Genomic DNA, 229,818 nt, shown 5'->3' on the forward strand with positions numbered 1-229,818 from the left:
TCCTCGAGGCCGTCGTCAACGACGAGGGCCGCATCCTGCCGGTGTCGTCGTTGCTCGACGACTACTACGGCATCAGCGACGTCTGCCTGTCGGTGCCCGCGATCGTGCACGCCGGTGGCGTGGGCGCCCGGGTCGAGGTGCCGATGACCGATGCCGAGCTGGCCGGGCTGCGCTCCTCCGCCGACGCGGTGCGCGCGACCGCCCGACGCTTCGGCTTCTGACCCGGACACCCCGGCGGCAGCCGACCGGCTGGGGGGATGATGTCAGCGTGACCTCCTCCGCTGCCGCCGCCCCCGGCCCGCAGGACTCGGTCACGCCCCGCTCGACCTACCACCACGGCGACCTGCGCCGCGCGCTGCTCGAAGCCGGCACCGAGCTCGCCCGCGAGGGCGGCCCCGACAAGGTCGTGCTGCGCGAGGCGACGCGACGGGTGGGCGTCTCGGCCAACGCGGCCTACCGGCACTTCGCCGACCGCGACGCGCTCCTCGACGAGGTCGTCTCGATCGCCCAGGCCCGAGCGGCCGACGTGATCTCCGCGGCGATCGAGGCCGTGCCGCACGGTATGCCGTCCGGTGACCTCGCGCGGGCGAGGTTCCGCGCCGTCGGGGTGGGGTACCTGCGCTTCGCGGTGGACGAGCCGGGCCTCTTCCGCACCGCGTTCGCCGTGCCCGTCGACCTGCGCCGCTCGGCCTCGCCCGACGCCGCTGGCGCCTCCGGTCGCACGCCCTTCCAGCTGCTCAGCGACACGCTCGACGCCATGGCCGAGGCGGGCGTGCTGTCCGAGACGGAGCGCCCGGGCGCCGAGCTGCTCGCCTGGTCGGCGGTGCACGGCCTCGCCATGCTGGCCCTTGAGGGACCGCTGCGCGACCTCCCCCCGGGAGCCGTCGACGCGCTGGCCCCCCGGCTCGTGCGGATGGTCGACCTCGGCCTCGGCCTGGGAGGCTCCGCGCCGCCTGAGTCCGTGCCCGCGGACGGGCCGGCAGACCGCCGCGCGTAGCGTGCCGCCTAGAGTGCACGGCGTGAGCAGCGACGCCATCGAGACCGAGGCCATCGAGACTGACGCCGTCACGACCGGCCCCACCACGGCAGACCCAGGCGGCCTCGACTCCCAGACCCTCGCCTTCTACCGACGGCTCGGCGACGACCTCTTCCTGCCGACCCTGCAGACCCAGGGCGCCTGGCGCGACGACGAGCAGCACATGGCTCCGGTCAGCGGCCTGCTCACCCACGCCATCGACGCCCACGAGCCGCGCGAGGGCATGCAGCTCGCGCGGATCAGCTTCGAGATCCTCGGCGTCATCCCGGCGCGGGAGACCCGCGTGCAGGTGCGCACCGCCCGACCGGGCCGCACCATCGAGCTCGTCGAGGCCACCCTCAGCGTCGATGACCGCGTCGCCGTGCAGGCACAGGCGTGGCGCCTGGCAACCCACGACTCGGCGCCGGTGGCCGGGGTCGAGCTCGACGGCATACCGGGGCCTGACGAGCTGGAGCCGTGGGACGGCGCGGACACGTGGCGCGGCGGTTATATCCGCGGCCTCGAGTTCCGCGTCGACCCGCAGCGGCGACCCGGTCGCGCGATCGCGTGGATCCGCACGCCAAACGCGCTGGTGGATGGCGAGTCCTGCTCTCCCACAGCCGATCTCGTGCGTCTGGTCGACACTGCCAACGGCATCGCGGTGCGGGTCTCGCCCGACGAGTGGATGTTTCCCAATCTCGACCTCGCCATCCACCTCTTCCGCGAGCCCGTGCGCGGGTGGGTCGGCTTCGACACCCGGGTCTCGATGGGCACGACGGGGCTCGGCCTGACGTCGACGACGCTGCACGACGAGCAGGGCCCGGTCGGCAGGGCCGAGCAGGTGCTGACCGTGCGACGTCTGCACCCCTGACAACCTTTCCGGGCCCTCACCGCGTCAGGACTTCGCCGGCACAGCCAGCCAGATCGTCCGGCTGCTGCCACAATGAGGCGCGCGCTCGCGCGCACCGGGGCGACCGGTTACGGTCGTGACGACAGGGGAGAGCATGAAGACGATCCACATGGGACGGCGCAGCAGCGCCGTGGCGGCGACCTTCGCGATCGCGGGGATGCTCGTCACGCCGATGGCGTTCGCCGACGACACCGGAACCCCGTCGCCGCCTACGTCGGGCTCGGTGGCACCCGGCGTGTCGGCCGGGTCGTCAGGGTCGACCGACGACCCCACCACGGCCACCGACACGGCCACGGCCACGTCGTCGACCACCACGACGTCGAGCACGTCGACCGGCACCCCCACGACGAGCGAGACCACCACCGCGACCGAAACCACCGCGCCCGCGCCGACGACAACGAGCGCCGGCACGTCGACGCCCACGACGATGACGCAGGGACCCACCAGCACCACGGTCGCCACCGCCCCCGTGCCGCTCGGCAGCCCGGTCGTGCTTCGCGTCGGCGCGACCGGCTGGAGCGTCAAGGACCTCCAGTCGCGCCTGCTCGTCGTCGGCCGCACGTCCGGCACCATCGACGGGGTCTACGACTCCGGCGTCGCCGCGGCGCTCGGGTCCTTCCTTCGGGGCAGCGGCCTCCCGGGTGACGGCACGACACTGACGGCACAGGCACGTGAGGTGCTGCGTGCTCGGTCGGCGTCGGCCACGGTCATCACCGCGGGCAGCACGGGTGACCGCGTCAAGGACCTGCAGGTGCGCCTGCGGATCGTCAAGGCCGCCTACTGGACGACGTCGATCGACGGCTCCTACGGCTGGACGGTCGGCCAGCGCGTGCTCACGTTCCAGCGTGACCAGAGCCTCCCCCAGTCCGGCGTCGTCGACCAGCGCACCTGGAACCGGCTCGTCGGGCTCACGGCCACCCCGATCGCCATCGCAAGCACCGCGTCGGGCGGCACGGTCAAGGAGCTCCAGCTGCGCCTGCGGGCCAAGGGCCTCTGGACCTCGTCGATCTCGGGCACCTACAGCTGGACGCTCGGTCAGAAGGTGCTGGCCTTCCAGCGCGTGCAGAACCTCCCCCAGTCCGGCGTCGTCGACCGGCGCACGTGGAGCCGGCTCGTCGCCGTCACCTACACGCCGGGGACCTTCGACCGCTACCGCTACGAGGCCGGCCTGCGGCCGCACCTGCCCACCCTCGCGTCGCTCGACTACCGCTGTCGCACGGGCAGGGTCATGTGCATCGACAAGGGCACGCGCACCCTCACGTGGGTCGTCTACGGCAAGCCGACCTCCGTCATGTGGGCCCGGTTCGGCGGACCCGGCCTCGAGACCCGCGAGGGCACCTTCAAGGTGCTGCGCAAGTACGAGTACGTCGTGTCCAACCTCTACTTCACGCCGATGCCGTTCTCGATGTTCTTCTCCGGCGGACAGGCCGTGCACTACTCGTCGAACTTCGCCCGCATCGGCTACGCCGGGGCCAGCCACGGGTGTGTCAACATCGCCGACTACGCCCAGGTCAAGGCCCTCTACTTCGCCTCGCGGATCGGCGACAAGGTCGTCGTCCACAGGTGATGAGGGCGCTCGTCGGGCTCTCTGCGACCTGAGGGCGCCGGCGGGTCGACCTACTCGACCGTGGCCTCGATCTGGGTGCCGAGCTCGATGGTGCGGCTGACGGTGCACCACTCGTCGTGCGAGCGCTTGACCAGCTTGGGGAGCATCTGACGCGCGGCGTCCCCGCCCTCCCCCTCGGGGAAGCGGACCCGGAAGCTCACCGTGATGTCCTGCAGGTGGTTGCCGTGCTCGTCCTTGACCTTGTCGGCGGTGACCTCGACCTCGAACGAGTCCGGCTCGGCTCGCCGGCTGGTCACGGTGTCGACGTCGACCGCCGTGCAGGCCGCGATGCCCGCGAGCAGCAGCTCCACGGGCGAGAGCTCGTCGGTGCCGGAGCTGACGGTGAGCGAGCCACCGCGGCGGTTGCGCGCCGTGTAGCGGCCCAGGCTGTCGCGCGTCAGCGTGATGGAGCGGAGGTCGGGGGCGTCGGTGCTCATGGGGGCAGCCTCTCAGATCGCGCGGGTCGTATGCCGTCCGGCCAAGCCCGCCGGACGGCATACCTCGGGGGGTGGTGAGCGTCAGCTCCAGGCGTCGGCGAGCAGCTCGAAGCTGCGCAGCCGGTCCTCGTGGTCGTGCGCGCCGCAGGTGACGATGACCTCGTCGACGCCGGTCGCCTCGACGAAGCCGGCAAGGCCGTCCCGCACCTCGTCGGGGGTGCCGACGAGCGAGACGCGGGTCATGTCCGACACGGCCTGTCGCTCGGCCGGCGACCACGTGGCCATCAGCCCGGCGATGTCGCCCTGCGGCTCGGTGACGCCGGTGCGGCGGCCGGTGACGATGCCGTGGAAGCGCTGGAGCACGCTCGTGAACAGCCGCTCGGCCTCGGCCGTCGTGTCGGCGACCATAACGTTGACGCCGGCCATGCTGCGCGGCGCGTCGAGACCGCCCGGCTCGGTCGACGGGGTGAAGCGCGAGCGATAGACCTCGAGCGCGCTCATCAGCGCGGCGGGCGCGAAGTGAGAGGCGAAGGAGTAGGGCAGCCCGAGAGCCGCTGCGACCTGGGCACCGCCGTGGCTCGACCCGAGGATCCAGATAGGCACGTGGGTGCCCTCGCCGGGGATCGCGCGCACCTTGGCGTCGGGGTCGGGGTCGCCGAGGTAGCCGATGAGCTCCTCGACCTCGCCGGCGAAGTTCATCGCGGCGGCCTCGTTGCGGCGCAGCGCGCGGGTCGTGAAGGGGTCGGTGCCCGGGGCGCGACCGAGCCCGAGGTCGATGCGGCCGGGGTGGATCGTCGCGAGCGTGCCGAACTGCTCGGCGACGACGTAGGGCGCGTGGTTGGGCAGCATGATGCCGCCCGCGCCGACCCGGATCGTCTCGGTCTGGTCGGCGACGTGACCGATGAGCACCGCGGTCGAGCTCGAGGCAACGCCTTGCATGTTGTGGTGCTCGGCCATCCAGTAGCGGCCGTAGCCCCACTTCTCGGCGTGCCGGGCGACGTCGACGGTGGCGGCGATCGCCTCACCGGCGGTGCCGCCGCCCCGGACGGGGACGAGGTCGAGGATGTTTAGCTGGGCGCGCGGACGGGTGCTCACACCGGTGCCAACCACGACCCCCCGCCCATTTCTTCCGCGACACACCGCGCAGTCGTCACACCCACGAGGTATGCCGCGTGGAACCGACGATTGCTCGGTGTGTTCGCGCGGGGCGAGTCAGGGGAGCTTGAGGAGGGCGATCTGGTCGTCGTGGTCGGGGCAGAAGGCCTGCACCCCGGCTGCCATCAGCTGCTTCGTGCGCAGCGCCTCACCGGTGTTGGGAAGCAGCGCGTCGTTCTCGTCGACCGCGACCTGGTCGAGGCTGACCCCTCCGTTGCGCAGCACCCAGCAGGTCGTCGTGCCCGTCTCGATGTCGCTGTCGACCGTCGCGCCGGTGACCGCGGCTCCGAGCTCCTCGGCAGCGAGCACGAATCTCGCCTCCTCCGCCGAGATCGTCGGCCGGGCGCTCGCCACGTCGGAGGGCAGGTCGGTCAGCACGGGGTCTTCGCTTCCGCAGGCGCCCAGCGCGATGACGGCGACCAGCACGGCAACGCCGGCCACCCCGCGTCTGAGCGGGGGGCCGAGCCGGGGACGGAGGGCCTGCGCGCGGCTCGAGCGGACGGCATACGGGGAGGTGGTGGAGGGACTCATCGTTATCCTGAACGTGTGACGGACCCCGATCATCCCCTGTCGGGGACGCCCGATGTCGACGTCGAGCCGACCGGGTTGCGGCTCGCGAGCGAGGCCCCGCTGGCGCGCGGCGCGGTCGTCGCGTCGCTGGCATCGGTGGTCCTGGGCTTCGTCTTCGTGCCGCAGCTGCTCGGGCTCGCGCTCGCGGGTCTGAGCCTTGCCCACCGCGAGCGCGGCGGGAGGTCGGCGGCGCTGATCGCGATCGCCGTGAGCCTCACCATGACGGTCGTCTGGGCGGTCGTGCTCGGCCTCGTCCTCAAGTGGTGGGCCTCCAACGCCACCAGCTGAGCTGCTCCGTCGCTGCTACTGCGAGTAGGTCGCGAGGAACTTCTCGAGGCGGCCGACCGCGTCCTCGAGCTCCTCGACCCGCGGCAGGAAGACGATGCGGAAGTGGTCGGGCGTCGGCCAGTTGAAGCCCGTGCCGTGCACGATGAGCAGCTTCTGCTCGCGCAGCAGGTCGAGGGCGAACTTCTCGTCGTTGACGATCGGGTGCACCTTGGGGTCGAGGCGCGGGAAGAGGTAGAGCGCCCCCTCCGGCTTCGTCACCGAGACGCCGGGGATCTGGTTGAGCAGCTCCCACGCCACGTTGCGCTGCTCGAGCAGTCGCCCTCCGGGCAGGATCAGCTCGTTGATCGACTGGTAGCCGCCGAGCGCCACCTGGATGGCGTGCTGCGCCGGCACGTTGGCGCACAGGCGCATGTTGGCGAGGATGTCGAGGCCCTCGATGTAGTTGCGCGCGTGCTCCTTCGGCCCGGTGATCGCGAGCCACCCCGACCGGAAGCCCGCCACGCGGTAGGCCTTGGAGAGCCCGTTGAAGGTGAGGCAGAGCAGGTCGGGAGCGACGGCCGCGACGGAGGTGTGCTTGGCGTCGTCGTAGAGGATCTTGTCGTAGATCTCGTCGGCCATGAGGATCAGCTCGTGCTCCCGGGCGATCTGCGCGATGGCCTCGAGGACCTCCCGCGGATAGACCGCGCCGGTCGGGTTGTTGGGGTTGATGACGACGATCGCGCGGGTGCGGTCGGTGACCTTGCTGCGGATGTCGTCGAGGTCAGGGGCCCAGCCCGACTGCTCGTCGCAGACGTAGTGCACGGCCGTGCCGCCGGCGAGGCTCGCCGCAGCGGTCCAGAGCGGGTAGTCGGGCGCAGGGATGAGCACCTCGTCGCCGTTGTCGAGCAGCCCCTGCATGGCCATCACGATGAGCTCGCTGACGCCGTTGCCGAGGTAGATGTCCTCGACCCCGACGGGCGGGAAGTCACGCACCTCGTAGTGCTGCTTCACCGCGCGCCGCGCCGACAGGATGCCCTTGCTGTCGCTGTAGCCCTGCGCGGTCGGCAGCTCCTGGATGACGTCGACGAGGATGTCCTCGGGCGCCTCGAAGCCGAACGGCGCCGGGTTGCCGATGTTGAGCTTGAGGATGCGGTGCCCCTCGTCCTCGAGTCGCTTGGCCTCGGCCAGCACGGGTCCTCGGATCTCGTAACAGACCGATCGGAGCTTCCGGGACTGGGTGACCACGCGCATGGGCCCCAGCGTGACACCCCGGTATGCCGTGAGCCGGGCTATTCCCAGCATGTGGCCTGTGGGGTCGGTCTCCTCCAGAGCCGGACCGGTTCCGTCAGCGTCGTCAGCGTCCGAGGCAGCCGACTCTCGACCCCGGGCTGTGGCCGGCGACGGACCCGACGAGGCGGTTGAGCCCCGGCCCGCTGACCGTGATCGTCAGGTCGCGACCACCGCTGTCCTTGGTGAGCCGGGCGAGCACCGACGGGTCGACGTCGGAGCTGTCGGACGCGGTCTGCTGAGTCCAGCCCAGCTGGGTGAGGTAGCCGATGACGGCCGCGGCCTGTGGTCCGGTCGAGGGCGGGTAGGTCCGGGTCAGGCTGCCGTCCTGCTCGTCCTCGCAGGGCGGCGCCTCACTGTGGCCCAGCGGGGGCAGGCTCCGGTCCATGACCTCGAAGGTCGTCTCCAGGGTGTCCCAGGCCGCGAGGTCGTCGGCGTGGCTGCGCACCGACCAGGCCCAGACGCCGAAGACGGCGAGGGCGAGCACTCCGAGGGTGAAGATGATGCCCGTCACGGTCGGTCGCCTCGAGCTGCTCCCTCGGGGAGACCGCCGCCGATCCGGGGCTTCGTCGCTGAAGCCGAAGTCGGTCACGCAGCACAGTGTCGAGCACCGGCCCCACAGCGGCGCCCCGGACGGTCAAGTGTCGCCAATCCGTGACCCGTCAGACGTGGGGTGGGGGGCGCCCACCCCCCGGTGGGAACTGCCCACTCGACTGGGGACCAGGTCGAGTGCCCAGTTCCCGACGCGAGGACCGGGCCCGACCCCGTCAAGAAGTGCCCACTCGACTGGGGTTCAGGTCGAGTGCCCAGTTCCCGACGCGAGGACCGGGCCCGACCCCGTCAAGAAGTGCCCACTCGACTGGGGTTCAGGTCGAGTGCCCAGTTCCCGACTTGAGACCGCCGGGCCCCGACCCTGTCAGGAAGTGCCCACTCGACTGGGGTTCAGGTCGAGTGCCCAGTTCCCGACGCGAGGACCAGGCCCGACCCCGGTGGAAACTGCCCACTCGACGCGTCGTTGACGTCGGAAAGTGGGCACTCGACTGGGGTGAGGTCAGTCGGTGAGGGGTTCGTCGCCCCAGGCGAGCAGGCGCCAGCCGGCGTCGGGGTCGCCCTCCATGGTCACGACGTGGGTGTTGTCGAGCCGGCGGCTCGCGAAGAAGTCGGGCGGCAGGCCGAGGCGCGCCGTGCACCACGTGCGCATCGCTGCGCCGTGGCTGATGGCGACGGCAGCGGAGTGCCCGTCCGACGCGATCTGCCGGATCGCGGCGTCGTAGCGGGTCATGAAGCCGATGCCGGTGTCGCCGCCGGGGATGGCGTGACCCGGATCGTCGCCCCACCGGATGACGGCGTCGACGTAGGGCTGCCAGTCGGTCGACATCTCGTAGTCACCCGCCTGGATCTCGCGCAGTCCGGGCAGCACGACCATCTCGAGCCCGAGCCGCTCGGCCAGCGGAGCGGCGGTCTGCTGGGTGCGCACGAGGTCGGAGGTGTAGATCGCGCCGAGATCCTCGCCCGCGAGCCGCTCGGCGAGAGCCCGGGCCTGCTGGTGCCCGGTGTCGGTGAGATCGAGTCCGGGCACCGCGGTGTCGAGCTGGCGGGCGACGTTGGCATGGGTCTGGCCGTGGCGCACGAGGAAGAAGCGCACCTCACTCCTCCTTGACGGTGACGCCGGTGAGGCACTCGACGCCGGTCGCGGGGCCGCGCCAGAAGGCCTTCGCGGCCACGTCACCCTTCTCGCCGGGCCCGACGGTGACGTCGATCTCCTTGCCGGCGACGTCGGACGCGTCGGACGTGCGCACGACGAAGACGGCGACGGTGAAGGTGTGCGGCACGGTGTCGGAGTTCTGCACCGTGCCGGCGAAGTTCCACACGTCGCCGGTCGGCTGGCAGCTCGAGGCGACGAGGCTCGTCGAGGCGTCGAAGAGACCGCCGGCGACCGGGGCCGTCGTGTCGGGCGCGTCGACGGTGGGGGTCTCGGGGGCGATGGTCGGCTGCACCTCGACGCTCACCGTCGGGCCGACCCCGTCGTCCGACGGCGTCGGCTGCCCACAGGCACCGAGGGCGAGCGCGGACGCGAGCGCCACGGCGACCAGCCCGGCCGGCCGCACCGGTGCGCCGCACACGCGCGCTCGCGTCACGGCATACGCCTGCTCGTCTGCAGACCTGGTCACGGTCGGCTCCTCTCGGCATCGCTGTGGCGGGTGGCGGGGCGGTTTCGAGGCCATTGTGCCCCGCGGAGTCAGCCGACGAGGGACCGGGCGGCCACCGCCGCGCCGATGACGACGAGGCCGGCCAGCACGGCGAGGGAGTCGGGCAGCCGCCAGGGCGCCGAACCCGCCCACGAGCGCCGGTGTGCCTCGGCGAAACCCCGCGCATCCATGGCGAGCGCCAGCCCGGCGGCCTGCCCGAGCGCTCCGACGAGCAGCCCGCCGGTGACGGCCACCGCCTCGGCGCCGCGGCGCACCAGACCCCGATCGGCCCGTATGCCGCGCACCCGCCTCGTCGTCATCAGCTCGGTCCAGAGGTCGTCGAAGGACTGCAACCGCTGTAGGGCAGCCGTCGCGGCGACGACGGGACGAGCGGGCAGCCGCAGCCGCTGGGCGAGGTGGTCACCGAGGCGCTCCGGGTCGATGAAGCCGACGACGAAGGCCGACGGCACGATGAGGCAGAGCACGCGCACCGCCGCTCCGGCCGCGATCTCGAGGTCACGTCCGCCGAGCAGCCATGCGGACCAGGCCACCCCCGCGACGGCGACAGCGGCGGGGGCGAGCCGCGCGAGCACGCCGCGCAGCCGTCCCTGCGGCCGACGGCCCGGGCCGGGCGCGATCAGCCCGATGAGGCCCAGAGTGAGCTCCACCCCCAGCACCACGAGGCCCTGTCGCCACGACCCGAGCAGCGCAGGCAGCGGCAGCACGCACAGGGCAGCGACGAGCAGCGCGAGCGGGCCGACTCGGGCGAGCAGTGGTTGGCGCTCGGGCTCGGGGTCAGGTGGTGGCTGCGGTGGGCGCCGCAGCGCGACCTCCCGGTCGGCGCGGGCGACCACGCCCGGGTCGTGGGTGGTGACGAGGACCCCGGCACCTTCGCGGCGGGCGGCCTCGAGGGTGCCCATGACGGCTGCCCAGGTGAGCCGGTCCTGACCGACCGTCGGCTCGTCGGCGAGCACGAGCGCGGGACCGTGCGCGATCGCCGAGGCGACGGCGAGGCGACGTTGCTCGCCGCCGGACAGATGGCGGGGGTCGGTGCCGGCGAGCCTCGTGAGCCCCAGGGTCGCGAGCAGCTCGTCGGCGCGGGTCTCGGCGTCGGCGTCGTCGTGACCGAGGGCGCGGGCCGTCGTCAGCACGTCGTCGCGCACCGTGCGACCGACGACGGCCGTCGCGGCGCGCTGCGGCACCCAGGCGACGACCCGGGCGAGGTCGACCGACGCCCACTCGTGCGGTGGCCGCGAGGTCTCCTCCACCGGTCGACGAGAGCCCTCGCGCGCACGTCCTGTCGCGCCCTCCGGCGAGCCCGACGCGACGGAGCCGTCACCGGCACCGGTCGGGGTGAGGGGCGCTGCCACGGCGACCCGACCGGTGGTCGGTGCGAGCAGGCCCCCGACCGCGGCCATCAGCGTCGTCTTGCCGGCACCGCTCGGTCCGGTGAGGGCCGTGACCTGCCCGGCCACGACGTCGAGGTCGACGCCGGCGACGGCGGTCGTGCTGCGCGAGGTCGAGCCGAGGCGTCTGCTGCGCCGCTCGACCCCGATGTCAATGCCTGCCACGACTGCCTGCCCGGCTGCCACGCTGCCGGCCGCTGCGCGGGGCGCCGCCGTGAGAGCCACCGGCAACGGCTGCGGCTCCGGTGCACCCGGCACCCAGATCCCTTGCTGCACGAGCGAATCCGCGTGGTGGGCCAGCACGTCGTCAGGCCGTCCGTCGGCCACGACGCGACCGTCGAGGTCGAGCACGACGAGACGGTCGACGAGGTCGATCCAGCCGTCGAGCCGGTGCTCCACGACGACGAGCGTCAGGCGGCGACGCTCGACGAGCTCGGCGACCACCTGCCGCACCCCGGCTGCAGTGGTCGCGTCGAGCATCGCGGTCGGCTCGTCGAGGAGCAGCAGCCTGGGCTCCATGACGAGAGCGCCCGCAAGAGCGAGCCGCTGGGCCTCTCCCCCGCTCAGGGTGAGGGGCGAGGCGTCCGGAGGCAGGTCCAGCCCGACCTCGGCGAGCGCCGCGGCGACGCGCGCCGGCATGGCCTCACGAGGCAGGCCGACGTTCTCGAGGCCGAAGGCGACGTCGCGGCCGATCGTCGAGGCGACGACCCCGGCGCCGGGGTCCTGCAGGACGAGGCCCACCGTGCCGGGCCGGTGCTCGGGCTCGCCGTCGAGCGTGACCTCTCCCGCGAGCTCGCCCGAGTCGGCCGTCAGCAGCAGGCCCGCCAGCGCCCTCAGCAGGGTCGACTTGCCCGACCCGCTCGGGCCGGCGAGCAGCACGCGCTCGCCGGCCGCGATGCTCAGGTCGAGCCCGTCGAGGACCGGTCGGGCCCGGCCGTAGGGACGCCACGACAGGCCGGCGACCTCGACCCGTGCCCCCGCGGGACCGGCCTGGGGCGGCCGGCTCGCGGGGGCGGCGGGTGCTGGGCGGTCGGGGCGCGCGAGGTCGGGGCGCGCGAGGTCGACGCGCCCCTCGACCTCGTGCACCGGCTCGGTCATGCCGGGCTCAGACGGCCGCGCGCTCGCGCGCCTCCTGGCCGGGCGGGAAGGCGGACAACGCGCCCGCGTTCGCGAGCAGCTTCGTCAGGCCCACCGCGAGCAGCGAGCCGAAGATCGCCACCGACCCGCCGAGCAGGAAGAGGTAGGTGATCTTGTAGCCGAAGCCCCAGTCGGTCCAGTAGGAGTACCACTCGTAGACGGCCTCGAAGGCCCCGCCGAGGAAGCCGCCGACGAGCAGCGGGGCCCAGCTGTAGACGGCATACCCGAAGAGCGCGAAGCCGAGCTCGACGCCCAGCCCCTGCAGCAGCCCCGAGACGAGCGTCGTGAGGCCCCACTGGGTGCCGATGAGCGCCGACACGATCGCTGCGAGCAGCTCGGTGAAGACGGCGGCGCCGGGGCGGCGGATGACGAGCATGCCGACGATGCCGGCCACGAGCCACGGCCAGGCGAAGAGGGCGCTGAGCGGCGGGAACGCGGCCGACACCGCGGCCGAGGGGGCCTCGTAGGCGAGGCCCCACGCCCAGTAGGCGACGCCGAACGCGACGCCGAGGAAGGCGCAGGTGAGCAGGTCGATGGTGCGCCAGCGGGTCAGTGGACCGCTGGCGGTGATGGTGGTGGACATGACGATCTCCCGGGTTCCGATGGATACCTCGGGGAGGGCACCGGACGGCATACGTCGACGCGTGTCGATGGCGTATGCCGAGTGGTGACCTGAGAAAATCCCGACTTCCTTCGCCGGTGCTAACCGGAGCAGGTTCGAGGGTCTGCGGACTGTCGTCGACGTGGTGTCGACCGCCGCACTCTCAGCGCTAGAGGGCGCTCCCCTGTCGTGATGGGTGGGTGGTGCTCTTCAGTTGTGAAGGTGACTTTACCTCCCTCGCATGGCACAGTCACAGCATGGCTGCGAAGGACGCGAAGAAGGCGATCACCAAGGGCAAGAAGGCTGCCGAGGAGAAGGTGGTGCCGCACCGCAGCGCCGCCGGGGGTGTCGTCTGGAAGGTCCTCAGCGTCGGGTCGACCATCATCGCGACGAAGCTCGCCACCGACGCAGCGCAGAAGGGCTGGAAGATCGCGACCGGACGCAACGTGCCGGTCAAGGGCGACTTCGAGCGCGAGCGCACCCGCGACGTCATCCTCTTCACCGCGCTGTCGTCGATGCTCGTCTCGGCCGCCCGGGTCGCGGTCGAGCGCGGCGCCGCGAGCTACTACCGCAACAGCTCGGGCCACCTGCCGAAGCGCCTCGAGGACGACAAGCTGACGCCGACCGACAAGAAGGCGCACGCCAAGGTCGCCAAGGCCAAGCGCAAGTCCGAGCGGGCCCTCAAGAAGGCCATCGACAAGGCCACCCCCTGAGTCGGGGCTGACGGGCGGGGCTGAGCGCGCGCCTGACCGGCGGGCCGGCTCAGCGGTCAGGCGGGCTGCGCGCGCCGCCTGCCCCACCGTCGTGCCGCCTTGTGTGCCGCGTCGGCGGCCAGGACCGCGGGCACGACGAGCAGCGCCATCGCCCACCCGGCGAGGTCGGGCATCGAGCCGCCGAGCACGGCGGCGAGGGCCGGCCACCCGAGGATGACGACGAGGAACGCGAGCTCGACGCCGACCGCCCAGAGCAGCAGGCGGTTGCCCCGCAGCGACCACGCCCCGACCCTGCGGCTCGCGCTGCGGCACGCGAACGCGTTGGCCAGCTGCCCGAGCACGACGGTCGCGAAGGCGCCACCCGACGCCAGGGCCAGCAGCTCGGCCCCGGGGACCGTGCCGTAGACCCACCCGCCGTGCACGAGCACGGCGATGAAGACCCCCATCTCGACGACGGCCTCGGCGGGGCCGAGCACGAGGAAGGCCCGCCGCATGAGCACCCCGTCGACGAGCGCGCCCTGGTGGAGCGGCCCCGCCATCACCCGCTCGCTCGCGGGCTCGGCGCCGAGGGCGAGGGCGGGCAGCAAGTCGGTGCCGATGTCGAGGGCGAGGATCTGGAGCACGGAGAGTGCGAGCGGCACGTGCCCCAGGGTCAGCGACCACACCACGAAGGGCGTGAGCTCCGCGAGGACGGCCCTGCCGTGCACGCACTCGACGGCCGAGCGGGCCAGCTCGGTGGCCGCGACCACTGCCGCGGCCCCGCCGGTGCGCTGCCCGGTCGGCTCGTAGCCACGACCCGCCACGCGCACCGTGCCCGCGGGCGTCCACACCTCGACGACGTTCATCTCGTTGCGGGTCAGCGTGCCCGTCTTGTCGGTGCAGATGAAGGTCGTCGACCCGAGCGTCTCGACGGCCTCGAGGCGCCGCACGAGCGCGTGCCGGCCGGCCATGAGCTGGGTCGCCCGGGCGAGCGACAGGGTGACGGTCGGCAGCAGACCCTCGGGGACGAGCGCCACCGTCACGCCCACCGCGAAGAGGAAGCCGAAGGCCGGCTCGACCCCGAGCAGCAGGGACACCCCGAAGGCCACCACGCCCGTGGCCACGGCGAGGACGGCCACGACGGTGACGATGCGGTGTAGCTGCACCGAGAGCGGGCTGGGCGGGCGGCGAGCCGCCCTCGTCAGCGCTGCGATCTCCGCCAGCCGCGTGCGCCCTCCGGTCGCGGTCACGGTGCCCCGGCCCACCCCCTCGACGACGAAGGTGCCCGCGCGCAGCACGGCGCCGAGCTCGGGCCTCGATGTGACGCTCTCGCCGGTGAGCATCGACTCGTCGACAGCCACGGACACGGCCCGGTCGAGGCGCAGGTCGGCACTGATCCGGTCGCCGGCCTCGAGCAGCACGACGTCGTCGACGACGAGATCGGTGGCGGACACCTCGACGACCGCGCCGTCACGCACCACCCGCGCCCGGGGCGGCAGGAGGTCAGCGAGGCGCGCGCCCGCCCGCTCGGCACGGTGTTCCTGGGCGAAGGCGAAGACCCCGTTGAGCACGACGACCACGGCGATCGCGACCGTCAGCTGCGGCATACCGGCGACGAGTGCCAGCCCGGCCGCCACCCAGAGCACGATCGCGAAGAAGTGCACCAGCTGGAGGCCGAGCTGCACGAGTGCCGAGGGCGCGCGCGGCGTCGGCATGACGTTGGGCCCGTCGCGCTCCAGCCGCTGCACGACCTCGGATGCGCTCAGGCCGCCGGCCGCCACCACGGCGGGTCCGGCCGGGGCCGCGCGCTCCATGGGCCACCTCCTGCGCTCCTCCGCGCTCGCTCTCCACGCTACGCGCGGTCCGCGGGCGCGCAGAGGGACCTTCGGCACTACGCGTCGGACGCCGCCGCGGCCGACGATGCAAGGAGGCGAGGCCGCCGCACGGTGCGCCCGGCCCGTCTCGCGTGACCGGAGGAGCCATGACCATCATCGAGAGGACGACGAGCGCCCCGCTCGTCGTCGAGCTGCACGAGGGAGACCGGTCGATGGCCGGGCTGCTCGGGGGCAAGGGCGCGGGCCTGGCAGAGATGACCCGGCTCGGGCTGCCGGTGCCGCCCGGCTTCATCGTGACGACCGAGGCCTGCCGCGCCTACCTGACGAGCGGCGGCGAGCCCGACGGCCTGTGGACCCGGGTCGAGGAGGAGCTCGGCTCCCTCGAGGAGCGCACCGGCCTGCGCCTGGGCGACCCGCTGCACCCGCTCCTGCTCTCGGTGCGCTCCGGGGCCCGCTTCTCGATGCCTGGCATGATGGAGACGATCCTCGACATCGGCATGACCGACGAGGTCGCCGCCGCGCTCTCACGCCGGGGCGAGGCGCACTTCGCCTGGGACTGCTACCGCCGGCTCGCGCAGATGTATGGCCGCACGGTGCTCGGGGTCGACGGCACGCTCTTCGACGACCAGCTGACGGCGATGCGCCGCGCGGTCGGCGTGGAGACCGACGCCGAGCTCGACGCCTCCTCCCTCAAGCGGCTCACGAACGGCTTCCGCGCGATCATCCGCGAGCGGACCGGCCACGACGTCCCCCAGGATGCCCGCGAGCAGCTGCACGCAGCCGTGCTCGCGGTCTTCGGCTCCTGGAACGGCGACCGGGCCCGGCTCTACCGCCGCCACGAGGGCATCGCCGACGACCTCGGCACCGCCGTCAACGTCGTGCAGATGGTCTTCGGCAACCGGGGCGAGCACTCCGGCAGCGGGGTGTGTTTCACACGCGACCCCGTGACCGGAGCCCCCGGGGCCTTCGGGGACTACTTGCCCGACGCCCAGGGTGAGGACGTCGTCAGCGGGGTGCGCAGCCCGCTCGACCTCTCCGAGCTGCAACGCCGTGACCCTGAGCTGCACCGGCAGCTGAGCGAGCACCTGCGCACCCTCGAGACGCACTACCGAGATCTCTGCGACGTGGAGTTCACCGTTGAGCGGGGTCGGTTGTGGATCCTGCAGACGCGGCTCGGCAAGCGCAGCCCCGCCGCCGCCTTCCGCATCGCAGCGGCCCTCGTCGACGACGGGGTCATCGACCTCGACGAGGCCCTGACCCGCGTCGACGGCACGCAGCTGCAGACCCTGCTCCACCCGACCTTCACCCGCGACGGATCGGCCGCGACACTGGCCCACGGCCTCGCGGCGAGCCCCGGCGCGGCCTCCGGTCAGCTCGTGCTCGAGGCCGCCACGGCCGTCGAGCGCGCCGCCCTCGGCCACCGGGTCGTGCTGGCACGTCCGGAGACGAGCCCCGACGACTTCGGCGGGCTCGTCGCGGCCCGGGCGGTCATCACCGCCCGCGGCGGGCTCACCTCGCACGCAGCCGTCGTCGCCCGCGGCCTCGGTCGCACCTGCGTCACCGGGGTCGAGGGGCTCGTCATCGACCTCGATGCCCGGACCGCGACGTTCCCCGGGGGGCGGGTCGTCCGCGAGGGGTCGCTCCTGTCGGTCGACGGCACGACCGGTGACATCTTCGAGGGCCAGCGCGACATCGAGCAGAGCCCCGTGGCGACGGCGATCCAGGGCGATGCGCCCTCGGACGCCGACCCCGTCGTCGACGCCGTGCTGAGGCTGCTCGCCCACGCCGATCAGCGTCGCCGTCTCAAGGTGCTCGCCAACGCAGAAATCCCCGAGGAGGCCCGCGCCGCAAGGCGATTCGGCGCGGAAGGCATTGGCCTGTGCCGCACCGAGCACATGCTGCTCGGTGCGCGTCGAGAGCTCGTCGAGCGCCTCGTGCTCGACGACGACCGAGCGGGCGCGCTGGCCGAGATCGAGGATCTCGCCCTGCGCGGGCTCACCGCGCTGCTCGTCGAGATGGAGGGCCTGCCCGTCGTCGTGAGACTGCTGGACCCGCCGCTGCACGAGTTCCTGCCCGACCTCGTCGACCTGTCGGTGCGCGCTGCCCTCGAGACCGAGCGCGGCACCGAGGACCCAGCGACGACCCGGCGGCTTGCTGCGGTGCGCCGGTGGCACGAGTCCAACCCGATGCTCGGGCTGCGCGGCGTGCGCCTGCTGACCGTCCTGCCCCAGATCATCGACGTGCAGGTCCGCGCCCTCGCCGAGGCGACCCTTCGGCTGCGGGCCGAGGGCCGCACGGTGCGTCCCGAGCTCATGGTGCCGCTCGTGGCCGAGGTCGGAGAGCTCGTCGCGGCGCGTGGACGCATCGATCGCGTCATCACCGAGGTCGCGCGGGCGCACGGCACGGAGCTGCACCTGCCGGTCGGCGTCATGGTGGAGCTGCCTCGCGCGGCCCTCACCGCGGCCGCGCTCGCTGCCGAGGCCGACTTCTTCTCCTTCGGCACCAACGACCTGACCCAGACCACGTGGGGCATGTCGCGCGACGACGCGGAGGCCGGCTTCCTCACCGCCTACCGGCAGACCGGCATCCTCACGTCGAACCCGTTCGAGACCCTCGACGAGGTCGGAGTCGGGGCGCTGGTCCGGATGGCGGCCGACGACGGTCGCCGCGCGCGGCCGTCCCTCGGGCTCGGCGCCTGCGGGGAGCACGCCGGCGACCCCGGGTCCACCGCGTTCTTCCACGCGGCCGGTGTCGACTACCTCTCGTGCTCGCCCCCACGGATCCCCGTCGTCCGCCTCCAGGCCGGACGCGAGGCCGTGCTCGCGGAGGGGCGCACGGCCACGGCTGACACGCGCTGAGGCGCCGGCGGGGGCGCTCCCCGCCGTTGGCTCTCATGGTGCTCCACCCAGCGGAGCAGCATGTGAGGCGCCAACCAGGTGCCGCCCGCCCCCGACTCACACCCTGCTCCGCCCAGCGGAGCAGGGTGTGAGGCACCGTCGGGCTCCTCGGGCGCCGTCAGGGATTCTCAGGCATCGTCAGGTCCCTCCGGTATGCCGTCCTTGCCACCCCCGGGGTCGCCGTCCGTCCCGCAAATGCTGGCTACTCGAGCTGGTGGCCACCCGACGTGGTGACTGCTCGGGGCGTCACGCGTCCCCGGGGGGCTCGGCCCTGCGGTGCGTCGCGGCATACACGGCGGCCTGCGTGCGGCGCTCCATGCCCATCTTCGACAGCACGGTCGACACGTAGTTCTTCACCGTCTTCTCGGCGAGGCCCAGGTGCTCGCCGATCTGGCGGTTGGTCAGTCCGTCGGCGATGAGGTCGAGGATGCGGCGCTCTGTCGGCGACAGCGAGCGCAGCCGGGGATCGGTCTCGGCGCGCGCCGACCAGCCGGCCCGCAGGGCCTGCACCTGAGGCTGGTCGGTCAGGTCGTCGCCACCCGCAACCCGGCGAATGGCCTCGACAATGCCCTCGCCTGACAGCGCCTTGAGCAGGTAGCCGGAGGCTCCGGCGAGCACCGAGGCGACGAGGGCTCGCTCGTCGTCGTAGGACGTGAGGATGAGCACGCGGATGCTCGGGTCGACCGACCGGATGTCGCGGCACACGTCGATGCCCGACCCGTCGGGCAGGCGCGCGTCGAGCACCGCCACGTCGGGGCGCAAGGCCGGGATGTGCCGGGTCGCCTCGGCGGCCGAGCCGGACTCCCCGACGATGACGAGGTCTCCGGTCGCCTCGATGAGGTCGCGCAGTCCGCGTCGCACGATCTCATGGTCGTCGAGGAGGAAGACCCTGATGCTCATCGGCCCCTCCTGTCGTCGGCGCTCACCGGGGTGGGCACGTGCCAGTGGAGGCGCGTGCCGCCGCGCTCACCCGGCTCCAGGGTCAGTGTGCCCCCTGCGGCCTGGGCCCGGGCACCGAGGTTGACCAGCCCGCTCCGTGCCTCGTGGCCCTCGGTGCCCAACCCGTCGTCGACGACCTCGACGTCGACGTCGCGCCCCACCGACACCCGGACCCGCGCGGCGGAGGCGTGCGCGTGCCGGGCCACATTGGCCAGTCCCTCGCGCACGACCGCCTCGACATCGGCGCGCAGGGCCGGGGCGAGGGTGTCGGGCCAGGCCCCCTCGAAGCTCACCTGGGGGGCGAAACCCAGGCTCACGGCATACGACTCGGCGATCGCGGCCACCCTGGCGGGGAGACCTGCCGAGGTCGGCGGCGCGTGAAGCCCGAAGATCGCCTGGCGGATCTCGGTGATCGCGCTGTCGAGCTCGGCCACGGCGGCGTTGAGGCGCGACTGGACGACCGGGTGCTGCGCCAGGGGCGCTGTCGACTGCAGGGAGAGCCCGGTCGCGAAGAGCCGCTGGACGACGTTGTCGTGCATGTCTCGCGCGATGCGCTCGCGGTCCTCGAGCAGGGCGATGTGGGCCCGGTCGAGATGGGAGCGCGCGGCGGTCAGCGCCACACCCGCCTGCAGGGCGAAGGCCACCTGGTCGGGCACCGCGTCCTCGGCCACGAGCTCCTCCTCCGGCCTCCAGCCGGTGAGGAGCAGGCCGACGGAGGCCGGCCCGGCGGTGAGCGGCACCACTGCGACGGGAGCCTGCTCGTCGAGCCCCAGCAGTCGGCGGGCCTCGATGGCCGGGAGGGCGCGCGGGTCAGGGGTTCCGCCCGGCACGTGGAGGAGCGGCTGGCGGTCTGCGAGGGCGTCGTGCCAGCACGCCCCCTGCAGGAGGGCCCCCCGCAGCTCACTGCCGTCGGCTGCGCTACGTCCGAGGTCGTCGGCGACACGGCAGGCGGCTCGCACCTCGAGCCGCCCGGCCGTGTCGGGGAGCACGACCGCGACGGCCCGGGCCGCGCTGCTCTCGAGCACCTGGCGCGCCATCAGCTCGAGAGAGGCCTCCTCGTCGTCGGCCTCGAGCAGCGACTGGGCGAGCTCGCTCGACGCCCGTGACCACCGCTGCCGGGTCTGGCTGCGCTCGTAGAGCCGGGCGTTGTCGATGGCGACGGCCGCCGCGGCGGCGAGGGAGACCACGAGGGCCTCGTCGTCCTCGGTGAAGTCCGAGCCGTCCTGCTTCTCGGTCAGGTAGAGGTTGCCGAAGACGTGCTGGCGCAGCCGGATCGGCACCCCGAGGAAGCTGTGCATCACGGGATGGTGCTCGGGGAAGCCCGCCGAGTCGGGGTGCGCCGTGAGGTCGTGCAGCCGTTGCGGCTGCGGGTCGCGCAGGAGCAGGCCGAGCACGCCCCGGCCGGTCGGCGGCGACCCGAGGCGCTGCCGCTCCTCGTCACTCAGGCCGTGGGTGAAGAAGGCCGAGAGCCGGCGACCGTCAGGGCCCACCACGCCCAGCGCGCCGTATCTCGCACCGACGAGCTCACACGCAGCCCTGGTGATCCGGTGGAGCACGCCGGCCAGGTCGAGATCGGCACTGAAGGGAACCACCGCATCGAGCAGGGACCTGAGGTCAGGCTGCTCCATGCTCCGATCCTAGGCAGCGGGGCGGGGCGGCCGACCCGAACGGCCCGAACGGCCTGCAGGCCCCGCACGGCACGGCCCGGAGCGGCCCGGAGCGGTCGGGGGTCGGCGGGCCGGACCAGCACCGGGACCTTGGACTCTGCTGGAGCGGCCTCGGGGATGCTCCGATGGAAGGGTCGCGGGAGCCCCGGACCACCACGCACCGGCCCGTCCCGGCCCCTTCCGGTCCGGCCGACGGCCCGCGCAGACCGAGGGAGGCCATCATGCGTGCACGAGTAGGAGACCGGATCATCCTGGCGGCCGAGCACATCGACCAGCCCACGAGGGACGGCGAGGTGCTCGAGGTCAGGGGCGACGACGGCGGGCCGCCCTACCTCGTCCGGTGGAGCGACGGGCACACCGGACTCATCTTCCCCGGCCCGGGCACGGTGCTGCGGCTCGGGGCACCGGACGACACCGCAGCCCTGGCGCACGACGGCCCACCCCGGGAGGGAGGGCACTCCGATCACGTCAGCTATGTGCGGGAGTGGACCGTGCGGGTGTCGATCCTCGAGTCGGGTGACGACACCCAGGCGAGCGTCGTGCTGCTCGCCGACGCACCGGGGCCGCTGTCGGCACGAGGCGAGAGCCACCGCTCGGTCGGCGACGACCCCGTGTCCACGATCGGCGACGAGGTCGCCGTCGCCCGAGCCCTGCGCCACCTCGCCGACCGTCTCGTCGAGACGGCCGAGCACGCGATCGAGGCCCGCACGGGCGAGGAGGCTCACGTCCGCCGGACGTGAGCCCGCAGCGACAGGAGGCCTGCCATGAGCTCCGCCACCGAGGCCCACACGCGGGCGCCCGCCCTGACCTTCTACGGGGCGGCCGGCACCGTGACGGGCAGCAAGTTCCTCATCGAGAGCGACGCCGGTCGCCTGCTCGTCGACTGCGGTCTCTACCAGGGCGAGAAGCGCTGGCGCGAGCGCAACTGGGAGGACTTCCCGGTGCCCCCCGACACCATCGACGCGGTGGCCCTGACGCACGCGCACCTCGACCACTGCGGCTACCTGCCGGCACTCGTGCGCGGCGGCTTCGCGGGGCTGTGGTGACGACCGCCGGCACGGCAGCGCTCGCCGCCGTGATCCTGCGGGACAGCGCGCGCCTGCAGGAGGAGGAAGCGGAGGAGGCGCGCCGCGGCGGGTGGTCGCGGCACGACCCTCCGCTGCCCCTCTACGACGTCGCCGACGCCGAGCGCGCCATTGCTGCCCTACAGCCGCTGCGACCGCCCGTCACTCACGGCGGCGCGGGCAGTGCGGGCTCAGGCCAGGCGAGCTCGGGTGCCGCCGGCCTCGCCGACCAGAGGGTACGCGTGGGGCGGGGTGCGGGGGCCGAGGTGACCTTCGCGCGGGCCGGGCACATCCTCGGCTCCTCGAGCGTGCTCGTCGAGACCGGCGGCGCCAGCGTGCTCTTCTCCGGCGACCTCGGCCGGCCCGACCACCCGGTGCTCCTGCCGCGCGCGACGCCGCCGGCCGCCCACACCGTCGTCATCGAGTCGACCTACGGCGACCGGGCACACCCCGAGGTCGACCCGGACCACCACGTCATGGCGGGCGCGATCCGCCGCACGATCGGGCGTGGCGGGAGCGTCGTCATCCCCGCCTTCGCCGTCGACCGCACCGAGATCGTCCTGCTCGCGATTGCCGACCTCGTCGAGAGGCGGCTCATCCCCGACGTGCCGGTGTGGGTCGACAGCCCGATGGCCTTGGCCGCGCTCGACATCTACCGCGATCCGGCGCACGCGGCCGAGGTGCGCCCCGAGGCCCTCGAACGGCTGCGCCGCCTGCACGGTCTGCGTTCGGCCCACACAGCGGAGGAGTCGATGCGGCTCAACACCCCCGGCACGCCGTGCATCATCGTGTCGGCCTCGGGCATGGCGACCGGTGGCCGGGTCATCCACCACCTGCGCCATCTCCTGCCGCAGGCCCGCAACGCCGTGCTGCTCACCGGCTACCAGGCCGTCGGCACCCGCGGACGCCACCTCCAGGAGGGCGCCCGAGAGGTCAAGATCGCCGGCCACTACGTGCCGGTGCGCGCCGAGATCGTCACCCTCGACGACTTCTCGGTGCATGCCGACGCCGACGAGCTGCTCACCTGGCTGGGCGACCTGCCCCAGCCGCCCGAGACGGTGCACGTCGTCCATGGGGAGCCGGCGGCCGCACAGGCCCTCGCGGACGGCATACGCAAGGAGTTCGACTGTGCCGTGTCCGTGCCGCGCTACGGCGAGCGGGTGCTGCTCGACTGACGATCGACCGGGCCGACGGCCTGTGCAGCCGGCCCTCGACGTGGTGTCCTAGAACCGGACCCTGTTCTGGAGGAGGTGTGCCATGGAGGCACGGGTGGGTGACCGCATCACGATGGCGGGCGAGCACGTAGGCCAGCGCCCGCGAGAGGGCACGATCCGGGAGGTCAAGGGGGAGGCCGGCGGGCCGCCCTACGTCGTGGAGTGGGCCGACGGCCACACCGGGCTGATCCATCCCGGACCGGGGTCGGTGCTGCGCTGCGAGCACGTCGACGCGGCGGAGCCGACCGGGGGCTGACGCCCTGGCCCACACGATCGCTGCCGACCCTCGGGCGACCGTCAGAGCTCGAGCGCGTGCACGATCGGCACCCCGGCGCGGTAGGCCAGGTGCAGGTGGCTCGGTCCGTCGATGACGGCGAGCTCGGCCGGCTGACCCGGCGCGATGCGGCGGTCGAGGCCGAGCGAGCGCGCCGACACCGCGGTCGCGGCGTGGAGCGCCTCGGCCGGGGTCATGCCCATCTCGCGGACCGCGAGGGCGATGGCGAAGGGCATCGAGGACGAGTAGCAGGTGCCGGGGTTGCAGTCGCTCGCCAGCGCGACGTCGACGCCGGCATCGATGAGGTGCCGGGCGTCGGGGTAGGGGGAGCGCGTCGAGAACTCCACTCCCGGTAGGAGGGTCGCCACCGTCGTGCCGCTCGCGGCGACGAGGGCCTCGACGTCGGCGTCGTCGAGGTAGGTGCAGTGGTCGACGCTGCGGGCCCCGAGCTCGCAGGCGAGCCGAACGCCGGGGCCGTGGCCGAGCTGGTTGCCGTGCACGCGCAGGGCGAGGCCCGCCGACCGTCCGGCCTCGAGGATCGAGCGCGCCTCGTCGCCGTCGAAGGCGTGCGCGGAGTGCGGCTCGCAGAAGACGTCGATGCTCTCGGCGAGGGCTGGTCCGCCTGCGTCGACGACGGCGTCGAGCATCGGACCGATGACGAGATCGACGTATGCCGTCCGGTCGGTCGCGTGCTCGCGTGGCACGACGTGGGCGCCGAGGAAGGTTGTGTGAGAAGTGAACTCACGCGCGATGCGGAGCGAGCGCAGCTCGTCCGCGACGGTGAGGCCGTAGCCGCTCTTGATCTCGACGGTGGTGGTGCCCTGGGCCCGCATCTCGGCGACCCGGCCCGCCACGAGGTCTCGCAGCTCGTCGTCGGAGGCCGCACGCGTCGCCGCCACCGAGACCGCGATGCCGCCCCCGTCATAGGGCGTGCCGGTCATGCGGGCGGCGAACTCGGCCGAGCGGTCGCCGGCGAAGACGAGGTGGGTGTGCGAGTCGACGAAGCCGGGGATGACGGCGCGACCGGTGAGGTCGCGCCGCTCGTCGGCGGCGGGCGCATCGGCGGCGCGACCGACCCACTCGACGACGGCGTCCGGCCCGCGGCCGGAGACGACGAGGGCTGCGTCGCGCACGATCCCGAGCAGCCGGTCGCCGGGGTCCGAGCCCGCGTCGGCGCTGCGCGCGGGGTCGTTGGTCGTCAGCTCCGCGATGCCCGTGACGAGGATGCTCACGAGTGCACGCCTCCGGCGACCCGCTCGATGGAGAGGCCGAGCAGTCGACCCACGTCACCGATGCGGTGCCGGCCGTCGCTGACGACGACCTCGCCGCCCACGACGACGGTCGACACGTCCGAGGCGACACAGGAGTAGATGATCTGGTCGGGGGCCGAGCCGGCCGTGTTGACGGTGTCGGTGCGCACCGTGACGAAGTCGGCGAGGGCCCCCTTCGAGAGATGGCCGCCGTCCGACCAGCCGAGCGCCCGGTAGCCGTTGAAGGAGGCCGCCAGGAGGAGGTCGTTGGCCGAGAAGCGGTCTCGCTCGTTGGTGACGAGACGCTCGTGCATCTCGACACCGCGCAGCTCGACGAAGGGGTCGATGATGACGTTCTGGTCGGAGCCGAGCGAGATCGGGCTGCCGGCGTCGTGCAGGGCACGGCTGGGGCCGATGCCATCGGCGAGGTCGCGCTCGGTGGTCGGGCAGATGCAGGCGCCCGTGCCCGTGCCGCCGAGCAGCTCGATGTCGTGCTCCGTGAGGTGGGTGGCGTGGATGCTCGTCAGGTTGCTGCCGAGCGCGCCGGCCTCGTCGAGCAGCTCGGTCGGGGTGTGGCCGTAGAACATCTGGCAGGCGTGGTTCTCACCGTGCTGCTCAGAAAGGTGCACGTGCAGCGGGAGCGACCCCGCCGCTGCGACGACCTGGGGCAGGTCCTCGCGGCGGACCGCCCGCACGGAGTGGATCGCCGCGCCGAGGCGCACACGGTCGGTCTCGGCCGGCCGGGCCGCCATGCGCTCGGCCCACGCGTCGACGGTGCCGTCGCTGAAGCGACGCTGGCCCGGGTGCAGCTCGACGTGGCCGCCACCGTTGAGGCCACCCTCGAGGTAGCACGTGTCGAGCAGCGTGAGCCGGATGCCCGCCTCGTCGGCGGCCTGGCGCACGGCGAGGCCCATCGCGTTGGGGTCGCGGTAGGGCCGGCCGCCCGGGCGGTGGTGCACGTAGTGGAACTCGCCGACCACGGTGAAGCCCGCCTGCACCATCTCGGCGAAGACCGCTCGGGCGAGGGCGAAGTAGGTGTCGGGGTTGAGCTGCTCGGCGGCGGCATACATCTGCTCGCGCCAGCTCCAGAAGTTGCCACCACCGCCGTTGACGCGGCCGCGGAGGGCCCGGTGGAAGGCGTGGCTGTGGGCATTGGCCATGCCCGGCAGGGTGACCCCTGCGAGCCGCACGTCGTCGGGCTCCGCGTCGGCCCCGACGAGGACCTCCTTGAGCAGGCCGTCCTGCGTGACCAGTCGGACCCGGCGAGCGAATCCGCCTGTGAGCCAAGCGCTCTCGCACCAGTAGGCGGTCATCTGGCGTCCTTCATGTGGTCGGCGTCCTTCCGGGTGCAGAGGTCGGTCACGACGGCCGTCAGGGCCGCCACCCCATGGTGGCAGTCGTCGGGTGTCGCGGCCTCATCCGGCGAGTGTGAGACACCTGTGGGGTTGCGCACGAAGATCATGGCTGCCGGAATGCCATGCGCCGCAAGGATCCCCGCATCATGCCCCGCACCCGTGCCAAGCAGCGGCGCGTCGGGCAGGATGCGGCTCAGCCGGCTCACGAGCCCGGCGTCGAAGTCGGTCGTCGGCGTCCACGACTCCTCGCGCACGGTGCCGCCGAGGCGTTCGGCGTCGGCCGTGACGGCCTCGACGGTGGCCCGGACTGACGCCGCGCTGCGCCCACGGGCGTCGAGCCAGGCCGTGACGTGGCTCGCGATCGCGTTGACGCCTCCCGGCTGCACGTGCACCTTGCCGACGGTGGCGACGCAGCCGAGCCCCACGGCATACGACCGCGTGGCGTGCACGACGTCGGCGAGCGAGAGCATCGCGTCACGACGGTCCTCGATGCGGGTCGTGCCCGCATGGTTGGCCTCGCCCGGCAGGTCGACCCGCCAGCGGCCGTGCGGCCAGATGTCGGTGCCGATGGCGACGGCTCGGGAGTCGTCGCCTAGGTCCTCGGTGCCGTCGGGTGCGAGGGCCAGGGCCTTGCCCTGCTCGACGTGCAGCTCGACGATGCGACCGATCCGGCCGACCGACTCGGGGTCGGGGCCGAGCGAGTCGGGGTCGCGACCGGCGGCGCGCCAGGCCTCGGCCATCGTGACGCCGTCGAGGTCGGTGAGCGAGCGGGCCCGGTCGGCGTCGAGCGCGCCGGTGATGATGCGGGAGCCGGCGCAGGCCACGCCGAAGCGCGCGCCCTCCTCGTCGACGAAGTTGACGACACCGAGCGGCACGTCGGGCTCGAGACCACGAGCGCGCAGGTCGTCGACGACGGCCAGCGCGCTGACCACGCCCAGGGGCCCGTCGAAGGCCCCGCCGTCGGGCACGGAGTCGAGGTGCGAGCCGATGACGACGCCCGGGGTCGTGTCGGGGTCACCCCACCAGGCCCACTGGTTGCCCGCACGGTCCTCGACGACGTCGAGGCCACGGGCCGCGCACTCTCCCGCGAACCATTCACGCAGGTCGTGGTCGGTGCGGGTCCAGGCGTAGCGGCGGTAGCCACCCGTCTCGGATGCCCGCCCGACGGGCTCGAGCTCGGCCCACATCCGGTCGAAGGGGGCAGTCACGACGATCTCCGCTCCTCGCGCCGGCGTGCTGCGCCGACGACGTAACTAGGCTGGCTGACATGGACTCTGGCGACCCTGACCGCGACGACACCGCCGAGCGTAGTGACTCGGACGCCATCCGCACCCCGGCAGTCGACGCCGTGCGCGAGGCGGGAATCCCGCACGCGGTGACCCGCCACGGTCGGGTCGGCAGTCTCGAGGAGGCCGCCGCCGCCCGAGGCATCGAGCCGCGCGACCTCATCAAGACGCTCGTGGTGCGCCGCTCCGAGGACGATCACGTCTTCGTCCTCGTGCCCGGCGACCGCACCTTCTCGTGGGCCAAGGTGCGGGCGCTGCTCGGCACCAACCGCATCTCGATGCCCGATGCCGACACGGCCAGGGCGGTCACGGGCTACGAGCGCGGCACCATCACGCCCTTCGGCTCGGCGACGCCCCTGCCGGTGATCGCCGACAGCCACCTCGTCGGTCGCCGCATCTCGATCGGCGGCGGCGACCACGGCGTCGGCCTCACGGTGCAGGGCGATGACGTCATCCGGCTCTTCGACGCGACCGTCGCCGACATCTCCGACGAGGAGACCGGCAAGGGCTGACCTCCCCGTGGCCGCCGCCCGGAGCCTCGGGAGCGGCCGACGCCGAGAGGGGCCGTGGTCTGTGGCGCACGCCCACCCAGCGAGGGCGCACACTGGGCCCATGGGAAGAGCTGCGCTGCCGACGAAACCGTGCGACCGCTGTGGGCGTGTCATCACGTGGCGCAAGGCGTGGGAGCGTGACTGGGAGTCGGTGCGGTGGTGCTCCGACAACTGCCGCAAGCACGGCCTCACCCAGGTCGACCTCCAGCTGCAGGACTCCCTCGAGGCGCTGCTCGACGCGCGCGCCACCACAGCATCGGTGTGCCCGTCCGAGGCCGCCCGGGCCGTGGGTGGCGAGGACTGGGAGGGCCTCATGGAGCCCGCTCGGATGGCCGCCCGGCGGCTGGTCGCAGCCGGCGTCGCCCAGATCACCCAGGGCGGGCAGGTCATCGACCCGAGCCACGTCAAGGGACCGATCCGGGTGCGCCGCCCCCGCTGACCCCGCCCACCCCCACGCCCCGATCGAAAGAGCAGTTCGTCCACGTCGCGCGCCCGCGGAGCGGACGCACCTGCCGGACGGATTGCGCTTTCGATCGGGGCCGGGGCGGCACACGGCATACGGGCTCTCAGCCCTCCTGCATCGGGATGCGGACGCCGCGCTCGTGCGCGACCCGGTCGGCGATGTCGTAGCCCGCGTCGACGTGCCGGATGACGCCCATGCCCGGGTCGTTGGTGAGCACACGGGCCAGCTTCTGCGCCGCGAGGTCGGTGCCGTCGGCGAGCGAGACCTGCCCGGCGTGCAGGCTGCGGCCGATGCCGACGCCTCCGCCGTGGTGGATCGACACCCAGCTGGCGCCTGAGCTCGTGTTGACGAGCGCGTTGAGCAGGGGCCAGTCGGCGATGGCGTCGGAGCCGTCGGCCATGGCCTCGGTCTCGCGGTAGGGGCTCGCGACCGAGCCGCTGTCGAGGTGGTCGCGACCGATGACGATGGGGGCCGAGAGCTCGCCCGTGCGCACCATCTCGTTGAACTTCAGGCCGGCCTTGTCGCGCTCGCCGTAGCCGAGCCAGCAGATGCGGGCCGGCAGGCCCTGAAAGGCGATCCGGTCCTGCGCACCACGGATCCACTTGTGCAGGCGGTCGTTGTCGGGGAAGAGCTCGAGCACGGCCTTGTCGGTCGCCGCGATGTCACGCGGGTCGCCCGAGAGCGCCGCCCAGCGGAAGGGGCCCTTGCCCTCGCAGAAGAGCGGACGGATGTAGGCGGGCACGAAGCCGGGGAACTCGAAGGCGCGGTCATAGCCGCCCTGGCGGGCCTCGTCGCGGATCGAGTTGCCGTAGTCGAAGACCTCGGCGCCGGCGTCCTGGAACTCGACCATGGCCTTGACGTGCTTGGCCATCGAGGCGCGGGCGCGGTCGGTGAAGTCCTCGGGCTTCTTCTCGGCGAGCTCGGCCCAGTCCTCGAGCGCGACGCCCTCGGGGAGGTAGCTGAGGGGGTCGTGCGCCGACGTCTGGTCGGTGACGATATCGATGTCGACGCCGCGACGGAGCAGCTCGGGGAAGACCTCGGCGGCGTTGCCGACGACACCGACCGACCAGCCGCGCCGTTCGCGCTTGGCGGCGAGCGCCTTGTCGATGGCGTCGTCGAGGTTGTCGGCCACCTCGTCGAGGTAGCGGTGCTCGACCCGCCGGTGCAGGCGCGCCGGGTCGACGTCGACGATGAGGCAGGCACCCTCGTTCATGGTGACGGCGAGCGGCTGCGCGCCGCCCATGCCGCCGCAGCCGCCGGTCAGGGTGAGCGTGCCGGCGAGCGTGCCGTTGAAGCGCTTCTCGGCGACCGCGGCGAAGGTCTCGTAGGTGCCCTGGACGATGCCCTGGGTGCCGATGTAGATCCACGACCCGGCGGTCATCTGGCCGTACATCGTCAGGCCCAGGTGCTCGAGCCGGCGGAACTCCGGCCACGTGGCCCAGTCGCCGACGAGGTTGCTGTTGGCGATGAGCACGCGCGGGGCCCACTCGTGCGTCTGCATGACGCCGACGGGGCGCCCCGACTGCACGAGCATCGTCTCGTCCTGCTTGAGGGTCGTCAGGGTGCGCACCATCGCGTCGAACGACTTCCAGTCACGGGCCGCCCGGCCGGTGCCGCCGTAGACGACGAGGTCGTCGGGTCGCTCGGCGTTCTCGGGGTCGAGGTTGTTCATGAGCATCCGCAGGGGGGCCTCGGTGGCCCACGACTGCGCGGTCAGCTGCGTGCCGCGGGCCGCGCGGACGGGTCGTGCACCTTCCATGTCAGTTCCCTTCTCGTTCAGTCAATTTCCAACGATGTATGCCGTGAGCCCGGCTCCTCGGGTCTCGTCCCCTCACCCGTCGAGTGGCCACTTCGTGTCGCCTTGCCTGGTCGAGAGGCCACTTCGTGCCGCCTCATTTGGCCACTCGACGGGGTGGGAGCGACCACGACTGGCCTCTCGACGGGCTAGTTGAGGGGGCCGGTGACGGACTCGGCCGCCGTGACGACGGCGCGGTCCTGCACCGCCCGCCAGGCCCCCTCGATGTCGGGGGCGAGGAAGCGGTCGGGCCCGGGGGTCACGTCGGTGTGTTTGCCGAGCGCACCGATGACGGCCGCCGTTGCCGCCGCCGGCTTCAGCGGAGCGCGCAGCTGTATGCCGCGTGCTGCCGTCAGCAGCTCGATGGCGAGCACCCGACTCAGCGCGTCGACGGAACGGCGCAGCTTGCGGGCCCCGGACCAGCCCATCGAGACGTGGTCCTCCTGCATGGCCGAGCTCGGGATCGAGTCGACCGACGCGGGCACCGCGAGGCGCTTGAGCTCGGAGACCATGGCGGCTTGGGTGTACTGCGCGATCATCAGGCCCGAGTCGACACCCGGGTCGTCGGCGAGGAAGGGCGGCAGTCCGTGGTTGCGGGCCTTGTCGAGGAAGCGGTCGGTGCGCCGCTCGGACATGGAGGCGACGTCGGCCGCGACGATCGCAAGGAAGTCGAGCACGTAGGCGACGGGGGCGCCGTGGAAGTTGCCGTTGGACTCGACCCGCCCGTCGAGGGTGACGACGGGGTTGTCGACGGCCGAGGCGAGCTCGGCCGCGGCGACCCGCGCGGCGTGGTCGACGGTGTCGCGCGCGCCGCCGTGCACCTGGGGCGCGCAGCGCAACGAGTAGGCGTCCTGCACGCGCGTGTCCTCGTCGTTGTCGTGCGAGGCGCGGATCGGCGACCCGGCGAGCAGGCTGCGGATGTTGGCAGCCGAGAGGGCCTGGCCGGGCTGGGGCCGCAGCGCCTGCAGGTCCGCGGCGAAGACGTCGTCGCTGCCCATCAGGCCCTCGACGCTCATCGCGGCGGAGATGTCGGCGACGCGAAGCAGGTGGCGCAGGTCGTCGATGGCGAGCACGAGCATGCCGAGCATGCCGTCAGTGCCGTTGATGAGGGCCAGGCCCTCCTTCTCGGCGAGCTGGACCGGCTCGATCCCGTTGTCGCGCATGGCAGTTGCCGCATCGGTGAGGGTGCCGTCGGCGAGGCGCACGGGCCCCTCACCCATGACGGCGAGCGCGCAGTGCGACAGCGGCGCGAGGTCGCCGGAGCAGCCGAGCGAGCCGTACTCGTGCACGACGGGGGTGATGCCGGCACTGAGCAACGCGGCATACACCCGGGCCGTCTCGAGGCGCACGCCAGTGCGCCCGGTGGCCAGCGTCGAGAGGCGCAGGAGCATGAGGGCGCGCACGACCTCGCGCTCCACCTCGGGGCCGGTGCCGGCGGCGTGCGAGCGCACGAGCGAGCGCTGCAGCTGGGCGCGCAGGGCCGTCGGGATGTGCCGCGTCGCGAGGGCACCGAAGCCGGTGGAGACGCCGTAGTGGGGCACGGTGTCGTGGGCCAGCGCCTCGACGACCTCACGGCTGCGGGCGATCTCGGCCTCTGCCTGCTCCGAGATCTCGACGGCCGCGTCGTGCCGCGCGACGGCGATGATCTCCTCCACGGCGAGGGGCCCGACGCCCACTGTCACGGTGGCCCGACGCTGCGTCACGGGGTGCGTTGCGTTCATGTCTCCATGGAAGCGCCCCTGCACTGGTGCGCGGGACCACGAGGGAGCACAATCGTCTCAGATGCGAGACGTCAGCCCCCTGGTGCGGACGAGAGGTGGTCACCGATGTCCAACGCGCCCGCCGCGGCCCACGCCCTCGACGTGCTCGAGCACCTGTCGCGCCATGCCGAGCCGGTGCCCGCGGCGTCGATCGCCCGCGACCTCGGCCTCCCCCGCAGCTCGGTCTACCACCTGCTCAAGGTGCTGCACGCGCGCGGCTACGTCACGCACTACGTCGAGGAGCGGCGCTTCGGCCTCGGTCAGTCCGCCTACGAGCTGGGCTCGGCCTACCAGCGCCAGGCACCGCTCGCGCGCGTCGCCCGGGCGGCGATGCGCCGGCTCGTCGACCAGGTCGGACGCAACGCCCACTTCGCCACCCTCGACGGGCGCGACGTCATCTACCTCCTCGAGGAGCGGGCGGCGGGCCAGCCGATGCTCGTCACCGACGTCGGGGTGCGCCTGCCCGCGCACCTCACCGCCAGCGGGCTGGCGATGCTCTCGGCGCTGCCGGCGAGCCAGGTGCGCGCCCTCTATCCCGACCGGGCGAGCTTCGTGCAGCGACACGGCACCGGTCCGCGGTCGCTGCCCGAGCTGCGCAGCCTGCTCACCCGGGTGCGCACCGGCGGCCATGCCCTCGAGGAGGGCACGGTGACCCCCGATCTCTCGTCGGTGGCCGTGCCGGTGCTCGACCGAGCCGGGCGGCCGCTCGCCGCCATCGCCGTCACCCTCCGCACCGACGACGCGTCACCCGAGCACGTCGACGAGCTCGTGACGCGGGTGCGGACGACCGCGGCCGAGATCGCCCGGCGACTCAGCCCGGCGGCCACCCGGGCGTGACACGGGAGGTGACCGGGACGTGACCGGGCGTCACCAGACGTCACCAGACGTGCGGGTGCCCGAATTCTGCGCGACAGCAGACTCGCCCGTCTCCTAGGGTGCGCCCATGAACGTCTTCCTCATCGGTGGCGGCTGGTCCGACGAGCTCGCGCCCGAGATCTACGGCGGCTTCATCGAGGCGGCGGCGGAGGTCAGCCCGGCCCCGCGTCCACGCATACTGCTCGTGCTCATGGGCACCGACGAGGAGTCCCTCGACTACCACGAGCGCTACCTCCGCAAGCTCGAGCTCGTCGGTGGCCACGACCTCGAGGTCGTGCGCGTGCCCGAGGGCTCACCGCTCGACCCGGCGGTCGTCGAGCGCCTCGACGCGGTCGACGGCCTCTTCGTCGGCGGAGGGCCCACCCCGGAGTACCACGCGTCGATCGCGGCGGCATACGCCCGCATCCGCTCGCGCGTCAGCGAGGGGATGGCTTATGCGGGCTTCTCGGCCGGGGCCGCCATCGCGGGCAGCCACGCCGTCATCGGCGGCTGGCGCGTCGACGGGGTGCCGGTCTGCCCGGAGGACAGCAACGAGGAGCTCGACGCGGTCACCGTGGTCCAGGGCATCGGCCTCGTGCCGGGCGCTGTCGACGTGCACGCGGCCCAGTGGGGCAACCTCTCGCGCCTCGTCGCGGTCGTCGAGGCAGGGCTGGCTCCCCACGGCGTCGCCATCGACGAGGACACGACGCTCGCACCGGGCGGGCGCGTGCTCGGCGCGGGGCGGGTCTGGCGCGCGACGCGCGGCGCCACCGGGGAGGTGTTCGTCACCGCGACGGGTCGCTCTGCATAGGCTCGCTCCATGCGCGCGATCACGATCCCCGAGCCGGGCGGCCCCGACGCCCTCGTGCTCGACGAGGTCCCTGCCCCCGAGCCGGCTGCCGGCGAGGTGCTCATCGACGTGGCGGCCGCCGGAGTCAACCGGGCCGACGTCATGCAGCGCCTCGGCCACTACCCGCCTCCGCCCGGGGCGTCGGAGCTCCCCGGCCTCGAGGTGAGCGGGCGCGTCATCGCCGTCGGTGACGACGTGCAGCAGTGGCAGCCCGGCGACGAGGTGTGCGCGCTCCTCGACGGCGGTGGCTACGCCGAGCGCGTCGTCGCCCCGGCCGGTCAGGTGCTGCCCGTGCCGCGGGGCGTCTCCCTCGTCGACGCCGCAGGCCTGCCCGAGGTGGCGGCCACGGTGTGGTCCAACGTCTTCCTCGTCGCCAACATCCAGCCGGGCCAGGTGCTCCTCGTGCACGGCGGCAGCTCCGGCATCGGCACGATGGCCATCCAGCTCGCCAAGGCCGTCGGCGCCCGGGTCGCCGTGACGGCCGGCACCCGCGACAAGCTCGACTACTGCGCCTCGCTCGGGGCCGACATCCTCGTCAACTACCGCGAGGAGGACTTCGTCGAGAGCGTGCGAGAGCAGACGGGCGGCCACGGCGCCGACGTCATCCTCGACAACATGGGCGCGAAGTACCTCGCTCGCAACGTCGACCTGCTCGCCCCCGGCGGACGTCTCGTCACGATCGGCCTCATGGGTGGGCGCAAGGCGGAGCTCGACCTCGGCAGGCTCCTCGCCAAGCGCGGCGCCGTCATCGCGACGTCCCTCCGGTCGCGCCCGCCGATGGAGAAGGCCGCGATCGTCGCCGCCGTGCGCGAGCACGTGTGGCCGCTGCTCGAGGCGGGTCAGGTGCGGCCGGTCATCCACTCGCGACACCCGCTCGAGCACGCCGCCGAGGCGCACCGCGAGCTGGAGGCCTCCGGCCACATCGGCAAGATCCTGCTCACCACCTGACCGTCCGCCGGGCCTTCCCCTTCTGCCTCAGGGGTATGCCGTCCGGCTGGCCGGGCGGGCTCCGTGACGGGACGATCCGGCCGTGTCGGACTCGTCCGGTGACGCGTGAGCCCGACCGGCGTACCGTCGATCGATGGACCACTTCGGTCGAAGCGGCCCCCGAGGTCAACGGGAGGTTCACGGTGTTCATCCAGGTCATCCAGGGTCGGTGCAATGACGCCGACGCCCTCCACCGGCAGATGGACCGGTGGCGCGAGGAGCTCGAGCCGAGCGCGACGGGCTGGCTCGGCGGGACCTACGGCGTCACGGACGACGGCGAGTTCGTCGGTGTCGTCCGTTTCGACTCACGGGCCTCGGCCGAGGCCAACTCGATGCGGCCCGAGCAGGGCGCGTGGTGGGAGGAGACCTCGCGCCTCTTCGACGGTGAGGTGAGCTTCCACGACTGCGACGACGTCACGATGATGCTCGACGGCGGCAGTGACGACGCAGGCTTCGTCCAGGTCATCCAGGGCCGGCTCAGCGACCCCGAGCAGTTCCGTCACCTCATGGAGGGGCCGATGGACATGCTCCACGAGGCCCGGCCCGACATCATCGGCGGCACCATCGCGATCGACCCCGACGGCTTCTTCACGCAGACGATGTCGTTCCGCACCGAGGCCGACGCACGAGCGGGCGAGCAGAAGGTCCCACCGCCCGAGGCGCAGGCCGAGATGGACGAGATGATGGCGCTCATGAGCGACGTCAGCTACCACGACCTCCACCACCCGTGGTTCGCCACGGCCGGAGCACGCTGAGCGGGCCCCCAGGTCCCCCGGTCCCCCGGACGCTTGACCGCTCCCGTGGGGCAGGATGGGAGGCATGACCTCCGACGAGCAGCAGGCAACCGGCCGACCCGAGCAGCAGGCTCCCGACGACGCGCGCGTCGTCGTCGTCATGCCCAACGGGATGGGCGTCGCCTCGTCCGAGGGCACGCGTCGTGACGACGAAAGGCCCGAGGGCTCCTCCCAGGAGCACGAGCGGACCAACCCGGCCGACCTCGTCGAGGAGCCGGCCAAGGTGATGCGCATCGGGTCGATGATCAAGCAGCTCCTCGAGGAGGTGCGCAACGCGCCCCTCGACGATGCCGGACGCCGCCGCCTCGCCGAGATCCACCATCGCTCGATCGACGAGCTGAAGGGCGGTCTCGCCCCCGAGCTCGTCTCGGAGCTCGACCGCATCGCGCTGCCCTTCGGCGACGACTCGCCGAGCGACGCCGAGCTGCGCATCGCCCAGGCGCAGCTCGTCGGCTGGCTCGAGGGCCTCTTCCACGGCATCCAGACCGCTCTCGTCGCCCAACAGATGGCGGCCCAGCAGCAGCTCCAGCAGATGCGGGCGCTGCCGCCCGGCCCCGGCGCCTCCTACGGCACCCCGCCCGGCATGCACCCCGACGCGGACGGACAGGGCCACGCCGGCGGACCCACGGGCCAGTACCTCTGACCCGTGGGGCCCGCGCTCGACCCCGCCCGTCGCCCTGACCCCACCCCTGACCCCGCCCTGACCCCGCCCAGACCCTGACCCCTGACCCTGACGCGTGAGTCAGAGCCAGCTCGACCGCTCGCGCTCGGTCGGCACGACGGTCCTGTCCCACTGCACGAAGGGGCGCTCGAGCCGGTAACGGAAGTCGGCCTGGCGGCGCAGCACCATCGGCTGAGCGTTCGCGGGGTTCTCGAGCGACTCGAAGTAGTCGACGCTCCAGTGGAACCACCGCATGCAGAAGAGCCGCATCGTCAGACCGTGCGTCACGATGACGACGTTGCGCGGGGCTGCGGGAGTCGCGAAGTTGCGGTGCATCGACTCGAGGAAGGTCGACACCCGGTCGTAGACGTCGGAGCCGGACTCGCCGTGGGAGAAGCGGTAGTAGAAGTGCCCGTAGCGGTCGCGCTGCGCCTTCTGCTCGGCGATGTCGGCAGGGTCCTGGAAGTTGGCCCAGTCCTGTTCGCGCAGGCGCGGCTCCACCCGGACGTCGCGCTCCGCGACCGGCAGCCCGAGGGCCGCGAAGGTCTGGCGGGTGCGCAGGTAGGGCGAGACGTAGGCCTCGACGGAGTCGCCGTCGAGCAGCGTGCGCAACACCTCCCCCGTCTGCCGGGCCTGCTCGACTCCCCTCTCGGTGAGGCTCAGCCGGTGGTCGGGCACCCGCTCGTAGACGGTCTCGTCGACGTTGCCCTCGGACTCGCCGTGGCGCACGAGGATGATGCGGTCGGGACGGTTGGCGAGGCCCGCCTCGCGGCTCACCCGCGCAGCTCCGGGAACTGCTCGTCGCGCCACTCGAGAGCCGGCTGCTCTCCGCCCGAGGCGACGAGGTCGTCCTCGCGCCCGCGCAGCTCGACCCGGCGGATCTTGCCCGAGATCGTCTTGGGCAGCTCGAAGAACTCGATGCGACGCACCCGCTGCCACGGCGCGAGATGGTCGCGGGCGTGGGCGAGGATCGAGCGGGCCACCTCCTCGCCGGGCTCGACACCCGGCACGAGGGCGATGTAGGCCTTGGGGATCGCCAGGCGCAGTGCGTCGGGTGCCGGCACGACGGCCGCCTCGGCGACGGCGGGGTGCTCGATGAGCACCGACTCGAGCTCGAAGGGGCTGATCTTGTAGTCGCTCGCCTTGAACACGTCGTCGGTGCGGCCGATGTAGGTGATGTAGCCGTCGGCGTCCATCGAGGCGACGTCTCCCGTGTGGTACCACCCGCCGGCCATCGCCGCGGCGTTGCGCGCCTCGTCGCCCTGGTAGCCGGTCATGAGCGGCAGCGGGTGCTTCGACAGGTCGAGGCAGATCTCGCCCTCCTTGACGCCTGACGCATCAGCGTCGGACACCAGCACATCGGTGACGGGGTCGACGATCACGACGGGACACCCCGGCAGCGGCCTCCCCATCGAGCCGGGCTTGACCGGCGATCCGGGGGTGTTGCCGACGGCCGCAGTCATCTCGGTCTGCCCGTAGCCGTCGCGGATCGTCAGGCCCCAGGCCCGCTCGACCTGGGCGATGACCTCCGGGTTGAGCGGCTCGCCGGCCCCGATCACCTCGCGCAGCGACCCCGGCCCGCCCGACAGGTCGGACGTGATGAGCATGCGCCACACCGTCGGCGGCGCGCAGAGCGAGGTGACGTCGTGCGTGCGCAGCACGCGCAGCAGCGCCGCCGGGTCGAAGCGCACGTAGTTGTAGACGAAGATCGTCGCCTCCGCCGCCCAGGGCGCAAAGAACGACGACCACGCGTGCTTGGCCCAGCCGGGGCTGCTGATGTTGAGGTGCACGTCGCCCGGCTGCAGCCCGAGCCAGTACATCGTCGTCAGGTGCCCCGCGGGATAGGACGCCTGGGTGTGCTCGACGAGCTTGGGGCGGCTCGTCGTGCCGGAGGTGAAGTAGAGCAGCATCCGGTCGTCGGGGGCCGTGCCCGGGTGCTCGGCCGGCCCGACCTCGAGGCTCACGGCTGCGGCGTAGTCGGCCCAGCCCGACGTGTCGCTCGGTGCGCCGTCCTCCCGCGACCCGCCGACGGCGATGCGCACGTAGTCGCCCGGCACGTCGCCGAACTTGTGCACCTCTCGGGCGTTGGTGATGACGGCCCGCGCGGAGCCCCGCCCCATGCGGTCGACGAGGTCGCCGGGACCGACCGCGGTGGTCGTCGGCATGACGACCGCACCGAGCTTGATGACGGCGAGCATCGACTCCCACAGCTCGACCTGGTTGCCGAGCATGAGCACCACCGCGTCGCCGCGCCCCACGCCGAGCGAGGCGAGCAGCGCCGCGACCCGGTCGGACCGGCGGGCCATCTCGTCGAAGGAGACCGATGCCGACGACTCGTCCTCCTGAACGATCGTCAGGCAGGTGCGGTCGTTGCCGCGGGCCACGGCGTCGAACCAGTCGATCCCCCAGTTCCAGCGCGTGCCGAGGTCGGGGAAGCGGAACTCGCGCACGGCCCGCTCGTGCTCGCCTCTCAGTCCGAGCAGCTGGTCACGGGAGGCGCGATAGGCGTCGGTCACGCTCGTCGTCGAGCTCGTCGCGGTCATGGTCCGACTCTGCCACGACGGGTCCCGCCGTGGTGGCGGCCCGACCTCAGTCGCCGGCCCCGCTGAGGTCGCGCGGCTGCGGGGGCTGACGGCGACGCTCGTCGGCCAGCTCGGGCCGTGACGGCCGCTCACCCTGGGGCACCGCCGTCGTGTCGGCGCCACCGAGGTCTCGGTCGAACCGGCCACTGTCGTCGGCGCCCGAGCCCGGGGCTGCAGGCGGGTAGCCCTGGCTGTGCGCACGTCGCCGCAGGTCGTCCTCGTCGATGAGCCGGTTGATCAGCTGCTGCACGATGTTGCTGTGGGGGATGTTGGTGAGGTTCTCGTCGGGGCTGTCACCGGCCGACTCGATGTGCAGCGACCCCGAGCGGATGATCCGGTCGAGCACGGTCTGCTGGAAGCTCACGTCGGTGATCTTCGAGAGCGTGATGTCCTTGCCCTGCTTGGTGAGGATGCCGCGCCGCACCATGACGCGGTGGGTCGTGATGACGTAGTGCGTCGTGCGCCACCGCAGGTAGGGCACGACGACGGCGGGGATGGCGACGAGCACGAGCACCGCCACGGCGATCCACTGGATGCGGTTGCCCGTCTCGTCGTCGGGTGTCTGGATCACGATGAAGACGCAGGCCGCCGTGAGCAGCAGTCCGAAGATGGTCGGCACGACGACCGTGAGCCAGTGCGGGTGCAGGTCGCGCTCGACCTTCTCGCCCTTGGCCAACACGTTCTCGGGGAACCCCACGACGCCCTCCTTCACCGGCGGGCCGCCCGAGGGCCCGTATGCCGTCAGCCTAGGTCCACCGGTCCCGTCGGGTGTTGATTGCCCGGCGTGTCAGGACGGAGAGGACGTGGGGCGGCGTCGCTCCTTCACCCCGCGCGGGTGAGGAACGGGCGCTGGGCACTCTGCGACGCTGGCCCGGAGGTCGACGACCGACCTCTCGACCGGCCTCGACCGGCCTCGCCTGTGGAGGATGCATGAGCCCCAACGCGGCTGCCCCGGGAGCGCCTGTCCCCCTCCTGCCGCGCGGCGTGCTCATCATCGTCGGCCTCGCAGCGACGATGGTCGTCGCGATCGGCCTGAACCGCCTCTCGAGCGTCATCGGCCCGACCTTCCTCGCGCTCGTCCTGACGATCACCGCGGCGCCCATCCGCACCTACCTCGTCGGTCGTGGTCTGCCGTCGTGGGTGGGTGCGCTCGCCGCGATCGCGGCCGTCGCCACCGGGGTCGTCGTCTTCGTCGCGCTGCTGGTGATCTCGGTCGCCCGCTTCGCCGGCCTCGTGCCGCAGTATGCCGATCAGGCCGCCGAGCTGACCGGCTCCGTCAAGGAGTGGCTGGCCTCGCTGGGCGTGGCTCCCGAGCAGGCCAGCGCGATGCTCTCGTCGCTCGACCTCGGTGGTGTCACGGGCTTCCTCGGAGACCTGCTCAGCGGGCTGCTCGGTTCGGTGACGAGCCTCGTCTTCGTGCTCGCCATCGTGCTCTTCACCTGCATCGACGCGAACACCTTCACCACCCACCTCGGCCGGCTGCGGCACGAGCGGCCCGGCTTCGTGGCCGCGATGGACGGCTTCACCCACGGCACCCGCCGCTACCTGCTCGTGGCCACGGTCTTCGGCCTCGTCGTGGCCGTCATCGACACCCTCATGCTCTGGGGACTCGGCGTGCCGGCGCCGGTGCTTTGGGGTCTGCTCGCCTTCATCACCAACTACATCCCCAACATCGGCTTCATCATCGGGCTCGTGCCGCCCGCGATCCTCGCCCTGCTCGAGGGCGGGCCGAGCCTGGCCCTCACCGTGATCGTGCTCTACAGCGTCGTCAACCTCGTGATCCAGTCGATCATCCAGCCCAAGCTCGTCGGCGACGCGGTCGGGCTCTCGGCGACCCTCACCTTCCTCTCGCTCATCGTGTGGGCCGGCATCCTCGGCCCCATCGGCGCGGTCATGGCGATCCCGCTGACGCTGCTCGTCAAGGCCGTGCTCGTCGACGTCGACCCCGGGGCTCGGTGGATCGGAGGGTTGCTCGGTGACCCGCGAGACCACAGCCTCCTCGATGCCCGGGCCGAGTCGCCCGGTTCCGCTGGCGGCGACCCCCGGTGAGCCCTACTGTCCGACAGAGGACGTGAGACACACGACACCGCCGGGACGACGCGCTCCCCACTGGTGTCGAGCAGGTGCTCCAGGGGTGTCGACGGCCTGCTGCCGCAAGTCCCCCGATCCACAAAGGAGTGTGTCGTGAAGCGCTTGTCCTCTCGTCTTGCCATCGCTGGTGTCACCGGCCTCACCGGAGCCGCCGTCGCCCTCTCGCTCGGGGCGCCCGCCAACGCTGCGGGCACGAGCTACGTCGCCCTCGGCGACTCCTACTCCTCCGGCACCGGCACCCGCACCTACATCAGCGACGGCACCTCGTGCCAGCGCTCCGTCTACGCCTACCCGTCGCTCGACGCGGCCGCCCTCTCGCTCTCCCTCAACTTCCGGGCGTGCTCCGGTGCGACGGTCGCCGACGTGACCAACACCCAGCTGTCCGCGCTCACGACCGCGACGGCATACGTGACGATCTCGGTGGGCGGCAACGACGCGGGCTTCGCAAGCGTGCTGACGACGTGTGCGCAGCCGAGCTGGCTGAGCAACTGCTACGGCGCGATCGACAAGGCCAACTCGTTCATCAACACCACCCTGCCGGGACGCCTCACGACGCTCTACTCCGCCATCAAGGCCAAGGCGCCCGCTGCCCGGGTGATCGTCGTCGGCTACCCGCGCATCTTCAACGGCGAGGACTGCAACCTGCTCACGTGGTTCTCCCCCACCGAGGAGTCGCGGCTCAACGCCACCGCCGACCTGCTCAACAGCAAGACGCAGGCCGCCGCTGCCGCAGCCGGCTTCCAGTTCGCCAACCCGACGAGCCGCTTCATCGGGCACGCGGTGTGCGACGACGTCGAGTGGCTGAACGGCCTGTCGAGCCCGGTCAGCGAGAGCTACCACCCCAACCGGGCCGGGCACCGTGACGGCTACGCGGTCGTGACCAAGCCCGCCTTCGGGCTGACGACGACGCTGAGCGCGGCTGCGACGACCGCCAAGGCGGAGAGGTCGGCCGCCAGGCTCGCCAAGGACGCGCAGCGGTATGCCGCCGCCGACCGCACGATCACGCCCGAGCGCATCGCGGCTCCCGACCTCACGAGCCCCGCCGCCAAGGCGGCCGCCGCCCGCGCGGGCGTCGACCTGTCGAGCCGGGCGAGCATCGACGCCGCTGACCGCCGCTACGACGCGCTCCAGCTCGCCGCTCGCGGCTGACCCCCTCCCCCGGGTGCAAAGTGCCCACTCGACGGTGACGTCAGTCGAGTGGGCACTTTCCACCCACCCCCCGACGTCGAGTGGGCAGTTTGCACCCAGATTCAGCGCACCACCGCGGGTGCAAAGTGCCCACTCGACGGTGGGGTTGGTCGAGTGGGCAGTTTGCACCCAGATTCAGCGCACCACCGCGGGTGGAAAGTGCCCACTCGACGGTGAAGTCGGTCGAGTGGGCAGTTTGCACCCAAATTCAGCGCACCACCGCGGGTGGAAAGTGCCCACTCGACGGTGAGGTTGGTCGAGTGGGCACTTTCCACCGGTCGCCTAGGGTGGCCCCGTGCGCTACGACGACGTCATCATCGGGGCCGGCCACAACGGCCTGACCGCGGCCGCCTACCTCGCCCGCGCGGGTCGGTCCGTGCTCGTGCTCGAGCGGGGCGACCACGTCGGCGGGGCCGCCGTGTCCGCCCAGGCGTTCGCCGGCGTCGACGCACGCCTCTCGCGATACTCGTACCTCGTGTCGCTGCTGCCGCGCCAGATCCTCACGGACCTCGACCTCGACCTGCGCCTCATCCGGCGCCGCTTCTCCTCCTACACCCCCGTGCCGGGCGACCCCGACCGCGGCCTGCTCGTCGACAACGCCGACACGTCCGCCACCCGCGCCGCCTTCCGGGCCCTCACCGGCAGCGACGACGCCCACGCAGGGTGGAGCGACTTCTACGGCCGGATGGCACGTCTCGCGGAGCGCGTCTTTCCCACCGTGCTCGAGCCGCTCCGCTCGCAGTCCGACGTGCGCGCTCTCGTCGACGACGACGAGCTCTTCGACGCACTGACCACCAGGCCACTGGGCCAGCTCATCGAGTCGGTGACCAGCGACGACACCCTGCGCGGCATCATCGCCACCGACGCCCTCATCGGCACGTTCGCGTCGATGGGCGAGAGCGACCTGCGACAGAACATCTGCTTCCTCTACCACCTGATCGGTGGCGGCACCGGCGACTGGGACGTGCCCGTCGGCGGCATGGGCGCTCTCACCGATTCCCTTGCAGCAGCGGCGGTCTCGGCCGGCGCAACCATCGTCACCGGCGCCGACGTGCAGTCGGTCGATCCCTCGACCGGAGAGGTCACGTGGGCAGGCGGCAGCGCGGGCCGCGGCACCGCCATCGGTGGCGCGCTGGTCGCCGGGTGCGCCCCCACCGTGCTGGGCCGCCTGCTCGCCGAGGCGGGTGCCGACTCCGTCGAGACCGAGGACGACGTCGAGGGCGCCCAGCTCAAGGTCAACATGCTGCTCACCCGGCTCCCCCGGCTCCGCGACGCCTCGGTCGACCCGACCGCAGCCTTCGCCGGCACCTTCCACATCAACGAGGGCTACGCGCAGCTCGAGCAGGCGTATGCCGCGGCGGCCGGCGGGCGCATCCCTGACCTCCCGCCCTGCGAGATCTACTGCCACACGCTGAGCGACCGCTCCATCCTCGGTGCCGACCTCGCCTCGAGCGACGCGCAGACGCTGACCCTCTTCGGCCTGCACCTGCCGGCCCGGCTCTTCCGGCGCGACAACGAGACCGCCACCAAGGAGGCACTCGAGGCGACGCTGCGCTCCCTCGACTCGGTGCTCGCAGAGCCGATCTCAGGCGTCATCGCACGCGATGGTGACGGCAACCCGTGCATCGAGGTCAAGAGCCCCGTCGACCTCGAGCAGGACGTCGCCCTGCCCGGGGGCAACATCTTCCACCGGACGCTGCAGTGGCCCTGGGCCGAGTGCGACGGCGAGGTGGGCACGTGGGGGGTCGAGACGGCATACGGCAACGTGCTGCTGGCGGGAGCCGGCGCGCGTCGCGGAGGCGGTGTGAGCGGCATCCCCGGCCACAACGCCGCGCGGTCGCTGCTGGCCTGAGGACGACCCTCAGTCCACCCAGACGCCCGAGCTGCCTCGGCGATGGCTCGTCAGCAGGTGCGTGTCGACGATGCCGACCGCCTCCATCAACGCATACATCGTCGTGGGGCCGACGAAGGCAAAACCCTTCTTGCGCAAGGCCTTCGAGAGGGCCTTGGACTCGTCGGAAACGGTCGGCACCTCGGAGTGGTCACGGGGCTGCGGGGTGTCGGAGGGCTGGAAGCTCCACACGAAGTCGACGAGGCCGCCCTCCTCACGCAGCGCGAGGGTCGCCCGGGCGTTGGCGATCGTCGCCTGGATCTTGCCGCGGTGGCGGACGATGCCGGCGTCGCCGAGCAGCCACTCGACGTCCGCGTCGGTGTAGGCCGCGACGATGTCGGGGTCGAAGTCGGCGAAGGCTGCGCGGAAAGCAGGGCGCTTGCGCAGGATGGTGACCCACGAGAGGCCGGCCTGGAAGCCCTCGAGGCAGATGCGCTCGTAGAGCCCGCGCTCGTCGCGGATCGGCATGCCCCACTCGGTGTCGTAGTAGTCCATGAGGAGCGGGTCGTGCGAGGCCCACTCCGGCCGCACGAGCCCGTCAGCACCAACGACTGTCATGGCGCGACCCTAGGTCAGCTGCCGACGCATGAGCACGCGCGGGAAGCCGCCGGACACGGCGTCGGTGCCGCAGGCCATGGTGAAACCCGCCCGCTCGAAGAGCGAGCGGGTGCCGACGTAGGCCATCGTGAGGTCGACCTTGGCGCCCCGGTTGTCGACGGGGTAGCCCTCGACCGCCGGAGCGCCCTGGTCACGGGCGTAGGCGACCGCGCCCTCGAGGAGGGGCACTGCGATGCCGTGGCCTCGGTGGCCCGGTCGGACGCGCACGCACCACGCCGACCAGACCGGCAGGTCGTCGACGTGCGGGATCTTGGCCGAGCGGGCGAAGGGGAGCTCGGCCCGTGGCGCGACCGCCGCCCACCCCACGACCTCGTCGCCGTCGTAGGCGAGCACCCCCGGAGCGACGTCGCGCTCGCAGAGCGTGCGCACGTAGTCGCCCCGCGCCGGGCCGACGAGCTCACGGTTGGTCTTCGAGTCGATGCGGTGGCTGAGGCACCAGCAGACCGACGACGTGGGGTTCTTCGGCCCGAGCATCGTCGCGACGTCGTCGAATCGATGGGCGCTGGCAGGCCTGACCTCGAAGCTCACGACACCACGCTAGCGACGACCTCGGACAGCCGGGGGGCCTGCCGGTGGGTGAGGATGGGCGCATGCCGCTGCCACCGCGATCCCGCACGCCCGAGGACACGATCGGTGGGCGCGACCTCACGGCGTGGCACACCCGCTTCGGACGGTGGCTCGTCGCGGCCTTCGTCGCGCTCGCCCGCGCCGCGCGTCCGGTCGCGGGTCGGGTGGCCGCATGGTCGGCTGCGAACCTCGCCTTCGTCGTCTTCGCGGTCATTGCGCTCGTGCTCATCGCGCTGCTCGTCGAGGGCATCGAGCAGGTCTACGAGAACGTCACCGACCGCGACGGCCTCGCCGGCTTCGACCAGCCGGTGCTCGACTGGATGGTGGTCCGGCGCACCCCCGGGCTCGACAGTGCGGTGACCGCCTTCACCGACCTCGGCGGTGCCATCGGCATGCCGATCATCGCGGGCGTCGCGGTCATCGCCATCGCCCTCTGGCGCCGCTCGTGGACGCCCGTCGTGATCGCCGTCATCGCCGCTGCCGGCTCGGTGGCGATGACCGTGGTCGGCAAGGACATGATCGACCGGGCGCGGCCGCCGGCCGACCTCGCCGTGCCGCCGCTCGAGGTCTCGCCGTCCTTCCCGAGCGGGCACACGCTCAACGCGACGGTGCTCATCACGGTCGTCGTCTACCTCGTGCTCATCGAGACGACGGCGACGTGGCAGCGCGTTCTCGCCGTGACGGTGGGCACCGCGTTCGTCGTGCTCATGGGCCTCTCGCGCGTCTACCTCGGCCACCACTGGTTGACCGACGTGGTCGCCGGCTGGCTCATCGGGCTGGCCTGGGCAGTCGCGGTCATCACCGCGCACCGGCTGTGGCTCACCCTCCGCGAGCGGGGTGAGCCGGGTGAGCCGGACGCGGCCACGGCCGCGCCCGGACCCACCGGCATCACTCCTTGACGGCGCCCTCGAGCGAGCCCGAGATGATCCGCTTCTGGAAGACGAAGAACATCAGGGCGATCGGGATCGTCATGATCACGGCGGCGGCGAGCTTGAGCGGATAGCGGTTGCCCGACCCGAGAGCACCGGTGAGCAGCCCTGAGATCCCCGTCGTCAGCGTGTTGAGCTCCGGGGACTGCCGCGACACGAGGAAGTGCGGCAGCTCGTTCCACGAGCTCTGGAAGGCGATGATCGTGATCGTGACGAGGGCCGGTCGGGCGATCGGCAGCACGACCGACCAGAACGTCCGGAAGACGCCGGCACCGTCGAGCTTGGCTGCCTCCTCCAGGCTCACCGGGATGCCCTCGAAGAAGTTCTTCATGATGAAGACCCCGGCCGCGTCAGCGAGCAACGGCACGATCATGCCGGTGTAGGTGTCGTAGATGCCGAACTGCTTGATGATGAGGAACTTCGGGATGAGCAGGACGACCCCGGGCACCGCCATCGTTGCGACGACGGCCAGCGTCACCGCTCCGCGGCCCCGGAACTTCAGGCGCGCGAGCGCGTAACCCGCCAAGGAGTCGAAGAAGACCCGACCGGCCGTCACGAAGACCGCCACGATGACGGAGTTGCCGAACCACAGCGGCAGGTCCTGCTGGAAGAGTGACTGGTAGGCAGCCGTCGTGAAGGTCTCGGGGATCGGGTTGAGCGGGTTGGCCGTCGAGTCGGCATCGGTCTTGAAGCTCGTGCCGATCTGGATGATGAAGGGGAAGAGGTAGAGCAGGGCGAAGACGACCAGCGCGCTGTAGCCGAACGCCTTGAGGATCGCGGTGCGGGTCGCGTGGGGTCGCCCGAGCGGCGTAGGGCTGTCGGCGCCCGGGCCTGTCGTGCGGACCGCTGTCGGCTGGCTCATGAGATGCCTCTCGTCGTGGCGCTCGGCGTGTTGCCGATGCGCAGGGCACGCAGGAGCCGCCCGCGCCGGGTCGTCGGGCCATCGCCCCCCTGACCTCCACTGCCGCCCCCGCCCCCGCCGCTCCGGTCGCGGTCGCGCAGCGCGAAGGTCTGCACGGCGGTGAAGACGATGATGATCGCGAAGAGCACGAACGACATCGCCGTGCCGGTGCCCCACTCGCCGTTGTTGATCGACTGGTCGTACGAGAGGAACGCCGGGGTGAGCGTCGTCTTGCCCGGGTTGCCCTTGCTCATGATGTAGACCTGATCGAAGACCTGCCACGTGCCGATGAGTCCGAGGGTCAGCACCGTGAAGAGGGTCGGACGCAGCAGCGGCACCGTGATCGAGCGCATGGTGCGCCAGCGCGAGGATCCGTCGATGGCGGCGGCCTCGTAGACGTCGGAGGAGATGTTCTGCAGCCCGGCCAGGAAGAGCAGCATGTAGCCGCCGGCCGAGACCCAGATGACGAGGAAGATGATCGTCAGCATCGCGACCGAGGGTCCGGCGAGCCAGTCCCACCAGGTCAGACCCATGAAGTCGCGCGAGGTCAGGGCCTCGGGGCCCGGAGCCTGGGGCCCGTCGCCGATGCCGACCGCGCCGAGCGCCATGTGGAGCACCCCCCGCGGGTCGGCGAACCACTGCGGCCCGTCGATCCCGACGAGGGCGAGCAGGGCGTTGATGCTGCCGCCCCCGGCGAAGAGGAAGAGAAAGACGCTGGCGATCGCCACCGAGCTCGTCACCGACGGGAAGTAGTAGGCCGTCCGGAAGAACGAGAGCCCCTTGAGGCGGCGCTGGTTGAGCAGCAGGGCGAGGGCCAGGGCGAGCACCGTCTGGATCGGCACCACCATCAGCACGTAGTAGAAGTTGTTGCGCAGCGAGGTCGCGAAGTCGCTCCGGGTGAGCGTGTCCTCGGTGAGCAGCTGCCGGTAGTTGTCGGCGCCGACGAAGCCCACCTCGGAGCTGAGGGGTGAGCCGCGCCCCGTCCAGTCGCTGACGCTGACCCACAGCGCGACCAGGATCGGCAGGACGAGGAAGAGCCCGAGGATGACGATGACGGGCGCGGTGAAGAGCCAGCCGGAGCGCGTCTCGGCGGCACGGGCAGAGCTGCCTCGGGAGCGTGCAGGCATGGGGATCCTCCTGGTGAGAGGTGCGCGAGGCTGGCCGGGAGCGGTCGTCGGAGCTCCCGGCCAACCCCGTCAGGGGCGGTCGTATGCCGGAGGGCGGGCAACCGGCATACGGCTCGGTGGGGCGGTTGGCGGGTTACTTGAAGACGGCCTCGCCGTTCTTCTGGAGGCGGGCGAGCATCGCCTTGGGGTCACCGCCGGGCAGGCTGGCGAGCTGGGTGTCGAAGTCCTTGAGCACCGGGTCCATGCCGGCCACGGTCACCGGGCCCTGCGCGTACTCCGCCCCGGCGATGAAGGCCGCGTCGTTGGGGAAGGCCCCCTTGTAGGCAGCCGCCGCGGACCTGAGCGACGGCATGACGCCGAGTCCCGTCGCGAGCGCCATCGCGGGCTCCGGGGTCGAGAGGTACTTGACGAGGTCGATCGCGGCAGCCTGGTTCTTGCTCGCAGCCGCGACGCCGTAGCACTCGGTGAAGGAGAGCGTGCCCTTGCCGGCGGGGCCGGCGGGCAGCTCGACAGCCTGCCACTTGAGGTTGGGGTAGTCCGCCTTGATGGCACCCTTGATCCAGTTGCCCTCGATCGTCATGGCCGCCTTGCCCTGACCCAGGGCCTCGCCGCCCCAACCGGCGTCGACACCCTTGGGGTAGGAGGCGGATCCGCTGGCGAGCAGCTTCTGCACCTCCGTGAGGCCGGCGAGGTTGGTGGCCGTGTCGGCCGTCATCCTCGTCTGGTCGGGGCTGACGATCCAGCCACCGGCCTGCTTCATGAAGGCTCCGACGCGGTCGCGGGTGTCGCCGATGACGAGGCCCTTCACCTTGTCGGTCGTGAGCTTCTGGGCCACGGTCTCGAGCGCGGACCAGTTCTTGGGGATGTCGCCCGTGCCGAGCCCGGCCTGCTGCCACAGGTCGGTGTTGATGACGAGGGCGAGCGTCGAGAAGTCCTTGGGCGCGCAGTAGAACTTGCCGTCGTACGTGAAGGTCTGGACGAGCCCGTCGTAGAAGTCGCTCTTCATCGGGAGCTGGTCGCCATAGGGGGCAAGGTTCCCCGCCTTGGCGTAGGTCGGGAAGGACGAGGCCTCGGTGAAGAAGAGGTCGGGCGGCGAGCCGGCCGCGAAGCCCTGGGTCAGCTGCTGGTTCCTGTCGGAGGCCGCGATCACCTCGACCTTGTTGCCGGTCTTGTCCTCCCACGGCTTGACCGTGTCCTGCTGGAGCTTGATGTCGGCGGGGCCGTTGGAGGTGATCATGAACTTGATCGTGACGGGGCCGGAGGCTGCGGGCTGGCTCCCGCCTGAGCCTGATCCCTCGTCGAAGCTGCTGCCACCGCCGCATGCGGCGAGGGCAAGCACTCCGGTGAGGCAGGCCGCGAGGGCTGCGGTCGTGCGCCTGGTCATGCGTGACATCGATCTCTCCTGTTTCGGGTGGTCGAGCTTTGGGGTTCGAGCATGGGATGGTCGAGCTGGTGTCGGATCGGGGGTTGCGGGTGCGAGTGCGGTGCGCGAGCCGTCCGGAGTCCTACGGGCCGCCGGCGGCGGTCGTGGGGTCGCGCACGCTGGAGGCGCGCACGGTGAGGTCGGGATCGAGCAGGACGGGACCCTCGAGCTCGGGATCGAGCAGCAGGCCCCACGCCGTGCGAGCGGCCTCGGCGACGGGCTGGCGCACGCTCGTCAGCTGCAGGGCGGCGGCGACCTCGGTGTCGTCGAAGCCGACGACACCGACGTCGACGCCCGGGACCAGGCCGACGTGGCGCACGGCCCGCATGACGCCGAGAGCGAGCAGGTCGGACGCGCAGACGACCGCGACGTCGCCCCGGCCCTGGGCGAGCAGGCGGGTGACGAGCGACTCGGCGGCCTCGGTGGCCTGGTCGAGGTCCTGCACGGACTCCTCGGCGGGGGCGTCGACATCGAGCCCCAGCTCACGCAGCCCCTCGGCCCACCCGCGCCGGCGGTCGTCGCCGACGTTGGAGCCCGCCGGCCAGCCGAGCCATCCGATCCGGGAGTAGCCCGAGGTCGCGAGGTGGTGCACGGCCTGACGCACACCGGCGCCGCCGTCGACATCGACCCAGCGGGTCAGCTCGGGCTGGTCCCACACCCGGCCGAAGGAGACGAAGGGCACCCGCTGCTCGATGAGCCAGGGAGGGCGCGGGTCGTCGGTGCGGGTGTCGGCGAGCACGAAGCCGTCGACGATGCCGCTCGTGAGGGTCTTGCGGTAGGCGGTCAGGACGTCGTCCGGGTCCGGCGCGAAGGCGACGAGGTGACCGGCGTCCGAGGGCGCCGCAACGGTGAGCTCGACGAGGAACTCGTCGAGGATGTGGCCCATGCGCCGGTGGCCCGACGGGTTGACCTCGAAGCCGAAGGCCGAGGCCCGCTGGCGGCGCAGCTGCTGCGCCGACACGTGCGGGGTGAAGCCGAGGCGGTCGATCTCTCGCTGCACCCGCTCGAGGGTCGGGGCGGCCACCCGGTCAGGACGGTTGAGCACGTTGCTGACGGTCTGACGCGAGACGCCTGCGGCTGCCGCGACGTCGACGATCGTGGCTCGCGCCTCCCGCTCGCCGCTGCGCAACCCGTCCGTCTGCACTCTCACGCTCCCTTGCGTCTCGAGTTGATCGTTCAAATTCCGTCAGGCGGAGACTTGAACGTTCATACGAGAGGGAGCATGCTCTGGTCTGGCGAATCGGTCAAGCACTCTTGCCCGAACCGTGACGTGACATCGAACATCACCCCTCGCAACCCCTCGATCACCCCCTCGAAGGAAGGTCACTGGTGCCCGACCTCGACACCGCCCTGCCGCCTCGTCAGCCGTGGCTGCACGAGCTGTCGATCATCGTCGACGGCAACGCCACCGCCCTCTGCGACCGCACGGGCGACATGCTGGCAGGCACGAGCCACGGCCTCTACGTCGACGACCGGCGCATCCTCTCGGTGCTGAGGCTGGAAGTGGGCGACGAGCCGCCCGCCTCCGTCGCCGCACGCGCCTCGGGTGCGATGGGCGAGTTCGCCGGCGCGGCAAGGGGACTGGGTGACGCCGGAGCGGATCCCACGGTCGAGGTGCTCCGGTCTTGCCGTCTCGACCACGAGCAGGGTCGCGCCCTCACCGAGCGGGTGACCATCACCTCGCGCGCCTCGGAGCGGGTCGAGACGACGGTGCGCTTCGTCGTCGGTGGCGACGGGCTCGACATCGCCCTCGTGAAGTCGGGCCGGCTCCACGGACCCCCGACCCCGGCCACCGTCTCCGACGGGGTGCTCACACTCGCGGACGAGTGGCACGTCACGACCGTCACGCTCGACGCGCCCGATGCCCTGGCGCACGCCCCCGCCCCCGACGGCACCGTCGTCCTCGAGACCTCGGTCAGTGTGGAGCCGGGCGGCTCAGCGCACGTCACCCTCCGGGCCGTGACGGAGCGCCGACGGGCATCGGCCTTCGACGCCGACCCCGGCGGTGATGCCGTGCACTGGGACGCAGTCAGGGTCAGCGCCCAGGACCATCGACTCGAGCGCACGCTGCAGCGGGGCCTCGACGACCTCCGGCGCCTCATCCTCCGCGACCCCCTCTCGCCTCAGCACGCCTTCGCCGCAGCCGGATCCCCTTGGTATCTCACGCTTTTCGGTCGCGACTCGCTGTGGACGGCTCGCCTCCTCCTGCCCTTCGGCACCGAGCTGGCCGAGGGCACCCTGCACACCCTGGCTCGTCGCCAGGGCACGGCCACCGACCCCCGCACCGGTGAGGCGCCCGGCAAGATCCCCCACGAGCTGCGTCGGCACGTCTATCGCGACAAGACCTCGGGCATGACCCTGCCGCAGGTCTACTACGGCACCGTCGACGCCACCGCGCTGTGGGTCTGCCTGCTCGCCGAGGCGTGCGACTGGGGGCTGCCCCTCGACCGGGCCGCCGACCTCTCCCCGGCGCTCCAGGCGGCCGTCGAGTGGCTCATCGGCGCCGGGCAGCCCGACGCGGACGGGCTGCTCAAGTACCTCGACACCTCGGGCACCGGGTTGGCCAACCAGGGCTGGAAGGACTCCGGCGACTCCATCCGGTGGCGTGACGGCACCGTCGCGGAGGCTCCCATCGCACTCGTCGAGGCGCAGGCGTATGCCGTCGAGGCCCTGCGCGGGGCAGCTCGCCTCTACCGGTCGCTGGGCATCGACGGCGCCGACCGGCTCGAGGCCGAGGCGGCCGGGCTCGAGTCGCGCGTGCGCGACCGCTTCTGGGTCGACACCGACGCGGGCCACCACCTGGCCCTCGCGATCGACGGGGAGGGGCGGGCCGTCGACGGGCTGGGCTCCAACATGGGTCACGTGCTCGGCACGTCGACGCTGACCCCCGACGAGGCCCGGTCGGTGGCTGACACCGTGACGAGTGCCGAGCTGCTCGACGACTTCGGTCTGCGCACCTTCGGCACGGGCAACGGCGGCTTCAACCCCATCGGCTACCACACCGGGTCGATCTGGACCCACGACACCGCGATCACGGCAATCGGCCTGAGCCGTGAGGGTTTTGCCTCCGAAGCGGCCAGGGTCGCGCGCACGCTGCTCGCCTCCGCCGAGGCCTTCGGCTATCGCTGGCCTGAGCTCTACTCAGGGGTCCCCATCGCGGGCGCCCCGACGCCCTATCCCGCCTCGTGCCGCCCTCAGGCGTGGTCGGCCGCCTCGGCCGCCGCGCTCGTCAGCGTGGCGCTGTGCCCCCGTCCCGAGGCCGCGACCCGCACCCTCCACCTGACGCCCTGCCGCCCGGCGCCCTACGGCGCGATGCGCGTCGAGGGCCTGCGCTTCCTCGGCGAGCGCATCGACCTCGCCGTCGACGCCGAGGGCACCGTCACGGTGCTCGCCGCCCCCGATGACGTGTCCGTCGTCCTCCACTGACCACCCCCGATCGAGAGAACGATCCGCGCGCCCGCTCCCGCCGCCTCGGCAGCGCCCCACCGATCGAGAGAGCGATCCGTCCGAGGCACCACGCCACCCGGCGGATCGTCCGCAGCCCACCGGACGGCATACGCGAGCGGTGTCTCCTGCCTACGATCGACGAGTGATGCCGGCCCTCATCCTCGTGTCCGAGACCCGTTGCCCTGAGCTGCGGGACGAGTTCGGTCGCTATGCGCGCGACTACGACCTGCACACCGCGACGACGGTCGCCGAGGCGGAGCGCGTCGCGGCGACCGTCCGCGAGGAGGGCGGCCAGGTGGCGATGTTCGTCGCGGAGTCGCAGCTGCCCGACGCGTCCGTGCTCGAGGCCTTCGCCCGGTGGCGGGCCGTCGTGCCGACCGCCCGCCGCCTCATCGCGGCGCACTGGTCACGCTTCCTCACCGACGCGCCCACCCTGCGTGCGGGCCTCGCCAAGGGGAAGTACGACGCCTACCTGCTCATGCCCCGCGGCGTGCGCGACGAGGAGTTCCACACGGCGGTCTGCGAGCTGCTCTCCGACTGGGGCTCCACCGTGGCCACGCCGGAGGTCGTCAGCGTCCGCATCGTCTCGCCCGTGGCCGACGCGCTGACGCTCTCGATCCGCGACTACCTCGACCGCATGGGGCTGCCCAACCGCGTCTACCCGCCCGACAGCGACGTCGGCCGCGAGGTCCTCGCCGCCGTCGACGGCGAGCCGCACTATCCCGTCGTCGAGGCGATGGACAAGCTGCCGACGTCACCGCGGTCCGTGCGCGACGTCGCGATGCGCATCTACGGACAGCCCGCCGACATCGACCTCGACCAGGTCGTCGACGTCGCCATCGTCGGCGCCGGGCCTGCCGGCCTCGCGGCGGCCGTCTACGCCTCGTCGGAGGGCCTGACAACCGTCGTGCTGGAGGCGGAGGCGGTCGGCGGCCAGGCCGGCACGTCGTCGATGATCCGCAACTACCTGGGCTTCCCTCGTGGCATCTCCGGTATGCGTCTGGCGCAGCGGGCGCGCAACCAGGCGATCCGCTTCGGCACCCGCTTCTTCAGCGGCTGGCCGGTGACCCACCTCGAGCCCGGTGTCGACGGCGCGCCGCACGTGCTGCGCACCGAGGGCGGCGACGTGCGCGCCCGGTCGGTCGTGGTCTCGGCCGGCGTGGAGTATCGGCGCCTCCGGGTGCCCGGCGTCGACCGGCTCGTCGGTCTCGGCGTCTTCTACGGCAGCGCCATGACGGCTGCGCGCGAGATGGAGGGCAACGACGTCGTGGTCGTCGGTGGCGGCAACTCGGCAGGGCAGGCGGCGATCCACCTCGCACGCTTCGCCGACTCGGTGACGATCCTCGTGCGGCGCCCTGACCTCGAGTCGACGATGTCGGCCTATCTGATCGGCGAGATCGCCTACAACCCGCGCATCACGGTGCAGCCGTGCTCCGAGGTCGTCGAGGTCGGCGGCGAGGGGCGACTGGAGTGGATCACCATGCGAGACACGACAACTGGGGCTGACACGCGTCGAGACTGCTCAGGACTCTTCCTGCTGCTCGGTGCCGAGCCGCACTGCGACTGGCTGCCCGACTCGGTCTCGCGCGACGCCCGGGGCTTCGTGCTGACGGGCCGCGACGTGCCTCCGGAGCACTGGCGCGGCGGCCTGCCGCCGGGCAACCTCGAGACCACGCTCCCCGGGGTCTTCGCCGCGGGTGACATCCGGTCGGGCTCGATGAAGCGGGTTGCTGCCGCCAGCGGGGAGGGCGCGTCCGTCGTGCCGCTCGTCCATGCCTGGCTCTCGGCCGTCTGAGCGGGTGCTCGGGTGCCTCAGAGCTCGATGAGCTGGCCGTTGCTGATGGAGTAGCGGTATGCCGTCGTCGTGGCGGCCGGCAGGTTGGCCGGGTGGTCTGCCCGGTGCGGCGGGTGCGGTGCGCGCGTGCCGGGCTGGGCGGCATACGACAGGCCGGTGGAGACGCCGGCGGCGTGGGCCTGGGCGACGCCGAGACCCGCCGTGCCGACGAAGGCGACGACGACGGCGGCGCCGGCGGCACCGAGGCCGCGGCGCAGGGCCGAGCGCGAGGAGGTGGTCGGGATGGCTGCGGGGGCTGCGGGGGTGGGTGTCGTATCCATGTCCTGAGCCTCGGACCGACGACTGTGAGACGTCTGTGGTGTCACGATGTGTCTCCGATGTCCGGAGATCGCCTGCGAGACAGTGCCGTTCGGAGCCGTCGAGAGTCAGCGCTCCAGCGCTCGCTCCATCTCGTCTGCCACGCGGTATGCCGCGGGGTCGCCCTCGGTGCGCAGGCCCGCCACGACCCCGCGACGGTCGGCGTCGGAGCGGTTCTGGCTGAGCTTGGCCTTGCCCTCCACACCCTCGACACCCGAGGCGTGCTCGACGACGAGCTCGACACCGACGATCGCGCGCAGCTGTCCGCGCACGTAGGCCGGCGGTGCGTCGGTGACCGCCCACGGCCGCTCGCGGCCGCCCTCGTGCCGCTCCGTGAGACCGGTGACGACGTCGAGCACCCAGTCCGGGTCGTCGTGCACCGTCACGGAGCCGCGCAGCTGCACCTCGCTGTAGTTCCACGTCGGCACGACCCGCCCGTGCTCCTGCTTCGAGGCATACCAACCGGGCGACACGTAGGCACCTGCGCCGGAGACGACGAGCAACCCCGGCGACCCGGGCGCGATGCGGCGCCAGTGGTCGTTGGCTCGGGCGAGGTGCGCGCGCACGGTCGAGCCGCTGACGAGGACGGGGAGCAGGGTCGCGTCGGGCCGACCGTCGGGCCCGACGGTGACGAGGCGGCCCGCAGGGTGCGTCCCGAGGAAGGCGGCGACGTCGGCCTCGGTCATGGCGTTCGGTGGCGGCACGTACACGCCTCGATGGTCGCACGCGAGCCCGCCGACACGACGTCGGCGGGCTCGGCTCTGGTGTCAGCTGTGGCGGTGGGGCGCTCGGCGCACCGTCGCCGACCACGGCCGCGGTTGCACGACGCGAGCGCCGGCGGCGTGCGCGCAGTCGACCCGCCCGGGGTGCTCGGAGAGCTCGGAGTGCCCGGACTGGTCGAGGCGGTCGGCGAGCGACCGCAGGAGCAGCGCGGCGCGGCTGGGGTGACGGCGGCGCAGGGCCCGGTGGCGAACCGCCGCGCGCTCGTGGATGAGGTCGCGCGCGAGGGTCTCCTGTGGCGTGAGCCGCAGGCTCACGTCGGCCGGCCTCATGCGAGGCTCGCCTGGGCCCGGCGGACCTTGATGTCTCCGCTGCCGGAGTGCACCGACAGCCGGGCCTGAGCCTCGGCGTCGCCGGGGCCGTCGCTCTGGTCGAGGTCGATCCTGACGTCTCCGGTGACGGTGTTGAGGTCGAGGTAGGCAGCCACTCCGGAGGCCACCCCGATCACGATGTCGCCGGTGCCGGTCTTGGCGCGGATCTCGCCGCCGTGCACCGCCGAGAGCACGACGTCGCCGGTGCCGGTCATCACCTCCACGTCGGCCGCGGAAGCCCCGATCGACACGTCGCCCGAGCCGGTCTTGGCGTGGACGGGCGCCTCGGCGCGCCGCAGCGACACGTCGCCGCTGCCCGAGGTGAGCGTGGCCGGGCCGTCGACGACCTCGACCTCGATGTCGCCCGAGCCCGTCTTGGCCCGCAGCTCACCGCGCACGGCGCGGGCCTTGAGGTCACCGGAGCCCGACTTGAGCTCGGCGCCGCCGAGGTCGTCGAAGGTGACGTCTCCGGAGCCGGTGGCGGCCTGGGTGTCGCCGAAGCGGCCGTTGCCGCGCACGTCACCGGAGCCGGAGCGCACATCGAGGGTGCTGCCCTCGGGCAGGTCGACCTCGACGTCGACGGCGTCGCGCTTGCCGAAGGAGAAAGCCGACGAGCGCTCCTTGGGTGCGAGCACGACGACTCCGTCGCCACGCGCCTCCACGGTGAAGCGCTCGGCGAGCTCGGCACCGCCCTTACCCTGCGGCAGGAGGCGCACCACGGTCGTGGGGCCGTCGGTCACGCGCAGCCTGAGGTCGCCCTGGTGCAGCTCGACCTTGAGCGCGATCGGTCCGGTGGTGTCGAAGCGGGTCTCGAGTGGGGTGGTCATCGTGGTGTCCCTTCGGTCGGTGCGGGGTGAGTGCCAAGGTGGGTGCTGGGGTGGGTGCTGGGCTGGGCGCGCATCAGCGGACCCAGCCCTGCACGCGCTTGTTGGAGGAGCGGTTGCGTCCCGGTGCGCCCGGCGCGAGGGGGCCGAGGTTGACCGTGACCCCAGGGGTCGTCGCCGCGCGCACCGCCCCCACGATCCAGGTGTTGAGCGACTGCCCGCGCTGGGCCGCCAGCTCCTCGGCGCGGCTCTTGAGCTGCTCGGAGAGCCGCAGCGTGATGCGCGCCGTGTCGCCGGCGTCGTCCGATGACACCACCGTGGTGTCATCTGTGTGGATGGCCTGGGTGTCGGCCGCCGCCACCGCCTCCGGGCCGCCTCCGACGACGACGAAGACCGGCTCCCGGCCCTGCAGGCGCACCTCGACGGAGATGCCCTCGAGCTCGTTCGTGATCTCGGCAGCGGCGTGCGAGAGGGCGTCCATGAGGGCCAGTCGTGCAGAGGAGTCGAGCGCGAAGCCGATGCGCTCGGCGGCCTGCTCGGTCTCCGGACCCATCGCCCTGGCCGCTTGGGCGAGATCCCGACGCAGTGCGTCGACGTACTCGGTGATGTCCATGTGCACCACATTGACATCATTATGGTGTCATGTCAACACCACGGCGACGTCACCTTCGTCATGTAGCCCGAGGCCCAGCCCGTATGCCGCCGCCTGACGTGAGCCGGTGGGCGTACTCGCGACCGGGGTACGTTCTCCAGCAGGCCCTCCGGGGCCAGCAGCACCAGCTCTGCCCACCCCTCACCTGACTCGAAAGGGTGCCGATGCGCAGCCTCGGAACCTCCGACCGCCCCGCCGTGCGTGCCGTCTCCCGCGCGATCGAGACGGTCTCCTCCCGCACCCGGGCTCGCCAGTTCCTCCGCGTGACCGAGCGGATCGGCGCCTCACCGGCCGCGATCCTGCCCTTCGTCGAGGGCTCCCCCAACTTCACCGGACGCCGCTTCGAGGGCGAGGAGCCCTCGCTCCGCCCGCGCGTGCGAGCGCAGACGAGTGCCGCCATCGCAGCGATCCGGGTCAGCGGTCGCGGGCAGGCCGTCGGCGCGGTGCCCGTCGTGGCGGCCCGTCCCCCGCAGACCCCGGGCGAGCTCGCGGTCACGTGGTACGGCCATGCGACCGCGGTGCTCGAGATCGACGGCGCGCGCTTCCTCATCGACCCCGTCTTCAGCGAGCGCGTCTCCCCCATCCGGCACGCGGGCCCGAAGCGGATGCACCCCGTGCCCGGCCCCATCGCCGAGATCCCGTCCATCGACGCGGTGCTCATCAGCCACGACCACTACGACCACCTCGACCACCCGTCGATCGTGCGGCTCGAGGAGACGCACCAGCCCCACTACGTCGTGCCGCTCGGTGTCAACGCCCACCTGCTCGCCTGGGGCGTGCCCGAGACCCGCATCACCGCGCTCGACTGGCGCGGCGAGACCGAGGTCGCCGGCATCCGCCTGACCTGCACCGAGGCCCGGCACAACTCCGGTCGCGGCCTCGTCGACAGCCAGACCCTGTGGGCCGGGTGGGCGCTGCACGGGCCGGTGCACTCCGCCTACTTCGCCGGCGACTCGGGCACGTCCAAGCGCTTTGCCGCCATCGGCGCCGACCTCGGACCCTTCGACCTCACGCTCATGCCCATCGGGGCCTACGACTCCTTCTGGCCCGACATCCACATGGATCCGGAGCAGGCTCTCGCGGCACACCGCGACGTCAACCGCATCGGCAGCGACGCCGAGGCCCTCGCCAAGGACGAGGCCGGCGTCGCCGACGGCTTCATCGAGGGCGACCAGCGCATCGACACTCCGGGCGGCACGCACGAGGAGGGTGACCGCACCACCACGACGCGCACCGTCGACACCGCAGCGCGGGAGTCGCTCCTCGTGCCGCTCCACTGGGCCACGTTCAACCTGTCGATGCACTGGTGGGCCGAGCCGATCCGCCGGCTCCTCAAGGCGGCCGCCGAGGCGGGCGTCCCCGTCGCCTGCCCTCGGGTGGGCGAACGCGTGGATCTCACGACGGGCGACGCCACCACCGTCGCCGCGACCTTCTCCACACCGTGGTGGCAGGCCTGCTCAGCCCCCGACGACCGCGACTGACCCCGCCAGTCGAAAGAGCGCTTCGTCGCCACCCGAACGCGGGACGGATCGCTCTCTCGATCACGATGGGGGCGGGTGGGCGCCCTTCAGCGATCGAGAGAGCAGTCGCTCCACAGGCACCAATCGAGCGCGCTCCCCTCGAGCGCGCCTCGGGAACTCCCACGCCCCACGCTTCGCTGACGACAATGGGGGCGGCGCATCGGCCGCCGCCTCACCCGCCACCAGGAGGACCTGTGCAGCTCCCCATCCTTCGCCGCATGGGCGCCAGCCCGGCCGCGATGCGCCGTCGGGCCGCCGACTCGCCGCACTACCGGGACGGGGAGTTCCGGGCCCACGAGCCGGCCCACATCGTGGCGACGTCGGAGGCCGAGGGGCCGGGCAACATGGTCGCCACGATGCTGCGCGAGCTCGGCCGGGGCCGCCCCCGAGGTGACGTGCCGCTCGTGGCGCCCCGCCACCCCGACGAGCCCGCCGACCTTGCCGTCACGTGGTACGGCCACGCCACGAATGTCGTCGAGCTCGACGGACGGCGCTTCCTGCTCGACCCCGTCTTCGGCGAGCGCGTGTCGCCGTCGGCCTTCGTCGGTCCCAAGCGGTTGCATCCGACGCCCGGGAGCATCGCCGAGATCCCCCGGCTCGACGCCGTCGTCATCAGCCACGACCACTACGACCACCTGGACGAGCCGTCGATCCGGCAGCTCGAGCGCTCCCACCGGCCGCACTACGTGGTGCCGATCGGCGTCGACCTGCATCTCGAGTCGTGGGGGGTGCCGGCCGAGCGCATCACCTCCCTCGACTGGCGGGAGGAGACCGAGGTCGGCGGAATCCGCTTGACCTGCACCGAGGCCCGGCACTTCTCCGGTCGGGGGCTCGTGCGCAACCAGACCCTGTGGGCAGCGTGGTCACTGCGCGGCCCGCGGCACTCCGTCTTCTTCGGCGGCGACTCGGGGCCGACCCACCGCTACGTCGACATCGGCGCCGACCTCGGGCCCTTCGACCTGACCATCATCCCGATCGGCGCCTACAGCGTGCACTGGCCCGACATCCACCTCAACCCGCAGGAGGCCATCGAGGCCCACCTCGACGTCAACCGCGGCACGCCCGACTCGGTCATGCTTCCCATCCACTGGGCGACCTTCAATCTCGCCACGCACTGGTGGAGCGAGCCGATCCGCTGGGCGCGCCGGGCAGCGGCCGAGCACGGCGTGCGTCTGGTCGCACCCAAGGTGGGCACGCGGATCCAGCTCAGCGACAACGACATCGAGGCTGTCGTGGCAGCCCATCAGGACCCGTGGTGGGAGGCCTGCTCGGCGCCCGCCGACCGCGACTGACTCGCCAGGAGCGAGAGTCTCGCGACCGCCCGGGGTCGACCGACCGCCATCACTCCGGGGAGGGCGCGCTCCCGAGCACACGGGCGTCACCGTATGCCGGGTCGTGGCGGTCCGTCGGTCCGGGCACGGTCGCGGGGGCTGAGTTCGCCCCCGCCGTGGTCTCGGCGAGCGCCGCGCCGGGCTCAGTGAAGATCCAGCTGCGCATCGCGACGAAACGGGCCGCCGTCGACACCACGTTGGCGACGAGCACGACGCCGGTCTGCACCATCGTGCTCGCCCCGGGCGCCACGACGCCGAGCAGGGCAAGCGCAAGGGTCGTCGCGGCATACGTGATGGCAAAGATGACGAGCGCCTGACCGTGGTGGATCGCGAGCCGCCTGCGCCCGGAGACGCCGAAGGTCCACGCCCGGTTGATGCCCGTGTTGACGAGGGTCGCGACGACGAGGGCCACCCCGTTGGCGAGCTGGGACCCGACGCCGCCCCGCACCAGGGCCGCGAAGAGGCCGAGGTGCAGGGCGGTCGTCACCAGACCGACGCCCGCGAAGCGGATCACCTGCTGGGAGAGTTGGATCCGCGGAGCAGCCATGGTCGTCATCTCTCGCTCGATCGTCAGGAGGCGTTGGACAGGGGCTGGGTCAGGTCGTAGAAGGTCGACCCGTCGATCGTCACCGCGGTGAAGTTCTGCTGCACCCACGAGGAGATCTCCGAGGAGGCGCTGCTGCCACCGTTCTGGTTGCCGAACCCTCGACCTCCAGCGGCGAAGTAGTGGATCTGGCCGTCGTCGACGAGCTGCTGGAACTGGCCGAGCGTGGGGCTGGGATCCGACCCGTTGAAGCCGCCGATCGCCATGACCGGCAAACCCGTGCCGAGCTGGAGACCCGCCGCGGTCTGCGAGCCGACGGCCGCTGCGGCCCAGGTGAACTGGTCGGCGTCCTGCGAGAGAGCCGCAACCACAGCGGTGCTCGGGGTCGACGCGTCCAGCAGCCCACCCATACCTCCACCCATGCCACCACCGGGGCCACCCAACGGAGCGCCGCCCGGCCCGCCCGAGGCTGCGGGCCCGGCCGTCACGATCGAGCCGGTGTGGGCCTGGGCGGTGGTCGAGACGGTGTAGGCGGCCGGTCCGGCGAGGCCTGCCAGGAGTGCCCCCGCCAGGACGAGGGGCACGGCCCGAGGGTGCATCCACCGCAGCGCGAGCACGAGGAGCGCCGCTGCCATGCCGACGGCGAGCACGGACACGCGGAGCCAGTCACCGTAGGCCGTCGTGTGCGACAGGAGGATGAAGCCCCACGTCGCGGCGGCGGCGATGGCGGCTGCCAGGGCGATCGTGGCCACGCTGCTGTCGCGACGCTCCCACGCCTCGACTGCTCCCATACCGACGAGGGCGGCGATGGCCGGCGCGAGGGCGACCGTGTAGTACTCGTGGAAGATGCCGGCCATGAGCGAGAAGACGAGCATGGTCACGACGAGCCAGCCGCCCCAGACGAGGTAGGCCGCGCGACGCAGGTCGGTGCGAGGCCGCCGTCCACGCAACCAGAGCCCCGCGAGCAGCAGGATGAGGGCACTGGGGATGAGCCACGAGACCTGGTCGCCGACGCTCGAGGAGAACATCCGGAGCAGACCGGCCTCGCCCCACTGGCCGCCCGCCGTGGGGCCACCTCCGCCGACCGAGCCGGTCTCGTCACCGTTCAGCCGGCCGAGCCCGTTGTAGCCGAACGTCAGCTCGAGGAAGGAGTTGGTCTGGCTGCCACCGATGTAGGGCCGCGCCGAGGCCGGCATGAGCTCGACAATGGCGACCCACCACCCCGCGGAGAGCACTATCGTGCCGACTGCCAAGAGGGAGTGGACGATGCGCTTGCGCAAGGTCGTGGGCGCCGCGATGAGGTAGGCGAGTCCGAAGAACGGCACGACGAGGAGGACTTGGAGGGTCTTGGTGAGGAAGCCGAGTCCGATGAAGACCCCGACGATCATCATCCACTTCGGCGAGGCCTGCTCGATGGCCTTCATCGTCGCCCAGGCCCCGAGCGCCATGAGCAGCGTCAGCAGCGCGTCGGGGTTGTTGAACATGAACATCAGCGCGGCGACGGGGGTCAACGCGAGGGCGACGCCGGCGATGAGGCCGGCCGCCGCGCCGAAGTGGCGCTTGACGGTCGTGTAGACGACGCCGACGGTCGCGACCCCCATGAGGACCTGGGGGAAGAGGATCGCGAAGGAGCTGAGGCCCAGCAACCGCACCGACAGCGCCATGACCCACAGCGAGGCCGGCGGCTTGTCGACGGTGATCGAGTTGGCGGCGTCGGAGCTGCCGAAGAAGAAGGCCTTCCAGCTCTCGCTGCCGGCCTGCACCGCCGCGGTGTAGAACGAGTTCGCGTAGCCGCTCGACGTGAGGTTCCACGTGTAGAGCACGCCTGTGGCGAGCAGGAGCAGGAGCAGTGCCGGGCGGGCCCACGCCGGGTCGGAGTCCGCACCTCGCCAGAGTCGGTGCGCGCGACCGCTGCGGGGCGGCCGCTGCCCCGCTGGCGGCGTCGCCGGACCCGGCGTGGTCGGGGTGGGCGACGCCGTCGGCGAGGTGCGAGCGGCCGCGGGCGAGGTCGGGTCGCCCGGCGAGGTGAGGGTCAGCATGTCCATGACCCCCACGCTCCGGTCCTACGCTGTGCTGCGCCTATGACCGGTCTGAGCCACCCTGATGAGTGGTGCTGACCGTCACATCGTCCGGACCGTCGTCGAGTTGTCGTCCGGGTTCGAATCCTCTACATCACTTCGTGCTTCGACCGTGACGGTGGTCGTTCCGTCGCCCTGCAGGACAACGACAACGACCGTGGCCTCGCTCTCCGCGAGGTGGGTGTCGATGCGACACGTGGCGGTATCCGCGCTACCACCGGGGTCACAGCTGCGTTGGGACTCGCCCGGTGGCTCTACCTGAGCGGCCAACAGAGCCCCAGTTCCCCCACCCTCCACGGTCACGGTCACCGTCTCCCCAGTGGCGTCACCCGGCCCGTGGTTGGCGATCGTGAAGGTGAACTGGACCTCTGTCCGGGAGTAGCTCTCAGGGCCGGGCGTAGACACGGAGAGGTCCGCCTTCGCGGGGGCGGCACTGCCATCGTCGGCCCCGTTCCCGTCCGTGCCGACACTGGGTGGTGTCACGACGCCGGTGCCTGACGGGGTCGTGCCCGGACGAAGAAGCGACCAGGCGCCGAAGCCGACGACGAGCGCGAGGACCAGCAGGATCCAGCCGGCCCGGCTCTTCCGTCGTGTGGGCTGCACTGGAGGCTGCAGCGCCTGCCTCACCGGTACCGGCGCCGTCCGCGGTGGAGGCATGGCCGCAGGTGCCGTTCTCCTGACCGGTTTGGTGACATAGGTGGTGCAGGTGTGGGAGTGGGGCGAGCGGGTCTCCCCGTCACCGAGGGCCACCACCGTGTAGTGGTACTCACCCGGACCCGGGGTGTCATCGAGGGCCATGGGGAGGCGGACGATCGCCTGCCGGATGCCGTTGCGCCACACCTCCCAGGCACGTGCGGGCATCGCGTGCTCCGTCGGCTGCTGCCACAGGAGGTTGACGACCCCGTCGACGACCTCGGCACGCAGGTGACGAGGCTGGGCCGGCACCGCCGGCTCCGCCGCCACCGGCGCCGCCACTCGCACCGCAGGCTCCGGGGCGGGCACCGGCACGGAGCGGGGCTCGGGCGGAGGTGCGGCGGCGGCTGGCTCGTCGCGGTGCTCGAGGTCGAAGAGGACTCCGTCGACGGCTCGGAGGTAGAGCACGGGGGTGGCCCACTCGGCCTCGCTGGCAGCGAGGACGGCCTGACGCGCGAGGGTCACGGCGAGGTCGACGGGCCGGCCGGCCGTCACGGAGTCGTAGAGCGTGCGGCTGAAGGCCGTCGCGGCCGCATCGGTGATCTGGAACTGCATGGCCACCACGGCGGGGATCCCCTGCTCCACGAGGGCGATCGCGGTGCTCGCATACGGGTCGACGTCGCTGACCCGCCCGCCCTCGCAGGAGTTGAGCACGGCGAGCCGGATCGGCGCGTTCGAGAGCATGACCCCGAGCTGGCTGCCCGTCACGCGACGTTGCCGTCCGTCCGGTCCGGTGAAGGCGAGCTGACCCTCCCCCGTGTCGTCGTCGACACCGCCGTGACCGATGTAGTGGAAGATGTGGAAGTCCCGCGTCATCAGGGTCTCGCGCACGTCCTCGAGGGAGGCCAGCGGCAGACGCTCGAGCTCGAGCCGGCCCGACCGCACCAGGGGGTCGAGCTCGGCCTGCAGCAGGCTCCACTCGCGCTCGACCTCGAGTGGGGGCAGGTCGGTCGGGCTGGAGATGACGACGAGCATCCGCAGCGGTCCGGTGACTCGCAGGGGCTGCACCGGCTCGGGCAGGTCGACGAAGCGGATCGTCGGGAAGCGGCTCAGCTGGCACGGATACCAGTGGCGCTCGGGGTCGTAGAGCAGCTCCCACGGCAGGTTGGCGAGCGCTGTGGCGTCGGAGAAGCGGATCCGCAGGCGCAGTCCACGCTGACGCTTGGCCGCGACGTACTGGCTCGTCCGGAGGATGGCGAGCGCCTTGTCGTTGAAGAGCGCTCGGAACAGGTCCGCGCCGATGTCCTTGGGGCTCGCCGCGCCGGCCTCGGACGTCAGCCTCCGCTCGGCCCCGGACGGCGAGTCGCAGCGCCGGCAGCCCGCCGAGCGGCTCCGGCGGCACGAAGGGGAGGGCGGGGACCGGGCCGGTGGGCGAGTCGACGACGCGCACGGTGTAGCCGTCGCCGCTGCGTTCGAGCAGCACCTCGAACTCGTCGTACTCCAGCTCCTTGATCGCGATCACCCCCTCACGGCGAATCGCGAGTGGGACCTCGCCGGGGAGTCCGCGGCTCAGGCGCCATGGCTGGCGATGCCCTGCTCTCCCTTCACGATATTCCCGGCGTGCGACCGGCCTGACCCTTATCGACGCGGCCCCTGTGTCGGCAACATCACGTCGCGCGGATCTGGGAGAGGTCACCGGCTTGCACCGAGTCGGCTGCCCCACAACGCCTTTGGCGCTGGGTTGACGGTCAGGCCGCGGGGAGCAGCACCGAGAAGGTGGTGTCGCCGGGGCGGCTCGCGAGCTCGACGCGCCCGTCGAGGGCCTTGGCCACCGCGGCCACGATCGACAGCCCGAGCCCCGTGCTGCCACCCACCCTGTTGCGGGCGTCGTCACCACGGGCGAAGCGCTCGAAGACGTTGGGCTGCAGGGCAACTGGCACACCCGGCCCGTTGTCGTGGACCGTGAGGCGCACCCAGTCAGCATCTCGTCGGATCGACGTCGTGACGCGAGTGCCAGCAGGCGTGTGGGTGCGAGCGTTGGCGAGCAGGTTGACGACGACCTGGTGCAGGCGCGCGGTGTCGCCGGTGACCTCGATCGGCTCTGGCGGCAGGTCGAGGTCCCACACGTGGTCGGACGATGCAGCGTGCGCGTCGCTGACTGCGTTGATGACGATCATCGACAGGTCGACGGGCTTCTGCTCGAGGGGCCGGCCGGCGTCGAGCCGGGCGAGGAGCAGGAGGTCCTCCACGAGCGAGCTCATCCGGTTGGCCTCCGACTCGATGCGACCCATCGCGTGGGTGACCGACGTCGGCACCTCCTCGGGCTCACGACGGGAGAGCTCGGCGTAGCCCTTGATGGAGGCGAGCGGCGTGCGCAGCTCGTGCGAGGCATCGGCGACGAACTGGCGCACCCGCTGCTCGCTCTGGTGACGGGAGTTGAGTGCCTCGTCGACGTGGTCGAGCATCTCGTTGAGGGCGGCCCCCACCTGCCCGACCTCGGTGCGGGTGTCGGTGTCAGCGGGGTCGACCCGCTCGGCGAGTGCGACCTTGCCGGTCGACAGCGGCATCTGCGAGACGCGAGTGGCCGTGTCAGCGACGCGCTGGAGCGGCTCGAGGTTGCGCCGCACGATCCACGTGCCCAGCACCGAGACGAGCACGAGTCCGAGGCCGACGCCGGAGATGGCGATGATGACGAGGCGACCGATCGTCGCGTCGGTCGGGTCGGTCGACAGGCCCACGACGAGTGTGCCGGGCGTGGCCGTCTGGGTGGCACGGTCATAGAACGTGACGCTCTTGGACATCATGCGGTAGCGGCCGAGCGTGCCACCGAGGTCGATAGTGGTGCCCTCGTCGGGGCGGATGCCGGCACTCTGGATCGAGGCGATCTCTGCCGGCGTCAGGGGCTCGGGGTCGTCGCTCGACTCGACGTAGCCGACCGACCGGTCGGGCGTGATCTGCACGACGATGCGGTCGGTGCCGGGGCCACGCGGCCCGTCGCCGTCGTCGGTGGATCCCGGCCCACCGGTGCGGTCCGGACGCAGCGAGGCCTGCAGCTGACCGTCCACCTGGGTGGTGAGGTGCGAGTTGAGCGCGGTGATCGTGAAGACGGCCGTCATCATGCTCACGAGGGTGAAGAGGGCGAGCATCGAGGCGACGAGCTTGGCGCGCAGCGTCCACGCCGACCACGGCCGCACCTTGTCCTGAGCCCCGGCCAGCCGCTGCCGCAGGCCGGGTCGCGGCCTCGCCGGCTCGGAGAGCGCGTCAGGAGTGCGTGCACCGGCACCGTCGGGCAGGTCCTCCGGTGTCGGGTCGTCCGCGGGACCGGCGTCGCGGAAGGTGACCTCAGGCGGCGGGCTTGAGGACATACCCCGCCCCTCGCATGGTGTGGATCATCGGCTCACGGCCGGCGTCGATCTTCTTGCGCAGGTAGGAGATGTAGAGCTCGACGACGTTGGCCTGGCCCCCGAAGTCGTAGTTCCAGACGCGGTCGAGGATCTGGGCCTTGGAGAGCACGCGGCGCGGGTTGCGCATGAGGTAGCGCAGGAGCTCGAACTCGGTTGCGGTGAGGTGGATCTCGTCATCGCCGCGTCGCACCTCGTGGCTGTCCTCGTCGAGGGTGAGGTCGCCGACGACGAGCATCGAGTCGCTCGACGAGACGGCCACCGTGGTGCGGCGCATGAGGGCACGCACGCGGGCGACGACCTCCTCGAGGGAGAACGGCTTGGTCACGTAGTCGTCACCACCGGCGGTGAGCCCGGAGACCCGGTCCTCGACGGCGTCCTTGGCGGTGAGAAAGAGAACGGGCACGTTGGCGTTGTCGGCGCGCATGCGGCGCAGCACCTCGAGGCCGTCGAAGTCGGGCAGCATCATGTCGAGCACCACGGCGTCGGGGTCGAACTCGCGGGCGGCGCGCACGGCCTCCATGCCGGTGCCGGCGGCCCGGACCTCCCACCCCTCGTAGCGCAGGGCCATGCCGAGCAGCTCGGTGAGGTTGGGCTCGTCGTCGACGACGAGCACGCGCACCGGCGAGCCGTCGAGTCGCTGGAGTCGGGCTGCGGCGGCCTGGGTCTTCTCGCTCATGGGTCCAGTGAACCTGTGAGCACTGTGCGACCGCCAGCACCTGCCTGTGCGAATTCTGTGGACCTGCTGTCCACCAAGTCCCAGCACGCCGACGGCTGCACCACAGTGCCGGCACAGGTTGCGGATCGACCGTGGCGTCATGAGCAACGACTCCATCCCCACGCAGCCGGAGCGCCCGGAGCCGCGCCTGCCACAGTTCGACCCGACCTCGACCGGCGCGCCGGTGCCGCCCCCGCCATCCAGCACCACACCCGACGAGACGCAGGTGCTCCCGTCGACGCCGACCGCCCGCACGCCGATCGTGCCCCCGGCCGCCCCTTACGCGTATGCCGCCGGGCCGGCTTCCGCGCCCGAGTCCACCCCCGCGGTGTCGGAGGCTGCGCCCGCCGTGGCCGAGGCTGCGCCCGTGCCCACGCGCACACCGCGGTGGTCTGCGAAGAAGACCGCGGTCACCGCTGGCCTCGCCCTGGTGCTGACCTCAGCCGGAGCCATCGCCGCTGCGGCCGCGATCCCCGCGGGCAGCACCGCCGAGACCGGACGCTTCGGCGGACCCGGCCAGGGCCGCACCTTCCCGTTCCCCGGCGGTCAGGGCCCTCAGGGTCAGCTGGGGCAGGGGCAGCAGGTGGCCCCCAACCAGCAGGGCCAGCAGGACGGGAGCCAGCTCCCCGGCCTCCCCGGCTCCGGCGATGACAACGGCTCCGACACCGGCTCCGACACCGGCTCGGGCGGTGGTCTCACCCGCCTCGACGCCGACCAGCTGCTCCAGCTGAGTCCCGACGAGCTGCTGCAGCTGCTCGACGAGCAGGGCCAGCTCGGCTCCGGTCAGCCCAGCCCCTTCGGGCAGGACGACCAGAGCCAGGACGACGCCGGCACCCAGACCGGTGCGACCCGCACCACCTGAACGCACCACCTGAGGCAAGGCTGTCCTGTGGTGACACCCGCCGAGCGCGGTGCCACGATCGGAGCATGACGGCAGACCAGCCCGCGGGCCTCGTGACCCCGGGCGAGCACCAGACCGACGAGCCGCACGACGCGAACGTCGGGTCGCGCCTCAACTGGCTTCGGGCGGGTGTGCTCGGCGCCAACGACGGCATCGTCTCGACGGCCGGCGTCGTCGTCGGCTTCGCGGGGGCGACCAACGACCGCGGCGCCATCATCCTCTCGGGCATCGCCGCCCTCTCGGCCGGCGCGATGTCGATGGCTGCAGGGGAGTACGTCTCCGTCAGCACGCAGCGTGACTCCGAGCGGGCCCTCATCCACCTCGAGAAGCGTGAGCTGCACGAGGACCCCGACGGCGAGCTCGAGGAGCTGACCCAGCTCTACGAGGCCAAGGGGATGAGCCGCGCGGTCGCCGAGCAGGTGGCCGTCGAGCTCACGGAGCACGACGCCCTCAAGGCGCACGCCGAGGCAGAGCTCGGCATCGACCCGGCCGACCTGACGAGTCCGTGGCAGGCCGCGGGCGCCTCGATGCTCGCCTTCGTCGTCGGGGCCCTGCTCCCCCTGCTGACCATCAGCTTCTCGCCGGAGTCGATGCGGGTCTGGGTCACCGTGGCCAGCGTCGCTGCCGCGCTCGTGCTGACCGGCTGGGTCAGCGCCCGGTTGGGCCGCAGCCCGGTGCCGCGCGCCGTCGCCCGCAACGTCGCCGGTGGCCTCGTCGCCATGGGCGTCACCTACCTCATCGGTGTCGTCGCCGGCGTCAGCCTGGGTTGATCCCTCCTGGTCCGTCCGCCCGCCGTCGCGGAAGCCGGCGGCGCATCGGGCCGCAAGCACCCGGCATACGGCATCGGCATGTAGAGTCGAGGGGTCCCGGTGCCAGCTGGCGCCACGAGCCGCAGGAGCAGCCTCCCCAACGGGCGAGCGCTCCACACCGGACGCGCAGGTCGAGACCTCGGCCTCCACACGGGAGCGGGACAACGGCACGTCCAGGGTTGACCTGCGTGCCATGGACCTGGTGACGACCGCCCACGCACGACCACCGGCAGGTGGGCGGACGAGCGTCACCTGCATGACCAGGAGGAACATGCCAGCGCGAGTGCGCCGTCGCTCATCCGACGGCTCGAGCGACACCGGGGCGCGACGTGCCCAGAACCGCCGCGACGACCCGGCGCCGCTCATCCCCGTGCTCGCGCGCCGCGTGCGCGAGATCGAGGCGCGGATCACCTCCAAGGGCAAGGCGAGCCCGACCAACCGGACGAAGTTCCAGGTCATCGCCCTGCTCATGCGCGCGGAGCGATCACGGGTCCGCGACGACGCCGCCCTGACGGGGGCCACCCGCGCCGAGCTGCTCAAGCGGCTCGACGGCATCGCGACGATCCTCGCCCAGATCGCCGCCCGCGACACCAGCCTGCTGCCGCTGCTCGACGTCGACGCCCGACCCGGCGCGGCCGCCCAGCAGCTGCGCCGCGACTGGCTGCTCGAGTCGGGCGCCGAGCTCGGCGAGGAGGACCTCGTCGCGGCCGCGCCCCCGCCCCCCGCGCCCCTCGTGCCCCCGCAGCTCGCGGCCAAACAGGTCATGCCGCAGTCGGTGCCGGCGCGTGCCCTCGCCAACCCCTTCCTCGTGCCCGACCTGACCCCGCGACCGGCGCACGACTACCTGCCGAGCCGCCTCGCCGGCTGGGAGCTGCTCGGCCCGCTCTACCGCGCGTTCGAGCTCGGCGCCGGCGGCGACGCGGCGTCGATGGAGCTGCCCCCGACTCCCCTCATCGACCGCTTCTCCCCCGTGGGCCAGCACCTCATGGTGCACCAGTCGCGCTTCCTCCAGAGCGTGCAGGAGGGCCACCGCACCTTCCTGCTCGCCGACGAGCCCGGCCTCGGCAAGACGGCCCAGTCGGTGCTGGCCGCCTCGGTCGCGAACGCCTACCCGATGCTGGCCGTCGTGCCCAACGTCGTGAAGATCAACTGGGCCCGCGAGGTCGAGCTGTGGACGCCCCAGCGCAAGGTCAGCGTCATCCACGGCGACGGCAAGGACGTCGACGCCTTCGCCGACGTCTTCGTCGTCAACTACGAGATCCTCGACCGGCACTTCGCGTGGCTGTCGTCCTTCGGCTTCCGCTCGATGGTGGTCGACGAGGCGCACTTCATCAAGAACCTCTCCTCGCAGCGCTCGCAGCAGGTGCTCGCCCTCGCCGACCGGCTCCGGGCGACGACACCGGGTGGCGACCCCCTGCTCCTTGCCCTCACCGGCACGCCGCTCATCAACGACGTCAAGGACTTCGACGCCATCTGGCGCTTTCTCGGCTGGATCAAGGGCGGCAAGCCGGTCGCCGAGATCGTCCGTCGCCTCGACGAGACGGGCTACTCTCCGGCCGACCGGGGCTTCTATCCCGAGGCCCGCCGCGCCGTCATTGACATGGGCATCGTGCGCCGCCGCAAGGTCGACGTCGCGAGCGACCTGCCCGAGAAGCGCATCGCCGACATCACCGTCGAGCTCGACGACGCCCTCGGCCAGTCGATCCGCAAGGCCGAGCGGGCCGTCGGCGACCGTCTCGCCAAGCGGTATGCCGCCCTGCTGAGTGAGGAGCGCGGCGTCACCGTCAGCGGTCCCGAGCTCGCGTTCGAGCCCGACGAGGCGCTGATGCGTCGCGTCGCCGCCGCCGAGCTCAAGGCCGCCACGGGGCAGAAGAACACCGAGAACGTCTTCACCCTCGTGCGCAAGATCGGCCAGGCCAAGGCGACCCTCGCCGCCGACTACGCGGCGCAGCTGTCGCACTCCGTCGGCAAGGTCGTCTTCTTCGCCAAGCACATCGACGTCATGGACACCGCCGAGCGGGTGCTCGCCGAGGCGGGGCTGCGCACGGTGTCGGTGCGTGGTGAGCAGACCTCTACGCAACGCCAGCACGCCATCGACGCCTTCCAGAAGGACCCCGAGGTGGCGGTGGCCGTCTGCTCGCTGACTGCAGCCGGCGTCGGCCTCAACCTGCACGCGGCGTCCAACGTCGTGCTCGCGGAGCTGTCGTGGACCGCAGCCGAGCAGGGGCAGGCCATCGACCGCGTGCACCGCATCGGCCAGGACGAGCCGGTCACCGCGTGGCGGATCCTCGCCGCGAGCACGATCGACTCCAAGATCGCCGAGCTCATCGACGCCAAGCAGGGCCTGGCCGCACGTGCACTCGACGGCAGCGACGTCGACATCGCCGCGGGCGACACCCTCCAGCTCGAGGCGCTCGTGCAGCTGCTGCGCCAGGCGCTGGAGGGCACGCCCGTCTGACCGCGCTCACGTGGCCGATCGACAGAACAACCCCAAGGCAATCGAAAGAGCAATCCGACCGCTTCTCATGCGACCGCCGGCTCCGATGAGCCGGCTCCGATGCGCCGCCTCGGGTGCGCCGCCTCGGGTGCGCCGCCTCCGACCGCGCGGTCAGAGGCGGCACATCGTCATCAGGGTGGTCCCGTGGACCGGGTCCACCTCCGTGTGCCCGGTCTCGGTGAAGCCGACCTTGGCCAGCACGCGGCGAGAGGCGGTGTTCCACTCCCAGACCGTCGCCCACAGACGTTCGTGGCCCGACGCCCGCGCCCAGTCGAGCACTGCCAGGGAGGCCTCCGTCGCGTAGCCCCGGCCCCAGACGCGTCGGAGCAGCTCGAACGCCAGCTCCGGCTTCCCGGCCGCACCTCGCCCGCTGTCGACGAGCCCGCAGTAGCCGATGACGTCCAGCGTCGCCTTGCGCTCGACGGCCAGCAGACCGGTCGACGACGGCGGCTCGCTGCTGCGGATCGACTCCTCGAGGTCCGCGACCGTGGGCCGACCCTCCTCGTCGATGCGGCGGTGCGGCGGCACCCGCGGATCGCGCTCGGTCCAGAGCTCACGCTGGACGGCTGCCTCCGCGACGCGCCACGGTCTGAGCAGGAGGCGATCGGTCTCGAGCACGACCTCGCGGTCCGGAGCTGATCCACCTGCCATGGCCCCGACCCTTTCACGGCCAACGCTGCCGGTATGCCGCGTGGCCCGGCTGGATCGGCAGGGGCCCCGAGGGTCGGTCAGCCCGCGAGCTGGTCGCGGCGCCGGGTGAGATAGGCCCGCTCCGCCGCGTTGCCGGCCAGGCCGATGGCCCGGTCGTAGGCGGCCCGGGACTCGCTGCTGCGCCCGAGACGTCGCAGCAGGTCGGCCCGCGCGACGTGGAAGGCGTGGTAGCCGTCGAGGGCCTCGCCGAGCCGGTCGACCTCGGCCAGCCCGACCGCGGGGCCGTCGACCTCGGCGACCGCGACGGCCCGGTTGAGCCACACGACCGGGGAGGGGTCGAGCACTGACAGCCGGCCGTAGAGGGCCACGATCGTCGACCAGTCGGTGTCTCGGGAGGACGGCGCGTCGGTGTGGACCGCGTTGATCGCGGCCAACAGCTGGTAGCGCCCGGGCCGCTCCCCACCAGCCGCCACCACCTCGACCCGCTCGCGCAGCAGGGCCCTGCCCTCGGCGATCAAAGCCCGGTCCCAGGCGCCGCGGTCCTGCTCGTCGAGGGTGACCAGCTCGCCGGTGCGTGACACACGCGCCGACCGGCGCGCGTCGATGAGGAGCATGAGCGCCAGCAGGCCGGCCACCTCGCCGTCGTCGGGCACGAGGTCTCGGAGCAGGCGGCCGAGGCGGATCGCCTCGTCGGTGAGGTCGGCGCGCACCGGGTCCTCACCCGCACCGGCGAGGTAGCCCTCGTTGAAGACGAGGTAGACCACGGCGAGCACGCCGGAGAGCCGGTCGCGGACGTCAGCGTCCGACGGCACCCGGTAGGGGATGTGGGCTGCCTTGATCTTGGCCTTGGCGCGGGTGATCCGCCGCGCCATCGTGGCCTCCTGCACGAGGAAGGCCCGGGCGATCTCGGCGACGGTGAGGCCGCCGAGCAGGCGCAGGGTGAGCGCCGTCCGAGCCTCCATCGCCAGCGCGGGGTGGCAGCAGGTGAAGACGAGACGGAGCCGGTCGTCCTCGACCGGACCCGTCGGCTCGGGAGCGGTGTCGTCGTGCAGCATCAGCGCCGACTGGTGCTTGGCGTCGCGCTGGGACTCGCGGCGCAGCCGGTCGATCGCCTTGCGGGTCGCGGTCGTGACGAGCCAGCCGCCGGGGTTGGGCGGCAGCCCGTCGCGCGGCCACCGCTCCGAGGCGGCGGCGAACGCCTCGGCCGCGGCCTCCTCGGCGGTGTCGATGTCACCGAAGCGGCGCGCGAGGCCGGCGACCACCCGCGCCCACTCCTCGTGGTGGACACGCGTGATCGCCTCCTCGACGGTCGGACCGGTCACGGCTCCAGCATGGCTTCGATGGACTCCCCGGTGTGGAAGGGACGCACCTCCACCACGCCGCGGCACGCCTTGGATCCCTCAGCCGCCAGGGCGAGCGCCACGTCGAGGTCGTCCGCCTCGATGACCCAGAAGCCACCGAGGTGCTCCTTCGTCTCCAGGTAGGGCCCGTCGGTGAGGACCGGCCTCTCGCCCTGGCCGTCGACGGTGGTCGCCGTGGTCGCGGGCTCGAGTCCGTCGGCGAAGACGAGGTGGCCCTGCTCCCGGAGGCGGTCGTTGAAGTCGCCGGTGTCGGCGAACGCCTGGAGCATGGCCTCGCGTGAGGGGTAGGCGCCGAACTCGGTGGGCTCGGCCGGTCCGAAGACCGACAGCAGATAGCGGGGCATCGTGCTCACCTCTCCTCGGGGACGATCCGGATGCGGGTTGCATCCGCACTGGTCAGGTCGGTCATCGTGATCTCTCCTCGTCGCTGGGTGGGCCGGTGTCGGCTCCTCGTGTGCGTCGGCCCCGATGACCTCCGCTCACCGACTCCACGAACGACTGCGCCGAGATACGACACCGGCCACGCGCGGGGACCCTGGCTGGACGGAGCCGCCGGGGTGGTGTCGACTTGGGCCATGGATGCAGATGCGATCCGGGGGGCGTTCCTGGACTACATGACCGAGCAGGGCCACGTCATCATCCCGCGGGCTCCGCTCATCCCGAAGGACGACCCGACCACGCTCTTCACCGGCAGCGGCATGCAGCCGCTGCTCCCCTTCCTCCTCGGGTCCGAGCACCCCGCCGGCACCCGCCTGGCCGACAGCCAGACGTGCCTGCGCGTGCAGGACATCGAGGAGGTCGGCGACAACCGGCACACGACCTTCTTCGAGATGCTCGGCAACTGGAGCCTCGGCGACTACTTCAAGGATGAGCAGATCCCGCAGTTCTGGACCTTCCTCACCGACAAGGTGGGCCTCGACCCCGCCCGGATCCACGTCTCCTGCTTCATCGGCGACCCGGCCAACGGCATACCGAAGGACGAGGAGTCGGCCGCGATCTGGACCGGGCTCTTCGCCGAGGCCGGCATCGTCGCCGACCAGGTCGAGGTCGACACCGAGGAGCACGCTGCGCAGGTCGGCACCGGTGGCGCGCGCATCGCCTTCTACGGCAAGAAGAACTGGTGGTGCCGCGGAGGCAAGGCCGAGGAGATGCCGGTCGGCGAGCCCGGGGGGCCCGACACCGAGGTCTTCTACCTCTTCCCCCACATCGAGCACGACCCCGCCTACGGCGCCCACTGCCACCAGAACTGCGACTGCGGCCGCTTCATCGAGCTCGGCAACTCGGTCTTCATGGAGTACCGCCGCACCGAGACCGGCTTCGAGCCGCTCCCGCGCCGCAACGTCGACTACGGCGGGGGCCTGGCCCGCATCGCGGCCGCTGCCCTCGACACCTCCGACGTCTTCCGCATCGCGCTGCTGTGGCCGATCGTCGAGCGGCTCGAGGAGCTGTCGGGCCGGACCTACGAGGACGACACCCACGCCATGCGGGTCATCGCCGACCATCTGCGCGGCGCGACGTTCCTCGCCATCGACGGGGTGCGCCCGAGCAACAAGGCTCAGGGCTACGTCATGCGGCGACTCATCCGACGGGCCGTCCGCTTCGCCTTCGACCTCGGGCTGCAGGAGAACTTCTTCCCGCAGATCATTCCCACCGTCGCCGGCATCTACGACGCCCACTACCCCGAGGTGAAGGAGCACACCGACTTCGTCGTCGCGGTGCTGGCCAAGGAGGAGCAGGCCTTCCGGCGCACCCTGCGCAAGGGCCTCAAGCAGCTGGGCGGCTATCGCCGCACGGGTGTCACGGGCGCCGAGCTCTTCGTCCTCTACGACACGTTCGGCTTCCCGGTGGAGCTCTCGACCGAGGACGCCCGCAGGAGCGGCATCGCCGTGAGCGAGAACTGGCAGGCGGAGTTCGACGAGCACATGGCCGCCCAACGCGCCCGCTCGCAGCAGGCGACGAGCCTGCACGTCTGACATGCCGCCCATCCCGACCCCCGGGTCCACCGACGAGACGGAGCCCGCCGGGGTCGTCGCCCAGCAGCCCGGGCTCGCCGGCAGCTCGGAGCTCCAGGCGAGGGTCGTGGCGGCTGCCCGGGCGTCGGGGCGACCGCTGCTCGACGCCGGGCGCGGCCAGCCGAACTGGACCGCGACGCTGCCCCGGGCCGGCTTCTTCCGGCTGGGCGCCTTCGCCGTCGAGGAGTCGGGGCGCCTCAGCAGCCACGACCGGTGGGGCGAGCTCCCGCCGCCGGAGGGGCTCCACGGCCGCCTCGTCCAGACGCTCATCGCCGACGGCTCCGAGGGTGCCGCCTTCCTGGCCGACGCGCTGGCGTATGCCGTCTCCGAACTGGGCTTCGAGGCTGACGCCTTCGTCCACGAGCTCGTGCGCGCCGTGCTGGGCGCCGGCTACCCCGCCGACCCGGATGCTGACCCATCTCGAGCGGGTGCTCGAGCGCTACCTCGTGCAGGTAACCGGGGCGCCTGATGCCCCGGCAGGCACCCATCAGGTCTTCGCCACCGAGGGTGGCGCGGCCGCCATGGCCTACACCTTCCGGTCCCTGCGCGAGAACCTCGTCATCGGGCCTGACGACGCCGTCGCCATCGCCACGCCGGTCTTCACCCCGTATCTCCAGATCCCCGTGCTGGCGGACTTCGGGGTGCGCGTCGTCGAGATCCCTTCGGCCCACAACACCGACCACCGCTTCGACGACGGATTCCTCGATCGCCTGCGCGACCCGAGCATCAAGGTCTTCTTCGTCATCAACCCCGGCAACCCCGACACCCGGGCCATCCGCCCCGAGAAGCTGCTCCAGCTGCGTGACTTCGTCCTGACGGAGCGGCCCGACCTCGTCATCGTGGCCGACACCGCCTACGCCACCTTCATCGACGGCTTCCGGGGCATCTTCTCGGTGCTGCCGCGGCACACGATCCTCATCCACTCCTTATCGAAGAACTTCGGTGCCACCGGCAACCGCCTCGGCTTCGTGGCGATGGCGGCCGACACCGTCGTCGACGAGGTCATCGCTGCCCAGCCCGAGCAGGTCCGCGCGCTGCACGACGAGCGCTACTCCTCGATGACCTCGACGGCGCGCGACCTGCCCTTCATGGCGCGGGTGGTCGCCGACAGCCGCGAGGTCGCGCTGCACAACATCGCGGGCCTCTCGACGACCGAGCAGGTGCAGATGGCGCTCTTCGCCCTCGCCTACCTGCTGCCCTCGGGACGCGACTACGTCGACGCCACCCGAGCCGAGCTCGCCCGCCGGTCCTACGCCCTCTTCGAGCCGCTCGGTCTCGAGCCGCCGGGCGGCCAGGACAGCATGTACTACGCGCTCGTCGACCTCGTCGAGGTCGCGCGGACCCGTCGGGGCGACCGCTTCGCGACGTGGCTCGTCGACGCGGCGTCGGCCGAGGACGTCCTGCTCGCACTCGCCGCCGAGCACGGGGTCATCGTGCAGGCCGGCAGCATGTTCCACTCCGAGGCCTGGGACGTGCGCGCCTCGCTCGCCTCGCTCGACGCGGACCAGCTGCGGAGCCTCGGCGAGGCCGTCGTCGCGGTGCTGGACGCCCTGCCCGGCCCGGGTGCGGACGCCTGACCCGCCCAGGACACCCGGACGCGTCTGACACGACGGACACGCCCGACACGGCGGACGCTGCGCCGGTGCCTGGTCAGCCCGTGCGGCTCGCACCGCGCAGGAGGAACGCCGTGGCCGAGTCGACCGTGCGCAGCTGGTCGGCGTCGTCGTCCTCGATGCGGAAGCCCGCTCGCTTGCCGAGCCGCTCGACGAGCTCGACGAAGTCGAGGGAGTCGAGCTCGAAGGTCTCGCGCAGGTCGGCGTCGCCCGGCAGGCCGGCGAGGCTCGCGTCCGGCACGATCTCGCGGAGGGTGGCCTCGAGGATCTCCCTCGGCCACGGGCTCGAGACGCCGCCGATCGGTGTGGTGCTCATGCTGGTCACAGCTCCTCGGGTGCCTGCAACAGGCGGTCGATGGTCTTGAGCAGGCGCGATCCGGTCGCGCCGTCCGTGGCCCGGTGGTCGCCCGCGAGCGTCACCGTGACGAGGGGCCGCACTCCGAGCAGCCCGTCGACGGACCACGGCCGCTCCGCCACGGCCCCGAAGCCGACCAGGGCGACCTGCGGCGGATAGATCACGCCGAAGACGCTGTCGACGCCCTGGTCGCCGAGGTTGGACACGGTGATGCTCGGTGGCACGAGGTCGGACCCGCGCAGCCGCCCGCTGCGAGCGCGGCGAGTCAGCACCTTGATGTGCGCCATCATCTCCTCGACCGTCAGACCGTCGGCGCCGCTGATGGCCGGCACCAGCAGACCTCCGCTCCGCAGCGACAGGATGAGCCCGAGGTCGACACGGTCGGCCGGGCGGAAGGCACCGTCGATCCAGTGCCCGTTGAGCTCGGGCACCGCCCTGGCCGCACGCGCCGTCGCGGCGAGGAGCAGCGCGGCGGGGACGATCCGCTCCGACATCTCCAGCTCGCGGTTGCGCTCCTTCATCCACTGCATGCTGCGCCACAGGTCGACGGTGAGGCTGAGGTGGTAGTGCGGGATCTGCTGGTTCGACACCGTCATGAGCGCGGCGATACTCCGCCTCATGTCGCTCACGGGTGGCGGTGGCGGCGCGGCCGTCGGGGCCGCCGGCTTCACCTCGACCGGGGTATGCCGTCCGGCGCGGCGCACGTCATCCGCCCGGATCGAGCCCTCCGCCCCCGTGCCGGTCAGGAGGGCCAGGTCGACTCCCCCGTCCGCGGCGAGACGGCGCGCCAGCGGAGAGACCCGCGCCCGGGGCACCGCCGCCGACGACGGTGACGCCGCGGACGAGGGAGGAGCGGCCGCGGCGTGCTCGACGTCGTGACGCGTGAGGGCGCCGTCCCGGCCGGTGCCGTGCAGCGTCGTCGGGTCGACGCCCAGCTCCCGCGCGAGGTGGCGCAGCACCGGGGAGAGCGGCGGCCGGGCAGCCGCTGGTGAGGCAGGATGTGCGACGGGTGGCGGGGGATGTGGAGCGTCTGGTGGAGCGGCAGGAGGCACGACAGGTGCCCCCGTGGCGGGCGCACCGGTGTCCGCGCCGAGCACGGCGAGGGTCGCCCCGACCGGCACGGTCTGGCCCTCCTCGACGAGCAGCTGCGTCACCGTGCCCGTCTCGAAGCACTCGACCTCCACCGTCGACTTCGGCGTCTCGACGACAGCGATGATGTCGCCTCGCCGCACCTGGTCACCGACCTTGACGAGCCACTCGACGAGCATCCCCTGCTCCATGTCAGCGCCGAGCGAGGGCATGCGGAACTCACCCATGCACACCCACCGCCCGTCTCGCCGCGTCGGCGATGTCCTCGACCTGGGGCAGCGCCGCCTCCTCGAGGTGATGGGCGTAGGGCACGGGCACCTCTGCGGCACAGACCCGCTCGATGGGCGCGTCGAGCTCGTAGAACGCCTGCTCGACGATCCGTGCCGACACCTCGGCAGCGAGACTGCCCGTGCGCCAAGCCTCGTCGACGACGACGACGCGGTGGGTCCGGGTGACCGAGCCCATGATGGTCACGTCATCGAGCGGGCGCAGCACGCGCAGGTCGATGACCTCGGCCGAGATCCCCTCAGCCGCAAGCAGATCCGCCGCTGACAGGGCCTTGCCCAGCCCACCGGCATACGAGATGAGGGTGACGTCGGTGCCCGCTCGTCGGATGGCCGCGTGCTCGATGTCGACCGGCACGGGCTCGGCAGGCAACGTGCCCGAGAGGTTGTAGAGCGAGCCGTGCTCGAAGATGACGACGGGGTCGGGGTCCTCGAGCGCCGGCGCGAGCATGCCGCGCGCGTCCTCGAGGGTGGCAGGGGCGATCACCCGGATGCCGGGGATCGACGCATACCACCCCTCGAGGCTGTGCGAGTGCTGCGCGGCGAGCTGCCGGCCGGCGCCCGTCGTCATGCGGATGACGAGCGGCACGGAGAGCTGACCGCCTGACATGTGGCGCAGGGTCGCGGCGTTGTTCATGATCTGGTCGAGGGCGAGCAGGCTGAAGTTGACGGTCATGATCTCGACGATGGGTCGCAGGCCGCGCAGGGCCGCGCCGACGCCGGCGCCGGTGAAGGCGGACTCCGAGAGCGGGGTGTCGCGCACGCGCTCCTCACCGAACTCCTCGAGCAGGCCGAGGCTCACCGCGAAGGACCCGCCGTAGCGCCCGACGTCCTCGCCCATCAGGAAGACCCGGGGGTCCCGCGCCAGGGCTTCCCGATGGGCTTCGCGGAGCGCCTCCCGATACGTCGTCGTCACCAGCGCGTCGGCCGTCGCCGACGTCGGTGCCGACGTCGGCTGCTGCGTCGTGCGCACCGTGGTCGCGCTGCGTCCGCTCATGTCGACCTCCCGGCCACCACCGCATCCAGCGTGGCCACGTCATCGGGCGAGTCCTTCGCGTCCGTCGTGACGAAGCGCAGGAGGTCCTCGACCGGCTCCAGCGGTGCGCTGTCAGCGGCCTCGATGGCTGCCGCGATCTCGGCGTCGATCTCGGCCTCGACTCCCACCCGCCAGCGCTCGACCTCCTCGGCGGTCATCAGCCGTTGGCTGACCAGTCGCGCGGCCAGCGCCGGGATCGGGTCGGACTGCTTCCACGTCTCGATCTCGGCCTTGTCGCGGTAGCGATCAGGGTCATACATCGAGTGCGCGCGGAAGCGGTAGGTGCGCAGCTCGAGGAAGCACGGCTGCCCGCTGTCGCGCACGTAGGCGAGGGCTCGCTCGGTCGCCTCGCGCACGGCGATGACGTCCATGCCGTCGACCGTCCAGGCGACCATCCCGTAGGCCGCCGCGCGCATCGCGAGGTCGGTGGCCGCGTGCTCCCGGGCCAGGGCGGTGCCCATCGCGTAGCGGTTGTTCTCGCAGCAGAGGAGGACCGGCAGGTGCCAGAGCGCCGCGAGGTTGGCGCTCTCGTGGAACTCGCCCTCCGCGAAGGCGCCGTCGCCGAAGAGGCAGACGGTGACGGCAGGGTCGGCCGTCAGGTGGTCGGCCAGGGCGAGCCCGACCGCGACGGGCAGCCCGCCGGCGACGATCGCGTTGCCGCCGTAGAACCTCCGGCCGGCGTCGAAGAGGTGCATCGACCCCCCGCGGCCACCGCTGCAACCCGTCGCCTTGCCGAACATCTCGGCCATGATCGACGGCATCGGCACGCCCCGGGCGAGGGCGTGCCCGTGCTCGCGGTAGGTCGACACGACGGCATCGCCCTCAGCGAGGGCGCCGACCACGCCGACGGCGATGGCCTCCTCACCGATGCAGAGGTGCAGGAAGCCGCGGATCTTCGTCGCGCTGTAGAGCTCGGCGCACTTCTCCTCGAAGCGCCGGATCCGGATCATCTCGCGCAGCAGGCCGGTGAAGAGCTCCACGAAGAGTCGCCTGTTCACGGCGTCACCTCCGGGGTCGGTGTCCGCTCGCCCGCCCCCTCGATGGCGGGCTGTCCGGGCGAGGTCTCCACCGTGGAGAGGTCGCCCTCGGGCAGTCCGAGCTCGCGGGCCTTGAGCAGGCGCCGCATCACCTTGCCGCTGCGGGTGTGCGGCAGCGCCTGGTCGAAGGCGATCTCGCGGGGCGCGACCGAGCCGAGCCGGTGCCGGCCGAAGGAGATCAGCTCACGGGCCAGCGCCGGAGTCGGCTCGTGCCCGACCTTGAGCGTGACGAAGGCCTTGACGATCTCACCGGCCAGCGGGTCCGGCTTGCCGATGACGCCCACCTCGGCGACGGCCGGGTGCTCCATCAGCGCGCTCTCGACCTCGAAGGGCCCGATGAGGTGGCCCGCCGACTTGATGACGTCGTCGGCGCGACCGATGAACCACACGTAGCCATCGGCGTCGATGCGGGCGAGGTCTCCGCTGAGGTACCACCCGTCGGCGAAGGCACGCGCATAACGGTCGGGGTCATCGAGGTAGGCGCGGAACATCGACGGCCACCCGGGCCGCAGCGCCAGCTCGCCGACCTCGTCGGGGTCGGTGAGCACCCGCACGTGCCCGTCGCGCACCTCGGCGCGGCCGTCGGCCCCCTGGGCGAGCACCGCGACGTCGACCCCGGGGACCGGGCGTCCCATCGAGCCCGGGCGCACCGGCATACCGGGGAAGTTGCTGACCATGATGGCGCCGGTCTCCGTCTGCCACCACGTGTCGTGCACCGGCATCCCGAAGGCCTCGACGCCCCACACGACCGCCTCGGGGTTGAGCGGCTCACCGACGCTGACGACGTGCCGCAGCGCCGGGAAGGTGAACTCGTGCGCGAGGTCGGCGCCCGCTCGCATGAGCATCCGCAGCGCCGTCGGCGCGGTGTAGAAGACCGTGACGCCCTCGTCCCGGAGGATCCGATACCACCGCCGCGCATCGAAGTCGGCGGAGTCGGTGACCACCGTGACGCCACAGCTCAGGGGGCCGAGGATGCCGTAGGACGTGCCGGTGACCCAGCCGGGGTCGGCCGTGCACCAGTAGACGTCACCCGGGCGCAGGTCGAGCGCGAACTCGGCCGTGACGTGGTGGGCGAGGATCGCCTCGTGCACGTGGACGGCCCCCTTGGGCTTGCCCGTCGTGCCGCTCGTGAAGTGCAGCAGCGCTGGGTCGTCGGGCCACGTCGGCGCCACGACGTTCTCCTTCGGGTGGTATGCCGCCGCGCCGGCCATGAGCAGGCGTGACCACGGCATCGTCCCCACGGGGCACCCCCGCTCGTCGGAGTCGGTGATGATGACGTGCTCGAGGTCGGGCAGCTCGGACCGGTGGGGCGCCACCTTGCGGGTGTAGGAGAGGGTGTCGGTGACGAGCACGCGGGCGCGGCCCAGCGTCAGGCGCTCTCGCACCGGCTCGGGGCCGAAGGCCGGGAAGAGGGGACAGTAGACGCCGCCCGCCTTGAGCGTGCCGAGCACGGTGAGGTAGAGCTCGGGGGTGCGGGGCAGCAGCGTGCACACGACGTCGTGCGGCAGCACCCCGAGACGGCGCAGCGCGACCGCGGTGAGGTCGCTCTGCAGCCGCAGCTCCGCGTAGGTCAGCTCGAAGGCGGGGCCGTCCTTCTGAAGGAAGCGGATCGCGACGACGTCGGCGAGGGGGCCTGACGCGTGCCGGTCGACGGCTTCGTGGGCCATGTTGAGGCGCCCGGCGCCGTCGACGCCCAGCCAGTGCCGGGCGCCCTCCCAGGAGAAGGTGCGCCGCCGGTGCCCGTAGTCCCCGAGCAGCGGGGGGAGGGACGGGACGTGCTCGATGGGGCGCCGGTCGCCGACGCCGCGCTGGACTGCCAACTCGGCCATGAGACCACGATGCCCCGCGGCGGTCCGGCCGGGCAGGGACCAATGGCCCTGTTTCCCAGCACCGGTGCGGCGTGCACTGGTGGTGTGCCGACGACGAGTCACGGCACGTCGCCAACGAGGAGGAACGATGAGCACCAACACCCCCGGCAAGGCCACCGAACGTCGTGACCGGTCCCCCTGGGGAGAGCTGTCACCGTGGGCCGACCTGGCCCCCTGGGCCACGCGCATGCAGGACCTCATGGAGCAGATGTGGTCGCCGGCGCTGGCGGGAAGCGACTTCTCGCCCGGTGGGGAGCTGCGCGAGTCCGACGAGGCCTTCACCCTCGAGCTCGACGTGCCCGGGGTCGACAAGAAGGACATCACCATCGCCTTCTCCGGCCGCCGGCTCAGCATCCGGGGCACGAAGACGACCGAGAAGGAGGGCCAGGGCACGCTGCGCCACACGACGCGCACGTCGGGCAGCTTCACCTACGAGGCGATCCTCCCGGTCCCCGTCGACGAGACCGGCGTCACCGCATCGCTCTCCGACGGCGTGCTCCTCGTCACGATGCCCAAGGCCACCGAGGCCAAGCCGACGCACGTCGAGATCAGCTGACCGCCATGTCCGACCACACGCCCACGATGCACGCCATCGTCTATCACGGCCCCGGGCAGAAGGCCTGGGAAGAGGTGCCGAAGCCGGCCCTCCAGGCCGACACCGACGCCATCGTCAAGGTCGACACCGTCACGATCTGCGGCACCGACCTGCACATCCTCAAGGGTGACGTCGCCGCCGTGACCGACGGGCGCGTCCTCGGGCACGAGGCGGTCGGCACCGTCGAGCAGGTCGGCTCGGGCGTCAAGAACGTCGCCGTCGGCGACCGGGTCCTGGTCTCCTGCATCACCGCGTGCGGTGCCTGCCGCTACTGCCGTGACGGCAGCTACGGCCAGTGCATCGGTGGCGGCGGCTGGATCCTCGGCCACAAGATCGACGGCACGCAGGCGGAGTACGTCCGGGTCCCCTTCGCGGACACGTCGACGTATGCCGTCCCCCCAGGTGTGACTGATGAGGAAGTACTCATGCTCGCCGACATCGGGCCCACGGGCTACGAGGTCGGTGTGCTGAACGGCCGGGTCTCCCCCGGTGACGTCGTAGCGGTGGTGGGCGCCGGCCCGGTCGGGCTCTCCGCCATCATGGGTGCCAAGCTCTTCAGTCCGGCGCACGTCGTGGCCATCGACCTGGCCGATGCCCGACTCGAGGCGGCCAAGCAGTTCGGGGCCGACATCACGGTGAACCCCTCCCGCGAGAACGCCGTCGCGATCGTCCGAGGTCTCACCGAGGGCCTCGGCGCCGACGTCGCGATCGAGGCGGTGGGGGTGGCACCGACGTTCGAGCAGTGCACCGAGCTGATCCGCCCGGGTGGCACGGTCGCCAACGTGGGAGTGCACGGCGGCCCGGCCTCGCTGCACCTGGAGGAGCTCTGGATCAAGAACGTCACCATCACGACCGGTCTCGTCGACACGTACTCGACGCCGACGCTGCTCCGGCTGCTCGCGACGCACCAGATCGACCTGGCCCGCTTCGTGACGCACCGGTTCGCCATCGGCGACTTCATGCAGGCCTACGACACCTTCGCCGACGCGGCGCAGACCCGCGCCCTCAAGGTCGTGCTCACCGCCTGACGATCGAGAGAGCGATCCGCGCGAGCACATGGGCCGCGCGGATCGCTCTCTCGATCAGAGGTCGAGGTGCATGATGCGCAATCCGACCCGCTCACCGGAGGGCAGCTCGTGGGCGCGGGGCACCGTGCCGATCACCGTGAAGCCAAGGTCCTCGTAGAGCCGCACGGCACTCGTGTTGGTGGCGACCACCGCGTTGAACTGCATGGCGGCGAAGCCGGACGCCCGCGCCCACTCGAGCGACTCGACGACGAGGGCGCGCCCGACGCCCCGTCCGCGCGCCTCGGCCGCGACCATGTAGCTCGCGGTGGCCACGTGCGAGCCGGGGCCCGGCCGGTTGCGGCCCATCTTCGCCGTGCCGCGCACGAGCTGGCCCTCCGTCGCCACGGTCGTGCGCCCGCCCGGCCCGTTCTCGAGCCAGAGCGGCCGTGCCTCGGCCTCGGTGAGGTCGGTCGGGTAGGGGAAGGTGTCGCCCGCGCGCACCACCTCCTCGATGAGCGGCCACACCTGCGGCCAGTCCTCGTCGACGTAGTCGCGGACCACGAGCTGCTCTGCCATCGATGACTCCCGGTCGCTTCGTCTGTCGCTTCGTCTGTCGCTTCGTCTGTCGCTTCGTCTGTCGCTTCGTCTATCGCTCAGGCCTCGGGCACGTTGGCGTCGAGCTCGTCGAGCCACGCGGCACCCGCTGCATCGGACGGCATACGCCAGTCACCGCGCGGCGACAGCGAGCCGCCCGCGACGACCTTGGGCCCGTTGGGCAGCGCGGAGCGCTTGAACTGGTTGGCGAAGTAGCGCCGCACGAACACCTCGAGCCAGTGCCGGATCGTCGCGAGGTCGTATGCCGCGCGCTCCGCCTCGGGGTAGCCAGCGGGCCACTCCCCTGCCTCGCTGTCACGCCAGGCGTGCCACGCGAGGAAGGCGATCTTGGAGGGCCGATAGCCGCGGCGCAGCACGTGGAAGAGCGTGAAGTCCTGCAGCGAGTAGGGCCCGATCGTGGCCTCGGTGCTCTGCGGCTTCTCCCCCGCCTTGGCGGGCACGAGCTCAGGCGTGATTTCGGTGTCGAGGATCGAGGTGAGGGTCTCGCCGACGTGGTCCTCGAACTGGGCCGAGGTGACGACCCACCGGATGAGGTGCTGCATGAGGGTCTTGGGCACGCCCGCGTTGACGCCGTAGTGGCTCATCTGGTCGCCCACGCCGTAGGTGCACCAGCCGAGCGCGAGCTCCGACAGGTCACCGGTGCCGAGCACGATGCCGCCACGCTGGTTGGCGATCCGGAAGAGATAGTCGGTGCGCATGCCGGCCTGGACGTTCTCGAAGGTGACGTCGTAGACCTCCTCGCCGCGGCCGAAGGGGTGGCCCATCGCCTGCAGCATCTGGGTCGCCGCGGGGCGGATGTCGAGCTCCTCCCAGGTGACGTCGAGCGACTCCATGAGGGCGATCGCGTTGCTCTTGGTGTGGTCGCTCGTGGCGAAGCCCGGCATCGTGAACGCGAGGATGTCGCTGCGCGGCCGGCCGAGCCGGTCCATCGCCTTGGCGGCGACGATGAGCGCGTGCGTGCTGTCGAGGCCCCCGCTGACGCCGATGACGATCGTGGGGGCACCGATCGCCTTGAGCCTCTGCTCGAGGCCCGAGACCTGGATGTTGTAGGCCTCGTAGCAGTCGAGGGCGAGGCGCGCCTCGTCGTCGGGCACGAAGGGGAAGCGGTCGACCTTGCGGAGCAGGCCGATGTCATCGGTCGGCGGGTCGAGCTCGAGCTCGACGGTGCGGAAGCCGTCGGTGCGGGCTGCGAGGGTGCGCCGGTTGTCATCGAACGTGCCCTGCCTCTGGCGCTCCTGGCGCAGCAGGTCGAGGTCGATGTCGGTCACCGACGCGCGCGGCCCCTCAGGGAAGCGCTCGCTCTCGGCGAGCAGCGAGCCGTTCTCGTAGACCATCGTCATGCCGTCCCACGACAGGTCGGTCGAGCTCTCGCCCTCTCCGGCGGCGGCATAGAGGTAGGCGGCGAGGCACCGCGCCGACGCGCTGCGCGCCAGCAGGTGGCGGTCCTCGGCGCGCGCGACGGTGATGGGCGAGCCGGAGATGTTGGCGAGCACGGTCGCACCCGCGAGGGCCGCCTCGTGGCTGGGCGGCACCGGCACCCACATGTCCTCGCACACCTCGACGTGCACGACGAAGCCGGGCACGTCGGTGGCCCGGAAGAGCAGGTCGGGGCCGAAGGGCACCCGGTCACCGCCGACCTCGATCGTCTGCCCGCGCTGGTCGTCGCCGGGGGCGAAGTGACGCCGCTCGTAGAACTCGCGATAGGTCGGCAGGTAGGACTTCGGCGCGACCCCGATGACGGCACCGTCGTGGATGACGACCGCGCAGTTGTAGAGCCGCGAGCCCCGCTCGAGCGGCGCCCCGACGACGACGACGGGCCGCAGGCCGGCAGTCGCCTCGGCGACCCGCGCGATGGCGTCGTCGACCGCGTCGAGGAGGGGGTCCTGCAGCAGGAGGTCGTCGATCGCATACCCCGACAGCCCGAGCTCGGGGAAGATCGCGAGCGCGACGCCGTCGTCGTGCAGCTCGCGCACCTGGGCGATGACCGCATCGGCGTTGCGCTCCGGGTCGGCGAGGGCGACCGGCAGCGTGCAGGCCGCGACCCGCGCGAAGCCCTGGGCGTAGGAGCTGTAGAAGTCCATGGCCACAGTCAAGCGCACGAGCGGTGTGACAGGAGACTCGCCACGTGAGCGCCCCGCGACCCGGTAATTCTTACTACTATTCGTAGTAGCCAGGCGGACCCGCCCGACCACCACGGGAAGCTATCGCGAAAGGTGGCGACCATGTCTCCCAACGACAACCCCGTGCACGAGCTCCACCCTGAGGAGTGCTGGGAGTTCCTCCGCGGCCACGAGTTCGGCCGCCTCGGCTTCCACCTCGCCGACGAGGTGCACATCGTGCCGATCAACTACGCCGTCGACGACAACCGGCTGCTCTTCCTGACCGCCGAGGGCAGCAAGCTGCTCGGCGTCACGATGAACTCCGACGTCGCCTTCGAGGTCGACGAGATCGTCGACGAGCACGCGACGAGCGTCCTCGTGCGCGGTCGCGGCCGTCAGCTCGTCGGCTCCGCCGCGTGGGTGGCAGACCGCCTGCCGCTGCGGCCGTGGGTCGACACCCCGAAGTACATCGTCGTCGAGATCACGGCCGACGAGATCACCGGACGCCGCTTCGACCTGCACCGCCCGTGGCTGCACGCCCGGGTCGACTCCGCCGACTCCGCCTGACCCGACTCGCCCCGACTGGCCCCGACTCGCCGAGCCCCGTGCTCGGGTCGCGCGGACTCCGTTCGTGGAAGCCCGCGGGCCCACCCCTCGCCTGGGGCAGGACTCGACCCGGCCGTCAGCCGACGGCGTCGCGAGCCGCGACGAAGGCGTCGACGCACGCTCGCACGTCGTCCTCGGAGTGGGCCGCCGAGAGCTGCACGCGGATGCGTGCCTTGCCCCGCGGCACGACCGGGAAGCTGAAGGCGATGACGTAGACACCGTTGCCGAGCATGTGGTCGGCGATCTGCGCGGCCCGGCGGGCGCCGTCCTCGCCGGGGAACATCACCGGTCGGATCGGGTGGGTGCCGGGCAGCAGCTCGAACCCGGCCTCGGTCATGAGCGAGTGGAAGAGCGCGGTGTTGGCCTGGAGCACCTCGCGCTTCTCGCCGGAGGACGCGACGAGCTCGAGCGCCGCCAGCGACCCCGCCACAACGGCCGGCGCCACGGAGTTGGAGAAGAGATACGGGCGTGACCGCTGCCGCAGCAGGTCGACGATCTCCTGGTGGCTCGCGACGTAGCCACCCGAGGCGCCGCCGAGCGCCTTGCCGAGCGTCCCGGTGAGGATGTCGACGCGGTCCATGACGCCGAAGAGCTCGGGGGTGCCGCGTCCGCCCGAGCCGACGAAGCCCACCGCGTGCGAGTCGTCGACGAAGACGAGGGCGCCGAACTCGTCTGCCAGGTCGCATATCTCGTCGAGCGGCGCGTAGGAGCCGTCCATCGAGAAGACGCCGTCGGTGACGACGACCGTGTGCTGGGCCCCCGCCGCGCGGGCGGCCTCGAGCTGGGCGCGCAGGTCGGTCATGTCGGCGTTCTTGTAGCGGAAGCGCATCGCCTTGGACAGCCGCACCCCGTCGATGATCGAGGCGTGGTTGAGCTCGTCGCTGATGATGGCGTCCTCGGCCCCGAAGAGCACCTCGAAGACGCCGCCGTTGGCGTCGAAGCACGACGAGTAGAGGATGGTCGCCTCGGTGCCGAGGAACTCGCTGATCGTGGCCTCGAGCCGGGTGTGCTGCGTCTGGGTGCCGCAGATGAAGCGCACGGAGGCCATGCCGAAGCCCCACTCGTCGAGCGCCGTCCGGGCCGCCTCGACGACGACCGGGTCATCGGCCAGGCCGAGGTAGTTGTTGGCGCAGAAGTTGAGCGCCTCCGCCTTGAGCGTCGTCACGTGCGCCGCCTGCGGCGAGGTGAGCTCGCGCTCCCGCTTGTAGAGCCCGGCCTCCTCGATCTCGCGCAGGGTCTCGGCGATCTCGTCCTTGACTGAGCCGTACATCGGTGTCCTTCGCAGGTCGGCGGGGTGGGCGACACCGCAAGGGTATGCCGCAGGGCCCGTTCGTCGGGTCCGGCCGGGAGCGCACCCGGCGGGCGAACTGCTCCGATCCGACGACGGCTCGGTGGATTCGGCGACGAGCGGGCCCCCACAGGAGGACTCTGGGAGGTGAGTCTCGGGGCGTTCGGACGCAGAGGAGCCAGTCATGACCAGTCACCAGGGCGACCTCGCCCTCCTGCAGGAACCCGTCGCGCAGCAGCTGCTGCAGTCGCCGTCGCCGGCCCGCCTCGCCTACCTGTGGACCGACGGCACACCACGCCTGGTGCCGATCGGATTCCACTGGAACGGCTCCGAGCTCGTCTTCGGCACACCGCCCGACTCGCCGAAGACGAAGGCCCTGCACGACGGCGACTCCGTGGCCGTGTCGATCGACACCGACGCGATGCCCTACCACGTGCTCCAGATCCGGGGCCGGGTGCACACCGACACGGTCGAGGGGCTCTCGCCGGAGTACGAGGCGATGTCGAGGCGGATGATGGGAGACGAGGCCGCCGAGGCGTGGCTCGGCAACCTTCGAGCCATCACGAGCAGCATGACCCGCGTCTTCGTCACCCCGGAGTGGGTCGGACTGCTCGACTTCGAGACCCGCTTCCCCAGCGCGCTCGAGCGGGCCATGGAGCAGGCCGCAGGCTGACGGCGGCTGGGCTGGGGCGGGGCCGTGGACGCACCAGGAGCTGCGCGCAGCGACGACGAGCACCGCCGCGACGCGGCGCGGGACCGTTTCGCCAAGGCCCGCGTGGCCCGTCTCGCCACGGTCGACGCCGACGGCCGGCCCCACCTCGTGCCGGTCGTCTTTGCCCTCGTCGACGACGCCGTGTGGAGCGCGGTCGACGGCAAGCCGAAGTCGACCCGCGCCCTCCGGAGACTCGACAACATCCGGGTGAATCCGCGCGTCAGCCTCCTCGTCGACCACTACAGCGACGACTGGACGTCGCTGTGGTGGGTCCGGCTCGATGGCGACGCCCGGATCGTCGGTCGCGAGGAGGCTGAAGCAGCAGCGGCTCTCGCGGCCCTGACCGCGAAATACCCGCAGTACCAGTCGGATCCACCCGCCGGTCCGATGGTGCGCGTCGACATCACCCGGTTCGCGTCGTGGAGCCACGCGCCCGCCACCTGACTGCGACCATGGTCCTCCGGGTGAGCAGCGCTGCCACCGGGGCGGCGGAGTTCGCCGAAGCCGGTGTATCACGCCGGTCACCGGAGAACACTGTGCAGAGGGGCCGCCGCGCGGAACCGCGCGGCGCTCGGGTCGAAGGAGTGCACCATGGCGAAGCGAGCGCTTCTCATCGGGATCAACGAGTACGCCCTCCCGGGCGCCAACCTCCGCGGCTGCGTCAACGACGTGCACTCCATGGCGAGCGCCCTCACCGACGTCTACGGCTTCTCACCGTCCGACATCACGACGCTCCTCGACGAGGAGGCGACCAAGACCGCGATGATGGCGGCCATCTCCGATCTCGTCGACGCCGCAGCACCGGGCGACGTGCTCTACCTGCACTACTCCGGCCACGGGTCCAACGTGCCCGACAGCAACGGCGACGAGGTCACCGACGACCGCGACGAGATCCTGTGCCCGCACGATCTCGACTGGAACGACCCGCTGACCGACGACTGGCTGCGGACCACCTTCGACCGGCTCGACCCGGGCGCGTCGCTCACCGTCGTCATGGACTGCTGCCACTCGGGCAGCAACACCCGCGAGCCGCCCCGGCCGGGCGCCCCCGAGCCCGAGGTGATCTCACGATTCCTGCCCAACCCGCACGACGAGCGATCCGGTGGCTCCTTCACCGGCGCCCCGAGACGCCGGCGCCGACGCGGTGCCAGCGACGTGCACGACGTCGACCTGGTCGAGACGCTCCTCACCGGGTGCCGTGACGACCAGACGTCGGCCGACGCCCACATCGACGGCGCCTTCGCCGGAGCGCTCACCCACTACCTCGTGCGCGCGATGCGCGACGAGCCCGACGCGACCTACCGGCGGCTGCACGCGAAGACACTCGCCGGCCTGCGCAACGCCTATGAGCAGGTGCCCCAGCTCGAGGGTCGCTCCGCCCGCCTCGACGAGGCCTTCCTCTCGCCCACGGCCTGACGATGTCGACGCCCACGGTCAGCCCCGCACCCGCCGAGCCCACCCCCGCCGAGGAGCACCCCCTCGGCGAACCGTCGTCCGCCGTATCGCCAGACCCGTCGGACGACCCCGCGACCGACGGGTCGGCCTCCTCACCTCCTGACGGCCCGGCCGCTACCCCGACCGACGCCCCGACCGATCGAGTGACCGATCCACCGACGGGTGCCGCGAGCCTCGTGCTGACCGACGCGGTGCCCGAGCAGACGCCCGAGGCTGCACCCGAGGCTGCACCGGAGCCGGCGCGCGAGCCGACGCTTGAGCCGCTGGGCGACACAACCCCCGGAGCGGAGCCGGCACCGGCACCAGCACCGGAACCGGCGGCGTCAGAGGATGGCGCCGATCCGGAGCGACCACGCACGACCGTGCGGATCTCGCACGGCGACCTGCGCTTCGCGCGGCACCACGTCCTCATCGGGCACTACCCCGGCAGCACGCTCATCGGCGCGGAGGCGGCGCTCGACGACCTGCTCGACGGTCGACTCTCACGGGCGGCGCTGCTCGGCATCTACCCCGGGCCCCTCGAGACGTGCCAGGTCTTCACCGACCCGGAGGAGTGGACGAGGCCGCCGGGCGCCGTGGTCGCGGGCCTCGGCCCGGTCGGTGGCCTCAGCGCCGCCGCGCTCGCCCGCGCGGTGGCCCACGCCTCGCTCACGGCCGCGCTCGGCAACCTGGCCGTCGGCACCTCGGCGGCTCCCTCGGGCGTCAAGCACCTGCGTGTGTCCAGCCTGCTCATCGGCACCGGCCCGGGCGGGCTACCCGTGCGCGACAGCGTGCAGGCCCTCCTCACCGGCATCCAGCGCGCCAACGACCGGCTGGCCGACGCCGACCTCGCCGTGCACATCGCCGAGCTCGAGATCACCGAGGTGTGGCAGGACCGAGCGCTGCAGGCGGTGGCCGCCCTGGGAGCGTCGCTGACGAGCGGAGAGCTCTCCGAGTCGTTCACGGCCGACCTGCGCCTCGAGGAGCGCCCGGGTCGCCAGCGACGGCTCGTCTTCCAGGAGCCGTCGGGGTGGTGGCAGCAGGTGCGGGTGCGCAGCGAGGCCGACGGCGGCCTGACGTTCGAGGCGGCGCTGCGCCGGGCCGGCGCACCGACGCGGACGGTTCCGACCCAGCGCGCCCTCGTCGATCGGCTCGTGGAGTCGCTCGTGGACTCGCCGTCGCCCGACAGCTCCGCGGCCCGCACCCTCTTCGAGCTGCTCTTCCCCAACGACTTCAAGGCGAGGGCTCCCGACACCGACAACCTCGTGCTCGTCGTCGACCAGGGCTCGGCGCACTACCCGTGGGAGCTGCTCGACGACCGCACCACCGAGCAGAACCGCGAGCCGCTCGGGGTCCGGCGCGGCCTCGTGCGCCAGCTCGAGGGGTCCTCGATGCGCAGTCACGTGCTGTCGGCCACCGGCAACCGTGCCCTCGTCATCGGCGACACCGCGAGCGGCCTCGCCGCTCTCCCCGCTGCGCAGAAGGAGGCCAAGGACGTGGCGGCGGCCCTGCGCGACAGTGGGTTCGAGGCTGAAGCCCTCATCGGCGACAGCGGCACCAAGATCATCCAGTCCCTCTTCGACTCCGCCTACCGCGTCGTGCACCTCGCAGGGCACGGGGTCTACGACTGGCCCCTCGGTGACGGCACCGAGGCGCGGGTGACGGGCATGGTGCTCGGCAACGGGATGTATCTCACGGCCGGCGAGATCGGCCAGATGCGCCAGGTGCCCGAGCTCGTCGTCGTCAACTGCTGCCACCTCGGTGCCATGGGCGGGCTGCAGGCCACGACGACGGGCCGCACCACGGGCACCTACCACCGCCTCGCGGCGAGCTTTGCCACCGAGCTCATCGACATCGGGGTCCGAGCCGTGGTGGCGTGCGGCTGGGCTGTCGACGACAGCGCAGCGGCGACGTTCGCGACGGTGTTCTACGAGCGGCTCCTGTCCGGGGCGACCTTCGGCGAGGCGATCGCCGCGGCCCGCCAGGACACCTGGAGCGGGCACCAGTCGGTCAACACCTGGGGGGCCTACCAGTGCTACGGCGACCCCGAGTTCCGCCTGGCCCCCGACGCGGTCGTGCACCGCGAGAGTGCCTCGCGGTCACGACCGGCCACACCCGAGCAGGCCCGGGTCGACATCGAGAACCTCAGCCAGTCGGTCGACATCAGCCGCAACACCAAGGTGGGTCTCGAGCGCCTGCAGCATCTCTACGAGTCGCTCCCGACCGGTGACCAGCAGGACGACGCCCTTCAGGTGCTCCTCGCGCGCACCTACACGAAGTTCGGCGACGCACGCCGCGCCACCGAGCACTTCCAGCGCACGCTGGAGCACGGCGGACTCGCCCTGACCGTGCGCGACTTCGAGGTGTGGATCGACCAGATGGTCCGCGTCGCCGCGACGGCGACGGCGGACGAGGCGGACGACCGCGAGACCGTCGATCGCGCCGTCACCTCGATCGAGGACGCCATCGCCCGCCTGCAGCAGCTGCTGACCGATCCGGGCTCGCTGTTCCTCGGAGCCCACGCGCCGCAGCGGAGCGTGCAGAGCGCAGCCTCCTCAGACGGGTCGTCGCCCCCCACGGTGACGACTGCCGCCACCGTCGACCGGTTGTGGCGGGTGGCGAGCGCCTACAAGCTGCTGGCGGTCGTCACCTGCCCGGAGCGACCCGGGGCCGGTCCGCGGTCGGGCGACTGGGCACGGACCCAGGATGCCCTGACGCGGATGGCCGAGTGGTTCGACGCAGCCCGCACGGCCTCCGGCGTCAACGACCGACGCCGGTTCGGGGCCCTGGCCAACTGGCTCGCTGCCGAGCTCGCGTTGCGGTGGCGTCCGGTGGCGGGTCGAGAGCCCCTGCCGAAGGACACCGCGCGCACGCTCATCAAGCAGTCACTGGCCGCCGCCCGCGAGGAGGCCTACCTCTCCCGCACCTTCTGGACCGTGGCGGTCTATGCCGACCTCACGGTGCTGCGCGCCCTCTGGGGGCCGCGGGCGACCGAGGACGCGGCTCGCGAGGCACTGAGCCTCTATCGCCGGGCCAGCGAGCTGGGCAGCGAGGAGCAGCTCCGACAGGTGCGCGACCAGGTCGACTTCCTCGCGGTCATGGCAGGCACCGAGGCGCGCAACCGGGCTCAGTTCCTCCGCACCGTCCACGACGGCCTGGTCGCGATCGACGCCGAGCTCTCGCGCTGATCCGACGGGTGGGCAGGCCGGCAGGCGCATCGGCTGTCGGCTCCGGGTCCTGCCGGCAAGGACGCCGCCGTCGTCGTGGATGTGCGACCGGGCTGGCGGCCCCCCTAAGGTTGCCGGGGTTTGTGACGGTTGCTGGGTATGTCTGGTCTGCCGGACGACCGGCCCCTCGACCACCGACCCCCGGAGGAACCCACCCGTGCCGCACCGCTTCGTGCCCATCTGCCTCGCGACGGCCGCGCTGCTGGCCCTCGGCGCGTGCGGGAGCGGCACCGTCGAGGTGTCGCCCCAGGACGCCGCCGCTCACCCGGCCTGGGTGCGGGTGTCCGAGATCGTCTGCCCCTCGGGCGGCGACCGGCAGGGCTCGGTCGAGGAGCGCTCGGTGAGCTGCACCGACGACGCGGGTCGCCGGCTCGAGGCGACCTTCTACGGCGAGGCCGTCGAGCTCGACCGGCAGGTCGCCACGCTCGAGTGCGTGACCGCGGTGAAGTCGATCGCCGGCACCGACTGGATGGTGCCCGTCGTGGCCGACGACCGCATGGCCGGAGCCTTGCTCGACTCCGGCGGCATCAACCTCTGTTGACCTCGCCCCCAGGGGCGTCGCCATCGGCCTCGGGTGCCTCACCGGCGTCGGCGTCGAGACCGGCGTCGGCGTCGAGGAAGCGCGTCGTCAGGTCGGCGAGCTCGCGCGGTGCCTCGGTGTTGAGCACCGATCCCGCCCCCTCGATGACGGCCACCTCGCTGTCGCGCAGGAGCGCGGCGAGCTGCTGCGCGGCGGCGATGCCGGCCTTGTCGCGCCCGCCCACGACGAGCAGCACGGGCACGGTGACCTGACGCAGCGACTCGGTGCCGTCGAAGCCCTTGAGCGCGTCGAGCACGGCGAGCATCCGGGGCCGTGACACACCCGCGTCGACGAGCTTGCTCTCGGGGACGAGCCGCATCGCGAGCCGCTGCATCCGCAGCGCCCCCTTCGACGGTCGCACGAGTGGGCTGCCCAGCACGAGGCGCCCGACGAGCTCGGGCCGCTCCACGGCGAGCCGCAGCGCCACGCTCGCCCCCACCGACACCCCGAGGAAGTCGGCCCGGCGTATGCCGTGCAGCTCGAGCTCGTCGGCGACGCCGGCTGCCGCTGCGCCGAGGTCGAAACCGACGGGGTCCTTGGGCTTGAGACCACGCATCCACGGCGCGGTCATGGGCCTCCCCGCGCCGAGGGCGGAGACGGCGTCCTGCCAGGCGATGGGTGACTGGCCGAGCCCGTGCAGCAGCACGAGCGGGCGGGGGCGGTCACGCGGGGCGGGCGTGGGGACGGGGTCGGACGACATACGAGAACCCTTCAGCTCCAGTCGAGGACGACCTTGCCGCACTGACCCGACTGCGCGGTCGCGAAGGCCTCCTCCCACTGCTCGGCGGGGAAGCGGTGGGTGATGACCTGCGCGACGGCCGAGCGGAAGCGCTCGGAGGTCGCGATCATCTGCGACATGGCATACCAGGTGTCATACATCTCGCGTCCGTAGATGCCCTTGAGCGTGATCATGTGGGTGATCACCTTGCCCCAGTCGAGGTCGTAGCCCTGGTGGGGCAGGCCGAGCAGGGCGATCCGGCCGCCGTGGTTCATGTTGGCGATGAGGTCGCTCACGGCGGGGGCGGCGCCCGACATCTCGAGGCCGATGTCGAAGCCCTCCTTCATGCCGAGGTGCGCCTGTGCGTCGGCGAGGCTCTCGCGGGTCACGTTGATCGTGAGGTCGGCCCCAGCGTGCTCGGCGAGCGCGAGCCGGTAGTCGCTGGCGTCGGTGACGACGACGTAGCGCGCGCCGGCGTGCCGGGCGATCGCGGCGGCCATGACCCCGATCGGGCCGGCGCCGGTGATGACGACGTCCTCGCCGACCATCGGCCACTGCAGCGCCGTGTGGGTCGCGTTGCCGAGCGGGTCGAAGACGGCGCCGAGGTCGGGGTCGAGGTCGGCGGGCTGCACCCACGCGTTGCTCGCGGGGATGACGACGTAGTCGGCGAAGGCGCCGTCGCGGTTGACGCCGATGCCCTGGGTGCGGATGCACAGGTGGCGGCGGCCGGCCCGGCAGTTGCGGCAGCGGCCGCAGACGATGTGCCCCTCGCCCGAGGCGCGGTCACCGACCGTCAGGCCCGTGACGTCCTCCCCGATCTCGACGACCTCGCCATAGAACTCGTGCCCGATGACGAGGGGAGGCTCGACGGTCGACTGCGCCCAGTCGTCCCAGCCGGCGAGGTGCAGGTCGGTGCCGCAGATGCCGGCGCGCAGCACCCGGATCTTGACGTCGGCCGGGCCGCACGTGGGCTCGGGTCGGTCGGTGAGCTCGAGCCCGGGGCCCGCGGACAGCTTCGTGAGTGCACGCACGGGGAGAGTCTGCCACCCGCGATACTGGTGGCGTGCCAGAGACGGGAGCCCACCACCTCCGCCCGGGTGACAGCCAGCGCGTGGCCGGCGCCGTCGCCCGGCTGCGGTCCGCCGGTGAGCGGGTCACCCCCGCGAGGTATGCCGTGCTGCGCGTCCTCGACGCCGCTGACGTCTCGGACGAGCACCTCACGGCCGAGCAGATCGGCACCCGGGTCGCCGAGGCGGAGCCGTCGGTGCACCGCGCCACCGTCTATCGCACGCTGACCTCCCTCGTCGAGGCCCGCGTGGTCTCGCACGTGCACCTCGGCGGGTCGGCCACCGTCTATCACCTCGAGGTCGAGCGCCCTTCTGCTGCAACGGCGCACAGCCACGCCCACGTGCAGTGCTCGTCATGCGGTCGAGTCATCGACGTGCCGCACGACACCTTCGACCCGGTCGCGACACGGCTGCACGACGAGCTCGGCTTCCGGCTCGACACCTCGCACGCGGCCCTGCTGGGCACCTGCAGCGACTGCGGCTGAGCGCGGGGCCCGTCCGACCGCGCCAGCGACCGGTGCCGGAGGCTTCTGTCACATCCGCCCTCCGGCGTCGGCCGATCGCGGTTGACTGGTGGGGAGGCGCTGTCGCGCCGGGCGGCGCCACGCACCGGAGGGGGCAAGGAGCATGGCAGCCATCGAGGTCCAGGGCCTGCGCAAGGTCTACGGGGGCGTCGCAGCAGTCGACGGGATCGACCTGACCATCGAGGAGGGTGACGTCGTCGCCCTGCTGGGTCCGAACGGAGCGGGCAAGACGACGACCGTCGAGATCCTCGAGGGCTATCGCGCCCCCGATGCAGGCACGGTCTCGGTGCTGGGACACGACCCACAGACCGGGGGGCGCGCCTTCCGCGAGCGCATCGGGATCGTCCTTCAGGAGGCCGGCTTCGAGGACAGCTTCACCCCGCGTGAGCTCATCCGCCTCCACGCCGGCTACTACCCCCACCCCCGGGCCGTCGACGAGGTCATCGCCCTCACGGGCCTCGAGGACAAGGCCGACGCCCGCGTACGAACGCTCTCCGGTGGCCAGCGCCGTCGCCTCGACCTCGCGCTCGGCATCATCGGCGACCCCGACCTGCTCTTCCTCGACGAGCCGACGACGGGCTTCGACCCGTCGGCGCGGCGCCGGGCCTGGGAGCTCGTCGAGCGGCTGCGCGACCTCGGCGCGACGATCCTGCTGACGACCCACTACCTCGACGAGGCCGAGCACCTCGCCGACCGCGTCGTCGTCGTCGACCACGGCCGCATCGTGGCAGAGGGCACCCCCGACGAGCTCGCCGCCGCCGCGGGGGCGGCCACCGTCATCTCCTTCCGCGTGCCCGACGGACTGACCTCCATCGACCTGCCCGACCTCGGCCTCGACCGCCGGATCGCGGGGAGCGTCATCGAGGTGCGCACCGAGTCGCCCACCGCCGACGTCGCGACCCTCGCCGCCTGGGCGGTCGCGCGCGGCCTCGAGCTCGAGGCCCTGACGCTCGCGCGGCCGAGCCTCGAGGACGTCTACCTCGACCTCGTCGGGGAGCAGGGACGCGCCGAGGACGACGCGGACACCCAGGACACCGAGGACAGCGGGGCGGGCCGGGACGACGAGGCCGGCGGGAGCCACGGGTCCGGAGCAAGTGACGCCGCCGCCGCTCGGCGCGGAACGGTGGGCACGCACGTGAGGTCGAGGTCATGACCGCGGTCGCCACCGCACCCCGCACCGGCACGCAGGGCCACGGCGCCGAGGCCGGGATGCTCTGGCGCCAGACCCGTCACGAGCTCATCAGCCTCGTGCGCACGCCGATCACCCTGATCCTCAGCATCGGCCTGCCGCTGCTCTTCTTCGTGCTGCTCTCCGCGCTGGTTGGCAACCAAGTCGTCGACGAGACGCAGGGCGTGCGCCTCGTGCAGTTCCTCGCGCCGGGGATGGCGTCGTTCGGGGTCGTCATGGCGACCTTCTCGTTCCTCGCCGTCGGGCTGGCCGAGGCCCGGTCGCTCGGGGTCATCAAGCGCCAGTCGGGCTCGCCGGCGCCGCGCTGGGTGCTCATCGGTGGCCGCATGGGCGCTGCCCTCGTGCTCGGGCTCACCTCCACCGCCTTGGTGCTCGCGGCCGGAGTCGTCTTCTACGACCTCATCCTGCCGGGCCGGTCGGGTGCCGCCATCGTCGTGACGCTGCTCATCGCGTCGGCGAGCTTCAGCGCCCTCGGGCTCGCGCTCGCCATGGCGCTGCCGACGATGCAGCTGACGCTCGCCGTCAGCAACGGCGTCGTCATCCCGCTCGCCTTCATCTCCGACATGTTCATGATCGGGGGCCAGATGCCCCAGTGGCTCTCGACGATCGGCTGGCTCTTCCCCCTCAAGCACCTGACGGCACTCTTCTCCGACGCGCTCAACCCCTACCTCACGGGCAGCGCCTTCCAGCTCGACCACCTCGCGGTCATCCTCCTCTGGGGCCTCGCCGGTGCCCTGGTCGCCATCGCACTGCTGCGCCGTGACCGCGACCGCGACGCCTCCCGTGCGGCAGCACCGGCCGCACGATCATCAGCAGGGACGGGCGCGAGGGCACGTGCCCGCGCGGCTGATGCCGTGCCGCGCCGCACCGCATCACCCGCGCTCGGCGCGCTCCTGCTCGACCAGGTGCGGCACGCGCAGTCGATCCTCTGGCGCGACGCCTCGGCCGTCTTCTTCGCCGTCGCCTTCCCGGTCGTGCTCGTCGCCATCATCCCCGCCGTCAACGGTGGCGGCGACCAGCTCATGTCGAACGGCCTGCCGCTCGGCACGTTCTATGCGGCGACGATGGCGATCTACGGCGCTGCCGTGACGGCCTACGTCAACATGCCGCAGGGAGTCGCGGAGGACCGGGAGCGGGGTGTGCTCAAGCGCACCGGAGGCACCGCACTGCCCGCCCCGGCATTCGTCGCCGGCCGCATCGCCGGCGCCCTCGGTGTCACGCTCATCACCGGGCTCGCGATCGCGGTGCTCGCCGGTCTCGCCTACCGACCCGGGTGGCCGTCGGGGCTGCCGGCGGCCGTCGTCAGCCTCGTCATCGCGACCGTCTGCTTCGCCGTCGTCGGGCTGGCCGTCATGACCTTCGTCCGCTCGGCGCAGGCGGTCGTGGGGGTCACGCTCGGCACGCTGCTCCCCCTCGCCTTCATCTCAGACATCTTCGTCGTCGGTGCGAGCTTCCCACCCGTCGTCGAGGTGGTCTCGTGGATCTTCCCCCTGCGCCACGCGGCCAGTGCGATGACCGAGTCGATCGCCCCGGGAGCGGCCGGCGGCTTCGCGTGGGGCCACCTGGCCGTGCTCCTCGTGTGGACGCTGGCCGGGGCGATCGTGCTCCTGCTCCGATTCCGCTGGGAGGCAAGGGAGTCCGGTCACACCGCCCGGACGTCGAGGAGGTAGCCCTGGGCCGGGCCGAGCACCGGCACGGGCAGACCGACGTCAGTGAGCACTGCCCCCGGAACGACGAGTCCGTCCGCGGTGAGGGCGCGCTCCCACCACGCGGCCGGTGCCGACTCCACGACGGCAGGGAGCCCTGCCTCGGGGCGGACGCGGACGGCATACGTGCGGCTGGGGTCGAGCCCCGGCAGCGGCACGGCGCCCGTGACCGCGTCACGTCCCGTGACGAGACGGGCGACGGTGTATGCCGCCCTCCCGCCGTCGGGTGCGATGGTGCCGGTCACCTGGAGGGTGCCGTCGGGCGTCTCGGAGCGGGCGAGGTCACCGGTGTGCAGCAGCGGTCGCAGCTCGCGGGCGAGCGCCGTCCACGCCGTCAGCTGCTCGAGCTCCGCGGCCGAGCAGCTGCTGATGTCCCACTCGAGCCCCGCGTGCCCCTGCAGGGCCATGAGCATGCGGAAGCCGAGGTCGACGGTGCGGTGCGTCGTGTGGGCCGTCGCGGGGCCGATGTGCGTGCCCATGAGCTCGGCCGGCACGAGCAGGCTCGTCCAGCGCTGGATGCTGGCGCGCTCGAGGGCGTCGTTGCAGTCGCTCGTCCAGATGCGGTCGGTGCGGTCCAGCACCCCGAGGTCGACGCGGGCACCGCCGCTGCTGCACGACTCGATCTCGAGCCGCGGATGGCGGGCGCGCAGGTCGTCGAGGAGTCGATAGAAGGCGAGCGTGTGGGCGTGCACGGCCGGCGCGTCGACGAGCCGACGCCCGTCCGTGGTCGTCACGGTGTGCACGGCCTCGTGCAGGTCGCGGTTGTGGTCCCACTTGATGTAGTCGATGCCGGTGTCGGCGACGAGGTGGCTGATCCGCTCGAACAGCTGCCCGCGTGCGTCGTCGTTCGTGAGGTCGAGCAGCTGCTGCCAGCGCCACTCGCGCGGGGAGCCGTCAGCCGGGCGCAGCACCCACTCGGGGTGCTCGCGCACGAGGTCGCTGTCCTCGTTGACCATCTCCGGCTCGAACCACAGGCCGAACTCCAGGCCGAGGCCCTTGACGTGCTCGACGAGCGGGCCGAGGCCGTCGGGCCACACGTCGGGTGAGACGACCCAGTCGCCGAGCCCGGCGCGGTCGTGCCGACGACCGCCGAACCACCCGTCGTCGAGCACAAAGCGCTCGACGCCGATGCTGGCGGCCGTGTCGGCCAACGACTTCAGGTGGTCGAGGTCGGTCTCGAAGTAGACCGCCTCCCACGTGTTGAGCACGACGGGACGGGGACGCGCCGGGTGGCCCGGGCGCGCCCGGAGGCTGCGGTGGAGGCGGCGCGAGAGGCCGTCGAGGCCGTCGGTCGAGTGGACGAAGACGACCGTCGGGGCGGCATACGTCTCCCCCGGCGCGAGGCGCACCTCGCCGGGAGCGAGCAGCTCGCCGCCGCCCAGGACGGCGTGGTGGCGACCGGCGCCCTCGGGGAGCGCCTCGACCAGGTGCTCGTGGTTGCCGCTCCACGCGGTGTGCACGGCCCAGACCTCGCCGTGGCGCCAGCCGAATCCGGAGGTGCCGGCCATCATGAGCAGCGTGGCGTCGTGACCGGTGCGGCCGCGGCGGCTCGCCCGCAGGTGCGTGCCGTGGTCGAGGCGGCTGCGCTGCGGCGAGCGCTCGCGGCACCAGCGGCCGGTGAGGTCGAGCACCTCGTCCGCGCGCAGCGGCAGGGGCAGAATGGCGCGCAGCGCGGCGACGTCGAGCGGCACGGAGTCGGTGCCCGCGTTGGTCACCGAGGCGTCGACGCGCAGCACGCCGTGGTCGTCGAGGGCGTGCCGCAGCTCGAGGAGTGTGCCGTCGGGCGAGCTCGCGCGCGTCACGAGGGCGGCGTCGACGACCTCGCACGTGACGTCGTGCCAGCGCACCGCGCCCGCTGCGCCCGCGCGGTGACCCGCCCAGCCGGGCGTGCCCGACCAACCGTCGGCCTCACCCGGGAGCACGGTGAGCGGCCACGGGGCGTCGAAGGCGCTCGGGGGCATCGGTGCCGTCGTGACAGCGGACAGCGCGGCATACGTGCTCGCGCCCCCCGCGAGCGCGCTGCCCCAGTGCAGCACCTCGGGCAGCCCGGAGCCCCCGGCCCGCGGCTCGAGGACGAGCGCGGTGCCGGCGGACTCCAGGTGGAGCACTGACGGTACTGACGGGGCGGTCGGGGTGGGCGGGGCTGTCTGGTCGGTCACGTCATCCCTTGGTCGCGCCGAGCGTCAGGCCGGCGACGAAGTGTCGTTGGAGCACGAAGAAGATCACGAGGGTCGGGATCGCGATGATCATCGACCCGGCGGCCACGAGGTTGTTGTCGGTGAAGAACTGGCCGCGCAGGTTGTTGAGCGAGCTGGTCACGGGGTACTTGTCGCCCTGCTGGAGCAGCACCGTGGCCCAGAAGAACTCGTTGTAGATCCAGGTCGTCTGCAGCACGGCGAGCGCGGCCAGGGCCGGGCGGCAGAGCGGCAGGGTGATCTGGAAGAACTGCCGCGACACGCTCGCCCCGTCGATGACCGCCGACTCGTAGAGCTCCTTGGGGAGCGCCTTCATGTAGTTGCTCAGCACGAAGGCGCAGAAGCCCGTCTGGAAGGCGACGTTGACGAGGATCAGCCCCTGGAAGCTGTTGAGCAGCGTGCCCGACTCGCTGAACCAGAAGGGCACCTCGATCGCGCGGAACATCCGGTAGACCGGGATGAGCAGCGCCTGCGGGGGGAGCAGGTTCGCGGCCATGAAGAAGCCGAGGAGCGCCAGGTTGAGCTTCCAGGAGAAGCGGGCGACGACGAAGGCGACGCAGGCCGAGAGGAAGAGCGTCAGCACCACGGCCGGGACCGTGATGATGAAGGAGTTCCAGAAGTGCAGCCCGAAGTCTCCCTGCGCCCAGGCGTTGGTGTAGTTGTCGAGGGTGAAGCCGCCCCACGACATGTAGCCGTTCTGCGCCGTGAACGCGTAGTCGCGGAAGGAGTTGACGAGCGCGAGGAGCAACGGGAAGAGCCAGATCAGCGAGATGACCGTGAGGATCAGCGGCATGAGCCAGCGACGGCCCGACCGGGCGCCGCCCTCGCGTGGCTTGAGCAGCGCCTGCTCCCGCTCCTGCACCGGGTTGGAGGTGAGGGACATGTCAGTCCTCCTTCATGGCGATGCGCAGGTAGATGAAGACGAGCACGCTCGAGATGAGCAGCATGATCGTCGCGAGCGCCGACCCGAAGCCGATGCGACTCGCCTCCCCCACGACGTTCTGGGTGACGAGGGTCGAGATGAGCTCGAGCCCGTTGCGGCCCTTGTTGATCACCCAGACGAGGTCGAAGGCGCGCAGCGACTCGATGAAGGTGACGACGAGGACGATGATGTTGATCGGCCGCATGACGGGGAAGACGACACGGAAGAAGGTGGTCGTCTCACTGGCCCCGTCGATCTTGGCTGCCTCACGCAGCGACGGGTCGACGCCCTTGAGGCCGGCCAGGTAGAGCAGCATGATGTAGCCGGCGTGTCGCCAGGACGCCGCGACGAGCGCTGCCCACAGGTTGACGTCGGGGTCGCCGTACCAGTCCGTCGTGCCACCCGTGATCGCGTTGAGCAGACCCTGGTCACGCGAGTAGATGAGCTGCCAGATGAAGCCGATGAGGGCGAGTGACAGCACCACCGGCAGGTAGATGCTCGTCTGGTAGAACCGGGTCCCCGCGACCCCCCGGTCGACGAGGACAGCGAAGAGCATCCCGAGCGGGGTCGCGATGAAGAACATCACGCCCAGCCAGATGAGGTTGTGCTGGATCGCCGGCCAGAACGGCGGGTAGATCGTCGCGATGTCCCGGTAGTTCTGCAGCCCCACCGTCTCGATGCCGGAGAGCGGCCCGATCCCGTCCCAGTTGGTGAACGAGAGCAGGACCGAGCCGATCGCCGGGAGCCAGACGAGCCACAGGACCAGGAGGGTCGGCACGATCACCATCAGGGAGACGACGATCTTGTCGCGTCCCGTGAGCTGGTCGATGCCTCTGTACGTGCGCTTGCTCGCCATGGCGGCATGCCTCCTGGTCAGGAACCGAAGATGCTCTTCTTCTGGGCCTGGATGCTGTTGCAGAGGCCGTCGATGTCAGCAGGGTTCTTGATGAAGTCCTGGATGGCGGGGATCATCACGGTCGAGGCGAAGTCGGGACGCGTGTCGCGGTCCATGAACTGGGTGATCGACTTGGCGGACTTGACGAACTCGGCCGACTTCTTCTGCAGCGCCGTGTAGCCGCTCGTGTCGGCCTTGTCGTTCGTCGCGATGACGCTCGGGTCGGCCGCAAGGGCGAGCAGCTGGGCCTCGGGCTGCGAGATGTACTGGAGCAGCTTCTTGGCGGCGGCCTCGTTCTTGGGCCGGGCGCTCATCATGTAGCCGTCGATCGGCGCCTCGACGGCGTCCGTGCCGATGGTCGAGTCGATCTCGGGGAAGCCGAAGAAGTCGAGGTCGTCCTGCTCGGCGCCCTTCTCGAACTGCTGGGCGAGGAAGGAGCCGAGGACGTACATGCCCGACTTCTTCTGCTGCAGCGACTGGGCGGCCTCCTGCCACGTGCGGCCGAGCGAGTCCGCCTGGTGCAGCGGGAGGATGCCGGCCCAGGTGTCGAAGACCTTCTTGACCTTGGGGTTGGTCCAGTCCTCCTTGCCGGCCATCAGGCTGACGTGGAAGTCGTAGCCGTTGACGCGCAGGTTGATCTGGTCGAAGGTGCCCATGGCGGGCCAGCCGTCCTTGTCGCCGAAGGCGATCGGGGCGAGGCCGTCCTTCTGCATCTGGGCGCCGAGGGTCTTGAGGTCGTCGAGGGTCTTGGGGACCTCGTAGCCCTTCTCCTGGAAGACGCTCTTGCGGTAGAAGACCGCCCACGGGTAGTTCGTGATCGGCACGAAGTACTGCTTGCCGTCGGCGCCGGTCGACGCCTTCTTCATCGCCTCGCCCATGCCGTCGATGTCGGCCCAGACGTCGGAGATGTCGCCCGCGAGGCCCTTCTCCGCGAAGAACTGCATGCGGTAGCCCGCGAACCACGTGAAGACGTCGTCGGGCGAGCCCTGCAGGTAGTTGTTGATGTTCTCCTGGAAGGAGTTGTGGTCGACGGTGTTGATCTTGACCGTGGTGCCGGGGTTCGCCTTGGCGAAGGCGTCCATGTAGGACTGGACGGCGGCCTTCGGCACGGCGTCGGACTGGTTGGAGCCGACGGTCACGGTGCCGGAGACGGCTCCCGTCGGCACGCCCGTGCTCGTTTCGCTGCCGCTGCCGCAGGAGGCGAGGGTGCCGGCGCCGAGGAGGGCACCGACGCCGAGCGCGCCGCGGAGCAGGGTCCGACGGTCGACGCCGCGGACGGAGGGGGGAACCATGCGGGCCAGGTAGTCGGCCTCGCTCGAGGGGCGGGTCATTGCTGTCTCCTTTGACGCTGTGCCGGGATGTTGCCGGGGTGACAGTTTCGAACATCCATCACCACAAACCTTCAACAACAAACAGAGAATGACGGTGCCAGGTGGCCGTGTCAAGCGATTCGCGAAGACTCGCAGACGTCCGCGACCGAACCGAGACCTGCGATGCCGGAGGACCGCGAATTTACACCGTTGTAAACGGGATTCGGCTCGTGCACGCACGGATCGGGCGTGTCCGCCAGCCCGGTTGCAGCCAGGACCTCCTCGGCCGGACGGTCGCCTGGCCGGGGGTGCACGACCGCCAATAGCCGAGAACGCTCGTGAACCGGACCCACCCGGAATGTTTGAAAATGTTGACATCGCCGCACTGGAGGCGACACCCTGTGTGCCATGCGTTCATGGCCGACGAAGACCCTCGCACTCGGTGGCGACTACAACCCCGAGCAGTGGCCCCGCCCTGTCTGGGACGAGGACATCGCCCTGATGCAGCGGGCCAACATCTCGTTCGTCAGCCTCGGCATCTTCTCGTGGAGCTGGCTCGAGCCCGCCAAGGGCGAGTACGACTTCGAGTGGCTCGACACGATCATGGACAAGCTGCACGCCGGCGGCATCGCCGTCGACCTCGCGACGGCGACGGCCACCCCGCCGCCGTGGCTCTCGGCGGCCCACCCCGAGATCCTGCCCGTCGACGTCGACGGGCACACGCTCTCGCCGGGCAGCCGGCAGACGTGGTGCCCCACCTCCCCCGTCTTCCGCGAGTACGCCCTGGCGCTGACGCGGCAGATGGCGACCCGCTACCACGACCACCCCGGCCTCGCGATGTGGCACGTCTCCAACGAGTACGCCTGCCACAACCTGCCCTGCTACTGCGACGAGTGCGCGCGCCACTTCCGCGCGTGGCTGCGTCGGCGCTACGACGCGCTCGAGGCGCTCAACGACGCGTGGGGCACGGCCTTCTGGAGCCAGCGCTACACCGACTGGGAGCAGATCCTGCCCCCGCGCCGCTCGACGACGTTCAACAACCCGACGCACGTGCTCGACTACAAGCGCTTCAGCTCCGACGCGCTGCTGGAGCACATGCGCGGTGAGCGCGCCGTGCTCGACGAGCTCTCGCCGGGCGTGCCCGTCACGACGAACTTCATGACCCTCGAGCACTTCCGCCACCTCGACTACACCCAGTGGACCCCGACGGTCGACGTCGTCAGCACCGACCACTACATCGTCGACGCCCTCCAGCACCCCCGCGCCGAGCTCGCCTTCAGCGGTGACCTCACCCGTGGCCTTGCCGGCGGCGCCCCGTGGATGCTCATGGAGCACTCGACGAGCGCGGTCAACTGGCAGCCGACCAACCACGCCAAGGCGCCCGGCCAGACGATCCGCGACGCGCTCGCCCACGTGGCCCGGGGCGCCGACACCATCGCGTGGTTCCAGTGGCGCCAGTCGCGCGCCGGCTCCGAGAAGTTCCACAGCGCCGTCGTGCCGCACGCCGGCGCCGACAGCGCCCGCTTCCGCGAGGTCGAGGAGCTCGGGCGCATCGCCGGCCGGCTCGGCGAGCTCGTCGGCAGCCGGGTGGAGTCGCGCGTCGCGATCCTGCACGACTACCAGGCGATCTGGGCGGCCGAGGGGCCCTGCATGCCGTCCTCCGAGCTCGACGCCCTCGAGGCAGCGCACGCGATCCACCGCCAGCTGCACGATCGCGGCGTCACCGCCGACGTCGTGCACCCGAGCGCCGACCTCACGGGCTACGCCCTCGTCGTCGTGCCCCAGCTCTACCTCGTCACCGACGAGCACGCCGCGACCGTCGCCGCCGCGGCCGAGGCCGGCTCCCAGGTCGTCGTCACCTACTTCTCCGGCATCAGCGACGAGCACGACCACGTGCGCCTCGGCGGCTACCCGGGCGCCTTCCGCGACCTGCTCGGCGTGCGGGTCGAGGAGTTCTTCCCGCTCGGCCCCGACGACACCGTGCAGCTGGCCGACGGCACCGGCACGTGGTGGAGCGAGGACGTCACCGTCCTCCCCGGCACCGAGGTCGTGTCGACGTATGCCGTCGGGCCCCTCGCCGGTCGTCCCGCGGTCACGCGCCGCGACGTCGGCGGCGGTGCCGCCTGGTATCTCAGCACCCTCCCCGACGACGAGCGTCTCGGTGCCCTGCTCGACGGCGTGCTGTCGGCCGCGGGCGTGGAGCCCACGGTCACGGGTCTGCCGCGCGGGGTCGAGGCGACCCGGCGCCGTGACGACTCGGGCTCGTGGCTCTTCCTGCTCAACCACACCGACGCCGAGCAGACGGTGCGTGCCACGGGCCACGACCTCGTCGCCGACGGAGCCATCGACGGCGCGGTGCGACTCGCTCCCGGTGGCGCCGCCGTGATCCGGGAGGAGTGACGATGCTTGCCAGCCAACGCCGCTCGGTCATCCTCGACCTCGTCGAGGAGGCCGGCGCCGTCAAGGTGTCCGAGCTCGTCGAGCGTCTCGGGGTCTCCGACATGACGATCCGGCGCGACATCGAGCGGCTCTCGAGCGACGGCCTGCTCGAGCGCGTCCACGGTGGCGCCCTCGCCCTCGGCGGCGCGCACAGCAGCGAGGAGCCGGGCTTCTCGGCCAAGTCGCTGCTCCAGCTCGGCCAGAAGCAGTCGATCGCCCAGGCCGCCGCCACGCGGGTGGCCCCCGGCAGCGCGATCGGCATCTCAGCCGGCACGACGACCTTCGAGCTCGCCCGGGCGGTCAAGGACGTGCCGCAGCTGACGGTCGTCACCAACTCCGTGCCGGTCGCCCAGCTGCTCCACGAGTCGGGGGCCCCTGGCCAGACCGTCGTGCTCACGGGCGGTGTGCGCACGCCCTCAGACGCCCTCGTCGGCCCCGTCGCCGTCGCCGCCCTGCGCTCGTTGCACGTCGACCTGCTCTTCCTCGGCGCCCATGGTGTCGACGCCACGACGGGGCTGACGACGCCCAACCTCGTGGAGTCCGAGACCAACCGGGCGCTCGTCGCCTCGGCCCGCCACGTGTGCGTGCTCGCGGACTCCTCGAAGTGGGGCACGATCGGCCTCAGCACCTTCGCCGCCCTCTCCGAGATCGACCTGTTCGTCACCGACAACGGCCTGCCCGAGCGGGCCCGAGCCGCGCTCTCCGACGCCGTGGGCTCGCTCGAGATCGTGGAGGCCTGATGCACAACCGGATCACCAGACGTGAGCTCGCCGACGGCCGCGAGATCATCTACGTCGACGAGCCCGGCGCCCCCGAGCGCCATGCCGTCGACCCGCGCCCCGTCGAGGAGCGCGTCCATGCCGGCGAGATCCGGTGGGATGCCCTCGTCGCGGACTGGGTCGCGGTCGCCTCGCACCGGCAGAACCGCACCTTCATGCCGCCCAAGGACGAGTGCCCGCTCTGCCCGGCCGGGCTCGGGTCGATGCCGTCCGAGATCCCGGAGCGCGACTACCAGGTCGTCGTCTTCGAGAACCGCTTCCCGTCCTACTCGATCGGTGCAGAGGGAGCCGACGCCCCTGATCCTGCAGGCGTCTTCGGCACCCGCCCCGCAGCGGGCCGGTGCGAGGTCGTGTGCTTCACCAGCGACCACGAGGCGTCGTTCAAGGACCTGCCCGTCGAGCGCGTGCGCACCGTCATCGACACGTGGGCCAATCGCACCCGCGAGCTCGGCGCCCGGCCGGAGGTGGAGCAGGTCTTCTGCTTCGAGAACCGCGGCAAGGAGATCGGCGTCACCCTCCCCCACCCGCACGGTCAGATCTACGCCTACCCCTACCTGCCCGCCCGCTCGGCGCAGCTGCTCGACGCGGCGCGGCGCCACCACGAGCGCACCGGGCGGCTGCTGGGGGCCGACATCCTCGCCGCCGAGCGCGCCGACGGCTCGAGGGTCGTCCTCTCGGGGACGCACTGGACGGCATACGTCCCCTTTGCGGCCCGCTGGCCGGTCGAGGTGCACCTCGCCCCGCACCGCGACGTGCCTGACCTCGACGCCCTCGACGACGCGGAGCGCGACGAGCTCGCCGCCGTCTACCGCGACCTGCTGGGGCGCCTCGACCGCTACCACGTCGACGAGCACGGCGCACCGGTGCGGCTGCCCTACATCTCCGCGTGGCAGCAGGCTCCGGCCAAGACCGGTCGTGACGTGTCGCGGCTGCACCTGCAGCTCGTCTCGGTGCTGCGTGGACCCGGCAAGCTGAAGTTCCTCGCCGGCTCGGAGTCCGGCGTCGGCGGCTGGGTCAACGACGTGGCTCCCGAGCGCGCGGCCGCCCGCCTGCGCGAGGTGGCCCCGTGAGCGAGCGCAGCGGGGCCGAGGTCGTCGCAGCGGTGACCGCCGCCTTCGAGAGGACCTTCGGGGCGGCACCCGACGGCGTGTGGTCGGCGCCGGGCCGGGTCAACCTCATCGGTGAGCACACCGACTACAACGGCGGACTCTGCCTGCCGATCGCTTTGCCGCAGAGGACGTTTGCCGCGGTCTCGCGCCGTGACGACGACCTGGTGCGCATGGTCTCGGCGCAGCAGGAGGGCACGTCCGAGGTCGAGATCGACGACATCTCGCCCGACCGCCCGGGAGGTTGGGCTGCCTACGTCGCCGGCGTGCTGTGGGCCCTGCGGCGCGACGGGCTCGAGGTCGGGGGCCTCGACGTCGTCGTGGACTCCACCGTGCCCTTCGGCGCCGGGCTCTCGAGCTCGGCAGCGCTCGAGTGCGCGGTGGCGGCCGCCGTCAGCGACCTCCACGGCCTCGGCCTGCTCGACTCCGCCGAGGGCCGGGCCCGGTTCGCCGCCCTGTGCGTCGAGGCCGAGAACGTCATCGCCGGCGCACCGACCGGAGGAATGGACCAGTCGGCGTCGCTGCTCTGCGACGAGGCCGCGGCCCTGCTGCTCGACTGCCGGTCCGGCGACACGGAGCAGGTGCCCTTCGACCTCGCCGGTGCCGGGCACGCGCTGCTCGTCACTGACACCCGGGCCGAGCACGCACTCGTCGACGGGCAGTATGCCGCTCGGCGCGACGCGTGCGAGCAGGCAGCCCGGGTCCTCGGGGTCGAGACGCTGCGAGAGATCGCCCCCGCCGACCTGGACGGGACGCTGGGCCGTCTCGACTCCGAGGAGCAGCGGCAGCGGGTGCGTCACGTCGTCACCGAGATCGAGCGCGTCACCCTCACGGTCGGTGCCCTACGAGCCGGAGACCTCGCCGAGGTCGGGCGGCTCTTCGATGCCTCGCACGCCTCGCTGCGCGACGACTACGAGGTGTCGTGCGACGAGCTCGACGTCGCGACCGCGACCGCGCGTGCCCACGGCGCGCTCGGCGCCAGGATGACCGGCGGCGGCTTCGGCGGATCGTGCATCGCGATCGTGCCCGCCGGCCGGGTCGAAGAGGTGGCGGGGGCGGTCGCGGCGGCCTTCGAGGAGCACGGCTACACGCCGCCGGTCTCCTTCGCCGTCGTCGCGAGCGCCCCCGCGCACCGCGACGCCTGACGCGACGCCTGACGCGACGTCGAGGCCCGCAGACGCGTAGGTGAGTGGGCACTCGACTCTCCCTGGTCGAGTGCCCACTTTCTGACGCCCCCCAATCCGTCGAGTGCCCACATCCCCACGCCCTGCTGGCTAGGGTGCGACGCATGACCTCGGCGACGTCGCCTGCCCCGAGCCCTGTCCCGAGTTCTGCCCTGCCCGCTGCGGTTCGGCGCGGCTACGGGCTCGGGTCGGTGGCGACCGGCGCCTTCGGCACGGTGCCCGGCCTGCTGCTGCTGCCCTACCTCACCGACCGCATCGGAGTCAGCGCAGCCCTCGCGTGCGTCATCGTCTTTGCGCCCAAGGCCTGGGACGTCGTGCTCAACCCCGTCGCCGGGCGCATCAGCGACCGCTCGCAGCACCCTGACGGCAAGCGTCGGCCCTTCCTGATCCGTGCGGGCCTGCTCCTCGCCGCCTGCTTCGCCCTGCTTTTCCTCGGCCCGACCTCACCGCCCTGGGCGGGCGCCGCCTGGGTGGCCGTGGCCTACCTCGCCTGCGCGACGGCGTACAGCTTCTTCCAGGTGCCCTACGTCGCGATGCCCGCCGAGATCACCGACGACTACGACGAGCGCACCCGGCTCATGACGTGGCGCGTCGCGATCCTCGCGCTCGCCATCCTCGTCAGCGGCGGCCTCTCGCCGGTGATCCGTGAGGCGTTCGGGCCCGTATGGGGCTACCGCGCGGTGGGCTTCTTCGTCGCGGCACTCATCGCCCTCGGCGCGTGGGGCGCCTGGCACGGCACGAAGCGGGCGCGCGTGGTGGCGGGCGCCGTGACGAGCACGTCCTTCGGCGACCAGCTGCGCCTCATCCGCTCGGACCGGCCGTTCCGGCTGCTTCTCACGACGTTCGTCCTGCAGGCGCTCGCCACGGGCGCGATGCTCGCCGGCGTCGACTACGTCGCACGGTGGGTGCTGGGTGCGCCGAGCGCGGCCAGCCTGCTCTTCGTCTGCTTCGTCGCGCCCGCGCTCGTCGTCACCCCGCTCTGGCAGCGCTACGGCACGGCCCGCGACAAGAAGCGCGGCTACCTCCTCGCGTCATTCCTCCTCGGGGGCGGGGCCCTCGCCCTGGTCCTGTCGCGCTCGATGCCCGCCGGCGTGGTCTACCTCTGCGTTGCCGTCGTCGGGGTCGGCTACGCGGGCGCGCAGATGTTCCCGATGGCGATGCTCCCCGACGTGGCGAGCCGCACCGGCGACGCGCAGTCGCGCGTGGGTCTCTACACCGGCGTGTGGACCGCCGGGGAGACGCTGGGCCTCGCTCTCGGGCCCGCCGTGTATGCCGTCGTGCTCGCTCTCGGGGGCTACGTGTCGTCCACCGGGACGGTTGCCGTCCAACCCGATTCGGCGGTCACCGCGATCGCCCTCGGTTTCTCGCTCGTCCCGGCTGCGCTCGTCGCGATCTCCCTCCTCGCCCTCCGCGGCTACCGCCTCGAGGGGTCGCGATGACCCCACCCCCACCCCGAATCGAGGCGATCCCGGCACCCACGTGCCTCTCACGATCACCTCGACCGACGTCGAAAGGTCGACCATGGGCACGGACCTGAGCCTCTCCCCCGACGAGATCCGGGGCGCTCTGGAGGCGATGCGCGCCCGTGACCTGCCAACTCATGGTGGTCGCACCCTCGCCTACGTCTACGACTCGGGTCTCGCCGAGGCCGATGCGATCGGCCGCGAGGCGCTCGCCTCGTTCTCCTCGACGAACGGCCTCGACCCGACGGCCTTCCCCTCGCTGCTCGCCATGGAGAACGACCTCGTCGGCATCGCCGGCCGACTCGTCGATGCCCCAGACGGATTCGCCGGCGTCGTCACCTCGGGTGGCACGGAGTCGATCCTGCTCGCGGTGCTCGCCGCCCGTGACGGGCGGCCCGAGATCACCGCACCGCGGATGGTCCTGCCGACGACGGCGCACGCGGCCTTCCACAAGGCCGCCCACTGGCTCGGGGTCGAGCCGGTCTTCGTCGACGTCGACCCGGTCACCAAGCGGGCCGACCCCGAGGCGATGGCTGCCGCGAATGACGAGCGCACCGTGCTCGTCGTCGCATCCGCACCGTCCTATGCCCATGGCGTCATCGACCCGGTCGGGCCGATCGCCGCCGCGGCCGCGGCTGCCGGGGTGCGATGCCACGTCGACGCGTGCATCGGCGGGTGGGTGCTCCCGCACCTGCGCACCGCCGAGCCGGACCAGCTGCCCTGGACCTTCGCAGTCGAGGGCGTCACGAGCCTGTCGCTCGACCTGCACAAGTACGCCTACACGCCCAAGGGTGTCTCGATCCTGCTGCACGCCTCGGCCGCCCTGCGTCGTCCGCACCTCTTCGCCTCCGCGCGCTGGCCCGGCTACACGATGCTCAACACGACAGCGCAGTCGACGAAGTCCGGCGGCCCGCTCGCCGCCGCCTGGGCCGTCGTCCACCACATCGGGGCTGACCGCTACACGTCGCTCGCCCGCACGGCACGCGAAGCCACGCTCGCCCTCGCAACCGCGGTCAGCGGCATACCAGGTCTTTCGCTTGCGGCGCAGCCGGATTCGACACTGCTCTCTCTGATCACCGACGCGACGTGTGACGTCTTCACGATCAGTGACGAGATGCTGGCGCGGGGGTGGTACGTCCAGCCGCAGATGCGCTTCGGAGACCTCCCCGCGACGTTGCACCTGACCTTCAGCGCTGCGACGGCGACGGCCTCCGACCAGATCGCTCGTGATCTCGCCGATGCGACCGCTGCCGCCCGAGCCGCCGGGCCGGCACAGGTCCCGGCCGAGCTCGTGTCCGCCGCAGCGTCGCTCGACCCGGCCACCCTCGACGACGCAGCGCTGGACGGGCTGCTCGCCCTCGCGGGGCTCAGCGGGGGCGCGGGTGGCGCAGGCATCACCCTCCCCGAGCGGATGGCACCCCTCAACGCCCTCCTCGACGCGCTGCCGTCCGCGCTGCGCGAGGCCCTGCTCCTCGGGGTCATCGACCGCCTCGCGCGACCGTCGTCGCCGTGACGTGGCCACGCCAGGGGCCGACATCACCCACCGACGTGAGGTTGCCGTCAGCGTCACCGTGACACCACCACTCGCGGGCGGCGCTGCCTACGCTGAGAGGCATGAGGCCGGGATTTCTGCGCCGCTGGATCGTCGTCGTGACCGTCGGCGAAGCGCTGGGCTTCGCTGTGCCAGCAGTCGTCGGCGCCACCCTGTACGACGAGTCCGCCGCGATCCTCGTCCCGGCGCTGCTCGCGGCAGGCGCCGTCGAGGGCGGGCTTCTCGGCGGTGCGCAGTGGCTCGCCCTGAGGGCCGAGCTACCCGCACTGGCCCCCGCGACGTGGGTCGGGCTCACTGCGGCGGGAGCCGTCACCGCCTACGCGATCGGAGTGCTGCCCAGCACCTTCTGGGAGACGTGGTCGGGCTGGGCTCCCGCCCTCCAGGTGCCCCTGTTCGTTGTGCTGGGCCTCGCACTGCTCGCCTCGATCGGGGCCGCGCAGTGGCTCGAGCTGCGTCACCACGTCCCTCAGGCCGGCCGGTGGATCCTGGGCACTGCCCTCGCGTGGACGCTGGCGCTCGGCGTGTTCGTCGCGATCAGCACGCCGTTGTGGCAGGAGGGTCAGGAGCTCTGGCTCCGCATCGCCATCGGCCTGCTGGCCGGTCTCGCGATGGCAGTCACGATGGCGGCCGTGACCGGTCGAGCGATGATCGGCCTGCTGCACCGCTGAAGCGGGACCGCCCGGAGACCCACGGCCACAGGGTCTTCCGTCGATGTCGGACGCATGCCGAAGGGCGGCCACCCCACGGGGTGGCCGCCCTTCGTCGACGCGAGAGGCGGGTCAGGCGGGGAGGATGAGTCCCTTGGTGGCCTGGGCGCGCTCGAGGCGAGCGGCGACGTCCTGCCAGTTGACGACGTTCCACCAGGCCTTGACGTAGTCGGCCTTGACGTTCTCGTACTGCAAGTAGAAGGCGTGCTCCCACATGTCGAGCTGGAGCAGCGGGATCTGGCCCACGGGGATGTTGCCCTGCTGGTCGAAGAGCTGCATGATGTGCGGCCGCTGCGCGATGGTGTCCCACGCGAGGATCGACCAGCCGGAGCCCTGGATGGCGTTGGCGTTGGCGTTGAAGTGCGCCTGGAACTTCTCGAAACCGCCGAAGTACTCGGTGATCGCCGAGGCGACCTCACCCTCGGGCTGGCCACCGCCGTCGGGGCTCATGTTCTTCCAGAAGACGGAGTGGTTGGTGTGACCGCCGAGGTGGAAGGCGAGGTTCTTCTCCACCCCGTTGAGTGCGGCGTAGTCGCCCGACTCGCGCAGCTCCTCCAGCTTGGTGACGGCCGCGTTGGCGCCGTCGACGTAGGCCTTGTGGTGCTTGCTGTGGTGCAGCTCCATGATGCGAGCGCTGATGTGGGGCTCGAGGGCCGCGTAGTCGTAGTCGAGCTCGGGAAGCGTGTAAGCCACTTGAAGTTCCTTTCGTGGAGACCTTTAGGCTCCGACCACTCTATGCCGGGGCGGGAGGCCTCCGGCAAGGGTGGGGGCGGGGTGTCCTGACGGACCTGACGCAGATGTTTCCTACCCTCGCGCCAACACGGGCGAACCCCGAGGTATGCCGGTCGGCTCACTCCGTGACACCGGTGACGTCACCGGTGACTCCGGGTGGGTGCCGCGGCGCCGCGGGTGGCTTCACCCGAGGGGGCGGTGGCCGCAGGCGGTCGGCGATGGCGTCGCTGTAGCGGGCGAGCAGCGGCCCGGCCACGGCGAGGACGAGCACGTAGGCCGTCGCGATCGGCTTGATCTGCGCGCTGCCGGCCGCTGCGGCGAGTCCGGCGATGACGATGGAGAACTCGCCGCGCGCGATGAGGGCGGTGCCGGCGCGCAGTCGTCCCTTGAAGAGCACCCCGTCACGGGCCGCGGCATACCAGCCGGTGCCCACCTTGGTCAGGGCCGTGACGACGGCGAGCAGGAGCGCGACGGGCAGCACCGGCCAGATCGCGGCGGGCGCGGTCGTCAGCCCGAAGCCGACGAAGAAGACGGCGGCGAAGAAGTCACGCAGCGGACCGAGCAGGGTCCGAGCCCGGTCACCGGCCTCCGTCGGCACCGCGATGCCGACGAGGAAGGCGCCGACGGCGGCGCTCGCACCGAGGCCCTGGGTCACCCCGGCCGCGAGCAGGGTGAGCCCGAGGAGGAGGAAGAGGGCCTGCTCGTCGTTGTCGGTCCGGAGCACCCGGGCGATGCGGTGCCCGGCCCGCTTGGCGGCCTGGATCGCCAGCGTCACGGCGCCCACGGCGAGGGCGACTCCGCCGAGGGCCTGCAGCGGGCCGCCGCCCGAGAGCAGGACGAGCAGCAGGGGCAGGAAGAGCGCCATCGCGATGTCCTCGAGCACGAGGACGGACAGGACTGCGGGCGTCTCACGGTTGGCGAGTCGCCCGAAGTCGTCGAGCAGTCGGGCGATGAGACCCGAGGAGGAGATCCAGGTGACGCCACCCAGCGCGACGGCGGCGACGACGGGGAGCTGCAGCAGCAGACCTGCGACGAGACCCGGGGTGAAGTTGAGGGCGAAGTCGACGATGCCCGAGCGCCGGTGACGCTTCAGGCTGTCGACGAGCTCGGTCGCGGTGAACTCCAGCCCGAGGAGCAGGAGCAGCAGCAGCACGCCGATCTCCGCGCCGACCTCGATGAAGGCAGCCGCCTCGTCGATGGGCACGAGCCCGCCCCGTCCGAAGAACAGACCGGCCAGGAGGAAGAACGGGATCGCCGACATCCCGAGTCGCCGGGCGAGCCAGCTGAGCAGGGCCAGCCCGCTGAAGATCAGGCCGAGCTCGAAGAGCAGGAGCGCCAGGTGGTCCATCCTGGCGTCGATCAGGAGACCGGGCCGAGGGCCTGGACCTGGGGCGTCCAGCCCTCCTCGAGCAGCGCGGCGAGCTGCTCGAGCCCGCTCGTCCCCCCGATGACGACGAGCACGTCGCCGGCCCGCAGCGGGTGCTCGGGCCCGGGCGCGGGCGACACGTCGTCGCCGCGCACGACGGCGACGATGGAGCAGCTCGTGCGCGTGCGCGCCTTCGTGTCACCGAGCCGCCGACCGTCGTAGGGGCTGCCCGGGGAGATCGACAGCCGAGCCGACTCCAGCCCCGGCACCTCCCGGGAGAGGTCGGCGAAGCGCTGGGTGACGCGTGCGGCGCCGAGCAGGTCGGCGATGGCGAGGGCCTCGTCGGCCTGCAGCTCGAGCTGCTCGGTGGCCTCGTCGGGGTCGTCGAGACCGTAGGCGCACAGCTGCACGTCCCCGTCGCGCCGCACGACGACGACGAGGTTGCGACCCTCTCGGGTGACGAGCTCGTAGCGGATGCCGACGCCGGGCAGCAGGGTCTCGACGATCTCCATGGCGCGATTGTCGCACCGAGTCAGACGGCGCCGAGCAGGTCGCGCACGTCGTCGGCCGTGATGGCGCCGGACAGCGAACCGCCGTCGTCGACGACCCGCTGGAAGAGGTCGCGCTTGCGCTCCTGCAGGGCGACGACCTTCTCCTCGATGGTGCCGGCCGAGACGAGCCGATAGACGGTGACCGGACGGCTCTGGCCGATGCGGTGCGCCCGGTCGATGGCCTGCGCCTCGGCCGCAGGGTTCCACCACGGGTCGAGCACGAAGACGTAGTCGGCCTCGGTGAGGGTCAGCCCGAAGCCCCCGGCCTTGAGGCTGATCAGGAAGGCCACGGCGTCACCCTGACGGAAGTCGTCGACGACCGCCTGGCGGTCGGTCGTGGAGCCGTCGAGGTATGCCGTGTGGAGCCCCGCGTGCGCGAGTGCGGCCTCGACTCCGCGCAGGAAGCCCGTGAACTGGCTGAAGACGAGCGCGCGGTGGCCCTCGGCGGCGAGCTCGCGCAGCTGGTCGACGAGGAAGTCGACCTTGGCCGGGGTGGCCTTGCCGGCGTGCGCCGGGTCGACGAGGGCCGGGTCGAGGGCGAGCTGACGCAGCCGGGTGAGGGCCGCGAGGATGGCGACGCGGTTGGACTCGGGGTCGGCGAGCAGGCCGAGCACTCGCTGACGCTCGCGCTGCAGGTGCCGGTCGTAGATGTGCCGGTGCACCGGGTGGGGCTCGAGCGGCAGCACCTGGATCTGCTTCGGCGGCAGGTCGAGCGCCACCTGCTCCTTGGTGCGCCGCAGCATGAGCGGTCGGATGCGCCGACGCAGGAGGTCGAGCAGCTCGGGCCGCTCGCCCGACTCGATCGGCTTGCGGTAGCTCTTCGTGAAGACGTCAGGGCGGGGGTAGAGGCCGGGCGCGGTGAGCGAGAGCAGCGACCAGAGGTCCATCAGCGAGTTCTCGAGGGGCGTGCCCGTGACCGCCACCGTGAAGGGAGCCCCGAGCCGGCGCACCGCGAGGTGGGTCTTGGCCTGCCGGTTCTTGACGAACTGCGCCTCGTCGAGGACGACCCCGGCCCAGCGGACGGAGTGGAAGGCCGCGTCGTCGAGGCGGAGGACGGCATACGAGGTGATGACGACCTCGGCACCCGCGATCACGGTCGCGAGGGGCACGCCGCGCTTGCGCTCCGTCGCGGTCACGGCGACCACGGGCAGGTGTGGCGCGAAGGTGGCGAGCTCACCCAACCATGTGCCGACGACGCTCGTCGGAGCGATGACGAGGACCGGCCCGGCGTCGCCGCCGACCTCGCCGCGGTCGTGCGCTCGCGCCAGGGTGGCGATGACCTGCATCGTCTTGCCCAGGCCCATGTCGTCGGCGAGGATGCCGCCGATGCGGGCGTCCCAGAGGCGGGCGAGCCAGCGGAAGCCGTCGAGCTGGTATGGCCGCAGGGTGGCCCGCAGGTCGGGTGGCACCTCGGCGAGGGGACCGTCGTCGAGCGAGCCGAGCGCCGCGACGTTGGCGGCCCACCGCGCACTCTGCTCGTCGACGACGCCGAGGGCGACGAGCTCGTCCCACAGGTCGGCGTGGTGGGCCGAGAGCCGCAGGCCGCCGGACTCGGGATCGGCCAGCTCGCGGGCCTCGTCGATGAGGGCACGGAGCCGGTGCAGCTCGGGGCGGTCAAGGCGGAACCACGAGCCGGAGTCGAGGAACATCACCTCCTCGCCGCGGGCCAGGGCCCCGAAGAGCGGCTCGAAGGGCACGTCCTCGCCCTCGACCTCGATCGTCACGCGCAGGTCGAACCAGTCCCCCGGCTCGGCAGCCCTCCGCGGGGGCGACCCCGCTGCAGGCACCACTGCCGCGGGCACGGAGTCCGTGGTGCCGAGGCGCACGATGGGGGCAGAGGTGACCTCTTCGTAGTCGGGCAGCTCTCCGTCGACCTCGACGGTGATGTGTGGATCGGCGTCGAGGAGCGGCAGCACCTCGGGCACGAAGGTCGCCGCGGCGAGCCCGCGCAGCACGATGCGCGGCGAGAGCGCATAGGGCCCGTCGCGGTCTCCGCGGGTGGCGCCGGGCACCTCGGCGAGCGCGGTCGCTGCTCGCAGGGCCTCGAGCTCGGCGTCACGATCGCGGCCCCCGAGCACGCCGCCGAAACGCTGCGTCGTGAAGGGACGGGGCGTGCCGTCATAGGCGTAGCCGAGGTCGAGCCGCACCTCACCGGGCATGTCGCTGCCGACCTTCACGTGCACCGTGACCCGCTGGGGCTGCCAGCCCTCCTCGCCGAGGCTGTCACCTGCCCCGTCGACACCAGACCCGGCACCCGACTGGGCCGCCGGTCCGGCGTCACCCGCGTCTCCGGCGTCGGGTGCGGGGAGCGGCACCTGCGAGCGCACCCGCACCCGCTGTCGCAGCCCGGGCACCGCCCCGCCGAGGAAGCGGGCCCGCTCAGCGGCCGGCACCCGCATGCCGGTGACCGCCTGGGCGAGGGCCTCGGGCCCCAGCTCGAGATCCTGGTCGAGGGGGACGAGCGTCAGACTCCCGTCCTCGGTGGAGACGGCGATGCCGTGCACGGGGTCACCGAGGTGCAGCACCTCCCCGCCCGAGTCGGGCAGGCCCTCGACGGCGACCCGCAGCACGAGGTCGCCCGACCCGTCGTCGGCGCGCATCACCCCGAGCGTCAGGGTGGCCGGCTCGGGGGCGACGTGCACGGGGCCGACGACACCCTCACCCGGCATGACCTCCACGCCGGCCTCGATCGCCTCGACGAGGAGGGGCCAGATGTCGGGGCTCGCATCGAGCGAGATCGGCGGCACGGCACTGAAGTAGGTCAGGCTTCCGGACCCGTGACGCGTGGCGTCGTGGATGCGGGAGAGGATGCGCTCGTGCTCGGGCAGCAGCCGGATGCCGGCGCGCCACTGCGGCAGCGCGTCGTGCCACGAGAGGGTGCGGTGCCACGCGCCCGCGCGGGTCCACCGGGTCGGCCGCAGGCCGTAGCCGGGCTCGGGCAGGGCGCCGCGCGGCCTCGCCAGCCGCGAGCCGCTCGAGCCGCGTCCACCACGGGGCTCGCGATAGATCGTGTCGACGAAGAGGCCCGCCGGCATGAGGTCTCCGCGGGGCTCCGGTCGCGCGCGGGTCGTGGGTGAGGCGGTTGCCGTGCGCGGGCGGACGTGGCCGAGCAGCTCGGCCCAGTGGACCTCGCCGCCGGCCGTCGCCGTGCTCGCCGGCGCACCGACCGGCGACCTCGCGCCGTCCTCGCCCTCCGGTGGGGCCTCGTCGCGCCCCTCGGAGCCGGGCCGCTGCGGGAGGATGCCGTGGGCGACGTCTCGGGCCACGAGCAGGAGCGCGACGGTGTGCTTGCAGTCGGTGCCCACCGGGCAGCTGCACCGGCCGCTCCACAGGTGGGCCCGGCCCTTGGGGTGCGGCCGGGCCTCGATGATCGTCTGGTAGGTCTCGGAGCCGCTGCCCTCGATGGTGCCGAGGAGCATCAGCCCGTCGGGGCGGGTGGCGATCGAGCGCACCCGGGCCTCGGCGGCATACGCGACGCCTCGGTCGAAGGTGCGCGTGCCCACCTGCTGCGCGATCTCGGGGTCGCTGAGGGCTGCCACCCACGTCGCCCGCCCCACGCTCCACGCCATGCCCCGACTCTAGGTGTCGAAGGTGACACCGCCAGGGCCCATCCCCAGCCCCGCGGGTGCGGCACGATGGATGCATGTCCGACGTCGCGACGACCCGCTCGCGGGCCGATGCCGCCCGAGCCCTCACCCTCGACGACTTCCCGGTGCGCCGGCCGGTGACGACCCGGTGGTCCGACAACGACATGTACGGCCACCTCAACAACGCCGTCTACTACGAGCTGTTCGACTCGGCCATCAACGGCTGGCAGGCCGAGCACGCGACGATCGACCCGATGACCGACCTCACCCAGGGCGTCGTGGCCGAGTCCGGGTGCTCGTTCTTCGCCGAGGTCGGCTTCCCGTCGAGCCTCGTGGTGGGGCTTCGGGTCGCCCGCCTCGGGCAGAGCAGCGTCACCTACGAGCTCGGACTCTTCGTCGATCCCGCCGGCGCGGCTCCCGACGATGCCGGCATCAAGGCGCTGGGCCACTGGGTGCACGTCGAGATCGATGCCGCCACACGTCGGCCGACGCCCATCCCCGACCACCTGCGCACCCTCCTCGAGTCGGCCCTCACGGAGCGGTCGTGAGCAGCGCGACCGCGGCGGAGTCGTGGGAGCAGTGGGCCTCGCGCGTCGCCGCCGAGCTCGCAGACCTCGCCGACGGCGAGTGGCTGACCGTGACCACAGCCCCAGCCGCGGCTCCCGGGCAGCAGGGCAGCCCGCACGGCTCCGCCCCGTATGCCGCGGAGCCGGCTGATCGCGCACGCCGCTGGTCGCTCCGGCGGGGTTCGCCGTCGACGTCGGGCGCGCACGACGCCATGGCTGACGTGTTCCTCCAGGCTCGTCGCCTCGATGGTGTGCTCGCTCTGGAGTGCATCAGCGACACGGAGTTCGAAGGTCTGAGCGACCTGAGCGTCGAGCAGGAGCAGGCCCTGCTCGCCCTCGGCTGGGGGCAGGACGGGCGCGAGCCGGCCTTCCACCGCACCTATGCGCACGCGTCACCGGCCGTCGAGGGCGTCGAGGGCGTCGAGGGCGTCGAGGGCGTCGAGGGCACCGACGTGACCGGCGACCCCGGGGCCGCGACGGAGGCCGCTCGCCTCATGCGCGACAGCCTCGAGAAGGTCCTGGGGGCGCCCTCTCCGGAGAGCGTCGTGCTGCGTCGCTCTGCCGCCCGGGAGCACTGAACGGTCCCGGCCGTGATCGTCCCGGCCTCCTATCCTTGGTGGATGACCGGGTCCCCTGACTCCACCGTCGGCCGTGACGAGCTGCGCGACCTGAACCGTGAGCGGGCAGAGCGGCTCAAGGAACGCGTCTACATCACCTTCACGGCGCTCGCCGTGGTGCTCGCCCTGCAGTCCCACGCGGAGTCGGCGGCTCGGGCACTGGCGACGCTGCTCATCGTCGTGCTGGGCACGCTGCTGGCGGTCTTCGTCGCGGACGTCGTCTCGCACCTCGCGGTCCACGCGGCCCTGCCCACCGGCCCGGAGCTGCGGCACATGGTCCGGGTGAGCTTCGGCTCGCTCGGAGCCCTCGGCCTGCCGTTCGTCTTCCTCGGCCTCGCGATCACCGAGACGATGGCTCTCGAGACCGCGCTCTGGGCGTCCGCCGCCGCCCTCGTCGCCTCGCTCGTCGTCATCGGCTACCTCGCCGTGCGTCGGGTGGCACTGACGTGGCCGCAGCGGCTCATCGTGCTGCTCGCCGAGTTCCTGCTCGGGTGCGCCGTCATCGCGCTCGAGCTGCTTGCGCACGGCTGAGTCGTCGCCGCTCGCCGGTGACGGGCGGCGAGGCCCCGGTCAGGCGCCCACACGCCTGGCTGCCGCGCGCTTCATGACCGCCGTGTAGGCCGGACGGGCGAAGCGCTTGGCACGCCACGCGAGGTGTCCCTCGCGGTCGGTGAGGATGACCTCGCGCCTGGCGTCGATCCCCCGCAGCACGGTCTGCGCCACCTGGTCGGCACTGCGCCGCGACCGGCTCACCATCCGCTTACCCGCCTCCTCCATCTCGGTGTCAGCTCCCTGGAAGGACGCGCCGAGGTTGGTCCGGAAGAAGGAGGGGCACACGACCGAGACGTCGATCCCGTGCGGTGCCAGCTCGTGCGACAGGGTCTCGCTGAGCGCGACGACGCCGGCCTTGACCGTGTTGTAGGCAGACATCCCCGGGGCGTGCACGAGCCCGGCGAGCGAGGCGGTGTTGACGATGTGCCCGCTCCCCTGCGCCTTGAGCAACGGGGTGAAGGTGCGGCACCCCCGCACGACGCCGAGCAGGTTGATGTCGACGATCCAGTGCCACTCCTGCATCGTGGCGACGTCGATGCGCCCGCCGGCAGCGACGCCCGCGTTGTTGACGAGCACGTCGAGCCCACCCCACGTGTCGCGCACGTGGGCCAGCGCAGCCGCCCACGCTTCGTCGCTGCGCACGTCGAGCGTCAGGTATGCCGCCCCCGTCGGCAGCGCGTCGGGCCGCTCCTCCTGCAGGTCGGTCGCCAGCACGTCGTCGCCCCGGGCGACCATGACCCGCACGAGAGCCAGCCCGAGACCGGAGGCGGCGCCGGTGACGAGCACCCGGCGGGGGGAGGTGGACACGGGGCGCGAGCGGGACGGCATACGCCCCAACCTAGGCCGACCGGATCGTGAGCGTGACCTTGCCCCGGGCCCGACGCTCGTCGATCTCGGCGAGCGCGCCCGCCACGTCGTCGAGCGGGTGGCGCGAGCCGATCAGGGGGTCGAGCAGCCCCCGCTCGAGGAGCGGCAGCAGCGCCTCCCACTGGGACCTCAGGTAGTCGGGCCGGTGCTGCCAGAACGCACCCCACCCGACCCCGACGACGCTGAGGTTGCCGAGCAGCAGGCGGTTGACCTTGACCTCGGGGATCTGGCCGGCCGTGAAGCCGATGACGAGCAGCCGGCCCTCGGGCGCGAGGCTGCGCAGACTGTCGGTGAAGCGGTCGCCCCCGACGGGGTCGACGACCACGTCGACGCCACGGCCATCGGTGAGCTCCTTTGCGGCAGCGAGGAATCCCTCGGCCATGACGACGTGGTGCGCACCGGCCGCGCGGGCCGTCTCGATCTTGTCGGCCGACGACACGACTGCGATGACGCGGGCGTCCATGGCTCGCGCGACCTGGATCGCCGCGGTGCCGACGCCACCGGCCGCACCGTGCACCAGCACGACCTCGCCGCGCTCGAGCCGCGCCCGGCGGTCGAGGGCGAACTGCACGGTGAGGTAGTTCATCGGCAGTGCCGCACCTGCCTCGAACGACACGGCGTCGGGCAGCGGGAAGACCATCGCCTCAGGCACGCTCACCGTCTCCGCGAAGGCGCCGAGCACCGGGAAGGCCGCCACCCGGTCGCCCGGGCGGAAGTCGCTGCCGGGAGCAGCCTCACGCACGACTCCCGCACACTCCGAGCCGGGCACGAAGGGCAGCTCGGGCCGCATCTGGTAGAGGCCCTTCGTCATGAGCACGTCGGGGAAGTTGACCCCTGCCTCGTGCACGTCGACGAGGACGTGGCCCGGCGCCAGGGCCGGCTCGGCCACGTCGGTCTCGACGACGACAGAGCGGGGCCCGTCGAGGGTGGTGACTCGGGCTGCGCGCATGGTGCTCCTTCAGGCGGTGGGGGTCGCGGACTGCTGGACCTGGACGGTGAAGCGGGCTCGCTGGAGGTCGGCGTCACGTGAGCTGCGCCCGACGAGCAGCTCGAACTCACCGGGCTCGACCACACGTCGGCCCGCGGCGTCGACGAGGGTGCACGCCGAGACCGGCACCTCCACGCTCGCGGTGACGGTCTCGCCCGGCGGCACCGTCACCCGACGAAACGCCTTGAGCTCCTTGGTCGCCCACGTGACGCTCGTGACGACGTCGGTGACATACGCCTGCACGAGCTCGTATGCCGTCCGGTGGCCCGTGTTGGTCAGCGCGACCTGCGCGGTGACGACGTCGTCCAGCGTCACGTCGCTCGCATCCAACCTGAGGTCCGACCAGTTGACGGTCGTGTAGGTCAGGCCCTCGCCGAAGACGAACTGGGGGTCCTGGGTGAGGTCGGCGTAGCGGTGACCGTGCTGGCCGCGCACCTGGTTGTAGTAGGTCGGCTGCTGGCCCACGTGCCGTGGCACCGAGACGGGCAGCCGCCCGAAGGGCTCGATCTGACCGAGGACAAGCTCGGCGACGGCCCGGCCTCCCCGCATGCCGGGGCTGAAGGCCTCGATGACGGCGGCGGCACGCAGGGCACTGGGCGGCAGGACGCACGGCTTGGAGTGGAGCAGCACGACCACGACGGGGGTGTCGGTGTCGACGAGGGCGTCGAGCAGCGCGATCTGGCCGCCCTGCAGCTCGAGCGTGGCGGTCGAGCAGCCTTCTCCTGTCAGGGCGATCGTGTCGCCGAGCACGACGACGGCGAGGTCGGCCCGCTGCGCCGCCGCGACGGCCTCGGCGAGCTGCTGGGGATCGACCGCGGCTGCCTGCGACACCGGGGGCCGGGGCTGCCCGTCGGGGAAGAGCGGGCCGTCGGGGTCCGGCACGAGCACCTCGATCTCGGCGCCGCGCGCGTGCGTGACGGTCCAGTCGGCGGGAGCGACGACCCGGAAGCCGTCGAGCACCGTCTCCACCGTGTCGCGCGGGTGGCCGTCGGGCATCCAGTCGACCTGCCCCGAGGCCCCGGCCCAGTCGCCGAGGTTGGCCTGCGGGTCGTCCGCGTTGGGACCGATCACGGCGATGGTAACCGCCGAGCGCGTCTGGCCTCCAGCAAGATTCGCAAGGTCGGAGGCGTCTGCCCCAGCAGCGTCGAGGGGCGCGGCGCCGAGAGGCGGGACGCCGAAGGGCAGCGTGCCGTCGTTGGTCAGCAGCACGAGGGAGCGTCGCGCCAGCTCGAGGTTGAGGTCGGCATGCTCACTGCACCCGATGACGGCGGCCTGCCGAGCCGGGTCCGGCGGTCGCGGGTCCTCGAAGAGCCCGAGCTCGAACTTGATGCGCAGCACCCGCCGCGCCGCCGCATCGATGGCCGCCTCGTCGAGCAGCCCTCGTGCGACGGCCTCCTGGGCGGCCTCGAAGAAGGTCGGTGTGGTCATGACGAGGTCGTTGCCGGCGCGCACCGCGACCGTCGCCGCCTCGACGTCGTCGGCGCAGACCTTCTGCTCCCACACCATGCGCCCGACGTTGTCCCAGTCGGTGACGAGGGTGCCGGTGAAGCCCCACTCGCCCTTGAGCACGTCGTCGAGCAGCCACTGGTTCGCGGTCACCGGCACGCCGTCGATCGACTGGTAGCCGAGCATGAACGTGCGGCAGCCCTCACGGACCGCCCGCTCGAAGGGCGGCAGGAACCATGACGTCAGCTTGCGCCGACTCAGGTCGGCCTCGCTGGCATCGCGGCCGCCCTGCGTCTCGGAGTAGCCGGCGAAGTGCTTGGCGCAGGCGAGGATGGCCGTGGGGTCGGTCAGCCCGTCACCCTGGTAGCCGCGGATCATGGCGGCGCCGAGCTCGCCGATGAGGTGGGGGTCCTCCCCGAACGTCTCGCCGACCCGGCCCCAGCGCAGGTCGCGGGTGATGCAGAGCACCGGTGAGAAGGTCCAGTGGATGCCGGTGGCCGACACCTCGACAGCCGTCACACGCGCGGCCCGCTCGACGAGGTCGGCGTCCCACGAGCACGCCATGCCGAGCTGGGTCGGAAAGATCGTCGCCCCCGGCCAGAAGGAGTGGCCGTGGATGCAGTCGTCGGCGGTGAGCAGCGGGATGCCGAGACGGGTCTGCCCGGCGAGGGCGACGGCCGCGACGAGACTCTCGGGAGACGCGTGCAGGATCGAGCCGGCGAGCTTGGTCTGCACGATCTCGCTGAGGTCGCCGCGGGCGTCGAGCTGCAGCATCTGCCCGACCTTCTCGGGCAACGTCATGCGCCCGAGCAGGTCGTCGAGCCGTGCCTCCACGGGCACCGCAGGGTCGCGGTAGGGCGGGCGGGTCGTGTCGTCGTCGTCCACGGCTCGACGCTAGCCCACCTAGGCTGAGGCGGTGACCGAGCCCACCGGCAAGCAGACCGGCAAGCACACCGGCCGTGGGACCGGCCGTTCGCACGGTGAGCGTGCGGTGCGTGCGGCTCACGCCGAGCGTGAGGTCCAGCCCCTCACCCGCCTGCCCGACGGCACGGTCAAGCAGGTCAACCCGGTCACCGGCACCAAGGTGTGGACGCTCCCGGGCCGGGGTGCCCGACCCCTCGGGCTGACGCGGCCCGCGCCCCTCCCCCTCGACCCGGCGGAGCACGACCGGCACTGCGCCTTCTGCGCCGGACGGCTGCTCGAGACGACCCCCGAGATCGCCCGCCTCGTCCGCGATGTGCGTGAGGCCGGTGGCTGGCGCGAGATCCGGGGCCTCACGGCCGAGCAGCTGGGCGACACCGTCGCGCAGTTCCGGCTCTTCCCCAACCTCTTCGAGATCCTCACCTACGACTACTGGCACCTCGCCCACGGCTTCGAGCCCACTCCGGAGTCCCAGGGTCACCGGACGGCATACCTCTCGACGCCCGGAGGGCGCGCTCACCTGACGGCCCTCGCCCGCATCAGGATGCGGGCGCGCGACAGCCGGGGCGCCGACGCGGAGCCCTTCGACGAGCGCGACCTCGAGCGGGAGTCGGTGGCGCTCTTCGCGGGCAACCATCAGGTGCTCGTGGCTCGCCGGCACTTCACCGACGGCGCGCTCGACGACTGGCAGAACGCCGGGTCCGGCACCTTGACTCCCGAGGAGCACTGGCACTACACGCGATTCACGATCCAGGCCATGCACGACCTCTACCGCGGCAACCCCCATGCCCGCTACGTATCGGCCTTCCAGAACTGGCTGCGGCCCGCGGGAGCGTCCTTCGACCACCTGCACAAGCAGCTCGTGGCCATCGACGAGCCCGGGGTCGACCTCGAGCGCGAGTCCGAGCGGGTCCGGGCCGAGCCCGACCTCTTCACGCGGTGGGGTCGCCAGTTCGCCGACGAGCAGGGCCTCGTCGTCGCGCGCACGTCGACGGCCGTGGCCTTCGCCGGGGTCGGCCACCAGTACCCCTCCCTCGTCGTGCACACGACGAACACCGAGCGGCGCCCGTGGGAGCTGTCCGACGAGGAGGTGCGTGACTTCTCCGACGTCGTCCACGCCTGCCACGCCGCGATCGGGGTCGACGTGCCGACCAACGAGGAGTGGCACCACGGGCCGCCGCAGCTCGACCTACCGATCCCGCTCCGCGCCGTCATCAAGCTGCGGGTGTCCACCCCCGCCGGCTTCGAGGGCGGCACGAAGATCTACGTCAACACCATCGACCCGTGGGCGGTGCACGAGCGCACCGTGACCCGGCTGCGCGACCTCGCCGACCGCGGCCTCGTGTCCGACCGGATCACGATCGGCTGACGGCGCGGGCCGCGCTGAGCGCTGCTGCCCGGCGCTCGATTCACCTGTGACAGCGCGGCATCCGTGCCAGTCTGGAGTGAGTCGGCCAGGCGAGGCGCAGCGTGGGACCACAGAGCTATCTCGACTTCGACGTCACCGTGTCGAGGCACGGCGACGAGATCGCGGTGCGCGTGTTGCGCTCGCCCGCCGGAGAGACGACGACGGTGAGGTCCGCCTGGCCAGGGGTCGCCGCGCTGTGGAGGCCGGAGCGGCCGACCCCCTCGAACCGCAGGCTGGCCCCGCTGTCCGGTGCGCGACCCGGACCGGCTCCTGACGACCCGCCGGACGACCGGCTCGTGGGAGAGGTCCTCTTCAGGGCCCTCATGGTCGACGCCGTCCTCGTCAGGTTCCGGGCGAGCGTGCTGCGGGCGGGTGCCGTCGGCTCGGGGCTGCGGATCATGCTGCGCTTCGAGGGCGGCGCCGACGTGCTGCCCTGGGAGCTGCTCCGCGACCCGCAGACCGACACCTTCGTCGCCCTCGACCCGCGCATTCCCCTCGTGCGCTGCACCGAGACGGCGGTGCACGAGCTCGAGCAGGCGCGGGGTGCACCCCTGCGCATCCTCGTGGCGGTGACCTCCCCGCTCGCCACCACGCCGATCGACGGCGCCACGGAGTTTGCCGAGCTCACGGCGCGGCTCACCCCGGTGACCTCGGGATCTGCTGTCGTCGTCGACGTGATCGAGAACGCCTCGCTCGACGGCATCCGGGCAGCCCTGCTGGACAGGGAGACCCATGTCTTCCACTACATCGGTCACGGCACGGTGGGGCCCGATGGACGCAGCGCCCTCGCTCTGACCGACGGCGAGGGGCGGCTGTCGGTCCGGTCCCTCGACGACGTGGCGGCGGTGCTCGGCGCCGCACCCTCCCTTCGACTCGTCGTGCTCAACTCCTGCCACGGCTCGATCGCCGACCCCGGCGATCCCTTCGCCGGCGCGGGCACGTCGCTCGTGCGGGCCGGCATCCCCGCCGTCATCGCGATGCGCGCAGCGGTCAGCGATGCGGCGGCGGTGGCGTTCGCTGCATCGCTCTACGAGGGGCTGGCCGCCGCTGCGCCCATCGAGCAGGCCGTGACCCGCGCCCGGGCGGCCTTGGCCGACAGCGACACTCGGCTGGCGCGCGACTGGCCGATCATCGCCCTCCATCTCTCGTCATCGGTCGCAGCGGGACTCCGAGCCGGCTTGTTGCCACCGCTCGATGAGGACGTGGAGTTCACCGTGGCGCGACCACCGCGGCTGCTCGCGGAGAGATGGGAGACCCTGCTCGTCCTGGCGCACCACGGCGAGCCCTTCGTCGCCGAGGACGGTCGCACCGTCGACCAGGTGGCTCAGGTGCGAGCCCGCGTGCAGGGGCTGTTCGGAGCGGAGCCCGTCCGCACGACGACCGAGGAGTCCAGCCTCGTGCTCCCTCGCGGGGCTCGGCTCGTCATCGTGCCCGAGCTGCCCCACCACGTGGAGTGCCACCCGCGACAGGCCGACCTCGCCTGGACGGGAGATGTCGCTGAGGCCAGGTTCTTCCTGCGCGCCAACGCGGCCGCTGCGGGCACGACCGCGGAGGGGTGGCTTCGCGTCTTCTGCGGGCCGGTCGTCATCGCCGAGACGCGCCTCGAGCTGCCGATCCACCGTGACGGCCAAGCGGGTGAGACACCCCGGCCGTCGCCCATTCCGCGCTATCGCAGGATCTTCCCCTGCTTCGACCGAGGCGACGCCGCCGTCGTGGAGGGAGTCGCCGCCGTGGCCAGGGCCCTGGGTGACGACTATCTCGACCGCGTGGTGACCGCCCAGCAAGAGGATGCGCCGACCGGATGGCTGCTGCCCCTCATCGACGATGCCGACGTGTTCCAGCTCTTCTGGTCGTCGCGCTCCATGGTGTCGCCCGCATGCCGTGAGCAGTGGGAGCACGCCCTCGCGACGCCGAGGGACGGCTTCGTCCTGCCGCTCTACTGGGAGCAGCCCTTCCCCAGGGCCGAAGGCTTGCCGCCGGCTGAGATGTCAGCACTGCAGTTCCGCCGGCTGCCGTCCGCACTGGCGACCGACCACACCCCGACCCCGCGCACGCCATCAACACACACATCGATCCCTCCGGCGATGACGGCACCGCCAGTCCGAAGCGACCCGACCACTCGTGGCCTCCCGCAGACGCGGCGTCTCCACCCCGCACTCCTCGCGATCCTCGCCCTGGCACTCGTCGTGGTGGTTGTCTGGGCGCTGGTCCGCTGACCGCCGCCCGCACAACGGTGTCAGCGGGCGAAGGCCATCGCCTCGGTGACGTCACCGCGCAGCATGTCGCGGCGGTCGAGCAGGTAGTTCTGGCGCATCAGCCACGGCGCGGCGTCGCCCTGCTGCGGCAGCTCGTCCCCCGCGCGGCGCACGTAGCCCGACGCCAGGGGCAGCAGCGGGCGGCCGACCATGCCTTCCGGCGCCTGCGGCACCGCGATGCGCCAGGCGTGCTGCTCCATGTGGGTGAGCAGGCGGCAGAGGTAGCGGCTCGCAAGATCGGCGCGCAGCGTCCACGACGCATTGACGTAGCCGACGCTGATCGCGAGGTTGGGCACCCCGACGAACATCATGCCCCGATAGACGGTGAGGTCGCGGGTGGGCCGCCGCTCCCCGTCGACGACGATCTCGATGCCGCCGGCGACCTTGATGCGCAGGCCCGTTGCCGTGACGATGACATCGGCCTCGAGCTCACGTCCCGATGCGAGCCGTATGCCGTGTGGCGTGAAGGTCTCGATCGTGTCGGTCACGACGTGGGCACGCCCCGATCTCAGGGCCTCGAAGAGGTCTCCGTCGGGCACGAGACACAGACGCTGGTCCCACGGGTCGTAGGTCGGGGTGAAGTGGTCGGCGACCATCGTGGCCGACCCCAGTGACCGCGTCGCACCCTTGGACAGCAGCGCACGCGCCGCGGTCGGTCGACGACGGGTCAGCTCGTAGAAGGCCATCGACGTGAGGACGTTCTTGTAGCGCACCACCGCACCCCCGGCACCGACCGGCAGGGCCCGCTGCACGACGTCGCGCACCCGGTCGCGTCGAGGCAGCGACGTGATCCACGTCGGGGTCCGCTGCAGCATCGTCACCTCGGCACCACGCTCGGCGAGAGCAGGCACGAGCGTGACGGCCGTGGCTCCCGAGCCGATGACGACGACCTTCTGGCCCGCGACGTCGAGGTCGTCGGGCCAGAGCTGCGGGTGCACGACCCGCCCCTCGAAGGCGTCGCGCCCCGGGAAGTCCGGCTCGTGGCCACGCTCGTAGTCGTAGTAGCCGCTGCAGAGGTAGAGGAACGAGCAGGTCAGCTCGAGCAGCTCTGTGCCGCGCTCCGTGCGGTGCTCGACGGCGACGGTCCAGCGCGCATCGGGCGTCGACCACGAGGCTGCGACGACCTTGTGCCCGAAGCGGATCCGCTCGTCGATGCCGTACTTGTGCGCCGTCGCGCGCAGGTAGTCGAGGATCTTCGAGCCGTCGGCGATGGCGTCGGGGTCGGTCCACGGCTCGAACGGGAAGCCGAGCGTCATCATGTCGGAGTCCGACCGCACCCCGGGGTAGCGGAAGAGGTCCCAGGTGCCTCCTAGCGAGTCACGCGACTCGAGGATCGCCCAAGACCGCGAGGGCGTCATCGTCTGGAGCCGGTAGCCGGCGCCGATGCCCGAGAGTCCAGCGCCGACGACGAGGACGTCGAGATGTTCGCTCACGCGGCCATTGTCACCCACGGCTCCGCGCTGGCCCTTCGTCCCCCGGCCACTGTGACCCTCGACGCGCCGTCGGCTACCGAGCGGTAACCAGCGGCTACCCTCGGACCCGTGACGACGGCATACCCTCATCTCCTCCAGCCGCTGGACCTCGGCTTCACGACGCTGCGCAACCGCGTCGTCATGGGCTCGATGCACACCGGCCTCGAGGACCGGGCCCGCGACTTCGACCGCCTCGCGACCTACTACGCCGCGCGAGCGCGGGGTGGGGTGGGCCTCATCGTCACCGGCGGCTTCGCGCCCAACCTCGTCGGGTCGCTCTATCCCGGCGGGTCGGTGCTCGTGAGCGAGCGGCAGGCCCGACGCCACCGCGTCATCACGAGCGCCGTGCACCGGGAGGGCGGCCAGATCGCCCTGCAGATCCTGCACGCCGGCCGCTATGCCTACCACCCGCTCGCCGTGTCGGCCTCGGCGGAGAAGTCGCCCATCTCGCGCTTCACGCCACGCGCCCTGTCCGACCGGGCCATGCGCGCCACCATCGACGACTACGCCCGCTGCGCGCGCCTCGCCCGCTCCGCCGGCTACGACGGCGTCGAGATCATGGGCTCCGAGGGCTACCTGCTCAACCAGTTCCTCGCGCCGCGCACCAACCGCCGTGACGACGAGTGGGGCGGCTCCCCGGAGCGCCGCCGCCGGCTGCCCGTCGAGGTGGTGCGTGCCGTGCGTGAGGCCGTCGGCACCGACTTCATCGTCGTCTATCGCCTCTCCATGCTCGACCTGGTGCCCGACGGACAGTCGTGGGACGAGATCGTGGCGCTCGCCCGCGAGGTCGAGGCGGCCGGCGCGACGATCATCAGCACCGGCATCGGCTGGCACGAGGCGCGCGTCCCCACGATCGTGACCTCGGTGCCGCGCGGCGCCTTCTCGCGGGTGACCGCACGGCTCCGGCCCGAGGTCTCCGTCCCGGTCGTCACCTCCAACCGGATCACGATGCCCGACCTCGCCGAGCAGGTGGTGGCCGACGGGAGCGCCGACCTCGTGTCGATGGCGAGGCCCCTGCTCGCCGACCCCGACTGGGTGGTCAAGGCGTCCGAGGGGCGCGCCGACGAGATCAACACGTGCATCGCCTGCAACCAGGCCTGCCTCGACCACACCTTCGCCAAGAAGACCGCCACCTGCCTCGTCAACCCACGCGCGGCCCACGAGACGCTCCTCGTCCTCGCCCCCAGCCGCCGCACCAAGCACGTCGCGGTCGTGGGCGCAGGCCCAGCCGGCCTCGCGGCCGCGGTCGCGCTCACCGAGCGGGGCCACCGGGTCGAGCTCTTCGAGGCGGGCCACGACCTCGGCGGGCAGTTCGCGATCGCCCAGCGCATCCCCGGCAAGGAGGACTTCGCCGAGACGATCCGCTACTACCGCAGGCGCCTCGACCTCGCCACCGTCAAGGTGCACCTCGGCAGGCGCGCGGAGGTCGACGACCTCACGGACTTCGACGAGGTCGTCGTCGCCACCGGGGTCGAGCCGCGCATCCCCGACGTGCCCGGCATCGACCACCCCTCCGTCGTGACGTATGCCGCCGCCGTCCGTGACGGCGCGCCTGTCGGTCAACGGGTGGCCGTGATGGGTGCAGGCGGCATCGGGGTCGACGTGTCCGAGTGGCTCACCCATGTCGAGTCGCCCCTCACCGTCGAGCAGTGGATGGCGGAGTGGGGCGTCGGCGCTCCGGACGCGTCGCGAGGCGGGCTGGTGCCGCCGCAGCCCGCGGCGTCACCGCGCGAGGTGCACCTGCTCCAGCGCAAGGCGACGCCGATCGGCAGGGGCCTCGGCAAGACGACCGGTTGGGTGCACCGGGCGTCCTTGAAGGCCAAGGGCGTTCACCACCACGTCGGCGTCAACTACGAGCGCATCGACGACGCTGGGCTGCACATCACGCACGGTCCCGACCGCACCGACCCTCAGGTCCTCGAGGTCGACACCATCGTGGTCTGCACCGGCCAGGAGTCCGTCAACGCCCTCGGGCCGGCGCTCACCGCGCGCGGCGTGCGCGTCCATGTCATTGGCGGCGCCGAGCTCGCCGCAGAGCTCGACGCGAAGCGCGCCATCCGCCAGGCCACCGAGCTCGCCGCAACAATCTAGGGGTAGGCCCCTTCCTCCGTCGAGTGCTCAGTTTTCGACACCGAGAAGTGAGCACTCAACTGGACGTCTGCCTCGGATCGAGTCGAGCGCTCATTTTTCGACACCGAGAAGTGAGCACTCGACTGGACGTCTGCCTCGGATCGAGTCGAGTGCCCCGTTTTCGACACCGAGAAGTGAGCACTCGAGCTGTGGGGGAAATGGGCACTCGACTGGCCCCTGGGCAGCGGAGCTCAGCGACCTGCGAGGTGGGCGTGGATGAGGGCCGCGGCATCGCCGGCACCGTCCTCGGCCCGCACCCGCTCACCGAGGAGGTATGCCGCCCGGCGGGCTTCCGGCGACAGCGCGACCTCGAGCGCCCGCTGGAGACGCATCGGCGTGAGGTCCTTGCGCGCGATGGGTCCGGCCGCGACACCGAGGTCGGCCAGGCGGCGGCCCCAGTAGGGCTGGTCGGCAGCGTGCGGCACGACGACCTGGGGCACGCCGGCCCGCACCGCGGCGGCGGTCGTGCCCGCCCCGCCGTGGTGCACGATGACGGCGCACCGGGGGAAGAGGGCCTCGTGACCGGTGGCGCCCACGCCGATCACCGAGCCGTGGCCCGCAGACCCCGGTCCGGGCGTCGTCGGTGCGACGAGGCCCGCCAGTCCTTCGCTGACGACGCCGCGCAGTCCGAGCCGGTCGAGCACGGCGAGGATGTCGCGGGCGACGCCGACGGGGTCGGCAGTCGGCATCGACCCGAACCCGATGTAGGCGGGCGGAGGGCCGTCGACGAGGAACTGCTCGAGGGCGGGCTCGAGGCCACCCGAACCGCGGTCGCCGTCGCCGCCACCGGTCGCGCCCTCGCCCGCGCCCGCGCCCTCGCCGACGACCCCGGCGCGCACCCAGTAGCCCGTCTGGCGCAGTGCGAGCGGCCAGTCCGGCGCTGGCGGCACGACCGCAGGGCTCGCCGCGAGGAGGGTCGGCGTGCGACGGGCAGCAGCGACATAGCCGCGAAAGGTGTTGCGCGGCAGTCCTCGTCGTCTGCGGATGAGGTCGCCCGGCGGGCGGAAGAGGTCGAACGCGACCCGGCCTGCGAGCATGCTCCACGCGAGGTTGAACCGAGAGGTCGAGCCGGGCCGCAGCGCCAGCGCGACGGACGGCCCGTGGGCGCTCGGCCACACCGGGGCGAAGACGGCATAGACGTGCGGTTTCGAGGCGCGGCCACCCGCAGAGACGAGGGCGTCGACGGCGTCGAAGGTCAGCGCTCCCGACACGACCGCATCGGTGTCGGCGACGAGCCTCTCGAGGTCGCTTGCCAGGGCCTCCGCGGTCTGCGCGACGACCTGGCGCATGAGCCGGGCCTCGCGCACCTGGTTGGTGGCCGAGCCCTGCAGCCCCTCACGACCGAGGCCGGTTCGCAGTGGCCCTTCGAGGTCGAAGGACAGCGGCTCGAAACGCACCCCGTGGGCCTCGACGAGCTCACGGAAGTCGGCCGCGGCAGCGAGCGACACGGCATACCCGAGCTGCTCGAGACGCGGGGCGAGCGCGAGGAGCGGCTGCACGTCACCGCGGGAGCCCATCCCGACGAGCAGCACCCTCACGTCAGTCCTCTGCGAGCAGCGCACGCACCCGGGGCGCGACCTCCTCGGCGTAGAGACGGATGCACTCCATCCGCTGGTCGTGCGGCAGGGTGCCGAAGGAGTACTTCAGCTGGAAGCGCGAGAGCCCGAGCACCCTTGCCGTGTCGGCGATCTTGGCCGCGACTGTCTCGGGAGAGCCGCAGTAGACGGCGCCGTCGGGACCGAGCTGGAGCGCTGCCTGCTCCTTCGTCATGGGCGCCCAGCGCCGCTCGCGGCCGAGCTTGTTCATCAGGGGCAGGAAGTGCGGCAGGAACTCCTCGCGGGCCTGCTCGTCGGTGGCCGCGACGTAGCCGGGCGAGTGCACGCCGAGCGGCAGCTCGGGCTTGTCCATCTCCGACAGGGCACGGCGATAGAGGTCGGCCAGCGGCGCGAACTGACGCGCCGAGCCGCCGATGATGGCGATGACGACCGGGAAGCCGTAGTGCGCGGCCCGCACCACCGACTGCGGCGTGCCGCCCACCCCCACCCAGACGGGCAGGTGACCCGACTCGGTCGCGGGCATGACGCGCTCGACCTGCACGGGGGGCCGGATCGAGCCCTCCCACCTCACCGGCTGCTCGGCCGCGACGGCCGCGAGCAGGTCGAGCTTCTCCTCGAAGAGGGTCTCGTAGTCGGAGAGGTCGAGACCGAAGAGCGGGAAGGACTCGATGAACGAGCCTCTGCCGACGGTGATCTCGGCTCGACCGCGGCTCAGCGCGTCAACCGTCGAGAAGCGCTGGAAGACACGGATCGGGTCGTCGCTGCTCAGCACCGTGACCGACGTGCCGAGACGGATGCGCTCCGTGCGGGTCGCGAGCCCGGCCAGCAGCACGTCGGGCGCACTGACGGCATAGTCGTCGCGGTGGTGCTCGCCGATGCCGAAGAAGTCGAGGCCGAGGCGGTCGGCGAGCTCGCCCTCGGCGAGCACCTCGCGGATGACGGTCGCCGGGTGCAGGGGCGTGCCGTCGGGGCCGTGCGCGATGTCGCCGAAGGTGTCGAGGCCGAGTTCGAGGCTCATGGCTCCATCGTAGGTTTGCGACCGACCGGCCACGCGCGCCGTGTCGTTGGATCCCACCGCCGCACGGTGGCGATGCTGCCGTCGAAGGGCCCGCCCCGCCCGAGCGCCGCGAGCGCGTCGCCGACCTGCCCCGACTCGAGGCCGCGGGCCAGGGTCACGTGCGGCGTCCACCGACCCGCGCGCACGACCTCGGGCACGTCGGGGGCCGCCGACATCGCCTCGGCGACGACGGCGTGCAGACGCAGCAGCTCCTCGGTCGGCACGACGAGCCGGGCCAGCACGAAACGTCTCGACCCCAGGACGAGCGGCGGGCCCAGGCGTACGGCCAGGGGCAGCAGGGCCTCGACCTCGCGCGCCAGCCTGCTCTCGACGGCGTCGGGCACCCCGGTCGCCACCGACAGCGTCACGTGCGGCGCGTTCGTCGGCCCCCGGTGCGCGGTCTGGCTCGGGAGCCCGGCCTCCGCGAGCGCCGTCCACTCCCGCCTGACCGCCGCATCGGTGGCGGCGTCGAGCAGCGCCTCGACCGAGTGGAGCGGCACGGAGTCCTCAGTCCGACCGGGGGTCGAGCTTGGCGAGGATCGTTGCCAGCTCGGCCCGCTCCCGCGCACTGAGCCCCCCGAAGAACTGGGCAGCACCCTCCCGGCGGGAGGCGTCGACCTCGCCGAGCGCGACGAGCCCGGGCTCGGTGAGGCGCACGGTCATGGCTCTGCGGTCGTCGGGGTCGGGAGCCCGCTCGACGAGCCCGCGCGACTCGAGCCGGTCGACGACGTCGGTGGCCGATCGGGGAGCGATGCGCAGGTGGTCGGCGACGACGCCGAGCCGGGTCGGGCCGTGGTGCCCGATGACGCGCAGCGCCCGCGCGTCGTGGGGCGAGAGGTCGGGACCGAGGCCGCTCGACCACGTGCGCCGCAGCGCGCGAGCCGCGCCCAGGAGCAGCTCGTCGAGGGACTGCTCGTCCACGGACGGCACATCCACGGACTGCTGGTCCGCAGACGGCTCGGCAGGTGGGCGCATGGCAGCAGCATACGGTGCAGTTTGCCATGCTGCCTCATAGTGAGGTAACCTCAGCATTATGAATCGGAGATCAGATATGGAGTGATTCCTTGAACGACACCACCACCCCCCGACAGCGCGGCGGACGCGGCCCCGACAAGATCGACCCCGCCGACCGCGAGCAGCTCGCCGAATCCCCCGTGCCGATGCGCCGGGTCCTCGCCCTCTTCGGCCCGCACCGACGATCCGTCGCCCTCGTCACGGCGATCATCGTCGCCATCTCGGTCATCTCGATGGCCTCCCCCTTCCTCCTGCGCGCCGTCATCGACGACGCCCTGCCCCACCAGAACGTCAGCCTGCTGCTCTGGGCCGTGGGCGGCATGCTCGCCGTCACCGTCGTCACGCAGCTGCTCGGCGTCGTGCAGACCTGGCTGACGACCGCGGTCGGCGAGCGCGTCATGCACGGCCTGCGCACCGACGTGTTCCGGCACCTCCAGCGGCAGTCGATCGCCTTCTTCACCCGCACCCGCAGCGGAGAGGTGCAGTCGCGCCTCACCCACGACATCAGCGGCATGCAGGCCGTCATCACCTCGACGGCCACCTCGATCGCGAGCAACGTCACGACCGCGATCGCGACAGCCGTCGCGATGATCGCCCTCAGCCCTCGACTGTCGCTGCTCTCGCTGCTCGTCATCCCACCTGCCGTGTGGATGACCCGGCGCGTCGCCCTCATCCGTCGTGACATCACCGCCCGCCGCCAGCGCCGGCTCGCCGACCTGCACAGCCAGGTCGAGGAGACCCTCACCGTCAGCGGCATGACGCTCGTCAAGACCCTCGGTGCCGCCGATGCGACCCAGCGGCGTTTCACCGCCACCTCGACCGACCTCATCGACCTCGAGATGCGCTCGCAGCTCGCCGGTCGCTGGCGGATGGCCACGATGCAGATCATCTTCGCCGCCATCCCTGCCCTCATCTACCTCGCCGCAGGCTTCCCCGCGACCTCGGGCGGCATGACGATCGGCACGCTGATCGCCTTCACGACGCTGCAGGCCGGCATCTTCCGACCCCTCATGGGCCTGCTCAACGTCGGCGCCCAGTGGATCAGCTCGATGGCGCTCTTCAGCCGCATCTTCGGCTACCTCGACCTGCCCGTCGACATCGCTCCCCCGGCGACGCCGGTGCCCGTGCGCCACGACCGCCTCCGCGGTGAGGTGCGCTTCGAGCGGGTCCGCTTCAGCCACGAGGTCGGCAGCGCAGGCTCGCGCGAGACGGTCACAGACCCCACGAGGTATGCCGTCGACGACGTCACGCTCACCGTGCCCGCGGGCACGACGCTGGCTCTCGTGGGCGAGACCGGGTCGGGCAAGTCGACCCTCGCCGGACTCGTCGCCCGCCTGCACGACCCGACCTCCGGCCGGGTCACCATCGACGGGATCGACCTGCGCGACCTCGACCCGGCCGACCTCGCCCGCATCGTCGGCGTCGTCAGCCAGGACACCCACCTCGTGCACGCCTCGATCCGCGACAACCTGCTGCTCGCCGCTCCGGACGCGAGCGACGCCGACCTGTGGCACGCCCTCGAGGCGGCGCAGGTGTCGGCCCTCGTTGCGACCCTGCCCGACCAGCTCGACACGATCGTGGGGGCCCGCGGCCACCGCTTCTCCGGCGGCGAGCGACAGCGCCTCGCCATCGCCCGCACCCTGCTGCGCAACCCGCGGGTGCTCGTGCTCGACGAGGCCACGAGCGCCCTCGACAACGAGACCGAGCGCGAGCTGCAGGCCGCGCTCGACCGGCTCATGGAGGGGCGCACGACGATCTCCATCGCGCACCGGCTGTCGACGGTGCGCCACGCGGAGCAGATCGCGGTGCTCGACCACGGCCGCGTCGTCGAACTCGGTGACCATGACGACCTCATCACCCGGGGTGGGCGCTACTCCCGGCTCGCCGCCGCCCGCTCGGCCGCCGAGCGCGAGCCCGCCGAGCGCGAGCCAGCCCTCGCAGCTTGACCCCAGACACACACCCCGTCGAGTGCCCAGTTCCCCGCCGTCAGGAGCCGAGTCACTCGTCCAGCAACCCCGTCGAGTGCCCAGTTTCCTACCGCGAGGAACTGAGCACTCGACCAGCAACCCGGACGAGTGCCCAGTTTCCTACCGTCAGGAACTGGGACCTCGACTCAGTCCACGACGACGCGGGCCCACTGGTAGTGCCCGCCGTCGTCGAACCTCGACCACGTGTCGACGTGCGTCACCTCGCCCACGTCTGACAGCAGCGTGCAGAGCTCGTCATCGGTGCGGCTGCGGAAGTAGCGGCCGTCCGCATCAGTCCACTCGCCGCTCTCGTCGGCGCCCCACAGGCCCACCTCGAGGACTCCTCCGGGACGGATCACGCGGTGCAGCTCGCCGAGCGCGACCCTCAGGCCTTCGCCCGGAAGGTGCATGAGGGTGCTCATCGACCACCCCGCGTCGAACTCGTCATCGGCATAGGGCAGTTCTTGGGCCGATCCCGCCACGGCCTCGAGACCGAGGGTGCGACACAGGTCCACCGACGCCGCCGACAGGTCGATCCCCTTGTAGGCCAGTCCTGCTGCAGCCAGGACCTTGCCGTCGCGGCCCGCACCGCAGCCGACCTCGACCACGGAGCGCAGGCCCCGGTCCCGGCAGAGCAGCACGAAGTCTGCGAGCCGGGACTCGCGCTCCTCGCCGAGCGGGCGCTCGGCGCGCTGCGCCATCTCGCGGTCGTAGTAGTGCTTCAGCCGCTCCTCGATGCTCGTCATGCGCGCACCCTAGGACCTCGCACCCCTCGGCAGGGCCACCGCCTCTCCCCGCACTCGAGTGCCCAGCTTCCTTCCGTCGGGAAATGAGCACTCGACGCACACCACATCGAGTGCCCAGTTTCCTGCCGCCGAGAGATGAGCACTCGACGCACACCACATCGAGTGCCCCGTCTCCCATCGTCGGGAAGTGGGCACTCGATGTTGCGGGGGCGCGAGGAAGGGTGCAGCGCGACCTCGCCGGGCGGCATACCGTGGTCGGTGATCCGGCCGGGGCGCGCCTGTGGCACCGTGGGGTCGTGGACGTGCGCGACGAGCAGCTCCCCCCGCCGCAGCCGCCCCGGGGGCCGATGCGCGAGCCCGCCCGCCGGGTGTCGACACGCGCCATCGGCATGTGGACGGTCGAGGCGCTCGTCGGCGTCACGGTGCTGCTGGCCGGCCAGATCATCTGGTGGTTCATCGACGACCGTGACTCGCGCACCGCGCACTGGCTGGTCGGCGCCCTCTGGCTCGTGCTGTCGATCGCCTACGTCGTCGTCATGCCGCGCTGGCGCTATCGCGTGCACCGGTGGGAGGCGACCCAGCACGCGATCTACACCCAGGCGGGCTGGTTGCGGCAGGAGCGCCGCATCGCCCCGATCAGCCGCGTGCAGACGATCGACCTCGAGCGCGGCCCTGTCGCGCAGCTCTTCCGGCTCGCCTCGGTCACCGTGACGACCGCGTCGGCAGCCGGCCCGCTGAGCATCCACGGCCTCGACCTCCCGGTGGCCCAGCAGCTCGTGGAGTCGTTGACGGCCGCGGCCATCCGCGAGCGGGGCGACGCGACGTGACCCCGTGGCGCCGGCTCAACGCCCGGATGCTGCTCGTCCACCCGATCGAGACCCTGCTGCGGCTGCTCCCGGCGCTGGTCGTCGTCCTCATCGCGCGCTCCGACAGCGACAGCCGGTGGGAGCTGATCGCGCTGCCGTTCATCGTCGCCTTCGGAGTGATGCGGTGGGTGACCACGCGGTATCGGATCGTCGACGGGCAGATCGAGCTGCAACGGGGCCTGCTCAACAAGCAGACGACGACGGCACGGCTCGACAAGGTGCGCACCGTCGACCTCACCGCCAAGCTGCACCACCGGCTGCTGGGGCTGGCCAAGGTCGAGATCTCGACCGGCGGCGGACCCCGCGACCGCCTCGTGCTCGACTCCCTGCTCGTCGACGAGGGCCGACGTCTGCGGGTCGAGCTGCTGCACCGCGCCAACCCGGAGATCACCGGCCTGCCCGCCCCGACCGGCACGCCCGTCGAGGTCGGCGAGCTCGGTCCGGACCTCGAGGTGGCGCCGGTCGCCGACGAGGAGGTGCTGCTGGCGCTCGACCCGGCATGGGTCCGCTACGCACCCCTGACGACCACCGGCCTTGCCACCGCTGCGGCAGCGCTCGGCTTCCTCACCCAGGGCTTCACGCGCTTCGCCGAGCAGAGCGAGGTGCTGGTCGAGCGGGCCCGGGGGCTGCGCGAGCTGGACTGGTGGATCGACGTCGTGCTCGTCCTCCTCCTCGTGTGCGGGCTCGCCGTGTCTGCCTATGTGCTGACCTTCTGGGGCTTCCGGCTCACCCGCAACCGCCACGGCAGTCTGCACACCCGCCGCGGGCTGCTGACGACCCGGGAGACGAGCATCGACCCGGCACGAGTGCGCGGCATCCAGATCGACGAGCCCCTCGGGCTGCGGCTGGCCGGCGCCCGACGCCTCAAGGTGGTGACGACGGGACTGCTGCGCGAGCAGGGCGGATCCGACTGGCTCTGCCCGCCCGCTCCGACCGCGACGGTCACGTCGCTCGCCTGCCAGATCAGGCCCGACGAGCAGGCCGTCTCAGGACCGCTGCGCAGCCACGGCCCGACGGCCCGGCGCCGACGCCTGACCCGGGCCGTCCTGCCGGTGCTCGTGGTCGTCGCTCTCCTCGTCGTCGGCAGGCTGGTCTGGGGCTGGACCGCCGCCCTGCTCGGCGTAGCACCCGTGCTCGCCGTCGCCGCGGTGGCGCTGGGCGTCGACCGCTATCGCTCGCTCGGGCATGCCGTGACCGCCGAGCACCTCGTCACGAGGCACGGCTCGCTCGACCGGCAGCGCGTCGTGCTCGACCGCGAGGGCATCATCGGGTGGAAGGTCGAGCAGTCGTTCTTCCAGCGCCGCGCGGGGGTGGCGACGCTCGTCGCGACGACGGCAGCCGGCCGCCAGCACTACGACCTCGTCGATGTGCCCGTCGACCGGGCCTACGAGGTGCTCGCCGAGGTCAGCCCCGACCTCCTCGCCGAGTTCGCCTAGTTCGCTTGGTCAGCGGAGTCAGACGAGTCCGGTTGAGAGACAAGCCTCCCCGTCAGGGAGCCGGCGCCTCCAGCAGCCGCACCATCTCCGCATACCCTTTTGCGCGGGCGTGCTGGAGGGCGGTCACTCCCTCCTTGTCCGCGATGCTGCGATCGGCGCCGGCCGCGAGCAGGACGCGGACGATCTCCTGGTGGTCCCGTCCGCCGTCCCCGAGGATCACGGCCTCGAGCAGGGCGGTCCAGCCCAGGTCGTTGACGTGGTCGACGTCGATGCCGGTGGTGACGACACGGCGCACGTAGTCGACGTGCCCTCGCTCGCTGGCCGGGATGACGGAGACGCCGCCGTAGCGGTTGCGGATCGTCAGGTCCGGCCCGGCCGGCAGCAGCGCCTCGAGCATCGCGACACTGCCGGTGACGCCGGTGACGAGCCACGGCGTGTCGTGCCGGTCGTCGAGGGCGTCGGGATCGGCGCCGAGGGCGACGAGCACCCGTGCGGCGTCGACGTGGTCGCCCGTCGCGGCGAGGAGCAGGGCCGTCCGTCTGCGGTCATCGCGAGCCTCGAGGTCGGCGCCGGCCCGCAGCGCCCGGGCGACGGCGTCAGCATCGCCGCGCGTCGCGGCGGCGAGCAGCGCGGCGTCAGCATCGGCCGGGGGCTTGGTCGTCGTTGCCTTCACGAGCACTCCTTCGAGTCGGGTGTGGCCGCGTTCGCGGGCCATCTGCAGCGGGGTGAGCCCCTCGTCGCGGGAGCGCCGGGTGAGCTCCACTCCCCCGGCGACGATGACCCGGAGCGTGTCGACGTAGGCCGGGGTGTCGCGGCCGAGCCACACGGCCTCGTGCACGGCCTGGTAGCCGATGCGGTTGACGTGGTCACGGTCGATGCCGGCCTGCAGCAGCTCGCCCACGACGAGCGCATGACCGCGCTCGGCAGCGCGGATGAGGCCAGTGCCGTTCCAGCTGTCCTTGTCGTCGACGGCTGCGCCGTTGGCCAGAGTCAGGCGGAGCAGGTCGAGGTGACCCTCGCTCGTGGAGATGAGGTATGCCGACTGCACCGTGTCGTCCTTGGCGTTGACGTCGGCGCCCTGCCGCACGAGCGCAGCGGCCCGTGCGACGTCATCGGCCCACGCCGCGTCACGCAGCTGCTCGTCGAGGCGCGCCTGCTCCGCCGCCGACCGCCCCTTGACCGTCCCCGTCGTCCCACCCTCGAGTGGCCTCGTCGTCACTCCGGCACCGCCCTTTCCTGTTGCTGCTGAGGTCGCGGGTCCACTCGAGGTGGCCGTTCCCTGCTCGAGGGGCCGCGTCGTCACGCCGGCCCCGCCCGTCGCCGGTGCTGCTGAGGTCGCGGGGCCACTCGAGCAGGCGGTGAGGGCCACCGCGGCCGAGAGTGCGACACCGGCGACGGGCCCGGCGAACGGCCAAGCGAACGGCATACGGCGTCGTTGCACGAGTCTCATGGTGCCAGCGGGCCGGTGACGACCTCGTACGGGCCGGCCGCGACCGGCTCGTCGAACTTGCTGTCGACGAAGAGGATCCGACCGCGCAGCACCTTGGCGGTCGTCAGCACGCGCGTCGGGTCGGTGGACTGCTGCGACACGAGAGCCGCCGAGCGACCGTCGGCCGCGAGCTCGAGCGTGGCGAGCGCGCGGGCGAAGTTGCGCACCACCGTGAGCCTCGAGCCCTGGCGCACGAGCCCGTCCGCGTCGGTGAGGATGGCGTCGCCGGTGTCGACCCGGGTGGCGACGGCCGTGCGCAGGTCGAAGCGCCACAGTGCGCCGACGTTACCCTGGGCGACGACGAGGGCCGAGCGGTCGGCGGTGACGATGATGCCGCCGAGGTTGAAGCCTGCCGCCTGCGTGATCGTGCTGGTGGCGTCGGCCCACCGGTCCAGCGACCACACGCCGGCGTCGACCGAGACCCGAAACACCTGCGGCGCATTGGAGTTCGTCACGTAGGCAGCGCCGTCGGGTCCGATCGCGACGTCGTTGAGGAACACGTTGTCGCCGGGCGCCCGGAGCGCCGCGAGCAGCTCGCCGTCGGGCGAGTAGACCCACAGGTCGGGGCGCCCCGTGCCGATGCCGTTCGGCCCGCCTGCGACGTAGACGCGGCCGGCGTCGTCCGTCGTGACTCCGCGAGCGGTGAAGCGGCCGTCGGTGCCGTTGCCGGCGAGCCACTCCTCGGTGTGCGGGCTCATCGCCGTGCCACGGTGGATCTCACCGCCCGTCGTCTCGCTGACGTAGAAGAGGCCGCGCGCCCCGTCGACGCCGATCCCCTCGAACTTCGAGCCACCCTCGTCGCCGGTCAGCTGGTAGGTGCCCGGACGCCCCTCCCCTGTGGGTGAGGCGGCACCCGGGGAGGCCAGCAGCAGGGGCAGGGTCGCGGCGGCGACGACGGCTGCGATGGTGCGCTTCGTCGGGGTCTTCAGGACGGATGTCATGGCAGTCTCCTCATTGGTCGTGCTGGGGTCACCACCACGATCACCGCTGCGGCCGGGCCACCGCGTCGGGCAACCGTCCACCTCGCGATAGCCGATCGGATGATGCCGACCGCCGCTCCACGTCCCTAGGCTGCGGTCATGCAGGAGGGCATCCTCGCGCCGGTGGCGCGACTCGACCGGTGGCTCGACGCCGTCCTGCTCGCGCTCCTCGCGACCTGCTCGGTGCGCTACCTGCTGCGCCACGACCTCGACGCGACAGCACTGCTCGTGCTCGCCGGCGCCGTCGTGCTCGGGGCTGCCTACCTCACCCGGCGGCTCGTGGCCGACCGTCCGCCGTGGCCGACCGTGTGGGTGGCGGTCGTCGTCGTGCTCTGGGTGACGCTCACCCTCGTCGCGCCCTCCTTCGCCTGGACCGCCGTGCCGGTCGCCTTTGCGGTGCTGCAGGTGCTCCCCTTTCCGTATGCCGTGAGCGTCGTCGTCGTCATGACCGCGGTCGTCAGCGTGGCGTGGAGCCGCATCACCGACGACCTCGACCCGACGGTCTTCGTCGGGCCGGTCGGCATCGCGCTCGTGACGGTGCTCTCCTACCGTGCTCTCGAGCGCGAGGCCCACACACGCCAGGCGCTCCTGGACGAGTTGACGGTGGCGCAGGCGGATCTCGTTGCGGCACAGCGGCGCTCGGGGGCCCTGGCTGAGCGGACGAGGCTGTCGCGCGAGATCCACGACTCCGTGGGGCAGGGCCTGTCGAGCATCAACCTGCTGCTCAACGCCGCAGAGCAGGACTGGGACCGGCGACCGGAGGCAGCCCGCGAGCACGTCGCCGCCGCCGGGGCGACCGCGCGGGACGGGTTGGACGAGGTGCGACGCGTCGTGCGCGACCTCGCTCCCGCGGGTCTCGACGTCGACGCCTCGGGAGAGGCCGCGCCCGAGGCCCTGCCGGACGCGCTGCGACGGGTCGCCGACAGCGCCGCCCACGGCGTCGACGTGCAGGTGCGCGTGCACGGCGACCCGGTTGCCGTGCCGACGCCGGTGGCGAGCGCGCTCGTGCGCTCCACGCGCGGGGCTCTGGCCAACGTCGTCGAGCACGCCGGGGCGCGGCGCGCCGTCGTCAGCCTGACCTACCACCCCGACGAGGTGCTGCTCGACGTGCGGGACGACGGGCAGGGCTTCGACCCGGCCCTCGCGGGAGCCAATGGTGACCGAGGTCGCGGGCTCGACGGCATACGGCATCGGGCTGCCGACCTCGGTGGGAGCGCTGACGTGGAGAGCAGGGCCGGGGAGGGGACCACGGTGTCGGTGCGCTTCCCGCTCGCCGACGATGGAAGTCGCGATGGGCGTCGTGCCTGACGGCGGGGACGAGCGGGGGCGGACCGTCCGGGTCGTCCTCGTCGACGACCACCCCGTCGTGCGAGCCGGGCTGCGAGCCCTGCTCAGCGGCCAGGACGACCTCGACGTCGTCGGTGAGGCCGGTGACCTCGAAGCGGCAGAGCGCGTCGTCGTCGCGCAGCGGCCCGACGTCGTGCTCATGGACCTCAGCCTCGGCGACGGCCCCGGTGGTGCCGAGACGACCGCGCGGCTGCGCGCGCTGCCGCAGCCGCCGCAGGTGCTCGTGCTGACGACCTACGACACCGAGGCCGACATCCTGCGGGCCCTCGAGGCCGGTGCGGTCGGCTACCTGCTCAAGGACGCCCCGCCCGACCAGCTCTTCGCCGGCATCCGCGCGACGGCCCGTGGCGAGACCGTGCTCGCGGCCTCGGTCGCCGCGCGACTCGTGCGCCGCACCGCCTCGCCGGGCCCTGCCGTCACCGAGCGCGAGGTCGAGGTGCTCGAGCTGCTCGCGCGTGGCCTCGGCAACCGGGAGATGGCCCGAGAGCTGCTCGTGTCGGAGGCCACGGTCAAGTCGCACCTGTCGCACGTCTACACCAAGCTCGGCGTCGACACCCGCGCGGGAGCGGTGGCGGCGGCGATCGAGCGGCGGATCATCCGGTCCGGCAGCTGACGGCGGCTGCCGTCGGCTGACTGCAACTGACGGCGGCACGGCGCGGCCGGGTCCGGCCCCCGGCCCGTCAGGCCCCAGGTGTCGCGGACGGTGGCACGGCGGACTCGCGCACGACGAGCTCGGTGGCGAGCTCGACGTGGTGCGAGTCGATCGACTCCCCCTCGATGAGTCGCAGCGCGGTGCGCACGGCGACCCGGCCCATCTCGGCGAGCGGCTGGCGGACCGTCGTCAGCGGGGGCGACGACATGCGCGCGAGCTGGGTGTCGTCGAAGCCGACGATGCTGAGGTCTTCGGGGATGCGTAGTCCCCGAGCGCGGGCCGCCTCCATGACGCCCACCGCGATCTCGTCGGACGCGGCGAAGATGGCGGTCGGGGGCACCGGCAGGTCGAGCAGGGCAGCGCCGCCGCGCACGCCGTCGGCATACATGAAGTGCGAGGACCGCACGTAGTCGGCGGGCACGTCGACGTCGGCGCGCTCGAGCGCGGCGCGGTAGCCGCTCATGCGCGCCTGGTTGCACGCCGCGCGCGGGTGCCCGCCGAGGAAGGCGATGCGGCGGTGCCCGAGGTCGAGCAGATGCTGGGCGGCCGAGAGGCCCCCGACGAAGTTGGTCGACCCGACACTCGTCACGTCGACGTTGGGCAGCTCGAGCGGATCGATGACGACGAGGTGCACCCCGGCTCGCCCAAGCGCGGACAGCTGCTCGGCGGACATGATGCTCGTGACCGCGATGAGCGCGCGCACGCCGGAGTCGGCCAGGTCGCGGGCCCAGTCGTCAGGAGGCCCCTCGACCGGCGGCGCGCCGGTGGCGCGCCGCGTCACGACGACGTGCGTGCCGGTGGGCGCCGCGGCGTCGACGACGCCCTGGATGATCTCGGCGGAGTAGGCGTGCAGGTCTCCCTCGAACGCCAGCTCGATGGCCGGGCGCGTGGCGCCGCGGCGGGCGCCGCGGGGTCGGTAGCCGATGCGGTCGAGCAGGTCCTGCACGCGCTCGCGGGTCTCGGGAGACACGTCGGTGCGCCCGTTGACGACCTTGCTCACCGTCGCGACCGACACCCCGGCCGACGAGGCGACCTCGGCCAGGGTGGTCCGCGCTCGGGTGCGCGTGCTCGAACCGGACACGGCCGGCCCTACCGGGCTGGGTGCTCGGCGGGACCGACGAGCACGGGGGTGTCGAGGACACGGTCGGCGCCGACGACGCGGGTCTCGCCGGTCAGGCGCAGCACCGCGCGGCCGGGCAGGTCGCCCGCCGAGCTGCCCACCATGACGTGGAGGTCGCCCGGCTCGACGATGCGTCGCAGGTCACGGCCGGTGTATGCCGTCCGGTCGGCGTGGAGGGTGAAGCTCACACGGCGAGACTCTAGGGGCTCGAGGGAGACCCGGGCGAAACCGGCCAGCTGGAGGACGGGCCGCGTCACCTGCGCCACGACGTCGCGCAGGTAGAGCTGCACGACCTCGACGCCGGCCCGGTCACCGGTGTTGGTGACGCGCGCCGAGATCGTCACCTCGCCGTCGGTGGCGATCTGCTCGGCGCTCAGCTCGAGACCGTCGATCTCGAACTGCGTGTAGGACGATCCGAACCCGAAGGGGAAGAGCGGGGTGACGTCGAGGGTCGTGATGCCGTCGTTGCCCACGCCGAGACGGGGCTGCAGGTAGGTGCTCGGCTGGGACCCCGGATGCCGCGGGATCTGCACCGGCAGGTGACCCGACGGCTGCACCCGCCCGGAGAGCACCCCCGCGATGGCCGAGCCTCCCTCCTCGCCGGGCATGAAAGCCTGCACGAGACCAGCCGCGCGACCTGCGATCTCTCCGAGCGCATACGGACGCCCGGAGACCACGACGACGACGACGGGGGTGCCGGTCGCGATGAGCTCGGCGACGAGCTCGCCCTGCACGCCCGGCAGTCGGAGGTCGGCGGCGTCGCAGCCCTCGCCCGAGGTGCCGTGACCGAAGAGCCCGGCGAGGTCGCCGACGGCGACGACGCACAGGTCGGCCTGCCGGGCCGCCTCGACGGCCTCGGCGAAGCCCGACCGGTCGTCGCCGCTCGTCGAGCAGCCGCGGGCCTGGAGCAGGCGCGCCTCGGGCAGCTCGGCGGCGAGCGCGTCGGCGAGGCTGGGCACCTCGATGCCGAGGCCCCGCGAGGGGTAGCGAGGCAGGACGTGGTTGGGGAAGGCGTAGCAGCCCATGAAGGTGCGCGGGTCGTCGGCCGCCGGGCCCACCACCGCGACGGTCGCGGGGGCCGTTCGGCCCTCGCCGGTCAGCGGCAGGGCCGTGCCGGCGTCGAGCAGCACGATGCTGCGTTCGGCCATCTCGCGGGCGAGGTCGCGGTTGGCCGCCGAGTCGAGCTGCACCTCGTCGGCCCGCACGACCGATCCCTCAGGGGTCCAGTCCGGGTCGAGCAGGCCGAGCTCAATCTTCTGCAGGAGCACCCGCCGGGCGGCGCGGTCGACGAACGCCTCGTTGAGCTCGCCGTCCGCGACCCGCTGCGCGAGCTGCTGGCTGAAGCCGAGGGTGTCGGGGAGCTCGACGTCGATGCCCGCTTGCAGGGCCAGCACGCCGGCTCCGTCCATGTCGGCGGCGACGCCGTGCATCGAGGTGAGGAAGGGCACCGCCCAGTAGTCGGAGACGACCGTGCCCGTGAAGCCCCACGTGTCGCGCAGCACCTCGGTGAGCAGCCACGGGTCGGCCCCGGCGGGCACGCCGTCGACGTCGGAGTAGGAGTTCATGACCGAGCCGACCTCGCCGAGGAGGACCGCCATCTCGAAGGGCGGGAGGATGACGTCGATCAGCTCGCGCCGGCCCATCGGCACCGGGCCGTGGTTGCGCGCCGCGCGCGAGGCGGAGTAGCCCGCGAAGTGCTTGAGGGTGGCGATGACGCCCGCGCTCTGGAGACCCCGCACGTATGCCGTGCCCAGCATCGACACGAGGTAGGGGTCCTCGCCCATCGTCTCCTCGACGCGTCCCCACCGGTAGTCGCGCACGACGTCGAGCACCGGCGAGAGTCCCTGGTGGATGCCGAGCGCCGCCATGTCGCGGCCGATCGAGGCCGCCATGCGCTCGATGAGGTCGGGGTCGAAGGTGGCGCCCCACGCGATCGCCGCCGGATAGACGGTCGCGCCGAAGGCGGTGAAGCCCGTGAGGCACTCCTCGTGCACGATGGCCGGGATGCCCAGGCGCGAGCCGTCGATGACGACCCGCTGCTGCTTCATGACCTCGGCGGCCCCACCGGCAGGCGTGATCGGCACACTGCCGTAGACGCGGGTCAGGTGACCCAGACCGTGTGCCGCGGCGTCCTCGAGCGAGATCGTGCCGGAGGCGGCGAAGACGTCCTGCATGGGCGCGACGTTGAGCACCTCGTCGGGGTCGAGCCCGTCGTCGGCAGGCGGCGCGCCTGCTGGCGCGGCGGTGCCGGCGTCAGTGCCGGAGTCAGTGCCGGAGTCAGTGCCGGAGTCGGCCGTCATGTCGTTGAGGGCCCACCTGCTGCCGAGCTGCCCCACCTTCTCGGCGAGGGTGAGCTGGGCGAGGAGGTCGTCGACTCGCTCGTCGGGGCTGCGCTCCGGGTCCCTCCAGAGGGCGCCCGCCCCGCCGGTGGGGGTTTCGGTGACGTCCTGGGTGCCATCCTGCGAGCGCGTCTCGACCATGGTGAGCTCCTTTGCTGATCCATGATCTCGAAAGTTTTCGAGATCGAACTGGGCGCTATTGCAGTGATCTGACCGGTTTTCACGCACGAACCTTGCCGGTGGTGAGGATGGACACGGTCTGGACACATCTCTTGACACCCAAAACTTACGAAAAGTATCGTCGCACATACCAAGTTGTTGCGAAAGACCGCGTTCTCGGTCGCCGAGATCTCGGACGAGGTGACACCGGAACCGGCCGTCCCGCGGCCACGACACATGTGGAGATCAACGTGGATCCCAGAACCCCCTCTCGTCGTACCTTCCTCGGGCTCGCCATGGGCGTCCCGCTTGCAGCTGCTCTCACCGCGTGCGGCAGCTCCGGACCGAGCAGCAGCACCGCCTCGGGCAGCGCAGGGGCGGCAGGCTCCGGCGCCTCCTACTGGTACCTCACCGGCCAGCCCGGCGAGGGCATCCGCAAGGGTGCGGTCGACCGCTTCAACGCCGCCAACTCGAGCACCCAGATCGCCCAGACCGCATTCCAGAACGACGCCTACAAGACGAAGATCAAGACCGCCATCGGCGCCGGTCAGGCCCCCACGATCATCTGGGGCTGGGGCGGTGGCGGACTCAAGTCGTACGTCGACGCCAGCCAGGTCGAGGACCTCACCTCGTGGTTCGACGAGAACGCCGCCGTCAAGGACAAGCTCTTCCCCGGATCGTTCGGGGCGGCGACGGTCGGCGGCAAGATCTACGCCATGCCGTGCGAGACGGTTCAGCCGATCGTGCTCTATTACAACAAGGCGGTCTTCGAGAAGGTCGGCGTTCAGCCGCCCCAGTCGTGGGACGACATCATGGCGCTGGTCCCCAAGTTCAACGACCAGGGCATCGCCCCGTTCTCCCTCGGCGGCCAGTCCCGGTGGACCAACATGATGTGGCTCGAGTTCCTCTTCGACCGGATCGGTGGCCCGGAGGTCTTCCAGGCCGCGTTCGAAGGCCAGAAGGACGCCTGGTCCAACCCCGACGCGATCACCGCCCTCACCAAGATGCAGGACCTGGTCAAGGCCAACGGCTTCATCAAGGGCTTCTCCTCGATCACGGCCGACTCCAACGCCGACCAGGCCCTGCTCTACACCGGCAAGGCCGCCATGATGCTGCACGGCGCATGGACGTACGGCAGCATGAAGAGCGACGGCGGCGACTTCGTCAAGGGCGGCAACCTCGGCTGGATGAACTTCCCGCCCGTGGCCGGCGGCAAGGGCGACCCGTCGAACACCGTCGGCAACCCCGGCCAGTACCTCTCGATCTCGTCGAAGGCCACCGACGCCGAGAAGGAGACGGCCAAGAAGTTCTTCACGACGGGCGTGCTCGACGACACCGAGGTCAAGGCCTGGATCGATACGGGCTCCATCCCGATCGTCAAGGGCGCCGACGCCAACATCGGGGGCTCCGAGGACGCCGAGTGGCTCAACTTCCTCTACGGGGTGTCGAGCGGTGCCAAGGTCTTCGCGCAGTCGTGGGACCAGGCCCTGCCGCCGAGCGCCGCCGAGACGCTCCTCGACAACATCGCCAAGCTGTTCCAGCTGAGCATCACCCCAGAGGAGTTCGCCACCAACCTCAACGCGGTCACGAACTCGTGACCCTCGCCAGCGTCGGGTCCGCCAGGCCTGCACCGTCCCGATCTGCCCAGAGCGTGCACTCTCGATCGCTCGGGTGGCTGGCGGTCCCGGCGCTGGTCTTCTTCACCGCCTTCGGCATCATCCCGCTCATCGGCGTGCTCCTCCTCAGCTTCACCACGTGGGACGGGATCGGCGAGGTCGTGCCCTCCGGCCTCGACAGCTGGAAGGCCGTGCTCACCAATCCCGGCCTCCCGCACGCGATGTGGGTCACGTTCCAGGTGGCGGTGCTCTCCTGGTTGTTCCAGACCCCGATGAGCATCCTCCTGGGGGTCTTCCTCGCAGGGGCACAGAAGTACCGCGCGTTCCTCGCGGTGCTCTATTTCATCCCGCTGCTGCTCAGCTCGGCTGCGATCGCGATCACCTTCAAGGCCCTGCTCGACCCCAACTTCGGCATCGGCACCGGTCTCGGGCTGCCGTTCCTCTCCCAGGACTGGCTCGGTGAGCCGAAGCTCGCTCTCGGCGTCGTCGTCTTCGTCGTGTCCTGGCAGTTCATCCCCTTCCACTCGTTGATCTACCAGGGCGCGGTGCGTCAGATCCCGACCTCGATGTACGAGGCGGCCCAGATCGACGGGGCCGGCCGCATCCGGCAGTTCTTCTCGATCACCCTGCCGCAGCTGAAGAACACGATCATCACGTCGTCGACGCTCATGGTCGTCGGCTCACTGACGTTCTTCGATCTCATCTACGTCCTCACGGCCGGCGGTCCGGGCGATGCCACCCGGGTCCTCGCGCTCGAGATGTACAAGACCGGCTTCCAGGCCAACCTCATGGGCCCGGCCAGCGCCATCGGCGTCATCCTCGTCCTCGTCGGGCTCCTGCTCGCGCTGCTGTTCCGACGGCTTGGCGGAGGCGACAAGACCGCCAGCCAGCTCGAGGGGGCCTGAGCCATGGCCGACAACGCACAGAAGAGCACCCGCATCCGCAACCGCAACTGGATCGGCGGCGCCCTCAGCTGGTTCTGGCTCCTCATCGTGATCCTGCCGATCTACTGGATCATCATCACGAGCATCAAGAGCCAGTCCGAGTACTTCATCACCAATCCCTTTGCGCCGCCGACCGAGCCGACGCTCGACGCCTACCGGCTGGTGATCGAGTCGGACTTCATCCGCTACTTCTTCAACAGCGTCATCGTCACGGTCGGCGCCGTGATCCCGGCGGTCCTCGTGTCCTTCATGGCCGCGTTCGCCATCATCCGGAGCCGGCCGAACTGGTTCCTCAAGTCCACCAACGCGATCCTGCTCATGGGTCTGGCGATCCCCCTGCAGGCGACGATCATCCCGGTCTACCTCATCATCATCCGGCTGCACCTCTACGACACCCTGCTGGCCCTGATCCTGCCGTCGATCGCGTTCGCGATCCCGCTGTCGGTGCTCGTCCTGTCCAACTTCATCCGCGACGTGCCTAACGAGCTCTTCGAGTCGATGCGCCTCGACGGCTGCAGCGAGTGGCAGACGCTCTGGCGCCTGGCCCTCCCGTTGACGCGCCCGGCGCTCGTGACCGTGACCATCTACAACGCCCTCGGCATCTGGAACGGCTTCCTGCTGCCTCTCGTGCTGACGCAGAGCCCGGACCTGCGGGTGCTGCCGCTCGCGCTGTGGACCTTCCAGGGCCAGTACGGCATCAACGTCCCGGCGATCCTCGCCGCCGTGCTGCTCACGGCCCTGCCGATCCTCGCGCTCTACATCATCGGACGCCGCCAGCTGCTGAGCGGCTTGACCGCTGGATTTACGAAGTAGGCCTCGAGCCGGCCCGACGCAGTGTCTCGCACTGCTGTCAGGTGGCGTCGGCGAGCATCCCGCGAGCACGCTGGATCGCCTCGTCGGTGCCGAGCTCCGCACGAGCCGCGGGGCTCGTCGAATAGAGCTCGACCATCTCCTGGAAGGGCAGGGTCGGCAGGTTGCGGCGGGGCAGGCTCACGGCGTCCGCGGTCAGGACCCTGCGCCGACTGAGGAAGGGCGGCATGTGGTGGATCTGCCTGGGCGCGGCGGTGGTCTCCACGATGAAGTCGGTGGGGGTGGTGACCAGGCCACGCACGTGGTCCCAGGGGACGGAGACCTCTGAGCCGGCCCAGAGCTGGTGGATGCCGTCCGGCGTCAGGGTGATCGTGCCGTCGCCAGCGCGGCCGCTGGTCCGCGACCACATCAGGTAGACGAGGAAGAGGCCCGCGGCGATGAAGAACGCAGCGGCGTAGACCGACGAGCCGAGGTAGTAGACCCCCAGCCCGGTGACTCCCAGGGCGACGACCCACGCGGTTGCGGGGGCGAGGGGGTGGCCACGCCTCGGGTGGATGGCCATCCCCGTGCGTCCGCCGGCCGTGCCGGTCGTCACCACCTTGTCCGGCGCCCGACGGTGCGTTGCCAGGGCGATGGGCACGGCGATCACTAGGGCGAATGCGGCCAGCACCGCGATCCCGCCAGCGGCGTCGTTCATGGACCCTCCGTCTCGTCGAGCCGGCCGCGCCGCCGCCCTGCCGGCGGCGGCGACACGACCGTCAGTCGTCTCGGTACTGCTTCTTGTAGAGGCTCCTGCGTGTGACCCAGATGAGCACAGCCCCGACGACGCACACGGTCAGCGCGAGGGGCAGGGAGCCCAGCGCCGGTGCCGAGCCTGTGGTCACCAACAGGTACACCGAGCCGACACCGATGGCGAGCAGCGCCCAGCCGACACACTGCAGCACGAGCTCCACGGCATACCGCATGGTGCGAGTATCTCCCTTTCACGTCAGTCGAACGGGTTGAGCGCACTGCCGACATCGCCCAGCGCCGAACCGAGCTCGCCGACTCCCTCTTGAGCTCCTTCCAGGACCGACCCGGCCGAGAGCCCGTTGTCGAAGATCGACGCTCCGATGCCCGAGCCGACGAACCCGCCGACGACACCCCCGACGACCCCGCCGATGGCAGTACCCACCCCGGGAACCACGCTCCCGACCAGGGCTCCGGTGGCCGCGCCGGCAGCCATGCCGCCCACGAGCCCGCCTCCGGCCTTGGCCCCGGCACGGCCGGCGCTCTCACCATTGGCCACGTCCAGCCCGAACCCGATGGCCGACCCGACCACTGGGATGGCACGACCGCCTAGCTTGGAGAAGCGCGACATCTTCGTCGCCATGGAGCCCGACGCCGCAGCCTTGGCGCTGTACTCCTTGCTCTCATCGAGGAACTTGTAGTAGCTGTCTGCGCTCGAGCCGGTGAAGCGACCGCCGTTCGACACCATGCTCTTGGCCCAGGCGGACCGGCGAGCAGCCTTCGCCGCATAGTCGTCCGTCTGGTCCTTCAGACCGCGAACCCACTGGTCGGAGTAGTAACCCGCGGCGCCCTCCGAGGCACCCGAGATCGTCTCCTGGGCCAGATTGAGGGTCGGCGACGATCCCCGGTCCGAGGACGAACCGCCCGAGCTGCAGCACGTGGAGGTCGAGCTCGACCGGAGACGGGCTGGTCGATCCGCCTCCGCCGCCGTCGGCGATGAGCCGGTGCCCGTCGACCTCCACGAACGAGATGGGGTTGCCGGCCGCCAGGGCGTAGGTGTTCTGGCTCAGCGGGTCGAGCGACAGCCCCAGGTCACCGAGGGCCGAGGCGTACATGTCCTCCTGGATGAACCGACCGGTGTCGGCTGCGTAACGGCGGGCGCCCATGTCAAGGCTCGAGCTCGCGGAGGTGGCGGTGGCGCCTCCGGAGTCGAGGCGACGACCCTGGAACTGGTAGGGGTTGAGCGGGTTGGTGTCGGTGTCCGTCGTCGCATCCTGCGTGGACGACAGGCCGTCGTCCTCACTGCCGTAGGCCGTGTACCCGTAGGAGGCCTTGACTCCGCCGGAGTCGTTGACGAGCTGGGAGACGGAGCCGTGGACGTCATAGGCGTAGGAGAAGCTGTCGGTCGTCGTCGTCCCGTTGTCCTGCGAGCTCATCGAGATCCGGTGACCGTAGGCGTCGTAGGAGAACGTCTTGGTCTTCGGGTCGGTCCCGCCGGACTGCTTCTCCTCCGTCGTCCTGGTCGTCAGCCCTTCGTAGGTGAACGACGTCGAGCGGTTGTCGCCGGCGGTCGAGTGCGACTCCGTCTCCTTGCTCACCCGGTCGAGCGCGTCGTAGTCGTACGTGCTGCTGTCGGTGGCCACGGCGCCGGTGTAGGTGCGCTGGCTGGCCAACCGGTTGAGGTCGTCGTAGGCGTAGTCCTGGACCAGCCCGGAGTCCGTCGGGCAGGAGCTGACACCCGAGCCCACGGCGACGCAGTCGACGTTGCCGTAGTTGTCGTAGACGTACGACACCGAGCCGCCTCCGGACGACAGCTCCTTGAGCTGGTTCGACTGGTACTTCTGGGTGAGGGTCGGCTTGCCGGCTTCGGCCTTCGTGGTGACGTTACCGCCCCGGATGCTCGTGTCGCCGACGAGGTTGGCCGGCTCGTCCAGCGTGAAGGTGTCGGTCACCCCCTGGCGTCGCTGGTTGCTCGTCACCTTCTGCCGTGCGTCGTAGGTGTAGGTGGCGATGCACGGGCTGGCCACGTTGGCGCAGGTCGTGCTCGAGTCGGCGCGCTTGTTGACGAAGGTGTCCTTCGTGCGGTTGCCGTCGACGTAGCGGTCGCCGGCGCTGCCGTTCGCGAGGGTCCCGGACTCTAGGTACTCCACGTCATGGCTCGTAATGACGCCGCCGGAGGCGTTGACGGTCTTGAGGAGTTCGACCTTGCCGTTGTCGAGCCGGTCCCAGCTCGTCGTCTGCTTCACCGGCCAGCTGGAGGCCGCCCCGGTGCAGTCACTCTGTGCACGGCGCAGCGTGCGCGTGCGCTCCCAGCCGGTGTCGAACCACGAGTTGGTGAGGTACTCGTCGCCGTCGCAGGCGCTGGCGGTGGTGAGGTCGGTGTTGGTCGCCTGGCGGTTCACCTGCGTGGTGAGCCAGTCGGCCTCGTCGTAGGTGAGCTCGTACTCCTTGGGCGCCTTGGTCACGGTCTGCTTGGCGCTGTCCTGCTCACCGTTCTCGAGACGGCGGGTGACGTTGCCGTTCTCGTCGTAGGCGTAGTCGTTGAAGGTCCACGGCGTCGTGCCCGATGCCTTCTTGCGGTGCCACACCCGACTGATCTCGTCGAAGCCGTCCCAGCTCGCACTCGTCTCGACGGGGTTCTCCCCGGCCGACCCGACGCCCGAGGTGTCGAGCGAGTAGGTGAGGTTGTTGTTGCCGTCGTAGGCGTAGGTCGTCGGGTTGCCGTCGCGGTCGGCCCGCTCCGACAGCTTGCCGTCGTCGAAGTAGCGCCAGATCATCTCCTTCTCGAGGTCCGGGGTGCCCGGCTGTCCCGCGACCTCAGGGGTGCGCCGGGTCTGCCAGGACTGCGCGGCGTAGTCGTAGGTCACGACTGGCTGGGTGGGGCTCTTGGCGGTGCGGATCCATCCCGGACCGAAGAAGGTCCGGACGGTCCGGGCGCTGTCCTTCACCGCGGATGCGGTGGTCGAGGTCACCGGCAGGGAGTTCCAGAGCAGGTTGTTGCTCTTGTCGTACGCGCGGAACTCTGACTGCCGCTCCGACTCGCCGGGTGCGAACGGCTTGACCGTCTGCACCAGGCGGTTGACACCGTCGTAGCTGTATGCCGTGACGTAGGGCGAGGAGCTGGAGATGGCCCCACCGGCGGCGTGGTCGACCGCGCGGGGCGAGGCCACGAGGGTCCGGTTGCCGTTGCCGTCATAGACGACCTTGGAGACTGCGGTGCGCGAGCCGGTCACCTGCTGCGTCGAGCGGACGGGAAGGTCCCGCTTGTCGTAGGCGGTCGTGGTGCGCTGCATGCGGGTCGTGGACGCGGCCTTGTCGATGAGCTGCTCGACGACGGTCACGTTGTTGTTGCGGTCGTACGTCTTGGTCTGGGCGTGCCCGAGCGGGTCCGTCTTGGTGAGCAGTCGGTGAGCCGGGTCGTAGGCATACACCGTGGTGAACCGCTCCACCGCCGGTCCGGTGGACGGGCACGTCACCGACGTCTTCTTCGCCCGTGGCGAGGTGACCGAACGGAGGTCTCCCGCGGTGTCGTAGCACAGGAGCGTCGTCCGGGTGTCGGTGGCGACAGCGCCGTGGTCGGTCTGCCGGGTCACCCGGTCGAGCACGTCGTAGTCGTACTCCGAGGCGTAGTCGAGGGACGTCGCCGTGGTCGCCGACCCCTTGGGGCGGGTGATGGAGGTGATGCGCCCCGCGACGTCCCAGGCGTATGCCGTCGTCTCGCCCTGCTGGTTCGCCTGGGTGAGCGGTTGGTCCATCGCGTCGAACGTGCCGGTCTGACCGACGGCGGCTTCGCCGTCGTCGGAGGCACTGCCGTAGTGCGGGTCGATGTTGCGGAGGACGTTGTCGTTGGCGTCGAACTGCGCCGACGACCAGATCAGCCGGCCGCGTTCGTAGTCGAACGACTTCGGAGCGGACTGCCTCCCGAGGCGGTGGAACGCGTCGTAGTCGAGAAAGGCGGCCGCGGCGCGGTCGGAGGCGGAGCCTGCGAGAGTCGGGTTGGCCTGCGCCGAGAGGTTGCCGTCCTGCACCCAGCGCAGCAGCCCGTCCGCGTCGTAGCCCATCTCGGTCGTGATGCCCTCGGGCTCGGCGATCTTCGAGGGCGCCCCCGACGCGTCGTAGGTGTAGGACGTCGTCTGGCTGCGGGCGTCGGTCGTCGAGGCCACGGTGCCGGGCGCCGCGGAGCCGCTGAGGTTCCACGTCAGGGCCGTCGCGTAGCCCTCCGGGTCCACCGTCCGCGTGACGTTGCCCGCGGCGTCGTTGGTGAACACCCAGGTGCCGCCCTCGGGCTTGGTCCGTCCGGTGAGGACGCTCCAGTGGCCGCTGGTGTCCTTGGGACCGAGAGAGCGGTCTCGTACGTCAGCGTCGTCTGCGCGCCGACCTGGTTGATCCAGGAGGTCAGGTATCCGTTGGCGTTGTAGGTCCACGTCTGCACGGCGCCGCCCGGCTCGACGAGCCGCTGCACCTTGTTGTCGCTCGACCAGGTCACCGACGTGGTCTGCTCCAACGCGTCCACCAGGCTCGTGACGCGACCGAGGGTGTCGTAGACGTACTCGGTGTCGCGGCTCGACGGCGCGTCGACGGTGGTGCGTCGGTTGGTGAGGTCGTAGCTGAAGGCGGTGCAGGACGCGGCACTGGTGCAGGCCAGCGAGGGGTCGCCGAGCCGGTTCCACCGGCTCTTGGCCTTCCAGCGCAGCTGTCCACTACCGGGCCCGTAGTACGCGAAGGCCGTCTCGGCCCCACGTGGGTCGCGGACGCTGTAGAGCCGCGTCGACTGGTTCGGCGTGTGCGGGTCCGGCTTGGCGCGAGCAGCGGAGGTCGTGATCGCCGGTCCGGCGCCGTTGGAGGTCGTGTAGGTGAACACGAACGTGCGGTCATCGAGACGCTCGCCGTTCGCCTGCGTGCCACCGACCTGGGTGAGCCGCAGCAGGTTGCCGTCGTCGTAGTAGTCGAAGAGCAGCATCGAGCCGGTGTGGTCGGCGATGCTCTTGATCTTGCCGCGCACGTGCGCCCGCTTGACCTCTGCCTTGCTCCAGTAGGCGACGGCGAAGAAGCGGCCGGCCGCGTCTGTGACCTTCGTGATGCGCTTCTTCGGGCCACCCGGGTCCTCCCCTGCGAGCACCGTCTCCAGTGTGAACGTCAGGGTGTTGCCGTTGCGGTCGACGACGGACGTGGGGTAGCCCTCGGTGTCGAAGTAGAACGCGACCTTGTCAGGACGGGTCAGCGACCACCGCCGGGTGGGGTCGGTGCTCGGCCCCTGGAGGTAGAGGTTGACGCCGGCCGGCTCGGCCCACGTGGTCGTCCCGTCCGTCTGGGTCGTGCCGGTGAACTTGTGCGTCGTGCCGTCCCCGTCGGTGAAGGTGACGTACTTGCTGGAGCGCCCGGAGATCGTGTCCGCGCGGTTCGGGTGGATGTCCAGGGGGTTGCCCAGTCGGGTCAGCCCCGAGATCGCCAGCGACATGTTGTTGCCGGCCGGGGACTCCGAGTGGTCCTCGAGAGAGTTGTAGGTCAGGTCGACGGTCGTGGCGAGGCCGCGGCCGGGTGCCGAGAAGGGGCTCCACCGCCACAGCGTGTTGCCGTTGCTCACATTGGTCAGGGCCTGTGATCCCGCGCCGGTGTCGGTGCCCTCGTACTGCCAGAAGCGCTCGAGGCCGAGGTTGCCCTCGAGGTCCTTGTCGACGACGACCGGCTGGTCGATCGGGGCGTTGCCCTTCGTCGCAAACCACTTGTCCGCGCTCGTGGAGGCGACGTCATAGACGTCGATCCGCAGCCGGACGCGGGCCTTGTCGATGCCCGCCGGCAGCGCCGGCGGCTCGATCAGGACGGGGATGGGCTTGCTCTGGCCCGGCTGGACGGTGCTCGGGAAGTAGGTGTTGGCCGGCCCCTCGAAGAGGACGATCCCGTCGTCCCCGACCGAGCCGTCTCCCTTGGGGACCTCGGTCGGGACGTACCACCGGTACCAGAGCTGCAGGCCACTGCTGCCGCCCTTCCAGGCAATGGAGCTGGTGTTGGTCACCGTGACGTCGGCCAGCAGGGCGCCGCGGGCGACGCTGGCAGGGTCGCGGATCGGCTTGACGCTCGTCGTGTCCGCGTCGATCAGCGAGGGTGACCCGCCGGTCACCGACCGCTGGGACGGCGACATGACTGCGCTGCCGGCGTAGGTGGCGTAGGCGTTCGTGCTGTCCTTGGGCGTCGAGCTGAGGCTGGTGGTCGTGGTCGCCGAGCCCGAGTAGGTGTCGGTCGTGGGAGCCAGGTTGTTGTCGAGGAAGGACGGCGGGATCTCCAGGGCGGTGGTGCTGTTGCCCGACTCGTTGAGGTCGAGGGTCGCCGAGTAGATGGTGCCGCCGGCTCGCGACACGGTCACCGTCGTGGTGCCGGACGTCGCGGTCCGTCCACTGCCGTCGAAGGCTCGCGCGCTGAGCTGGTGGCTCGTGTTGTTGTAGGCAGGGTCCGCGATGCTGCCGGGTCGCCACGTCGTCGACCACGGCGCCGCGGTGTCCGTGCCGACCAGCTGGTCGTCGGCAAAGAACTCGACCTTGGTCACACCGGTCCCGGTCGTGCTTGCCGTCATCGTGGCGGACGTGCCGACCACCGTCGACGCCGTGGGCCCCGTCAGTGTCACCGTCGGCTTTGCCGTCTTGTCGACCGTGACGCTGACCCCGGGCGAGGTCGTCTGGTTGCCCACGTCGTCGGTCGCGCGCACGGTGATGACCTGGGACCCCGCCGTGACCGCAGCGGCCGTGGTGTCCCAGGCGAAGGTCCACGGGCTAGCCGTCGACGAGCCCAGCAGGGTGGTGCCGCTGAAGAACTCCATCTTGGCCACGCGGCCGTCGTCGCCACCGGCGGCACGGAGGGGCACCGTGCCGGTCACCGTGGAGGCGGCCGCGGGAGCGGCAACGGCTGCCCAGGGGACGCGTGACACCGCCTGGGGGTTGGAGTAGGTGACCACGAGCTTGGGCCTGGCCAACGTCGTGGAGTCGTCCGAGCCGTAGTCGACGTAGGGGCTCGTCAGACCGTCGGGGGCATCGTTGGTCGCCTTGACGAGGGCCCCGTCGTTGGGCGCGGCCCCGGTGACCCATTCGCGCACCAGCCCGAGCACGTTGAACGCGTCGGTCCCGGCCGTGCTTCGCGACGTGGCCAGGAGCGACGCGTCGGCAGTGGTGTCGTAGGACGTGCCCGCAGAGGCCCAGCCGACGGCGCGCTGGGTCTCCAGCCATGTGGCGCCCGAGGTGCCGCAGGTGGCGTTCTCGGTCCCCTCCTTCCACGGCTGCCGCAGTCGGTGGACCGACACGGCCGCTCCGGGATTCGTCGTCCCCGAATACGCCAGGCTCAGCGTCGCCGCCGTGACGGTGGCCGTCGAGGGGATGGATCGCAGGTCGTAGCGCAGCAGCCCACGGTGCTGCCAGCCGTCGGCCGTGGTTCCCACGCGCATCGTCGGCGACGCACCGTAGTTGCGGTCGTCCGAGCAGGCCACGGCAGACGACACGTTGTGCACGATCTGCGTCACCTGCCCCCTCGAGGCGTCGGGCTGGAGGGTCATCGTGGTCGTTCCGGAGGCGGGGAGCGTGACGGCGACGTTCGCCGACAGCACTCCACCCACGACCAGCCGATAGCTGACCGCGGACCCGCCCTTGGCGGTGGTGTCGGTCCAGGTGGTGGTGTTGCGGTCCGTGATGGTCGTCAGGAGGGTCGCGGTCGAGGGCGTGAAGCCGGCCGTCGCGGAGCGGTGGATCTCGTATGCCGTGAAGGGCGCGGTGCCGCTCGGGACGTAGCTGTCCCAGCTGAGGACGGCGCCATTGCCGTTGAGCGTCGTGGGCGTTCGCAGGAGCACCGTGCCCGCGGCCGCGGCCTGCGCGATAGGCAGCTGGCTCGGTGGCCGCATCGCGTCGGTCACCGGGGTGAGCAAGCCGAGCACCAAGCCGAATCCAACCGCTCCTGCGAGGGTCCGACGGGGCCCACCGATGATCCTGAACATGTCTGCTCCCACTGTCGACGAGCACCGAATGTCCGCAACCTCCCATTCCGCTCGACGAGCGGGACTGACACAGAAGGGGCAGAATCCGACAAAAGGGAGCCACTTTCCGACTATTGGACGACACCGAGCCGGTGGCGTGGTCGGGGGCCGCGGGGGTGGCTCGACAGGGAGGAGCACCATGACCACCGCGCCGTCGCAGCTCGACGACGAGGGACCGAGGAACTGCGTCGTCGTGGCCATGCCGGCCGGGAAGTCGACGCACGAGCTGGTCCGCTACCTCGTCGGCATGGACATCGTGCCGATCGTCATCGCGGGGGCGAGGCACCTGCGCTACCTCGCCGACCTGGTGCGGGTCGACCTGGCCGTGCTCGCCGTGGAGGTCTCGGTGTCGGACGCGCAGGTGGAACGTGCGGTGGCCGAGCTCGAGGTGCCGGTGCTCCTGCTCGGTGAGACGGCTCGCACGACCGTGGTCGAGCCGGCTGCCGTCCTGGCCCGCGACGCCGACGACTTCGAGGTCGCGATCGAGGTCAGGCGGCAGATGAGCGGCCTCCAGCGGGGACGCGTCTCCTTCGGCGCGCTCGAGCTGGACGTTCGCCGCCACCTGGCGACCTGGTGCGGGCGAGACCTCGACCTCACGCCGACGCAGTTCAGGATCCTCTCCGTGCTCGTGCGTGCGTCCGGATGCGTGGTCTCCCGGCGGGAGCTGTGCCGGCGCGCCATGGGGACCTACGGCCCCGGCGACGAGGCCCGGCTGGAGGCCCACCTGCGCCGGCTCCGGACGCGGATCGAGACGGCCGCGGCTCAGCCGTTGCTCGTCACGGTGCGCGGTGAGGGGATCCGGCTGGTCGACCGGGTCGGCTGAGCAGACGCACGTCCGCGACGTCACCACCTCGCAAACACACCGGGCAATCGTCAGGGCCACGCGGCATACCGCATGGCCCTGACGATTGTTCGGTGTGTTGCGGGGACGGGACGGTCAGCGGCGGGCCGCCTCGAGCTCGGGGGCGTGCGCCGTGGCCGGGGCAGCGGCGGGAGCCGCGGCGACCGGCGCCGCGTCGTCGGCGGGAGCCTCGTCGTCGTCGAGCATGCTCGCCTCGTCGAACTTGTCCTCACCGGCCAGCACCCGGACCGCCTTGTCCCGGTCGATCTCGCCGACCCAGGTGCCGATCAGCACGGTGGCGATGGCGTTGCCGGCGAAGTTGGTCAGGGCGCGAGCCTCGCTCATGAGGCGGTCGATGCCGACGATGATGCCGACGCCGGGCACGAGGTCGGGGCGGTGCGACTGCAGGCCGCCGGCCAGGGTCGCGAGGCCGGCGCCGCTGACGCCGGCTGCGCCCTTGCTCGCGATGATCATGAAGACGAGCAGCGAGATCTGCTGGCCGATGGTGAAGGGCTTGTCCATCGCCTCGGCGATGAAGAGGCTCGCCATCGTCAGGTAGATGGCGGTGCCGTCGAGGTTGAAGGAGTAGCCGGTCGGCACGGTGATGCCGACGACCGGGCGGGAGACACCGAGGTGCTCCATCTTCGCGATGAGACGGGGCAGGGCCGACTCCGACGAGGACGTCGAGACGATGAGGAGGAACTCGCGGGCAAGGTACTTCAGCAGCGCGAAGACGCTGAAGCCCGTGACGAGCTTGAGGATCGTGCCGAGGAAGATGAAGACGAAGATCGCGCAGGTCGCATAGAAGGCGACCATGAGCAGGCCGAGGCTCTTGAGCGAGCCGAGCCCGGTCGCCCCCACGAGGGCGGCCATCGCGCCGAAGGCACCGACGGGGGCCGCCCACATGATCATCGCCATCAGGCGGAAGACGAGGCGCTCGAGGTGCTTGATGCCGCGCAGGATCGGCTCCCCCTGCTTGCCCATCTTCTGCAGGGCGAAGCCAACCAGCAGGGCAACGAAGAGCGCCTGCAGCACGGAGCCGCCGGTCAGCGACGACACGAGCGTCTCGGGGATGAGCCCGAGGAGGAAGTCGACCGTCGACTCCGCCTCGCCGGAGGCCGCCGTCTGGCCCGCCGCCGCCATCTCGGCGGTGAGGTCGAGGCCGGCCCCCGGCTTGATGATGTTGCCGACGACGAGACCGATGCCGAGCGCGACGGTCGACATCGTGACGAAGTAGGCGAGGGCGAGACCGCCGACCTTGCCGACCTGGGCGGCCTTCCGGACCGAGCCGATGCCGAGGACGATCGTGCAGAAGATGATCGGCGTGATCATCATCTTGATGAGGTTGACGAACCCCGTCCCGAGCGGCTTGAGCGACTTCCCGACCTCGGGGAAGAGCCAGCCGACGAGGATGCCGGCGACCATCGCGACGATGACGGCGACATAGAGATAGTGCGTGCGGTCCTTCTTGGGAGTCGGGCCCGGCTGGGCGTCGACGGCGCTGTCGGCGGTGGAACTCACGGTGACCTCCGTGGTCTGGGCCCGGGCACTCGCTGACCGGACGGGGTGGATAACACGAGACTGGAGGCCCGACGAACTAGGGTCACGATTGTGTTCATTGAGTTCTCGCCGACGCCGGCGGTCGGGCCGTGAGCACGCGATCGCCAGCGCGCTGGAGCGTGGCCACCCAGACCTTCGTGCTCCAGGTGGGCGTGGCCGTGCTCGTCGTCGCGGCCGGCCTGGCGGGGGCCTTCGTGCAGGCCCAGCGCGCCGGTGACATCGAGGCCATCGCCCGCGCGACGGCGGTCGCCGAGACCGTCGCCGCCACCCCCACCGTCATCGCGGCCGTGCAGCAGCCGTCGCCGACGACCACGCTCCAGCCGTATGCCGAGCGGGTCCGCGTCGAGTCGGGCACCGACTTCGTCGTCATCATGAGCCCGCAGTCGATCCGCTTCACCCACCCCGACCCCTCGCAGATCGGCAAGACGTTCCTCGGCCACACGGAGGAGGCGCTCGCGGGAGGCACGGTAGTCGAGGACTACACCGGCACGCTCGGACCCTCGCTGCGGGTCGTCAAGCCGGTCAGTGACGACGGCCGGGTCGTCGCGCTCGTCGCCGTCGGCATCCGCAAGTCCGCGGTCGGCGAGCAGGTGCGCGCGCAGCTGCCGGCCATCCTGCTCGCCGGGCTCGTCGCCGCCCTCCTCTCCGGGCTCGGCACAGCTCTCGTCGCCCGCCGCATCCGGCGCCAGACCCACGGGCTCGGCGAGGAGCAGCTGCGCGAGATGTACGAGTACTACGACGCGGTGCTCCACGCCGTCACCGAGGGGCTGCTCATCACCGACCTCGACGGGCGCCTCCGGCTCGCCAACGACGAGGCGATCCGCCTGCTCGACCTGCCACCCGACGCCGTCGGCCGACAGGTCGGCGAGCTCGGTCTCGCGGCGCCGCTGGCGGCCGCCCTCACCGACGACCACCCGCACGAGGACGAGCTGCACGTGACGTCAGCCCGCGTGCTCGTGCTCAACCGTGGCCCGGCGACGTGGGAGGGCCGGCTGCTCGGCCACGTCGCGACGCTGCGCGACCGCACCGACCTCGAGGAGCTGACCGGTGAGCTCGACTCGGCGCGAGGCCTCGCCGAGGCCCTGCGCTCCCAGGCCCACGAGTCGGCCAACCGGCTGCACACGATCGTCAGCCTCATCGAGCTCGGCCACACCGACCGCGCCCTCGACTTCGCGACCGACGAGCTCGCGGTGTCGCAGGTGCTCACCGACCGCGTCGTCGGCTCCGTCGAGGAGCCAGCCCTCACGGCGCTGCTGCTCGGCAAGGCGGCCGAGGCGCACGAGCGCGGCATCGCCTTCGACATCGCCGCCGGTGCCCGCTGGCCCACCGACGTCGCCCCCACCCGCGACATCGTCACCATCGTCGGCAACCTCATCGACAACGCCCTCGACGCCGTGGCGGAGGTCGACGACCCGACCGGGCGGCGGGTCACCTTCGACGCCCGCCTCGAGCCGGTCGCGCCCAGCGGGGGCGTGCGCCCGGGCGTGACACCGCAGGGGTATGCCGTCCTCGACGTCTCCGACACCGGGCCGGGCCTGCCTCCGGGAGCGGTCGACGACGCCTTCCGCCGGGGTTGGTCGACGAAGGACCAGGGGGTGGCCGGCCGGCGCGGCATCGGGCTCGCCCTCGTCGCCCAGACCGTCGATCGGCTGGGCGGCCGGCTCACGGTCTCCGGGCCACCGGGCGCTCGCTTCACCGTGCGGCTGCCCGTGCCCGAGCAGTCCCCCGGCGCGGGAGAGGCCGACGTGGTCGATGAACGCGGTGGGAGCAACGGGCACAACGGGGATGACTCGGGGCGCGGTCACCCGCAGCGGGCTGCCACGGGACCGGCGCCGTCGGCGGGGCTGGGACCGGCGGCGGGGCCCTCGGGAGCGACGTCATGACGGGCGGGCGTGACCTCACGGTGCTCGTCGTGGAGGACGAGCCGATCGCGGCGGAGGCCCACACGGCATACGTCAACCGCGTCGCGGGCTTCGTGCCGGTGGCGACGGTGGGCACCTCGCAGGCTGCGCTGAAAGCGTTGCAGGACAAGCAGATCGACGTCGTTCTGCTCGACATGAACCTCCCCGACCGGCACGGCCTCGACGTCGTGCGCGCGATGCGCGCCGCCGGTCACCGGGCCGACGTCATCGCCGTCACGTCGGCCCGGGACCTCGAGGTCGTGCGGGCGGCGGTGTCGCTCGGCATCGTGCAGTACGTCCTCAAGCCCTTCGTCTTCGCGACCCTGCGCGAGCGCCTGCTGGCCTACCGGGCCTATCGCGACCAGCACGACCACGGGCAGGAGGTCTCGACCCAGGCCGAGGTCGACGAGGTCTTCGCCGGCGCGCGCAGCGGAGGCGAGACCCATCTGCCCAAGGGCATGGGCGAGGAGCTGCTCACCCGGGTGTCACGGGTGCTGCGCGAGGCCGACGGAGGGCGCTCGGCGAGCGAGCTCGCTGAGGCACTCGGCGTCAGCCGGGTCACGGCGCGCCGCTACGCCGAGCACCTCTGCGAGACAAGGGTCGTCGTGCGCCGCTCCCGGTATGCCGGTGCGGGTCGTCCCGAGGTCGAGTACCTCTGGTCGCGCTGAGCGCTCAGACGATGTCGGAGGTCGCGCGACGCCCGAGTCGGGCGAGGACGCGGGTCTGCCGGTCGGCACCGGCGGGAGTGGCCACGGCTGGCTTGCAGACACCGTCGTCGTAGAGGTGCTCGCCGAATCCGTCGGCCGACGACTCGATCATGTCGAGCTCGCTGCCGTCGAGGCGCTCGTCGAGACCGGCAGCGGCGGCGATGTCCCAGCGGTGCACGATGAGGTCGAAGCCGTAGAAGGTCACGAGCGAGGCGCCGATCGTCGTGCGCCCGAAGACACCGTCGTACTCGAGCGAGGCCACGGCCGGGTCGGCGAGCAGGGCGCGCACCCGGTCGTCGTGACCGCGCCAGGCGCCATCGGGGTCGGTCGAGACGTCGGTCGAGACGTCGGTCGAGACGTCGGTCGGGGGTGAGGCGTCGATGCCGTGCTGGGCGAGGAAGTCGCACTGTGTCGAGATGACGTGGTGCAGCACGTCGCGGGCGCTCCAGCCCTCGCAGGGTGAGGCGCGGCCCCAGTCGGCGTCGTCGAGCCGGTCGACGACGCGGCCGAAGCGGTCGGCGAGTCGCGAGAAGTCCTGCAGCGCAGTGGTGGTGGGTCCGGTCATGGTCGCTCCTGGTTCGGTGGTGTCGGGTGGTCGTGTTCTTGCAGCCACGGTAGGCAGCGCACCGTCAGCGGGTCTTGATACTTTCCGACACATGGCGACCGGTGGTGAGGCACGCACGTCGGCGCGCGACGACATCGAGCGGGCCCACCTCGTCGACCCGCACGACCGCACGTGGTCGATCGCCCGGTCCGACGTCTCACCCGACCTCGCCGACCTCGCGCGCCGCTTCTGGATCCCGGTGTGGGACGTGCCCGAGGGCGAGCTCGCGCCGCAGCGGGTCCTGCAGTATCCCGTGTGCCTCGTCGTCATCTCCGACTCCTACGCCCGGTTCTACGGCGTCGTCTCGGGGCTGTCGCAGACGGTGCTGTCGGGGCGCGGCTGGGCCGTCGGGCTGATGCTCCAGCCTGCGGCGGGCCACCTGCTCACGAGGGCCCCGGTCCGCCGCATGACCGACCGCTTCGTCGACCTGGCGACCCTCGACCCACGCCACTCGCTCGACGGCGAGGCCCTCACGGCGGTCGTGCGCGAGCTCATGACGCCCGACCCGACCTCGGAGGGCGCGCAGGCCCGGGCCCGGGTGGCCGTGGAGGCGGCCCTGCGGCCCCTGCTGCCCGTCGACGACGAGGGCCTGCTCGTCAACGCCGTCGTCGAGGATGTCGAGACCTCACCCGAGCTGCTCCGTGTCGACGAGCTGTGCGCCCGCTTCGACATCGGTGAGCGCACCCTGCAGCGCCTCCTGCACAAGCGCATCGGGCTCGGCCCCAAGTGGCTCATCCGGCGGCGTCGGCTGCAGGAGGCCGCCGACCGGCTGCGCGACACCGACGCCGAGCTGGCCGGCATCGCCGCCGATCTCGGCTACGCCGACCAGGCGCACTTCACCCGCGACTTCCGCAGGGCCACCGGCCTCACCCCTGGCGAGTTCGCCGCGCGCTTCCGGTGACACCCGTGTGCGCGGGGCGCCGACACCGCCACCGTCAGGGGCGCCACCGAGCACCTCCACGCGCCATGATGGAGACCCTGCTCCACCGACGGAGGTCGTCATGACGTGCTCTGGCCAGTGCTCACAGCGCTCGACGAGGAGGCTGCCTCATGGGTGACGACGTCAGCGAGGCCGCGTGGATGCGCTACGCCCTGGTCCGCATCCGCGGCCTTGTGGACAAGCCGCGAGAGGACATGACCGACGACGAGCTCAGCATCTTCACCTTCGCCCAGAACGCCGTCGCCGGCGGTGATCCGGTGATCGCCGCACCGGCCCGGGGCCTCGGGGTCCGGCTCTGCCGGATCTGCCTGGCGGAGTGGAGCACCCGCTCGACCCCCGACCACGTGCACGGCTGCCCGCTGGGGAGCGCCGCCGCTGGCGGCTGACCGGCCCCTGTGGTGGCGGCACCGCAGCTGAGCGCCCGGTCAGCCGCTCACGTCCCTGAGGCGAGCCACGCCCGGATGGCGGCGCCGTCCTCGTCGAGGGTGGGCGGGGCGTCGTGGTCGCGGCGCGTCACCTCGGTGCCGTCGCCGTCGAAGAAGCGCAGCGGTGGCCCGGGGAGCGTGAGCGGCCCCAGGGTCGGGTGGTCGACGTCGATGAGCAGGCCCTGGCTCGCGACCTGGTCCCACGCATACACCTCGTCGAGACCGCGCACCTTCCCGGCGGGCACGCCCACCTCGGCGAGCCGGGCGAGCAGCGGCTCGGCGTCCCACGGGGCGAAGGCGTCCTCAATGAGCGAGATGACGCGCTCGCGGTGAGCGACCCGCTCGGCATTGGTCGCGAGCCCCTCCCCGGCGGCGTCGAGCCCGAAGGCCGCGCACAGCCGCTGCCAGAGTCCCTCGCTCCCGACGGCGATCTGCACCGAGCCGTCGCGGCAGTGGAAGAGGCCGTAGGGCGCGATGGAAGGATGGTGGTTGCCCGCCGACCTGCCCACCTCACCGGCCACCGTCCACCGCGTGCCCTGGAAGGCGTGCACGCCGACGACGGCAGCGAGCAGCGAGGTGCGCACGACGCTCCCCTGACCGGTGCGGTCACGCTCGTGGAGCGCGGCGACGACCCCATAGGCGCCGTACATCCCCGAGAGAAGGTCGGCGATGGGCACTCCCACCCGTTGCGGGTCGTCGGGGCCGGAGCCGGTGAGCGACATGACGCCTGCCTCGCCCTGGGCGATCTGGTCGTAGCCCGCCCGTCCGCCCTCGGGCCCGTCGTGCCCGAAGCCCGTGATCGACAGCACGACGAGGCGCGGGTTGCGCCGGGTCAGCTCCTCGAGGCCGAGCCCCAGCCGCTCGAGCACGCCTGTGCGGAAGTTCTCGACGAGCACGTCGGCGCGGTCGACGAGGGCGAGGAGCACCTCACGATCAGCCTCGGCCTTGAGGTCGAGGGTGATCGACTCCTTGTTGCGGTTGGCCGAGAGGAAGTAGGTCGACTCCCGCCGCCCCTCCTCGCCGACGAAGGGCGGGCCCCACCCGCGCGTGTCGTCGCCGCGACCCGGAGTCTCGACCTTGATCACCCGGGCGCCGAGGTCACCGAGCATCATCGTGGCGTGCGGCCCGGCCAGCGCCCGGGAGAGGTCGACGACGACGACGTCGGACAGGGGGCCGGTGGTGCTCCTCATGGAGCCGACCCTAGTGCGCGGTCGACACCGCCTCGGGGGCCTGGATCTCGACGGAGGCCATCCGGCGCCGGATCCACGGCACGAGGGCGAAGAGGATCGCGGCGAAGAAGAGCGTCATGATCCCGTTGACGAGGTAGTAGGTCGAGTCGGAGAGGTCACCCATCGCCTGGATGAGCTGCGCTGCGAGCGCCTGGCCGGCTGCGCTGCCGAGGAACCACAGCGCCATGGCCTGGCTCGCGAAGGCCCGAGGCGCGAGGCGCGTCGTCGCCGACAGGCCCACGGGCGACAGGCAGAGCTCGGCGACGGTCTGCATGACGAAGACGCCGATGAGGATGAGGACCGGGGCGGAGTTGTCCTCGAAGGTGGCGAAGGCCCACGACATGGCGAGGGCCGACAGGCCGATGATGAGCACACCTAGCGCGAACTTCACCGGGGTGGAGGGGAATCGACCAGCACGCTTCGTCCAGATCCACCCGAAGACCGGAGCCAGCAGGATGATCGCGAGCGGGTTGACCGACTGGAACCACTCGGGGTTGATGCTGACACCGGCCACCTCCGTCACGGTGCGGTCGGAGGCGAAGAGCGCCATCTTGCCCGCTGCCTGCTCGAAGATCATCCAGAAGAGCATCGCTCCGATCCACAGCGGGATGTAGGCCGCGAGGTGGGTCTTCTCCTCGGAGTCGACCTTGGGGCTGCGGAACATCATCGTGAAGTAGGCGATCGGCGTCAGCAGGGCGACGATCGAGATCGCGTCGATGACCTGGTCGAGGATCGCGTCTCGCCACAGGCCGGCGACGAGCACGACGGCGACGAAGGCGACGAGCGCGCCGATGCCGAGCACCATGACCTTGCCGCGCTCGGCCGGTGGCAGCGGGTTGGGCACGTCGGACCCGGCGCCGTGCAGCCTCCTGCGGCCGAGGACGAAGCAGATCAGGGCGATGCCCATGCCGACCGCTGCTGCCGAGAAGCCGGCGTGGTAGCCCCAGCGGTCGCGCAGGAAGCCCACGACGAGCGGTGAGAAGAAGGCCCCGATGTTGATCGACATGTAGAAGATCGAGAAGCCGCCGTCGCGACGCGGGTCCTTGTCGGTGTAGAGCTGCCCGACCATCGTCGAGATGTTGGGCTTGAGCAGGCCGGTGCCCAGCGCGACGAGGAGGATGCCGAGCCAGGCCGTGGCCGTCGCGGGCACCGCGAGCGAGAGGTGGCCCGCCATGATGACGATCCCGCCGTAGAGCGTGGAGCGGCGCGCACCGATCAGCCGGTCGGCGGCATACCCCCCGATGATGGAGAGAAGGTAGACCGAGGCTCCGTAGATCGCGACGACCGCCGTGCCCGTCGTCTCGTCGATGCCGAGCCCGCCGTTGGCGGCGGTATCGATGAGGAAGTAGAGCAGGATGGCGCGCATCCCGTAGTAGGAGAAGCGCTCCCACATCTCGACGAAGAAGAGCGTCGAGAGCCCTTTCGGATGCCCGAGGAAGCCCCGGTCATCAGGGTCGGGCCCGGTGTCGCTGCGTGGCGCGCCGCCTTGAGCCGTCGTTGACATGGTCTCTCCCATCCCCCCGCGGGGAGTCGACATGCTGTCGTCGTGGATCTCGTCCCGGACCTCGTGCTGGATCCCGTCAGGTCTCGCCGTCGCCGACGATTCAACCTAGAACGACACCGCGGGTGGCTCAACCCGAGGTCGTGCGGGCCACCCCGGCGCGCAGGGCCAGCCCGTCGCGGATGACACCGGTCGCGAGGGCTGCCCCCACGCCCTCCCCCGCCCGGATGCGCAGGTCGAGCACCGCCTCGAGGCCGAGCTCGCGCAGCACGAGGGCGTGTGCCCGCTCGCGTGAGCGCTGGCCGGCCACGAGGTGGGCGGCGACGGCGGGCTCGAGCCGGGTCGCGGCGAGCGCACTCACCGAGGTCGCGAGCCCGTCGAGGACGACCACTCCCCCTGCCTCGGCGACGCCCAGCACGACTCCGCAGAGCACGGCGAGCTCGCCCCCGCCGAGTCGCCGCATCACCTCGTGCCCCGACACGGGTCCGACCCGCCGGAGGGCTCGGGTCACGACGTCGCGCTTGCGCTCGGCCATCGCCGCATCGGCCGACGACCCACGCCCGACGACCTCCTCGGCCGGGAGGTCGAGCAGGGCAGCGACCAGGGCCGCCGCGACGGTGGTGTTGCCGACACCGACCTCACCGATGGCGACCGGGCCAGTGCCCGCCAGCGCGGCACCGCGCTCACGTCCGAGAGCCAGCAGGGCGGCATACGTCGCCTTGTCGAGCGCGTCGGTGGTGACGAGATCGCCTCTGTGGCAGGCGATCCCGGCATCGACGAGCTCGACGTCGAGGCCCGCCGAGCGAGCCGCGACGGCGCCCATCGAGGTGCCCTCACGCGTGGCTCGGGCCACGTCTGCCGTGACGGTCGGGTCGAAGGCACTGATGCCGTATGCCGTGACGGCGTGGTCGGCGGCCGCGATGAGGAGGGTGCCCCCACCCTGCGTCGACGGCAGCGCCGTGATGCGGTCGAGCACCGTGTCGAGCACGCCGAGCGAGCCGGGCACGGTGAGCAGGTCGTCGGCGCGGTCGCGGGCCGCGACGACCTCGCTCGGGGCGGGCGCGCGCAGGTGCGAGGTCGGAGCGTCTCGCTCGCTCCAGCGCTCGCGCATGACGACCTGCTCCAGCGGCAGTCGCTTCGACCACCCGGCGCGCTCGAGACCCGGCTCCGGTGGCCGCTCGTCGGGCCAGCCGAGGCAGAGCCAGCCCAGGGTCTCGACCCCCTCGGGCAGGCCGAGCAGCTCGGCGAGCTCGGACGGCTCGAAGAGCGTCACCCAGCCCAGGCCGAGGCCGTGGGCGCGGGCGGTGAGCCAGACGTTCTCGATCGCTGCCGCGCACGACCACAGGTCGGCGTCGGGGAAGGTGGCGCGCCCGAGCACCCCGGCTGCGGGCGTGCGGCGGTCGCAGGCGACGACGACGCCGAGAGGCGCTTCGCGGATGCCCTCGAGGCGAAGGTCGAGCAGGCCTCGAGCCGACTCCTCCGCCATGTGAGCGGCCTGGCGCAGGCGGCTGCGGTCGGCCATCAGCGCGGCGGCGTCGCGCGTGGCCGCCTCGGTGACGACGACGAAGCGCCAGGGCTGCGAGTGGCCGACCGAGGGGGCGCGATGTCCTGCGGCCAGCACGGCCGTGAGCACGTCGTCGGGCACCGGATCGGGGCGGAAGCGCCGGATGTCGCGGCGCGCGCCGATGACCCGCTCGAGCGCGGCCAGGTCGTCGCGCATGGCCCAGGCATCGGGAGCCTGCGCCCGGTCTGCCGCTGACGTCGCGTCACCGATCGTCGGCACGGGTCGGCGGAAGCTCACGGTGCCGAGCGTAGTTCGTCCCCGACGACGCACCGCTCCCCGCCTCTGCGGCTACCGTCGGAGGCCGGCTGCAACGGCATGCTCGTGAGAGGCCTGATCAGCGAATTGGTCTGCGCTGGAGCGACATTGGCTCTGATGGGCTCTTGATCCTGAGTCGAACACATGTTCTAATAGAGGGAGAGGGGAGGGTGTCATGCCATTCACGGTGGACGTGCGGTCACGGCTCGAGCAGGGGCTCGTCGTGACGATGCGGCAGAGCCGTGAGCGGCGAGTGACACCCTCCGCGCAGCAGATCGTCGCGGCCCTGATGTCTCCCGTCGCCCCGGCGCTGCACCCGGAGCCGGGGGTCGCTCCGGCGGGAGCCCGGAGGGGTGGCTCGGCCCCGAAGCCGGGTCGGGCCGATGCTGAGAGCGATGCCGCGGAGAGTGTTGACGCCGAGAGCGCTGATCGCGAGAGCGCGGCGGCGTTCGAGGCGGCGATGGCGGCCGACCTGGGCTGGTTCGAGGGCGGGCAGCGGATCAAGGGCATCGCCGATGACCACCAGCTCGAGGCCCTGGCCCGGCTGCACGCCACGGCCTTGGCCGAGCTCGCCGCCCGACACAGCCAGTCCTGGGTCGAGCGCACGCCACTGTCGGCCCGTGAGGCCGTCGTCCTCGAGGTGGCCGCCGCGACCGGGCTCCCCCAGGCCGACCTGTCCCTACGGCTCGAGCTCGCCACCGCCGCCCCGGACCGCACCGGGTTCCTGCGCGAGCAGATCCGCTCCGGCGCCACCAGCCTCTACCGCGCTTGCGAGATCGTCCGTCAGAGCCGCCACCTCGACGACCAGAGCGCCGACCACCTCGCCCGCACCACCCCGGCCCCGACCCGCGACGGCGCCGGCCTGACCGGCACCCTCTTCCGCCAGCGGCTGCGCCGGGCCCTGCTCGCGGCTGACGCCGACACCGCCGCCCACGCAGCCCGACGCCGTGCCGCCCGCCAGCGCAACGGCGCCCACGCCGACATCTACGACGACGGCACGGGTCGCCTCACCGTCATCAACGACGCCGACAAGATCGCAGCCGCCATCGACCGCGCCGACACCGCCGCCCGTGCGGCCCGCGCCGCCGGCGACCCCCGCACCCTCAGCCAGCTCCGCGCCGACTTCCTCACCGGCGCCGCCATCCACGGCTGGCCCCACCACGACACCAGCGACACCGCAGGAACCCCGGGGACCCCAGGCCCCGGCGACACCCCCGTCTCCCCCGTCACCGAAGGCACCCCGGGGACCCCAGGCCCCGGAGACACCCACGGCACCGGCGCCGGCGGGTTCGCCGCGCTGTCCCCGTCACCGGCGGGGCACGCCGTCATCGTCATCCCCGTCGACACCCTCCTCGGCCGCGACGACCAGCCCTGCGAGCTGACCGGCCACGGACACCTCAGCGCGGCCCACGCTCGCGCCGTCATCACCGCCCCGGGCTCCACCTGGCAGACCCTGCTCGCCGACCCGACCACCGGCCGCGCCATCGCTCTCTCACGCTCCTACCACCCCACCCCCGCGATGACCGAGCACGTCCGGGCCGTCGACGGCACCTGCCGCGGCCCCGGCTGCACGGTCCCCGCCCGGCTCTGCGACCTCGACCACGACACCCCCTGGCCCCACGGACCCACCCACCCCGACAACCTCACCGCCGCGCACCGCCAGCACCACCGCATCAAGACCGCCGGCTGGTGGAGCACCACCCGACATGAGCACGCCCTGCTCACCTGGCACACCGCCGCCGGCCGCACCTACACCACCCACCCCAAGGACTGGCTCGACCACCACCACCCCCACGAGCCAGCACCCCCGACAGCGGCCCCACCCACCCCCGACGCCCCGCGACCCCCGGCCGCAGCCGACCCGGACCCGCCGCCCTTCTGACCGCGGCGCCGGTCCCGCTCTGTGGGTCGCTCTGTGGGTCGCCCGGTCGCCCGACCGAGCGACCCCTGCGCCCCGACTACGCGTCGACGTCGTCGAGACCGTCGATGACGATCTCGAGCAGGCGAGCGAGCTCATGCCGCTCGCTGCTGCTGAGCCCTCGCAGCGTGTCGCTCTCGACGACGTTGGACTCGCGCACCGCCGCACTGAAGAGCGCCCAGCCGTCCGTCGTCAGGGAGACGAGGGTGCGGGTGCGGTTGGTCGGGTCTGGACGTCGCTGCAGCAGCCCGCGGCCGGCCATCTTGTCGAGCCGGTGCGTCATCGACGAGGGCGCCACGTTGGACAGGTCGGCCAGCTGGCTCGGGGTGAGGCAGGTCTCGCCCGCCCGCGCGAGGGCGGCGAGCACCGACCACTCGCCCTGGGTGAGGTCGAGGTCGGCGAACTGCCGCACGTACCACTGGTCGAGCTTCTTCGTCAGGCCGTACACGGCGGTGATGACGCGCTGGACCGACTCCTCGCCGCCCGCTGCAACGTAGGTCGCGACGTCGGCCGAGTGCTCCTGCTGCGCCGTCTGCCGTCGCTTGGCTGCCATGAACCGCATTGTCGCACCCGCGGGGCGAGTGCTAGAGTTTCGATGTCGAAGTTCGTATTCGAAATATTTGAGGCCGAAGCACTGTTGCGATGCTTCGGCCTCCTCACGTCGTCAGAAAGGGTGTGAAACCTCGTGCGCACCAAGCTGCTCATCCTCGCCTCCTCCATCGGAATGCTCGGCTGGGGGACGGTCCTGCCGTACCAGTACGCGTACGCGGCCAACACCCGTGACTGGGGCGCCCTCATCGCGGCTCTCGCCAGCACCCTCTTCTCCGTCGGCGCGCTCGTCGCGGCTCCCTTCGCCGGCCGTCTCTCCGACCGCTTCAACCCGGTCACCGTCGCCGTGCTCGCCAAGCTGCTCGCGGCCGTCGGCGTCGGCGGCCTCGTGTGGGCCACGACGGCACCCGCCTTCCTCACCGGCATGTTCGTCTTCGGCCTCGGCCTGACCGCGGCCGGTCCGGCGGCGTCGGTGCTCGTGCTGCGCTGGACCCCGAGCGACGACCGCCGCAAGGTCTTCGCCTACAAGTTCACCGGCGAGGCCATCGGCATGGCGGTCGGCGCCTTTGTCGCCGGCCAGTTCGTCGACCTCGACCGGACCGACGGCATGGTCTTCGCCTTCGTGGCGGCAGGTGTCGGCTTCGCGGTCTCGGCCCTGCTCATCCACGTCGCCGGCATCGGCGCTCCCACCGACCTCGCCCCTGAGCTCGCAGCCGGCGAGGCCGAGATGAAGCTCAGCACGATGGACGCGATGCGGCGCATCTTCGCCGTGCCCGCCCTCCGCTGGACGGCAGTCGTCGCCGTGACCCTCGCCCTCGGCTTCTACGCGCAGTTCGAGTCGGGCCTGCCGGCCTACGCCCTCACGGTGCTCGACATCGACGAGGCGGCCATCGGCCTCGCCGCTGCCGTCAACTGCGTCGTCATCGTCGCGCTCCAGGTCGTCGTCGTGCGCCTCACCGCCAAGCGCGGCGCCGGCACCCTGCTGATGGCCGTCGGCGGCATCTGGACGCTCGCCTGGGTCGTGCTCTCGGCCGCCGCGTTCACGCCCGAGATCGCCTCGGCCCTCTTCGTCACGACCTTCGGCATCTTCGCCGTCGGCGAGACGATGTATGCCCCGGTGCTCAACCCGCTCACCGCGAGCCTCGCGCCGAAGGGCCTCGTCGGCACCACCCTGGGCCTGTTCACCGCGATCCAGACCACCTTCTCGGCGCTCGGACCGCTCGTCGCCGGCGCGCTGCTCGGCCTGGGTCTGTCGAGCGGCTTCCTCGGACTCCACCTCGTCATCAGCCTTGCCGCCGTGTATGCCGCGTGGCGCCTCCGTGCCGCCCTGCGGTCGCGCTCCGCCGAGGTCGACGAGCCGGTCGATGAGCAGGTCCGGCAGTTGGAGCCCGTCCCCGCTACCGCCTGACCGTCCCGCCCCCTCCGCGGTTCGAGGTGATGCCGGCACCCACGTGGCGCCCCGCATCACCTCGAACCGTGGTCGACCCCAGGCGGCGGTGGCTCTCACGGGGCCAGGTCGGCCACGGGCGTGAGCAGTCGTGACCCGACCATGCCGACAGTGCTCGACAACGTCGACAGGTAGTCGGTGCGCAGCGGCTCGGCGCCGCGGATCTCCCAGAGCACCCGCGCGTTGGTCCAGGCCGCGTCGCGCGCGCGCCCGATGCTCCAGGAGCCGACGAGGTTGGCCAGCGGCGCGGCATACTGCCGGTCGACCTCGAGGTGGATGCCATCGAAGAACGACTGCCGCACCTGCTCCTGCACGTCGGCGAGCAGCCCGGTGATGCTCTGGTAGTCGGTCTCGACGCCCGGGCTGTCGAGGGTCAGACCCAGCTGGCGGCAGGTGCGCACGACCGCGATCGGCAGGTCGTGGTTGATGTGCGCGTTCATCCCGGCGAGGGCGAACTGGATCGAGAGCACGCCCGGCGCGCGGCGCTGCTCGAAGAGGGGCCGCCAGGCGCTGACCGGGCGCGTCGCGTCGACCGCCTCGAGGTAGAGGCCGGCGAAGACGATGTCGAGCCGGGTCATGAAGGCGCTGTCGGCGAAGCCACCCGCCGCGAGCCGGTCTCGCACGAGCTCGGTGACGGTGAGATACATCCCGTTGAACGCGCGCACGCCGTCGCCGTCGGGGAGGGAAGCCTGCACCTGACCCATCCGGGTCACGAGCACGTCGACCGAGGGGAACTGGCCCGGCGGGGGTGGCTCCGGACGGTCCCCGCCGATCCGACTGGTCACCGCGCTGACGATGCTCGACCACCACCCCATCCTCGGACGGTAGCCCGCAACGCCGCTCCGCACGCGGCAATCAGCGGTAGTGCTCCTCGCCCACCGGCCGATCGCCGGCCGGCCGTCGCACCGCGCGATATCGGTTGGACGGTGGTCGGGGTCCTGACGAAGACTCGGCGCATGCCGCCGCGAGGGAAGCCGATGCACGACAACCAGCTCGAGGTGACGGCGGCGACCGTCAGCCGTCTGGTGCGCGACCAGTTCCCCGAGTGGGCCGGGCTGCCGGTGAGCGAGGTGCCCTCGCACGGCACCGTCAACGCGATCTTCCGCGTCGGCGCCGACCTCGTGGCTCGCCTCCCCCTTCAGGACGGAGAGGTCGAGGCCCAGCGCGGTGAGCTGCTGCGCGAGATGCAGGCCGCCCACACCCTGCTCTCCACGAGCCCGGTGACCACCCCGGAGCCGGTGGCCCTGGGTGAGCCCGGAGCGGGCTACCCGCTCCCCTGGTCCGTCTACCGCTGGGTCCCCGGCTCGATCGCCCAAGGCACCTCCGCTGCGGACACCTCCCGCTTCGCCGAGCAGCTCGCCGCCTTCGTGCTTGCCATCCGGTCACTACCCACAGGTGGCCGCACCTTCCACGGCACGCGCCGTGGCGGCCGGCTCACCCAGCACGACGAGAGCGTGGCCACCGGGTTGCGCCGCAGCGAGGGGCTCATCGACACCGTCGCCCTCGCTGACCTCTGGGACCGGCTGCGGCGGACCCCACGCTCCGACCCCGACACCTGGACCCATGGCGACCTCATGCCGGGCAACCTGCTCGTCGTCGGTCGTGACCTGAGCGGCGTCATCGACGTGGGCCAGCTCGCGGTCGCCGACCCGGCACTCGACCTGCAGCCAGCGTGGAACCTCTTCACCCCCGGCCCCCGCGCGACCTACCGCCAGGCACTCGCGTGCGACGACGACGAGTGGGACCGAGGGAGGGGATGGGCCCTGGCGCAGGCGATCGGCTGTCTCTGGTACTACCGCGAGACCAACCCGGTGATGTCACGGACTGCCCACCGGACCCTCCAGGCACTGCTCGAAGCGGACGAGCCCGATCGAGTCGCCGGCCGTCCGACGCTCTTGCGCTCAGCCGACGAAGAGGCAGAAGGGGTGGCCTGACAGGTCGGCGAGCACGTAGAGCGGTTCGTCGGGGTCGTCGGAGCGGTCGAGCAGAAGCTCGGCCCCCAGGGCCTCCGCCCGCACACGGTGCCGCTCCAGCTCGTCGCGGCTCGAGACGGTGAAGTCGACGTGCAGCTGCATCGGGACCTCGTGGGTGGGCCACGTGGTCGGGGTCAGCTCGTCGACGAGCTGGAAGGCCAGCTTGCGCGCCCCTGCGCCGTCGACGAGCACCAGCCAGTCCGCCTCGTCGGCCTCTCCGCCTGCCGGCGGCTCGTCGCCGGGACGGTACTGCAGCCCGAGCAGCAGCCGGTAGAACTCGGCCAGTCGGCGGGGCGTCGTCGTGTCGAGCACCGTGTGCAGGAGCTGGGGATACTCGGCCATGAGACCTCTTCCGGGTGAACGAGCGGATCCGCTCATCCCAGCGTGCCATCCTCGGTGGGCGCCGGGTCGTCTCAGACCCGGTTGAAGGCCTCGATCCGCTCGATCGCCTCGGCCACGGCGACGCTCCCCGCGGCGAAGCTGAGCCGCACCGAGTGCGCACCAGACCGTCCGTCGAAGTCGCCGCCGGGCGTGAGCGCCACCGCGGCGTCCTCGAGCAGGGCCCGCGCGTAGGCTCCGGACGAGCCCCACCGCTCGAGCTGCGGCCCGAGGTCGGCCCAGTAGTAGAAGGCCCCGTCGGGTGGCGCAGAGTCCCCCCAACCCAAGCGAGATCCGTTGTCGAGCAACAGCTTCCGCGTGCGGGCGAACTCCGCGACAGCCTCGTCGCACTCGAGGTAGGACTCCTGGGCAAAGGCCGACACGGCGGCATACTGCGCCGGCGCAGGCGGGCAGAGCGCGACGTTGCCGGCGAGCGCGTCGACGGGCCGCACGAGGTCCTCCGGCAGGAGCATCCAGCCCAGCCGCCAGCCGGTCATCCCCCAGTACTTGCTGAACGACGAGATGACGATCGCCGAGTCGTCGACCTCCCACGCGCAGACCCCCCGCGGATCCACCTGACCCGGCTCGGGGTAGGTGACCCCGTGATAGATCTCGTCGCTGACGAGACGCACCCCACGGGCCCGACACCACTGCGCGATGGCCGCCAGCTCGGACCGATCGACCATCGTGCCAGTGGGATTGGCAGGCGAGGCCACGATGAGCCCCGCGAGCGGACCGTCGGCGGACGCCTCGTCGAGCAGCTCCGGGGTCGGCTGGAAGCGGGTGCCCGCACCGCAGTCGATCTCGACCACCTCGCAGCCGAGGGCCGTGAGGATGTTGCGGTATGCCGGGTAGCCGGGTCGCGCCAGCGCCACCCGGTCCCCGGGGTCGAACGCCGCGAGGAAGGCGAGGACGAAGCCGCCCGAGGACCCCGTCGTGACGGCCACGCGCGCAGGGTCGACGTCGACGGCATACCACCGGCCGTAGTGGGCGGCGATCTCGGCGCGCAGCTCGTGGATGCCGAGCGCCGAGGTGTAGGTGAGGGCCCGGCCGGAGGCGTGGATGCGCGCGGCCGCCTCGGAGACGAGAGTCGGCGCACCGCCGGACGGCTCACCGGCACAGAGCGACACGACATCGCGTCCGGCGGCACGCAGCACCGCCACGCGGTCGAGCACGTCCATCACCTCGAAGGGCGCCACCCGCGAGCGGCGGGAGGCGGTCAGGACGTGCGGTGTCTCGGTCACGACCCCAGTCTCGCGCACCCCCGGGCCCGGGGCGCCTACCATCTGCGCGTGAGCACACCCTCCGACGCCGACGTCACCCGTTCGACCGTGGTGGCCGGTTCGGACCCCGGCCGGGTCGCCCTCGCCTCCGTGCTGGCACGGCTCTCGGCGCGGCACTGGGTCGACCTGCTCGTGCCGGCCACCCTCGTCTTCGCGCTCGAGTGGCTGCTCGGGCTGCCCCTCGCCGTCGGCGTGCTGCTCGCCGTCGCCACCGTCGCCGTGATCGTCACGCTGCGCATCCGGCAGGCTCGCCGTCGCTTCGCGCGATCCTTCCCGGTCGGTGAGCGCCTCACCGTGACGGCAGGCCCCCGCGGTCTCGTCGTCACGCAGGGCGAGCAGGCGCCGATCGTCGACGCGCGATGGACCACCATCGACGCGGCCACGATGATGCGTGACCACCTCGTGGTCACGCGACGAGGTGCGCAGGAGCAGGTCGTGCTGCCCGCCGCCGTGAGCGACAGAGCGCTCATGGCGGCGGTGCGGGCCGGGATCGCTCGCACGACCGGAGAGGACCTGGACCCTCAGGGCCCTGCGGTGCCAGCCCCGGCAGATGCCCGGTCCGACGACCGCTCCGCCACCCATCGAGCCCCCACGGACCCCGCGCGGGTCACGACGGCCGAGGTCGACGAGGCGACCATCGCCCGGATGGCCCGCGACTTCACCCTCGACTCGCTCACCAGCGTGAGCACGATGCTGTTGCTGGGCCTGCTCGTCGTGCTGTCGGTGGCCGTCCAGTTCTCCGCGAGCGCGACGACGCGGTGGGTGCTGCCTGCCGTGACGCTGGTGCTCATCGCCCTCGTGGTCGGCGGCGGTTATCTCGGCACCCGGCGGATGCTGCGCAAGGTCCCGACGGGCCGGATCACCCTCGCCTTCGGCGACGACGGCTTCACGACGACCTCGTCTGCTGGCGCGACCCACACGGCCTACAGCGACCTCAGCGGCGTCACCGTGCGCGGCGAGACGGTGATGCTCCGCGGTCAGGGCGGCGCCATCGCGCTCCATCCGCGGTCGCTCTTCCCCGACCCCCTGCTCGCCGAGGTGCGCGCGGGGATGTCTCGCCACTGACGCGATCGGATTCGACCCGCCGTCCGAAACGTCACGTTCACAGGGCGCGGATAGCCTCGGCGCATGACGATCGCCTACCACGCGGACTCCTCCACGCTCGCCGACAAGGAGGTGCTGACCTGGGAGACCTTCGGCACGGCCTGTCGTGAGCTCGCGACACTCGTGGCGGACTCGAGCTTCCGACCCGAGATCCTCGTCGCGGTGGCCCGCGGGGGGCTTCTGCCCGGGGGCGGGCTCTCCTACGCCCTCGGCATCAAGCTGACCGACGCCATCAACGTCGAGTTCTACACCGACGTCGAGGAGACCCTGCCCGACCCGATCCTGCTCGCCCCGCACCTCGACACCGACAGCATCGCGGGCCGCCACATCCTCGTCGTCGACGACGTGGCCGACTCGGGCCGCACGCTCGCGCTCGTGCTCGACCTGCTGCAGCAGCACGGCGCCGAGGCTCGCAGCGCAGTGCTCTATGCCAAGCCCGGCTCCGAGGTGACCCCCGACTACGTCTGGCGCCAGACCGACCGGTGGATCGTCTTCCCGTGGTCGGCCGAGCCGCCCGTCTCGGGGGCCCAGCCCCCCGACCCGGAGGGCCCAGCCTGATGCGAGCTGAGGGCTCCGTCGTCGAGATCGGCCCGCAGGGGGTGGCTCGATGACCACCGACGCGGCCGGCTCCGACGTCGGCTCCCTCGCCGCGCGCTTCCCCACGGACTTCCGCTGGGGTGCGGCCACCGCGGCCTACCAGATCGAGGGGGCCGTCCACGAGGGAGGCCGCGGACCGTCGATCTGGGACACCTTCAGCCACACCCCGGGGCGCACCGCCGGTGGCGACACCGGCGACGTCGCCGTCGACCACTTCCACCGCTGGCGCGACGACGTGGCCTTGATGGCCGACCTCGGGCTGCAGTCCTACCGCTTCTCCATCGCGTGGCCGCGCATCCAGCCGACGGGCCGTGGACCCGCCAACGAGGAGGGCCTCGACTTCTACTCCGGTCTGGTGGATGCGTTGCTGGACAAGGGAATCCGTCCAGTGCCGACGCTCTACCACTGGGACCTGCCCCAGGCGCTCGAGGACTCCGGCGGCTGGCCTGAGCGTGACACCGCGTTCCGCTTCGCCGACTACGCGGGCCTCGTGACCGAGCGCCTCGGTGACCGCATTCCCCTGTGGCTCACCCTCAACGAGCCGTGGTGCAGCGCCTACCTCGGCTATGCCGCCGGGGTGCACGCGCCGGGCCGCACCGAGCCCACCGCGGCCATGGCCGCCGTGCACCACCTCAACCTCGCCCATGCCTTGGGCGCCAAGGCGATCCGCGCGGTGTCGGGTGCCGACACCGGCATCGGGGCGGCACTCAACTTCCACCTGCCGCGGCCCGCAGACCCCACCGACCCCCGAGACCTCGACGCGGTGCGCCGGGTCGACGCCCTCGCCAACCGCGCCTTCCTCCAGCCGATGATGGAGGGCCGCTATCCCGACGACCTCATCTGCGACGTGGCCGGGGTGACCAACTTCGACTTCGTGCGCGACGACGACCTCGACACGCTGACGACCCCGCTCACGACGTTGGGCATCAACTACTACTCGAGCTGCGTCGTGCGCCACTACGACGGCGCCACGCCGAGAGCGACCGCCGACGGGCACGGCGACGGCGCGAGCCCCTGGGTCGGCGCCGACCACGTCGAGTTCCCGCCGACGGCGCCGCCGCACACCGCGATGGGCTGGAACATCGACCCGTCCGGCTTCACCGAGCTGCTCGTCGGGCTGTCACGGCGCTACCCCGACCTGCCGCTCCTCGTCACCGAGAACGGCTCCGCCTTCCACGACCGGGTCGATGCCGACGGCCGGGTGCGCGACACCGAGCGCACCGACTACCTGCGACGCCACCTCGGGGCCGTGGCCGACGCGCTCGATGCCGGCGCCGACGTGCGGGGCTACCTCGTGTGGTCGCTGCTCGACAACTTCGAGTGGGCCTACGGCTACGACCGCCGCTTCGGCATCGTGCGGGTCGACGACGACACGCAGGAGCGCACGGTCAAGGACTCCGGCCGCTTCTACGCCGCGGTCCTCGCCGCGCACCGCTCCCGGCCGGGCACCCGCTGAGCGTCACGACGCGACCCGGCCGGACGGCATACCTGGTCGGTGGGGCGCGGACCCGCTGGGGGGCGAGCGCCAGCCGGACGGCATACCTGAGCGTTGTCTGAAGGCGCGGGCGGCGCGCCCGACGTAGTGTGCAGAGCATGGACCTCGGACTGCACCTCGCCAACTTCACCTGGTCGGGAGGCTCGGCCACCTTCGTCGACGACCTCACCCGCACCGCCCGGCTCGCCGAGGAGGTCGGCTTCACGAAGCTGTCCGTCATGGACCACGTGTGGCAGATCCGCGGGGTGGGGCCCAAGGAGCACGAGATGCTCGAGGCCTACACGACGCTCGGCTTCCTCGCCGCGGTGACCGAGCGCGTCGAGCTGCTCGCGTGGGTGACGGCCGCCGTCTATCGCGAGCCCGGGCTGCTCGCCAAGGAGGTCACGACGCTCGACGTGCTCTCGAAGGGGCGCGCCTGGCTCGGCATCGGGGCCGCGTGGAACGAGGAGGAGTGCGTCGGCCTCGGCCTGCCGTTCCCGCCCACCGCCGAGCGGTTCGAGCGCCTCGAGGAGACCTTGCAGATCTGCCTGCAGATGTGGAGCGACAGCGACGAGCCCTACGAGGGCAAGCACTACCGGCTCGGCGCCACCCTCAACTCCCCGCAGTCGGTGCAGCGGCCGCACCCGCCGATCCTCATCGGCGGTGGCGGTGAGAAGAAGACGTTGCGGATGGTCGCGCAGTACGCCCAGGCCTGCAACCTCTTCGACAGCCCCGACCTCGCCCACAAGCTCGACGTGCTGCGCGGCCACTGCGACGCGCTCGGCCGCGACTACGACGAGATCGAGAAGACCGTGATGAGCTTCGTCGACCTCGGCCCCCGGGGTGAGAAGGCCGACGAGGTGCTCGCCCACTTCGCCGAGCTCGCGGCTCTCGGCGTCACGCACCTGCACACCGGCGTCGCCGACTGCTCCCGCACCGACGAGCTCGAGCTCTTGGGCGAGCGCATCATCCCCGCGGCCGCCGCGCTCTGAGGCGGGCTGCTGCCCGTCGGACCCACAAGCCTGCGTGGCGGGCCCCGGTCGAGCGTGCCCTGGCCGCACCGGCAGCGGTTTGTGGGTCCGACGGTCCGGGGCTTTCGACCGCACCGTCAGCTGAGGATGTCGGTGCGGCGGAAGCGGCGGTAGGCGAGCATCGTGAACGCGACCGCCCAGACGAGCGACCACAGCGCGCCGTGCAGCATGTCGCCGTAGTCCGGGCTCACCGCGAGTGCGTCCTGCCAGGCCCTCGAGTAGTGGCCGGGGAAGGCGTTGCGGTAGGGCTCGAGCGCGTCGAGCTGGTCGAGGATGTTGAGCAGGATGCTGACGAGCACCGCCCCGCCGACCGCCGCGAGCGGCGCGTCCGACCGGGTGCCGAGCCAGAAGGCGATGGCCGCGATCGGGAGCAGGGTGATGAAGATGTAGCCCATGGCGAGGGCGAGCCGCGGCAGGAACTGCCCCCAGCCGAGGTCCTCGCCGATGGGGTTGGTCAGCGGTTCCCAGCCGTAGAAGACGCCGCCGACGAGCAAGCCCCATGCGGGCAGCAGCACGGTGGCGAGCAGGGTCGACCCGACGCCGACGACGAGCTTGCTCGTCAGCAGCCGCGCCCGTCGCACCGGCGCGACGAGCAGGTAGCGCAGCGACGCCCACGAGGCCTCCGACGGCACGGCGTCGCCGCAGAAGAGGGCCGCGAGCAGCACGAGCAACAGCTCGGACGCCAGGAAGACGAGCACGAGGCTGAAGTTCGCGGCTCCGCTCTGCGCGAGGTCGAAGATCCGCGTGGTGGCGCCACCGCGGTTGTTGGTCGAGCGCTCGCCGAAGAAGAACGAGCCGACGAGCACGAGCGGGAGGGCAAGCAGCAGTCCGAAGGCCCACGTCGTGCGCCGCCGGCCCCACTGCCGCCGCACCTCGGCGCGCCACGAGAGCGGGCTGTGGACGTGGGTGATCTCCTGGCTCGCTGCCGTGTCGGCAGGCTCCATGACGTCGAGCAGCGCCTCACCGGGCGCCTGCTCCTCGCTCGTGCGGACGCCCTCGAGATCTCGGGCGCCGTCGCGTGGCTGTCGTGGCGTCTCGCTCATCGCGCCCTCACCTGCCTGAGTCGTTCGACGAGGGAGGCGCCCTCGTCACCGGGCTCGATGGGCTCACCGGGGGCGGTGGCCGACGAGATGACGCCGAGGAAGACCTCTTCGAGGTGGCGGCGGCTGCTGACGCCGACGACCGGCAGGCCGGCCATCACGGCCGCGGCCACGACCTCGGCGCGGCCCCGGTCGGCGACGACGACGAGCCGGGTCGGGGTGTCGACGCGCACCTCGGTGACACCCTCGGAGGCCTCGAGCGCGTGCACCCCCGCGCTCAGGGCGTCGTGGTCGACGTGCTCGGGCAGGTCGAGGATCGTCGTGTCATCGCTGTCGACGAGGTCGGCAACGAGGCCGGAGGTGATGACCCGGCCGGCGTGCATGACCACGACGTGGGTGCAGGTCATCTCGACCTCGGCGAGCATGTGGCTCGACACGACGACGGTGCGCCCGGTCTCGGCATAGCGCCGCAGGATCGGACGCATGGCCGCGATCTGGGGCGGGTCGAGCCCGTTGGTCGGCTCGTCGAGGATGAGCAGCTCGGGCAGCCCGAGCATCGCCTGCGCGATGCCGAGCCGCTGACGCATGCCCTGGCTGTAGGACTTGACCGGCCGGTCGACGGCCCCGCCGAGCGCGGCGACGTCGAGGGCCTCGTCGAAGTGTGCGTCCTGCGGGGCGCGGCCCGTGGCGGCCCAATAGGCCTCGAGGTTCTGGCGACCCGTGAGGTGCGGCAGGAAGCCCGGCCCCTCGATGAGCGCGCCGACGCGGCCGAGTACCGGTGACCCGGCCGACACGGCCTCGCCCAGCACGTGCACGGAGCCGGCGTCCGACCCGATGAGGCCCATGACCATGCGCATCGTCGTCGTCTTGCCGGCGCCGTTGGGTCCGAGTAGGCCGACGACCTGGCCCTTCTCGGCGCGCCACGACACGTCGTCGACGGCCCGGTGGCCGTCGGAGTAGGTCTTGACGAGGCCCTCGACGACGAGCGGGATGTCGGCGAGGTCGGGTCGCGCGGGCAGGTGGCGCTGGCGCCGGCGCCGCACGAGCCAGCCGACGAGGGCGAGGAGCAGCAGGAGACCCAGCAGCGACAGCGCGATGATCGCCTCGGTGTCGAGACCCCCGGCGACGACTCCCCCGACGCTGGCGCCGGCCGCGACGGGCATCGTCAGGGCCGACGCGTCGGTGATGCGGATGCGGCTCGGCTCGCGCGAGTTGGAGTAGGTCGACTCGGTGCTCGTCAGTAGCACGCGCCATCGCGTGCCCGCGGGCAGGTCGTAGGTCGCACCCGGCAGCGAGATCGTCACCGGGCTCGGCTGGCCCGGCGTCACGGTGAGGCGCACCGGCGCGACGAGCGGGTTCGTCAGCGTCACCGACCCCCCGGTGACCCGCCAGACCGACGCGAAGAGCGTCACGTCGGGGTTGTCGGAGGTGACGGTGAAGCGCATCGTGGGCGACCCGACGACGGTTGCGGCCTCGGTGGTCGGCGCCGAGTCGAGCGCGGTCGACTGCCCTGGCAGCGCGGCGATCTGGTAGGTCGACAGGCTGATCCCGAGGGCGGCGAGCCCGGGCACCGCGATGAGCGAGGCGGGCTGGCCGCCGGGCGGGTGCACGAGCGCGCCCTCGGTCGTCGTCAGCGGCAGCTCGCGCGTGTCGCGCGCACCACCCGACAGGCCGGGGTATGCCGGCAGCGTCGTCAGCGTGCTCGGCTGGCCCCCGCGCGTGGCGGGGATCCCGTAGGTGAAGGCCGCGGTCGGCAGCGGACCGTCGAGCGGCGCCTTGTCGCGCACGTAGTGGTCGAGCCACTGGTAGGAGGCCTCGGTCTCCTCCGCCTCGTGGCTGCTCGGGCCGTCGTGGCCACCGTCACTCCACCGGACGGCATACGGCGTGCCGGAGGCGGCGAGCGCCTGCGCGTTGGCGTCGGCCTGGTCGAGGCCGAAGAGCGAGTCGGCCACCCCCTGCACGAGGAAGGTCGGCGCGCTGACCTCGGCCATCGTCGGCTGGGGGCTGTGGGCGCGGAGCAGGGCGGTCAGCTCGGGGCTGGCGGTGCCGGTCTCGGAGGTCTGCACGAAGAGCCGGCAGATCGTCGGGTCGAAGCGTCCGCACGCGTCGGCGGGAGCCGCACCGTTGTCGCTGGTCGCGCCCGTGCTCGCGCCGGTGCCGGCACCGCGGCTGGCGGAGAGGAAGAAGTTGGTCGCCCAGACCTGCTTGAAGGGGCCTGCGGTGGCGATCGGCGCACGGCCGGCCGCCGTCGTCGGTGCGGCGGTCACCGCCGCCTGCGGGAAGAACGCGGTGGCGAGGTCGTTCCACGTGATCGCCGAGACGACGCCGTCGACGCGAGGGTCGGCGCCGGCGAGCATGAGGCCGAGCGCCCCGCCGTAGGAGCCGCCCATGACGCCGGCGCGCGGGTCTCCGGGAGCGTCGAGCTCGACATCGCCGCGCTCGGCCGCGAGGTCGAGCAGTGCGCGGGCGTCGGTGATCTCGTAGGCCGGGTCGTTGAGGTGGATCCGGCCGCCTGACGCGCCGTGCCCGCGGGCGCTCCACGCCATGACGACGTAGCCCCGCGCGTGCAGGGCGTTCGCCTGGGTCGTGAGGGAGTCCTTGGAGCCGCCGAAGCCGTGGGCGAGCAGGACGACGGGGTGCTTGCCCGAGGACTGGGGCCACACCGACACGTCCAGCTGCACGGCGGTGCCGTCCGGCTCCGGGCCGACCGGCACGGAGGCGACCTCGGGCGTCACGGCGTCGGCCGCCACCACGGCGCTCGGCGCGGCCGCGGACTGCGCCGGGGCCGCCGACACACCGGGCGCGACGGTCAGGCTGGAGCCGACGACGAGCGCGGCGAGGAGGGAGGCCCGGACCGACATGCCCACATCACATCACGGGCGTCTCATTGAACGGTCATCCACCGTCGAGGGTTGGGATGCCCCGGTGCCCGTCAGCGGCGCTCGAGCCGCTTCTCCAGCAGGTAGGCCGCGGCCATGCAGACGACCAGGACGATCGCCGGGGGCAGGAAGCGTGCGGCGCCCTCGAGCTGGAGCCAGTCGTAGGGAGCGGTCGAGAACTCGAAGATCTCGAGCTGCAGGAGGTAGCGCACGATGGGCAGGACGCCGAAGACGAGTCCGACCACCCCGATCATGTTGATGACGAAGCGGGTGCCGGCCCCGGTCGACGGCTGCGGGTTAGCCACGGCCGGATGCCTCCTCGCGCTCGATGAGGTGCTGCTGCCCGAAGAGCTGCGCGGTGCCGCGCGCGCTCGGCGTGCCCGCGTCGAGGTCTGCCCCGGCGGCGACGAGCAGCCGCACGACCTCCTCCTCGCCCTTGAAGAGGGCTCCGGCGACGGGTGACTGGTCGCGGTCGTTGCGGCGGTCGACGTCGGCTCCCCGCTGCAGGAGCGCGGACACGGTGTCGGGGTGGCCGTGGTAGGCCGCCAGCATGAGCACCGTGTTGCCTGCGTGGTCGAAGACGTCGACGGGAAGTCCGTGGTCGACAAGGTCGGCGAGCATCTTGGTGCGACCCTCCCGCGCGAGCTCCATGGCCATCGCCACGACCTGTCGCGTCTGCTCGGGGTCGAGCGGCGGGCCCGTCTGCTCCGTCATGGCACCCAACCTACGCGGCGGCGGATGGCGACGGCGGACGGCCCGCGCAGCGTCGGCCTCCGGATGCTAGAACCGTTGCATGGCTACCACGCGTCTCGGCGACACCGAGGTCCACACCGTCGGAGAGCTCCCCGCCGTGGGAGACACCGCCCCCGAGTTCACGCTCACCGGGGCCGACCTGCACGACGTGACGCTGCCGCACGGCACGCGCGTCGTGCTCAACATCTTCCCGAGCGTCGACACCGGCGTGTGCGCGGCGAGCGTGCGGCGCTTCAACGAGATCGCCGCGGGCCTCGAGGACACGACGGTCATCTGCGTCTCGGCCGACCTGCCCTTCGCGCTGAACCGCTTCTGCGGCGCCGAGGGCATCGACAAGGTGCTCGTCACCTCGACCTTCCGCTCGCACTTCGGCGAGGACTACGGCGTGGAGCTGCACAACGGCGCCTTCCGCGGCCTGCTCGCCCGCGCGGTCGTCGTCATCGACGCCGAGGGCGTCGTGACGCACACGCAGGTCGTGCCCACCATCGGCCAGGAGCCCGACTACGACGCCGCGATCGCCGCGCTCGGCTGATCGCGACCACCGAGAGACGGTATGCCGTCAGGCAGTGTCGTCGTCGACCCAGTCGAGGGTGCGCTGCACCGCCTTCTTCCACTGCCGGAAGAGCCGCTCCCGCTCGACCTCGTCCATCTGGGGTGACCAGCGGCGGTCCTCGCCCCAGTTCTCGGTGATCTCGTCGGTGCTCTCCCAGTAGCCGACGGCCAGCCCGGCGGCATACGCGGCGCCGAGGGCCGTCGTCTCCGCGATCAGCGGGCGCACGACGTCGACCCCCAGCAGGTCGGCCTGGAACTGCATGAGGGTCTCGTTGGCCACCATGCCGCCGTCGACCCGCAGCTCCGTGAGGGGCACGCCCGAGTCGGCGTTCATCGCCTCGAGCACCTCACGGGTCTGGAAGGCCGTGGCCTCGAGCACGGCGCGGGCGATGTGTCCCTTGTTGACGAAGCGCGTCAGGCCGACGAGCGCGCCGCGGGCGTCGGAGCGCCAGTGCGGAGCAAAGAGTCCCGAGAAGGCCGGCACGAAGTAGGCGCCGCCGTTGTCGTCGACGGTCGCAGCCAGGGTCTCGATCTCCTTGGCGTCGGAGATGAGACCGAGGTTGTCGCGCAGCCACTGCACGAGCGACCCCGTGACTGCGATGGAGCCCTCGAGCGCATAGACCGGCGGGGCGTCGTCCAGCTGGTAGCACACCGTCGTCAGCAGCCCGTGGGTCGAGTCGATGATCTCGGTGCCGGTGTTGAGGAGCATGAAGTTGCCGGTGCCGTAGGTGTTCTTCGCGGTGCCGACCTCGAGGCAGGCCTGCCCGAAGGTCGCCGCCTGCTGGTCACCGAGGATGCCCGCGACCGGCACGTCGATGAGGATGCCCGGCTTGCACGTGCCGTAGACCTCCGAGGACGAGCGGATCTCCGGCAGCATCGCGAGCGGCACGCCCATCTCGGCGGCGATCTGCTCGTCCCAGGCGAGGGTGCGCAGGTCCATCAGGAGGGTCCGTGAGGCGTTGGTGACGTCGGTGACGTGGATGCCGTCGTCGTCGGCCCCGCCGGTGAGGTTCCAGAGGAGCCAGCTGTCGATGGTCCCGCAGAGCAGCTCGCCCGCCTCGGCGCGCGCACGGGCGCCGTCGACGTTGTCGAGGATCCACCGCACCTTGGGCCCGGCGAAGTAGGTCGCGAGGGGCAGGCCGGTGACGGCCTTGAAGCGCTCCGGCCCGACGTCGCCGGCGAGCTCGTCGCAGATCGCCTGCGTGCGGGTGTCCTGCCAGACGATCGCGTTGTGGATCGGCTGTCCGGTCACCCGCTCCCACACGACGGCGGTCTCGCGCTGGTTGGTGATGCCGACCGCGACGATGTGCGTCGCGTTGAGGTTGGCCTTGCCGAGTGCGCCGCCGACGACCGCTCGCGTGTTCTGCCAGATCTCGAGGGCGTCGTGCTCGACCCACCCCGCGCGCGGGAAGATCTGCCGGTGCTCGAGCTGGTCGACGGCCACCACCCTCCCGCTGCGGTCGAAGACCATGGCCCGGGTGCTCGTCGTGCCCTGGTCGATCGCGACGACGTGGCTGCTGTGCGCTGTCGGCATGTGCCGAACCTACCCCCGGCCGCCGCGGTTAGGGTGGAGCCCTCAGCACCACGGCTTGAGGGGGCCGCATGACGAGTCCGGTCCGGCTGGACGGCGACTACCGCGCCGCGGCGTGGAAGCGACTGGCCACCAAGACGTTCGACGTGCTCGTCGTCGGTGGAGGCGTCACCGGCGCCGGGGCCGCGCTCGACGCGGCGACCCGCGGGCTGTCGACGGCCCTCGTCGAGCAGCGCGACTTCGCGTCTGGCACGTCCTCGCGGTCTTCGAAGCTCTTCCACGGCGGCCTGCGCTACCTCGAGCAGATGAACTTCGACCTCGTGCGAGAGGCACTGAAGGAGCGCGAGCTGATGCTCACCCGGCTCGCTCCGCACCTCGTGCGGCCGGTGTCCTTCCTCTATCCACTCACCGGTCGCGGCTGGGAGCGGCCTTATGTCACAGCCGGACTCACCCTCTACGACTCGATGGGCGGCGCCCGCTCGACGCCTCGCCACAAGCAGCTGACCCGCACCGGCGCCCTGCGGATCGCGCCGTCTCTCAAGCGCGATGCGCTGACCGGCGCCCTGCTCTACTACGACGCCCAGGCCGACGACGCCCGCCACACGATGATGACGGTCCGCACGGCAGCGGCCTACGGCGCGACGGTCCTGGCCTCCGCCCGTGTCGTCGAGCTGCTCCGGGCCGGCGAGCGGGTCGTCGGTGCGGTCGTCGAGGACGTCGAGACCGGCGAGCGCGTGGAAGTGCACGCGTCGGTCGTCATCAACTGCACGGGCGTGTGGACCGACGACATCCAGACGATGGCCGGCGGCCGCGGCCGCTTCCACGTGCGCGCCTCCAAGGGCGTGCACATCGTCGTCGCCCGCGACCGCATCAACTCCGAGAGCGGGCTCATCCTGCGCACGGAGACGTCGGTGCTCTTCGTCATCCCGTGGGGCACGCACTGGATCATCGGCACGACCGACACCGAGTGGGACCTCGACCGCGCCCACCCGGCAGCGACCCGCGCCGACATCGACTACATCCTCGAGCACCTCAATGCCGTGCTCAACGTGCCGCTCACCCACGACGACATCCAGGGTGTCTATGCCGGCCTGCGGCCCCTGCTGTCGGGCGAGAGCGAGGACACGAGCCAGCTCTCCCGCGAGCACGCCGTGGCGCGGCCCCAGCCCGGGCTCATCTCGATCGCGGGAGGCAAGTACACGACCTACCGCGTCATGGCGGCCGACGCCGTCGACGCCGCCCGCGAGGACATCGGCGGTGACGTGTCCGACAGCGTCACCGAGTTCATCCCGCTGCTGGGCGCCGAGGGCTACCCCGCGCTCGTCAACCAGGTCGACCGGCTCGCCCGCCACCAGGACCTCCCGGTGTGGCGCATCAACCACCTGCTCCAGCGCTACGGCTCCCTCGTGCACGAGCTCTTCGCCCTCGCCGAGGGCGACCGCAGCCTGCTCGAGCCACTGCCTGGCGCGGAGGAGTACCTCCAGGTCGAGGTCGTCTACGCGGTGACGCACGAGGGTGCGCTGCACCTCGACGACATCCTCGCCCGCCGCACCCGCATCTCGATCGAGACCCCGCACCGGGGCACCGAGACCGCCGAGGCGGTGGCCGGGCTCATCGCTCCGATCTGCGGCTGGGACGACGAGCGGGTCGCGCGTGAGGTTGCCGCCTACCGCGCCCGGGTCTCGGCCGAGCTCGAGTCGCAGAAGGAGCTGGCCGACTCCGAGGCCAACGCCGAGCGCCTCAGCGCCCCCGACAACCGGCGCATCCCCGTCAGTAGGGCGCCCGAGAATCCCTGAGCCTTCCTAGACTGGACGGGTGACCACCCGACGGCGTCTCGCCCGGTGCGTCGCGGCGCTCGCCGCGGCGACTGCTCTCGTCGCGGGGTGCGGGGCCCCCAACCCGACGGCCCAGTCACGCCTCGACGGACACGCGGGAGCCACCCACGCCGAGACGACCCGCCCTGGGTCGCCGGCGACGTCGGTGCCGACCTCCGGCGCAGCGCAGCCCGCCGTGTCGGGTCACGGCTCGGCGGCGTCGTCGCCGCGGCCGGCTCCGGCCTCCCTCCGGTCCGGCGAGTCGATCCGCACCGTGGCGGTGTCGGCGCCCTACACCCCCGCTGCACCGAGCGGCGGCACCGACGACTACCGCTGCTTCGTGCTCGACCCCCGGATCGCCGCCGACACCTTCGTCACCGGCTTCGACATCGTGCCGGGCCAACCAGCCGAGGTGCACCACGTCATCCTCTATCGCGTGCCGCCGACGAAGGCGGCCGCGGCCCGTCAGCGCGACGCGGAGACCCCCGGTGACGGGTGGACCTGCTTCGGGGGCACCGGCCTCGAGTCGCAGGGCTCGCTGCTCGACGACGCCCCGTGGGTGGGTGCCTGGGCGCCGGGCGGCACCGAGCAGCTGCTCGATCGCGACATCGGCATCCCCCTGGAAAAGGGCTCGCTGCTCGTCCTGCAGGTGCACTACAACCTGCGGCACGGCGTCACCCCCGATCGCACTGCGGTGGACCTGCGACTCTCGACGCGCGCCCTGACCCCCCTCGACACGATGCTGCTGCCGGCGCCGGTCGAGCTGCCGTGCCGCACCGGCCACACCGAACCGCTCTGCGACCGCGACGCTGCCGTGCGCGACGTGGCCGCACGCTTCGGAGCCACCTCCGGTCGCATGGTGGCCGGGCTCCTGCTGCTGTGCAACGGCTCGTTCGAGCCCCGCCCCGGCACGACCCAGACCTGCACGCGCACCGTGCAGGAACCGGCGACGGTGCGCACCGCCGCCGGGCACATGCACCTGATGGGGTCGAGCATCCGGATCGAGCTCAACCCCGGCACCGCTGCGGCGCGCACACTGCTCGACACCGAGGTCTGGGACTTCGACGACCAGGGCGCCGTCTCGATCTCCCCCGCTGCCATGGAGCCCGGCGACCGTCTGCGGGTGACCTGCACCCACGACCAGGCCTGGCGCGACAAGCTGCCCGCGCTGCGCGACCTGCCGGAGCGGTATGTCGTGTGGGGCGAGGGCACGACCGACGAGATGTGCCTCGGCATCCTCGGCGTGACGCGGCCATGACGACGCCGACGACGCCGTCCGACCCCACGACGCCGACGACGCCGACAGGGCCGCCACGACCACCCACCGACGTGCTCGTCGTCGGCGGGGCCGGGGTCGACACCATCGTGCGGGTCGAGACGCTCCCGGTGCCGCTCGCCGACTCGCACGTCGTGCCGCCCATCCAGACGCTCGTCGGTCACACGGGCACCGGGGTGGCACTGGGCTGCCACCACCTGGGGCTCGCCACGCGTCTGGTCGACGTCATCGGCGACGACATCGAGGGTCGCCTGGTGACGAGCCGCCTCGCCGCCGAGGGCGTGCCGTTCGACCACGTCGTGCACCCCTCCGGCACGCGGCGCGCGGTCAACCTCGTGGACGCCCAGGGGCGACGGATGTCGTTCTACGACCCGCGCCACCCCTACGACCTCGTGCCCGACCCCGACCTGTGGCGTGACGCGGTCGCGGCGACGCGACACGTGCACGCCTCGATCATGCCGTGGACCGTCGCGGCGCTCGAGGAGGCGACCGGCCGGAGCCTGACCACCTCGACCGACCTGCACGACTGGGACGGTGACAACCCGCACCACCGCCCCTTCGCGTATGCCGCCGACCTCGTCTTCGTGTCGGGCTCGCGACTCGGGGAGGTCGAGGAGGCCGTCGTCGCCGACGTGCTCGATCGCGGCCGGGCTCGCGTCGTCGTGGTCATGGACGGCGCGCGCGGGAGCCGGGTCACGGTGCGCGAGGGCGGCAGCTTCACCGTGCCGGCGGTCGACGTGCCGGACCGCCCGGTGGTCGACTCCAACGGTGCTGGTGACGCCTATGTGTCGGGGTTCCTGGCGACCTGGCTGGCCGGCCGGGGCGCTCGGTCAGCCGCGCTGGCGGGCGCCGTCTCGGGGGCCTGGGCGTGCGGCACCGAGGGCACGCACACGAGCTTCGTCGGTCCGAGCGAGCTGGCTGCCCAGCTCGTCCGGCTGCGCCGTTGACGTGCTCAGCGACGCCGTGGCCCGGCCCCGCGGATCGTCGCTCAGGACTGCTCGCCGGCGATGTTGACGAGCCAGCCGATGCCGAAGCGGTCGGTCAGCTGCCCGAACTCGTCGCCCCACATCTGCTTCTCGAGCGGCATCGACACCGTGCCGCCGTCGGCCAGCTTCGTCCAGTAGCCCCGCAGCTCGTCACGGTCGTCACCGCTGAGGCTGACGGTGATGGTGGTGCCGGGCTCGTAGGACATGCCGTCGGGGGTGTCGGAGGCCATGATCGTGTAGCCGCTCGGGGTCTCGAGCTGGGCGTGCATGATGCCGTCGGCGTTGGGCCCGGTGTCGCCGTACTCACCGAACGTGCTCACGGTGAGATCACCTCCGAAGACGGAGGTGTAGAACTCCATGGCCTCGCGGGCGTTGCCCTTGAAGCTGATGTAGGGGTTGAGTCGAGAGGCCATGACGCACTCCTTCGGGGTCGGGTCTCGGGGTGGACCGTGCGGTCTGCCGGTCTCGACCACTCACGTTAGGACGGCGCGCCGACAGCGGTCGGGTTTCGGCCCGATCCGCCTGCCCGATCCAGCCGCCCGCCGGTCTGGCCTCGTCAACGGGCGACGCGCCGACCTGACGCCGATCGGCCCTCGGCGCCGAGCGGGCGCTGCACGCGGCCGTCGTCGCTGGGACCGAGACCCCCCTGGCAGCCGGGGCAGTAGAACATCGTCCGCTCCTGCGGCGGCACCCCGATCGGGGCGACGCGCACCGTGGAGCCGCAGCGGCGACATGGCCGCCCGCTCCGGGCGTGCACGTAGTGCGCGTCGTCGAGGCGGTAGGACCCGGTGCTCGACTGCACCGCATGGCCCTTGCCGTTGTCGATGAGGCGGTGTGCCCGGCTCACGACCCGCTCGACCACCGCTCGGTCGACCTCGTCGGCGAGGCTCCACGGCGGCACCTTCTCGAGGAAGAGCGTCTCGGCGCACCACATCGTGCCGACCCCGGCGAGGTTGCGCTGGTCGAGCAGGGCCTGCCCGATGGGCACGTGGGCGCGCGCGACGTTGTCGACGGCGCGGGCGGCATCCCAGTCGGGGCCGAGCACGTCGGGCCCGAGGTGACCGACGAGGTCGGCCTCGCGGGCGGTCGGCACGAGGTCGAGCATCCCGAGCCTCAGGCCCAGGGCCGTCCAGTCGGGCGCGGAGACGAGGGCCCGCAGCTGCGGGTTGCGGCGCCACCGGGCCGCGAGCGAGGGGGTCGCCTCGACCCGCCACTGCCCCTCCATGCGCAGGTGCGAGTGCAGGGTGAGACCGCCCTCGACGCGGTGCAGCAGGTGCTTGCCGCGGCTCACGACCTCGATCGTCGCGCGACCGCTGAGGTCCGCGGTCGAGATCTCGGGCCAGCGCAGGTCGGCCTCGACGATCGGCTTGCCCCCGAGGGCGGCGTGGAGGCGCTGCGCGGTGCGCCAGACGGTGTCGCCCTCGGGCACGGCAGGTGACCTCCTCGTGTCCACGTGCTCGTCACGTGGTGTTCTCCGCACTGTAAGCGGTGGCGCCTAACGTCGGCGCGTGCCAGAGCTGACCGTCGTCGTGCCCGCCCTCGCCGAGAGCGACCACCTGCGCCGGTGCCTCGACAGCCTCGCCGCGCAGACCCTGGCGATGCACCGTTTCGAGGTGGTCGTGACCCTGGCCGACGACTCCGCCGCCCATCGTGCCGCTGTCGCCGCCCGGGTCACCGTGCACCTCGACGGCATCGCATCGGGCCCGGAGGTGGTGCTCGTGGCCGCCGACGGGACGACCCGGGCAGCGGCCCGCAACGCCGCCGTGGCCCGCGCCCGGGGCACGTGGACGACCTTCGTCGGAGAGCACGACTTCGTGGCTCCGGACTATCTCGAGCTGCTTCTGGGCTCGGCGGCTCCCAACCGGGTCGCGGCCGGCCGGGTCGTCGACGTGCTGCCCGACGGATCCCGTGCTGAGGGCGGGTCCGGTGGTGGCGTCACGGACCTCGAGCTGGCGAGCGCGGTCGGCGGCAAGGTCTATCCGACCGCCTGGCTGGTCGACACGCCCTTCGCGTCCGCCCTGGCCCATGACGAGGACGCAGTGCTGACGGCCCACCTCTTCGGCACCTTCGAGCGGCAGTTCAGCGGCTACGACCTCACGCCGGCGCACCGCGGCGCCACCTACTTCCGCACCGCGGGGCCCTCCGGCGCCCGCGACCTCGCCTCACGGCTCGCCGTCGTCGACGAGCTGCGCACCGCCCCGCCCACCGAGCTCGTCGACGCCCTCGTGCGCGAGCAGCTCGGACGCGCCCGCTCCCCGTGGGCTGCCCTCACCACCGCACCGCGCCTCGCCCATCCGCTCGTCGTCGTGGCCGGTGACGCCCGGTCGGTCAACGAGCACGCCGGCGCGCTCCGCCTGCTCATCACGGCGGGGTATGCCGTCCGCGTCCTCCACCTGAGAGGCCGGCTCGCCGACCCGCTGCGTTCGGGTCGGACGGGCCACCGCCTCGCACTGCTGCCCGACGACCTTCCCGCCGTCGAGCCGGCGGCCTCCGCCACGGTCCGTCGCCTGCTGGGTGCCGACCCGCCACGGGCCGCCCGGGCCGGCCGACTGGCCCGGCGCCTCACGCGCGAGGGGCTTCGGGTCGCGCGTCGCGTGGCGCCCGAGGTGCTGCCGGCCCGGGTCGCAGCGCCCGGCCTCGCTCACACGGACCGCGCGGCCGCGGACCTGCTGCGAGGCCCCCACGAGCTCTTCGTCCTCGATATCGCGGGCGACCACGTCGTCGACCGCCTCGGCGTCGGGGCCGACCTGCGCCCTCACCGCACCCGTGACCACACCCGTCACCAGCCGCGCGACCGACGCCGCGACCGAGGTCCCGAGCTCGCCGCGCTGGCGCTCGAGGTGGCAGCGAGCCGCACGGGCTTCAGCCGCGCCGAGGCGCTGGGGCTGCGTCAGGCGTCGAGACTGCTCGCCGCCGCCCAACCGACCCGGGAGCACCCGTCACCGGCGGCGCTCTGGACGGGGGCGGCATACCGGCTCGTGCGGGCGGGACGGCGGGCTGCGGCGACCCAGCTGCTCGACGACTGCTTCGCGGCGACGGGTGCCGCAGAGGCGGAGGCCGCCGGGCACAGCGTGCTCGAGGAGCTGGTCGCGGTCGACGAGGCCGGCCCGGCCCGGGTGGACGTCCCCGCCGTCGTCGGCACCTGCCTGCGCCACGCCGACGAGGCGCTGGCGTCGGGCGATCTCGACCGCGTCACCTTCCTCACGAGCCTCGCCCTCGACCTGCTCTTCGCCCGAGTGCTGCACACGGCCGCGACGACCTCGCCGCTCGTCTCCGATCCCGCGGACTTCCTTGCGCCGCTGCGCACCTCGCAGGTCGGGCAGCTGATCAGCCCGACGGTCGCGTCGCGTCCGGCACGTATGTCGCGCCCACCCGTGGGTGGGATCTCGGCGCGGCAGGGCCGGCCGCGTGTGACGGTGCTGCCGGGGGCCTACCCCAAGTTCGCGGCTGCGGTCGTGCGAGAGCTGGAGCAGCACGCCGAGGTCGACGTGCTCGACCTCGCCGAGACCGACCGGCGCTACGGCAACACCGCCATCGACCCGGAGAGCGTGCGCGAGCGCGTGGCCCGGGCCGCCGGAGTGCCACCCGTGCTCGACGCAGCAACGGCGGCCGCGCTCGACGCCGACGTCCTGTTCGTCGACTGGGCCGACAAGGGGCTCACGGTCGCCACGGAGCAGGTGCCCGACCACACGCGGGTCGTCGTGCGGCTCCACGGTGTCGACACCCTCAGCGCCTGGCTGCACACCGCCCGGTGGGAGCGCGTCGACGACGCGATCTTCCCGAGCGAGCACCTGCGGCTCGCCACGGAGCGGGCGCTCGGCGGGCGCCTGGACGGCGTGCGCCAGCACGTCGTGGCCAACCCCGTCGAGGCCGACCGCTATGCCCTGCCGAAGCTGCCCGGCGCGGAGCACACGCTGGGCATGGTCGGTTGGGCCCAGCAGGTCAAGGACCCGGGCTGGACCCTCGACCTGCTCGAGCGGCTCCGGGAAGAGGACGACCGCTGGCGACTTCTCCTCATCGGCGCAGACTTCCCGCTGAGGAGCGCCAACACCGTGGAGAGCCGGGCCGCGCGGCACGTCCGGGCACGCCTGTTGGCGGGCGGCTCCGGGCTCGCCGACGCCGTCGACTTCGTCGGCTACAGCAAGCGCCTGCCCGAGGTGCTGCGCCGCGTCGGGTGGGGAGTCAGCTCGAGCCGGCGCGAGGGCTTCCACATCGGACTCGTCGAGATGGCCGCGAGCGCGGCCGTGCCCGTCGTGCGCGACTGGCCCGTCTACGCCGAGATCGGCGGCGCCCGACGGCTCTTCCCCGACGACTGGGTGGCCCATGACGTCGATGCCGCCGCCGAGCGGGTGCTCACGCTCTCGAGCCGCGGCGAATGGTCGTCGCAGGGGGCCCTCGCTGCCCGCGTCGTGGCCGAGCGCTTCGCGGGGGAGACCACGGGAGACCAGCTGCGCCGCATCGTGCTCGGATGAGCTCGTGCGGGCCCCGGCCGTCGCCGCCCCGGTCGAGGCGTACTGTCAGAGCACATCGCGTCAGCCGCACTGCGCGGCGACGGATCACCCCGGAAGCCGGCTGATGACGTCCAGACCACCCCCTGAACCGCCGCTCCCAGACAGGCGAGCAGAGCTGATGGCACGGGTCTCGGCGGCCCGGGCCCGCGTCATGGAGCTGCGCTCCGGCACCGTGGACCGTGACCAGCTGCAGCTCGCCCACGGGGAGCTGCTCGAGGCGATGGAGCTGTATGCCGCCGAGCTCGCCCGGCGACGGCTACCGATCCCCCCGGCCCTGCGCGACGACCTGCGCCTCTACCGCGAGATCCGGGTGCGCCCGACCACGGGCCGTCCGTATCGGCCTCGCAGCGACGCCTGACGGCAGTCCGTCGACGGCGAGGGGGCCGGGGTCCCGGGTGGGTGCAGCCGGGCGGGGCGGGGGCTGCGGTCACGCGCGGGCGGCGCCTCCGGCGATGCGCTGGAGGATCTGCCCTGCTGCCGTGAGATGGCCCACCGGGCTGCGATGGTCGAGCGGCTGGGCATCGAGCGCGCTCCCCTCCTCGACGATCCCCCACACCGGGGTGCCGCTTCCGCGGTAGTCGCTCCACTTCGAGGGCAGGAACGGGTTGCGGCCGCCGGCCGGGCTGACCGCGTCGTTGACGAGCAGGCAGTCCATTCGGCTCGCGAGCGCCAGGAAGTCGAGGTAGCCGACGAAGGGTCGCGCCTGCACCTGACCGGAGAGACCGCGCCGGGCCGTCTCCGCGTCGAGCTCGTCGGGATCGGTCGTGAAGACGTGCAGCACGAGCCGCTCCCGGGTCGAGGCCGGCAGCAGGCCCAGGGCGTCGAGCACGAGCGAGAGGCCCCGGTTGGCATAGAAGTTGCCGAAGTAGCCGAGGTGACGCACTGCCGGGTCGAGCGCCAGCTCCGGCTTCCCCACCGCGTAGAGCTCGGCAGGTGGTGTCGGGTGCGGCGACACCACCGCGATCTGCGAGACCCGGGCCGCGAGGTCCGGATCATGGCACGCCTCGAGCATGAAGTCGCGCTGGTGCGCGTTGGTGAAGACGACCCGGTCGGCGAGGGCGAAGGCCGCGACCTCGCACCACTCGAAGGCGTTGGTGCCACCTGGGGGCCGGAAGCCCGCCCGCTCGATGGCATGGCGCAGGCGCCGGAGCGAGCGGTCATCGGCCGCGGGCGAGGAGCGCACTCCGCCCTTGACGTCATGGGAGAGCGGGTCGGAGAACTCGGCGTCCCAGACGATCCCGGGCCGGGTCAGCTTCACCTCGGCTGCGAGGAAGTGCGACGCGGCGAACTGCGCCCGGCTGTAGAGCGAGGTGTAGGGCCCCTGCTCCGCCTCCCAGCGCGCGACCTCGGAGAGGCCCAGTCTCTGGAAGTCACCGATCGAGGCCCAGGAGCTGAACGCGGTGCGTGACGGCACCGCGGCCCACCGGCGCACGAGACCGTCGCAGAGCCGGACGAGGCCGGGGTCGCGGCTGCGGATCGCGTCCATCGCGTTGAAGACGACGTCGACGGGCTCGCCGTGCTCGGCCACTCGCTTGGCAGCCACGATCGCGGCCGTGTCGGCGTAGGGCGGGAAGCAGTAGGAGACGACGAGCCGACGGGCGGGCGGCGCTGCGTTCACGATGGTCACGGATCTCCGGTCGGTGGTGGGCTTGCTCAGACGGTGACGTGCGCGACGGGGTCGCCGTGGAAGACGAGCGACCCGCGGCGTGCGAGCAGCTCGAGGTCCGACACCGGCCAGGTGTGCCCGTCCGGGGAGGCCGCGCGCATCGACACGAAGTTGAAGCGGTCGGCGGAGTAGACGCGGCCACCGTCGCGGCGGACCTTCTCGAGGAAGGTGGTGTCGACCCGGCGCGGGAGGTCCTCGAAGCGCACCTGCCGTGCGAGGTCGCGGGGCACGACGATGGTGCCTCCCTGCACGAGGTCGACGTAGCGGTGCTCGGCATCGGGGAAGCGGAGCAGGGTCGCGGCGGTCGAGCGGAGGTGGGCGTAGTGCGCCCACTTGCCGACGACACCCGCCTCGGAGTAGTCGAAGGCGCGGACGAGATCGCTGAGGAAGTGCTCCGCGTAGTGGTTGTCGTCGTCCATCTTGGCGACGTAGCGGCCCGACGCGGCCTCGACGCCGGCATTCATGCACCTGCCGAGGGTCCACTCCGCGGGGGCAGCCACCACGACGACGTCTGTCAGGCCGAGGGACCGCGCCCGAGACTGCAGCTCCCACTCGTCGACGGTGAAGCCGTGCGTCACGAGGACGAGCTCGAGATCCCGATGCGACTGTGCCGCAATGAAGTCGAGCACGTGGTCGACCTGGGCTGGTCGCATCGAGGGCACGACGGCCGAGACGGAGCAGTCACGCGGGGCCGTCTCGATGCCGACGGCGTCGAGCACCGTGGAGACCCGGTGCTCGTAGCGGTGCTCGTCGAGCACCCGGCGGTGGGCCCGGAGGGCGAGGCGGTCGCGATACTCCGCGTGCTGCAGCAGAGCCCTCAGCTCGAGACCGGTCTGCTCGGGCGAGTCGCTGACGCGCACGGTGTCACCGAAGAACGGCTCGATGGCTGCGGATGGAGCCGAGAGCACCGGGGTCTGCGCCGCCGAGAGCTCGAAGAGACGGCGCGCGCACATCGTCGGCGAGTCGACGACCGAGTTGACGTTGAGGAAGACGCGATAGGACGTGTAGGCGCCCAGCAGTCGCTCGTAGGGGAGGCTGCCGACGACAGCCCGGGCGTAGGCCCCCGGGAACTGGTAGCGCCGGTCGCCTCCCGCCATCCTCGACCAGATCTCGAGGCCGAGCGGCAGGGCGGGCGCCAGGACCGTGTCCATCTGCTCGCGTCGGGCGTCGTGCTTGTCGGCGAACCAGGTGCCGGCGAAGGCGACCTCGCGGCAGCGGCCCGCCCCGCGCCGGACGGGGGTGTGGATCCGCGGCTGGGCACCGAAGGGCAGCAGAGCGATCCGGTCATGGCTGAGGTCCCGCCGATAGTCCTCGACGCAGTTGGCGTCGACGGTGAAGACCTGGTCGAAGAGGCGCGCGGTCTCGAGGAACGCGTCGTAGTTGGGCGGGTCCTCCTTGTTCCAGAAGACCGTCGGTATGCCGCGTTGCCGGCACCACTCGACGAGCGCCGTGAGCTCGTCGGACGGAGCCCCCGCGCCCGTCATGGCGAGACGCCAGGCGCCACCGTTGCCGTGCCACGCGGACTCCACGAAGAGCAGGTCAACCGGCTGCTCGGCGAGCGTCGCCCGCCAGGTGGAGGGCTCGACCGCGACCTGCTGCCACTCGTAGCGCAGGGCGAGGGCGGAGAAGTCGTCGAGGATGACCGCGGCCGTCACATCCGGCCGGTTGACCGGTCCGGTCGGGATCTCGGGCCTCGGCACGTCGACGCGGTTGCGTGCCCGAGGCAGCGCGGGCAGCCGCCGCTTCAGCTCGACTCGGAGCTTGCGCGGGAGATCCTCTCGCGCCAGCGGATCGCTGACGGCCCGGCTCAGGGCACTGCTCACCCGTGTGACATCGCGGGCCAGCGGTCCCGCGGCCCACACAGACTTTGGCATCTGTTCGACTCTCGTTCGATTGGCACGGGTCTGGCGTTATGCGAGTCACCCGACGCTGGTGTCGTGACCCCCAGACGCGGCGCCAGTGTGGCAATTCATGTTGAACGCGAGGCAAACTCGCGGCCACTGGCCACCGACCTCCCGGCGGGGCTCAGGGTGCTGCGCAACACACCGACGGCGCTGTCCACGGTGATGGTCCACCTGGCCCGCAACCCGTGGCAGGCGGCGTGGGTGTGCGGTCGTCTGCTGCCGAGAGCCGTCCTCTCGCCCGCCGCCGACCTGGCCGGGGCGACGCCCCTCGGCATCGTGCTGACGGCAGCGGCCGGACGGCGTGACGCCGCAAGGGGCCTGCTCGCCCTCCGTGTCACCACGACGACGGGCCGCGCGCGGGAGCGGGCACTGGCCGCCGGTGCCGCCACTGGCCTCGGGACGCAGGACGCCGAGAGCGCCGCGAGCCACACGGCATACGTCCTCGAGAGCCGTGGTCACCTGCTGCGCGCGCGAGCGAGCCTGGCCGGCCGCCGCGGACCGCTCGTCCGTCGTCATCGACGCTGGCTCGACGGGCAGGCCGCCGTGCTGGGCGGTGCGGCCATCGAGCCCCTGTCAGCGCCTCGCCCGCGTCGCGCCACGTCCTCGAAGGCCGCGGTGCTCCACGTCGTGACCAACGCCCTGCCGGACGTGCAGGCCGGCTACACGATCCGCACGCACGGCATCCTCACCGCCCAGCACGCCGCTGGTCAGCGCGTGGCTGCCGTCACGCCGCCGGGCTGTCCCGTGACCCAGGGCCGGCTCGCCGCCGGCGAGTCGGCCACCCGCGACGGCATCTCCTACCTCCGCTCGCTGCGACCCCACGTCACCGTGTCGCCGGGCGCGCCCGACCGCACCCTCATGGGGCACGCCGACTCCGTGGCGATGCAGGCGACCGCTCGGGGTGCAGAGGTCATCCACGCCCACAGCAACCACCTCAACGCCCAGGCCGCGCTCATCGCCGGTCGTCGGCTCGACCTCCCGGTCGTCTATGAGGTGAGGGGCCTGCTCGAGGAGACCTGGCGCTCCAGGGGTGGCGACCCCACGAGCGACTTCTACCGCTGGACGCGCGAGACGGAGACCCGGTGCATGCAGCTCGCCTCAGCGGTTGTGACCCTGTCGACCGCCATGCATGACGAGGTCGTCGCCCGCGGCATCGACGCGCACCGGGTGCACGTCGTCGGCAACTGCGTCGACGACAGCCTGCTCGCCGCAACGCCGGACGGGGCCACGGCCCGACGCGACCTGGGCATCCCCGCCGATGCCGTCGTCGTGGGCACGGTCTCGACCCTCAACGCCTACGAGGGCATCGACCTGCTCGTCGATGCCGCTGGGCTCATCGACGACGCACGGGTCGTCGTGCTCGTCGTGGGCGACGGTCCGGAGCGCGACACCCTGACCCGCGCGGCAGAGCGTCTGCACCACATGGGAATCCGCACCTCCGTCATGGTGACGGGCCGGCTCCCCCGCGCCGCGGCCCTGGCGGCGCAGGCGGCCATCGACATCTTCTGCGTGCCGCGCCGAGACACCCCGGTGACGGCCCTCGTGCCGCCCCTCAAGCCCGTCGAGGCCATGGCCCTCGGCCGGCCGGTCGTCGCCAGCGACCTGCCGCCCCTCGCCGAGCTCCTTGCGGCCGAGGCTGGTGGTGGGGCTTGCGCTGGGACTGGTGGTGGACCTGGCACCGGCGACCCGCGCGGGGTGCTCGTGCCGGCCGGAGACCTCGAAGCCCTCGCGGCGACCATCGTCGACCTCACGAACGACCCGCGGCGCAGGGAGTCGCTCGGCCGGGCCGGACGCGCCCACGTCGCGAGCCATCGCACGTGGAGTGCGGCCGCCCGTGCCTACGACGACATCTACACCTCCCTCGACGTCGGTCCGGCCCGCACCTCCTCGTCCTCGTCCGCCTCCACGTCCACCTCCACGTCCGGGTCCACGTCGGATCGTCCGGTCCGGCTGGCCTCGTGAGCACCCTGTCGACCCAGCCGGGGGCCGTGGAGGCGACGAGCGACGCGGTCACGCCGCGGCATACCCCCACCCCGCTCTCACCCGAGGAGTCCGCCGAGTTGGCGCGGTCCGCGGGGCTCTCGGAGCTGGGTGTGCGGCCGCCTCGGCGGCACTACCTGCGCGAGATCTGGGATTTCCGGCACCTCGTGTGGCACCTGTCGTCGGCCCAGGCCTACGCGACGAACCAGAACAACCACCTCGGCCAGCTCTGGGCCGTCATCAACCCGCTGCTGCTCGTCGGGTCCTACTACCTCATCTTCGGGGTGCTCCTCGAGACGCGGGGCGGCACCGACAACTACATCGCCTTCCTCACCGTCGGCATCTTCGTGTTCGGCTACTCGGCGTCGGCGGTCATCGCCGGGGCCCGAGCCGTCACGTCCAACATCGGGCTGGTGCGTGCGCTGCGCTTCCCACGCGCGATCCTGCCGATGTCGGTCACGCTCACCCAGCTCTTCGTCAACCTGCCCGCCTTCGCCGTGCTGCTGATCATGATTCCCCTGACGGGAGAGCCGTTCTCGTGGCACTGGCTGCTCTTCGGCCCGGCGCTGCTGCTGCAGACGGTCATCAACCTCGGGATGGCCTTCTTCCTCGCCCGCGTCGTCAACGCGGCTCGTGACACGGCCAACCTCGTGCCGGTTGGCATCCGGCTGGCCCGCTACGTCTCAGGCGTCTTCTTCAGCATCACCCACTACGCCGGCCACGGGATCGTCAGCATGCTGCTGCTCTACCAGCCCTTCGCGGTCACCCTGACGATCGCCCGGGAGGCACTGCTCGAGCAGTATCCGCTGACGTGGTCGAGCTGGGCGGCAGCCGGCCTCTGGGCGCTCGTGCTGGGCGCCGGCGGGCTCGTCTTCTTCTGGCGCGGGGAGGGTCGCTATGGAAGTGACTGAGCCAGCCACCGATCGAGCCGGCGAGCGTCCCGGCGCACCGGCACCGAGCGTGATCTGCTCCGAGCTCGACGTCACCTACACGGTCTTCGGCGCACGCAAGAGGGTGACGACCACCGAGGGCGAGCAGCCATGGCTCGAGCGAATGCTGCAGCGCCGCAAGCAGATCGACGTGGGCGCCGTGCGCAAGGTGCACGCCGTCAAGCAGGTCTCCTTCGTCGTGCGTCATGGCGAGGCCGTCGGCATCATCGGACGCAACGGGTCGGGCAAGAGCACCCTGCTACGCGCCATCGCCGGCCTCATCCCGCCGAGTGGTGGGCGAGCCTGGGCCGCAGGCCGACCCGCCCTCCTCGGCATCAACGCGGTGCTGCTCACCGGCCTCACAGGCTCACGCAACGTCATGATCGGCGGGCTGGCCCTGGGGCTGTCGCCCCGCGAGGTGCGCGAGCGCTACGACGAGATCGTCGAGTTCTCGGGCATCGGCGACTTCGTCGACCTGCCCATGAGCGCCTACTCCTCCGGCATGGGCGCGCGTCTGCGCTTCGCCATCTCGACAGCGGCCGCCCCCGACATCCTCATGATCGACGAGGCCCTCGCGACGGGAGACGCGGAGTTCCAGGCGCGCAGCCGCGAGCGGATCGCGCAGATCCGCGAGCACGCCAGCACCGTCTTCCTCGTCAGCCACTCCAACGCCGCGATCCGGGAGTCCTGCGACCGCGTGCTCTGGATGGACCAGGGCCGGCTCATCATGGACGGCCCCACCGAGCACGTCGTCTCCGCCTACGAGGCGAGCCATCGCAAGGCCGGCCGATGACAGGACGCCACGACTCCCGCGGGCGTGGCGACCGGGCCAGCCGACCCGACCGCGCGCTCGTCATGACCGTCGTCCACCACCCCGAGGACGCCCGGGTCCGGCACCGCGAGATCGGCTCGCTCCTCGAGGCCGGCTTCGAGGTGACGTATGCCGCCCCCTTCGTCGCGCACGGACTGCCCCTACCCGACGTGGCCGGGCTGCGGCCCGTCGACCTCCCGCACGCGAGCGGGCGCACGCGCCGCGAGGCGATGCGGGCGGCGCGGGAGCTGCTGCGCGTCGAGGGCGCCGAGCACGACGTCGTCATCGTGCACGACCCGGAGCTGCTCGTCGCGGCACTCGGGCTGGGGCTGCGCAACCTGCTGTGGGACGTGCACGAGGACACCGTCGCCTCGATCGAGACCAAGGACTGGGTGCCGTCTCGCGCCCGCCGACCGATAATGGCGGCAGCACGGGCCCTCGAGCGGCACGCGGAGCGACGCCACGACCTCATCCTCGCCGAGCACGCCTATGCCGACCGGTTCACCGGCAACCACCTCGTCGTGCCCAACACGGTGCGGGTGCCCGAGACGGTCGCCCCGCCCGGGTGCCACCGAGCGGTCTACCTCGGATCGGTGACGATGCCGCGCGGGGCCGCGACGCTCGTGCAGACCGGCCGTCAGGTCACGGTCGCGCGCAAGGGGCGGATCACGGTCGAGGTCATCGGGCCGGCCCGTGACGCGCGCACCGCCGAGGCGCTCGAGTGGGCGGTCAAGAGCGGGCACCTGCGCCACCACGGCTTCGTGCCGAGCGACGTCGCCCTGCCGATGCTCGACGGGGCGCTCGCCGGCCTCTCCCTGCTCGAGGACCGACCCAACTACCGACACTCGATGCCGACGAAGGTCATCGAGTACATGGCCCACGGCATCCCCGTCATCACGACACCGCTCCCGCTGGCGCGCGACATCGTGACGCGGGCCGGCTGCGGGGTCGTCGTGCCCTTCGGCGACGCCGATGCGACGGCCGCCGCCCTCATCGAGCTGGCTGCGGACCCCGAGCGTCGCGCTGCCCTCGGCCGGGCCGGGCACCGCTACGTGCGCGAGCACCACGACTGGAACGCCGTCGGGCACGAGTTCGTGGCGCACGTCCGCGGCCTCGCTCGCCGCGGCCGCCCCGAGCAGCCGGGGAAACCGACCCCTGCCACCCAGATGCCCTCCGGCCCGGAGGGCCAGCGACCAACCACGGGAGAGACACCATGTTCGACGACGGAATCGCCGTCATCGGTCTCGGCTACATCGGCCTACCGACCTGCGCGGCACTGACCGGGCGCGGCCTGCGGGTCGTCGGGGTCGACGTCAACGCGCGCACGGTCGCCGAGATCAACGCCGGACGGGTGCCGATCGTCGAGCCGAATCTCGACGAGGCGATCCTCGAGGCCGTCGAGCGGGGGCTGCTCACGGCGACCACGGAGGTGCCGCCCGCGTCGGTCTACCTCATCGCCGTGCCGACGCCCTTCCACGGTGACCACGAGCCCGACCTGCGCCACGTGCGTGCCGCCACGGAGGCCATCGCCCCGCAGCTGCGCGGCGGGGAGGTCGTCATCCTCGAGTCGACGTCCCCGCCCGGCACGACAGAGCTCATCTCCGAGTGGATCTCGGACCTGCGACCCGACCTCAAGCTCCCCCACCTGGGGGGCATCCCCGACGTGCACCTCGCGCACTGCCCCGAGCGGGTGCTGCCCGGTCGCATCATGGTCGAGATCTTCACCAACGACCGCGTCGTCGGTGGTCTGACACCGGAGTGCGCCGAGCGCGCCGCCGAGCTCTACCGGACCTTCGTCACCGGCGAGATCGTGCTCACCGACGCGACGTCGGCCGAGATGGCCAAGCTGACCGAGAACGCCTTCCGCGACGTCAACATCGCCTTCGCCAACGAGCTCGCCGAGATCTGCGACCACCTCGGGGTCGACGTGTGGGAGGTCATCTCGATGGCCAACCACCACCCTCGCGTCAACATCCTCCAGCCCGGACCCGGCGTCGGCGGCCACTGCATCGCGGTCGACCCGTGGTTCATCGTCTCGGCCGCACCGGAGCAGGCGCGACTCATCCGGGCAGCGCGCGAGATCAACGACGCTCGCCCGCGCACGGTGCTCACCAAGATCGACGACGCCGTGACGGCCTCGGGGCACGGCGGCGCCGACGGCCGGGTGACCATCGCCTGCCTCGGCCTGGCCTTCAAGGCCGACATCGACGACCTGCGCGAGTCGCCAGCCCTGGCGATCACCGAGACCCTCGCGGCAGAGCACCCCGCTGCCCGCATCCTCGCGGTCGAGCCGCACGTCCGGGCCCTGCCCGACGCCCTCACCGCGCTGCCAAACGTCGAGCTCGTGCCGACGCAGCAGGCCCTGCGTGAGGCTCAGGTCGTCGTGCTGCTCGTGGACCACGCGGACTTCCGCTCGATCAGCCTGGGAGACCTGCGTGGACGCCAGCTCGTCGACACGCGCGGCGTCTGGCGCTGAGCGCCCGGGGCCCGAGCTCCCTTGCGGGAGTGCGGGCCCCGAGATCGGCTCGGTGCCGGGACCGCCTTCCGTCCCAGCACCGGTTCCGGGGTCACGCCGTGACGAGCCGGTCTGCAGCATCCTCGCTGACGAGCGGGTCGAAGTCGGCGGCGCGCCGGCCGACGCCGAGCAGCTCGGCGATGGCGGCGACCGACCGCTCGGCAGCGTGACCGTCACCGTATGGATTCACGGCGTTGGCCATCTCGGCATAGGCCAGACTGTCGTCGAGCAGCTCCTCGACAGCGGCCCGGATGACGCCTCCGTCGGTGCCGACCAGGCGCACGGTGCCGGCCTGCACCGCCTCCGGCCGCTCGGTCGTGTCGCGCATGACGAGCACCGGCTTGCCGAGGCTCGGGGCCTCTTCCTGCACCCCGCCCGAGTCGGTGACGACGACGGTCGCGGCCGCGAGGGCGTGGGCGAACTCGTGGTAGTCGAGCGGCTCGGTGAGCAGCACGTTGTCGAGGGGCGCGAGCAGTGGCTCGATGGCCTCGCGCACGACGGGGTTGCGGTGCATGGGCAGCAGCACCCGCAGCTCGGGCCGGGACGCAGCAAGGTCACGGATCGCGGTGATCGCCTCCACCATGCGGGCCCCCCACGACTCTCGGCGGTGCGCGGTGACGAGCAGCAGGTCTCGACCGGCCCTCGCCTCGTCCACCCACTGCTGCACGCGCGCGTCGCGGAAGGAGACCGGGCGGGCCGTCGTCCACTGCAGCGCGTCGATGACGGTGTTGCCCGTGACGGCGACCTGCGCCGGGTCGATCGCCTCACGCAGCAGGTTGTGACGCGAGGTGCTCGTCGGCGCCAGGTGCAGGGCGGCGAGCGGCGCCGTGAGCCGACGGTTGACCTCCTCGGGAAAGGGCGAGTGCACGTTGCCGGTGCGCAGCCCCGCCTCGAGGTGCACGACGGGGATCCTCTCGTAGAAGGCCGCCAGACCCGTCGAGAGCACCGTCGTGGTGTCGCCCTGCACGACGACCACGTCGGGTCGCTCGGCGGCGAGCAGCTCGGAGGTGGCCTGCACCGTGCGGGCCGTCAGCTGCGCCAGGGTCGCCCCGGGGACCATGAGATCGAGGTCGTGATGGGGCTCGATGCCGAAGAGGGCGTTGACCTGGTCGAGCATCTCGCGGTGCTGACCCGTGACGGCGACGATCGCCGAGAAGCGCTCGTCGGCCTCGAGGGCGGCGACGAGCGGCGCCATCTTGATGGCTTCGGGGCGGGTGCCGTAGACGGTCATGACTCGCTGCATCGCGGTGCTCCTGGGACGTTGCCGAGCCGCCTGTCGGCTCGACCCACCCTCACGATGCCGGACGATCCGAGCGAGATCGGCCGCTCCGGGCGCCTGCACGAAGGGTTCACTCGACCTTCACTCGTCGGTCGCGAATTCGATTGGGAGAAGCCATGATTCGGCCACAATTCGATCTCGCCGTCATCGGCCTGGGCTACGTGGGCATGCCCCTCGCGCAGGCCGCGGTCAACGCGGGACTCGCCGTCGCGGGGCTTGACTCGAGCGCTGCCGTCGTCGACTCCCTGACTGCGGGTCGCTCGCACGTCGACGACCTGCCCGACGAGGACGTGGCCAAGATGCTCGCCGCCGGCTTCGAGCCGACGACCGATGCCACGATCCTCGCCGAGGCCGCCGTCACCGTCATCTGCGTGCCCACCCCGCTCGGCGCCGAGGGCGGGCCCGACCTCACTGCCGTGCGGTCCGCCGCCGCGACGATCGCTCGACACCTGCGGCCCGGAGCCCTCGTCGTCCTCGAGTCCACGACCTACCCTGGCACGACCGACGAGGTCGTGCGGCCGCTGCTCGAGGCGAGCGGCCTCGTCGCCGGCGCCGACTTCCACCTCGCCTTCTCGCCGGAGCGTGTGGACCCCGGCAACGCGGCATACGGCATCGGCAACACCCCCAAGGTGGTCGGCGGCCTCACGCCGGGCTGCACGGAGGTGGCGTGCGACTTCTACGCCCTCTTCGTCGACACCGTCGTGCCGACGAAGGGCACCCGCGAGGCCGAGACCGCCAAGCTCCTCGAGAACACCTACCGTCACATCAACATCGCCCTCGTCAACGAGATGGCGCGCTTCTGTCACGAGCTCGGCATCGACCTCTGGGACGCGATCGCCGCCGCGCGCACGAAGCCCTTCGGCTTCCAGGCCTTCTACCCCGGCCCCGGCGTCGGTGGCCACTGCATCCCCATCGACCCGAACTACCTGTCGCACAACGTGCGAACCCGGCTCGGCTACCCCTTCCGCTTCGTCGAGCTCGCTCAGGAGATCAACGCGTCGATGCCGGCCTACGTCGTGCGGCGGGCGCAGGACGCCCTCAACGAGGACGGCAAGGCGCTGCGCGGCTCGCGGGTGCTGCTGCTCGGCGTCACCTACAAGCCCGACATCGCCGACCAGAGGGAGTCGCCCGCGGTGCATGTCGGCAGGCGCCTGCTCGACCTCGGGGCGACCGTGCAGTTCCACGACCCGCTGATCCGGCGCTGGGAGGCCCTCGGCCACGAGGTCGCCGCGGCGACCGACCTCGAGGCCGCCGTGTCGGAGGCCGACCTCACGGTGCTGCTCCAGCAGCACCGCGGCTACGACGTCGAGGACCTGGCTCGCCGGTCACGGCGCTTCCTCGACACCCGCGGCGTCGCGACGCCGGGCCCACGGGTCGAGCGCCTCTGACGGGTCGGGCATCGCCGTCGTCCCTGCCGGGCTCGCGGCCCACACGTGCCACGCCCGGGCGGTCGGCGCAATGGTCGCGCGGCCCACCACCGCGGGTCGGCACTGGCACGAGAGCCCACGCCGGTGGCCGCACGTCGCTGCCATGGTGACAAAACGGGCACCACCGACGATGCCCCGAGACCGGAGGCGACGATGACGTCGACACGCACCCTCACCCTGGCCGTCCCCGCACGGGCCGTCCGCGCGATCGGGGCCCTGCTGGCCCTCGTGCTCGCCGCGGCCGTGGCGATCCTCGGCACGACGCCCCCACCGGCTCAGGCGGCGACCCTGCAGCAGGTGGCGAGCTTCGGGAGCAACCCGGGCGGGCTGACGATGTTCAGCTACCGCCCCGACGGGTTGCCCGCAGGCGCCCCCGTGGTCGTCCAGCTGCACGGCTGCACCCAGGACGCCGCGACCTACTTCGCGAGCTCCGGCTGGCGCACCTTCGCCGACCGCCACGGCTTCGCGCTCGTCCTGGCGCAGCAGAGCACGGCCAACAACTCCAACAAGTGCTTCAACTGGTTCGAGGCCGGCGACGTCGCCAGGGGTCAGGGCGAGGCCGCGAGCATCGCGTCGATGGTCGGGCACGCCGTCACGGCCTACGGCTCGGACCGCTCGCGCGTCTACGTCACCGGGCTCTCCGCGGGCGGCGCCATGACCGCCGTCATGCTGGCGGCCTACCCCGACCTGTTCGCCGGAGGCTCGATCAACGCCGGCCTGCCCTACCGGTGCGCGACGTCGGTCGTCGCCGCCTTCTCGTGCATGACCCCCGGCGTCGACAAGTCACCGACGGCGTGGGGTGACCTCGTGCGAGGCGCGTATGCCGGCTGGTCGGGCACCCGGCCCAGGGTGGCCATCTGGCAGGGCCAGTCGGACACCACGGTTGCGCCCCTGAACGGCGGTGAGCTGCGAGACCAGTTCACCAACGTCCTCGGCGTCTCCCAGACGCCCACGTCGACCGGGTCCATCACCGCGGGCGTCACCTGGGCCGACTACGGCGGCAAGGTCCGGCTGACGACGATCGCCGGCATGGGCCACGGCACCCCCGTCGACCCCGGCACGGCCGCCGACCAGTGCGGCACAGCGGGCGCCTACTTCCTCGACACCGTCTGTGCCGCCTACCACGACGTGCAGTTCTTCGGCCTGGCCGGTGGCACGCTGCCGCCCCCGTCGACGACGACCACCACGGCGGCCCCCACCACCTCGACCACGTCCACGGCCCCGACGACCACCACCACGACGACGGCTCCCGCCCCGGCCTGCGTCACGTCGAGCAACTACGCCCACGTCGTGGCGGGTCGCGCCTACCAGTCGGGCGGCTACGCCTACGCGGTCGGCTCGAAGCAGCTGCTCGGCCTCTACAACACCTTCTACACGGCGACCCTCAGGGAGAGCTCACCCGGCTACTGGCAGAAGTGCTGACCCGAAACGGCGCCCCCACCCCCTCGAGTGGCCGCGGAACCCGACCCGCCGCGGCCCGACAGCCCACCCGCGCTGCGAACGTGACCCTCGAGACTCTTGACCGGTGCGACGATGCTGGTGGCGGTTGCGGTGCGACGATGACGGCGTGGCCGATGCCGAGATCCCCGAAGTCACCGACTTCCTTGCCGAGCACGCCCCCTTCGCCGCCGTGCCGAGGGCCGAGCTCGAGCGGCTCGCCCGCCGGCTGACCGTCCGCTACGCCCGACGCGGCACCCGGCTCATGGCCGTCGGGCGGGCCAACGACGAGGTCTTCGTGGTGCGCAGCGGAGCCGTCCAGATCACCGACGACAACGGCACCCTCGTCAGCCGCGGCGGAGAGGGTGCCGCGTTCGGCACGACGGCGCTCGACGGCCAGGCCTCCCGGTTCGACGTCGAGGCGATCGAGGACAGCCTCCTGCTCGTCCTGCCCGCGGCCGTCTTCCGCGAGCTGGCCGCGGCGCACCCCGTCGTCGGCGACTACTTCTCGCAGCAGCGGGCGGCGCGCCTGCGCCACGCCCTGCAGACGATGCCGCACAGCGAGCAGCGCAGCGCGGTGCTCCAGACCCGCCTGCGCGACCTGCTGCGCCGCGAACCGATCTCGACCACGGGTGACGCCACGATCCGGGAGGCGGCGCAGCTGATGGCCCGCGAGCAGGTGTCGTCACTGCTCGTCGTCGACGGAGCCCGACTCGTCGGCATCGTCACCGACCGTGACCTGCGCACGCGGGTGCTCGCCGCCGGGCTCGACACGTCGCAGCCCGTGAGCGCCATGATGACGACCCACCCCGTCACCGCAGGACCCGACGACATCGCGATGGAGCTCATCCTCGAGATGACCTCGCGCAACATCCACCACATGCCGGTCGTCGACCAGGGCCCCGGAGCAACTCCTCTGGGCATGCTGACGAGCACCGACCTCATGCGGCTCGAGCGGGCCAACCCGATCCACCTCGTCGGCGACATCGCCAAGGCCGACGACCTCGACACGCTCGTCGCCCTGAGCCAGCGCCTGCCGCGGATCATCGACCAGCTCGTGCACGAGGACGCCACCGCCGACGGCATCGGCCGCATCGTCACCGCCGTGGGCGACGCCATCGAGCAACGGCTCATCCACCTCGCCGAGCGCACGCTGGGACCCAGCCCGGCGGCATACGCCTGGGTCGTGCTCGGGTCACAGGCCCGGCTGGAGCAGGGGCCGGGCAGCGACCAGGACAACGCCCTCGTGCTCAGCGACGACGTGACACCTGCGGACGCACCGTGGTTCGAGGCCCTGGCGCGCTTCGTCGTGGACGGGCTCGTCGCGTGCGGCTACCCCCGGTGCCCCGGCGACATCATGGCCACCAACCCACGGTGGCGTCAGCCGCTGCGGGAGTGGAAGCGCACGTTCGCGCAGTGGATCGACGAGCCGGTGCCCGATGCGATCCTGCGGTCGGCCATCTTCTTCGACCTGCGCGTCGTCCACGGTGACCCCGCGCTCGTCGAGGAGCTGCAGGAGCAGATCCGGCGGTCTGCACCGCGCAGCAGCCGCTTCCTCGCCCACCTCGCGCGCAACGCCGCCGCCAACGAGCCGCCGCTCGGCTTCTTCCGCGGCTTCGTCCTCGAGCGCGAGGGCGAGCACAAGGACAGGCTCGACCTCAAGCGCGGCGGCTTCCACGCCGTCGTCGAGGTCGCTCGCGTGCACACCCTGTCGCGAGGCCTGCCCCAGGTGAGCACCCTCTCGCGCATCACGGCGGCTGCAGGTGCGGGCGGGCTCGGGGCCGAGAGTGCCGCCGACCTGCACGATGCCTTCGAGTTCATCCGCTACGTCCGACTTCTCCATCAGGCCAAGCAGATTCGCTCCGGAGAGGCGCCGGACAACTTCGTGGCGCCGAGCGAGCTCAGCAGCTTCGAGAAGCGCCACCTGCGCGACGCCTTCCAGATCGTGCGCACGGCTCAGCAGATGATCCTGCAGAGCCACCCCCTCGGACACCTCACGTGATGCTGTCGCGCCTCGGTGCCGACCGCCGACGCGCCCGCTGGGCGGGCCAGGCGCCGCCCGGCCCCGTGCGCGACTATCTCGCGACCCCTCCACCCGGGCCGCGCACCGACGTCGCCGACCTCCGGCTGCTCGCGCTGGACCTCGAGACCACCGGCCTCGACCCCCGCAGCGACCACATCCTCTCTGTCGGCTTCGTGCCCGTCGACGGACGGCAGATCGTCCTCTCGGGCGCCGAGCACCTGCTCTGTCGCGCGGAGGTGGAGGTCGGCCAGAGCGCGACCATCCACGGCATCACCGACGACGCCCTCGCCGAGGGCATCGACCTGCGCACCCTCGTCGAACGCGTCGCGACGGCGCTCACCGGTCGAGCACTGCTCGCCCATCACGCGGTCATCGAGACGGAGTTCCTCTCGGCCGCCTGCGAGCGCGAGCTGGGCGTGCCGCTCCCGATGACGGCGGTCGACACGATGCAGCTGCACAGCCGTGTGCTGCGCAGCAACGCCGGGGAGGGGCTCCCGCAGGGCGCCCTGCGCCTGCCCACCGCGCGCGCCCACCTCGGCCTCCCCCGGTATGCCGCGCACGAGGCGCTCACCGACGCCCTCGCCTGCGCCGAGCTCTACCTCGCCCAGGTCGACCGGCTGAGCGGCGGCCAGCCGATGTCGCTCAAGGCCCTCCAGCGCTAGGACCCCGGGCGGAGGACGCCGCGGCACGGCGCGGCCGCGCGACCGGGCCCACCACCCGGTCGCGCCGACCTCACACCTGCTCCCCGGGCTGGCCGGGTTGCACCGGGCCGATCCGATACGGCCGCATCATCTCGTTGTCCTCGTGCTCGACGATGTGGCAGTGCCAGACGAACTGCCCCGGGTGGTTGAACCTCGCCTTGATGCGGGTGACCTCGCCGGGGTAGGCGATGACGGTGTCCTTGAAGCCGCTCTCCCACGCCTCGGGCGGGCGCGGGTCGCCCACGAGCCGGGACGGCGGCTCGGTCTCACCCTCCTCGTCGGTCACCAGAGCCTGACGGTCGATCACCTCGAACGTGGTCTCGTGGACGTGCATGGGGTGGGCGTCGGCGGTGAAGTTGTGGAACTCCCAGATCTCGGTGTCGCCGACGGCCGGGTTCTCGGTGACCGGTTCCTCCCACATGGAGTGGACCGGCATGCCGTCGCCATCCACGGCGCCCAACAGGGCTTCCGCAGGACCGTCCCAGGACATCGACATCATCTCGATGAGGGCCAGGGGGCGCGTGACGGTGCTGGCAGGCAGTGGGGTGATGGGCGGCAGGGTGAGGAACTGCGGAGGCGTGGTCGGATCCGGCGCGACCGCGGGGACGACCCGGAACTGCAGGACCCGACCGGTCGTGTCCGGATCGGCGACCTCGAAGTGCTCGTCGTCCGACTCGCCGCCGACGGCCGGCTCTCCGCCACCGAAGGGCTCGTCCGGTCCGAGGTTGCCCAGCACGTAGCTCCCCACCGGGACGTTGGTGAAGTCGACGATGAGGTCAGCCCGCTCGGCCAGCCCCATGAGCAGCCGGTTGCCGTTGGTCGCGGTGAGGTTCACGGGTGCGGCCAGGAAGCCGCCTTCGTTGCCGACGGCCCAGACCTCGACACCCACGACGTCGGCGAAGTCGAGGATCAGGAAGCGGGACTGGCAGCCGTTGAGGAAGCGCAGCCGGTAGCGGCGCTGCTCGACGACCTGGAACGGCCACGTGTTGCCGTTGACCATGATCGTGTTGCCGAAGAACTCCGGGTTCCAGATCGGGGAGAGGTCCGTGACCGGGATGAAGCCCGGGTCGTGCGCCGTGGCACCGTCGAAGAACTCGCGGCTGTCGGGGTAGAAGAGGGAGCCGTCCTCGTTGAACGCGCGGTCCTGGATCGCGATCGGGATCTCGTAGTAGGTCTTGTTGGGAGGGAACTTGTCTCCCTCCATCGGCGCGGGCCCGGGGAGCACGGCCGTTCGGCCGGAGCGGCTGTCGAGGATGGCCTTCTCTCCCTCGGGACCTCCTCGGACGAGGAAGAAGCCCGCCGGACCGGCGTAGACGTTGAGGCGGGTCATGCCCAACGTGTGGTCGTGATACCAGAGCGTCGACTCACGCTGGTCGTTCGGGTACTGGAAGACCGCGAATCCCGGCCCCCACGTGGCATCGAAGCTGGTCGACGCCTTGCCGGCGAAGAAGTCGTACCACGTGCCCTCGGTCGCGTAGCCCGCCGGGACGTCGTTCGCCGCCGGCAGGAACCACGCCTCGGCGTAGCCGTCGCTCTCGTCGCCGACTCCGACCGCGCCGTGCAGATGCGTCACCAGGGGCACGGGTCCGGTGTACGAGGTGTACTGCGTTTCCGGGTCGGTGAACTCCGCCACGGGCACGTAGGTGTGTCCTGCGAGGTCCGGACGCGTGTCGCGACCGCTCTCGCCACCGGACGGGTTGGCCCAGTGCAGGGTCGGGTCGACCGGCAGCAGGTGTGGCAGGTAGTTGCCGTCGGCGTCGACGAGATCGTTGATCCACTTGACGCGCACCGGACGGTCCCACTTCGACTCGATCGTGAGCGACGGTGCGTTGTGGATCAGCAGACCCTTCTTGTTGGCAGATCTCACTGCGCCGTAGCCCCAGACGGTCGTCGCGGGCAGCCCCGCCGGAAGGATCTGCTGCGAGATCTGCTTCACCGAGATCTCGTAGTAGTCGGCCGGTTTGCCACCCTTCAGCCTGATGGTGGCTGCTCGTGGCATCACCGGCGGTATGAGCAGTGGCGTCACGAACTTCGGCAGGGCCGCGGGGTCGAGGCTCCCCCCGGGGATGGCCGCCACCGCCTGTCTCGTCCCTCCCGGCGTGTAGGCGTAGAGCACGAAGCCTGCCCCGGCGACTCCCGCCGCCCTGATGAACGCGCGCCGACTCAGCGGTCGACGTCCCACTGCACCAAGATCTTTCATCCCGGTCACCACCCAGTTCCTCACAACTGACCGATGGCGTGTCCCCGCGCAAGCCCCATGGTGCGCACTCCTGAACCGCGTGCCCCCCGGCCCGTTCTGGTATCTGGTGCGCCCCTCATCAGAGTCTCACCCGTGGAGGGGCATCACACCCGCGATCAGTGGAAGATCTTGTGGTCTCGGTCATAGCCGGCGGCGAGCGCCCGTCGCTCTTTGTCCCCGTTTGCCCACGCATCAACGCCTGATGAGCGCTCGAGGGCTGGCCGATGACTGCCTGACACACGAACGACGGAGCGCAGATCAGCGGCGGAGGCGGAGGCCTCTCGGCGTCATGTGGAAGCCGGCGTGCGAGAGCGCCTCGACGAGAGGGTGCCCCGAGCCGAGCACCGAGGCTCCGTCGGCCTTCTCGACCGTGAGGCGGCCGAGAGCGCCCTCGCGCACGGCGAGGGCCAGCGCGTCGGCGGCTGCCTGCAGGTGCTCCGAGTCGTCGGACCAGCAGAGCATCGACTTGCCGCCGCGCTCTACATAGAGCACGAGGTCGCCGTCGACGAGCACGACGAGCGCGCCGGCCTTGCGACTCGGCTGGTGGCCCTTGCGCCGGGAGCGTCCGGGCTCACCGGCATCGGCAGTCGCGTCGGATGACGGCTCGTCACCGGGCTCGTCACTGGGCTCGGTGAGGCCCCGCTCGGGCCAGCCGATGCTCGCGCCGTAGGGGTTGGCCGGGTCGCTCGCCGCGAGCACGAGGGCGGGTGGCCCGGTGCGCTCCCGGCGTCCGTCGCCCCCTGGGGAGGTGCGAGCACCCTGACCACCCCGATGGGCACCTCGACCCGGTATGCCGCCCCGGGGGTCGGGTGCGCCCGTCGACCACTCGTCGCCCTCGTCGGGGTCGACGCGGCCCGCGGGCTGCCCCGACCCGTCGCCGCCCGGCAGGCGGGACAACGAGCGGAGCCGGTCGACGGCGCCGGTCGAGGCGAACTGCGATGCCCCGAGGCCCTCGACGAAGTAGCCGCGGCGCACCTTGCCGGCCTCCTCGGCGGCCGCGAGGACGCGATAGACCGCGGCGAAACCGCCCGGCACGTCCTCGGTCACGACGGAGCCGCGGGTCAGCACGCCGTAGCGGTCGAGCAGCAGCTCGGCGTTGGTCACGGCGCGCACGGTCGGGTCGGCCTCGGCCGGGGGAAGCATCGTCCAGCGTCCGACGCCGGTCGACGGGCCCGAGCCGGCCGCCCGTCCGGCCGTGAGCGCGCGCGTCGTCGCGGCGTCCTCGGCCGCCTCGACCTGCGCCGGGGTCGCGCCGGCAACCGCTCCGCGCAGCGACCCGAAGCGGCCGAGCGAGCCGCGCCGGCCGGCATACCGCGTCGACCGGGGACCGGAGGGGGCGCGCTTGTGAGCGGTGCGGCCCCCGGCGAGGAGAGCGCGCAGGGGGGCGACGGTGTCGTTGGTGACGCGCCCCGACCACAGCAGCGACCAGAGCGCCTCGTTGAGCTCGGGGTCGCCCAGGCCGACGCGAGTGGCGAGGGCGCGGAAGAAGAAGGCCCCACCGCCCTCGAGCGCGTCGAGGACGGTCTGCTCCGCGTCGGTGAGCTCGGTGTCGTCGGGCGGCGTGAGGGTGAGGTGCGCGGCGTCGGCCAGGTGCAGGCTGACCCACCCGTCGTCACCCGGCAGCGACCCGTGCCCCCGCCACACGACCTCGCCCGCACTCATCACCTCGTCGAGCAGGGCAGGTCGGTAGTCGGCGACGCGGGCCGGCAGGACGAGGGTCTCGAGGGCGCTCGCGGGCACGACCGCGCCGGTGAGCTGCTCGACGGCACGGAGCAGGCCCTCCCGGCCGCGCAGTCCGCCACCGACGCCCTGCCACTGCGGCAGGAAGCGGGCCAGGTCGCCCTGGTCGACCGGCTCGACCTCATGACGCAGGGCGGCCAAGGAGCGGCGCCGCAGCAGCCGCAGCACCTCGGCATCGCAGAACTCGGGGCCGTGGCCACCGCCGTTCTCGGTCGGCAGCAGCTCACCCTCGACGACCCGGCCCGAGCCGACGAGCCGGCGCAGGGCGTCGTGCACGACGGCCGGCCCGACCCCCCACCAGGCCGCGACGGTCTGCACCGCGAAGGGACCGTGGGTGCGGGCGAAGCGCGCGACGAGGTCGGCGAGGGGGTCGGCGACCGGCTCGAGGAAGGCCTGGGGCACCCCCACGGGCAGCGACGTGCCGAGGGCGTCGCGCAGTCGCGCGGCGTCCTCGATGGCGGCCCAGCGCTCGTCACCGGCGACGCGCACGGCGATGATGCGACGGGCCGACTCGAGCTCGGCGACCGCCGCGGCGATGGCCGTCGGCTCGAAGCCCTCGGCGGCGCGGGCGACGAGGTCGCGCAGGGAGAGGGGTCCGAGCACGCGCAGCAGGTCGGCGACGTCCTCACCGTCGCGGGCGCCACGCTCGGGGGTGAGTCGCTGGAGCTCCGCCTCGGTGCGGGCCACCGCCTCGGGGTCGAGCAGGTCGCGCAGGGCCAGGGCCTCACCCTGGCCGAGCAGCTCGGAGAGCAGCGACGGGTCGAGGGCCAGCGCGGCGGCACGCCGCTCGGCGAGCGGCGAGTCGCCCTCGTAGAGGTACTGGGCGACGTAGCCGAAGACGAGCGACTTGGCGAAGGGGCTCGGCTGGCTCGACTCGACGTCGACGACCTTGACGCCCCGCGAGCGGATGTCGGTCATCAGGTCGACGAGCCCGGGCACGTCGAAGACGTCCTGCACGCACTCGCGCACAGCCTCGAGCACGATGGGGAAGGTGGGGTACTGGCTCGCCACCTCGAGCAGCTGGGCGGCGCGCTGCCGCTGCTGCCAGAGCGGTTGGCGCCGGTCGGGCCGCCGGCGCGGCAGGAGCAGGGCACGCGCAGCGCACTCCCTGAATCGCGCTGCGAACAGGGCCGATCCGCCGATCTCCTGGGTGACGAGCGCGCTGACCTCCTCGGGCTCGAGGGTCACGAGCTCGATGAGCTGCTGGCCGATCTGCCCGCTGCCGACGGCGTCGTCGAACTCGAGGTCGGGCAGGCGGAAGACGATGCCGTCGTCGCCGTGCATCGCCTGCACGTCGACCCCGAAGCGCTCGCGCATGCGCGCCGCGACGCAGAGCGCCCACGGCGCGTGCACCTGACCGCCGAAGGGTGAGAGCACCGCCACCCGCCAGTCGCCGATCTCGTCGCGGAAGCGCTCGACGACGATCGTGCGGTCGTCGGGGACGTGCCGGGTCGCCTCCTTCTGCTCCGTGAGGTAGCCGATGAGGTTGTCGGCGGCCCACTCGTCGAGCCCTGCTGCGGTGACGCGCGCCCGGGCCCGCTCCGGCGACAGGCCGACGATCTCGCGGACGAAGGCTCCGAGGGCGCGACCGAGCTCGGCCGGGCGACCCTGCTGGTCGCCCTTCCAGAAGGGCAGCTTGCCGGCCTGCCCGGGCGCCGGCGTGACGAGCACCCGGTCGTGCGTGATGTCCTCGATGCGCCACGTCGACGTGCCGAGCGTGAAGACGTCACCGACGCGGGACTCGTAGACCATCTCCTCATCGAGCTCGCCGACCCGGCGACCGGGCCCCTCACCGGAGGCGAGGAAGACGGCATACAGGCCACGGTCGGGGATCGTGCCGCCGCTCGTGACGGCGAGGCGTTGAGCGCCACGCCGGCCCGTCAGGGTGTCGGTGACGCGGTCCCAGACGATGCGCGGGCGCAGCTCGGCGAACTCGTCGGAGGGGTAGCGGCCCGCGAGCATGTCGAGCGTCGCCTCGAGCACCGAGTGCGGCAGCGACGCGAAGCTCGCGGTGCGGTGCACGAGCGCCTCGACGTCGGCGACGGTCCACTCGTCCATCGCGCACATGGCCACGACGTGCTGGGCGAGCACGTCGACGGGGTTGGCGGGGATGCGCAGCGACTCGATGGCGCCCGCGCGCATGCGCTCGACGACGACGGCGGTCTGCACGAGGTCGCCGCGGAACTTCGGGAACATGACACCTGCGCTGACGGCGCCGACCTGGTGGCCGGCACGGCCGACGCGCTGCAGCCCGCTCGCGACGCTGGGCGGGCTCTCGACCTGGATGACGAGGTCGACGGCACCCATGTCGATGCCGAGCTCGAGGCTGCTCGTCGCGACGACGGCGGGCAGCCGACCCGCCTTGAGGTCCTCCTCGATGGCAGCGCGGTGCTCCTTGCTCACCGAGCCGTGGTGGGCCCGCGCGAGGACCGGCGCGGCTCCACGGCTGACCCCCGCCTGGGCCATGACCTGTGCCGGTGGGCGCAGGCCGGCTACGGCGGGCTGCGGCAGGCCCTCGTCCTCGGCCAGCCGCTCCTCCCAGATCTCGTTGAGCCGCGACGTCAGCCGCTCGGCGAGACGGCGGGAGTTGGAGAAGACGATGGTCGAGCGGTGGTCGGCGATGAGGTCGACGATGCGCTCCTCGACGTGCGGCCAGATGCTCGCCTGGGGGGCGTTGCCGGCCGCCGGCCCCGACAGGTCGGGCACCCCGGGTGAGATCTCGACCGGCGACCCGGCGAGCTCGCCCATGTCGGGCACGGGCACGACGACGTCGAGCTGCCACTCCTTGGTCGAGACGGGCTGGACGATCTCGACCGGCCGACCGCCGGCGAGGAACCGCGCGACCTCCTCGACCGGGCGCACCGTCGCCGAGAGCCCGACGCGCTGGGCCGGCTGCGGGAGGATCGCGTCGAGCCGCTCGAGGGTGAGCGCGAGGTGCGCCCCACGCTTGGTGCCGGCGACGGCGTGCACCTCGTCGATGATGACGGTCTGCACGCCCTTGAGTGCCTCGCGCACCGACGAGGTGAGCATGAGGAAGAGCGACTCGGGCGTCGTGATGAGGATGTCGGTCGGCGTGCGGGCGAAGGCGCGGCGCTCGTTGGTGGGGGTGTCGCCCGACCGCACGCTGACGCTGATGTCGGGCTGGGGCAGGTCGAGTCGGGTCGCCGCGTGGCCGATGCCGACGAGCGGGGCGCGCAGGTTGCGCTCGACGTCGACGGCGAGCGCCTTCATCGGCGAGACGTAGAGCACCCGGCAGCGCGCGAGCTTGTCGTCCGGCACCGGCTCTCGCGCCATCCGGTCGATGGCCCAGAGGAAGGCCGACAGCGTCTTGCCCGAGCCGGTGGGCGCGACGACGACGCAGTGGTGGCCCGAGCTGATCGCGTCCCACGCTCCCGCCTGGGCGGACGTGGGCGCGCTGAAGCTGCCCCGGAACCAGGCAGCCGTCGCCGGGGAGAATCGGTCGAGCACGTCGGCCCGCTTCGCTGTCGCCATCGGCGCCAGCCTGCCATGGTGCACCGACACTCCACCGACCTGCATGGACACTGCGCCGACACCCCACCGCGCACGGCCGCCTGCCCGGGCCGGACGACATACCGGCTGGTCGTCGCCGTGGACGCTCAGGACGCCCTGGCCCTCTCAGACCGCGTAGACGTCGCCGAGGTGCACCGGCACGAGCGCCCGGCTGCGGATGATCTCGACGAGCTCGCCGTACACCTTCGTCACCGCGGCATGGTTGGCGTGGCCGATGACGATGCGTCCGGCGGTCATCCACTCCGAGGCGTGCTCGACGATCCTGGCGGGCTTGACGTTCGACGAGTCGCCTAGGCTGCCGAGCCACATCGTCACCGCGGGATAGCCGAGGTCGGCGAGCTGGGCTGCCACCCGACGGTTCGTGTAGCCGTAGGGCGGCCGCATGAACGGGCGCCCCAGCGTGCCGTAGGTCTTCTTGAGGAACGTCTCGTTGCGCCGCACCTGGTCGGCGAGCTTGCGCGACGAGAGCCGCGCGAGGTTGGCGTGCGACCACGTGTGGTTGGCGAGGAAGATCTGGTTGTCGTCGCGCAGCGGGCGCAGCAGGCCGGCGTGCTCGGTCCAGCCACGGTTGACGCCGTTGCAGAAGAAGGTGACGCGCAGGCCTGTGTCGCGGCACAGCTTGGCGTAGCCCTCGATGACAGCGGCGTTGGTGCCGTCGTCGACCGTGAGCGCGATGTGGTTCGTCTTGCCGGGGAGCCGATACAACGTGCCGTGCGGCAGCGCGACCTTGGTCAGACCCTGCGGGGCGGTGAACATCCGGGTGTCGGCGACGGCGTCGTCGATCGCCGGGTCGTCGCGACCGCACGCTGCCAGCCCGGTCGCCACCATGGCGGCCACGGACGTGAGGAACAGTCGTCGGTCCACTCCTTCACGGTAGGCACGCGTGGGCTCCGGGCCTCGGACCCGCGCCGCGGGCCAGCGGGTCACTTCGACGAATACCGCTGCGCGCTGGGCACTTTGACCCGGAAAGGGAGGTCTTCAGACGCCGGTCTCGATGCGGAGCGCCGCGTGCAGGTCGTGCTCGATGTCGCGCGCGGTGAGCGCCAGTGCGCTGACGACGTCGACGAGACGGGACTCGTCGAAGCGGACCGTCGGCATCGAGACGCTGACCGCGGCGTCGACCCGGTCGGTGACGCGCACCCCGCGCCCGATCGCCGTGACCCCGCTCTCGGTGCGGTCCTTGTTGATCGCGAAGCCGCGCTCGCGCACGACGGCGAGCTCCTTCTCCAGGGTCTGCAGGTCGGGTCGCTCGTCGGCGCGGCCCTCCCAGCGGTCGGTGGCATAGAGCTCGACCCGCTCCTCCGGGGTGAGGTCGGCGAGCATCAGCTTGCCGCCGGAGGTGAGGTGTGCCGGGAAGACCATCCCCTCCCGGTTGCCGACCCGCAGCGCTTGGCTGCTCTCGACGGAGCCGATGAAGCGGGCGTAGTCGCCCGCGAGGACGAGGAGGTTGGCCGACTCGCCCAGCCGGCCGACGAGCGCGTGCAGGTGGGGCATCGCGATGGTGCGCAGCAGCGCCGTGCGCGACTGCGAGTCGGCGGTCAGCGAGATGACCGGGCCCGCGTGGTAGCGGCGGTCCTCGCCCTGGCGGGCGAAGTCGCGATAGACGAGCGTAGAGAGCAGCCGGTGCGCGGTCGAGCGCGCGACGCCGAGCCGCTCGGCCGCGTCGGAGACGCTGAGCGGCCCCTCGACCTGGAGCATGACCGCGAGGCGCAGGGCGTGGTCGACGCTGGTGAGCGCATAGTGCGGGCGGTTCTTCTGGGCGCGGTCCTGAGCCATCGATTCCTCATAGCAGAATTAGGTGTTCTGTCATGGCGAACGTAGTCCACAGTCATCCCCATGGCAACGACGCCCCCCACCCCGACCCGCCCGCTGGCCCGCACCGGCGCGAGCCGCCCGAGCAGGCCCGCCTGGCTCGTGACGCTCCTCTGCTGGCTCATCGTCGTCTTCGACGGCTACGACCTCATCGTCTACGGGACGACCCTTCCCAGCCTGCTCAAGGAGAAGGGCTGGGACCTCACCCCGACCTCCGCCGGCTTCATCGGCAGCCTCGCCTTCGCCGGGATGCTCATCGGCGCGCTCGGCGCCGGCCTGCTCTCCGACAAGCTGGGTCGCCGCCGGACCATCCTCTGGGCCACCCTGTGGTTCTCGCTCTTCACCGCCCTGTGCGCCTTCGCGCCCAGCGCCGAGGTCTTCGGCCTCTTCCGCTTCCTCGCCGGCCTCGGGCTCGGCGGGCTCGTGCCGTCGGCCAACGCGCTGACCGCTGAGTTCGTCTCGCGCAAGCACCGCTCGGCCGTCTCGACGATGATGATGTCGGGCGTGCCGATCGGCGGGTCGATCGCCGCCATCCTGGGCCTCTGGCTCCTGCCGACCTTCGGCTGGCGCTCCATGTATGCCGTCGCCTTCGTCGCGGTCATCGTCCTCCTGCCGCTCTGCTACCTCCTGCTCCCCGAGTCGCCGACGTGGCTGCGCGCCCACGGACGGGTCGCCGAGGGCAAGGCCATCGAGGCGCAGTTCGGGCTCGTGCACGACCCGAGCGACCACAGCGCCGAGACCCACGCACCCGGCTTCCGCACGATCCTGCGCGGCCGCTTCCTGCGGCCGACGGTGCTCTTCGCCGCCGCCACCGTCGCCACGCTCTTCGCGTGGTACGGCCTCGGCACGTGGTTGCCCAAGCTGATGGGCTCCGACCCGCGCTTCGACATGGGCCAGCCCCTCGCCTTCCTGCTGGCCCTCAACATCGGCGCGGTGCTCGGCTCCGTCGTCACCGCGTGGGCAGGGGTGCGTTTCGGCCCTCTGAAGAGCGGGGTCGCCGCGGCCGCCGTGGCCTCGATCGCCCTCGCCTTCCTGCTCACCTACCCCACCGACGCGACCCCGATCTATGCCGCGCTCATCCTGGCCGGGGTCGGCACGCACGGCACCCAGTGCCTCATCATCGCCGCCGTCGCGAGCCACTACCCACCGACGCTGCGCGGCACCTCGCTCGGCTTCGCGCTGGGCGTCGGCCGCATCGGCGCGGTCCTCGCCCCGCAGGTCGGCGGCCTCCTGCTCGACGCCGACCTCGGCGTGGGCAGCAACTTCCTCGCCTTCTCGATCGCCGCCGGCCTGGCCGCCGTGCTGCTGGCCGTCACCGCCGTCGTCACGAAGCCTGCCGTCTCGACGCGCCCGATCGAGAGCGCGCTCGTCCACTGAATCCCCCTGGCCCCCAGACTCACCCGAAAGGAACGACCATGACCCAGGCAGTAACCTCTCCCGTGCGGATCGAGGCCGTCGACTCCCCCGACCAGCCCACCCCCACCCCCGAGCTCGAGGCCCTCTACCGCGGCTTCGAGGACGAGCTCCTCGTGCCGCTCTGGACCGAGATCGGCGACCTCATGCCGGCGCACCCGCAGAGCAAGGCCACCCCGCACCGCTGGCAGTGGCAGACCCTGCTCGACCTCGCCGACAGGGCCGGTCACCTCGTGCCCGTCGGTCGGGGCGGCGAGCGCCGGGCCATCGCCCTCGCCAACCCGTCGCTGGGCGGCCGGCCCTTCGCGACGCCGACGCTCTGGGCCGCCATCCAGTACCTCATGCCCGGTGAGGACGCCCCCGAGCACCGGCACACGCAGAACGCCTTCCGCTTCGTCGTCGAGGGCGAGGGCGTCTGGACCGTGGTCGGCCGGGATCCCGTGCCGATGAGTCGGGGCGACTTCCTGCCGCAGGCCGGCTGGAACCTCCACGCCCACCACAACGCGGCCGCCACGCCGATGGCGTGGATCGACGGGCTCGACATCCCGTTCCAGTACTACACGGAGTCCCAGTTCTTCGAGTT

General features: G+C 72.0%; 192 protein-coding genes and 1 riboswitch (2 of these 193 cut by a window edge). Of the genes, 93 read left to right on the plus strand and 99 right to left on the minus strand.

Annotation, left to right across the window (positions count from 1 at the left end; translation table 11 throughout):
- The 3 genes from LG278_RS18880 to LG278_RS18890 all read left to right on the plus strand — a co-directional run.
- On the plus strand, positions 1 to 221 hold the 3' end of the coding sequence (locus LG278_RS18880) for an L-lactate dehydrogenase (protein WP_404389128.1). 793 nt of this gene lie to the left of the window's left edge; only the last 221 of its 1,014 coding nucleotides appear in the window; its start codon lies off the left edge, out of view; its stop codon occupies positions 219 to 221.
- A gap of 47 nt (positions 222 to 268) precedes the next feature.
- Positions 269 to 997, plus strand: a complete 729-nt coding sequence (locus LG278_RS18885; protein WP_404389130.1) for a TetR/AcrR family transcriptional regulator — start codon at positions 269 to 271, stop codon at positions 995 to 997.
- 154 nt (positions 998 to 1,151) lie between these two features.
- On the plus strand, positions 1,152 to 1,886 hold the full coding sequence (locus LG278_RS18890) for a thioesterase family protein (RefSeq protein ID WP_404393712.1): 735 nt from the start codon (positions 1,152 to 1,154) through the stop codon (positions 1,884 to 1,886).
- 24 nt (positions 1,887 to 1,910) lie between these two features.
- On the opposite strand, the gene LG278_RS18895 is transcribed toward LG278_RS18890, so the two are convergent.
- Positions 1,911 to 2,369: a hypothetical protein gene (locus LG278_RS18895; protein WP_404389132.1), complete on the minus strand. Its 459-nt coding sequence runs from the start codon at positions 2,367 to 2,369 to the stop codon at positions 1,911 to 1,913.
- On the opposite strand from LG278_RS18895, the gene LG278_RS18900 reads away from it, so the two are divergent.
- Complete coding sequence (locus tag LG278_RS18900; RefSeq protein WP_404389134.1) at positions 2,353 to 3,492, plus strand: peptidoglycan-binding protein; 1,140 nt, start codon at positions 2,353 to 2,355, stop codon at positions 3,490 to 3,492. The genes LG278_RS18895 and LG278_RS18900 overlap by 17 nt on opposite strands.
- Positions 3,493 to 3,542: 50 nt before the next feature.
- Here LG278_RS18900 and LG278_RS18905 read toward each other — a convergent pair whose 3' ends face one another.
- The 3 genes from LG278_RS18905 to LG278_RS18915 form a co-directional block, all read right to left on the minus strand.
- The gene (locus LG278_RS18905) at positions 3,543 to 3,968 is read right to left on the minus strand and encodes an OsmC family protein (RefSeq protein WP_404389136.1); all 426 of its coding nucleotides are present in this window, start codon (positions 3,966 to 3,968) and stop codon (positions 3,543 to 3,545) included.
- A gap of 81 nt (positions 3,969 to 4,049) precedes the next feature.
- Positions 4,050 to 5,063 carry an LLM class flavin-dependent oxidoreductase gene (locus LG278_RS18910; RefSeq protein WP_404389137.1) on the minus strand — a complete coding sequence of 338 codons (1,014 nt, stop codon included), beginning with the start codon at positions 5,061 to 5,063 and terminating at the stop codon, positions 4,050 to 4,052.
- Between the two features lie 117 nt (positions 5,064 to 5,180).
- Positions 5,181 to 5,654, minus strand: coding sequence for a hypothetical protein (locus LG278_RS18915; protein ID WP_404389138.1), 474 nt, complete (start codon positions 5,652 to 5,654; stop codon positions 5,181 to 5,183).
- Positions 5,655 to 5,669: 15 nt separating this feature from the next.
- Between LG278_RS18915 and LG278_RS18920 the strand changes: the two genes are divergently transcribed.
- A complete protein-coding gene (locus LG278_RS18920) occupies positions 5,670 to 5,981 on the plus strand; it encodes a hypothetical protein (RefSeq protein ID WP_404389140.1) in 312 nt (103 codons plus the stop codon).
- Between the two features lie 15 nt (positions 5,982 to 5,996).
- On the opposite strand, the gene LG278_RS18925 is transcribed toward LG278_RS18920, so the two are convergent.
- From LG278_RS18925 to LG278_RS18950, 6 genes are all read right to left on the minus strand, one after another.
- The gene (locus LG278_RS18925) at positions 5,997 to 7,211 is read right to left on the minus strand and encodes a pyridoxal phosphate-dependent aminotransferase (protein WP_404389141.1); all 1,215 of its coding nucleotides are present in this window, start codon (positions 7,209 to 7,211) and stop codon (positions 5,997 to 5,999) included.
- Between the two features lie 103 nt (positions 7,212 to 7,314).
- Positions 7,315 to 7,761 (minus strand): hypothetical protein, encoded by a 447-nt coding sequence (locus LG278_RS18930; protein ID WP_404389143.1) that lies wholly within the window; start codon positions 7,759 to 7,761, stop codon positions 7,315 to 7,317.
- A 537-nt stretch (positions 7,762 to 8,298) separates the two neighbouring features.
- The gene (locus LG278_RS18935; RefSeq protein WP_404389145.1) at positions 8,299 to 8,892 is read right to left on the minus strand and encodes a histidine phosphatase family protein; all 594 of its coding nucleotides are present in this window, start codon (positions 8,890 to 8,892) and stop codon (positions 8,299 to 8,301) included.
- Position 8,893: 1 nt separating this feature from the next.
- Positions 8,894 to 9,418 (minus strand): hypothetical protein, encoded by a 525-nt coding sequence (locus tag LG278_RS18940; RefSeq protein ID WP_404389146.1) that lies wholly within the window; start codon positions 9,416 to 9,418, stop codon positions 8,894 to 8,896.
- Positions 9,419 to 9,486: 68 nt separating this feature from the next.
- Positions 9,487 to 11,940, minus strand: coding sequence for an ATP-binding cassette domain-containing protein (locus tag LG278_RS18945; protein WP_404389147.1), 2,454 nt, complete (start codon positions 11,938 to 11,940; stop codon positions 9,487 to 9,489).
- Between the two features lie 7 nt (positions 11,941 to 11,947).
- Complete coding sequence (locus LG278_RS18950; protein ID WP_404389149.1) at positions 11,948 to 12,562, minus strand: ECF transporter S component; 615 nt, start codon at positions 12,560 to 12,562, stop codon at positions 11,948 to 11,950.
- An 88-nt stretch (positions 12,563 to 12,650) separates the two neighbouring features.
- A riboswitch (TPP riboswitch) is annotated at positions 12,651 to 12,776 on the minus strand.
- Positions 12,777 to 12,837: 61 nt separating this feature from the next.
- On the opposite strand from LG278_RS18950, the gene LG278_RS18955 reads away from it, so the two are divergent.
- Positions 12,838 to 13,293, plus strand: coding sequence for a DUF4235 domain-containing protein (locus tag LG278_RS18955; protein WP_404389151.1), 456 nt, complete (start codon positions 12,838 to 12,840; stop codon positions 13,291 to 13,293).
- A 56-nt stretch (positions 13,294 to 13,349) separates the two neighbouring features.
- Here the strand turns inward: LG278_RS18955 and LG278_RS18960 are convergent, their stop codons facing one another.
- On the minus strand, positions 13,350 to 15,086 hold the full coding sequence (locus tag LG278_RS18960; protein ID WP_404389153.1) for an HAD-IC family P-type ATPase: 1,737 nt from the start codon (positions 15,084 to 15,086) through the stop codon (positions 13,350 to 13,352).
- A gap of 167 nt (positions 15,087 to 15,253) precedes the next feature.
- Between LG278_RS18960 and ppdK the strand changes: the two genes are divergently transcribed.
- Entirely contained in the window at positions 15,254 to 17,965 is a 2,712-nt protein-coding gene (ppdK, locus tag LG278_RS18965; protein ID WP_404389154.1) for a pyruvate, phosphate dikinase, read from the plus strand.
- A gap of 285 nt (positions 17,966 to 18,250) precedes the next feature.
- Here the strand turns inward: ppdK and LG278_RS18970 are convergent, their stop codons facing one another.
- Both LG278_RS18970 and LG278_RS18975 read right to left on the minus strand, forming a co-directional pair.
- Positions 18,251 to 18,904 carry a response regulator gene (locus LG278_RS18970; RefSeq protein WP_404389155.1) on the minus strand — a complete coding sequence of 218 codons (654 nt, stop codon included), beginning with the start codon at positions 18,902 to 18,904 and terminating at the stop codon, positions 18,251 to 18,253.
- Entirely contained in the window at positions 18,901 to 20,571 is a 1,671-nt protein-coding gene (locus tag LG278_RS18975) for a GAF domain-containing protein (RefSeq protein WP_404389157.1), read from the minus strand. The genes LG278_RS18970 and LG278_RS18975 overlap by 4 nt, the downstream gene beginning before the upstream one ends.
- Before the next feature lie 260 nt (positions 20,572 to 20,831).
- Here LG278_RS18975 and LG278_RS18980 point away from each other — a divergent pair, with 260 nt between their 5' ends.
- The 4 genes from LG278_RS18980 to LG278_RS18995 all read left to right on the plus strand — a co-directional run bounded on the left by LG278_RS18980 (position 20,832) and on the right by LG278_RS18995 (position 23,144).
- The gene (locus tag LG278_RS18980; RefSeq protein WP_404389159.1) at positions 20,832 to 21,350 is read left to right on the plus strand and encodes a DUF1918 domain-containing protein; all 519 of its coding nucleotides are present in this window, start codon (positions 20,832 to 20,834) and stop codon (positions 21,348 to 21,350) included.
- 24 nt (positions 21,351 to 21,374) lie between these two features.
- Complete coding sequence (locus tag LG278_RS18985; protein ID WP_404389161.1) at positions 21,375 to 21,656, plus strand: MBL fold metallo-hydrolase; 282 nt, start codon at positions 21,375 to 21,377, stop codon at positions 21,654 to 21,656.
- The gene (locus LG278_RS18990) at positions 21,653 to 22,849 is read left to right on the plus strand and encodes an MBL fold metallo-hydrolase RNA specificity domain-containing protein (RefSeq protein ID WP_404389163.1); all 1,197 of its coding nucleotides are present in this window, start codon (positions 21,653 to 21,655) and stop codon (positions 22,847 to 22,849) included. The genes LG278_RS18985 and LG278_RS18990 overlap by 4 nt, the downstream gene beginning before the upstream one ends.
- An 82-nt stretch (positions 22,850 to 22,931) precedes the next feature.
- Complete coding sequence (locus LG278_RS18995; protein WP_404389164.1) at positions 22,932 to 23,144, plus strand: DUF1918 domain-containing protein; 213 nt, start codon at positions 22,932 to 22,934, stop codon at positions 23,142 to 23,144.
- A 41-nt stretch (positions 23,145 to 23,185) separates the two neighbouring features.
- Here LG278_RS18995 and hutI read toward each other — a convergent pair whose 3' ends face one another.
- The 3 genes from hutI to LG278_RS19010 are packed head-to-tail and all read right to left on the minus strand — an operon-like array spanning position 23,186 to position 26,954.
- Entirely contained in the window at positions 23,186 to 24,394 is a 1,209-nt protein-coding gene (hutI, locus tag LG278_RS19000) for an imidazolonepropionase (protein ID WP_404389165.1), read from the minus strand.
- Positions 24,391 to 25,725 (minus strand): formimidoylglutamate deiminase, encoded by a 1,335-nt coding sequence (locus LG278_RS19005; RefSeq protein ID WP_404389166.1) that lies wholly within the window; start codon positions 25,723 to 25,725, stop codon positions 24,391 to 24,393. Before LG278_RS19005 ends, hutI begins: the two co-directional genes overlap by 4 nt.
- The gene (locus LG278_RS19010; RefSeq protein WP_404393714.1) at positions 25,722 to 26,954 is read right to left on the minus strand and encodes an allantoate amidohydrolase; all 1,233 of its coding nucleotides are present in this window, start codon (positions 26,952 to 26,954) and stop codon (positions 25,722 to 25,724) included. The genes LG278_RS19005 and LG278_RS19010 overlap by 4 nt, the downstream gene beginning before the upstream one ends.
- Positions 26,955 to 27,034: 80 nt before the next feature.
- Here LG278_RS19010 and LG278_RS19015 point away from each other — a divergent pair, with 80 nt between their 5' ends.
- Together LG278_RS19015 and LG278_RS19020 are read left to right on the plus strand one after the other, a co-directional pair.
- The gene (locus LG278_RS19015) at positions 27,035 to 27,565 is read left to right on the plus strand and encodes an aminoacyl-tRNA deacylase (protein WP_404389167.1); all 531 of its coding nucleotides are present in this window, start codon (positions 27,035 to 27,037) and stop codon (positions 27,563 to 27,565) included.
- Between the two features lie 100 nt (positions 27,566 to 27,665).
- Positions 27,666 to 28,043, plus strand: a complete 378-nt coding sequence (locus LG278_RS19020; protein WP_404389168.1) for a DUF2256 and DUF3253 domain-containing protein — start codon at positions 27,666 to 27,668, stop codon at positions 28,041 to 28,043.
- Positions 28,044 to 28,170: 127 nt separating this feature from the next.
- Here the strand turns inward: LG278_RS19020 and hutU are convergent, their stop codons facing one another.
- Positions 28,171 to 29,826: a urocanate hydratase gene (gene hutU / locus LG278_RS19025; protein ID WP_404389169.1), complete on the minus strand. Its 1,656-nt coding sequence runs from the start codon at positions 29,824 to 29,826 to the stop codon at positions 28,171 to 28,173.
- 185 nt (positions 29,827 to 30,011) lie between these two features.
- The gene (gene hutH / locus LG278_RS19030; RefSeq protein WP_404389170.1) at positions 30,012 to 31,583 is read right to left on the minus strand and encodes a histidine ammonia-lyase; all 1,572 of its coding nucleotides are present in this window, start codon (positions 31,581 to 31,583) and stop codon (positions 30,012 to 30,014) included.
- 105 nt (positions 31,584 to 31,688) lie between these two features.
- On the opposite strand from hutH, the gene LG278_RS19035 reads away from it, so the two are divergent.
- From LG278_RS19035 to LG278_RS19055, 5 genes are all read left to right on the plus strand, one after another.
- On the plus strand, positions 31,689 to 32,459 hold the full coding sequence (locus tag LG278_RS19035; RefSeq protein WP_404389171.1) for an IclR family transcriptional regulator: 771 nt from the start codon (positions 31,689 to 31,691) through the stop codon (positions 32,457 to 32,459).
- 106 nt (positions 32,460 to 32,565) lie between these two features.
- Positions 32,566 to 33,288 carry a Type 1 glutamine amidotransferase-like domain-containing protein gene (locus LG278_RS19040; protein ID WP_404389172.1) on the plus strand — a complete coding sequence of 241 codons (723 nt, stop codon included), beginning with the start codon at positions 32,566 to 32,568 and terminating at the stop codon, positions 33,286 to 33,288.
- 9 nt (positions 33,289 to 33,297) lie between these two features.
- A complete protein-coding gene (locus LG278_RS19045) occupies positions 33,298 to 34,275 on the plus strand; it encodes an NAD(P)H-quinone oxidoreductase (RefSeq protein WP_404389173.1) in 978 nt (325 codons plus the stop codon).
- Between the two features lie 182 nt (positions 34,276 to 34,457).
- The gene (locus LG278_RS19050; protein ID WP_404389174.1) at positions 34,458 to 35,069 is read left to right on the plus strand and encodes a hypothetical protein; all 612 of its coding nucleotides are present in this window, start codon (positions 34,458 to 34,460) and stop codon (positions 35,067 to 35,069) included.
- 64 nt (positions 35,070 to 35,133) lie between these two features.
- Positions 35,134 to 35,751, plus strand: coding sequence for a bacterial proteasome activator family protein (locus LG278_RS19055; RefSeq protein ID WP_404389175.1), 618 nt, complete (start codon positions 35,134 to 35,136; stop codon positions 35,749 to 35,751).
- Positions 35,752 to 35,850: 99 nt separating this feature from the next.
- On the opposite strand, the gene LG278_RS19060 is transcribed toward LG278_RS19055, so the two are convergent.
- From LG278_RS19060 to LG278_RS19070, 3 genes are read right to left on the minus strand one after another with little or no spacing between them, the layout of a single operon-like run.
- Positions 35,851 to 36,546, minus strand: coding sequence for a histidine phosphatase family protein (locus tag LG278_RS19060; protein ID WP_404389176.1), 696 nt, complete (start codon positions 36,544 to 36,546; stop codon positions 35,851 to 35,853).
- Complete coding sequence (locus tag LG278_RS19065; protein ID WP_404389177.1) at positions 36,543 to 38,312, minus strand: AMP-binding protein; 1,770 nt, start codon at positions 38,310 to 38,312, stop codon at positions 36,543 to 36,545. The genes LG278_RS19060 and LG278_RS19065 overlap by 4 nt, the downstream gene beginning before the upstream one ends.
- Before the next feature lie 46 nt (positions 38,313 to 38,358).
- Entirely contained in the window at positions 38,359 to 39,048 is a 690-nt protein-coding gene (locus LG278_RS19070) for a PH domain-containing protein (RefSeq protein WP_404389178.1), read from the minus strand.
- 233 nt (positions 39,049 to 39,281) lie between these two features.
- Between LG278_RS19070 and LG278_RS19075 the strand changes: the two genes are divergently transcribed.
- The 3 genes from LG278_RS19075 to LG278_RS19085 all read left to right on the plus strand — a co-directional run bounded on the left by LG278_RS19075 (position 39,282) and on the right by LG278_RS19085 (position 43,482).
- Positions 39,282 to 40,400 carry an AI-2E family transporter gene (locus LG278_RS19075; RefSeq protein WP_404389180.1) on the plus strand — a complete coding sequence of 373 codons (1,119 nt, stop codon included), beginning with the start codon at positions 39,282 to 39,284 and terminating at the stop codon, positions 40,398 to 40,400.
- Positions 40,401 to 40,535: 135 nt separating this feature from the next.
- Positions 40,536 to 41,591, plus strand: a complete 1,056-nt coding sequence (locus tag LG278_RS19080) for an SGNH/GDSL hydrolase family protein (protein WP_404389182.1) — start codon at positions 40,536 to 40,538, stop codon at positions 41,589 to 41,591.
- Between the two features lie 334 nt (positions 41,592 to 41,925).
- The gene (locus tag LG278_RS19085; protein ID WP_404389184.1) at positions 41,926 to 43,482 is read left to right on the plus strand and encodes a phytoene desaturase family protein; all 1,557 of its coding nucleotides are present in this window, start codon (positions 41,926 to 41,928) and stop codon (positions 43,480 to 43,482) included.
- A 9-nt stretch (positions 43,483 to 43,491) separates the two neighbouring features.
- On the opposite strand, the gene LG278_RS19090 is transcribed toward LG278_RS19085, so the two are convergent.
- Together LG278_RS19090 and LG278_RS19095 are read right to left on the minus strand one after the other, a co-directional pair.
- The gene (locus LG278_RS19090) at positions 43,492 to 44,079 is read right to left on the minus strand and encodes a DNA-3-methyladenine glycosylase I (protein ID WP_404389186.1); all 588 of its coding nucleotides are present in this window, start codon (positions 44,077 to 44,079) and stop codon (positions 43,492 to 43,494) included.
- Positions 44,080 to 44,088: 9 nt separating this feature from the next.
- Complete coding sequence (locus tag LG278_RS19095; RefSeq protein WP_404389188.1) at positions 44,089 to 44,667, minus strand: GNAT family N-acetyltransferase; 579 nt, start codon at positions 44,665 to 44,667, stop codon at positions 44,089 to 44,091.
- A gap of 62 nt (positions 44,668 to 44,729) precedes the next feature.
- Here LG278_RS19095 and LG278_RS19100 point away from each other — a divergent pair, with 62 nt between their 5' ends.
- Positions 44,730 to 45,605 (plus strand): phosphatase PAP2 family protein, encoded by an 876-nt coding sequence (locus LG278_RS19100; protein WP_404389190.1) that lies wholly within the window; start codon positions 44,730 to 44,732, stop codon positions 45,603 to 45,605.
- Here LG278_RS19100 and LG278_RS19105 read toward each other — a convergent pair.
- The 4 genes from LG278_RS19105 to LG278_RS19120 form a co-directional block, all read right to left on the minus strand.
- Positions 45,595 to 46,497 (minus strand): carbohydrate ABC transporter permease, encoded by a 903-nt coding sequence (locus LG278_RS19105; RefSeq protein WP_404389192.1) that lies wholly within the window; start codon positions 46,495 to 46,497, stop codon positions 45,595 to 45,597. The genes LG278_RS19100 and LG278_RS19105 overlap by 11 nt on opposite strands.
- A complete protein-coding gene (locus tag LG278_RS19110; protein WP_404389193.1) occupies positions 46,494 to 47,663 on the minus strand; it encodes a carbohydrate ABC transporter permease in 1,170 nt (389 codons plus the stop codon). The genes LG278_RS19105 and LG278_RS19110 overlap by 4 nt, the downstream gene beginning before the upstream one ends.
- A gap of 133 nt (positions 47,664 to 47,796) precedes the next feature.
- On the minus strand, positions 47,797 to 49,056 hold the full coding sequence (locus tag LG278_RS19115; RefSeq protein ID WP_404389194.1) for an extracellular solute-binding protein: 1,260 nt from the start codon (positions 49,054 to 49,056) through the stop codon (positions 47,797 to 47,799).
- 112 nt (positions 49,057 to 49,168) lie between these two features.
- Positions 49,169 to 50,236, minus strand: coding sequence for a LacI family DNA-binding transcriptional regulator (locus LG278_RS19120; protein ID WP_404389195.1), 1,068 nt, complete (start codon positions 50,234 to 50,236; stop codon positions 49,169 to 49,171).
- Between the two features lie 179 nt (positions 50,237 to 50,415).
- On the opposite strand from LG278_RS19120, the gene LG278_RS19125 reads away from it, so the two are divergent.
- Positions 50,416 to 52,512 carry a glycogen debranching N-terminal domain-containing protein gene (locus LG278_RS19125; RefSeq protein ID WP_404389196.1) on the plus strand — a complete coding sequence of 699 codons (2,097 nt, stop codon included), beginning with the start codon at positions 50,416 to 50,418 and terminating at the stop codon, positions 52,510 to 52,512.
- Between the two features lie 166 nt (positions 52,513 to 52,678).
- Entirely contained in the window at positions 52,679 to 54,328 is a 1,650-nt protein-coding gene (locus LG278_RS19130; RefSeq protein WP_404393716.1) for an FAD-dependent oxidoreductase, read from the plus strand.
- Between the two features lie 17 nt (positions 54,329 to 54,345).
- Here the strand turns inward: LG278_RS19130 and LG278_RS19135 are convergent, their stop codons facing one another.
- From LG278_RS19135 to LG278_RS19155, 5 genes are all read right to left on the minus strand, one after another.
- Positions 54,346 to 54,648, minus strand: a complete 303-nt coding sequence (locus LG278_RS19135) for a hypothetical protein (RefSeq protein ID WP_404389197.1) — start codon at positions 54,646 to 54,648, stop codon at positions 54,346 to 54,348.
- 105 nt (positions 54,649 to 54,753) lie between these two features.
- Positions 54,754 to 55,395, minus strand: a complete 642-nt coding sequence (locus tag LG278_RS19140) for an FMN-binding negative transcriptional regulator (RefSeq protein WP_404389198.1) — start codon at positions 55,393 to 55,395, stop codon at positions 54,754 to 54,756.
- Between the two features lie 57 nt (positions 55,396 to 55,452).
- Entirely contained in the window at positions 55,453 to 55,737 is a 285-nt protein-coding gene (locus LG278_RS19145) for a hypothetical protein (RefSeq protein WP_404389199.1), read from the minus strand.
- On the minus strand, positions 55,734 to 56,603 hold the full coding sequence (locus LG278_RS19150; RefSeq protein WP_404389200.1) for a DUF4097 family beta strand repeat-containing protein: 870 nt from the start codon (positions 56,601 to 56,603) through the stop codon (positions 55,734 to 55,736). The genes LG278_RS19145 and LG278_RS19150 overlap by 4 nt, the downstream gene beginning before the upstream one ends.
- 73 nt (positions 56,604 to 56,676) lie before the next feature.
- Positions 56,677 to 57,213, minus strand: coding sequence for a toxin-antitoxin system HicB family antitoxin (locus LG278_RS19155; RefSeq protein ID WP_404389201.1), 537 nt, complete (start codon positions 57,211 to 57,213; stop codon positions 56,677 to 56,679).
- A gap of 203 nt (positions 57,214 to 57,416) precedes the next feature.
- Here LG278_RS19155 and LG278_RS19160 point away from each other — a divergent pair, with 203 nt between their 5' ends.
- On the plus strand, positions 57,417 to 58,733 hold the full coding sequence (locus tag LG278_RS19160; protein ID WP_404389202.1) for an MBL fold metallo-hydrolase: 1,317 nt from the start codon (positions 57,417 to 57,419) through the stop codon (positions 58,731 to 58,733).
- Between the two features lie 257 nt (positions 58,734 to 58,990).
- Complete coding sequence (locus LG278_RS19165; protein ID WP_404389203.1) at positions 58,991 to 60,064, plus strand: MBL fold metallo-hydrolase; 1,074 nt, start codon at positions 58,991 to 58,993, stop codon at positions 60,062 to 60,064.
- Between the two features lie 49 nt (positions 60,065 to 60,113).
- Here LG278_RS19165 and LG278_RS19170 read toward each other — a convergent pair whose 3' ends face one another.
- The 5 genes from LG278_RS19170 to LG278_RS19190 form a co-directional block, all read right to left on the minus strand.
- Complete coding sequence (locus LG278_RS19170; protein WP_404389204.1) at positions 60,114 to 60,650, minus strand: GtrA family protein; 537 nt, start codon at positions 60,648 to 60,650, stop codon at positions 60,114 to 60,116.
- A gap of 23 nt (positions 60,651 to 60,673) precedes the next feature.
- Positions 60,674 to 62,692, minus strand: coding sequence for a glycosyltransferase family 39 protein (locus tag LG278_RS19175; protein WP_404389205.1), 2,019 nt, complete (start codon positions 62,690 to 62,692; stop codon positions 60,674 to 60,676).
- Between the two features lie 75 nt (positions 62,693 to 62,767).
- Complete coding sequence (locus LG278_RS19180) at positions 62,768 to 64,696, minus strand: CHAT domain-containing protein (RefSeq protein ID WP_404393718.1); 1,929 nt, start codon at positions 64,694 to 64,696, stop codon at positions 62,768 to 62,770.
- A gap of 410 nt (positions 64,697 to 65,106) precedes the next feature.
- The gene (locus LG278_RS19185; protein ID WP_404389206.1) at positions 65,107 to 66,723 is read right to left on the minus strand and encodes a sensor histidine kinase; all 1,617 of its coding nucleotides are present in this window, start codon (positions 66,721 to 66,723) and stop codon (positions 65,107 to 65,109) included.
- The gene (locus LG278_RS19190) at positions 66,701 to 67,438 is read right to left on the minus strand and encodes a response regulator transcription factor (protein WP_404389207.1); all 738 of its coding nucleotides are present in this window, start codon (positions 67,436 to 67,438) and stop codon (positions 66,701 to 66,703) included. Before LG278_RS19190 ends, LG278_RS19185 begins: the two co-directional genes overlap by 23 nt.
- 139 nt (positions 67,439 to 67,577) lie before the next feature.
- Here LG278_RS19190 and LG278_RS19195 point away from each other — a divergent pair, with 139 nt between their 5' ends.
- The 3 genes from LG278_RS19195 (at position 67,578) to LG278_RS19205 (ending at position 71,645) form a co-directional block, all read left to right on the plus strand.
- Positions 67,578 to 68,339 (plus strand): hypothetical protein, encoded by a 762-nt coding sequence (locus tag LG278_RS19195; RefSeq protein ID WP_404389208.1) that lies wholly within the window; start codon positions 67,578 to 67,580, stop codon positions 68,337 to 68,339.
- Positions 68,340 to 68,404: 65 nt separating this feature from the next.
- Complete coding sequence (locus LG278_RS19200) at positions 68,405 to 69,148, plus strand: VIT family protein (protein ID WP_404389209.1); 744 nt, start codon at positions 68,405 to 68,407, stop codon at positions 69,146 to 69,148.
- A 310-nt stretch (positions 69,149 to 69,458) separates the two neighbouring features.
- Positions 69,459 to 71,645, plus strand: coding sequence for a DEAD/DEAH box helicase (locus LG278_RS19205; protein ID WP_404389210.1), 2,187 nt, complete (start codon positions 69,459 to 69,461; stop codon positions 71,643 to 71,645).
- Positions 71,646 to 71,795: 150 nt separating this feature from the next.
- Here LG278_RS19205 and LG278_RS19210 read toward each other — a convergent pair whose 3' ends face one another.
- The 3 genes from LG278_RS19210 to LG278_RS19220 form a co-directional block, all read right to left on the minus strand.
- Positions 71,796 to 72,335, minus strand: a complete 540-nt coding sequence (locus tag LG278_RS19210; RefSeq protein WP_404389211.1) for a GNAT family N-acetyltransferase — start codon at positions 72,333 to 72,335, stop codon at positions 71,796 to 71,798.
- A gap of 77 nt (positions 72,336 to 72,412) precedes the next feature.
- Positions 72,413 to 73,657: an RNA polymerase sigma factor gene (locus LG278_RS19215; protein ID WP_404389212.1), complete on the minus strand. Its 1,245-nt coding sequence runs from the start codon at positions 73,655 to 73,657 to the stop codon at positions 72,413 to 72,415.
- Positions 73,654 to 74,040 (minus strand): YciI family protein, encoded by a 387-nt coding sequence (locus tag LG278_RS19220; protein WP_404389213.1) that lies wholly within the window; start codon positions 74,038 to 74,040, stop codon positions 73,654 to 73,656. The genes LG278_RS19215 and LG278_RS19220 overlap by 4 nt, the downstream gene beginning before the upstream one ends.
- 231 nt (positions 74,041 to 74,271) lie before the next feature.
- Between LG278_RS19220 and LG278_RS19225 the strand changes: the two genes are divergently transcribed.
- From LG278_RS19225 to LG278_RS19235, 3 genes are read left to right on the plus strand one after another with little or no spacing between them, the layout of a single operon-like run.
- Positions 74,272 to 75,669, plus strand: coding sequence for an alanine--tRNA ligase-related protein (locus LG278_RS19225; RefSeq protein ID WP_404389214.1), 1,398 nt, complete (start codon positions 74,272 to 74,274; stop codon positions 75,667 to 75,669).
- Between the two features lies 1 nt (position 75,670).
- Positions 75,671 to 76,177, plus strand: a complete 507-nt coding sequence (locus LG278_RS19230) for a hypothetical protein (RefSeq protein ID WP_404389215.1) — start codon at positions 75,671 to 75,673, stop codon at positions 76,175 to 76,177.
- Positions 76,116 to 77,285: a bifunctional aspartate transaminase/aspartate 4-decarboxylase gene (locus LG278_RS19235; RefSeq protein ID WP_404389216.1), complete on the plus strand. Its 1,170-nt coding sequence runs from the start codon at positions 76,116 to 76,118 to the stop codon at positions 77,283 to 77,285. Before LG278_RS19230 ends, LG278_RS19235 begins: the two co-directional genes overlap by 62 nt.
- Positions 77,286 to 77,358: 73 nt before the next feature.
- Here LG278_RS19235 and LG278_RS19240 read toward each other — a convergent pair whose 3' ends face one another.
- The 5 genes from LG278_RS19240 to acsA all read right to left on the minus strand — a co-directional run bounded on the left by LG278_RS19240 (position 77,359) and on the right by acsA (position 82,951).
- Positions 77,359 to 77,637 carry an acyl carrier protein gene (locus tag LG278_RS19240; protein WP_404389217.1) on the minus strand — a complete coding sequence of 93 codons (279 nt, stop codon included), beginning with the start codon at positions 77,635 to 77,637 and terminating at the stop codon, positions 77,359 to 77,361.
- Between the two features lie 5 nt (positions 77,638 to 77,642).
- Positions 77,643 to 78,992, minus strand: coding sequence for a 2-oxo acid dehydrogenase subunit E2 (locus tag LG278_RS19245; protein ID WP_404389218.1), 1,350 nt, complete (start codon positions 78,990 to 78,992; stop codon positions 77,643 to 77,645).
- Positions 78,985 to 79,965 (minus strand): alpha-ketoacid dehydrogenase subunit beta, encoded by a 981-nt coding sequence (locus LG278_RS19250; RefSeq protein ID WP_404393720.1) that lies wholly within the window; start codon positions 79,963 to 79,965, stop codon positions 78,985 to 78,987. Before LG278_RS19250 ends, LG278_RS19245 begins: the two co-directional genes overlap by 8 nt.
- Positions 79,966 to 80,042: 77 nt before the next feature.
- Positions 80,043 to 81,083 carry a pyruvate dehydrogenase (acetyl-transferring) E1 component subunit alpha gene (gene pdhA, locus LG278_RS19255; protein WP_404389219.1) on the minus strand — a complete coding sequence of 347 codons (1,041 nt, stop codon included), beginning with the start codon at positions 81,081 to 81,083 and terminating at the stop codon, positions 80,043 to 80,045.
- A complete protein-coding gene (acsA, locus tag LG278_RS19260; protein WP_404389220.1) occupies positions 81,080 to 82,951 on the minus strand; it encodes an acetate--CoA ligase in 1,872 nt (623 codons plus the stop codon). The genes pdhA and acsA overlap by 4 nt, the downstream gene beginning before the upstream one ends.
- A 127-nt stretch (positions 82,952 to 83,078) precedes the next feature.
- Between acsA and LG278_RS19265 the strand changes: the two genes are divergently transcribed.
- Together LG278_RS19265 and LG278_RS19270 are read left to right on the plus strand one after the other, a co-directional pair.
- A complete protein-coding gene (locus LG278_RS19265) occupies positions 83,079 to 83,546 on the plus strand; it encodes an Hsp20/alpha crystallin family protein (RefSeq protein ID WP_404389221.1) in 468 nt (155 codons plus the stop codon).
- Between the two features lie 26 nt (positions 83,547 to 83,572).
- Positions 83,573 to 84,613, plus strand: coding sequence for a zinc-dependent alcohol dehydrogenase family protein (locus tag LG278_RS19270; RefSeq protein WP_404393722.1), 1,041 nt, complete (start codon positions 83,573 to 83,575; stop codon positions 84,611 to 84,613).
- A 54-nt stretch (positions 84,614 to 84,667) separates the two neighbouring features.
- On the opposite strand, the gene LG278_RS19275 is transcribed toward LG278_RS19270, so the two are convergent.
- Together LG278_RS19275 and LG278_RS19280 are read right to left on the minus strand one after the other, a co-directional pair.
- Complete coding sequence (locus tag LG278_RS19275; RefSeq protein WP_404389222.1) at positions 84,668 to 85,168, minus strand: GNAT family N-acetyltransferase; 501 nt, start codon at positions 85,166 to 85,168, stop codon at positions 84,668 to 84,670.
- Between the two features lie 77 nt (positions 85,169 to 85,245).
- Positions 85,246 to 87,288 (minus strand): NAD(+) synthase, encoded by a 2,043-nt coding sequence (locus LG278_RS19280; protein WP_404389223.1) that lies wholly within the window; start codon positions 87,286 to 87,288, stop codon positions 85,246 to 85,248.
- A gap of 141 nt (positions 87,289 to 87,429) precedes the next feature.
- On the opposite strand from LG278_RS19280, the gene LG278_RS19285 reads away from it, so the two are divergent.
- Positions 87,430 to 87,873: a pyridoxamine 5'-phosphate oxidase family protein gene (locus LG278_RS19285; RefSeq protein ID WP_404389224.1), complete on the plus strand. Its 444-nt coding sequence runs from the start codon at positions 87,430 to 87,432 to the stop codon at positions 87,871 to 87,873.
- Positions 87,874 to 87,988: 115 nt separating this feature from the next.
- Here the strand turns inward: LG278_RS19285 and LG278_RS19290 are convergent, their stop codons facing one another.
- Positions 87,989 to 89,182, minus strand: a complete 1,194-nt coding sequence (locus LG278_RS19290) for a glycine C-acetyltransferase (protein WP_404389225.1) — start codon at positions 89,180 to 89,182, stop codon at positions 87,989 to 87,991.
- A gap of 202 nt (positions 89,183 to 89,384) precedes the next feature.
- On the opposite strand from LG278_RS19290, the gene LG278_RS19295 reads away from it, so the two are divergent.
- From LG278_RS19295 to LG278_RS19315, 5 genes are all read left to right on the plus strand, one after another.
- Entirely contained in the window at positions 89,385 to 89,873 is a 489-nt protein-coding gene (locus LG278_RS19295) for a pyridoxamine 5'-phosphate oxidase family protein (RefSeq protein WP_404389226.1), read from the plus strand.
- A gap of 24 nt (positions 89,874 to 89,897) precedes the next feature.
- Positions 89,898 to 90,356 (plus strand): TIGR03668 family PPOX class F420-dependent oxidoreductase, encoded by a 459-nt coding sequence (locus LG278_RS19300; RefSeq protein ID WP_404389227.1) that lies wholly within the window; start codon positions 89,898 to 89,900, stop codon positions 90,354 to 90,356.
- A gap of 147 nt (positions 90,357 to 90,503) precedes the next feature.
- Complete coding sequence (locus LG278_RS19305; RefSeq protein WP_404389228.1) at positions 90,504 to 91,328, plus strand: caspase domain-containing protein; 825 nt, start codon at positions 90,504 to 90,506, stop codon at positions 91,326 to 91,328.
- 2 nt (positions 91,329 to 91,330) lie between these two features.
- Complete coding sequence (locus LG278_RS19310; RefSeq protein ID WP_404389229.1) at positions 91,331 to 94,534, plus strand: CHAT domain-containing protein; 3,204 nt, start codon at positions 91,331 to 91,333, stop codon at positions 94,532 to 94,534.
- A 196-nt stretch (positions 94,535 to 94,730) separates the two neighbouring features.
- Positions 94,731 to 95,114: a hypothetical protein gene (locus LG278_RS19315; protein ID WP_404389230.1), complete on the plus strand. Its 384-nt coding sequence runs from the start codon at positions 94,731 to 94,733 to the stop codon at positions 95,112 to 95,114.
- Here LG278_RS19315 and LG278_RS19320 read toward each other — a convergent pair.
- Together LG278_RS19320 and tdh are read right to left on the minus strand one after the other, a co-directional pair.
- The gene (locus tag LG278_RS19320; protein WP_404389231.1) at positions 95,101 to 95,853 is read right to left on the minus strand and encodes an alpha/beta fold hydrolase; all 753 of its coding nucleotides are present in this window, start codon (positions 95,851 to 95,853) and stop codon (positions 95,101 to 95,103) included. The genes LG278_RS19315 and LG278_RS19320 overlap by 14 nt on opposite strands.
- An 11-nt stretch (positions 95,854 to 95,864) precedes the next feature.
- Entirely contained in the window at positions 95,865 to 96,902 is a 1,038-nt protein-coding gene (gene tdh, locus LG278_RS19325; protein WP_404389232.1) for an L-threonine 3-dehydrogenase, read from the minus strand.
- Between the two features lie 32 nt (positions 96,903 to 96,934).
- On the opposite strand from tdh, the gene LG278_RS19330 reads away from it, so the two are divergent.
- The 3 genes from LG278_RS19330 to LG278_RS19340 all read left to right on the plus strand — a co-directional run bounded on the left by LG278_RS19330 (position 96,935) and on the right by LG278_RS19340 (position 100,321).
- Entirely contained in the window at positions 96,935 to 97,423 is a 489-nt protein-coding gene (locus tag LG278_RS19330; protein WP_404389233.1) for a Fur family transcriptional regulator, read from the plus strand.
- A 142-nt stretch (positions 97,424 to 97,565) separates the two neighbouring features.
- Positions 97,566 to 98,615, plus strand: coding sequence for an ABC transporter ATP-binding protein (locus LG278_RS19335; protein ID WP_404389234.1), 1,050 nt, complete (start codon positions 97,566 to 97,568; stop codon positions 98,613 to 98,615).
- Positions 98,612 to 100,321 carry an ABC transporter permease gene (locus LG278_RS19340; RefSeq protein WP_404389235.1) on the plus strand — a complete coding sequence of 570 codons (1,710 nt, stop codon included), beginning with the start codon at positions 98,612 to 98,614 and terminating at the stop codon, positions 100,319 to 100,321. The genes LG278_RS19335 and LG278_RS19340 overlap by 4 nt, the downstream gene beginning before the upstream one ends.
- Here LG278_RS19340 and LG278_RS19345 read toward each other — a convergent pair.
- From LG278_RS19345 to LG278_RS19360, 4 genes are read right to left on the minus strand one after another with little or no spacing between them, the layout of a single operon-like run.
- Entirely contained in the window at positions 100,294 to 102,516 is a 2,223-nt protein-coding gene (locus LG278_RS19345) for an alpha-galactosidase (protein ID WP_404389236.1), read from the minus strand. The two genes, LG278_RS19340 and LG278_RS19345, sit on opposite strands and share 28 nt — an antisense overlap.
- Position 102,517: 1 nt before the next feature.
- Positions 102,518 to 103,435 carry a carbohydrate ABC transporter permease gene (locus LG278_RS19350; protein ID WP_404389237.1) on the minus strand — a complete coding sequence of 306 codons (918 nt, stop codon included), beginning with the start codon at positions 103,433 to 103,435 and terminating at the stop codon, positions 102,518 to 102,520.
- Position 103,436: 1 nt separating this feature from the next.
- The gene (locus tag LG278_RS19355; RefSeq protein WP_404389238.1) at positions 103,437 to 104,330 is read right to left on the minus strand and encodes a carbohydrate ABC transporter permease; all 894 of its coding nucleotides are present in this window, start codon (positions 104,328 to 104,330) and stop codon (positions 103,437 to 103,439) included.
- A gap of 17 nt (positions 104,331 to 104,347) precedes the next feature.
- The gene (locus tag LG278_RS19360; protein WP_404389239.1) at positions 104,348 to 105,700 is read right to left on the minus strand and encodes an ABC transporter substrate-binding protein; all 1,353 of its coding nucleotides are present in this window, start codon (positions 105,698 to 105,700) and stop codon (positions 104,348 to 104,350) included.
- 387 nt (positions 105,701 to 106,087) lie between these two features.
- Between LG278_RS19360 and LG278_RS19365 the strand changes: the two genes are divergently transcribed.
- The 7 genes from LG278_RS19365 to LG278_RS19395 all read left to right on the plus strand — a co-directional run bounded on the left by LG278_RS19365 (position 106,088) and on the right by LG278_RS19395 (position 114,870).
- On the plus strand, positions 106,088 to 108,079 hold the full coding sequence (locus LG278_RS19365; protein ID WP_404389240.1) for a beta-galactosidase: 1,992 nt from the start codon (positions 106,088 to 106,090) through the stop codon (positions 108,077 to 108,079).
- Positions 108,080 to 108,081: 2 nt separating this feature from the next.
- Positions 108,082 to 108,858 (plus strand): DeoR/GlpR family DNA-binding transcription regulator, encoded by a 777-nt coding sequence (locus LG278_RS19370; protein ID WP_404389241.1) that lies wholly within the window; start codon positions 108,082 to 108,084, stop codon positions 108,856 to 108,858.
- Entirely contained in the window at positions 108,858 to 109,967 is a 1,110-nt protein-coding gene (gene galT, locus LG278_RS19375) for a galactose-1-phosphate uridylyltransferase (RefSeq protein ID WP_404389242.1), read from the plus strand. The genes LG278_RS19370 and galT overlap by 1 nt, the downstream gene beginning before the upstream one ends.
- Entirely contained in the window at positions 109,964 to 111,148 is a 1,185-nt protein-coding gene (gene galK / locus LG278_RS19380; protein ID WP_404389243.1) for a galactokinase, read from the plus strand. Before galT ends, galK begins: the two co-directional genes overlap by 4 nt.
- Positions 111,149 to 111,291: 143 nt before the next feature.
- On the plus strand, positions 111,292 to 112,626 hold the full coding sequence (locus LG278_RS19385) for an MFS transporter (protein WP_404389244.1): 1,335 nt from the start codon (positions 111,292 to 111,294) through the stop codon (positions 112,624 to 112,626).
- Between the two features lie 82 nt (positions 112,627 to 112,708).
- Entirely contained in the window at positions 112,709 to 114,163 is a 1,455-nt protein-coding gene (locus tag LG278_RS19390; protein WP_404389245.1) for a pyridoxal phosphate-dependent decarboxylase family protein, read from the plus strand.
- Between the two features lie 101 nt (positions 114,164 to 114,264).
- On the plus strand, positions 114,265 to 114,870 hold the full coding sequence (locus tag LG278_RS19395) for a hypothetical protein (protein ID WP_404389246.1): 606 nt from the start codon (positions 114,265 to 114,267) through the stop codon (positions 114,868 to 114,870).
- 111 nt (positions 114,871 to 114,981) lie between these two features.
- Here LG278_RS19395 and LG278_RS19400 read toward each other — a convergent pair whose 3' ends face one another.
- From LG278_RS19400 to LG278_RS19415, 4 genes are all read right to left on the minus strand, one after another.
- Positions 114,982 to 115,602, minus strand: coding sequence for a superoxide dismutase (locus LG278_RS19400; RefSeq protein WP_404389247.1), 621 nt, complete (start codon positions 115,600 to 115,602; stop codon positions 114,982 to 114,984).
- Between the two features lie 157 nt (positions 115,603 to 115,759).
- Positions 115,760 to 116,989: a cation:proton antiporter gene (locus LG278_RS19405; protein ID WP_404389248.1), complete on the minus strand. Its 1,230-nt coding sequence runs from the start codon at positions 116,987 to 116,989 to the stop codon at positions 115,760 to 115,762.
- A gap of 11 nt (positions 116,990 to 117,000) precedes the next feature.
- Complete coding sequence (locus tag LG278_RS19410; protein WP_404389249.1) at positions 117,001 to 117,519, minus strand: cation:proton antiporter regulatory subunit; 519 nt, start codon at positions 117,517 to 117,519, stop codon at positions 117,001 to 117,003.
- Positions 117,520 to 117,539: 20 nt separating this feature from the next.
- Positions 117,540 to 121,127, minus strand: a complete 3,588-nt coding sequence (locus LG278_RS19415; protein WP_404389250.1) for an SNF2-related protein — start codon at positions 121,125 to 121,127, stop codon at positions 117,540 to 117,542.
- Positions 121,128 to 121,201: 74 nt separating this feature from the next.
- Between LG278_RS19415 and LG278_RS19420 the strand changes: the two genes are divergently transcribed.
- From LG278_RS19420 to LG278_RS19430, 3 genes are read left to right on the plus strand one after another with little or no spacing between them, the layout of a single operon-like run.
- Complete coding sequence (locus tag LG278_RS19420; RefSeq protein WP_404389251.1) at positions 121,202 to 121,693, plus strand: acyl-CoA thioesterase; 492 nt, start codon at positions 121,202 to 121,204, stop codon at positions 121,691 to 121,693.
- Positions 121,690 to 122,289, plus strand: a complete 600-nt coding sequence (locus LG278_RS19425; RefSeq protein WP_404389252.1) for a hypothetical protein — start codon at positions 121,690 to 121,692, stop codon at positions 122,287 to 122,289. Before LG278_RS19420 ends, LG278_RS19425 begins: the two co-directional genes overlap by 4 nt.
- Before the next feature lie 42 nt (positions 122,290 to 122,331).
- Complete coding sequence (locus LG278_RS19430; RefSeq protein ID WP_404389253.1) at positions 122,332 to 122,859, plus strand: hypothetical protein; 528 nt, start codon at positions 122,332 to 122,334, stop codon at positions 122,857 to 122,859.
- Between the two features lie 39 nt (positions 122,860 to 122,898).
- Here the strand turns inward: LG278_RS19430 and LG278_RS19435 are convergent, their stop codons facing one another.
- Genes LG278_RS19435 through LG278_RS19445 form a run of 3 tightly spaced genes read right to left on the minus strand, consistent with a single transcriptional unit; the run spans position 122,899 to position 127,066 of the window.
- The gene (locus LG278_RS19435) at positions 122,899 to 123,708 is read right to left on the minus strand and encodes an SDR family NAD(P)-dependent oxidoreductase (protein WP_404389254.1); all 810 of its coding nucleotides are present in this window, start codon (positions 123,706 to 123,708) and stop codon (positions 122,899 to 122,901) included.
- A gap of 10 nt (positions 123,709 to 123,718) precedes the next feature.
- Entirely contained in the window at positions 123,719 to 124,696 is a 978-nt protein-coding gene (locus LG278_RS19440; RefSeq protein WP_404389255.1) for an NADPH:quinone oxidoreductase family protein, read from the minus strand.
- Positions 124,697 to 124,705: 9 nt separating this feature from the next.
- A complete protein-coding gene (locus LG278_RS19445; RefSeq protein ID WP_404389256.1) occupies positions 124,706 to 127,066 on the minus strand; it encodes a glycoside hydrolase family 3 N-terminal domain-containing protein in 2,361 nt (786 codons plus the stop codon).
- A gap of 31 nt (positions 127,067 to 127,097) precedes the next feature.
- Here LG278_RS19445 and LG278_RS19450 point away from each other — a divergent pair, with 31 nt between their 5' ends.
- Both LG278_RS19450 and LG278_RS19455 read left to right on the plus strand, forming a co-directional pair.
- The gene (locus LG278_RS19450) at positions 127,098 to 128,471 is read left to right on the plus strand and encodes a DUF4921 family protein (RefSeq protein ID WP_404389257.1); all 1,374 of its coding nucleotides are present in this window, start codon (positions 127,098 to 127,100) and stop codon (positions 128,469 to 128,471) included.
- 101 nt (positions 128,472 to 128,572) lie between these two features.
- Entirely contained in the window at positions 128,573 to 130,726 is a 2,154-nt protein-coding gene (locus LG278_RS19455; protein ID WP_404389258.1) for a CHAT domain-containing protein, read from the plus strand.
- Positions 130,727 to 130,746: 20 nt separating this feature from the next.
- Here LG278_RS19455 and LG278_RS19460 read toward each other — a convergent pair whose 3' ends face one another.
- Positions 130,747 to 132,198, minus strand: a complete 1,452-nt coding sequence (locus LG278_RS19460) for a flavin-containing monooxygenase (protein ID WP_404389259.1) — start codon at positions 132,196 to 132,198, stop codon at positions 130,747 to 130,749.
- A 108-nt stretch (positions 132,199 to 132,306) separates the two neighbouring features.
- On the opposite strand from LG278_RS19460, the gene LG278_RS19465 reads away from it, so the two are divergent.
- Positions 132,307 to 134,328, plus strand: coding sequence for an FAD-dependent oxidoreductase (locus tag LG278_RS19465; protein ID WP_404389260.1), 2,022 nt, complete (start codon positions 132,307 to 132,309; stop codon positions 134,326 to 134,328).
- A gap of 230 nt (positions 134,329 to 134,558) precedes the next feature.
- On the opposite strand, the gene LG278_RS19470 is transcribed toward LG278_RS19465, so the two are convergent.
- Genes LG278_RS19470 through LG278_RS19485 form a run of 4 tightly spaced genes read right to left on the minus strand, consistent with a single transcriptional unit; the run spans position 134,559 to position 137,901 of the window.
- A complete protein-coding gene (locus LG278_RS19470) occupies positions 134,559 to 135,905 on the minus strand; it encodes a glycosyltransferase (RefSeq protein ID WP_404389261.1) in 1,347 nt (448 codons plus the stop codon).
- A gap of 1 nt (position 135,906) precedes the next feature.
- Positions 135,907 to 136,941, minus strand: a complete 1,035-nt coding sequence (locus LG278_RS19475; protein ID WP_404389262.1) for an LLM class flavin-dependent oxidoreductase — start codon at positions 136,939 to 136,941, stop codon at positions 135,907 to 135,909.
- On the minus strand, positions 136,938 to 137,480 hold the full coding sequence (locus LG278_RS19480) for a 2'-5' RNA ligase family protein (protein ID WP_404389263.1): 543 nt from the start codon (positions 137,478 to 137,480) through the stop codon (positions 136,938 to 136,940). The genes LG278_RS19475 and LG278_RS19480 overlap by 4 nt, the downstream gene beginning before the upstream one ends.
- A 7-nt stretch (positions 137,481 to 137,487) precedes the next feature.
- Complete coding sequence (locus tag LG278_RS19485; protein WP_404389264.1) at positions 137,488 to 137,901, minus strand: MarR family winged helix-turn-helix transcriptional regulator; 414 nt, start codon at positions 137,899 to 137,901, stop codon at positions 137,488 to 137,490.
- Positions 137,902 to 138,044: 143 nt separating this feature from the next.
- On the opposite strand from LG278_RS19485, the gene LG278_RS19490 reads away from it, so the two are divergent.
- Positions 138,045 to 139,940, plus strand: coding sequence for an ABC transporter ATP-binding protein (locus LG278_RS19490; protein WP_404389265.1), 1,896 nt, complete (start codon positions 138,045 to 138,047; stop codon positions 139,938 to 139,940).
- Between the two features lie 167 nt (positions 139,941 to 140,107).
- Here LG278_RS19490 and LG278_RS19495 read toward each other — a convergent pair whose 3' ends face one another.
- Positions 140,108 to 140,707 (minus strand): class I SAM-dependent methyltransferase, encoded by a 600-nt coding sequence (locus LG278_RS19495; protein WP_404389266.1) that lies wholly within the window; start codon positions 140,705 to 140,707, stop codon positions 140,108 to 140,110.
- Positions 140,708 to 140,928: 221 nt separating this feature from the next.
- Between LG278_RS19495 and LG278_RS19500 the strand changes: the two genes are divergently transcribed.
- Positions 140,929 to 141,534 (plus strand): PH domain-containing protein, encoded by a 606-nt coding sequence (locus LG278_RS19500; protein WP_404389267.1) that lies wholly within the window; start codon positions 140,929 to 140,931, stop codon positions 141,532 to 141,534.
- Positions 141,531 to 143,009 (plus strand): PH domain-containing protein, encoded by a 1,479-nt coding sequence (locus LG278_RS19505; RefSeq protein ID WP_404389268.1) that lies wholly within the window; start codon positions 141,531 to 141,533, stop codon positions 143,007 to 143,009. The genes LG278_RS19500 and LG278_RS19505 overlap by 4 nt, the downstream gene beginning before the upstream one ends.
- 52 nt (positions 143,010 to 143,061) lie before the next feature.
- Here the strand turns inward: LG278_RS19505 and LG278_RS19510 are convergent, their stop codons facing one another.
- A complete protein-coding gene (locus LG278_RS19510; RefSeq protein WP_404389269.1) occupies positions 143,062 to 144,459 on the minus strand; it encodes an ankyrin repeat domain-containing protein in 1,398 nt (465 codons plus the stop codon).
- Positions 144,456 to 145,439 carry a gluconolaconase gene (locus LG278_RS19515; RefSeq protein ID WP_404389270.1) on the minus strand — a complete coding sequence of 328 codons (984 nt, stop codon included), beginning with the start codon at positions 145,437 to 145,439 and terminating at the stop codon, positions 144,456 to 144,458. The genes LG278_RS19510 and LG278_RS19515 overlap by 4 nt, the downstream gene beginning before the upstream one ends.
- 138 nt (positions 145,440 to 145,577) lie before the next feature.
- On the opposite strand from LG278_RS19515, the gene LG278_RS19520 reads away from it, so the two are divergent.
- Together LG278_RS19520 and LG278_RS19525 are read left to right on the plus strand one after the other, a co-directional pair.
- Positions 145,578 to 146,786: a sensor histidine kinase gene (locus LG278_RS19520; protein WP_404389271.1), complete on the plus strand. Its 1,209-nt coding sequence runs from the start codon at positions 145,578 to 145,580 to the stop codon at positions 146,784 to 146,786.
- A complete protein-coding gene (locus tag LG278_RS19525) occupies positions 146,770 to 147,438 on the plus strand; it encodes a response regulator (protein WP_404389272.1) in 669 nt (222 codons plus the stop codon). Before LG278_RS19520 ends, LG278_RS19525 begins: the two co-directional genes overlap by 17 nt.
- A 67-nt stretch (positions 147,439 to 147,505) precedes the next feature.
- Here the strand turns inward: LG278_RS19525 and LG278_RS19530 are convergent, their stop codons facing one another.
- Positions 147,506 to 148,558, minus strand: coding sequence for a LacI family DNA-binding transcriptional regulator (locus LG278_RS19530; protein ID WP_404389273.1), 1,053 nt, complete (start codon positions 148,556 to 148,558; stop codon positions 147,506 to 147,508).
- An 8-nt stretch (positions 148,559 to 148,566) separates the two neighbouring features.
- Positions 148,567 to 151,077, minus strand: a complete 2,511-nt coding sequence (locus LG278_RS19535; RefSeq protein WP_404389274.1) for a glycoside hydrolase family 3 N-terminal domain-containing protein — start codon at positions 151,075 to 151,077, stop codon at positions 148,567 to 148,569.
- Between the two features lie 269 nt (positions 151,078 to 151,346).
- Between LG278_RS19535 and LG278_RS19540 the strand changes: the two genes are divergently transcribed.
- Genes LG278_RS19540 through LG278_RS19550 form a run of 3 tightly spaced genes read left to right on the plus strand, consistent with a single transcriptional unit; the run spans position 151,347 to position 154,468 of the window.
- A complete protein-coding gene (locus LG278_RS19540) occupies positions 151,347 to 152,693 on the plus strand; it encodes an extracellular solute-binding protein (protein WP_404389275.1) in 1,347 nt (448 codons plus the stop codon).
- 53 nt (positions 152,694 to 152,746) lie between these two features.
- Positions 152,747 to 153,616 carry a carbohydrate ABC transporter permease gene (locus LG278_RS19545; RefSeq protein ID WP_404389276.1) on the plus strand — a complete coding sequence of 290 codons (870 nt, stop codon included), beginning with the start codon at positions 152,747 to 152,749 and terminating at the stop codon, positions 153,614 to 153,616.
- 3 nt (positions 153,617 to 153,619) lie between these two features.
- Positions 153,620 to 154,468 (plus strand): carbohydrate ABC transporter permease, encoded by an 849-nt coding sequence (locus LG278_RS19550; protein ID WP_404389277.1) that lies wholly within the window; start codon positions 153,620 to 153,622, stop codon positions 154,466 to 154,468.
- Between the two features lie 37 nt (positions 154,469 to 154,505).
- Here LG278_RS19550 and LG278_RS19555 read toward each other — a convergent pair whose 3' ends face one another.
- From LG278_RS19555 to LG278_RS19575, 5 genes are all read right to left on the minus strand, one after another.
- Positions 154,506 to 155,162: a hypothetical protein gene (locus LG278_RS19555; RefSeq protein ID WP_404389278.1), complete on the minus strand. Its 657-nt coding sequence runs from the start codon at positions 155,160 to 155,162 to the stop codon at positions 154,506 to 154,508.
- A gap of 61 nt (positions 155,163 to 155,223) precedes the next feature.
- On the minus strand, positions 155,224 to 155,430 hold the full coding sequence (locus LG278_RS19560; protein WP_404389279.1) for a hypothetical protein: 207 nt from the start codon (positions 155,428 to 155,430) through the stop codon (positions 155,224 to 155,226).
- A 23-nt stretch (positions 155,431 to 155,453) separates the two neighbouring features.
- Positions 155,454 to 155,942 carry a hypothetical protein gene (locus LG278_RS19565; protein ID WP_404389280.1) on the minus strand — a complete coding sequence of 163 codons (489 nt, stop codon included), beginning with the start codon at positions 155,940 to 155,942 and terminating at the stop codon, positions 155,454 to 155,456.
- Complete coding sequence (locus LG278_RS19570) at positions 155,878 to 159,462, minus strand: RHS repeat-associated core domain-containing protein (protein WP_404389281.1); 3,585 nt, start codon at positions 159,460 to 159,462, stop codon at positions 155,878 to 155,880. The genes LG278_RS19565 and LG278_RS19570 overlap by 65 nt, the downstream gene beginning before the upstream one ends.
- Positions 159,393 to 163,166, minus strand: a complete 3,774-nt coding sequence (locus LG278_RS19575) for an Ig-like domain-containing protein (RefSeq protein WP_404389282.1) — start codon at positions 163,164 to 163,166, stop codon at positions 159,393 to 159,395. The genes LG278_RS19570 and LG278_RS19575 overlap by 70 nt, the downstream gene beginning before the upstream one ends.
- Before the next feature lie 178 nt (positions 163,167 to 163,344).
- Here LG278_RS19575 and LG278_RS19580 point away from each other — a divergent pair, with 178 nt between their 5' ends.
- Positions 163,345 to 164,028, plus strand: a complete 684-nt coding sequence (locus LG278_RS19580; protein WP_404389283.1) for a winged helix-turn-helix domain-containing protein — start codon at positions 163,345 to 163,347, stop codon at positions 164,026 to 164,028.
- A gap of 114 nt (positions 164,029 to 164,142) precedes the next feature.
- On the opposite strand, the gene LG278_RS19585 is transcribed toward LG278_RS19580, so the two are convergent.
- Positions 164,143 to 165,567, minus strand: a complete 1,425-nt coding sequence (locus LG278_RS19585; RefSeq protein ID WP_404389284.1) for a cation:dicarboxylate symporter family transporter — start codon at positions 165,565 to 165,567, stop codon at positions 164,143 to 164,145.
- A gap of 128 nt (positions 165,568 to 165,695) precedes the next feature.
- On the opposite strand from LG278_RS19585, the gene LG278_RS19590 reads away from it, so the two are divergent.
- Both LG278_RS19590 and LG278_RS19595 read left to right on the plus strand, forming a co-directional pair.
- Positions 165,696 to 167,489 carry an ATP-binding protein gene (locus tag LG278_RS19590; RefSeq protein ID WP_404389285.1) on the plus strand — a complete coding sequence of 598 codons (1,794 nt, stop codon included), beginning with the start codon at positions 165,696 to 165,698 and terminating at the stop codon, positions 167,487 to 167,489.
- Positions 167,486 to 168,175 carry a response regulator gene (locus LG278_RS19595; RefSeq protein WP_404389286.1) on the plus strand — a complete coding sequence of 230 codons (690 nt, stop codon included), beginning with the start codon at positions 167,486 to 167,488 and terminating at the stop codon, positions 168,173 to 168,175. The genes LG278_RS19590 and LG278_RS19595 overlap by 4 nt, the downstream gene beginning before the upstream one ends.
- A gap of 4 nt (positions 168,176 to 168,179) precedes the next feature.
- Here LG278_RS19595 and LG278_RS19600 read toward each other — a convergent pair whose 3' ends face one another.
- Positions 168,180 to 168,779 (minus strand): TIGR03086 family metal-binding protein, encoded by a 600-nt coding sequence (locus tag LG278_RS19600; RefSeq protein ID WP_404389287.1) that lies wholly within the window; start codon positions 168,777 to 168,779, stop codon positions 168,180 to 168,182.
- A 91-nt stretch (positions 168,780 to 168,870) separates the two neighbouring features.
- On the opposite strand from LG278_RS19600, the gene LG278_RS19605 reads away from it, so the two are divergent.
- Positions 168,871 to 169,719: a helix-turn-helix domain-containing protein gene (locus tag LG278_RS19605; RefSeq protein WP_404389288.1), complete on the plus strand. Its 849-nt coding sequence runs from the start codon at positions 168,871 to 168,873 to the stop codon at positions 169,717 to 169,719.
- Positions 169,720 to 169,868: 149 nt separating this feature from the next.
- Positions 169,869 to 170,144, plus strand: coding sequence for a hypothetical protein (locus LG278_RS19610; RefSeq protein ID WP_404389289.1), 276 nt, complete (start codon positions 169,869 to 169,871; stop codon positions 170,142 to 170,144).
- Between the two features lie 47 nt (positions 170,145 to 170,191).
- Here the strand turns inward: LG278_RS19610 and LG278_RS19615 are convergent, their stop codons facing one another.
- From LG278_RS19615 to bluB, 3 genes are all read right to left on the minus strand, one after another.
- On the minus strand, positions 170,192 to 171,373 hold the full coding sequence (locus LG278_RS19615; RefSeq protein WP_404389290.1) for a CaiB/BaiF CoA transferase family protein: 1,182 nt from the start codon (positions 171,371 to 171,373) through the stop codon (positions 170,192 to 170,194).
- 10 nt (positions 171,374 to 171,383) lie between these two features.
- Positions 171,384 to 172,916 (minus strand): peptide MFS transporter, encoded by a 1,533-nt coding sequence (locus tag LG278_RS19620; RefSeq protein WP_404389291.1) that lies wholly within the window; start codon positions 172,914 to 172,916, stop codon positions 171,384 to 171,386.
- A gap of 127 nt (positions 172,917 to 173,043) precedes the next feature.
- Positions 173,044 to 174,714: a 5,6-dimethylbenzimidazole synthase gene (bluB, locus tag LG278_RS19625; protein ID WP_404389292.1), complete on the minus strand. Its 1,671-nt coding sequence runs from the start codon at positions 174,712 to 174,714 to the stop codon at positions 173,044 to 173,046.
- A gap of 193 nt (positions 174,715 to 174,907) precedes the next feature.
- On the opposite strand from bluB, the gene LG278_RS19630 reads away from it, so the two are divergent.
- Complete coding sequence (locus tag LG278_RS19630) at positions 174,908 to 176,614, plus strand: HNH endonuclease signature motif containing protein (protein ID WP_404389293.1); 1,707 nt, start codon at positions 174,908 to 174,910, stop codon at positions 176,612 to 176,614.
- Positions 176,615 to 176,690: 76 nt separating this feature from the next.
- Here the strand turns inward: LG278_RS19630 and LG278_RS19635 are convergent, their stop codons facing one another.
- On the minus strand, positions 176,691 to 177,203 hold the full coding sequence (locus LG278_RS19635; protein WP_404389294.1) for a MarR family winged helix-turn-helix transcriptional regulator: 513 nt from the start codon (positions 177,201 to 177,203) through the stop codon (positions 176,691 to 176,693).
- Between the two features lie 132 nt (positions 177,204 to 177,335).
- Here LG278_RS19635 and LG278_RS19640 point away from each other — a divergent pair, with 132 nt between their 5' ends.
- A complete protein-coding gene (locus LG278_RS19640; RefSeq protein ID WP_404389295.1) occupies positions 177,336 to 178,607 on the plus strand; it encodes an MFS transporter in 1,272 nt (423 codons plus the stop codon).
- Between the two features lie 95 nt (positions 178,608 to 178,702).
- On the opposite strand, the gene LG278_RS19645 is transcribed toward LG278_RS19640, so the two are convergent.
- A complete protein-coding gene (locus tag LG278_RS19645; RefSeq protein ID WP_404389296.1) occupies positions 178,703 to 179,431 on the minus strand; it encodes a DUF5995 family protein in 729 nt (242 codons plus the stop codon).
- 171 nt (positions 179,432 to 179,602) lie between these two features.
- On the opposite strand from LG278_RS19645, the gene LG278_RS19650 reads away from it, so the two are divergent.
- Positions 179,603 to 180,580 (plus strand): aminoglycoside phosphotransferase family protein, encoded by a 978-nt coding sequence (locus tag LG278_RS19650; RefSeq protein ID WP_404389297.1) that lies wholly within the window; start codon positions 179,603 to 179,605, stop codon positions 180,578 to 180,580.
- On the opposite strand, the gene LG278_RS19655 is transcribed toward LG278_RS19650, so the two are convergent.
- Together LG278_RS19655 and LG278_RS19660 are read right to left on the minus strand one after the other, a co-directional pair.
- Entirely contained in the window at positions 180,548 to 180,961 is a 414-nt protein-coding gene (locus LG278_RS19655) for a VOC family protein (protein ID WP_404389298.1), read from the minus strand. The two genes, LG278_RS19650 and LG278_RS19655, sit on opposite strands and share 33 nt — an antisense overlap.
- 71 nt (positions 180,962 to 181,032) lie before the next feature.
- Positions 181,033 to 182,241, minus strand: a complete 1,209-nt coding sequence (locus LG278_RS19660) for an aminotransferase class I/II-fold pyridoxal phosphate-dependent enzyme (RefSeq protein WP_404389299.1) — start codon at positions 182,239 to 182,241, stop codon at positions 181,033 to 181,035.
- A 48-nt stretch (positions 182,242 to 182,289) separates the two neighbouring features.
- Between LG278_RS19660 and LG278_RS19665 the strand changes: the two genes are divergently transcribed.
- The 4 genes from LG278_RS19665 (at position 182,290) to LG278_RS19680 (ending at position 186,447) form a co-directional block, all read left to right on the plus strand.
- On the plus strand, positions 182,290 to 183,345 hold the full coding sequence (locus tag LG278_RS19665) for a hypothetical protein (protein WP_404389300.1): 1,056 nt from the start codon (positions 182,290 to 182,292) through the stop codon (positions 183,343 to 183,345).
- A gap of 63 nt (positions 183,346 to 183,408) precedes the next feature.
- Positions 183,409 to 183,942: a phosphoribosyltransferase gene (locus LG278_RS19670; RefSeq protein WP_404389301.1), complete on the plus strand. Its 534-nt coding sequence runs from the start codon at positions 183,409 to 183,411 to the stop codon at positions 183,940 to 183,942.
- A 49-nt stretch (positions 183,943 to 183,991) separates the two neighbouring features.
- Positions 183,992 to 185,437, plus strand: a complete 1,446-nt coding sequence (locus LG278_RS19675) for a GH1 family beta-glucosidase (RefSeq protein WP_404389302.1) — start codon at positions 183,992 to 183,994, stop codon at positions 185,435 to 185,437.
- Between the two features lie 137 nt (positions 185,438 to 185,574).
- On the plus strand, positions 185,575 to 186,447 hold the full coding sequence (locus LG278_RS19680; protein WP_404389303.1) for an LLM class F420-dependent oxidoreductase: 873 nt from the start codon (positions 185,575 to 185,577) through the stop codon (positions 186,445 to 186,447).
- A 116-nt stretch (positions 186,448 to 186,563) separates the two neighbouring features.
- On the opposite strand, the gene LG278_RS19685 is transcribed toward LG278_RS19680, so the two are convergent.
- The 4 genes from LG278_RS19685 to LG278_RS19700 form a co-directional block, all read right to left on the minus strand.
- A complete protein-coding gene (locus LG278_RS19685; protein ID WP_404389304.1) occupies positions 186,564 to 187,529 on the minus strand; it encodes an ABC transporter permease subunit in 966 nt (321 codons plus the stop codon).
- Positions 187,526 to 190,387, minus strand: a complete 2,862-nt coding sequence (locus tag LG278_RS19690; RefSeq protein ID WP_404389305.1) for an alpha/beta fold hydrolase — start codon at positions 190,385 to 190,387, stop codon at positions 187,526 to 187,528. Before LG278_RS19690 ends, LG278_RS19685 begins: the two co-directional genes overlap by 4 nt.
- A gap of 71 nt (positions 190,388 to 190,458) precedes the next feature.
- Positions 190,459 to 190,710 (minus strand): hypothetical protein, encoded by a 252-nt coding sequence (locus LG278_RS19695; RefSeq protein ID WP_404389306.1) that lies wholly within the window; start codon positions 190,708 to 190,710, stop codon positions 190,459 to 190,461.
- The gene (locus tag LG278_RS19700) at positions 190,703 to 191,119 is read right to left on the minus strand and encodes an ankyrin repeat domain-containing protein (RefSeq protein WP_404389307.1); all 417 of its coding nucleotides are present in this window, start codon (positions 191,117 to 191,119) and stop codon (positions 190,703 to 190,705) included. Before LG278_RS19700 ends, LG278_RS19695 begins: the two co-directional genes overlap by 8 nt.
- 79 nt (positions 191,120 to 191,198) lie before the next feature.
- Between LG278_RS19700 and tpx the strand changes: the two genes are divergently transcribed.
- Entirely contained in the window at positions 191,199 to 191,690 is a 492-nt protein-coding gene (gene tpx, locus LG278_RS19705) for a thiol peroxidase (RefSeq protein WP_404389308.1), read from the plus strand.
- A gap of 27 nt (positions 191,691 to 191,717) precedes the next feature.
- On the opposite strand, the gene glpK is transcribed toward tpx, so the two are convergent.
- The gene (gene glpK / locus LG278_RS19710) at positions 191,718 to 193,244 is read right to left on the minus strand and encodes a glycerol kinase GlpK (RefSeq protein WP_404389309.1); all 1,527 of its coding nucleotides are present in this window, start codon (positions 193,242 to 193,244) and stop codon (positions 191,718 to 191,720) included.
- Positions 193,245 to 193,312: 68 nt separating this feature from the next.
- On the opposite strand from glpK, the gene LG278_RS19715 reads away from it, so the two are divergent.
- The 3 genes from LG278_RS19715 to LG278_RS19725 are packed head-to-tail and all read left to right on the plus strand — an operon-like array spanning position 193,313 to position 197,278.
- On the plus strand, positions 193,313 to 195,037 hold the full coding sequence (locus LG278_RS19715) for a glycerol-3-phosphate dehydrogenase/oxidase (RefSeq protein ID WP_404389310.1): 1,725 nt from the start codon (positions 193,313 to 193,315) through the stop codon (positions 195,035 to 195,037).
- Between the two features lie 19 nt (positions 195,038 to 195,056).
- Positions 195,057 to 196,313: a hypothetical protein gene (locus LG278_RS19720; protein ID WP_404389311.1), complete on the plus strand. Its 1,257-nt coding sequence runs from the start codon at positions 195,057 to 195,059 to the stop codon at positions 196,311 to 196,313.
- A complete protein-coding gene (locus tag LG278_RS19725) occupies positions 196,310 to 197,278 on the plus strand; it encodes a carbohydrate kinase family protein (RefSeq protein WP_404389312.1) in 969 nt (322 codons plus the stop codon). The genes LG278_RS19720 and LG278_RS19725 overlap by 4 nt, the downstream gene beginning before the upstream one ends.
- A gap of 41 nt (positions 197,279 to 197,319) precedes the next feature.
- Here LG278_RS19725 and LG278_RS19730 read toward each other — a convergent pair whose 3' ends face one another.
- Positions 197,320 to 197,730 carry a VOC family protein gene (locus tag LG278_RS19730; RefSeq protein ID WP_404389313.1) on the minus strand — a complete coding sequence of 137 codons (411 nt, stop codon included), beginning with the start codon at positions 197,728 to 197,730 and terminating at the stop codon, positions 197,320 to 197,322.
- A gap of 143 nt (positions 197,731 to 197,873) precedes the next feature.
- Positions 197,874 to 198,746 (minus strand): DNA-formamidopyrimidine glycosylase family protein, encoded by an 873-nt coding sequence (locus LG278_RS19735; protein WP_404389314.1) that lies wholly within the window; start codon positions 198,744 to 198,746, stop codon positions 197,874 to 197,876.
- 79 nt (positions 198,747 to 198,825) lie between these two features.
- Here LG278_RS19735 and LG278_RS19740 point away from each other — a divergent pair, with 79 nt between their 5' ends.
- On the plus strand, positions 198,826 to 201,789 hold the full coding sequence (locus LG278_RS19740) for a glycosyltransferase (RefSeq protein WP_404389315.1): 2,964 nt from the start codon (positions 198,826 to 198,828) through the stop codon (positions 201,787 to 201,789).
- A 157-nt stretch (positions 201,790 to 201,946) separates the two neighbouring features.
- A complete protein-coding gene (locus LG278_RS19745; protein ID WP_404389316.1) occupies positions 201,947 to 202,186 on the plus strand; it encodes a hypothetical protein in 240 nt (79 codons plus the stop codon).
- A 69-nt stretch (positions 202,187 to 202,255) separates the two neighbouring features.
- Here the strand turns inward: LG278_RS19745 and LG278_RS19750 are convergent, their stop codons facing one another.
- Together LG278_RS19750 and LG278_RS19755 are read right to left on the minus strand one after the other, a co-directional pair.
- Positions 202,256 to 203,455, minus strand: coding sequence for a hypothetical protein (locus LG278_RS19750; RefSeq protein ID WP_404389317.1), 1,200 nt, complete (start codon positions 203,453 to 203,455; stop codon positions 202,256 to 202,258).
- Between the two features lie 26 nt (positions 203,456 to 203,481).
- Entirely contained in the window at positions 203,482 to 205,368 is a 1,887-nt protein-coding gene (locus LG278_RS19755) for a glycosyltransferase (RefSeq protein WP_404389318.1), read from the minus strand.
- A gap of 156 nt (positions 205,369 to 205,524) precedes the next feature.
- Here LG278_RS19755 and LG278_RS19760 point away from each other — a divergent pair, with 156 nt between their 5' ends.
- The 5 genes from LG278_RS19760 to wecC are packed head-to-tail and all read left to right on the plus strand — an operon-like array spanning position 205,525 to position 211,594.
- Positions 205,525 to 207,360 carry a glycosyltransferase family 4 protein gene (locus LG278_RS19760; RefSeq protein WP_404389319.1) on the plus strand — a complete coding sequence of 612 codons (1,836 nt, stop codon included), beginning with the start codon at positions 205,525 to 205,527 and terminating at the stop codon, positions 207,358 to 207,360.
- On the plus strand, positions 207,357 to 208,289 hold the full coding sequence (locus LG278_RS19765) for an ABC transporter permease (protein WP_404389320.1): 933 nt from the start codon (positions 207,357 to 207,359) through the stop codon (positions 208,287 to 208,289). The genes LG278_RS19760 and LG278_RS19765 overlap by 4 nt, the downstream gene beginning before the upstream one ends.
- Positions 208,276 to 209,100, plus strand: coding sequence for an ABC transporter ATP-binding protein (locus LG278_RS19770; RefSeq protein ID WP_404389321.1), 825 nt, complete (start codon positions 208,276 to 208,278; stop codon positions 209,098 to 209,100). Before LG278_RS19765 ends, LG278_RS19770 begins: the two co-directional genes overlap by 14 nt.
- Positions 209,097 to 210,398, plus strand: a complete 1,302-nt coding sequence (locus tag LG278_RS19775; protein ID WP_404389322.1) for a glycosyltransferase — start codon at positions 209,097 to 209,099, stop codon at positions 210,396 to 210,398. The genes LG278_RS19770 and LG278_RS19775 overlap by 4 nt, the downstream gene beginning before the upstream one ends.
- Positions 210,332 to 211,594 (plus strand): UDP-N-acetyl-D-mannosamine dehydrogenase, encoded by a 1,263-nt coding sequence (wecC, locus tag LG278_RS19780; RefSeq protein ID WP_404389323.1) that lies wholly within the window; start codon positions 210,332 to 210,334, stop codon positions 211,592 to 211,594. The genes LG278_RS19775 and wecC overlap by 67 nt, the downstream gene beginning before the upstream one ends.
- Before the next feature lie 91 nt (positions 211,595 to 211,685).
- Here the strand turns inward: wecC and wecB are convergent, their stop codons facing one another.
- Positions 211,686 to 212,876, minus strand: a complete 1,191-nt coding sequence (gene wecB / locus LG278_RS19785; RefSeq protein WP_404389324.1) for a non-hydrolyzing UDP-N-acetylglucosamine 2-epimerase — start codon at positions 212,874 to 212,876, stop codon at positions 211,686 to 211,688.
- 152 nt (positions 212,877 to 213,028) lie between these two features.
- Here wecB and LG278_RS19790 point away from each other — a divergent pair, with 152 nt between their 5' ends.
- From LG278_RS19790 to LG278_RS19805, 4 genes are all read left to right on the plus strand, one after another.
- Positions 213,029 to 214,300, plus strand: coding sequence for a nucleotide sugar dehydrogenase (locus LG278_RS19790; RefSeq protein WP_404389325.1), 1,272 nt, complete (start codon positions 213,029 to 213,031; stop codon positions 214,298 to 214,300).
- 192 nt (positions 214,301 to 214,492) lie between these two features.
- Positions 214,493 to 215,761: an alpha/beta hydrolase family esterase gene (locus LG278_RS19795; protein ID WP_404389326.1), complete on the plus strand. Its 1,269-nt coding sequence runs from the start codon at positions 214,493 to 214,495 to the stop codon at positions 215,759 to 215,761.
- Positions 215,762 to 215,906: 145 nt separating this feature from the next.
- Positions 215,907 to 217,778, plus strand: coding sequence for a DUF294 nucleotidyltransferase-like domain-containing protein (locus tag LG278_RS19800; protein WP_404389327.1), 1,872 nt, complete (start codon positions 215,907 to 215,909; stop codon positions 217,776 to 217,778).
- Positions 217,778 to 218,461, plus strand: a complete 684-nt coding sequence (locus LG278_RS19805) for an exonuclease domain-containing protein (RefSeq protein WP_404389328.1) — start codon at positions 217,778 to 217,780, stop codon at positions 218,459 to 218,461. Before LG278_RS19800 ends, LG278_RS19805 begins: the two co-directional genes overlap by 1 nt.
- 70 nt (positions 218,462 to 218,531) lie before the next feature.
- On the opposite strand, the gene LG278_RS19810 is transcribed toward LG278_RS19805, so the two are convergent.
- The 4 genes from LG278_RS19810 to LG278_RS19825 all read right to left on the minus strand — a co-directional run bounded on the left by LG278_RS19810 (position 218,532) and on the right by LG278_RS19825 (position 227,786).
- Complete coding sequence (locus LG278_RS19810) at positions 218,532 to 220,682, minus strand: multicopper oxidase family protein (RefSeq protein WP_404389329.1); 2,151 nt, start codon at positions 220,680 to 220,682, stop codon at positions 218,532 to 218,534.
- Positions 220,683 to 220,997: 315 nt separating this feature from the next.
- Positions 220,998 to 225,971 (minus strand): ATP-dependent helicase, encoded by a 4,974-nt coding sequence (locus LG278_RS19815; RefSeq protein WP_404389330.1) that lies wholly within the window; start codon positions 225,969 to 225,971, stop codon positions 220,998 to 221,000.
- A gap of 144 nt (positions 225,972 to 226,115) precedes the next feature.
- Positions 226,116 to 226,874, minus strand: a complete 759-nt coding sequence (locus tag LG278_RS19820) for a polysaccharide deacetylase family protein (RefSeq protein WP_404389331.1) — start codon at positions 226,872 to 226,874, stop codon at positions 226,116 to 226,118.
- A gap of 114 nt (positions 226,875 to 226,988) precedes the next feature.
- Entirely contained in the window at positions 226,989 to 227,786 is a 798-nt protein-coding gene (locus LG278_RS19825; protein ID WP_404389332.1) for an IclR family transcriptional regulator, read from the minus strand.
- Between the two features lie 60 nt (positions 227,787 to 227,846).
- Here LG278_RS19825 and LG278_RS19830 point away from each other — a divergent pair, with 60 nt between their 5' ends.
- Complete coding sequence (locus tag LG278_RS19830; RefSeq protein WP_404389333.1) at positions 227,847 to 229,199, plus strand: MFS transporter; 1,353 nt, start codon at positions 227,847 to 227,849, stop codon at positions 229,197 to 229,199.
- 38 nt (positions 229,200 to 229,237) lie between these two features.
- On the plus strand, positions 229,238 to 229,818 hold the start of the coding sequence (locus LG278_RS19835; protein ID WP_404389334.1) for a cupin domain-containing protein. 583 nt of this gene lie beyond the right edge of the window; 581 of the gene's 1,164 nt are visible here — the first part of the coding sequence; its start codon is at positions 229,238 to 229,240; the stop codon falls past the right edge of the window.

The sequence above is a fragment of the Humibacillus xanthopallidus genome, assembly GCF_044793955.1.
GTDB classification, from domain to species: domain Bacteria; phylum Actinomycetota; class Actinomycetes; order Actinomycetales; family Dermatophilaceae; genus Humibacillus; species Humibacillus xanthopallidus_C.

What these genes read in the sequence shown, in the direction of transcription:
- LG278_RS18900 (WP_404389134.1), top strand. Translation starts at nt 2,353, where the DNA reads ATGACGCAGGGACCCACCAGCACCACGGTCGCCACCGCCCCCGTGCCG.
- LG278_RS18905 (WP_404389136.1), bottom strand. Translation starts at nt 3,968, where the DNA reads ATGAGCACCGACGCCCCCGACCTCCGCTCCATCACGCTGACGCGCGAC.
- LG278_RS18915 (WP_404389138.1), bottom strand. Translation starts at nt 5,654, where the DNA reads ATGAGTCCCTCCACCACCTCCCCGTATGCCGTCCGCTCGAGCCGCGCG.
- LG278_RS18925 (WP_404389141.1), bottom strand. Translation starts at nt 7,211, where the DNA reads ATGCGCGTGGTCACCCAGTCCCGGAAGCTCCGATCGGTCTGTTACGAG.
- LG278_RS18945 (WP_404389147.1), bottom strand. Translation starts at nt 11,940, where the DNA reads ATGACCGAGCCGGTGCACGAGGTCGAGGGGCGCGTCGACCTCGCGCGC.
- LG278_RS18950 (WP_404389149.1), bottom strand. Translation starts at nt 12,562, where the DNA reads ATGTCCACCACCATCACCGCCAGCGGTCCACTGACCCGCTGGCGCACC.
- LG278_RS18955 (WP_404389151.1), top strand. Translation starts at nt 12,838, where the DNA reads ATGGCTGCGAAGGACGCGAAGAAGGCGATCACCAAGGGCAAGAAGGCT.
- LG278_RS18960 (WP_404389153.1), bottom strand. Translation starts at nt 15,086, where the DNA reads ATGGAGCGCGCGGCCCCGGCCGGACCCGCCGTGGTGGCGGCCGGCGGC.
- ppdK (WP_404389154.1), top strand. Translation starts at nt 15,254, where the DNA reads ATGACCATCATCGAGAGGACGACGAGCGCCCCGCTCGTCGTCGAGCTG.
- LG278_RS18970 (WP_404389155.1), bottom strand. Translation starts at nt 18,904, where the DNA reads ATGAGCATCAGGGTCTTCCTCCTCGACGACCATGAGATCGTGCGACGC.
- LG278_RS18975 (WP_404389157.1), bottom strand. Translation starts at nt 20,571, where the DNA reads ATGGAGCAGCCTGACCTCAGGTCCCTGCTCGATGCGGTGGTTCCCTTC.
- LG278_RS18980 (WP_404389159.1), top strand. Translation starts at nt 20,832, where the DNA reads ATGCGTGCACGAGTAGGAGACCGGATCATCCTGGCGGCCGAGCACATC.
- LG278_RS18985 (WP_404389161.1), top strand. Translation starts at nt 21,375, where the DNA reads ATGAGCTCCGCCACCGAGGCCCACACGCGGGCGCCCGCCCTGACCTTC.
- LG278_RS18995 (WP_404389164.1), top strand. Translation starts at nt 22,932, where the DNA reads ATGGAGGCACGGGTGGGTGACCGCATCACGATGGCGGGCGAGCACGTA.
- LG278_RS19005 (WP_404389166.1), bottom strand. Translation starts at nt 25,725, where the DNA reads ATGACCGCCTACTGGTGCGAGAGCGCTTGGCTCACAGGCGGATTCGCT.
- LG278_RS19010 (WP_404393714.1), bottom strand. Translation starts at nt 26,954, where the DNA reads ATGTGGGCCGAGCTCGAGCCCGTCGGGCGGGCATCCGAGACGGGTGGC.
- LG278_RS19015 (WP_404389167.1), top strand. Translation starts at nt 27,035, where the DNA reads ATGGACTCTGGCGACCCTGACCGCGACGACACCGCCGAGCGTAGTGAC.
- LG278_RS19020 (WP_404389168.1), top strand. Translation starts at nt 27,666, where the DNA reads ATGGGAAGAGCTGCGCTGCCGACGAAACCGTGCGACCGCTGTGGGCGT.
- hutU (WP_404389169.1), bottom strand. Translation starts at nt 29,826, where the DNA reads ATGGAAGGTGCACGACCCGTCCGCGCGGCCCGCGGCACGCAGCTGACC.
- hutH (WP_404389170.1), bottom strand. Translation starts at nt 31,583, where the DNA reads ATGAACGCAACGCACCCCGTGACGCAGCGTCGGGCCACCGTGACAGTG.
- LG278_RS19035 (WP_404389171.1), top strand. Translation starts at nt 31,689, where the DNA reads ATGTCCAACGCGCCCGCCGCGGCCCACGCCCTCGACGTGCTCGAGCAC.
- LG278_RS19040 (WP_404389172.1), top strand. Translation starts at nt 32,566, where the DNA reads ATGAACGTCTTCCTCATCGGTGGCGGCTGGTCCGACGAGCTCGCGCCC.
- LG278_RS19045 (WP_404389173.1), top strand. Translation starts at nt 33,298, where the DNA reads ATGCGCGCGATCACGATCCCCGAGCCGGGCGGCCCCGACGCCCTCGTG.
- LG278_RS19055 (WP_404389175.1), top strand. Translation starts at nt 35,134, where the DNA reads ATGACCTCCGACGAGCAGCAGGCAACCGGCCGACCCGAGCAGCAGGCT.
- LG278_RS19065 (WP_404389177.1), bottom strand. Translation starts at nt 38,312, where the DNA reads ATGACCGCGACGAGCTCGACGACGAGCGTGACCGACGCCTATCGCGCC.
- LG278_RS19075 (WP_404389180.1), top strand. Translation starts at nt 39,282, where the DNA reads ATGAGCCCCAACGCGGCTGCCCCGGGAGCGCCTGTCCCCCTCCTGCCG.
- LG278_RS19090 (WP_404389186.1), bottom strand. Translation starts at nt 44,079, where the DNA reads ATGACAGTCGTTGGTGCTGACGGGCTCGTGCGGCCGGAGTGGGCCTCG.
- LG278_RS19100 (WP_404389190.1), top strand. Translation starts at nt 44,730, where the DNA reads ATGCCGCTGCCACCGCGATCCCGCACGCCCGAGGACACGATCGGTGGG.
- LG278_RS19105 (WP_404389192.1), bottom strand. Translation starts at nt 46,497, where the DNA reads ATGAGCCAGCCGACAGCGGTCCGCACGACAGGCCCGGGCGCCGACAGC.
- LG278_RS19110 (WP_404389193.1), bottom strand. Translation starts at nt 47,663, where the DNA reads ATGCCTGCACGCTCCCGAGGCAGCTCTGCCCGTGCCGCCGAGACGCGC.
- LG278_RS19115 (WP_404389194.1), bottom strand. Translation starts at nt 49,056, where the DNA reads ATGTCACGCATGACCAGGCGCACGACCGCAGCCCTCGCGGCCTGCCTC.
- LG278_RS19130 (WP_404393716.1), top strand. Translation starts at nt 52,679, where the DNA reads ATGCCGGCCCTCATCCTCGTGTCCGAGACCCGTTGCCCTGAGCTGCGG.
- LG278_RS19135 (WP_404389197.1), bottom strand. Translation starts at nt 54,648, where the DNA reads ATGGATACGACACCCACCCCCGCAGCCCCCGCAGCCATCCCGACCACC.
- LG278_RS19145 (WP_404389199.1), bottom strand. Translation starts at nt 55,737, where the DNA reads ATGAGGCCGGCCGACGTGAGCCTGCGGCTCACGCCACAGGAGACCCTC.
- LG278_RS19150 (WP_404389200.1), bottom strand. Translation starts at nt 56,603, where the DNA reads ATGACCACCCCACTCGAGACCCGCTTCGACACCACCGGACCGATCGCG.
- LG278_RS19155 (WP_404389201.1), bottom strand. Translation starts at nt 57,213, where the DNA reads ATGGACATCACCGAGTACGTCGACGCACTGCGTCGGGATCTCGCCCAA.
- LG278_RS19160 (WP_404389202.1), top strand. Translation starts at nt 57,417, where the DNA reads ATGCGCAGCCTCGGAACCTCCGACCGCCCCGCCGTGCGTGCCGTCTCC.
- LG278_RS19165 (WP_404389203.1), top strand. Translation starts at nt 58,991, where the DNA reads ATGGGCGCCAGCCCGGCCGCGATGCGCCGTCGGGCCGCCGACTCGCCG.
- LG278_RS19170 (WP_404389204.1), bottom strand. Translation starts at nt 60,650, where the DNA reads ATGGCTGCTCCGCGGATCCAACTCTCCCAGCAGGTGATCCGCTTCGCG.
- LG278_RS19175 (WP_404389205.1), bottom strand. Translation starts at nt 62,692, where the DNA reads ATGGACATGCTGACCCTCACCTCGCCGGGCGACCCGACCTCGCCCGCG.
- LG278_RS19185 (WP_404389206.1), bottom strand. Translation starts at nt 66,723, where the DNA reads ATGTCCTCAAGCCCGCCGCCTGAGGTCACCTTCCGCGACGCCGGTCCC.
- LG278_RS19190 (WP_404389207.1), bottom strand. Translation starts at nt 67,438, where the DNA reads ATGAGCGAGAAGACCCAGGCCGCCGCAGCCCGACTCCAGCGACTCGAC.
- LG278_RS19195 (WP_404389208.1), top strand. Translation starts at nt 67,578, where the DNA reads ATGAGCAACGACTCCATCCCCACGCAGCCGGAGCGCCCGGAGCCGCGC.
- LG278_RS19200 (WP_404389209.1), top strand. Translation starts at nt 68,405, where the DNA reads ATGACGGCAGACCAGCCCGCGGGCCTCGTGACCCCGGGCGAGCACCAG.
- LG278_RS19205 (WP_404389210.1), top strand. Translation starts at nt 69,459, where the DNA reads ATGCCAGCGCGAGTGCGCCGTCGCTCATCCGACGGCTCGAGCGACACC.
- LG278_RS19210 (WP_404389211.1), bottom strand. Translation starts at nt 72,335, where the DNA reads ATGGCAGGTGGATCAGCTCCGGACCGCGAGGTCGTGCTCGAGACCGAT.
- LG278_RS19220 (WP_404389213.1), bottom strand. Translation starts at nt 74,040, where the DNA reads ATGCCCCGCTATCTGCTGTCGGTCTTCGGACCGGCCGAGCCCACCGAG.
- LG278_RS19225 (WP_404389214.1), top strand. Translation starts at nt 74,272, where the DNA reads ATGGATGCAGATGCGATCCGGGGGGCGTTCCTGGACTACATGACCGAG.
- LG278_RS19230 (WP_404389215.1), top strand. Translation starts at nt 75,671, where the DNA reads ATGCCGCCCATCCCGACCCCCGGGTCCACCGACGAGACGGAGCCCGCC.
- LG278_RS19235 (WP_404389216.1), top strand. Translation starts at nt 76,116, where the DNA reads ATGCTGACCCATCTCGAGCGGGTGCTCGAGCGCTACCTCGTGCAGGTA.
- LG278_RS19240 (WP_404389217.1), bottom strand. Translation starts at nt 77,637, where the DNA reads ATGAGCACCACACCGATCGGCGGCGTCTCGAGCCCGTGGCCGAGGGAG.
- LG278_RS19245 (WP_404389218.1), bottom strand. Translation starts at nt 78,992, where the DNA reads ATGGGTGAGTTCCGCATGCCCTCGCTCGGCGCTGACATGGAGCAGGGG.
- acsA (WP_404389220.1), bottom strand. Translation starts at nt 82,951, where the DNA reads ATGGCCGAGTTGGCAGTCCAGCGCGGCGTCGGCGACCGGCGCCCCATC.
- LG278_RS19265 (WP_404389221.1), top strand. Translation starts at nt 83,079, where the DNA reads ATGAGCACCAACACCCCCGGCAAGGCCACCGAACGTCGTGACCGGTCC.
- LG278_RS19270 (WP_404393722.1), top strand. Translation starts at nt 83,573, where the DNA reads ATGCACGCCATCGTCTATCACGGCCCCGGGCAGAAGGCCTGGGAAGAG.
- LG278_RS19275 (WP_404389222.1), bottom strand. Translation starts at nt 85,168, where the DNA reads ATGGCAGAGCAGCTCGTGGTCCGCGACTACGTCGACGAGGACTGGCCG.
- LG278_RS19280 (WP_404389223.1), bottom strand. Translation starts at nt 87,288, where the DNA reads ATGGACTTCTACAGCTCCTACGCCCAGGGCTTCGCGCGGGTCGCGGCC.
- LG278_RS19285 (WP_404389224.1), top strand. Translation starts at nt 87,430, where the DNA reads ATGTCTCCCAACGACAACCCCGTGCACGAGCTCCACCCTGAGGAGTGC.
- LG278_RS19290 (WP_404389225.1), bottom strand. Translation starts at nt 89,182, where the DNA reads ATGTACGGCTCAGTCAAGGACGAGATCGCCGAGACCCTGCGCGAGATC.
- LG278_RS19295 (WP_404389226.1), top strand. Translation starts at nt 89,385, where the DNA reads ATGACCAGTCACCAGGGCGACCTCGCCCTCCTGCAGGAACCCGTCGCG.
- LG278_RS19305 (WP_404389228.1), top strand. Translation starts at nt 90,504, where the DNA reads ATGGCGAAGCGAGCGCTTCTCATCGGGATCAACGAGTACGCCCTCCCG.
- LG278_RS19310 (WP_404389229.1), top strand. Translation starts at nt 91,331, where the DNA reads ATGTCGACGCCCACGGTCAGCCCCGCACCCGCCGAGCCCACCCCCGCC.
- LG278_RS19320 (WP_404389231.1), bottom strand. Translation starts at nt 95,853, where the DNA reads ATGTCGTCCGACCCCGTCCCCACGCCCGCCCCGCGTGACCGCCCCCGC.
- LG278_RS19335 (WP_404389234.1), top strand. Translation starts at nt 97,566, where the DNA reads ATGGCAGCCATCGAGGTCCAGGGCCTGCGCAAGGTCTACGGGGGCGTC.
- LG278_RS19340 (WP_404389235.1), top strand. Translation starts at nt 98,612, where the DNA reads ATGACCGCGGTCGCCACCGCACCCCGCACCGGCACGCAGGGCCACGGC.
- LG278_RS19350 (WP_404389237.1), bottom strand. Translation starts at nt 103,435, where the DNA reads ATGTCCCTCACCTCCAACCCGGTGCAGGAGCGGGAGCAGGCGCTGCTC.
- LG278_RS19355 (WP_404389238.1), bottom strand. Translation starts at nt 104,330, where the DNA reads ATGGCGAGCAAGCGCACGTACAGAGGCATCGACCAGCTCACGGGACGC.
- LG278_RS19360 (WP_404389239.1), bottom strand. Translation starts at nt 105,700, where the DNA reads ATGACCCGCCCCTCGAGCGAGGCCGACTACCTGGCCCGCATGGTTCCC.
- LG278_RS19365 (WP_404389240.1), top strand. Translation starts at nt 106,088, where the DNA reads ATGCGTTCATGGCCGACGAAGACCCTCGCACTCGGTGGCGACTACAAC.
- LG278_RS19370 (WP_404389241.1), top strand. Translation starts at nt 108,082, where the DNA reads ATGCTTGCCAGCCAACGCCGCTCGGTCATCCTCGACCTCGTCGAGGAG.
- galT (WP_404389242.1), top strand. Translation starts at nt 108,858, where the DNA reads ATGCACAACCGGATCACCAGACGTGAGCTCGCCGACGGCCGCGAGATC.
- LG278_RS19385 (WP_404389244.1), top strand. Translation starts at nt 111,292, where the DNA reads ATGACCTCGGCGACGTCGCCTGCCCCGAGCCCTGTCCCGAGTTCTGCC.
- LG278_RS19390 (WP_404389245.1), top strand. Translation starts at nt 112,709, where the DNA reads ATGGGCACGGACCTGAGCCTCTCCCCCGACGAGATCCGGGGCGCTCTG.
- LG278_RS19395 (WP_404389246.1), top strand. Translation starts at nt 114,265, where the DNA reads ATGAGGCCGGGATTTCTGCGCCGCTGGATCGTCGTCGTGACCGTCGGC.
- LG278_RS19405 (WP_404389248.1), bottom strand. Translation starts at nt 116,989, where the DNA reads ATGGACCACCTGGCGCTCCTGCTCTTCGAGCTCGGCCTGATCTTCAGC.
- LG278_RS19410 (WP_404389249.1), bottom strand. Translation starts at nt 117,519, where the DNA reads ATGGAGATCGTCGAGACCCTGCTGCCCGGCGTCGGCATCCGCTACGAG.
- LG278_RS19415 (WP_404389250.1), bottom strand. Translation starts at nt 121,127, where the DNA reads ATGGCGTGGAGCGTGGGGCGGGCGACGTGGGTGGCAGCCCTCAGCGAC.
- LG278_RS19420 (WP_404389251.1), top strand. Translation starts at nt 121,202, where the DNA reads ATGTCCGACGTCGCGACGACCCGCTCGCGGGCCGATGCCGCCCGAGCC.
- LG278_RS19430 (WP_404389253.1), top strand. Translation starts at nt 122,332, where the DNA reads ATGACCGGGTCCCCTGACTCCACCGTCGGCCGTGACGAGCTGCGCGAC.
- LG278_RS19435 (WP_404389254.1), bottom strand. Translation starts at nt 123,708, where the DNA reads ATGCCGTCCCGCTCGCGCCCCGTGTCCACCTCCCCCCGCCGGGTGCTC.
- LG278_RS19440 (WP_404389255.1), bottom strand. Translation starts at nt 124,696, where the DNA reads ATGCGCGCAGCCCGAGTCACCACCCTCGACGGGCCCCGCTCTGTCGTC.
- LG278_RS19475 (WP_404389262.1), bottom strand. Translation starts at nt 136,941, where the DNA reads ATGAGCCTCGAACTCGGCCTCGACACCTTCGGCGACATCGCGCACGGC.
- LG278_RS19495 (WP_404389266.1), bottom strand. Translation starts at nt 140,707, where the DNA reads ATGACGAGCATCGAGGAGCGGCTGAAGCACTACTACGACCGCGAGATG.
- LG278_RS19510 (WP_404389269.1), bottom strand. Translation starts at nt 144,459, where the DNA reads ATGAGACTCGTGCAACGACGCCGTATGCCGTTCGCTTGGCCGTTCGCC.
- LG278_RS19515 (WP_404389270.1), bottom strand. Translation starts at nt 145,439, where the DNA reads ATGACATCCGTCCTGAAGACCCCGACGAAGCGCACCATCGCAGCCGTC.
- LG278_RS19520 (WP_404389271.1), top strand. Translation starts at nt 145,578, where the DNA reads ATGCAGGAGGGCATCCTCGCGCCGGTGGCGCGACTCGACCGGTGGCTC.
- LG278_RS19525 (WP_404389272.1), top strand. Translation starts at nt 146,770, where the DNA reads ATGGGCGTCGTGCCTGACGGCGGGGACGAGCGGGGGCGGACCGTCCGG.
- LG278_RS19535 (WP_404389274.1), bottom strand. Translation starts at nt 151,077, where the DNA reads ATGGTCGAGACGCGCTCGCAGGATGGCACCCAGGACGTCACCGAAACC.
- LG278_RS19550 (WP_404389277.1), top strand. Translation starts at nt 153,620, where the DNA reads ATGGCCGACAACGCACAGAAGAGCACCCGCATCCGCAACCGCAACTGG.
- LG278_RS19555 (WP_404389278.1), bottom strand. Translation starts at nt 155,162, where the DNA reads ATGAACGACGCCGCTGGCGGGATCGCGGTGCTGGCCGCATTCGCCCTA.
- LG278_RS19560 (WP_404389279.1), bottom strand. Translation starts at nt 155,430, where the DNA reads ATGCGGTATGCCGTGGAGCTCGTGCTGCAGTGTGTCGGCTGGGCGCTG.
- LG278_RS19565 (WP_404389280.1), bottom strand. Translation starts at nt 155,942, where the DNA reads ATGGTGTCGAACGGCGGTCGCTTCACCGGCTCGAGCGCAGACAGCTAC.
- LG278_RS19575 (WP_404389282.1), bottom strand. Translation starts at nt 163,166, where the DNA reads ATGTTCAGGATCATCGGTGGGCCCCGTCGGACCCTCGCAGGAGCGGTT.
- LG278_RS19580 (WP_404389283.1), top strand. Translation starts at nt 163,345, where the DNA reads ATGACCACCGCGCCGTCGCAGCTCGACGACGAGGGACCGAGGAACTGC.
- LG278_RS19595 (WP_404389286.1), top strand. Translation starts at nt 167,486, where the DNA reads ATGACGGGCGGGCGTGACCTCACGGTGCTCGTCGTGGAGGACGAGCCG.
- LG278_RS19600 (WP_404389287.1), bottom strand. Translation starts at nt 168,779, where the DNA reads ATGACCGGACCCACCACCACTGCGCTGCAGGACTTCTCGCGACTCGCC.
- LG278_RS19605 (WP_404389288.1), top strand. Translation starts at nt 168,871, where the DNA reads ATGGCGACCGGTGGTGAGGCACGCACGTCGGCGCGCGACGACATCGAG.
- LG278_RS19610 (WP_404389289.1), top strand. Translation starts at nt 169,869, where the DNA reads ATGGGTGACGACGTCAGCGAGGCCGCGTGGATGCGCTACGCCCTGGTC.
- LG278_RS19615 (WP_404389290.1), bottom strand. Translation starts at nt 171,373, where the DNA reads ATGAGGAGCACCACCGGCCCCCTGTCCGACGTCGTCGTCGTCGACCTC.
- LG278_RS19620 (WP_404389291.1), bottom strand. Translation starts at nt 172,916, where the DNA reads ATGTCAACGACGGCTCAAGGCGGCGCGCCACGCAGCGACACCGGGCCC.
- LG278_RS19630 (WP_404389293.1), top strand. Translation starts at nt 174,908, where the DNA reads ATGCCATTCACGGTGGACGTGCGGTCACGGCTCGAGCAGGGGCTCGTC.
- LG278_RS19635 (WP_404389294.1), bottom strand. Translation starts at nt 177,203, where the DNA reads ATGGCAGCCAAGCGACGGCAGACGGCGCAGCAGGAGCACTCGGCCGAC.
- LG278_RS19650 (WP_404389297.1), top strand. Translation starts at nt 179,603, where the DNA reads ATGCCGCCGCGAGGGAAGCCGATGCACGACAACCAGCTCGAGGTGACG.
- LG278_RS19655 (WP_404389298.1), bottom strand. Translation starts at nt 180,961, where the DNA reads ATGGCCGAGTATCCCCAGCTCCTGCACACGGTGCTCGACACGACGACG.
- LG278_RS19670 (WP_404389301.1), top strand. Translation starts at nt 183,409, where the DNA reads ATGACGATCGCCTACCACGCGGACTCCTCCACGCTCGCCGACAAGGAG.
- LG278_RS19675 (WP_404389302.1), top strand. Translation starts at nt 183,992, where the DNA reads ATGACCACCGACGCGGCCGGCTCCGACGTCGGCTCCCTCGCCGCGCGC.
- LG278_RS19680 (WP_404389303.1), top strand. Translation starts at nt 185,575, where the DNA reads ATGGACCTCGGACTGCACCTCGCCAACTTCACCTGGTCGGGAGGCTCG.
- LG278_RS19685 (WP_404389304.1), bottom strand. Translation starts at nt 187,529, where the DNA reads ATGAGCGAGACGCCACGACAGCCACGCGACGGCGCCCGAGATCTCGAG.
- LG278_RS19690 (WP_404389305.1), bottom strand. Translation starts at nt 190,387, where the DNA reads ATGTCGGTCCGGGCCTCCCTCCTCGCCGCGCTCGTCGTCGGCTCCAGC.
- LG278_RS19700 (WP_404389307.1), bottom strand. Translation starts at nt 191,119, where the DNA reads ATGACGGAGCAGACGGGCCCGCCGCTCGACCCCGAGCAGACGCGACAG.
- tpx (WP_404389308.1), top strand. Translation starts at nt 191,199, where the DNA reads ATGGCTACCACGCGTCTCGGCGACACCGAGGTCCACACCGTCGGAGAG.
- glpK (WP_404389309.1), bottom strand. Translation starts at nt 193,244, where the DNA reads ATGCCGACAGCGCACAGCAGCCACGTCGTCGCGATCGACCAGGGCACG.
- LG278_RS19715 (WP_404389310.1), top strand. Translation starts at nt 193,313, where the DNA reads ATGACGAGTCCGGTCCGGCTGGACGGCGACTACCGCGCCGCGGCGTGG.
- LG278_RS19725 (WP_404389312.1), top strand. Translation starts at nt 196,310, where the DNA reads ATGACGACGCCGACGACGCCGTCCGACCCCACGACGCCGACGACGCCG.
- LG278_RS19730 (WP_404389313.1), bottom strand. Translation starts at nt 197,730, where the DNA reads ATGGCCTCTCGACTCAACCCCTACATCAGCTTCAAGGGCAACGCCCGC.
- LG278_RS19745 (WP_404389316.1), top strand. Translation starts at nt 201,947, where the DNA reads ATGGCACGGGTCTCGGCGGCCCGGGCCCGCGTCATGGAGCTGCGCTCC.
- LG278_RS19755 (WP_404389318.1), bottom strand. Translation starts at nt 205,368, where the DNA reads ATGCCAAAGTCTGTGTGGGCCGCGGGACCGCTGGCCCGCGATGTCACA.
- LG278_RS19770 (WP_404389321.1), top strand. Translation starts at nt 208,276, where the DNA reads ATGGAAGTGACTGAGCCAGCCACCGATCGAGCCGGCGAGCGTCCCGGC.
- LG278_RS19775 (WP_404389322.1), top strand. Translation starts at nt 209,097, where the DNA reads ATGACAGGACGCCACGACTCCCGCGGGCGTGGCGACCGGGCCAGCCGA.
- wecC (WP_404389323.1), top strand. Translation starts at nt 210,332, where the DNA reads ATGTTCGACGACGGAATCGCCGTCATCGGTCTCGGCTACATCGGCCTA.
- wecB (WP_404389324.1), bottom strand. Translation starts at nt 212,876, where the DNA reads ATGCAGCGAGTCATGACCGTCTACGGCACCCGCCCCGAAGCCATCAAG.
- LG278_RS19790 (WP_404389325.1), top strand. Translation starts at nt 213,029, where the DNA reads ATGATTCGGCCACAATTCGATCTCGCCGTCATCGGCCTGGGCTACGTG.
- LG278_RS19795 (WP_404389326.1), top strand. Translation starts at nt 214,493, where the DNA reads ATGACGTCGACACGCACCCTCACCCTGGCCGTCCCCGCACGGGCCGTC.
- LG278_RS19805 (WP_404389328.1), top strand. Translation starts at nt 217,778, where the DNA reads ATGCTGTCGCGCCTCGGTGCCGACCGCCGACGCGCCCGCTGGGCGGGC.
- LG278_RS19815 (WP_404389330.1), bottom strand. Translation starts at nt 225,971, where the DNA reads ATGGCGACAGCGAAGCGGGCCGACGTGCTCGACCGATTCTCCCCGGCG.
- LG278_RS19825 (WP_404389332.1), bottom strand. Translation starts at nt 227,786, where the DNA reads ATGGCTCAGGACCGCGCCCAGAAGAACCGCCCGCACTATGCGCTCACC.
- LG278_RS19830 (WP_404389333.1), top strand. Translation starts at nt 227,847, where the DNA reads ATGGCAACGACGCCCCCCACCCCGACCCGCCCGCTGGCCCGCACCGGC.